The 229,484-nt window shown below is 72.5% G+C and carries 198 protein-coding genes, 3 tRNA genes, 2 pseudogenes and 2 riboswitches (2 of these 205 cut by a window edge); of the genes and pseudogenes, 150 read left to right on the top strand and 53 right to left on the bottom strand.

The genetic code is table 11. The features are described from left to right. Nucleotides 1-524, top strand: partial view of a Clp protease N-terminal domain-containing protein gene (locus tag Sfr03f_RS17810; protein ID WP_108954845.1) — the 3' portion only. 262 nt of this gene lie to the left of the window's left edge; 524 of the gene's 786 nt are visible here — the last part of the coding sequence; the start codon falls outside the window, past its left edge; its stop codon occupies nt 522-524. A 9-nt stretch (nt 525-533) separates the two neighbouring features. Here Sfr03f_RS17810 and Sfr03f_RS17805 read toward each other — a convergent pair whose 3' ends face one another. Next, nucleotides 534-1,193, bottom strand: a complete 660-nt coding sequence (locus tag Sfr03f_RS17805) for an NAD(P)H-binding protein (RefSeq protein WP_108954844.1) — start codon at nt 1,191-1,193, stop codon at nt 534-536. Between the two features lie 170 nt (nt 1,194-1,363). Next, a complete protein-coding gene (locus Sfr03f_RS17800; RefSeq protein ID WP_108954843.1) occupies nt 1,364-2,701 on the bottom strand; it encodes an amidohydrolase family protein in 1,338 nt (445 codons plus the stop codon). A 296-nt stretch (nt 2,702-2,997) separates the two neighbouring features. On the opposite strand from Sfr03f_RS17800, the gene Sfr03f_RS17795 reads away from it, so the two are divergent. The 6 genes from Sfr03f_RS17795 (at nt 2,998) to Sfr03f_RS17770 (ending at nt 5,667) form a co-directional block, all read left to right on the top strand. Further along, nucleotides 2,998-3,070, top strand: a tRNA-Thr gene (locus Sfr03f_RS17795). 46 nt (nt 3,071-3,116) lie between these two features. Next, a tRNA-Met gene (locus Sfr03f_RS17790) sits at nt 3,117-3,189 on the top strand. Between the two features lie 91 nt (nt 3,190-3,280). Then, nucleotides 3,281-3,445, top strand: a complete 165-nt coding sequence (gene rpmG / locus Sfr03f_RS17785; RefSeq protein WP_018834916.1) for a 50S ribosomal protein L33 — start codon at nt 3,281-3,283, stop codon at nt 3,443-3,445. Between the two features lie 140 nt (nt 3,446-3,585). Further along, entirely contained in the window at nt 3,586-4,038 is a 453-nt protein-coding gene (locus tag Sfr03f_RS17780) for a MaoC family dehydratase N-terminal domain-containing protein (RefSeq protein WP_108954842.1), read from the top strand. Between the two features lie 5 nt (nt 4,039-4,043). After that, nucleotides 4,044-4,472: a MaoC family dehydratase gene (locus tag Sfr03f_RS17775; RefSeq protein WP_108954841.1), complete on the top strand. Its 429-nt coding sequence runs from the start codon at nt 4,044-4,046 to the stop codon at nt 4,470-4,472. A 139-nt stretch (nt 4,473-4,611) separates the two neighbouring features. Next, the gene (locus tag Sfr03f_RS17770; protein ID WP_108954840.1) at nt 4,612-5,667 is read left to right on the top strand and encodes a UDP-N-acetylmuramate dehydrogenase; all 1,056 of its coding nucleotides are present in this window, start codon (nt 4,612-4,614) and stop codon (nt 5,665-5,667) included. Between the two features lie 112 nt (nt 5,668-5,779). Here Sfr03f_RS17770 and Sfr03f_RS17765 read toward each other — a convergent pair whose 3' ends face one another. Next, nucleotides 5,780-6,805, bottom strand: a complete 1,026-nt coding sequence (locus Sfr03f_RS17765) for an adenosine deaminase (protein ID WP_108954839.1) — start codon at nt 6,803-6,805, stop codon at nt 5,780-5,782. A gap of 155 nt (nt 6,806-6,960) precedes the next feature. After that, complete coding sequence (locus Sfr03f_RS17760; protein WP_159105665.1) at nt 6,961-8,187, bottom strand: pyridoxal phosphate-dependent aminotransferase; 1,227 nt, start codon at nt 8,185-8,187, stop codon at nt 6,961-6,963. Nucleotides 8,188-8,450: 263 nt separating this feature from the next. Between Sfr03f_RS17760 and Sfr03f_RS17755 the strand changes: the two genes are divergently transcribed. The 11 genes from Sfr03f_RS17755 (at nt 8,451) to Sfr03f_RS17700 (ending at nt 22,924) form a co-directional block, all read left to right on the top strand. Then, a tRNA-Trp gene (locus Sfr03f_RS17755) sits at nt 8,451-8,523 on the top strand. 108 nt (nt 8,524-8,631) lie between these two features. Next, entirely contained in the window at nt 8,632-8,907 is a 276-nt protein-coding gene (secE, locus tag Sfr03f_RS17750) for a preprotein translocase subunit SecE (protein ID WP_108954837.1), read from the top strand. 238 nt (nt 8,908-9,145) lie between these two features. Beyond that, on the top strand, nt 9,146-10,000 hold the full coding sequence (gene nusG, locus Sfr03f_RS17745) for a transcription termination/antitermination protein NusG (protein WP_108954836.1): 855 nt from the start codon (nt 9,146-9,148) through the stop codon (nt 9,998-10,000). A gap of 164 nt (nt 10,001-10,164) precedes the next feature. Continuing rightward, on the top strand, nt 10,165-10,599 hold the full coding sequence (rplK, locus tag Sfr03f_RS17740) for a 50S ribosomal protein L11 (protein WP_108954835.1): 435 nt from the start codon (nt 10,165-10,167) through the stop codon (nt 10,597-10,599). A gap of 72 nt (nt 10,600-10,671) precedes the next feature. Beyond that, entirely contained in the window at nt 10,672-11,397 is a 726-nt protein-coding gene (gene rplA / locus Sfr03f_RS17735) for a 50S ribosomal protein L1 (protein ID WP_108954834.1), read from the top strand. Between the two features lie 257 nt (nt 11,398-11,654). After that, the gene (locus Sfr03f_RS17730) at nt 11,655-12,566 is read left to right on the top strand and encodes an SCO4651 family lipoprotein (protein WP_108954833.1); all 912 of its coding nucleotides are present in this window, start codon (nt 11,655-11,657) and stop codon (nt 12,564-12,566) included. A 352-nt stretch (nt 12,567-12,918) separates the two neighbouring features. Continuing rightward, nucleotides 12,919-13,449: a 50S ribosomal protein L10 gene (gene rplJ / locus Sfr03f_RS17725; RefSeq protein WP_108954832.1), complete on the top strand. Its 531-nt coding sequence runs from the start codon at nt 12,919-12,921 to the stop codon at nt 13,447-13,449. Between the two features lie 149 nt (nt 13,450-13,598). Then, on the top strand, nt 13,599-13,985 hold the full coding sequence (rplL, locus tag Sfr03f_RS17720) for a 50S ribosomal protein L7/L12 (protein ID WP_108954831.1): 387 nt from the start codon (nt 13,599-13,601) through the stop codon (nt 13,983-13,985). Between the two features lie 664 nt (nt 13,986-14,649). Continuing rightward, on the top strand, nt 14,650-18,135 hold the full coding sequence (gene rpoB, locus Sfr03f_RS17710; protein WP_108954830.1) for a DNA-directed RNA polymerase subunit beta: 3,486 nt from the start codon (nt 14,650-14,652) through the stop codon (nt 18,133-18,135). Nucleotides 18,136-18,237: 102 nt separating this feature from the next. After that, nucleotides 18,238-22,137: a DNA-directed RNA polymerase subunit beta' gene (locus Sfr03f_RS17705; protein ID WP_108954829.1), complete on the top strand. Its 3,900-nt coding sequence runs from the start codon at nt 18,238-18,240 to the stop codon at nt 22,135-22,137. Nucleotides 22,138-22,387: 250 nt separating this feature from the next. Then, nucleotides 22,388-22,924: a DUF1707 and DUF4190 domain-containing protein gene (locus Sfr03f_RS17700; RefSeq protein WP_245967606.1), complete on the top strand. Its 537-nt coding sequence runs from the start codon at nt 22,388-22,390 to the stop codon at nt 22,922-22,924. A 292-nt stretch (nt 22,925-23,216) separates the two neighbouring features. On the opposite strand, the gene Sfr03f_RS17695 is transcribed toward Sfr03f_RS17700, so the two are convergent. Further along, the gene (locus Sfr03f_RS17695; RefSeq protein ID WP_108954828.1) at nt 23,217-24,119 is read right to left on the bottom strand and encodes an N-acetylmuramoyl-L-alanine amidase; all 903 of its coding nucleotides are present in this window, start codon (nt 24,117-24,119) and stop codon (nt 23,217-23,219) included. A gap of 451 nt (nt 24,120-24,570) precedes the next feature. On the opposite strand from Sfr03f_RS17695, the gene rpsL reads away from it, so the two are divergent. From rpsL to Sfr03f_RS17655, 8 genes are all read left to right on the top strand, one after another. Further along, the gene (rpsL, locus tag Sfr03f_RS17690) at nt 24,571-24,942 is read left to right on the top strand and encodes a 30S ribosomal protein S12 (protein WP_003948652.1); all 372 of its coding nucleotides are present in this window, start codon (nt 24,571-24,573) and stop codon (nt 24,940-24,942) included. A 2-nt stretch (nt 24,943-24,944) separates the two neighbouring features. Next, the gene (rpsG, locus tag Sfr03f_RS17685; RefSeq protein ID WP_003974303.1) at nt 24,945-25,415 is read left to right on the top strand and encodes a 30S ribosomal protein S7; all 471 of its coding nucleotides are present in this window, start codon (nt 24,945-24,947) and stop codon (nt 25,413-25,415) included. Nucleotides 25,416-25,454: 39 nt separating this feature from the next. Continuing rightward, nucleotides 25,455-27,581, top strand: a complete 2,127-nt coding sequence (fusA, locus tag Sfr03f_RS17680) for an elongation factor G (RefSeq protein WP_108954827.1) — start codon at nt 25,455-25,457, stop codon at nt 27,579-27,581. 164 nt (nt 27,582-27,745) lie between these two features. Next, on the top strand, nt 27,746-28,939 hold the full coding sequence (gene tuf / locus Sfr03f_RS17675; RefSeq protein ID WP_108954826.1) for an elongation factor Tu: 1,194 nt from the start codon (nt 27,746-27,748) through the stop codon (nt 28,937-28,939). 608 nt (nt 28,940-29,547) lie between these two features. Continuing rightward, nucleotides 29,548-32,694: a glycosyl hydrolase 115 family protein gene (locus Sfr03f_RS17670; protein WP_108954825.1), complete on the top strand. Its 3,147-nt coding sequence runs from the start codon at nt 29,548-29,550 to the stop codon at nt 32,692-32,694. Between the two features lie 228 nt (nt 32,695-32,922). Continuing rightward, on the top strand, nt 32,923-34,011 hold the full coding sequence (locus tag Sfr03f_RS17665; RefSeq protein WP_108954824.1) for an endo-1,4-beta-xylanase: 1,089 nt from the start codon (nt 32,923-32,925) through the stop codon (nt 34,009-34,011). A 196-nt stretch (nt 34,012-34,207) separates the two neighbouring features. Continuing rightward, nucleotides 34,208-35,134, top strand: a complete 927-nt coding sequence (locus Sfr03f_RS17660; protein WP_108954823.1) for a LysR family transcriptional regulator — start codon at nt 34,208-34,210, stop codon at nt 35,132-35,134. A gap of 344 nt (nt 35,135-35,478) precedes the next feature. Beyond that, nucleotides 35,479-36,861: an alpha-lytic protease prodomain-containing protein gene (locus Sfr03f_RS17655; protein WP_108954822.1), complete on the top strand. Its 1,383-nt coding sequence runs from the start codon at nt 35,479-35,481 to the stop codon at nt 36,859-36,861. A gap of 193 nt (nt 36,862-37,054) precedes the next feature. On the opposite strand, the gene Sfr03f_RS17650 is transcribed toward Sfr03f_RS17655, so the two are convergent. Together Sfr03f_RS17650 and Sfr03f_RS17645 are read right to left on the bottom strand one after the other, a co-directional pair. After that, a complete protein-coding gene (locus Sfr03f_RS17650; protein WP_108954821.1) occupies nt 37,055-37,465 on the bottom strand; it encodes a four-helix bundle copper-binding protein in 411 nt (136 codons plus the stop codon). A gap of 132 nt (nt 37,466-37,597) precedes the next feature. Further along, nucleotides 37,598-39,133 carry an MFS transporter gene (locus tag Sfr03f_RS17645; protein ID WP_108954820.1) on the bottom strand — a complete coding sequence of 512 codons (1,536 nt, stop codon included), beginning with the start codon at nt 39,131-39,133 and terminating at the stop codon, nt 37,598-37,600. Between the two features lie 87 nt (nt 39,134-39,220). Here Sfr03f_RS17645 and Sfr03f_RS17640 point away from each other — a divergent pair, with 87 nt between their 5' ends. The 32 genes from Sfr03f_RS17640 to truA all read left to right on the top strand — a co-directional run bounded on the left by Sfr03f_RS17640 (nt 39,221) and on the right by truA (nt 58,063). After that, nucleotides 39,221-39,688, top strand: coding sequence for a MarR family winged helix-turn-helix transcriptional regulator (locus tag Sfr03f_RS17640; protein WP_108954819.1), 468 nt, complete (start codon nt 39,221-39,223; stop codon nt 39,686-39,688). Between the two features lie 640 nt (nt 39,689-40,328). Beyond that, nucleotides 40,329-40,637, top strand: coding sequence for a 30S ribosomal protein S10 (gene rpsJ, locus Sfr03f_RS17635; RefSeq protein ID WP_003948644.1), 309 nt, complete (start codon nt 40,329-40,331; stop codon nt 40,635-40,637). Between the two features lie 17 nt (nt 40,638-40,654). Continuing rightward, the gene (gene rplC / locus Sfr03f_RS17630; RefSeq protein WP_108954818.1) at nt 40,655-41,299 is read left to right on the top strand and encodes a 50S ribosomal protein L3; all 645 of its coding nucleotides are present in this window, start codon (nt 40,655-40,657) and stop codon (nt 41,297-41,299) included. 4 nt (nt 41,300-41,303) lie between these two features. Further along, nucleotides 41,304-41,951 (top strand): 50S ribosomal protein L4, encoded by a 648-nt coding sequence (rplD, locus tag Sfr03f_RS17625; RefSeq protein ID WP_108954817.1) that lies wholly within the window; start codon nt 41,304-41,306, stop codon nt 41,949-41,951. Continuing rightward, complete coding sequence (gene rplW, locus Sfr03f_RS17620; RefSeq protein ID WP_108954816.1) at nt 41,951-42,370, top strand: 50S ribosomal protein L23; 420 nt, start codon at nt 41,951-41,953, stop codon at nt 42,368-42,370. Before rplD ends, rplW begins: the two co-directional genes overlap by 1 nt. Nucleotides 42,371-42,421: 51 nt before the next feature. After that, nucleotides 42,422-43,258: a 50S ribosomal protein L2 gene (gene rplB, locus Sfr03f_RS17615; RefSeq protein ID WP_108954815.1), complete on the top strand. Its 837-nt coding sequence runs from the start codon at nt 42,422-42,424 to the stop codon at nt 43,256-43,258. A gap of 12 nt (nt 43,259-43,270) precedes the next feature. Beyond that, nucleotides 43,271-43,552 carry a 30S ribosomal protein S19 gene (gene rpsS, locus Sfr03f_RS17610; RefSeq protein WP_108954814.1) on the top strand — a complete coding sequence of 94 codons (282 nt, stop codon included), beginning with the start codon at nt 43,271-43,273 and terminating at the stop codon, nt 43,550-43,552. Nucleotides 43,553-43,594: 42 nt separating this feature from the next. Beyond that, complete coding sequence (gene rplV, locus Sfr03f_RS17605) at nt 43,595-43,942, top strand: 50S ribosomal protein L22 (protein ID WP_108954813.1); 348 nt, start codon at nt 43,595-43,597, stop codon at nt 43,940-43,942. Next, nucleotides 43,942-44,781 (top strand): 30S ribosomal protein S3, encoded by an 840-nt coding sequence (gene rpsC, locus Sfr03f_RS17600; protein ID WP_108954812.1) that lies wholly within the window; start codon nt 43,942-43,944, stop codon nt 44,779-44,781. The genes rplV and rpsC overlap by 1 nt, the downstream gene beginning before the upstream one ends. A gap of 3 nt (nt 44,782-44,784) precedes the next feature. Beyond that, entirely contained in the window at nt 44,785-45,204 is a 420-nt protein-coding gene (gene rplP / locus Sfr03f_RS17595; RefSeq protein ID WP_005313579.1) for a 50S ribosomal protein L16, read from the top strand. Next, entirely contained in the window at nt 45,204-45,428 is a 225-nt protein-coding gene (rpmC, locus tag Sfr03f_RS17590; RefSeq protein ID WP_108954811.1) for a 50S ribosomal protein L29, read from the top strand. Before rplP ends, rpmC begins: the two co-directional genes overlap by 1 nt. Continuing rightward, nucleotides 45,425-45,709 (top strand): 30S ribosomal protein S17, encoded by a 285-nt coding sequence (gene rpsQ / locus Sfr03f_RS17585; protein ID WP_108954810.1) that lies wholly within the window; start codon nt 45,425-45,427, stop codon nt 45,707-45,709. Before rpmC ends, rpsQ begins: the two co-directional genes overlap by 4 nt. Before the next feature lie 170 nt (nt 45,710-45,879). Next, on the top strand, nt 45,880-46,248 hold the full coding sequence (gene rplN, locus Sfr03f_RS17580) for a 50S ribosomal protein L14 (RefSeq protein ID WP_003956455.1): 369 nt from the start codon (nt 45,880-45,882) through the stop codon (nt 46,246-46,248). Between the two features lie 2 nt (nt 46,249-46,250). Beyond that, nucleotides 46,251-46,562 carry a 50S ribosomal protein L24 gene (rplX, locus tag Sfr03f_RS17575; RefSeq protein ID WP_108954809.1) on the top strand — a complete coding sequence of 104 codons (312 nt, stop codon included), beginning with the start codon at nt 46,251-46,253 and terminating at the stop codon, nt 46,560-46,562. Then, nucleotides 46,559-47,116, top strand: coding sequence for a 50S ribosomal protein L5 (rplE, locus tag Sfr03f_RS17570; protein WP_108954808.1), 558 nt, complete (start codon nt 46,559-46,561; stop codon nt 47,114-47,116). The genes rplX and rplE overlap by 4 nt, the downstream gene beginning before the upstream one ends. Before the next feature lie 5 nt (nt 47,117-47,121). After that, a complete protein-coding gene (locus Sfr03f_RS17565; protein ID WP_003956452.1) occupies nt 47,122-47,307 on the top strand; it encodes a type Z 30S ribosomal protein S14 in 186 nt (61 codons plus the stop codon). A 238-nt stretch (nt 47,308-47,545) separates the two neighbouring features. Further along, entirely contained in the window at nt 47,546-47,944 is a 399-nt protein-coding gene (rpsH, locus tag Sfr03f_RS17555; protein WP_006130772.1) for a 30S ribosomal protein S8, read from the top strand. Between the two features lie 22 nt (nt 47,945-47,966). Continuing rightward, the gene (gene rplF, locus Sfr03f_RS17550) at nt 47,967-48,506 is read left to right on the top strand and encodes a 50S ribosomal protein L6 (protein WP_108954807.1); all 540 of its coding nucleotides are present in this window, start codon (nt 47,967-47,969) and stop codon (nt 48,504-48,506) included. A gap of 3 nt (nt 48,507-48,509) precedes the next feature. Then, nucleotides 48,510-48,893, top strand: coding sequence for a 50S ribosomal protein L18 (gene rplR, locus Sfr03f_RS17545; protein ID WP_108954806.1), 384 nt, complete (start codon nt 48,510-48,512; stop codon nt 48,891-48,893). Nucleotides 48,894-48,939: 46 nt separating this feature from the next. After that, entirely contained in the window at nt 48,940-49,548 is a 609-nt protein-coding gene (gene rpsE, locus Sfr03f_RS17540) for a 30S ribosomal protein S5 (protein ID WP_108954805.1), read from the top strand. Further along, the gene (gene rpmD / locus Sfr03f_RS17535) at nt 49,548-49,730 is read left to right on the top strand and encodes a 50S ribosomal protein L30 (RefSeq protein ID WP_003974250.1); all 183 of its coding nucleotides are present in this window, start codon (nt 49,548-49,550) and stop codon (nt 49,728-49,730) included. Before rpsE ends, rpmD begins: the two co-directional genes overlap by 1 nt. Before the next feature lie 2 nt (nt 49,731-49,732). Beyond that, on the top strand, nt 49,733-50,188 hold the full coding sequence (gene rplO, locus Sfr03f_RS17530; protein ID WP_108954804.1) for a 50S ribosomal protein L15: 456 nt from the start codon (nt 49,733-49,735) through the stop codon (nt 50,186-50,188). A 281-nt stretch (nt 50,189-50,469) separates the two neighbouring features. Beyond that, nucleotides 50,470-51,786, top strand: coding sequence for a preprotein translocase subunit SecY (secY, locus tag Sfr03f_RS17525; protein ID WP_108954803.1), 1,317 nt, complete (start codon nt 50,470-50,472; stop codon nt 51,784-51,786). Continuing rightward, a complete protein-coding gene (locus Sfr03f_RS17520) occupies nt 51,786-52,439 on the top strand; it encodes an adenylate kinase (protein WP_108954802.1) in 654 nt (217 codons plus the stop codon). Before secY ends, Sfr03f_RS17520 begins: the two co-directional genes overlap by 1 nt. Nucleotides 52,440-52,669: 230 nt before the next feature. Then, nucleotides 52,670-53,509 (top strand): type I methionyl aminopeptidase, encoded by an 840-nt coding sequence (gene map, locus Sfr03f_RS17515; RefSeq protein WP_108954801.1) that lies wholly within the window; start codon nt 52,670-52,672, stop codon nt 53,507-53,509. A 304-nt stretch (nt 53,510-53,813) separates the two neighbouring features. Next, nucleotides 53,814-54,035: a translation initiation factor IF-1 gene (infA, locus tag Sfr03f_RS17510; protein WP_004927214.1), complete on the top strand. Its 222-nt coding sequence runs from the start codon at nt 53,814-53,816 to the stop codon at nt 54,033-54,035. Between the two features lie 75 nt (nt 54,036-54,110). Next, complete coding sequence (gene rpmJ, locus Sfr03f_RS17505; RefSeq protein ID WP_003998809.1) at nt 54,111-54,224, top strand: 50S ribosomal protein L36; 114 nt, start codon at nt 54,111-54,113, stop codon at nt 54,222-54,224. Between the two features lie 205 nt (nt 54,225-54,429). Further along, the gene (gene rpsM / locus Sfr03f_RS17500) at nt 54,430-54,810 is read left to right on the top strand and encodes a 30S ribosomal protein S13 (protein WP_108954800.1); all 381 of its coding nucleotides are present in this window, start codon (nt 54,430-54,432) and stop codon (nt 54,808-54,810) included. Between the two features lie 65 nt (nt 54,811-54,875). Further along, nucleotides 54,876-55,280, top strand: coding sequence for a 30S ribosomal protein S11 (gene rpsK / locus Sfr03f_RS17495; RefSeq protein ID WP_003956432.1), 405 nt, complete (start codon nt 54,876-54,878; stop codon nt 55,278-55,280). A 152-nt stretch (nt 55,281-55,432) separates the two neighbouring features. Then, the gene (locus Sfr03f_RS17490) at nt 55,433-56,455 is read left to right on the top strand and encodes a DNA-directed RNA polymerase subunit alpha (protein WP_108954799.1); all 1,023 of its coding nucleotides are present in this window, start codon (nt 55,433-55,435) and stop codon (nt 56,453-56,455) included. Nucleotides 56,456-56,578: 123 nt separating this feature from the next. Continuing rightward, complete coding sequence (gene rplQ, locus Sfr03f_RS17485) at nt 56,579-57,082, top strand: 50S ribosomal protein L17 (protein ID WP_108954798.1); 504 nt, start codon at nt 56,579-56,581, stop codon at nt 57,080-57,082. A 102-nt stretch (nt 57,083-57,184) separates the two neighbouring features. After that, nucleotides 57,185-58,063, top strand: a complete 879-nt coding sequence (truA, locus tag Sfr03f_RS17480) for a tRNA pseudouridine(38-40) synthase TruA (protein WP_108954797.1) — start codon at nt 57,185-57,187, stop codon at nt 58,061-58,063. 11 nt (nt 58,064-58,074) lie between these two features. Here the strand turns inward: truA and Sfr03f_RS17475 are convergent, their stop codons facing one another. Next, nucleotides 58,075-58,971 carry a hypothetical protein gene (locus Sfr03f_RS17475; RefSeq protein ID WP_108954796.1) on the bottom strand — a complete coding sequence of 299 codons (897 nt, stop codon included), beginning with the start codon at nt 58,969-58,971 and terminating at the stop codon, nt 58,075-58,077. 98 nt (nt 58,972-59,069) lie between these two features. Here Sfr03f_RS17475 and Sfr03f_RS17470 point away from each other — a divergent pair, with 98 nt between their 5' ends. The 5 genes from Sfr03f_RS17470 to Sfr03f_RS17450 all read left to right on the top strand — a co-directional run bounded on the left by Sfr03f_RS17470 (nt 59,070) and on the right by Sfr03f_RS17450 (nt 65,924). After that, nucleotides 59,070-60,284, top strand: coding sequence for a CapA family protein (locus Sfr03f_RS17470; RefSeq protein WP_245967605.1), 1,215 nt, complete (start codon nt 59,070-59,072; stop codon nt 60,282-60,284). Nucleotides 60,285-60,525: 241 nt separating this feature from the next. After that, nucleotides 60,526-62,790, top strand: coding sequence for a PDC sensor domain-containing protein (locus Sfr03f_RS17465; RefSeq protein ID WP_108954794.1), 2,265 nt, complete (start codon nt 60,526-60,528; stop codon nt 62,788-62,790). A 6-nt stretch (nt 62,791-62,796) separates the two neighbouring features. Further along, the gene (pgsB, locus tag Sfr03f_RS17460) at nt 62,797-64,263 is read left to right on the top strand and encodes a poly-gamma-glutamate synthase PgsB (RefSeq protein WP_108954793.1); all 1,467 of its coding nucleotides are present in this window, start codon (nt 62,797-62,799) and stop codon (nt 64,261-64,263) included. A 40-nt stretch (nt 64,264-64,303) separates the two neighbouring features. Then, nucleotides 64,304-64,786 carry a poly-gamma-glutamate biosynthesis protein PgsC/CapC gene (locus tag Sfr03f_RS17455; RefSeq protein WP_108954792.1) on the top strand — a complete coding sequence of 161 codons (483 nt, stop codon included), beginning with the start codon at nt 64,304-64,306 and terminating at the stop codon, nt 64,784-64,786. Between the two features lie 61 nt (nt 64,787-64,847). Next, on the top strand, nt 64,848-65,924 hold the full coding sequence (locus Sfr03f_RS17450; protein WP_108954791.1) for a C40 family peptidase: 1,077 nt from the start codon (nt 64,848-64,850) through the stop codon (nt 65,922-65,924). Between the two features lie 46 nt (nt 65,925-65,970). Here Sfr03f_RS17450 and Sfr03f_RS17445 read toward each other — a convergent pair whose 3' ends face one another. Next, nucleotides 65,971-66,861: a hypothetical protein gene (locus Sfr03f_RS17445; RefSeq protein WP_108954790.1), complete on the bottom strand. Its 891-nt coding sequence runs from the start codon at nt 66,859-66,861 to the stop codon at nt 65,971-65,973. A gap of 270 nt (nt 66,862-67,131) precedes the next feature. Here Sfr03f_RS17445 and rplM point away from each other — a divergent pair, with 270 nt between their 5' ends. From rplM to glmM, 3 genes are all read left to right on the top strand, one after another. Further along, on the top strand, nt 67,132-67,575 hold the full coding sequence (rplM, locus tag Sfr03f_RS17440) for a 50S ribosomal protein L13 (RefSeq protein WP_108954789.1): 444 nt from the start codon (nt 67,132-67,134) through the stop codon (nt 67,573-67,575). A 42-nt stretch (nt 67,576-67,617) separates the two neighbouring features. Beyond that, a complete protein-coding gene (rpsI, locus tag Sfr03f_RS17435; RefSeq protein ID WP_108954788.1) occupies nt 67,618-68,130 on the top strand; it encodes a 30S ribosomal protein S9 in 513 nt (170 codons plus the stop codon). Between the two features lie 218 nt (nt 68,131-68,348). After that, complete coding sequence (glmM, locus tag Sfr03f_RS17430) at nt 68,349-69,707, top strand: phosphoglucosamine mutase (RefSeq protein ID WP_108954787.1); 1,359 nt, start codon at nt 68,349-68,351, stop codon at nt 69,705-69,707. Between the two features lie 75 nt (nt 69,708-69,782). On the opposite strand, the gene Sfr03f_RS17425 is transcribed toward glmM, so the two are convergent. Further along, on the bottom strand, nt 69,783-70,730 hold the full coding sequence (locus Sfr03f_RS17425) for a DUF389 domain-containing protein (RefSeq protein ID WP_108954786.1): 948 nt from the start codon (nt 70,728-70,730) through the stop codon (nt 69,783-69,785). A gap of 86 nt (nt 70,731-70,816) precedes the next feature. Next, nucleotides 70,817-71,809: a type I pantothenate kinase gene (gene coaA, locus Sfr03f_RS17420; protein WP_108954785.1), complete on the bottom strand. Its 993-nt coding sequence runs from the start codon at nt 71,807-71,809 to the stop codon at nt 70,817-70,819. 222 nt (nt 71,810-72,031) lie between these two features. Between coaA and glmS the strand changes: the two genes are divergently transcribed. Then, nucleotides 72,032-73,897: a glutamine--fructose-6-phosphate transaminase (isomerizing) gene (gene glmS / locus Sfr03f_RS17415; protein WP_108954784.1), complete on the top strand. Its 1,866-nt coding sequence runs from the start codon at nt 72,032-72,034 to the stop codon at nt 73,895-73,897. A 120-nt stretch (nt 73,898-74,017) separates the two neighbouring features. On the opposite strand, the gene Sfr03f_RS17410 is transcribed toward glmS, so the two are convergent. Continuing rightward, nucleotides 74,018-75,802 (bottom strand): M16 family metallopeptidase, encoded by a 1,785-nt coding sequence (locus tag Sfr03f_RS17410; RefSeq protein ID WP_245967604.1) that lies wholly within the window; start codon nt 75,800-75,802, stop codon nt 74,018-74,020. A 12-nt stretch (nt 75,803-75,814) separates the two neighbouring features. Beyond that, nucleotides 75,815-76,777 (bottom strand): hypothetical protein, encoded by a 963-nt coding sequence (locus tag Sfr03f_RS17405; protein WP_108954783.1) that lies wholly within the window; start codon nt 76,775-76,777, stop codon nt 75,815-75,817. A 217-nt stretch (nt 76,778-76,994) separates the two neighbouring features. Between Sfr03f_RS17405 and Sfr03f_RS17400 the strand changes: the two genes are divergently transcribed. The 5 genes from Sfr03f_RS17400 (at nt 76,995) to tsaE (ending at nt 82,482) form a co-directional block, all read left to right on the top strand. After that, complete coding sequence (locus Sfr03f_RS17400; protein ID WP_108954782.1) at nt 76,995-77,366, top strand: holo-ACP synthase; 372 nt, start codon at nt 76,995-76,997, stop codon at nt 77,364-77,366. Between the two features lie 21 nt (nt 77,367-77,387). Continuing rightward, complete coding sequence (locus Sfr03f_RS17395; RefSeq protein WP_108954781.1) at nt 77,388-78,872, top strand: NAD(P)H-hydrate dehydratase; 1,485 nt, start codon at nt 77,388-77,390, stop codon at nt 78,870-78,872. 555 nt (nt 78,873-79,427) lie between these two features. Then, nucleotides 79,428-80,594 carry an alanine racemase gene (gene alr / locus Sfr03f_RS17390; protein ID WP_108954780.1) on the top strand — a complete coding sequence of 389 codons (1,167 nt, stop codon included), beginning with the start codon at nt 79,428-79,430 and terminating at the stop codon, nt 80,592-80,594. Between the two features lie 87 nt (nt 80,595-80,681). Continuing rightward, on the top strand, nt 80,682-81,983 hold the full coding sequence (locus tag Sfr03f_RS17385; protein WP_435841927.1) for an alpha/beta fold hydrolase: 1,302 nt from the start codon (nt 80,682-80,684) through the stop codon (nt 81,981-81,983). Beyond that, nucleotides 81,925-82,482 (top strand): tRNA (adenosine(37)-N6)-threonylcarbamoyltransferase complex ATPase subunit type 1 TsaE, encoded by a 558-nt coding sequence (gene tsaE / locus Sfr03f_RS17380; RefSeq protein ID WP_108954779.1) that lies wholly within the window; start codon nt 81,925-81,927, stop codon nt 82,480-82,482. Before Sfr03f_RS17385 ends, tsaE begins: the two co-directional genes overlap by 59 nt. Before the next feature lie 61 nt (nt 82,483-82,543). Here tsaE and Sfr03f_RS17375 read toward each other — a convergent pair whose 3' ends face one another. Together Sfr03f_RS17375 and Sfr03f_RS17370 are read right to left on the bottom strand one after the other, a co-directional pair. Further along, nucleotides 82,544-82,762: a hypothetical protein gene (locus tag Sfr03f_RS17375; RefSeq protein ID WP_245967603.1), complete on the bottom strand. Its 219-nt coding sequence runs from the start codon at nt 82,760-82,762 to the stop codon at nt 82,544-82,546. A gap of 199 nt (nt 82,763-82,961) precedes the next feature. After that, nucleotides 82,962-83,513, bottom strand: coding sequence for a hypothetical protein (locus Sfr03f_RS17370; protein WP_108954778.1), 552 nt, complete (start codon nt 83,511-83,513; stop codon nt 82,962-82,964). A 193-nt stretch (nt 83,514-83,706) separates the two neighbouring features. On the opposite strand from Sfr03f_RS17370, the gene tsaB reads away from it, so the two are divergent. The 5 genes from tsaB to Sfr03f_RS17340 all read left to right on the top strand — a co-directional run bounded on the left by tsaB (nt 83,707) and on the right by Sfr03f_RS17340 (nt 87,650). Further along, on the top strand, nt 83,707-84,360 hold the full coding sequence (gene tsaB, locus Sfr03f_RS17365; RefSeq protein ID WP_108954777.1) for a tRNA (adenosine(37)-N6)-threonylcarbamoyltransferase complex dimerization subunit type 1 TsaB: 654 nt from the start codon (nt 83,707-83,709) through the stop codon (nt 84,358-84,360). Nucleotides 84,361-84,410: 50 nt separating this feature from the next. Continuing rightward, nucleotides 84,411-84,911, top strand: coding sequence for a ribosomal protein S18-alanine N-acetyltransferase (gene rimI / locus Sfr03f_RS17360; RefSeq protein WP_108955058.1), 501 nt, complete (start codon nt 84,411-84,413; stop codon nt 84,909-84,911). After that, the gene (tsaD, locus tag Sfr03f_RS17355) at nt 84,904-86,052 is read left to right on the top strand and encodes a tRNA (adenosine(37)-N6)-threonylcarbamoyltransferase complex transferase subunit TsaD (protein WP_108954776.1); all 1,149 of its coding nucleotides are present in this window, start codon (nt 84,904-84,906) and stop codon (nt 86,050-86,052) included. Before rimI ends, tsaD begins: the two co-directional genes overlap by 8 nt. Then, nucleotides 86,049-86,306 carry a hypothetical protein gene (locus tag Sfr03f_RS17350; protein ID WP_108954775.1) on the top strand — a complete coding sequence of 86 codons (258 nt, stop codon included), beginning with the start codon at nt 86,049-86,051 and terminating at the stop codon, nt 86,304-86,306. The genes tsaD and Sfr03f_RS17350 overlap by 4 nt, the downstream gene beginning before the upstream one ends. Before the next feature lie 597 nt (nt 86,307-86,903). After that, nucleotides 86,904-87,650: a hypothetical protein gene (locus Sfr03f_RS17340; RefSeq protein WP_108954773.1), complete on the top strand. Its 747-nt coding sequence runs from the start codon at nt 86,904-86,906 to the stop codon at nt 87,648-87,650. Here the strand turns inward: Sfr03f_RS17340 and Sfr03f_RS17335 are convergent. The 4 genes from Sfr03f_RS17335 to Sfr03f_RS17320 are packed head-to-tail and all read right to left on the bottom strand — an operon-like array spanning nt 87,647 to nt 93,077. Next, the gene (locus tag Sfr03f_RS17335) at nt 87,647-89,977 is read right to left on the bottom strand and encodes a beta-xylosidase/alpha-l-arabinosidase (protein WP_108954772.1); all 2,331 of its coding nucleotides are present in this window, start codon (nt 89,975-89,977) and stop codon (nt 87,647-87,649) included. The genes Sfr03f_RS17340 and Sfr03f_RS17335 overlap by 4 nt on opposite strands. Before the next feature lie 18 nt (nt 89,978-89,995). Continuing rightward, on the bottom strand, nt 89,996-90,856 hold the full coding sequence (locus tag Sfr03f_RS17330; protein ID WP_108954771.1) for a carbohydrate ABC transporter permease: 861 nt from the start codon (nt 90,854-90,856) through the stop codon (nt 89,996-89,998). 5 nt (nt 90,857-90,861) lie between these two features. Further along, nucleotides 90,862-91,767 carry a carbohydrate ABC transporter permease gene (locus Sfr03f_RS17325; protein WP_245967602.1) on the bottom strand — a complete coding sequence of 302 codons (906 nt, stop codon included), beginning with the start codon at nt 91,765-91,767 and terminating at the stop codon, nt 90,862-90,864. Then, entirely contained in the window at nt 91,764-93,077 is a 1,314-nt protein-coding gene (locus tag Sfr03f_RS17320) for an ABC transporter substrate-binding protein (RefSeq protein WP_108954770.1), read from the bottom strand. Before Sfr03f_RS17320 ends, Sfr03f_RS17325 begins: the two co-directional genes overlap by 4 nt. A 219-nt stretch (nt 93,078-93,296) precedes the next feature. Between Sfr03f_RS17320 and Sfr03f_RS17315 the strand changes: the two genes are divergently transcribed. Continuing rightward, nucleotides 93,297-94,346 (top strand): LacI family DNA-binding transcriptional regulator, encoded by a 1,050-nt coding sequence (locus Sfr03f_RS17315; RefSeq protein ID WP_108954769.1) that lies wholly within the window; start codon nt 93,297-93,299, stop codon nt 94,344-94,346. Between the two features lie 103 nt (nt 94,347-94,449). Then, entirely contained in the window at nt 94,450-95,646 is a 1,197-nt protein-coding gene (locus tag Sfr03f_RS17310; protein WP_435841928.1) for an LCP family protein, read from the top strand. A 119-nt stretch (nt 95,647-95,765) separates the two neighbouring features. Here Sfr03f_RS17310 and Sfr03f_RS17305 read toward each other — a convergent pair whose 3' ends face one another. Next, nucleotides 95,766-96,968, bottom strand: a complete 1,203-nt coding sequence (locus tag Sfr03f_RS17305; protein ID WP_108954767.1) for a class I SAM-dependent methyltransferase — start codon at nt 96,966-96,968, stop codon at nt 95,766-95,768. Nucleotides 96,969-97,248: 280 nt separating this feature from the next. On the opposite strand from Sfr03f_RS17305, the gene groES reads away from it, so the two are divergent. The 3 genes from groES (at nt 97,249) to Sfr03f_RS17290 (ending at nt 99,939) form a co-directional block, all read left to right on the top strand. Next, a complete protein-coding gene (gene groES / locus Sfr03f_RS17300) occupies nt 97,249-97,557 on the top strand; it encodes a co-chaperone GroES (protein WP_031477499.1) in 309 nt (102 codons plus the stop codon). A gap of 197 nt (nt 97,558-97,754) precedes the next feature. Further along, the gene (groL, locus tag Sfr03f_RS17295; RefSeq protein WP_108954766.1) at nt 97,755-99,383 is read left to right on the top strand and encodes a chaperonin GroEL; all 1,629 of its coding nucleotides are present in this window, start codon (nt 97,755-97,757) and stop codon (nt 99,381-99,383) included. Nucleotides 99,384-99,537: 154 nt separating this feature from the next. Beyond that, nucleotides 99,538-99,939, top strand: a complete 402-nt coding sequence (locus Sfr03f_RS17290; RefSeq protein ID WP_108954765.1) for a GNAT family N-acetyltransferase — start codon at nt 99,538-99,540, stop codon at nt 99,937-99,939. Nucleotides 99,940-100,035: 96 nt separating this feature from the next. On the opposite strand, the gene Sfr03f_RS17285 is transcribed toward Sfr03f_RS17290, so the two are convergent. The 3 genes from Sfr03f_RS17285 to Sfr03f_RS17275 all read right to left on the bottom strand — a co-directional run bounded on the left by Sfr03f_RS17285 (nt 100,036) and on the right by Sfr03f_RS17275 (nt 101,838). Next, nucleotides 100,036-100,218: a DUF6243 family protein gene (locus tag Sfr03f_RS17285; RefSeq protein ID WP_108955056.1), complete on the bottom strand. Its 183-nt coding sequence runs from the start codon at nt 100,216-100,218 to the stop codon at nt 100,036-100,038. Between the two features lie 112 nt (nt 100,219-100,330). Next, nucleotides 100,331-101,107, bottom strand: coding sequence for an SDR family NAD(P)-dependent oxidoreductase (locus tag Sfr03f_RS17280; protein ID WP_108954764.1), 777 nt, complete (start codon nt 101,105-101,107; stop codon nt 100,331-100,333). A gap of 62 nt (nt 101,108-101,169) precedes the next feature. Next, nucleotides 101,170-101,838, bottom strand: coding sequence for an MOSC domain-containing protein (locus tag Sfr03f_RS17275; RefSeq protein ID WP_108955055.1), 669 nt, complete (start codon nt 101,836-101,838; stop codon nt 101,170-101,172). Between the two features lie 82 nt (nt 101,839-101,920). On the opposite strand from Sfr03f_RS17275, the gene Sfr03f_RS17270 reads away from it, so the two are divergent. After that, nucleotides 101,921-102,940, top strand: a complete 1,020-nt coding sequence (locus tag Sfr03f_RS17270) for a LysR family transcriptional regulator (RefSeq protein ID WP_108955054.1) — start codon at nt 101,921-101,923, stop codon at nt 102,938-102,940. A gap of 137 nt (nt 102,941-103,077) precedes the next feature. Here Sfr03f_RS17270 and Sfr03f_RS17265 read toward each other — a convergent pair whose 3' ends face one another. Next, on the bottom strand, nt 103,078-103,446 hold the full coding sequence (locus tag Sfr03f_RS17265; RefSeq protein ID WP_245967601.1) for a WhiB family transcriptional regulator: 369 nt from the start codon (nt 103,444-103,446) through the stop codon (nt 103,078-103,080). Nucleotides 103,447-103,849: 403 nt separating this feature from the next. Between Sfr03f_RS17265 and Sfr03f_RS17260 the strand changes: the two genes are divergently transcribed. The 4 genes from Sfr03f_RS17260 (at nt 103,850) to Sfr03f_RS17245 (ending at nt 108,301) form a co-directional block, all read left to right on the top strand. Then, nucleotides 103,850-104,461 carry a response regulator transcription factor gene (locus Sfr03f_RS17260; protein ID WP_003948568.1) on the top strand — a complete coding sequence of 204 codons (612 nt, stop codon included), beginning with the start codon at nt 103,850-103,852 and terminating at the stop codon, nt 104,459-104,461. 295 nt (nt 104,462-104,756) lie between these two features. Continuing rightward, nucleotides 104,757-105,332, top strand: coding sequence for a sigma-70 family RNA polymerase sigma factor (locus tag Sfr03f_RS17255; RefSeq protein WP_108954763.1), 576 nt, complete (start codon nt 104,757-104,759; stop codon nt 105,330-105,332). Between the two features lie 222 nt (nt 105,333-105,554). Continuing rightward, a complete protein-coding gene (guaB, locus tag Sfr03f_RS17250; RefSeq protein WP_108954762.1) occupies nt 105,555-107,060 on the top strand; it encodes an IMP dehydrogenase in 1,506 nt (501 codons plus the stop codon). Between the two features lie 116 nt (nt 107,061-107,176). After that, complete coding sequence (locus Sfr03f_RS17245) at nt 107,177-108,301, top strand: GuaB3 family IMP dehydrogenase-related protein (RefSeq protein WP_108954761.1); 1,125 nt, start codon at nt 107,177-107,179, stop codon at nt 108,299-108,301. Nucleotides 108,302-108,379: 78 nt separating this feature from the next. Here Sfr03f_RS17245 and Sfr03f_RS17240 read toward each other — a convergent pair whose 3' ends face one another. Beyond that, nucleotides 108,380-109,003, bottom strand: coding sequence for a hypothetical protein (locus Sfr03f_RS17240; protein WP_108954760.1), 624 nt, complete (start codon nt 109,001-109,003; stop codon nt 108,380-108,382). Between the two features lie 114 nt (nt 109,004-109,117). Next, nucleotides 109,118-110,338 (bottom strand): nucleotide sugar dehydrogenase, encoded by a 1,221-nt coding sequence (locus tag Sfr03f_RS17235; RefSeq protein ID WP_108954759.1) that lies wholly within the window; start codon nt 110,336-110,338, stop codon nt 109,118-109,120. A gap of 350 nt (nt 110,339-110,688) precedes the next feature. Here Sfr03f_RS17235 and Sfr03f_RS17230 point away from each other — a divergent pair, with 350 nt between their 5' ends. From Sfr03f_RS17230 to Sfr03f_RS17205, 6 genes are all read left to right on the top strand, one after another. Next, nucleotides 110,689-112,395, top strand: a complete 1,707-nt coding sequence (locus Sfr03f_RS17230; RefSeq protein ID WP_108954758.1) for a glycerol-3-phosphate dehydrogenase/oxidase — start codon at nt 110,689-110,691, stop codon at nt 112,393-112,395. A gap of 182 nt (nt 112,396-112,577) precedes the next feature. Then, entirely contained in the window at nt 112,578-114,566 is a 1,989-nt protein-coding gene (locus tag Sfr03f_RS17225) for a serine/threonine-protein kinase (RefSeq protein WP_108954757.1), read from the top strand. Between the two features lie 161 nt (nt 114,567-114,727). Further along, nucleotides 114,728-117,739, top strand: coding sequence for a serine/threonine kinase C-terminal domain-containing protein (locus Sfr03f_RS17220; RefSeq protein ID WP_108955053.1), 3,012 nt, complete (start codon nt 114,728-114,730; stop codon nt 117,737-117,739). A gap of 70 nt (nt 117,740-117,809) precedes the next feature. Beyond that, on the top strand, nt 117,810-119,525 hold the full coding sequence (locus Sfr03f_RS17215; protein ID WP_108954756.1) for a serine/threonine-protein kinase: 1,716 nt from the start codon (nt 117,810-117,812) through the stop codon (nt 119,523-119,525). Nucleotides 119,526-119,686: 161 nt separating this feature from the next. After that, a complete protein-coding gene (locus Sfr03f_RS17210) occupies nt 119,687-121,321 on the top strand; it encodes a succinic semialdehyde dehydrogenase (protein ID WP_108954755.1) in 1,635 nt (544 codons plus the stop codon). 174 nt (nt 121,322-121,495) lie between these two features. Further along, the gene (locus Sfr03f_RS17205) at nt 121,496-123,445 is read left to right on the top strand and encodes a GMC oxidoreductase (RefSeq protein ID WP_108954754.1); all 1,950 of its coding nucleotides are present in this window, start codon (nt 121,496-121,498) and stop codon (nt 123,443-123,445) included. A gap of 592 nt (nt 123,446-124,037) precedes the next feature. Here the strand turns inward: Sfr03f_RS17205 and Sfr03f_RS17200 are convergent. The 3 genes from Sfr03f_RS17200 to Sfr03f_RS17190 form a co-directional block, all read right to left on the bottom strand. Then, nucleotides 124,038-124,388 carry a chorismate mutase gene (locus Sfr03f_RS17200; protein WP_108954753.1) on the bottom strand — a complete coding sequence of 117 codons (351 nt, stop codon included), beginning with the start codon at nt 124,386-124,388 and terminating at the stop codon, nt 124,038-124,040. 283 nt (nt 124,389-124,671) lie between these two features. Beyond that, a complete protein-coding gene (locus tag Sfr03f_RS31700; protein WP_308216770.1) occupies nt 124,672-124,983 on the bottom strand; it encodes a hypothetical protein in 312 nt (103 codons plus the stop codon). Continuing rightward, nucleotides 124,970-126,430, bottom strand: a complete 1,461-nt coding sequence (locus tag Sfr03f_RS17190; RefSeq protein WP_108954752.1) for a PspC domain-containing protein — start codon at nt 126,428-126,430, stop codon at nt 124,970-124,972. The genes Sfr03f_RS31700 and Sfr03f_RS17190 overlap by 14 nt, the downstream gene beginning before the upstream one ends. Nucleotides 126,431-126,608: 178 nt before the next feature. Here Sfr03f_RS17190 and Sfr03f_RS17185 point away from each other — a divergent pair, with 178 nt between their 5' ends. Both Sfr03f_RS17185 and Sfr03f_RS17180 read left to right on the top strand, forming a co-directional pair. Beyond that, nucleotides 126,609-127,943 carry an ATP-binding protein gene (locus Sfr03f_RS17185; RefSeq protein ID WP_108954751.1) on the top strand — a complete coding sequence of 445 codons (1,335 nt, stop codon included), beginning with the start codon at nt 126,609-126,611 and terminating at the stop codon, nt 127,941-127,943. Next, nucleotides 127,940-128,692, top strand: a complete 753-nt coding sequence (locus tag Sfr03f_RS17180) for a LuxR C-terminal-related transcriptional regulator (RefSeq protein ID WP_108954750.1) — start codon at nt 127,940-127,942, stop codon at nt 128,690-128,692. The genes Sfr03f_RS17185 and Sfr03f_RS17180 overlap by 4 nt, the downstream gene beginning before the upstream one ends. Nucleotides 128,693-128,710: 18 nt before the next feature. Here the strand turns inward: Sfr03f_RS17180 and Sfr03f_RS17175 are convergent, their stop codons facing one another. After that, a complete protein-coding gene (locus Sfr03f_RS17175) occupies nt 128,711-129,820 on the bottom strand; it encodes a C40 family peptidase (protein WP_108954749.1) in 1,110 nt (369 codons plus the stop codon). A gap of 376 nt (nt 129,821-130,196) precedes the next feature. On the opposite strand from Sfr03f_RS17175, the gene Sfr03f_RS17170 reads away from it, so the two are divergent. Further along, complete coding sequence (locus tag Sfr03f_RS17170) at nt 130,197-130,550, top strand: hypothetical protein (RefSeq protein WP_108954748.1); 354 nt, start codon at nt 130,197-130,199, stop codon at nt 130,548-130,550. A 110-nt stretch (nt 130,551-130,660) separates the two neighbouring features. Here Sfr03f_RS17170 and Sfr03f_RS17165 read toward each other — a convergent pair whose 3' ends face one another. Together Sfr03f_RS17165 and Sfr03f_RS17160 are read right to left on the bottom strand one after the other, a co-directional pair. After that, nucleotides 130,661-131,821 (bottom strand): C40 family peptidase, encoded by a 1,161-nt coding sequence (locus Sfr03f_RS17165; RefSeq protein WP_108954747.1) that lies wholly within the window; start codon nt 131,819-131,821, stop codon nt 130,661-130,663. A gap of 7 nt (nt 131,822-131,828) precedes the next feature. Continuing rightward, nucleotides 131,829-131,988, bottom strand: a riboswitch (cyclic di-AMP (ydaO/yuaA leader). A gap of 368 nt (nt 131,989-132,356) precedes the next feature. After that, a complete protein-coding gene (locus tag Sfr03f_RS17160; protein WP_108954746.1) occupies nt 132,357-133,640 on the bottom strand; it encodes a hypothetical protein in 1,284 nt (427 codons plus the stop codon). A 336-nt stretch (nt 133,641-133,976) separates the two neighbouring features. On the opposite strand from Sfr03f_RS17160, the gene Sfr03f_RS17155 reads away from it, so the two are divergent. After that, nucleotides 133,977-134,462: a pyridoxamine 5'-phosphate oxidase family protein gene (locus Sfr03f_RS17155; protein WP_108954745.1), complete on the top strand. Its 486-nt coding sequence runs from the start codon at nt 133,977-133,979 to the stop codon at nt 134,460-134,462. Between the two features lie 119 nt (nt 134,463-134,581). Here Sfr03f_RS17155 and guaA read toward each other — a convergent pair whose 3' ends face one another. After that, nucleotides 134,582-136,171, bottom strand: a complete 1,590-nt coding sequence (guaA, locus tag Sfr03f_RS17150) for a glutamine-hydrolyzing GMP synthase (protein WP_108954744.1) — start codon at nt 136,169-136,171, stop codon at nt 134,582-134,584. Between the two features lie 225 nt (nt 136,172-136,396). Between guaA and pcrA the strand changes: the two genes are divergently transcribed. Further along, nucleotides 136,397-138,916 (top strand): DNA helicase PcrA, encoded by a 2,520-nt coding sequence (pcrA, locus tag Sfr03f_RS17145; protein ID WP_108954743.1) that lies wholly within the window; start codon nt 136,397-136,399, stop codon nt 138,914-138,916. A gap of 227 nt (nt 138,917-139,143) precedes the next feature. Here the strand turns inward: pcrA and Sfr03f_RS17140 are convergent, their stop codons facing one another. Then, the gene (locus Sfr03f_RS17140) at nt 139,144-140,679 is read right to left on the bottom strand and encodes a M23 family metallopeptidase (RefSeq protein WP_284117536.1); all 1,536 of its coding nucleotides are present in this window, start codon (nt 140,677-140,679) and stop codon (nt 139,144-139,146) included. 434 nt (nt 140,680-141,113) lie between these two features. Here Sfr03f_RS17140 and icmB point away from each other — a divergent pair, with 434 nt between their 5' ends. After that, nucleotides 141,114-141,530 carry a coenzyme B12-dependent isobutyryl CoA mutase small subunit gene (gene icmB / locus Sfr03f_RS17135; protein ID WP_108954741.1) on the top strand — a complete coding sequence of 139 codons (417 nt, stop codon included), beginning with the start codon at nt 141,114-141,116 and terminating at the stop codon, nt 141,528-141,530. 597 nt (nt 141,531-142,127) lie between these two features. Here icmB and Sfr03f_RS17130 read toward each other — a convergent pair. Together Sfr03f_RS17130 and Sfr03f_RS17125 are read right to left on the bottom strand one after the other, a co-directional pair. Next, on the bottom strand, nt 142,128-143,723 hold the full coding sequence (locus Sfr03f_RS17130; protein ID WP_108954740.1) for a DUF5691 domain-containing protein: 1,596 nt from the start codon (nt 143,721-143,723) through the stop codon (nt 142,128-142,130). Between the two features lie 169 nt (nt 143,724-143,892). Then, entirely contained in the window at nt 143,893-145,239 is a 1,347-nt protein-coding gene (locus tag Sfr03f_RS17125) for an SWIM zinc finger family protein (protein WP_108954739.1), read from the bottom strand. Nucleotides 145,240-145,385: 146 nt separating this feature from the next. Here Sfr03f_RS17125 and Sfr03f_RS17120 point away from each other — a divergent pair, with 146 nt between their 5' ends. From Sfr03f_RS17120 to sucD, 7 genes are all read left to right on the top strand, one after another. Then, nucleotides 145,386-146,540, top strand: coding sequence for an ATP-binding protein (locus tag Sfr03f_RS17120; protein ID WP_108954738.1), 1,155 nt, complete (start codon nt 145,386-145,388; stop codon nt 146,538-146,540). After that, nucleotides 146,537-149,050: a DUF5682 family protein gene (locus Sfr03f_RS17115; RefSeq protein WP_108954737.1), complete on the top strand. Its 2,514-nt coding sequence runs from the start codon at nt 146,537-146,539 to the stop codon at nt 149,048-149,050. Before Sfr03f_RS17120 ends, Sfr03f_RS17115 begins: the two co-directional genes overlap by 4 nt. After that, nucleotides 149,047-150,288, top strand: a complete 1,242-nt coding sequence (locus tag Sfr03f_RS17110) for a VWA domain-containing protein (protein ID WP_245967600.1) — start codon at nt 149,047-149,049, stop codon at nt 150,286-150,288. Before Sfr03f_RS17115 ends, Sfr03f_RS17110 begins: the two co-directional genes overlap by 4 nt. A 664-nt stretch (nt 150,289-150,952) precedes the next feature. Next, on the top strand, nt 150,953-151,678 hold the full coding sequence (locus Sfr03f_RS17105) for a hypothetical protein (protein WP_159105664.1): 726 nt from the start codon (nt 150,953-150,955) through the stop codon (nt 151,676-151,678). 157 nt (nt 151,679-151,835) lie between these two features. Next, the gene (locus Sfr03f_RS30295; RefSeq protein ID WP_159105663.1) at nt 151,836-153,395 is read left to right on the top strand and encodes a hypothetical protein; all 1,560 of its coding nucleotides are present in this window, start codon (nt 151,836-151,838) and stop codon (nt 153,393-153,395) included. 327 nt (nt 153,396-153,722) lie between these two features. Beyond that, nucleotides 153,723-154,901, top strand: a complete 1,179-nt coding sequence (gene sucC, locus Sfr03f_RS17095; RefSeq protein WP_108954735.1) for an ADP-forming succinate--CoA ligase subunit beta — start codon at nt 153,723-153,725, stop codon at nt 154,899-154,901. A 28-nt stretch (nt 154,902-154,929) separates the two neighbouring features. After that, nucleotides 154,930-155,814, top strand: a complete 885-nt coding sequence (gene sucD, locus Sfr03f_RS17090) for a succinate--CoA ligase subunit alpha (RefSeq protein ID WP_108954734.1) — start codon at nt 154,930-154,932, stop codon at nt 155,812-155,814. 84 nt (nt 155,815-155,898) lie between these two features. Here the strand turns inward: sucD and Sfr03f_RS17085 are convergent, their stop codons facing one another. Further along, nucleotides 155,899-157,593, bottom strand: coding sequence for a cell division protein PerM (locus Sfr03f_RS17085; protein WP_108954733.1), 1,695 nt, complete (start codon nt 157,591-157,593; stop codon nt 155,899-155,901). A gap of 390 nt (nt 157,594-157,983) precedes the next feature. Here Sfr03f_RS17085 and Sfr03f_RS17080 point away from each other — a divergent pair, with 390 nt between their 5' ends. Continuing rightward, entirely contained in the window at nt 157,984-158,691 is a 708-nt protein-coding gene (locus tag Sfr03f_RS17080) for a sigma factor-like helix-turn-helix DNA-binding protein (RefSeq protein WP_245967599.1), read from the top strand. A gap of 67 nt (nt 158,692-158,758) precedes the next feature. Here the strand turns inward: Sfr03f_RS17080 and Sfr03f_RS30290 are convergent, their stop codons facing one another. Beyond that, nucleotides 158,759-159,478: a hypothetical protein gene (locus Sfr03f_RS30290; protein ID WP_159105662.1), complete on the bottom strand. Its 720-nt coding sequence runs from the start codon at nt 159,476-159,478 to the stop codon at nt 158,759-158,761. 546 nt (nt 159,479-160,024) lie between these two features. Between Sfr03f_RS30290 and purN the strand changes: the two genes are divergently transcribed. Further along, nucleotides 160,025-160,675 carry a phosphoribosylglycinamide formyltransferase gene (gene purN, locus Sfr03f_RS17075; RefSeq protein ID WP_108954731.1) on the top strand — a complete coding sequence of 217 codons (651 nt, stop codon included), beginning with the start codon at nt 160,025-160,027 and terminating at the stop codon, nt 160,673-160,675. Beyond that, complete coding sequence (gene purH / locus Sfr03f_RS17070; RefSeq protein ID WP_108954730.1) at nt 160,672-162,252, top strand: bifunctional phosphoribosylaminoimidazolecarboxamide formyltransferase/IMP cyclohydrolase; 1,581 nt, start codon at nt 160,672-160,674, stop codon at nt 162,250-162,252. Before purN ends, purH begins: the two co-directional genes overlap by 4 nt. Before the next feature lie 88 nt (nt 162,253-162,340). On the opposite strand, the gene Sfr03f_RS17065 is transcribed toward purH, so the two are convergent. Next, complete coding sequence (locus Sfr03f_RS17065) at nt 162,341-163,048, bottom strand: RDD family protein (RefSeq protein ID WP_108954729.1); 708 nt, start codon at nt 163,046-163,048, stop codon at nt 162,341-162,343. 270 nt (nt 163,049-163,318) lie between these two features. Here Sfr03f_RS17065 and Sfr03f_RS17060 point away from each other — a divergent pair, with 270 nt between their 5' ends. From Sfr03f_RS17060 to Sfr03f_RS16970, 19 genes are all read left to right on the top strand, one after another. Beyond that, complete coding sequence (locus tag Sfr03f_RS17060; RefSeq protein WP_108954728.1) at nt 163,319-164,173, top strand: bifunctional methylenetetrahydrofolate dehydrogenase/methenyltetrahydrofolate cyclohydrolase; 855 nt, start codon at nt 163,319-163,321, stop codon at nt 164,171-164,173. Between the two features lie 199 nt (nt 164,174-164,372). After that, on the top strand, nt 164,373-164,933 hold the full coding sequence (locus tag Sfr03f_RS17055) for a DUF3017 domain-containing protein (RefSeq protein ID WP_108955051.1): 561 nt from the start codon (nt 164,373-164,375) through the stop codon (nt 164,931-164,933). Between the two features lie 234 nt (nt 164,934-165,167). After that, the gene (locus Sfr03f_RS17050) at nt 165,168-166,274 is read left to right on the top strand and encodes a helix-turn-helix domain-containing protein (protein ID WP_108954727.1); all 1,107 of its coding nucleotides are present in this window, start codon (nt 165,168-165,170) and stop codon (nt 166,272-166,274) included. A gap of 397 nt (nt 166,275-166,671) precedes the next feature. Next, nucleotides 166,672-167,661, top strand: coding sequence for a malate dehydrogenase (locus tag Sfr03f_RS17045; protein ID WP_108954726.1), 990 nt, complete (start codon nt 166,672-166,674; stop codon nt 167,659-167,661). Nucleotides 167,662-167,848: 187 nt separating this feature from the next. Beyond that, complete coding sequence (locus Sfr03f_RS30800) at nt 167,849-169,651, top strand: AbeC-like domain-containing protein (RefSeq protein WP_159105661.1); 1,803 nt, start codon at nt 167,849-167,851, stop codon at nt 169,649-169,651. Continuing rightward, complete coding sequence (locus Sfr03f_RS17035; RefSeq protein WP_108954725.1) at nt 169,641-170,003, top strand: hypothetical protein; 363 nt, start codon at nt 169,641-169,643, stop codon at nt 170,001-170,003. Before Sfr03f_RS30800 ends, Sfr03f_RS17035 begins: the two co-directional genes overlap by 11 nt. Beyond that, nucleotides 170,003-170,962, top strand: a complete 960-nt coding sequence (locus tag Sfr03f_RS17030; RefSeq protein WP_108954724.1) for a serine/threonine kinase C-terminal domain-containing protein — start codon at nt 170,003-170,005, stop codon at nt 170,960-170,962. Before Sfr03f_RS17035 ends, Sfr03f_RS17030 begins: the two co-directional genes overlap by 1 nt. Before the next feature lie 237 nt (nt 170,963-171,199). Further along, on the top strand, nt 171,200-172,576 hold the full coding sequence (locus Sfr03f_RS17025; RefSeq protein WP_108954723.1) for a thioester domain-containing protein: 1,377 nt from the start codon (nt 171,200-171,202) through the stop codon (nt 172,574-172,576). A gap of 332 nt (nt 172,577-172,908) precedes the next feature. Beyond that, entirely contained in the window at nt 172,909-174,441 is a 1,533-nt protein-coding gene (locus Sfr03f_RS17020) for an aldehyde dehydrogenase family protein (protein WP_108954722.1), read from the top strand. Nucleotides 174,442-174,603: 162 nt separating this feature from the next. Next, nucleotides 174,604-176,169, top strand: coding sequence for a GMC family oxidoreductase (locus Sfr03f_RS17015; RefSeq protein ID WP_108954721.1), 1,566 nt, complete (start codon nt 174,604-174,606; stop codon nt 176,167-176,169). Nucleotides 176,170-176,222: 53 nt separating this feature from the next. Continuing rightward, the gene (locus Sfr03f_RS17010; protein WP_174721612.1) at nt 176,223-177,314 is read left to right on the top strand and encodes a quaternary amine ABC transporter ATP-binding protein; all 1,092 of its coding nucleotides are present in this window, start codon (nt 176,223-176,225) and stop codon (nt 177,312-177,314) included. A 214-nt stretch (nt 177,315-177,528) separates the two neighbouring features. After that, nucleotides 177,529-179,646 (top strand): ABC transporter permease, encoded by a 2,118-nt coding sequence (locus Sfr03f_RS17005; protein WP_108954720.1) that lies wholly within the window; start codon nt 177,529-177,531, stop codon nt 179,644-179,646. Between the two features lie 92 nt (nt 179,647-179,738). Next, nucleotides 179,739-180,716 carry an ABC transporter substrate-binding protein gene (locus Sfr03f_RS17000; RefSeq protein WP_108954719.1) on the top strand — a complete coding sequence of 326 codons (978 nt, stop codon included), beginning with the start codon at nt 179,739-179,741 and terminating at the stop codon, nt 180,714-180,716. Nucleotides 180,717-181,049: 333 nt separating this feature from the next. Further along, nucleotides 181,050-181,355, top strand: coding sequence for a hypothetical protein (locus Sfr03f_RS16995; protein WP_108954718.1), 306 nt, complete (start codon nt 181,050-181,052; stop codon nt 181,353-181,355). Between the two features lie 8 nt (nt 181,356-181,363). Then, nucleotides 181,364-182,554: a glutathionylspermidine synthase family protein gene (locus tag Sfr03f_RS16990; protein WP_108954717.1), complete on the top strand. Its 1,191-nt coding sequence runs from the start codon at nt 181,364-181,366 to the stop codon at nt 182,552-182,554. 107 nt (nt 182,555-182,661) lie between these two features. Further along, nucleotides 182,662-183,810 carry an acyltransferase family protein gene (locus tag Sfr03f_RS16985; protein WP_108954716.1) on the top strand — a complete coding sequence of 383 codons (1,149 nt, stop codon included), beginning with the start codon at nt 182,662-182,664 and terminating at the stop codon, nt 183,808-183,810. 87 nt (nt 183,811-183,897) lie between these two features. Continuing rightward, nucleotides 183,898-183,988: riboswitch (ZMP/ZTP riboswitch) on the top strand. Between the two features lie 25 nt (nt 183,989-184,013). Next, nucleotides 184,014-185,456 carry a glycine hydroxymethyltransferase gene (locus Sfr03f_RS16980; protein ID WP_108954715.1) on the top strand — a complete coding sequence of 481 codons (1,443 nt, stop codon included), beginning with the start codon at nt 184,014-184,016 and terminating at the stop codon, nt 185,454-185,456. 115 nt (nt 185,457-185,571) lie between these two features. Next, nucleotides 185,572-186,585 carry a tryptophan--tRNA ligase gene (gene trpS / locus Sfr03f_RS16975; RefSeq protein WP_108954714.1) on the top strand — a complete coding sequence of 338 codons (1,014 nt, stop codon included), beginning with the start codon at nt 185,572-185,574 and terminating at the stop codon, nt 186,583-186,585. 221 nt (nt 186,586-186,806) lie between these two features. Then, complete coding sequence (locus tag Sfr03f_RS16970; protein WP_108954713.1) at nt 186,807-187,379, top strand: 2'-5' RNA ligase family protein; 573 nt, start codon at nt 186,807-186,809, stop codon at nt 187,377-187,379. A gap of 103 nt (nt 187,380-187,482) precedes the next feature. On the opposite strand, the gene dprE2 is transcribed toward Sfr03f_RS16970, so the two are convergent. After that, nucleotides 187,483-188,244 carry a decaprenylphospho-beta-D-erythro-pentofuranosid-2-ulose 2-reductase gene (gene dprE2 / locus Sfr03f_RS16965; protein WP_108954712.1) on the bottom strand — a complete coding sequence of 254 codons (762 nt, stop codon included), beginning with the start codon at nt 188,242-188,244 and terminating at the stop codon, nt 187,483-187,485. 22 nt (nt 188,245-188,266) lie between these two features. After that, nucleotides 188,267-189,658: a decaprenylphosphoryl-beta-D-ribose oxidase gene (gene dprE1 / locus Sfr03f_RS16960; protein WP_108954711.1), complete on the bottom strand. Its 1,392-nt coding sequence runs from the start codon at nt 189,656-189,658 to the stop codon at nt 188,267-188,269. Between the two features lie 140 nt (nt 189,659-189,798). On the opposite strand from dprE1, the gene Sfr03f_RS16955 reads away from it, so the two are divergent. The 4 genes from Sfr03f_RS16955 to Sfr03f_RS16940 are packed head-to-tail and all read left to right on the top strand — an operon-like array spanning nt 189,799 to nt 192,821. Further along, the gene (locus tag Sfr03f_RS16955; protein ID WP_108954710.1) at nt 189,799-190,392 is read left to right on the top strand and encodes a phosphatase PAP2 family protein; all 594 of its coding nucleotides are present in this window, start codon (nt 189,799-189,801) and stop codon (nt 190,390-190,392) included. Between the two features lie 25 nt (nt 190,393-190,417). Continuing rightward, nucleotides 190,418-191,365 (top strand): decaprenyl-phosphate phosphoribosyltransferase, encoded by a 948-nt coding sequence (locus Sfr03f_RS16950; RefSeq protein WP_108955047.1) that lies wholly within the window; start codon nt 190,418-190,420, stop codon nt 191,363-191,365. After that, entirely contained in the window at nt 191,362-191,928 is a 567-nt protein-coding gene (locus tag Sfr03f_RS16945) for a GtrA family protein (RefSeq protein WP_372514391.1), read from the top strand. Before Sfr03f_RS16950 ends, Sfr03f_RS16945 begins: the two co-directional genes overlap by 4 nt. Then, the gene (locus Sfr03f_RS16940) at nt 191,916-192,821 is read left to right on the top strand and encodes a YihY/virulence factor BrkB family protein (RefSeq protein WP_108954709.1); all 906 of its coding nucleotides are present in this window, start codon (nt 191,916-191,918) and stop codon (nt 192,819-192,821) included. Before Sfr03f_RS16945 ends, Sfr03f_RS16940 begins: the two co-directional genes overlap by 13 nt. 447 nt (nt 192,822-193,268) lie before the next feature. On the opposite strand, the pseudogene Sfr03f_RS16935 reads toward Sfr03f_RS16940, so the two are convergent. Then, nucleotides 193,269-194,669, bottom strand: a pseudogene (locus tag Sfr03f_RS16935) (D-alanyl-D-alanine carboxypeptidase family protein); the annotation flags it as partial. 139 nt (nt 194,670-194,808) lie between these two features. Between Sfr03f_RS16935 and Sfr03f_RS16930 the strand changes: the two are divergent. From Sfr03f_RS16930 to Sfr03f_RS16920, 3 genes are all read left to right on the top strand, one after another. Beyond that, nucleotides 194,809-195,051 carry an SCO4848 family membrane protein gene (locus Sfr03f_RS16930; RefSeq protein WP_108955046.1) on the top strand — a complete coding sequence of 81 codons (243 nt, stop codon included), beginning with the start codon at nt 194,809-194,811 and terminating at the stop codon, nt 195,049-195,051. A gap of 64 nt (nt 195,052-195,115) precedes the next feature. Next, nucleotides 195,116-196,651: a metallophosphoesterase gene (locus tag Sfr03f_RS16925; RefSeq protein WP_108954708.1), complete on the top strand. Its 1,536-nt coding sequence runs from the start codon at nt 195,116-195,118 to the stop codon at nt 196,649-196,651. A gap of 153 nt (nt 196,652-196,804) precedes the next feature. Continuing rightward, nucleotides 196,805-198,358, top strand: coding sequence for an ABC transporter substrate-binding protein (locus Sfr03f_RS16920; protein WP_108954707.1), 1,554 nt, complete (start codon nt 196,805-196,807; stop codon nt 198,356-198,358). A gap of 34 nt (nt 198,359-198,392) precedes the next feature. Here Sfr03f_RS16920 and Sfr03f_RS16915 read toward each other — a convergent pair whose 3' ends face one another. From Sfr03f_RS16915 to Sfr03f_RS16905, 3 genes are read right to left on the bottom strand one after another with little or no spacing between them, the layout of a single operon-like run. Next, the gene (locus tag Sfr03f_RS16915; protein WP_281262840.1) at nt 198,393-199,265 is read right to left on the bottom strand and encodes a TetR family transcriptional regulator; all 873 of its coding nucleotides are present in this window, start codon (nt 199,263-199,265) and stop codon (nt 198,393-198,395) included. Nucleotides 199,266-199,287: 22 nt separating this feature from the next. Beyond that, nucleotides 199,288-199,833, bottom strand: a complete 546-nt coding sequence (locus Sfr03f_RS16910; RefSeq protein WP_245967597.1) for a thiol-disulfide oxidoreductase DCC family protein — start codon at nt 199,831-199,833, stop codon at nt 199,288-199,290. Then, complete coding sequence (locus Sfr03f_RS16905; protein ID WP_108954706.1) at nt 199,800-200,213, bottom strand: hypothetical protein; 414 nt, start codon at nt 200,211-200,213, stop codon at nt 199,800-199,802. The genes Sfr03f_RS16910 and Sfr03f_RS16905 overlap by 34 nt, the downstream gene beginning before the upstream one ends. Nucleotides 200,214-200,358: 145 nt before the next feature. Between Sfr03f_RS16905 and Sfr03f_RS16900 the strand changes: the two genes are divergently transcribed. Further along, a complete protein-coding gene (locus tag Sfr03f_RS16900) occupies nt 200,359-200,823 on the top strand; it encodes an NUDIX domain-containing protein (RefSeq protein WP_245967596.1) in 465 nt (154 codons plus the stop codon). Between the two features lie 31 nt (nt 200,824-200,854). On the opposite strand, the gene Sfr03f_RS16895 is transcribed toward Sfr03f_RS16900, so the two are convergent. The 4 genes from Sfr03f_RS16895 to Sfr03f_RS16880 all read right to left on the bottom strand — a co-directional run bounded on the left by Sfr03f_RS16895 (nt 200,855) and on the right by Sfr03f_RS16880 (nt 205,585). Next, nucleotides 200,855-202,042, bottom strand: a complete 1,188-nt coding sequence (locus tag Sfr03f_RS16895; protein ID WP_108954704.1) for a hypothetical protein — start codon at nt 202,040-202,042, stop codon at nt 200,855-200,857. Then, nucleotides 202,042-202,779: an RNA polymerase sigma factor gene (locus tag Sfr03f_RS16890; RefSeq protein WP_108954703.1), complete on the bottom strand. Its 738-nt coding sequence runs from the start codon at nt 202,777-202,779 to the stop codon at nt 202,042-202,044. Before Sfr03f_RS16890 ends, Sfr03f_RS16895 begins: the two co-directional genes overlap by 1 nt. 257 nt (nt 202,780-203,036) lie before the next feature. Beyond that, nucleotides 203,037-203,750: a DUF4328 domain-containing protein gene (locus Sfr03f_RS16885; protein WP_245967595.1), complete on the bottom strand. Its 714-nt coding sequence runs from the start codon at nt 203,748-203,750 to the stop codon at nt 203,037-203,039. A 257-nt stretch (nt 203,751-204,007) separates the two neighbouring features. Beyond that, on the bottom strand, nt 204,008-205,585 hold the full coding sequence (locus tag Sfr03f_RS16880; protein WP_108955043.1) for a beta-N-acetylhexosaminidase: 1,578 nt from the start codon (nt 205,583-205,585) through the stop codon (nt 204,008-204,010). Nucleotides 205,586-205,773: 188 nt separating this feature from the next. Here Sfr03f_RS16880 and Sfr03f_RS16875 point away from each other — a divergent pair, with 188 nt between their 5' ends. From Sfr03f_RS16875 to Sfr03f_RS16855, 5 genes are all read left to right on the top strand, one after another. Further along, entirely contained in the window at nt 205,774-206,565 is a 792-nt protein-coding gene (locus tag Sfr03f_RS16875; RefSeq protein ID WP_372514390.1) for a 2-oxo-4-hydroxy-4-carboxy-5-ureidoimidazoline decarboxylase, read from the top strand. 137 nt (nt 206,566-206,702) lie between these two features. Then, entirely contained in the window at nt 206,703-207,083 is a 381-nt protein-coding gene (gene sdhC / locus Sfr03f_RS16870) for a succinate dehydrogenase, cytochrome b556 subunit (RefSeq protein WP_108954701.1), read from the top strand. Between the two features lie 8 nt (nt 207,084-207,091). Beyond that, nucleotides 207,092-207,592 (top strand): succinate dehydrogenase, hydrophobic membrane anchor protein, encoded by a 501-nt coding sequence (gene sdhD / locus Sfr03f_RS16865; RefSeq protein ID WP_108954700.1) that lies wholly within the window; start codon nt 207,092-207,094, stop codon nt 207,590-207,592. A gap of 20 nt (nt 207,593-207,612) precedes the next feature. Further along, nucleotides 207,613-209,367 carry a succinate dehydrogenase flavoprotein subunit gene (sdhA, locus tag Sfr03f_RS16860; RefSeq protein WP_108954699.1) on the top strand — a complete coding sequence of 585 codons (1,755 nt, stop codon included), beginning with the start codon at nt 207,613-207,615 and terminating at the stop codon, nt 209,365-209,367. After that, the gene (locus Sfr03f_RS16855) at nt 209,367-210,140 is read left to right on the top strand and encodes a succinate dehydrogenase iron-sulfur subunit (RefSeq protein WP_108954698.1); all 774 of its coding nucleotides are present in this window, start codon (nt 209,367-209,369) and stop codon (nt 210,138-210,140) included. The genes sdhA and Sfr03f_RS16855 overlap by 1 nt, the downstream gene beginning before the upstream one ends. Nucleotides 210,141-210,389: 249 nt before the next feature. On the opposite strand, the gene Sfr03f_RS16850 is transcribed toward Sfr03f_RS16855, so the two are convergent. After that, entirely contained in the window at nt 210,390-211,256 is an 867-nt protein-coding gene (locus tag Sfr03f_RS16850; RefSeq protein WP_245967627.1) for a L,D-transpeptidase family protein, read from the bottom strand. Nucleotides 211,257-211,693: 437 nt separating this feature from the next. Between Sfr03f_RS16850 and Sfr03f_RS16845 the strand changes: the two genes are divergently transcribed. The 3 genes from Sfr03f_RS16845 (at nt 211,694) to Sfr03f_RS16835 (ending at nt 217,319) form a co-directional block, all read left to right on the top strand. After that, nucleotides 211,694-213,274 carry an acyl-CoA mutase large subunit family protein gene (locus Sfr03f_RS16845; protein WP_108954697.1) on the top strand — a complete coding sequence of 527 codons (1,581 nt, stop codon included), beginning with the start codon at nt 211,694-211,696 and terminating at the stop codon, nt 213,272-213,274. A 191-nt stretch (nt 213,275-213,465) separates the two neighbouring features. Next, nucleotides 213,466-214,950 carry a glycosyltransferase family 29 protein gene (locus Sfr03f_RS16840; RefSeq protein ID WP_108954696.1) on the top strand — a complete coding sequence of 495 codons (1,485 nt, stop codon included), beginning with the start codon at nt 213,466-213,468 and terminating at the stop codon, nt 214,948-214,950. After that, nucleotides 214,947-217,319 (top strand): glycosyltransferase, encoded by a 2,373-nt coding sequence (locus Sfr03f_RS16835; protein WP_108954695.1) that lies wholly within the window; start codon nt 214,947-214,949, stop codon nt 217,317-217,319. The genes Sfr03f_RS16840 and Sfr03f_RS16835 overlap by 4 nt, the downstream gene beginning before the upstream one ends. Nucleotides 217,320-217,399: 80 nt before the next feature. On the opposite strand, the gene Sfr03f_RS16830 is transcribed toward Sfr03f_RS16835, so the two are convergent. Continuing rightward, a complete protein-coding gene (locus Sfr03f_RS16830; protein ID WP_108954694.1) occupies nt 217,400-218,746 on the bottom strand; it encodes a polysialyltransferase family glycosyltransferase in 1,347 nt (448 codons plus the stop codon). Next, entirely contained in the window at nt 218,743-219,723 is a 981-nt protein-coding gene (locus tag Sfr03f_RS16825; RefSeq protein WP_108954693.1) for a glycosyltransferase family 2 protein, read from the bottom strand. Before Sfr03f_RS16825 ends, Sfr03f_RS16830 begins: the two co-directional genes overlap by 4 nt. A gap of 198 nt (nt 219,724-219,921) precedes the next feature. On the opposite strand from Sfr03f_RS16825, the gene Sfr03f_RS16820 reads away from it, so the two are divergent. The 4 genes and pseudogenes from Sfr03f_RS16820 to Sfr03f_RS16805 all read left to right on the top strand — a co-directional run bounded on the left by Sfr03f_RS16820 (nt 219,922) and on the right by Sfr03f_RS16805 (nt 224,138). Then, on the top strand, nt 219,922-221,307 hold the full coding sequence (locus Sfr03f_RS16820) for a DUF6716 putative glycosyltransferase (RefSeq protein ID WP_108954692.1): 1,386 nt from the start codon (nt 219,922-219,924) through the stop codon (nt 221,305-221,307). Continuing rightward, nucleotides 221,304-222,029 (top strand): annotated as a pseudogene (locus Sfr03f_RS16815) (acylneuraminate cytidylyltransferase family protein); the annotation flags it as partial. The gene Sfr03f_RS16820 and the pseudogene Sfr03f_RS16815, both read left to right, overlap by 4 nt. Nucleotides 222,030-222,102: 73 nt before the next feature. Then, a complete protein-coding gene (locus tag Sfr03f_RS16810; protein ID WP_174721600.1) occupies nt 222,103-223,056 on the top strand; it encodes an N-acetylneuraminate synthase family protein in 954 nt (317 codons plus the stop codon). Nucleotides 223,057-223,106: 50 nt separating this feature from the next. After that, entirely contained in the window at nt 223,107-224,138 is a 1,032-nt protein-coding gene (locus Sfr03f_RS16805; protein WP_108954691.1) for a hypothetical protein, read from the top strand. Between the two features lie 968 nt (nt 224,139-225,106). Here Sfr03f_RS16805 and Sfr03f_RS16800 read toward each other — a convergent pair. Next, nucleotides 225,107-226,450 carry an APC family permease gene (locus Sfr03f_RS16800; RefSeq protein ID WP_108954690.1) on the bottom strand — a complete coding sequence of 448 codons (1,344 nt, stop codon included), beginning with the start codon at nt 226,448-226,450 and terminating at the stop codon, nt 225,107-225,109. A 416-nt stretch (nt 226,451-226,866) separates the two neighbouring features. On the opposite strand from Sfr03f_RS16800, the gene Sfr03f_RS16795 reads away from it, so the two are divergent. Both Sfr03f_RS16795 and Sfr03f_RS16790 read left to right on the top strand, forming a co-directional pair. Next, nucleotides 226,867-228,123, top strand: coding sequence for an amidohydrolase (locus Sfr03f_RS16795; protein ID WP_108955039.1), 1,257 nt, complete (start codon nt 226,867-226,869; stop codon nt 228,121-228,123). Nucleotides 228,124-228,488: 365 nt separating this feature from the next. Further along, nucleotides 228,489-229,484, top strand: the 5' portion of a protein-coding gene (locus Sfr03f_RS16790) for a BMP family lipoprotein (protein ID WP_108954689.1). Its footprint extends 36 nt past the window's final position; only the first 996 of its 1,032 coding nucleotides appear in the window; the start codon lies at nt 228,489-228,491; the stop codon falls past the right edge of the window.

The following is a 229,484-nucleotide window of genomic DNA, read 5'->3' as shown; positions in this document are numbered from 1 at the left end:
ACCTCGACCTCGCCCAGGGCTTCCAGCGCTTCACGCCGCGCGCCCGCAGCGTGGTCGTGGCGGCGCACGGCGAGGCACGGGCGGCCGGTGCCGCGGAGGGACTGCCCGAGCACCTGGTGCTGGGCCTGCTGGCGGAGCCCGAGGCCATCGGCGCCCGCGCGCTCGAGGCGCAGGGAGTCACCCCGGAGGCGGTCCGGGAAGCCGTCACGGCGGTGCTGCCCGAGGCGGCCGAGAACCCGCCGGAGCTGGTGCCGTACGGCTCCGCCGCCAAGAAGGCCCTGGAACTGACGTTCCGTGAGGCGCTGCGGCTCGGCCACAACTACGTCGGCACCGAGCACATCCTGCTGGCGCTGCTGGAGCAGGAGAACGGCGACGGCGTGCTCAGCGGGCTCGGCGTCCGGAAGGCCGAGGTGGAGGCGTTCGTCGCCCGGGCGCTGGAACTGATGGCGCAGACGACGGACGAGGCCGAAGGGGCCGCCGCGGAGGCCCCGCCCGCCAAGGGGCGGGCCCCGCAGGCGGACTGAGGAAGCCGGTTACTCGCCCGCCACCATCTTCACCGCGTCGGTGACCGGCGTGGACCCGCTGATCAGTTCCAGCGTCAGCCCCACCGTGCCGGGATAGTCGAGGAGTTCGGCGATGACGGCGGCCACGTCGTCGCGCGGGACGGGACCCCGGCCGGTGGAGGCGCGCAGCAGCACCTGCCCGGTGCCGGCGTCGTCGGTGAGCATGCCGGGGCGCAGGATCGTCCAGTCCAGCGAGTCGCCCAGGGAGCGGACGTAGGCGTCGGCCTCGCCCTTGGCGCGCAGGTAGGCGTCGAAGATCTCGTCGCCCTGGTGGTCCGGGTCGGCGGCCATGGAGGAGACGACCAGGTAGCGGCGGACTCCCGCCCGGACGGCGGCGTCCGCGAGCAGGACCGCGGCGCCCTTGTCGACCGTCTCCTTGCGGGCCGCCCCGCTGCCCGGGCCCGCGCCCGCCGCGAAGACCGCGGCGTCGGCGCCGCGCAGGAGCTCGGTCACATCCTCGACGCCGGCCGACTCCAGGTCCAGGACGAGGGGCTCGGCCCCGGCCTCGCGGAGATCGTCGCCGTGGTCGGGATTGCGGATGATGCCCGCGACCTCCTCACCGCGCGCGGCGAGCAGTCGTGACAGTCGCAGGGCGATTCGGCCGTGGCCTCCGGCGATGACGATACGCATGCTTCGACCGTAACGCGGTGGGCCGGACGATGCGCCACGACGCGTCAGGGCCGCCCCGCGCCGGAACGGGGCAGCGCGTCACGCCGAAGCGCCGCCACGCGTCCGGTAGGGCCTCCGCGGCCCCGTCCCGCCGGCCCGTGCCCCCGTGTCGCGCGGTGACGGCCGAGCCGTCAGGGATGCCGTGCCTGGCGCGGGAGTTCCGGCCCCGCGCCCGCCCCGCCGAGATCGCAGTACTCGCGGACCGCGCTGGTGCGGGAGACCACCCGCCCGGCGTGGATCACGATGCGGCTGTAGGCCAGCGACAGCGCTCCGGCCAGCCGGTCCCCGCGGACGGCGATCAGGTCCGCCGGGAACCCCGCCTCGATCCGCACCGGCGGCAGCCCCAGCACCGCGCGGCCGGCCGCGCTCACCGTGCCGTAGGCGTCCTCCACCGGCAGCGCGTCCTGCGAGGCCAGCAGGTAGGCGGCCTCCAGCGGGTCGCCGCGGCCCACCGGGTTCGACAGGTCGCGCAGCGACCCGCTGCCCGCGGCGACCCGCACACCGGCGGCGCGCAGCAGCCGTACGGGGGCGGTGCCGCGGCGGTCGGCGCCCGCGCAGCCGCCCTGGGGCAGGCACACGACGCCCACGCCGGCCGCCGCCAGCCGGTCGGCGCAGCGTGAGGCCACGTCGGTGGGCAGCAGCCCCAGCCCGCCCAGCGGGCCGACCGTCACCCCGCCGCGCAGTCCGCCCGCCATGGAGGCCAGGCGGCACAGGCGGGCCGGGTCGGTGCCGTCGGTGTGCAGGTCGACGGCGCAGCCGTGGGCCGAGGCGAGGTCCAGCACCGCCTCCACGTAGCCGGTGGGGTCCGGGTCGCGGTCCGGGCAGCCGCCGACGACCGTCGCGCCCATGCCGACCGCGTCCCGCAACAGGGCCGGGCCGTCCGCGCCGGCCGCCCCCGTGAGCAGCCGGGGCATGGCGACGACCATGAGGTCGACCAGGTCGCGCACCGTGCCGCGGACCCGCAGCACCGCCTCCAGGGCGCCGAGGCCCTGTACGTCACCGACGCGGACGTGGGAGCGGATAGCGGTGGCGCCGTGGCCGAGCTGGGCGAGGACGGCCTCGGTGGCCCGGCGCTGGACGTCCTGCGGATCGCCCGGCGCGGGCCCGTCCGACTCGGCGGTGAGCGCCGTGTCGGCGTGGGCGTGCGGTTCGACGGGGGCGGGGAGGAGCAGGTAGCCCTCCAGGTTGACGCGCGCCGGCGCCGTGGCCGCACCCGCGTCCGTGGCGGCGGAGGCAGGGACCGGGAAGGAGGCGGTGGCCGGGTGCGCCGGACCCGGGACGACCGGGTCGCCGGCCAGGCTGCCCGCCGTGCCGACGGCTTCGATCCGCCCGCCGCCCAGCCGCACGTCCACCGTGCGGCCGTCGGTCAGGCGGGCGCCGCAGAGCAGCAGGGCGGCGGGCTCGGCGGAGCCGGGCGGGGAGGAGGGCGACGGGTTGGGCTGCTGGGGAGGCGGCTGGCTGTCGGACATCGCGTTCCTGGGGTCCGGATCCGGGTGCTGCTGCGGGGAGGACGCCGAGGGCGGCCCTGGAGAAACGATCACGTGGGGTGACAGAGCCTAGGGCGGCGACCCGCCGAGCCCCGGGAGGAGCGCAATAGTCGTACCGGCGTGGTGCCGCCGGCGCGGGGGCCCGGTTCCACGGGGTGGGATGCGCGCCGGGAGGGCTCGCGGGACGGCCGGGTGGCCCCTTCAGGACATCCCGGCGCAGGACGTCGGGAAACGGATTTGGGGGATCGGCGGGCGACCGTGTAATGTCTTCCTCGCTCGCCCCAATAGCTCAGTCGGTAGAGCGTCTCCATGGTAAGGAGAAGGTCTACGGTTCGATTCCGTATTGGGGCTCTGGTGAGAGAGGTCCCCGCCGCAAGGCGGGGTCCGATCGATCCGCAGCGGTGTAGCTCAGTCGGTAGAGCAAGCGGCTCATAATCGCTGTGTCACCGGTTCAAGTCCGGTCACCGCTACTCTTAGTAGCCGATTGCGGGGTCGGTCCTTCAGTCGGCTACTATTTTTCTGTCTTAGTTCGTACTATCCGTTCGTCAAGGAGCACTTCACGTGGCTGCCACCGACGTCCGCCCGAAGATCACGCTGGCCTGCGTGGAGTGCAAGGAGCGGAACTACATCACCAAGAAGAACCGGCGTAACAACCCGGATCGCATGGAGATGAAGAAGCACTGCCCGCGTTGCAACGCGCACACCGCGCACCGCGAGACGCGATAAATCAGGCTCGTACGTGAGGCCGTCCCCGTCAGGGGACGGCCTTTCGTCGTTCCCCCACGGTGCCAGGCCGTTCCGCCCCGGGGCGCGCTCCGCCGTGCATAGGGTTACCGCAGCAAGCACAGGCAGCAGGAGGTGGCGCCATGGCGCTGGACCAGTCGTTCGTCGGGCGGAGCTACCCGCCCACCGACCCGTACGAGGTCGGGCGGGAGAAGATCCGCGAGTTCGCCGCCGCCATCGGCGACCCCCACCCCGCGTACACGGACCCGGAGGCCGCCAAGGCCCTCGGACACCCCGACGTGATCGCGCCGCCGACCTTCGTCTTCCTCGTCGCCTTCAAGGCGGCCGGGCGCGTGATCCACGACCCGGAGCTGGGCCTCGACTACAGCCGCGTGGTCCACGGCGACCAGAAGTTCGCCTACCGCCGCCCGGTGCGCGCCGGTGACCGGCTCACCGTGACCACCACCATCGACTCCATCAAGTCGCTGGCCGGCAACGACGTCCTGGACGTCCGCGGCGACGTGCACGACGAGTCCGGCGAGCTCGTGGTGACCGCCTGGATCAAGCTGGTGGCCCGCGCCGCCGAGGAGGGATGACGAGGATGACGGCGAAGATCGCGTACGCCGACGTGGAGGTCGGCACCGAACTGCCCGCGCAGGTCTTCCGGCTGACCCGCGCCACGCTGGTCGAGTACGCCGGCGCGTCCGGCGACTTCAACCCGATCCACTGGAACGAGAAGTTCGCCAAGGAGGTCGGGCTGCCGGACGTCATCGCGCACGGCATGCTCACCATGGCGGAGGCGGCCCGTGTGGTCACCGACTGGACGGGCGACCCGGGCGCGGTGGTCGAGTACGGGGTCCGCTTCACCAAGCCCGTCGTGGTCCCCAACGACGACGAGGGCGCGACGGTCGAGGTCAGCGGCAAGGTCGCGGCCAAGCTCGACGACAACCAGGTGCGGGTCGACCTGACCGCGATGTTCGCCGGGCAGAAGGTCCTCGGCATGTCCCGCGCGGTCGTCCGCCTCGCCTGACCCCGAGCGGGTCCCCGGGCCCGCTCCCGGGCATTGGGCCCGGGCTCTCGGCCGGGCACCGGCCCTTGGCCCGGGGCGGCCGCCGGACCGGACGGTGACGCCTCCGCGTCCCGTCCGGCCCGCCGCGTAGGCTGGGCGCGTGCAGGAACGACATGACGCCCCGCTCGCCCCGCTGACCACCTTCCGTCTCGGCGGCCCGGCCCGTCGGCTGGTCACCGCGACCACCGATGCCGAGGTCGTGGAGGCCGTCCGCGACGCCGACGCCTCCGGCACGCCGCTGCTCGTGATCGGCGGCGGCTCCAACCTGGTCGTCGGCGACAAGGGCTTCGAGGGCACGGCCCTGCGCATCGCCACCAGCGGGTTCTCCCTGGACGGCACCAGCCTGGAGCTGGCCGCCGGCGAAGTCTGGTCGCAGGCCGTGGCGCGCACCGTGGAGGCCGGTCTGGCGGGCATCGAGTGCCTGTCCGGGATCCCGGGTTCGGCGGGCGCCACGCCCATCCAGAACGTCGGCGCCTACGGCCAGGAGGTCTCCTCCACGATCACCGAGGTGGTCGCCTACGACCGCGCCGCCGGCCGGACGGTCGCCCTGAGCAACGAGGAGTGCGGCTTCTCCTACCGGCACAGCCGCTTCAAGGCGGATCCGGACCGCTACGTCGTGCTGCGGGTCCGCTTCGAGCTGGAGGACGCCGGGGGCATGTCCGCCCCCGTCAAGTACCCCGAGACGGCGCGTGCCCTGGGTGTCGAGGCCGGCGACCGGGTGCCGCTGGAGCAGGCCCGCGAGACGGTGCTGAAGCTGCGGGCGGGCAAGGGCATGGTGCTCGACGCCGAGGACCACGACACCTGGTCCGCCGGGTCGTTCTTCACCAACCCGATCCTCGACGACGCCGCCTTCGCGGCCTTCCGCGAGCGGGTGCGCGAGCGTCTCGGCGACGACGCGGCGCCGCCCGCTTACCCGGCGGGGGAGGGGCGCACCAAGACCTCCGCCGCCTGGCTGATCGACAAGGCCGGCTTCACCAAGGGCTACGGCAGCGGGCCCGCGCGCATCTCCACCAAGCACACGCTGGCCCTCACCAACCGCGGCTCCGCCACCACCGAGGACCTCCTCGCCCTCGCCCGCGAGGTCGTCGCCGGGGTGCGGGAGGCGTTCGGCGTCACCCTGGTCAACGAGCCGGTGATGGTGGGCGTCGGCCTCTGAGGCCACCGCCCGCCCGGGCCGCCCCGCTCCGCCGGACCACCGCCTCGGCACGTCACCCCGACGGCCCGACGGGCCGGGCAGGTCACGCCGGGCACATCACCCCAGGCACACCTCACGCCGGGGTGGTCAGCCAGGTGTCGATGCCGGCCAGCAGCCGGGAGCGGACCTCCGCCGGCGCGGCCGAGCCACGGACGGACTGACGGGCCAGCTCAGCCAGCTCCGCGTCGTCGAACCCGTGGTGCTCCCGCGCGATCTCGTACTGCGCGGCCAGGCGCGAGCCGAAGAGCAGCGGGTCGTCCGCCCCCAGCGCCAGCGGCACCCCCGCCTCGAACATGGTGCGCAGCGGGACCTCCTCCGGCTTGTCGAAGACGCCCAGCGCCACGTTGGACGCCGGGCAGACCTCGCAGGTGATCTGCCGGTCCGCCAGCCGCTGCATCAGCCGCGGGTCCTCCGCGGCGCGCACGCCGTGCCCGATGCGGGTGGCCTCCAGGTCGTCCAGGCAGTCGCGCACCGACGCCGGACCGGTCAGCTCACCGCCGTGCGGGGCGGCCAGCAGCCCGCCCTCCCTCGCGATCGCGAACGCCCGGTCGAAGTCGCGGGCCAGACCGCGCCGCTCGTCGTTGGAGAGCCCGAAGCCGACCACGCCGCGGTCCGCGTACCGGACCGCCAGCCGGGCCAGGGTCCGCGCGTCCAGGGGGTGCTTCATCCGGTTCGCCGCGACCAGCACCCGGATGCCCAGACCCGTCTCCCGGGAGGCCGAGTCCACGGCGTCCAGGATGATTTCCATGGTGGGGATCAGGCCGCCCAGCCGGGGTGCGTAGGACGTGGGGTCCACCTGGATCTCCAGCCACCCCGAACCGTCCCGGACGTCCTCCTCGGCGGCCTCGCGGACCAGTCTGCGGATGTCGTCCTCGTCCCGCAGACAGCTCCGGGCGGCGTCGTAGAGCCGCTGGAAGCGGAACCAGCCGCGCTCGTCGGTGGCCCGCAGCTGCGGGGGCTCCGCCCCGGTCAGCGCGTCCGGCAGACGGACGCCGTGCTTGTCGGCGAGCTCCAGAAGGGTCTGCGGGCGCATCGAACCGGTGAAGTGCAGGTGCAGATGGGCCTTCGGCAGCTTGGTGAGATCACGTACGCGCTCCATTGCCGAATCCTGCCGTACTCGCATGGGTCACTCCTACCCCATTCCCCTTTCGAGACCTTGCCCGAACGGAAAAACGGTTCGGCAGGGGCCGCGCACGAAGAAGCGGGGCGGTACGCGCGTCACGTACCGCCCCGCCCCGCGTCGTGCGGCCGGACTCAGTCCTGGGCCTCCGCCAGCAGCTTCTGGATGCGGCTGACGCCCTCGACGAGGTCCTCGTCGCCCAGCGCGTAGGACAGCCGCAGGTAGCCCGGGGTGCCGAAGGCCTCGCCCGGGACGACCGCGACCTCCACCTCCTCCAGGATCAGGGCGGCGAGCTCGACCGAGTTCTGCGGACGGCGGCCGCGGATCTCCTTGCCGATCAGCGCCTTCACCGACGGGTAGGCGTAGAACGCGCCCTCCGGCTCCGGGCAGACCACGCCGTCGATCTCGTTGAGCATCCTCACGATCGTCCGGCGGCGGCGGTCGAACGCCTCGCGCATCTCCTCGACGGCGGCCAGGTCCCCGGAGACGGCGGCCAGCGCGGCCGCCTGGGCCACGTTGGAGACGTTGGAGGTGGCGTGCGACTGCAGGTTCGTCGCGGCCTTCACGACGTCCTTGGGGCCGATGATCCAGCCCACCCGCCAGCCGGTCATCGCGTACGTCTTGGCGACGCCGTTGACCACGATGCACTTGTCGCGCAGCTCGGGCAGCAGGGCCGGCAGCGAGGTGAAGACGGCGTCGCCGTAGACCAGGTGCTCGTAGATCTCGTCGGTCAGCACCCACAGGCCGTGCTCGACGGCCCAGCGGCCGATCGCCTCGGCGTCCTCACGGCTGTAGACCGCGCCGGTCGGGTTGGAGGGGGAGACGAACAGCACGACCTTGGTGCGGTCGGTGCGCGCCGCCTCCAGCTGCTCGACGGAGACCCGGTAGCCGGTGGTCTCGTCGGCCACGACCTCCACCGGCACGCCGCCGGCCAGCCGGATCGACTCCGGGTAGGTCGTCCAGTACGGGGCCGGGACGATGACCTCGTCGCCCGGGTCCAGGATCGCGGCGAAGGCCTCGTAGATGGCCTGCTTGCCGCCGTTGGTCACCAGGACCTGCGACGGGTCGACCTCGTAGCCGGAGTCGCGCAGCGTCTTGGCGGCGATCGCGGCCTTGAGCTCGGGCAGACCGCCGGCGGGGGTGTAGCGGTGGAACTTGGGGTTCTTGCAGGCTTCGATCGCGGCCTCGACGATGTAGTCCGGCGTCGGGAAGTCGGGCTCGCCGGCGCCGAAGCCGATCACCGGGCGCCCGGCGGCCTTCAGGGCCTTGGCCTTGGCGTCGACGGCGAGGGTCGCGGACTCGGAGATCGCGCCGATGCGGGCGGACACCCGGCGCTCGGTCGGAGAGGTAGCTGCGCTCATGACCGCCATGGTTTCAGAAAGGAAACACCGGCGGCATCCAGGTTCGCGGAGTGAACAAGGGGTGCACAGGCGTGCCCATCCGGGCCCTGCTCCAGGGGCCCCGGAGGAGGTTCGCGCGGACGTCCTCGCGGGGCGCGGAATTTTCTGTTCGACGCGGAGGCCCAGAGCACGTACACTCTCACCTCGTTGGAAGCCGACGACCGCGCTTGATCGGGATCTTGCGGGACACCCGAGACGATGCGGTAGGTTGGTGGACACCACAAAGGGTCGTAGCTCAATTGGTAGAGCACTGGTCTCCAAAACCAGCGGTTGGGGGTTCAAGTCCCTCCGGCCCTGCTACACACACCTAGCCAGGTTGTGTGCGCATGACAGTACTGCTAGGCACCGCCGTGCGGCTCATACCGGGCTCGTGCACGGCACGATCCGGGATTCAGGTGAGGACGAGTGACGGACGCCGTGGGCTCCATCGACATGCCTGACGCCCAGGACGAAGAGAAGAAGCCGCGCAAGGGCGGCAAGCGCGCCAAGAAGGGCCCGCTGAAGCGCCTCGCGCTCTTCTACCGCCAGATCGTCGCGGAGCTCCGCAAGGTCGTCTGGCCGACCCGCAGTCAGCTCACCACGTACACCACGGTCGTGATCATATTCGTGGTGGTCATGATCGGGCTGGTCACACTGATCGACTTCGGCCTCGACGAGGCCGCCGGTTGGGTCTTCGGCTGACCCGCCCACTGACACCGCATCGCAGACAGGGCGTCGTGAAAACGGCGCCCTTGTTCGCGTCCCGGCCCGGTGTTCATGAACGCCTGACAGGGACGAATCGTCCGCTAGGCTGAAGGCCAGTGTTCTGCTGGACCGTCGATTCCTCTCCCGCGAGGGGCGAGGCGGCCAGCGCCCCTCGCGGGAGGCGGCGCCGGCGGAACGGCATCAACCCCCATGTACCCAGGAAGAAGCAGCCACCGTGTCTGACCCGAACCTGAACGACGCCAGCGAGTCGGTCGAGAACGTCGAGGACGAGCTCGAGATCGTCGAGGGCGCGGACACCGAGGACACCGAGACCTCCGCCGAGGTCGAGGCTGCCGACGCCGACGTCGAGGAGGACGGCCCCGAAGAGGAGGCCGGCGCCACCGAGGAGTCGGAGTACGCCGCGGACGCCGCCGAGGAGGCCGCCGCGGACGAGGACGGGACCGGCGAGGTCGTGGACCCGGTCGCCGCCCTCCGCGAGGAACTGCGCACCCTGCCCGGCGACTGGTACGTCATCCACACGTACGCCGGTTACGAGAAGCGCGTGAAGGCCAACCTCGAGCAGCGCGCCGTCTCGCTGAACGTCGAGGAGTTCATCTACCAGGCCGAGGTGCCCGAGGAAGAGATCGTCCAGATCAAGAACGGCGAGCGCAAGACGGTCAAGCAGAACAAGCTGCCCGGCTACGTGCTCGTCCGCATGGATCTGACGAACGAGTCCTGGGGCGTCGTCCGCAACACCCCCGGCGTCACCGGCTTCGTGGGCAACGCCTACGACCCGTACCCGCTGTCGCTGGACGAGATCGTGAAGATGCTCGCCCCGGAGGCGGAGGCCAAGGCCGCCCGCGAGGCCGCCGAGGCCGAGGGCAAGCCGGCGCCGCAGCGCAAGGTCGAGGTCCAGGTCCTGGACTTCGAGGTCGGCGACTCGGTCACCGTCACCGACGGCCCCTTCGCCACCCTCCAGGCGACGATCAACGAGATCAACGCCGACTCGAAGAAGGTCAAGGGCCTGGTCGAGATCTTCGGTCGCGAGACCCCGGTCGAGCTGTCCTTCGACCAGATCCAGAAGAACTGATCCAAAGTCTTCCGAAACAGGTCGGACGGCACACTTCGGTGGCCGTCTGACCTGCTCGGTTTTCAGCCGCACATGGATACCCGTTATCGTGGTGCGGTATGCCTCCATCCGGCTGAATCGGATGGTCGGCTCAAACCTCTCACTAAGACCCGGAGAGAGAGCACATGCCTCCCAAGAAGAAGAAGGTCACGGGGCTCATCAAGCTCCAGATCAATGCCGGCGCGGCCAACCCGGCCCCGCCGGTCGGCCCCGCGCTGGGCCAGCACGGCGTGAACATCATGGAGTTCTGCAAGGCCTACAACGCCGCGACCGAGTCGCAGCGTGGCTGGGTCATCCCGGTGGAGATCACGGTCTACGAGGACCGCTCCTTCACCTTCGTGACCAAGACTCCGCCGGCCGCCAAGATGATCCTCAAGGCCGCGGGTGTGGAGAAGGGCTCCGGCGAGCCTCACAAGACCAAGGTCGCGAAGATCACCGACGCGCAGGTCCGTGAGATCGCCACGACCAAGATGCCCGACCTCAACGCCAACGACATCGACGCCGCCGCGAAGATCATCGCCGGCACCGCCCGTTCCATGGGCATCACCGTCGAAGGCTGACCACCCCCGTAGTTGACGTGGGAGGGCCTGCTCGGCCCCTACCACGACTCCTCTCAGTACTCAGGAGCAGAAGTGAGCAAGCGCAGCAAGTCTCTCCGCGCTGCGGACGCCAAGGTCGACCGGGAGAAGTTCTACGCCCCGCTCGAGGCCGTCCGTCTCGCCAAGGAGACCTCCACGACCAAGTTCGACGGCACCGTCGAGGTCGCCTTCCGTCTGGGCGTCGACCCGCGTAAGGCCGACCAGATGGTCCGTGGCACCGTGAACCTTCCGCACGGCACCGGTAAGACCGCCCGGGTCCTGGTCTTCGCGACCGGCGACCGTGCCGAGGCCGCGCGTGCCGCGGGCGCCGACATCGTCGGCTCCGACGAGCTGATCGACGAGGTGTCCAAGGGTCGTCTGGACTTCGACGCCGTCGTCGCCACCCCGGACCTCATGGGCAAGGTCGGCCGCCTCGGCCGCGTGCTCGGTCCGCGTGGTCTGATGCCGAACCCGAAGACCGGCACCGTCACCATGGACACCGCCAAGGCCGTCACCGAGATCAAGGGCGGCAAGATCGAGTTCCGGGTCGACAAGCACTCGAACCTGCACTTCATCATCGGCAAGACGTCCTTCGACGACACCAAGCTGGTGGAGAACTACGGCGCCGCGCTGGAGGAGATCCTGCGTCTCAAGCCGTCCGCCGCCAAGGGCCGCTACATCAAGAAGGCCGCGATCTCCACGACGATGGGCCCCGGCATCCCGCTGGACCCGAACCGTACGCGGAACCTCCTCGTCGAGGAGGACCCGGCCGCGGTCTGAGCCTGACGCTCACCGCGACGGTCCTTTCCGGTGGCCCCGCCCCCCTGCTCGGGGGGCGGGGCCACCGGCGTTTCCCCGGGCCGCCGGCACCGTTTCCGGCGGACGGCAGTGTGGGTGTTGTCAAGAGTGCCGGGAAAAGGCTGATGCGGTGTCGGCGCGGGTACCTAGGGTGGAGGGGACGCCGTCGGCGCCGGTCGAACTCGGCGCGCTCCGCGTCGTGTTCGCACACCCGCACAACGGATCCCGGGGGGATCACCATGAAGCTTCGCACCCGCCGCCCGCTGGCCGCCCTGGCCGCGGCCACCGCCCTCGTCGCCGGCGCCACCGCCTGCGAGGAGCAGGACGCCGCCAAGGGCGCCGAGCAGGCCGCCACCGAGGAGAAGGGCGGCGGCGACCCGGTCTCCGCGCTGACCGCGGCGTTCAGGAAGACCTCCGAGGTCAAGACCGCCCACCTCGAGATGACGATGACCGTCCCCGGCGCGCAGGGGGGCGAGATCACCATGACCGGCGTGCAGGGCTGGGACCCGGCGCTGCTCGACGTGACGATGTCGGGCGCGGCGCTCGGCGGCGGACAGGCGGGCGCGCCCGAGGAGATCCGCGCGGTGATGGTCGACAACGTCATGTACATGGACATGGGCGAGGCCGCCTCCGCCGAGATGGACGGCAAGCGCTGGATGAAGATCGACTACGCCGAGATCGGCAAGGCCGCCGAGAAGGAGGGCGGGGCCGGGGCGGGCGGGCTGTCCGGCGCCATGAACGAGAACATGAACCAGGACCCGACCGAGTCGCTGGCCATCCTGCTGGAGTCGCCGAACATCCGGAGCCTCGGCCCGGAGAAGGTCAACGGCCTGCAGGCCGAGCACTACAAGGGCACGGTGCCGGTCAAGGAGATGATCGACTCCAACAAGGCCTTCGCCGAGCTCGACGAGGAGCAGCGCGACAAGCTGGCGGCCACCGTCGAGCAGGCCGGCGTGGAGTCCTACGAGATCGAGGTCTGGGTGACGGAGGACGACCTGCCGACCCGGATGAACGTCGTCATGGACTCCTCCCTCGGCGAGATGAAGATCAAGATGGACATGTCGGACTTCGGGGCCGAGGTGAAGGTGGCCGCCCCGCCGGCCGCCGAGACCTTCGACCTCGCCGAGATGATGTCCGGCGCCGGAGCCTGACCGCTCGGACGGCCGGTTCACGGGGCCCGGTCCGCCTTCGGGCGGCGGGCCCCGGAGCCGTCCCGTCCGGACCGTCCCGGGCGGATTTGCTCCCGGACGGCCCCCTCGCGTACTCTTCCGAGGAAGCCAAAGACCGCTGGTCGTTGCCGTGCGCTCGCATGAGGGTGCGGTGGCCGAAGGATCCGCTGAAGTGCGGACGACCCGCGTAGGTGACCGTGGAGTAGTTCCCGGAGCGGCGTGAGCCGCGACGGTCGAGCTGAGCCCCGTGCGCCTGCGCATGGGGCGTTTCGTTTTTCCCAGTCCTCCTTCGGGTCCGCGCGGTCCGAATCACCCGGAAGGAGGCCGAGGCTCTATGGCGAGGCCCGACAAGGCTGCCGCGGTTGCCGAGCTCGTGGACGCGTTCCGCAGCTCCAACGCCGCCGTGCTGACCGAGTACCGCGGTCTCACCGTGGCCCAGCTCAAGCAGCTGCGCCGTTCGCTCGGTGAGAACGCCCAGTACGCCGTGGTGAAGAACACGCTGACCAAGATTGCGGCCAACGAGGCCGGGATCTCCTCGCTCGACGACCTGTTCAACGGTCCGACGGCGGTCGCCTTCGTCACCGGTGACCCGGTGGAGTCGGCGAAGGGTCTCCGTGACTTCGCCAAGGAGAACCCGAATCTCGTCATCAAGGGCGGTGTCCTTGACGGCAAGGCGCTGTCCGCCGACGAGATCAAGAAGCTTGCGGACCTCGAGTCCCGCGAGGTTCTGCTGTCCAAGCTGGCCGGTGCGTTCAAGGGCAAGCAGTCCCAGGCTGCTTCGCTCTTCCAGGCGCTCCCGTCGAAGCTCGTCCGCACCGTGGACGCGCTTCGTGCCAAGCAGGACGAGCAGGGCGGTGCCGAGTAATTCGGCTCGCTTTCTGATCGCCGCGGCCCGCTCCTGAGACCAACTGGTCGCGAGAGCGAAGCGGCGGAGATCAACAGCGGGCCCAACGTACGCCCGCCTCACCCAGTACATCCGGCACCACCTGCCGATTGAGTGGAAGGACCGCCATCATGGCGAAGCTCAGCCAGGAAGACCTGCTTGCCCAGTTCGAGGAGATGACCCTCATCGAGCTCTCCGAGTTCGTGAAGGCCTTCGAGGAGAAGTTCGACGTCACCGCCGCCGCTGCCGCGCCGGTCGTCGTCGCCGGTGGTGCCGCCGGTGGCGCCGCCGAGGCCGTCGAGGAGAAGGACGAGTTCGACGTCATCCTCACCGGCGCCGGCGACAAGAAGATCCAGGTCATCAAGGTCGTGCGTGAGCTGACCTCCCTGGGCCTGAAGGAGGCCAAGGACCTCGTCGACGGCACCCCGAAGCCCGTCCTCGAGAAGGTCAACAAGGAGGCCGCGGAGAAGGCCGCCGAGTCCCTCAAGGGCGCCGGCGCCTCCGTCGAGGTCAAGTAAGACCTTCCGGGTCCGCAGGGATCCACGCTCGGCCGTCACAGCCTCCGCGTGAGCGGGCTGTAACGCTGAAGCACCGAAGAGCGATCACCCAAGTGGGTGGTCGCTCTTCGGCGTTCCACGGGCCGCCCGGCGGGCTCCTTGCGGTGTCCGTTGCTCGGGGTATGGTGATCTTCGCCGTGCCCGGGGGAGTCCCGCACGCAGTGCTTTCGGTGGCCGTGGCAGCGCGCCGCCGGGGAGCAGCCGGACGGCGGGGAGCCCTTGACGAACCGCACGCGGCGCGCGATTCTCAGTTCGCGCCGCGACACGATCCGTATCCGAGGCATGGATCGGCGGCGAAGAGGGCAGTATCACCGTGCGCTGACGGCAGGGGGATATCGCTCCAGCACGAGGCGTCGTCGAAGACGGTGTCGAGACAAGGTGAGAACAGCGAGGGTCAGCGGCATTCGTGGGGTTCGGGCATACCCGCACTGGACATCAGTGAGCCATGTGGCTACACTGACCCTTTGCGCTGCCTGTTAGCTGCCCCCTGCCCGTCACCAGGGGTCTGCCCTCGCTCGAGCCAGGAAGGCCGGACCGTCCCACCTGGGACGACGTCCACTCTTCCTCCCCTCTGCGGGGGGCCGGTACGCGCGTAGTGAGTCCGAGCCCTCGGAAGGACCCCCTCTTGGCCGCCTCGCGCACTGCCTCGACCGCGAATACGAACAACGGTGCCAGCACCGCCCCGCTGCGCATCTCCTTTGCAAAGATCAAGGAGCCCCTCGAGGTTCCGAACCTTCTGGCGCTGCAAACCGAGAGCTTCGACTGGCTGCTCGGCAACGACGCGTGGAAGGCTCGCGTCGAGGCGGCTCTGGAGTCAGGTCAGGACGTCCCCACCAAGTCCGGTCTGGAGGAGATCTTCGAGGAGATCTCCCCGATCGAGGACTTCTCCGGGTCGATGTCGCTGACCTTCCGCGACCACCGTTTCGAGCCTCCGAAGAACTCCATCGACGAGTGCAAGGAGCGCGACTTCACGTACGCGGCCCCGCTCTTCGTCACCGCCGAGTTCACCAACAACGAGACCGGCGAGATCAAGTCCCAGACGGTCTTCATGGGCGACTTCCCGCTCATGACGAACAAGGGCACCTTCGTGATCAACGGCACCGAGCGTGTCGTGGTCTCGCAGCTGGTCCGTTCCCCCGGTGTCTACTTCGACTCGTCGATCGACAAGACGTCCGACAAGGACATCTTCTCCGCCAAGATCATCCCGTCCCGGGGTGCCTGGCTGGAGATGGAGATCGACAAGCGCGACATGGTCGGTGTCCGCATCGACCGCAAGCGCAAGCAGTCGGTCACCGTGTTGCTCAAGGCCCTCGGCTACACCACCGAGCAGATCCTCGAGGAGTTCGGCGAGTACGAGTCGATCCGCGCCACCCTGGAGAAGGACCACACCCAGGGCCAGGACGACGCGCTGCTGGACATCTACCGCAAGCTGCGTCCGGGCGAGCCGCCGACCCGTGAGGCCGCGCAGACGCTGCTCGAGAACCTCTACTTCAACCCCAAGCGCTACGACCTCGCCAAGGTCGGCCGCTACAAGGTCAACAAGAAGCTGGGCGCCGACGCCCCGCTCGACGCCGGCATCCTGACCGTCGAGGACATCCTCTCGACGATCAAGTACCTGGTGAAGCTGCACGCCGGCGAGACCGAGACGGTCGGTGACAACGGTTCGACCGTGGTCGTCGAGACCGACGACATCGACCACTTCGGCAACCGCCGCCTGCGCAACGTCGGCGAGCTGATCCAGAACCAGGTCCGTACGGGTCTCGCCCGTATGGAGCGCGTCGTGCGCGAGCGCATGACCACCCAGGACGTCGAGGCGATCACGCCGCAGACCCTGATCAACATCCGGCCGGTCGTCGCCTCCATCAAGGAGTTCTTCGGCACCAGCCAGCTGTCCCAGTTCATGGACCAGAACAACCCGCTGTCGGGTCTCACCCACAAGCGCCGCCTGTCGGCGCTGGGCCCCGGCGGTCTGTCCCGTGAGCGGGCCGGCTTCGAGGTCCGTGACGTCCACCCGTCGCACTACGGCCGCATGTGCCCGATCGAGACCCCTGAAGGCCCGAACATCGGTCTGATCGGCTCGCTCGCCTCCTACGGCCGCGTCAACGCGTTCGGCTTCGTCGAGACCCCCTACCGCAAGGTGGTCGACGGCCAGGTCACCGACGACGTCGACTACCTGACCGCCGACGAGGAGGACCGCTTCGTCATCGCGCAGGCCAACGCCCCGCTGACCGACGAGATGCGGTTCGCCGAGGCGCGCGTCCTGGTCCGCCGCAAGGGCGGCGAGGTCGACTACGTCGGCGGCGAGGACGTGGACTACATGGACGTCTCGCCGCGCCAGATGGTGTCGGTCGCGACCGCCATGATCCCGTTCCTCGAGCACGACGACGCCAACCGTGCCCTCATGGGCGCGAACATGATGCGTCAGGCCGTGCCGCTCATCAAGAGCGAGGCCCCGCTCGTCGGCACCGGCATGGAGTACCGCTCCGCCGTCGACGCCGGCGACGTGGTCAAGGCCGAGAAGGACGGTGTGGTCCAGGAGGTCTCCGCGGACTACATCACCACGGCCAACGACGACGGCACGTACATCACGTACCGCCTGGCCAAGTTCTCCCGCTCCAACCAGGGCACCTCGGTCAACCAGAAGGTCATCGTCAACGAGGGCGACCGGATCATCACCGGTCAGGTCCTCGCCGACGGCCCTGCCACCGAGAACGGCGAGATGGCCCTCGGCAAGAACCTGCTCGTGGCGTTCATGCCGTGGGAGGGTCACAACTACGAGGACGCGATCATCCTGTCGCAGCGCCTCGTGCAGGACGACGTCCTCTCCTCGATCCACATCGAGGAGCACGAGGTCGACGCCCGTGACACCAAGCTCGGCCCCGAGGAGATCACCCGGGACATCCCGAACGTCTCCGAGGAGGTCCTGGCCGACCTCGACGAGCGCGGCATCATCCGCATCGGCGCCGAGGTCATCGCCGGCGACATCCTGGTCGGCAAGGTCACGCCCAAGGGCGAGACCGAGCTGACGCCGGAGGAGCGCCTGCTGCGCGCCATCTTCGGTGAGAAGGCCCGTGAGGTCCGCGACACCTCGCTGAAGGTGCCGCACGGCGAGACCGGCAAGGTCATCGGCGTGCGCGTCTTCGACCGCGAGGAGGGCGACGAGCTGCCGCCGGGCGTGAACCAGCTGGTCCGCGTCTACGTCGCGCAGAAGCGCAAGATCACCGACGGTGACAAGCTCGCCGGCCGTCACGGCAACAAGGGCGTCATCTCGAAGATCCTGCCGATCGAGGACATGCCGTTCCTGGAGGACGGCACCCCGGTCGACATCATCCTCAACCCGCTGGGTGTGCCGTCCCGAATGAACCCGGGACAGGTGCTGGAGATCCACCTCGGCTGGCTCGCCAGCCGCGGCTGGGACGTCTCCGGCCTGGCCGACGAGTGGGCCCGTCGCCTCCAGGCGATCGGCGCCGACGCGGTCGAGCCCGGCACCAACGTCGCCACCCCGGTGTTCGACGGCGCCCGCGAGGACGAGCTGGCCGGCCTGCTGCAGCACACCATCCCGAACCGCGACGGCAACCGCATGGTCCTGCCGTCCGGCAAGGCGAGGCTGTTCGACGGCCGCTCCGGCGAGCCGTTCCCGGACCCGATCTCGGTCGGGTACATGTACATCCTCAAGCTGCACCACCTGGTCGACGACAAGCTGCACGCCCGCTCGACCGGCCCGTACTCGATGATCACCCAGCAGCCGCTGGGTGGTAAGGCCCAGTTCGGTGGCCAGCGCTTCGGCGAGATGGAGGTGTGGGCCCTCGAGGCCTACGGCGCCGCCTACGCGCTCCAGGAGCTGCTGACCATCAAGTCCGACGACGTGACCGGCCGCGTGAAGGTCTACGAGGCCATCGTCAAGGGCGAGAACATCCCTGAGCCCGGCATCCCCGAGTCCTTCAAGGTGCTCATCAAGGAGATGCAGTCCCTTTGCCTCAACGTGGAGGTGCTGTCCAGCGACGGTATGTCCATCGAGATGCGTGACACCGACGAGGACGTCTTCCGCGCTGCGGAGGAGCTCGGCATCGACCTGTCGCGGCGCGAGCCGAGCAGCGTCGAAGAGGTCTGACGGGAGTCCGGTGGGGGGCCTGCCCTTGAGGCCGGCCCCCGCCGATCCCGCGACCCCCGTTTCAGACCACAGACTTACAACCCTGAGAGGGATTGACGCATAGTGCTCGACGTCAACTTCTTCGACGAGCTCCGGATCGGCCTGGCGACCGCTGACGACATCCGTCAGTGGAGCCACGGCGAGGTCAAGAAGCCCGAGACGATCAACTACCGCACGCTCAAGCCGGAAAAGGACGGGCTCTTCTGCGAGAAGATCTTCGGTCCCACCCGGGACTGGGAGTGCTACTGCGGCAAGTACAAGCGTGTCCGCTTCAAGGGCATCATCTGTGAGCGCTGCGGCGTCGAGGTGACCCGCGCCAAGGTGCGCCGCGAGCGGATGGGCCACATCGAGCTCGCCGCCCCCGTCACCCACATCTGGTACTTCAAGGGCGTCCCGTCGCGCCTCGGCTACCTGCTCGACCTCGCCCCGAAGGACCTCGAGAAGGTCATCTACTTCGCCGCGTACATGATCACGTACGTGGACGAGGAGCGTCGTCAGCGCGACCTGTCCTCGCTGGAGGCCCACGTCTCCGTCGAGCGCCAGCAGATCGAGAACCGCCGTGACGCGGACCTCGAGGCCCGCGCCAAGAAGCTCGAGAACGACCTCGGCGAGCTCGAGGCCGAGGGCGCGAAGGCCGACGTGCGCCGCAAGGTGCGCGACGGTGCCGAGCGCGAGATGAAGCAGCTCCGTGACCGCGCCCAGCGCGAGATCGACCGCCTCGACGAGGTGTGGAACCGCTTCAAGAACCTCAAGGTCCAGGACCTCGAGGGCGACGAGATGCTCTACCGCGAGCTGCGTGACCGCTTCGGCACGTACTTCGACGGCTCGATGGGCGCCGCCGCGCTGCAGAAGCGGCTGGAGTCCTTCGACCTCGAGGAGGAGGCCGAGAAGCTCCGCGAGATCATCCGTACCGGCAAGGGCCAGAAGAAGACCCGCGCGCTCAAGCGCCTCAAGGTCGTCTCCGCGTTCCTGCAGACCAGCAACAGCCCCAAGGGCATGGTGCTCGACTGCGTGCCGGTCATCCCGCCGGACCTGCGTCCGATGGTGCAGCTGGACGGTGGCCGTTTCGCGACCTCCGACCTGAACGACCTGTACCGCCGCGTCATCAACCGCAACAACCGCCTGAAGCGGCTTCTCGACCTCGGCGCGCCCGAGATCATCGTGAACAACGAGAAGCGCATGCTCCAGGAGGCCGTGGACGCGCTGTTCGACAACGGCCGTCGTGGCCGTCCGGTCACCGGTCCGGGCAACCGTCCGCTGAAGTCCCTGAGCGACATGCTCAAGGGCAAGCAGGGCCGTTTCCGCCAGAACCTGCTCGGCAAGCGCGTGGACTACTCCGCGCGTTCCGTGATCGTCGTCGGTCCGCAGCTCAAGCTGCACCAGTGCGGTCTGCCGAAGGCGATGGCGCTGGAGCTCTTCAAGCCGTTCGTGATGAAGCGCCTGGTCGACCTGAACCACGCGCAGAACATCAAGAGCGCCAAGCGCATGGTCGAGCGCGGCCGCACGGTCGTGTACGACGTGCTCGAAGAGGTCATCGCGGAGCACCCGGTTCTGCTGAACCGTGCGCCCACGCTGCACCGCCTCGGCATCCAGGCCTTCGAGCCGCAGCTGGTCGAGGGCAAGGCCATCCAGATCCACCCGCTCGTCTGCACCGCGTTCAACGCGGACTTCGACGGTGACCAGATGGCCGTCCACCTGCCGCTCTCCGCGGAGGCGCAGGCCGAGGCGCGCATCCTGATGCTCTCCTCGAACAACATCCTCAAGCCCGCCGACGGCCGTCCGGTGACGATGCCGACCCAGGACATGGTCCTCGGTCTGTTCTTCCTCACCACGGACGCCGAGGGCCGCGGGCCGAAGGGCGAGGGCCGCTCGTTCGCGTCCGTCGCCGAGGCGATCATGGCCTTCGACGCCGGTGAGCTCTCGCTCCAGGCCGAGGTGGACATCCGCTTCCCGGTGGGCACCATGCCGCCCCGCGGCTGGACCCCGCCGGCCCGCGAGGAGGGTGAGCCGGAGTGGCAGCAGGGGGACTCGTTCCGCCTGCACACCACGCTGGGCCGCGCGCTCTTCAACGAGCTGCTGCCGGAGGACTACCCCTTCGTCGACGAAGAGGTGGGCAAGAAGCAGCTCTCCGAGATCGTCAACGACCTGGCCGAGCGCTACCCCAAGGTGATCGTGGCGGCGACGCTCGACAACCTGAAGTCGGCCGGTTTCTACTGGGCGACCCGTTCCGGCGTGACCGTGGCCATCTCCGACATCGTCGTCCCGGACGCGAAGAAGGAGATCGTCGCTTCGTACGAGGCCAAGGACGAGAAGGTCCAGAAGCAGTACGAGCGCGGTCTGATCACCAAGGAAGAGCGCACCAACGAGCTCATCGGGATCTGGACCGAGGCGACCAACAAGGTCGCCGAGGCGATGAACGAGAACTTCCCGAAGGTCAACCCGGTCTCGATGATGGTGAACTCGGGCGCCCGAGGCAACATGATGCAGATGCGTCAGATCGCCGGTATGCGTGGCCTGGTGTCCAACGCCAAGAACGAGACGATCCCGCGTCCCATCAAGGCCTCGTTCCGTGAGGGCCTGTCCGTGCTGGAGTACTTCATCTCCACCCACGGCGCCCGTAAGGGTCTGGCGGACACCGCTCTGCGTACCGCCGACTCGGGTTACCTCACCCGTCGTCTGGTCGACGTCTCGCAGGACGTGATCATCCGCGAGGAGGACTGCGGCACCGAGCGCGGCCTCAAGCTGAAGATCGCCGAGCGCGACGAGGCGGGCGTGTTCGCCAAGGTCGGCAACGTGGAGACCTCGGTCTACGCACGCTGCCTCGCCGAGGACATCGTCGTCGACGGCAAGGTGCTCGCCCCGGCGGGCGTCGACCTCGGTGACGTCCTCATCGAGCAGCTGGTCCGCGCCGGCGTGGAGGAGGTCAAGACCCGCTCGGTCCTGACCTGTGAGTCCGCCGTCGGCACCTGCGCCATGTGCTACGGCCGCTCGCTGGCCACCGGCAAGCTGGTCGACATCGGTGAGGCGGTCGGCATCATCGCCGCCCAGTCCATCGGTGAGCCCGGTACCCAGCTGACGATGCGTACCTTCCACACCGGTGGTGTGGCCGGTGACGACATCACCCAGGGTCTGCCGCGTGTCGTCGAGCTCTTCGAGGCCCGTACCCCGAAGGGTGTCGCCCCGATCTCCGAGGCCGCCGGCCGCGTGCGGATCGAGGAGACCGAGAAGACCAAGAAGATCGTCGTCACCCCGGACGACGGCAGCGACGAGATGGCCTACCCCATCTCCAAGCGCGCCAAGGTCCTGGTGTCCGAGGGCGACCCGGTCCAGGTCGGCCAGCAGCTGACCATGGGTGCCACCAACCCGCACGACGTGCTGCGCATCCTCGGCCAGCGTGCGGTCCAGGTGCACCTGGTCGGCGAGGTCCAGAAGGTCTACAACTCGCAGGGCGTGTCGATCCACGACAAGCACATCGAGATCATCATCCGGCAGATGCTGCGCCGCGTGACGATCATCGAGTCCGGCGACGCGGAGCTGCTGCCGGGCGAGCTGGTGGAGCGCTCGAAGTTCGAGACCGAGAACCGTCGTGTGGTCCAGGAAGGCGGCCACCCGGCCTCCGGCCGTCCGCAGCTGATGGGTATCACCAAGGCCTCGCTGGCGACCGAGTCGTGGCTGTCGGCGGCGTCCTTCCAGGAGACGACCAGGGTCCTGACGGACGCGGCGATCAACGCCAAGTCCGACTCCCTGATCGGCCTCAAGGAGAACGTCATCATCGGTAAGCTCATCCCGGCCGGTACGGGTCTGTCCCGCTACCGCAACATCCGGGTCGAGCCGACCGAGGAGGCCAAGGCCGCCATGTACTCGGCGGTGGGCTACGACGACATGGACTACTCGCCGTTCGGCGCCGGCTCCGGCCAGGCGGTGCCGCTGGAGGACTACGACTACGGTCCGTACAACCAGTGAGCGATCCGCGCTGAGCGGTAGGTCCGCGTGACCTGAGGGCGGTCACCCCCTGTGGGGGTGGCCGCCCTTCGGGCTGTCCGGGGGAGTGTCAGCGCTTCGGCGGCGGCCCGTCCCGGGCCCGACGGTGCTCCTGCGGCGCGGCGTGCGGGGTCCGGGGCGCTTGTGGGCCGGACGGGGGAATCGGGGCGAGGCGGGAACCGCGGGCCGGGCGGCGGGCGTTTTACGGGCAGAGGAGAGGGGTGGTGCCGATATGCCCATGCAGCCCTGGTCCCCGTACGGGGGAGGCAGCCCGATGCTGGCGTCGACGGCCGACCGCGAGCGCGCGGTCGACGTACTCCGTGCCGGTTACGCCGAGGGGCGGCTCGGCAAGACAGAGTTCGAGCAGCGGGTGACCCGGGCCTACGCGGCCCGCACCCAGGCGGAGCTGTCCGGTCTGGTCGCCGATCTGCCGCAGGGGCCCGTCTCCGCCCCGCCCGCGGTGCCCTTCTACGGGCCGCCGGCCGTGCGGGGCTCCTACGGCGCCGCTCCGGTGTTCCGGCCGGCGCCCTACCCGGGCACGACCAACGGCAAGGCCACAGCGGCGATGGTGCTCGGCATCCTGACGGTGATGACCGCGGGGCTCACCAGCATTCCGGCGGTGGCGCTGGGCCACCAGGCGCGCTCCGAGATCCGTGCCTCGGGCCAGCAGGGCGACGGTTGTGCGATAGCCGGCCTGGTGCTGGGCTGGATATGGATCGCCGGCTGGAGCGTCTACTGGCTGGTGGCGCTGACCGCGGCGGTGAACTGACCGAAGCGGGCCGCAGTGGGCCGCAGCGGGCCGCGGCGTGGCGGCGAGGGCGCCGCGCGGGCGGGAGTGCAGCGCGGCGACGAAGGTGCCGCGCGGGTGGGAGTACCGCGTGGCGGCGGGGTGTCGCGCGGTGGTGGGAGTGCCGCGTGGCGGCGCGGGTGCTGCGCGGGTAAAGGTGCTGCGCGGCGGTGGAGGAGGTGCTGCGTGGTGGTGGGAGTGCTGTGCGGCGGTGGGGGGTGGCCGCGACACGGGCGGGCCGTGCGCTACTCCGGTGCGAAGGACAGGGCGCGCGTCAGGCCTGGACGGTGAAGCCGTGCTTCGCGCCCAGCCGGCTCAGCGTGGTCATGCCCGGGATGCCGTCCGCGTCGGCGCCCGAGTAGCCGCAGCGCCGCTGCCAGGCGGCATAGGCGGTCAGGGTCTGCGTGCCGTAGTGGCCGTCCGCGTACGCCGCGGCGAGCAGCCCCTCGGCCACCAGGGCCCGCTCCACCGTCTTCACGCCCGCGTAGGTGACGGGCGTGCCTGAGGCGCCGGGGTCGGTCCGTGCGGCCGTCACGAGCCGCGACAGGTCCACCACGGGCTGCGGGGGCGGGGTCGGGGCGGCCTGGCCGAGGCGGGTGGCGATGCGCTCGCGCATGCCGGCCATCGAGAAGCCGCGAGGGTCGATCTTGGTGTTGGTCCACTCCTTGTGGCCGATCACCGAGCGCGCGCTCCAGTCGTGGGCGCGGCAGATCGCCGCCGAGGCCGCCTCTATCGCCTCGAGCTGGGCGGCGGGCCAGGGATCCTTGCCGTCGCCCAGGTTGACGCATTCGAAGCCGTAGAAGCGGGCGTTGCCGTCGGTGTTGTTCTCGTTGGGCGTGGGCAGCGCCGCCGACTCGGCGACCACCGCGCGCAGCACGTCGTCGTCGCCCAGGCCGGCGTGGTTGGCGCGGCCGTTGCCGACCAGGTGGACGGTGCCGTCCTTGGCGATCACGCCGTGGCAGAGGGGGCCGGGCAGGTCCGACCGGCCCTCGAAGCACAGGCGGACGGTCGCGTCGGTGCCGGAGGTCACCGTGTGGTGGATCATCACGCCGTTGACCGGTCCCCAGGCTCCCTTCGCGTTCCGGTTGTTGGTGCGCCAGCCGGAGTGCTCGACCACCTTCACGCCCTCGTTCCGTAGGGCTCTGACGAGGGCGTCGGCGGTCAGAGGTGAGGCCATGGTGCGGTTCCCTTCGCTCGTGTCCTTGCGGGGTGTTCCTGCGCCACTCATTCCCTCTGCCGTGCGTATCAACAGATGCGCGCGTGCTCGGTCGTGCGTTCTCGCCGCCGCCCGCGCGGGTGAGCCCCGGCCCGCGCGCCGGCCGTGTGCGAGGCGGCGGCGGGAGCCCTCCGGGAGGCGCCCGGGGGCGCGGCGGCGGGGCCTTGGCCAGCCCCGGGGCATTTGTTTTGACCACGGCGTATGCGGTAGGTACGCTCAGACCTTGTGCCTGGGGTGTGCCCTGGCCTCCTTGCGTGCCTTTCCACCGCAAGGGGAGTCCGCATCGGCCACCGTGATCCGTGCAGTTCTCCGCCTGACGGCGTAGGTCCGCGGGATTCGACACACCCGACCGCGTGGGTCGGCGATGTTCCAGGTTAGCTTCACCATTCGGCACACAGAAACCGGAGAAGTAGTGCCTACGATCCAGCAGCTGGTCCGGAAGGGCCGGCAGGACAAGGTCGAGAAGAACAAGACGCCCGCACTCGAGGGTTCCCCTCAGCGTCGCGGCGTCTGCACGCGTGTGTTCACGACCACCCCGAAGAAGCCGAACTCGGCCCTGCGTAAGGTCGCGCGTGTGCGTCTGACCAGCGGTATCGAGGTCACTGCTTACATTCCGGGTGAGGGACACAACCTGCAGGAGCACTCCATCGTGCTCGTGCGCGGCGGCCGTGTGAAGGACCTGCCCGGTGTTCGTTACAAGATCATCCGCGGTTCCCTCGACACCCAGGGTGTCAAGAACCGCAAGCAGGCCCGCAGCCGCTACGGCGCCAAGAAGGAGAAGTAAGAATGCCTCGTAAGGGCCCCGCCCCGAAGCGCCCGGTCATCATCGACCCGGTCTACGGTTCTCCTCTGGTGACCTCCCTGATCAACAAGGTGCTGCTGAACGGCAAGCGCTCCACCGCCGAGCGCATCGTCTACGGCGCCATGGAGGGCCTGCGCGAGAAGACCGGCAACGACCCGGTCATCACGCTGAAGCGCGCTCTCGAGAACATCAAGCCGACCCTCGAGGTCAAGTCCCGCCGCGTCGGTGGTGCGACCTACCAGGTGCCGATCGAGGTCAAGCCCGGTCGCGCCAACACGCTGGCCCTGCGCTGGCTGGTCGGTTACTCCCGCGCCCGTCGCGAGAAGACGATGACCGAGCGTCTGCTCAACGAGCTTCTCGACGCTTCGAACGGCCTCGGTGCGGCCGTCAAGAAGCGCGAGGACACGCACAAGATGGCCGAGTCCAACAAGGCCTTCGCGCACTACCGCTGGTAGTCGCAGACCCCATCGAGACCGAGAGAAGACTGAAGCCTTATGGCTACCACTTCGCTTGACCTGGCCAAGGTCCGCAACATCGGGATCATGGCCCACATCGACGCGGGCAAGACGACCACCACCGAGCGGATCCTGTTCTACACCGGCGTCAGCTACAAGATCGGTGAGGTCCACGACGGCGCCGCGACCATGGACTGGATGGAGCAGGAGCAGGAGCGTGGCATCACGATCACCTCTGCTGCCACCACCTGTCACTGGCCGCTGGAGGACGTCGACCACACCATCAACATCATCGACACCCCGGGGCACGTCGACTTCACCGTCGAGGTGGAGCGCTCCCTGCGCGTGCTCGACGGTGCCGTGACGGTGTTCGACGGCGTCGCCGGCGTGGAGCCCCAGTCCGAGACGGTGTGGCGTCAGGCCGACCGTTACGGCGTTCCGCGTATCTGCTTCGTGAACAAGCTGGACCGTACCGGCGCGGACTTCTTCCGCTGCGTTGACATGATCGTCAACCGCCTGGGCGCCCAGCCGATCGTGATGCAGCTGCCGATCGGCGCCGAGGCCGACTTCGTCGGCGTCGTCGACCTGGTCCGCATGAAGGCCCTGGTCTACTCCCCCGAGGCCACCAAGGGCGAGATGTACGACATCGTCGACATCCCGGCCGACCTGCAGGAGCAGGCCGAGGAGTACCGCGCCAAGCTGGTCGAGGACGTCGCGGAGAACGACGAAGAGCTGATGGAGATGTACCTCGAGGGCAACGAGCCCACCGAGGAGCAGCTCTACGCGGCGATCCGTCGCATCACCATCGCGTCCGGCAAGGGCGGCGGCACCACCGTCACCCCCGTGTTCTGCGGCACCGCGTTCAAGAACAAGGGCGTGCAGCCCCTGCTCGACGCCGTCGTGCGCTACCTGCCGTCGCCGGTCGACATCGAGGCGATCGAGGGCACGGACCCGAAGGACTCCGAGACCGTCGTCAAGCGGAAGCCGTCGGACGACGAGCCGCTGGCCGCCCTCGCCTTCAAGATCATGAGCGACCCGCACCTCGGCAAGCTCACCTTCGTCCGGGTGTACTCGGGCCGCCTGGAGTCCGGCTCTTCGGTGCTGAACTCCGTCAAGGGCAAGAAGGAGCGCATCGGCAAGATCTACCGCATGCACGCGAACAAGCGTGAGGAGATCGAGTCGGTGGGCGCCGGCGACATCATCGCCGTCATGGGTCTCAAGCAGACCACGACCGGTGAGACGCTGTCGGACGACAAGGCCCCGGTCATCCTGGAGTCCATGGACTTCCCGGCGCCGGTGATCCAGGTCGCCATCGAGCCCAAGTCCAAGGGTGACCAGGAGAAGCTGGGTGTCGCCATCCAGCGTCTCGCGGAGGAGGACCCCTCCTTCCAGGTCCACTCGGACGAGGAGACCGGCCAGACCATCATCGGTGGCATGGGCGAGCTGCACCTCGAGGTGCTGGTCGACCGCATGCGCCGTGAGTTCAAGGTCGAGGCCAACGTCGGCAAGCCGCAGGTCGCGTACCGCGAGACGATCCGCAAGGCCGTCGAGCGCGTGGACTACACCCACAAGAAGCAGACCGGTGGTACCGGTCAGTTCGCCAAGGTGCAGATCGCGATCGAGCCCATCGAGGGCGGCGAGGCGTCGTACGAGTTCGTGAACAAGGTCACCGGTGGCCGTATCCCGAAGGAGTACATCCCTTCGGTGGACGCCGGTGCGCAGGAGGCCATGCAGTTCGGCATCCTGGCCGGCTACGAGATGACCGGCGTGCGCGTCACGCTGATCGACGGTGGCTACCACGAGGTCGACTCCTCCGAGCTCGCCTTCAAGATCGCCGGCTCGCAGGCCTTCAAGGAGGCCGCGCGCAAGGCCAGCCCCGTGCTGCTCGAGCCGATGATGGCCGTCGAGGTCACCACGCCCGAGGACTACATGGGCGAGGTCATCGGCGACATCAACTCCCGCCGTGGCCAGATCCAGGCCATGGAGGAGCGTGCCGGCGCCCGCGTCGTGAAGGGCCTGGTCCCGCTTTCGGAGATGTTCGGCTACGTCGGCGACCTCCGCAGCAAGACGTCGGGTCGCGCGAGCTACTCGATGCAGTTCGACTCCTACGCCGAGGTTCCGCGGAACGTCGCCGAGGAGATCATCGCGAAGGCCAAGGGCGAGTAACTCCACCGAGTTCCACGCCTTAGGCTTGACTCCGTGCCTCCAGGGGCATTCCGGCGCGAACCGAGAGGAACGTGCCGGGGTGCCCCGAGGGGCCGGGCATTCCAGCAAAGATCACCTGGCGCCGATGAAGCAAGGCGTTCAGAACCACTCCCAGGAGGACCCCAGTGGCGAAGGCGAAGTTCGAGCGGACTAAGCCGCACGTCAACATCGGCACCATCGGTCACATCGACCACGGTAAGACGACCCTCACGGCCGCCATTACCAAGGTGCTGCACGACGCGTACCCGGACCTGAACGAGGCCACCGCGTTCGACAACATCGACAAGGCTCCTGAGGAGCGTCAGCGCGGTATCACCATCTCGATCGCGCACGTCGAGTACCAGACGGAGGAGCGTCACTACGCCCACGTCGACTGCCCCGGTCACGCGGACTACATCAAGAACATGATCACCGGTGCCGCCCAGATGGACGGCGCGATCCTCGTGGTCGCCGCGACCGACGGTCCGATGCCGCAGACCAAGGAGCACGTGCTCCTGGCCCGCCAGGTCGGCGTGCCGTACATCGTGGTCGCCCTGAACAAGGCCGACATGGTGGACGACGAGGAGATCCTGGAGCTCGTCGAGCTCGAGGTCCGTGAGCTCCTCACCGAGTACGAGTTCCCGGGCGACGACGTCCCGGTCGTTCAGGTCTCCGCGCTGAAGGCGCTCGAGGGCGACGAGAAGTGGGCCCAGTCGGTCCTCGACCTCATGAACGCCGTCGACACCGCCATCCCGCAGCCGGAGCGCGACGTCGACAAGCCGTTCCTCATGCCCATCGAGGACGTCTTCACGATCACCGGTCGCGGTACGGTCGTCACCGGCCGTATCGAGCGTGGTGTCCTGAAGGTCAACGAGACCGTCGACATCATCGGCATCAAGACCGAGAAGACCACCACCACGGTCACCGGTATCGAGATGTTCCGCAAGCTGCTCGACGAGGGCCAGGCCGGTGAGAACGTCGGTCTGCTCCTCCGTGGCATCAAGCGCGAGGACGTCGAGCGCGGCCAGGTCATCATCAAGCCGGGTTCGGTCACCCCGCACACCGAGTTCGAGGCCCAGGCCTACATCCTCGGCAAGGACGAGGGTGGTCGCCACACCCCGTTCTTCAACAACTACCGCCCGCAGTTCTACTTCCGTACGACGGACGTGACCGGCGTCGTGACCCTCCCCGAGGGCACCGAGATGGTCATGCCGGGTGACAACACCGAGATGAAGGTGGAGCTCATCCAGCCCGTCGCCATGGAGGAGGGCCTGAAGTTCGCCATCCGTGAGGGTGGTCGTACCGTGGGCGCCGGCCAGGTCACCAAGATCGTCAAGTAAGTTCCTTGCCTGACGGTCACTCGATGACCTGAGCTCTTGTGGCTCAAGGAGGGCCCGCACGACATCACGTCGTGCGGGCCCTCCGGCGTTTTCCGGGGTGTGTCACCCGCCTGCCCTTCCGCAGCCCTTCCGCAGCCCTTCCGCGGCCCTCCTCAGGCCCCTCCGCAGGCCCTGGGGGCGTTCCCGTGGGCCGTCCGCCCCGCTGCCGTCCTCGCTCCGGCCGGCGCCGCGAGGGCATCGTTTTCGCCAAGTTCCCGGCTTCCCGTCCCGCGCGCTCCCGCGACCGCCCTCGGGTGTCCTCGGCCGCCTTGCGCGCGTGATCGTCCCAGGTCACGGCAGGTTTGCCGCACCTCCGCAGGCGTTGCGCCACGTTGCGGAAGGAATCCCGCGACTTTCGCGCCACCTCGTGGCCGATTTCGAAAACCGCCGCCCTCCGTGCCCTGGCGGAAGGGCGTCCGTGCGGCCGTTTCCGCCTGCGATTTCCGGATCTTCCCGGTCGTGTTCGCGTATCGAAAGTTTTCGTTGCTCCCGACCCGTTGTCGTGCTCCCGTCCCTGCCCCAACATTTGTCAGGCCGGTTACCAAATTCAGCCGAGAAGTGGGTGAGCCATGCGCGGAAACGTCAGCCGTCGGTCGGTTCTGGAAACAGGGGCGGCTGCGGGCCTGGTGGCTCTTCCTCTGGTCGGCGAAGGGACGGCGTACGCCGCCCAGGGTGACGCGGAGCGCGGCGCGGCCGGAGGGGGGCCGCGCCGCACCGACTCCGGCGCGTACATCACGTTCCGGCCCGAGGCCGGTGCCTTCCCGCTGGTGCGCAAGGGGCACGCCGCCCCGGTGCTGGTGGACGAGGACGACTTCGCGGGCGTGGTCCGGGTCGCCGAGGACCTGCGCGCCGACGTCGAGCGCGTCACCGGTGTGAAGCCGGCGGCGCGAGCGGGCTCGGCCCGGGAGGTCGTCGTCGTCGGAACGCTCGGCCGCAGCGCGCTGGTGGACAAGCTCGTCGCGTCCGGGAAGCTGGACGTCTCCCGCATTCGGGGGAAGTGGGAGACCTCCCAGCAGACCGTGGTCGAGCGGCCGATGCCCGGCGTCGACCGCGCCCTGGTGATCGTGGGCAGCGACCAGCGCGGCGCCATCTTCGGCGCCTACGACGTCAGCTTCGGCATCGGCGTCTCGCCCTGGTACTGGTGGGACGACGCCACGCCGGTGCGGCACCGCGAGATCTTCGTGAAGGCGGGCTCCTGGACCCAGGGCACGCCCAAGGTGAAGTACCGCGGCGTCTTCATCAACGACGAGAACCCCAACCTCGGCACCTGGGCCCCGCAGTTCTTCGGACCGGGCAAGGCTCCGGGCTTCGACGGCGGGTTCAACGCCAAGTTCTGGGAGAAGGTCTTCGAGGTCCTCCTCCGCCTGAAGGGCAACTACCTCTGGCCGGCCGTGTGGGGCCGGGCGTTCGCCGAGGACGACCCGGAGAACCACGCCCGCGCCACCGCCTACGGCGTGGTCATGGGCACCTCGCACGAGGCGCCGATGATGCGCGGCATCGAGGAGTGGAACCGCCACGCCAAGGCCGCCGTCCGTGACTCCGCGGGCAACATCACCACCCCGGGCTCCGACCCGTACGGCGGCACCGGCGAGTGGTCCTTCCGCCGCAACCGCGCCGCCATCGAGGCCTACTGGCGCGAGGGCGTCGAGCGGATGCGCCGCGAGGGCATCGAGGGCGTGGTCACCCTCGGCATGCGCGGCAACGGCGACGTGAGCCTCCCGGACGGCGACGGCATCGACCTGATGCACGACATCATCGCCACCCAGCGGAAGATCATCGCCGAGGTGTTCGGCTCCGAGACCGCGGTGCCGCAGGTGTGGACCCTGTACAAGGAGGTCCAGCGGTACTGGAACCGGGGTCTGCGGGCGCCCGAGGACGTCACGGTCGTGCTCTGCGACGACAACTGGGGCAACCTGCGGATGCACCCGGACCCCGACGAGCCCGCCCGCTCCGGCGGGTACGGCATCTACTACCACTTCGACTACGTCGGTGCCGGCCGCAACTACAAGTGGGTGGACACCACGTCGCTGCCGAACATGTGGGACCAGCTGCACCAGGCGGTCTCCTACGGCAACCACGGACTGTGGATGACCAACGTCGGCGACCTCAAGGGCAACGAGGTCCCCACCCAGTTCTTCATGGACTACGCCTGGGACCCCGGGCGCTGGGAGCTGGACGACATCGGCGAGTGGGAGCGCCGTTACGCGGCGCTGCACTTCGGCGAGGAGCACGCGGAGGCGGTCGCCGGGATCATCTCCCGGTACGCCCACCTGCAGCAGCTGCGCAAGCCCGAGCTGCTCAACCGCCGGATCACGCTTGACCCCACGAAGGACATCACCAAGGACGACAACGCGGTCGTGTACGACGACCAGCAGACGCCGTTCCACTGGGGCGAGCTGGAGCGCGTCACCCAGGCGTGGCGGGAGCTCGACAAGGACGCCGCCCGCGTCGCCCGCCGGCTGCCGGCCTCCGTGCGGGAGGCATGGTTCGAACTGGTCGGCTACAACGTGGCGGCCACGGCCAACGTGTACTACCTGCGTGAGGCCGAGTTCACCAACATCCTCTACGCCCGCCAGGGCCGCGCCCTCACCAACGAGCTCGCGGACAGGGCCGAGGCGGCGCTCGAGGAGGACTTCCGCCTGCAGGACGTCTTCAACAAGGAGATCGCCGGCGGCAAGTGGAAGGACTTCATGCTGCAGCCGCACATCGGCTACGGCGACGTCGAGCGGTACGGCCCGAACGCCGGCTGGCAGCAGCCCGAGCTGGACAACGTGGCCATCAAGGACGAGATCTTCCCCAAGGTCCGGCGCATCGAGCTGCCGGACACCGCGGAGATGGGCGTCGCGGTCAGCGGCTCCGAGGACTGGTGGCCGAACGCCGAAGGCACGCCGCGGCTGCCGGAGTTCAGCCCGTTCCGGACCGGCGACGAGGTGTACGTCGAGATCTTCAACCGGGGCTCGCGCGCCTTCGACTACCGGGTGACCTCCTCGGCGCCCTGGCTGCGGGTGGAGCGCACCCGCGGCACGGTCGGCACGCAGGTCCGGCTGGAGGTGCGGGTGGACTGGAACCGCGCGCCGGCCGGCCGCGGCGAGGCGGAGCTGACCGTGGAGGGCGCGGGCCGCACGGTGACCGTGAGGGCGGTCGCCGACCGCGTCTCCGCGCGTGGCGTGAAGGGCTTCGTCGAGGCCGGCGGCTACGTCGCCATCGACGCCCACCACTACTCCCGCGCGGTCGGGACGAAGGACGCCGGCTGGCTGCGGATCGACCGGATCGGCCGCACCGAGGCCGGGATGTCCCCGGTGCCGGTCACCGCTCCCGCGCAGACCCCTGGCAACGGGGCCCCCTACCTGGAGTACGACGTCACCCTGCTGACCCCGGGCGAGGTCACCGTCTGGGCGTACGTCTCGCCGCGCAACCCCACCCTCGGCCGGCCGGGACTGCGGTACGCGGTCTCCTTCGACGACCAGGCCCCGCAGACCGTCGACTTCATCGCGGCGACCGGCCCGGACGACGGCGGCCTCAACAAGCGGTGGGCGCGCCACACCTCCGACAACGTCAACCGGACGTCCTCGGTGCACACCGTCGCCAAGGCCGGCGTGCACAAGCTGCGGTTCTGGATGGTCGACCCGACCGTCGTCCTGCAGCGGCTGATCGTCGACACCGGCGGGCTCCCGGAGACCTACCTCGGCCCGGTGGAGAGCCACCGGGTCCGCTGAGACCAGGGGCGCCGACCTGGGGAGGTCCGGCGCCTCTGCCCCCACACCCCCCACACCGCCGCCCGGCCGCGTCGAGCGGCCCGGCGACCCCGGCGTCACCGCCGGCGGGGGCAGTGCTGCCGGCGGGCAGCACTGCCCCCGCCGGGGGCCGCCGTCCTCGGCACCACCGCCGTCCGGCACGGGTGCCGCAACGCTCCACCGACATCAAGCACCATCGAGAGGACCGCAATGAAGCACCTCCGTGCTGCCGCAGCCGTCATGGCGAGCGGGGCGCTGCTGTTCACCGGCGCCGTCACCTCCGCGCAGGCCGCTCCGGCGGGCGCGTACCACCACCCCAAGGGTGCTCCGCTCAAGGCCCTGGCCGCGCGCGACCACCTGCTCCTGGGCACCGCGGTCAACATGGACGCCCTCGCCGAGGACTCCACGTACCGCAAGATCACGGCCCGCGAGTTCAACTCGGTGACCGCCGAGAACGTGATGAAGTGGGAGACCCTCCAGCCGGAGCGCGGGGTCTACGACTTCACCCAGGGCGACGCCCTGGTGAAGTTCGCCCGTTCCAACGGCCAGGCGGTCCGCGGTCACACCCTCCTGTGGCACAACCAGCTCCCGGGCTGGCTGACGTCGGGCGTGGCCGACGGCTCGATCTCCAAGGACGAGCTGCGCCAGATCCTGCGTGAGCACATCACCACGGTGGCCAAGCACTACAAGGGCAAGCTCTACCAGTGGGACGTCGTCAACGAGGTCTTCGAGGAGGACGGCAGCTACCGCCAGTCGCTCTGGTACCAGCAGCTCGGCCCGTCCTACATCGCCGACGCCTTCCGCTGGGCCCGGCAGGCCGACCCGCACGCGAAGCTGTACGTCAACGACTACAACGTCGAGGGCGTCAACGCGAAGTCCACCGCCTACTACAACCTGATCAAGGAGCTGCGGGCCCAGGGCGTCAAGGTGGACGGCTTCGGCATCCAGGGTCACCTGAGCACCTTCTACGGGTTCCCGGGCGACATCCCGGCCAACCTGCAGCGCTTCGCCGACATCGGTGTGGAGTCCTCCTTCACCGAGGTCGACGTGCGCGGCGTGATGCCGATGGACGAGACCAAGCTCGCCCGGCAGGCCGAGTACTTCGGCCGCATGCTGGACGCCTGCCTCGACCAGAAGAAGTGCACCTCGTTCACCATCTGGGGCTTCGCCGACCAGTACTCCTGGGTCCCCGGCGTCTTCGAGGGCGAGGGCTCGGCCAACATCTACGACGAGAACTACGCCGTGAAGCCGTCCTACTGGGCGGTGCGCGAGGAGCTGGCCGGGGGCCGCAACGACTGACCCACCCACGGGCCCGCGAGGCCCACGTCCTACCTGTCCCCGTGACAGGTGAACCGGCTCCGGCGGGCAACTCTTCACCCCGCGCCGCCCGCCGGTGACACGCCCCCGCCGGAGTTCCTCCATCCCTCCGGCGGGGGCGCCCTGCTGTGTCGCCACGGCCCTTGCACCTGCCCCGCACAGGGACCAAGCTCCCTGCATGGAGCTGGAGTTGCGGCATCTGAGAGTGATCAGGGAGATCGCCGACGCGGGCAGCCTGACCCGTGCGGCGACGGCGCTTGGGCTGTCCCAGCCGACGCTGAGCGCGCAGCTGAAGCGGATCGAGCGGACGCTGGGCGGGGCACTGTTCGAGCGCGGGCGGTTCGGGGTGCGGGCGACGCCGCTGGGGGAACTGGTGCTGGCGCGGACCCGGGTGGTGCTCCCGGCGGTGACCGAGCTCCAGCAGGAGGCCGCGCTGTTCGCCCGCTCGCGGTCCGGCCCGCGGCGGTTCCGGCTGGGCGGGACGCACGGGCCGCTGCTGGGCGGCCTGCTCGCCCGGCTGTCCGACGCGGCGCCCGGCGTACCGGTGACGACCACCACCACCTGGTCGGAACGGGAGCTGGCCGCGCTGGTCTCCGAGGGGCGGATCGACTTCGCGCTCGTCGGGGTCTGCGGGTCCGCGCATCCGCCCGCGGCGCCGCAGGTGTCCTGGCGGGAGATCGCCGTGGACGCCGTGCACGTGATGCTGCCGGCCGGCCATCCGCTGGTGGGGCGTCCGGAGATCGACCTGGCCGAGCTCGCGGGGGAGGACTGGGGGGCCGTTCCGGGGGACGGCTGCTTCGCGGACTGCTTCTCCGCGGCCTGCACCCGTGCCGGGTTCACCCCGCGGAGCCTGTTCGAGACGGACACCTCCTCCGTCGTGCACCTGGTGCAGGTCGGTCGGGCGCTGGGGCTGGCGCGGGCGACCTTCCCGCCGGCCCCGGGAATCGTGACCCGGCCGCTCGCGGGGGCGCCGCTGACCTGGCGGCACCTGCTGGCGTGGCAGGGCTCCGCGCAGCCGGCAGCCGCCGTCGACCTGGTCGTCGCGCAGGCACGCGCCGCCCACGCCGACGCCAGGGCACGTGCGGCCGGGGGCGGGGCGGGGTAGTGGCGTGGCGCCGGTGGTGCGGCGTGGGCAGGGGGTGCGGGGCGCGGCCGGGGGCGCGGCGCGGGTGGCGCGGGGGGCGCGTGACGCCTAGGCGGCGCGTGAGGCCCAGGTCGCTCGGAAGCGGGCGGCGGGGCGCGGCGTAGGGGCCGGGTGGTGGCGTGGCGCCGGTGGCGCGGCGCATGGACGGGGGCGCGGCGCAGGTGGCGGGGCAGGGGGCGATCCATAGCTCCGCGGGAGGGGGTCGGGCGGAGGCTGACGCGGGCACGGGCCGCGGCCGTACGGTCTCGGCAGTCCCGCACTCCCCGCACGGCTCCTGCCCCACCTCCCACCCGTAGGAGACCTCCATGCCCAAGCTCTCCCCGGCCGCCGGCACCGCGGCCCTGCTCGCCGCCGGCACGCTGGTGCTGTCCGGCCTGGTCGGCACCGCGGCCGCCCGGCCGACCGTCCCGTCCGTGCCGCACGCTCCCTCGGCCGCCGAGACCCTCCAGGCCGACCGGGCCCCGGCCGGACTTCTCGAGGCGCTCCGGCGCGACCTCGGCCTGACCGCCGAGCAGACGCGGCGGCGCCTGGCCAACGAGGCCGAGGCGGGCGCGACGCTCGGCCGGCTGCGCCTGGAGCTCGGCGCGGACCACGCCGGCTCCTGGGTGGCCGGCGCGGAATCCGGCACGCTCACGGTCGCCACCACCGACCGCTCCGACGTCGAGGTCATCGAGCGGGCCGGCGCCAGGGCCGTCGTCGTGGACCGCTCGCTGGGAGAGCTGGAGGCGGCCAGGACCCGTCTCGACCGGGCCGCCCGGACGTCCGCCGCGGCCCTGGACGCCCCGGTCCGCTACGTCGACCCGAAGCGCAACAAGGTCGTCGTCGAGGCCGTCGACCCGGCCGCGGCCGCGAAGCTGGTCGAGGCGGCGGGCGTGGACCCGGCGGCCGTCGCGGTGGTCCGGACCGCGGAACGCCCCCGCACCTACTACGACCTGCGCGGCGGCGACGCCTACTACATGGGCGGCGGCGGTCGATGTTCGATCGGCTTCCCGGTGACCCGGTCCGCCACCCAGGGCTTCGTCACCGCCGGTCACTGCGGCACGGCCGGCCAGTCCACCTCCGGCTACAACCAGGTCGCCCAGGGGACCTTCCAGGGCTCCACCTTCCCCGGCCGGGACATGGCCTGGGTGGCGGTCAACGCCAACTGGACGGCGACCGCGACCGTGGCGAGCTCCAGTTCCCAGGTGGCGGGCTCCACGCAGGCGGCCGTGGGCGCGTCGATCTGCCGCTCCGGGTCCACCACCGGCTGGCGCTGCGGCACCGTGCAGCAGCACAACACCAGCGTCACCTACCAGGAGGGCACCGTCTCGGGCGTGACGCGTACCTCGGTGTGCGCCGAACCGGGCGACTCCGGCGGCTCGTTCATCTCCGGCAGCCAGGCGCAGGGCGTCACCTCCGGCGGAAGCGGCAACTGCTCGTCCGGCGGGACCACCTACTACTACCCGGTCAACCCGATCCTCTCCGCGTACGGGCTGACGCTGAAGACCGCCGGCCCGACCACGCCGCCCACCACCCCGCCGACCACCCCGCCCGACCAGGGCTCCACCACCTGGGCGGCGGGCACCGTCTACCAGCCGGGCGCGACCGTGACCTACGGCGGCGTGACCTACCGGTGCCTGCAGCAGCACCAGGCGCAGGGCGGCTGGGAGCCGCCGAACGTGCCCGCCCTGTGGCAGCGGGTCGCCTGAGCCGTCCGCCGAGGCTCTCCCACCGCGACGGTCGCCGCCGTGGCCCCGTCCCTCCCGCCCCCGCCGGAGCCCTCCACCTCCGGCGGGGGTGCTCCGCGTGCCGGGTGCGGCTCCGTCGAACCGGCGCGCAGCCCCCACCGGGCCGCCCGGGCAGACCGGGCCGCCCGGGCCGGCGGGGCGCGGCGGCGGGGCGTCAGCCGAGGGCCGCGAGCAGCGCCTCGCAGGCGTCCTCGCAGGAGCGGCAGGCCTCGGCGCAGAGTTGGCAGTGGTCGTGCTGGGTGTGCTGGGCGCACTCCTCGCCGCAGGCCCGGCAGGCCGCGGCGCACGCGGTGAGCATGGTCCGGGTGACCTCGGCGTCCGAGCCGGTGTGCCGGGACAGGACCCGGGCCGTGGCGCCGCAGACGTCGGCGCAGTCCAGGTCGGAGCGGACGCAGGTGGCGAGCTCGTCGACCATGTCCTCGGAGAGACACGCGTCCGCGCACGCCGTGCACACCTGGTCGCAGGACACGCACGCCTCGACGCAGGCGGTGAGTGCCTCCCGGTCCACGCCGCCGAGCGCCGAGGGGTAGGCGTCGAGCATCTCCTTGACCTTGAGCGTGGTCATGCGGTCACTCTCCTTCCGCTGGTCACCCTGGCCGGGTGGGCGGATCGAGGCGGAGCAAACCTGGACGCGGGAGGGCGGCGGGCACCTCGCCCGCCGCCCTCCCGCGACCCGCGTCCCGGTGTCGCGCCCCGCTCAGTGGGCGGCGGCCGGCGCCTGGGGTCCGCGGCCGCGGGCTGCCGGGCCGGTGGTGACCAGCAGACCGGCCACGACGGCGGCGAGCAGCATCGCCCCGACGCCCCACCACAGCGCGTGGGTGAACCCGTGCACCATGGCCTCCTGAGCCAGTCGCGCCTTGCCGCCCGGACCGGGCCGGTGCTCGCCCAGGTAGGTGCCGGTGGCCGAGGTGGCGAGCGTGTTGAGCAGGGCCGTGCCGAGCGAACCGCCCACCTGCTGCGCGGTGTTGACCGTGGCCGAGGTGACGCCGGCGTCCTGCGGCCGGACGCCCGCCGTCGCGGTGGAGAAGACCGGCATGAAGGTCAGACCCATGCCGAGGCCCAGCAGCAGCATGCCCGGCAGGACGTGCGTCGCGTACGCGGAGTCGACCTCCAGGAAGGTCAGCCAGCTCAGGCCGGCCGCGCCGAGGACCATGCCGGGGACCATCAGCATCCGCGGCGGGGTGCTCGGCAGCAGGCGCGCCGAGATCTGCGTCGAGCCGATCATGATCGCCGCGGACATCGGCAGGAACGCCAGACCGGTCCTGACGGGGGAGTACCCGAGGATGCCCTGCAGGTAGTACGTCATGAAGAGGAACACGCCGAACATGCCGATGGTGGCCAGGCCCATGGTGAGGAAGCTGCCCGCGCGGTTGCGGTCGGCGAGCACCCGCAGCGGCAGCAGCGGGGTGGCGGCCCGGGACTGCCAGAGTCCGAAGCAGACGAGCAGCAGCGCGCCGCCGATCAGCAGCGTCAGCACCATGGAGTCGCTCCAGCCCCGCGCCTCGGCCTCCGAGAACCCGTACACCACGGCGACCAGACCGCCGCAGCCGAGCAGCACGCCGGGCACGTCCAGCCGCGCCTCGCGGTGGCCGGGCCGGTCGTGCAGCAGGACCAGCGCGCCGATCACCGCGACCACGGCGATCGGGATGTTGACGTACAGGCACCAGCGCCAGTCCAGGTACTCGGTGAGGATGCCGCCGAGCAGCAGGCCGATCGCGCCGCCCGCGCCGGCCAGCGCGCCGTAGATGCCGAACGCCTTGCCGCGCTCCCGCGGGTCGGTGAAGGTGGTGGTCATCAGGGAGAGCGCGCTGGGGGCGAGCAGCGCGCCGAACGCGCCCTGCAGGGCACGGGCCGCGAACAGCATCCCGGACGTCTGGGCCGCCCCGCCGATCGCGGAGGCCACCGCGAAGCCGATCAGGCCGATCACGAAGGTGCGCTTGCGGCCGACCAGGTCGGCGACCCGGCCGCCGAGCAGCAGCAGACCGCCGAAGGCGAGGGTGTAGGCGGTGATCATCCACTGGCGGTCGCCGTCGGATATCTCCAGCGCCTTCTGCGCCGAGGGCATCGCGATGTTCACGATGGTCGCGTCGAGCACCACCATCAGCTGGGCCAGGGCGATGACCACCAGGCCCCACCAGCGGCGGGGGTCGGGCGCGCCGTCGGCGCCGCCGGGGGCGGCGGGCGACGCGGTCCGTGTCGTTCCCGTGGACGCGGGGAATGAGGGTTCGCTCATGGCGAGGACGTGGCTCCTTCGAGGGATTTCATCAGCTCAGCAGATCATCAGTAGTGCTGAACATCAGTGAAGGATACGCTCATTCCCATGAAGGACGCGCCTCTTCTGTCGCACCGCATCGGCTACCTGCTGAAGCAGGCCCAGGGCCGCCTGTCCGCCGAGCTGGGGGAGGCGCTGGCGCCGTTCCGCCTCCACCCGCGTGAGCTGGCGGTCCTCGCGGTCATCCACGCGTCGGGGGAGCAGCCTTCGCAGATGGAGCTCGCGGAGTGGATCTGCCTGGACCGCACCAGCATGGTCGGCGCGATCGACTCGCTGGAGCGCAACGGGTACGTGGAGCGGCGCCGCAGCGACCAGGACCGGCGGCGCAACGTCATCACCCTCACGCCGGAGGGCGAACGGTGCCTGGCCGAGGCCGAACAGGCACGTGAACGCGTGGAGCGTTCCTTCCTCGCCCCGCTGGACCCGCAGGCCGCGGCGGCCCTGGTCGACGCCCTCGCCACCCTGCACCGCGCCCACGGCGCCGGGCCGGCCACGCATCCGGGGTGCCCCGGGTGAGCCGGGTTGCCCCGCGGCCGTCCCGTCCCGGCCGGGCGTCCACCCCGCGCTTCACCCGATCGGGCATGATCCGCGCCACATTCGGCGGGGGTCGCCGCGCCCGCGGCCCCGCAGGTCCGGCGACGGGGGAGCGGGCAGCCGTGGCGACGGGGCCGCGGATGGGCCGACCGTGTCCCGCGAAACCCCGCTGACCTGCGCTTTCGAACGGACCGTGCGCGACACGGCACCCTTGGGTTTGACGTGCTCGTCGTGCCGGGTACTCTCTTCCGCCCGATTGGCCAGGCTCGTCTGCCGTATGGCACACTAGCCAAGTTGCTCGGTCGAGTGTTGATGTCGCACGCCTCCCGCCGGGAGGACCGGAAGCGAGTCCCACAGTACTCGTCAGTCCCGCGTGGGCTGGAAGTACGGGAATCTTCCGGGAAGTGTCGGCGCAGCTCCGGCCAGGCACCCGGTGGGCCTTCCGCTCCCGGTTCCGCGGCAGCGAGCCGCACTCCCATCACCTTCTGGTAGGGAATTCCGATCCGTTCGGGACTTCGTATCGACGGGAGCGCGACACGCCCGACCGCGTGGGTCGGCGAAGAGGGTCCAGCAAACCCACTGGGTTCCAGAGCGTTACTAGAGACAGGACTACTGAGTAGCCATGGCGGGACAGAAGATCCGCATCCGGCTCAAGGCCTACGACCACGAGGTCATCGACTCCTCTGCGAAGAAGATCGTCGAGACGGTGACTCGCACTGGTGCGTCGGTCGCGGGCCCGGTGCCGCTGCCCACTGAGAAGAACGTGTACTGCGTCATCAAGTCGCCGCACAAGTACAAGGACTCGCGCGAGCACTTCGAGATGCGCACGCACAAGCGCCTGATCGACATTCTCGACCCGACTCCGAAGACCGTTGACTCCCTGATGCGACTCGACCTCCCGGCCGGTGTCGACATCGAGATCAAGCTCTGAAGGCCGGTGATCTGAGAATGGCTAAGCAGATCAAGGGCATCCTGGGCGAGAAGCTCGGCATGACGCAGGTGTGGGACGCGAACAACCGCGTCGTCCCGGTCACCGTCGTCAAGGCCGGCCCCAACGTCGTCACCCAGGTCCGCACGAACGACGCCGACGGTTACGAGTCGGTCCAGATCGCCTTCGGCGAGATCGACCCGCGCAAGGTGAACAAGCCCCTCAAGGGCCACTTCGCCAAGGCCGACGTCACTCCCCGCCGCCACCTCGTCGAGATCCGTACCTCGGACGCTTCCGAGTACACCCTCGGCCAGGAGATCACCGCCGAGGTGTTCGAGGCCGGCATCAAGGTCGACGTGACCGGCAAGAGCAAGGGCAAGGGCTTCGCCGGTGTCATGAAGCGTCACAACTTCCGTGGCGGCAAGGCCTCGCACGGTGCCCACCGCGTGCACCGCAAGCCCGGTTCGATCGGTGGCTGCGCCACCCCGGGCCGCGTCTTCAAGGGCATGCGCATGGCTGGCCGTATGGGCAACGAGCGCGTGACCACCCAGAACCTGACCGTCCACGCCGTTGACGCGGAGAAGGGTCTGCTGCTCATCAAGGGCGCGGTTCCCGGTCCGAACGGCGGCCTCGTCCTGGTCCGCACCGCGGCCAAGGGGGCCTGAGGTAATGAGCACTGTTGACATCCTTTCGCCGGTGGGCGACAAGGCCGGTACCGTCGAGCTCCCCGCGGAGATCTTCGACGCCAAGGTCAGCATCCCGCTGATCCACCAGGTCGTCGTCGCGCAGCTGGCCGCTGCCCGTCAGGGCACGCACAAGACCAAGACCCGCGCCGAGGTCCGTGGTGGTGGCCGCAAGCCGTACCGCCAGAAGGGCACCGGTCGCGCCCGTCAGGGTTCGACCCGCGCGCCCCAGTTCGCCGGTGGTGGCGTCGTGCACGGTCCCGTGCCGCGTGACTACTCGCAGCGGACCCCCAAGAAGATGAAGGCCGCCGCCCTGCGTGGCGCCCTCACCGACCGGGCGCGTCACAACCGCATCCACGTCGTCTCCGGCGTGGTCGAGGGTGCCGCCTCCACGAAGGCCGCGAAGTCGCTGTTCGGCAAAATCTCGGAGCGCAAGAACCTGCTCCTGGTCGTCGACCGCGCCGACGAGGCCGCGTGGCTGTCCGCCCGCAACCTGCCCCAGGTCCACATCCTGGAGCCGGGCCAGCTGAACACGTACGACGTTCTCGTCTCGGACGACGTGGTCTTCACCAAGGCCGCTTTCGAGTCCTTCGTGTCCGGCGGCCAGGCCGTCACCGAAGGGAGCGAGGCCTGATGGCTACGCGTCACCCGAGCATCGCCTCGAAGGCTGCGAAGGCCGCCAAGGCCACGCGCGTCGCCAAGGCGCGCCGCCACGCCGCCGAGGGCAAGAACACCGTCGTCACCCCGGCCAGCAAGGCGTACACGGACCCCCGTGACGTGCTGCTGAAGCCGGTCGTGTCGGAGAAGAGCTACGCGCTCATCGACGAGAACAAGTACACGTTCCTCGTCGACACGCGGGCCAACAAGACCCAGATCAAGCAGGCCGTGCAGTCGGTCTTCTCGGTCAAGGTCACCGGGGTCAACACGATCAACCGCCAGGGCAAGCGCAAGCGGACCCGCACCGGGTTCGGCAAGCGTCCCGACACCAAGCGCGCGATCGTAACCCTCGCTGAGGGCGACCGTATCGACATCTTCGGCGGTCCGACCGCCTGACGGCGGTCGGGATCGTCCAGATTTCGGATTACTTCCGAGGACTGAGAGACAATGGGTATCCGCAAGTACAAGCCGACGACTCCGGGCCGTCGTGGCTCCAGCGTCGCCGACTTCGTCGAGGTCACGCGGTCCACGCCGGAGAAGTCGCTGGTCCGCCCGCTGCACAGCAAGGGCGGCCGTAACAACGCCGGTCGTGTGACCGTTCGCCACCAGGGTGGTGGCCACAAGCGCGCCTACCGCGTGATCGACTTCCGTCGTCACGACAAGGACGGCGTGCCCGCGAAGGTCGCGCACATCGAGTACGACCCCAACCGCACCGCGCGCATCGCGCTGCTGCACTACGCGGACGGCGAGAAGCGCTACATCCTCGCGCCGCGCAACCTGCAGCAGGGCGACCGCGTCGAGAACGGTCCCGGGGCCGACATCAAGCCGGGCAACAACCTGGCGATCCGCAACATCCCGGTCGGTACCACGATCCACGCGATCGAGCTCCGTCCGGGCGGCGGCGCCAAGTTCGCCCGCTCCGCCGGCGCCTCGGTGCAGCTGCTCGCGAAGGAGGGCACCATGGCCCACCTCCGCATGCCTTCCGGTGAGATCCGCCTGGTCGACGTGCGCTGCCGCGCCACCATCGGCGAGGTCGGCAACGCCGAGCAGAGCAACATCAACTGGGGCAAGGCCGGCCGCAAGCGGTGGCTGGGCGTTCGCCCGACCGTCCGTGGTGTCGTCATGAACCCGGTCGACCACCCGCACGGTGGTGGTGAAGGCCGTACCTCCGGTGGCCGTCACCCCGTCTCCCCGTGGGGCAAGAAGGAAGGTCGTACTCGTTCGCCCAAGAAGGCGTCGAACAAGTACATCGTCCGCCGCCGCAAGACGAACAAGAAGCGCTAGGAGCGGGTTTAGATGCCGCGTAGTCTCAAGAAGGGGCCCTTCGTCGACGACCACCTCATGAAGAAGGTGGATGTCCAGAACGAAGCCGGCACCAAGAACGTCATCAAGACCTGGTCCCGTCGCTCGATGATCGTCCCGGCCATGCTCGGCCACACGATCGCGGTGCACAACGGCAAGACCCACATCCCGGTGTTTGTCACCGAGTCCATGGTCGGCCACAAGCTCGGCGAGTTCTCGCCGACGCGCACCTTCCGGGGTCACGTCAAGGACGACCGGAAGTCGAAGCGCCGCTAAGCGGGGCTGTGAAAGACCATGACAGACACTGAAGGGACAACCATGGAAGCCAGGGCCCAGGCGCGGTACATCCGCGTCACGCCCATGAAGGCCCGCCGAGTGGTGGACCTTATCCGTGGCATGGACGCCACGGAGGCTCAGGCGGTCCTGCGTTTCGCCCCGCAGGCCGCGAGCGTGCCGGTCGGCAAGGTGCTGGACAGCGCCATCGCCAACGCCGCGCACAACTACGACCACACCGATTCGTCGAGCCTGTACGTCTCCGAGGCGTACGTCGACGAGGGCCCGACTCTGAAGCGGTTCCGTCCGCGCGCCCAGGGCCGCGCCTACCGGATCCGCAAGCGGACCAGCCACATCACCGTGGTCGTCAGCAGCAAGGAAGGAACCCGGTAATGGGCCAGAAGGTTAACCCGCATGGGTTCCGGCTCGGTGTCACGACCGACTTCAAGTCGCGTTGGTACGCCGACAAGCTGTACAAGGACTACGTCAAGGAAGACGTCGCCATCCGTCGGATGATGACGTCCGGCATGGAGCGCGCCGGCATCTCCAAGGTCGAGATCGAGCGAACCCGTGACCGCGTGCGTGTGGACATCCACACCGCTCGTCCGGGCATCGTCATCGGCCGCCGTGGCGCCGAGGCCGACCGCATCCGCGGCGACCTCGAGAAGCTCACCGGCAAGCAGGTCCAGCTGAACATCCTCGAGGTCAAGAACCCCGAGACCGACGCTCAGCTCGTGGCCCAGGCCGTCGCCGAGCAGCTCTCCTCCCGCGTCTCCTTCCGTCGCGCCATGCGTAAGAGCATGCAGTCGGCGATGAAGGCCGGGGCCAAGGGCATCAAGATCCAGTGTGGTGGCCGTCTCGGCGGTGCCGAGATGTCGCGCTCGGAGTTCTACCGCGAGGGCCGCGTGCCCCTGCACACGCTCCGCGCCAACGTCGACTACGGCTTCTTCGAGGCCAAGACGACCTTCGGCCGCATCGGTGTGAAGGTCTGGATCTACAAGGGCGACGTCAAGAACATCGCCGAGGTCCGCGCCGAGAACGCCGCCGCCCGCGCCGGCAACCGCCCGGCCCGTGGTGGCAACGACCGCCCGGCCGGCCGTGGTGGCCGCGGTGGCGAGCGTGGCGGTCGCGGCCGCAAGCCCCAGCAGTCGGCTGCTGCCGCCGAGGCCCGCACGGCCGAGGCTCCCGCGGGCGCCGCTGCCGAGCCGAGCTCTGCCGGAAAGGAGAGCTGACCCATGCTGATCCCGCGTAGGGTCAAGCACCGCAAGCAGCACCACCCCAAGCGCCGCGGTATGGCCAAGGGCGGTACGACTGTTGCGTTCGGCGAGTACGGCATTCAGGCCATGACGCCGGCGTACGTCACCAACCGCCAGATCGAGGCCGCTCGTATCGCGATGACCCGCCACATCAAGCGTGGCGGCAAGGTCTGGATCAACATCTACCCGGACCGCCCCCTCACCAAGAAGCCCGCCGAGACCCGCATGGGTTCCGGTAAGGGTTCGCCGGAGTGGTGGGTCGCGAACGTGCACCCGGGTCGGGTCATGTTCGAGCTGTCTTACCCCAACGAGAAGATCGCCCGTGAGGCGCTGACTCGTGCGGCCCACAAGCTGCCGATGAAGTGCCGGATCGTCAAGCGCGAGGCAGGTGAAGCGTGATGTCGGCCGGTACCAAGGCGTCCGAGCTGCGCGAGCTGGGCAACGAGGAGCTTCTCGCGAAGCTCCGCGAGGCCAAGGAAGAACTGTTCAACCTCCGCTTCCAGGCGGCGACCGGACAGCTCGAGAACCACGGCCGTCTGAAGGCGGTCCGCAAGGACATCGCCCGGGTCTACACCCTCATGCGTGAGCGTGAGCTCGGCATCGAGTCGGTGGAGAACGCATGAGCGAGAACAACGTGACTGAGCAGAAGACCGAGCGCAACGCACGCAAGACCCGTGAGGGCCTGGTCGTCAGCGACAAGATGGACAAGACCGTCGTCGTCGCCGTCGAGGACCACGTGAAGCACGCGCTGTACGGCAAGGTCATCCGCCGTACGAACAAGCTCAAGGCGCATGACGAGCAGAACGCTGCCGGCATCGGCGACCGCGTCCTCCTGATGGAGACCCGGAAGCTGTCCGCCACCAAGCACTGGCGCGTCATCGAGATCCTCGAGAAGGCGAAGTAACAAGCCGGGGCCCTGCCCCAGCTGACCGGCCGGGGGGCCACCCCGCCCCCCGGCCCGGTTCCTCGCCTCTTCAGGCCAAGTAAACTCCCGCGGGGATCTCCCGCGGGTGAGTTCCGCCAGGCTCTCCGGCTCTGCTCCGGAGGGAACCGGCAGACGATCAGGAGATAGACGTGATCCAGCAGGAGTCGCGACTGCGTGTCGCCGACAACACTGGTGCGAAGGAAATCCTTTGCATCCGTGTGCTCGGTGGCTCCGGTCGCCGCTACGCGGGCATCGGTGACGTCATCGTCGCCACCGTCAAGGACGCGATCCCCGGTGGCAACGTGAAGAAGGGTGACGTCGTCAAGGCCGTCATCGTTCGCACCGTCAAGGAGCGCCGCCGCCAGGACGGCTCGTACATCCGCTTCGACGAGAACGCCGCCGTCATTCTGAAGAACGACGGCGACCCTCGTGGCACCCGTATCTTCGGCCCGGTGGGCCGTGAGCTGCGCGAGAAGAAGTTCATGAAGATCATCTCCCTCGCGCCGGAGGTGCTGTGAGCATGAAGATCAAGAAGGGCGACCTGGTCCAGGTCATCACCGGCAAGGACAAGGGCAAGCAGGGCAAGGTCGTCGCGGCCTTCCCCCGCGAGAACCGTGTCCTGGTCGAGGGTGTCAACCGGGTCAAGAAGCACACGAAGGCCGGCCCGAACCAGGCCGGCGGCATCGTGACCGTCGAGGCGCCGGTCCACGTGAGCAACGTTCAGCTCGTCGTGGAGAAGGACGGCCAGAAGGTCGTGACCCGCGTCGGTTACCGCTTCGACGAGAACGGCAACAAGATCCGCGTTGCCAAGCGGACGGGTGAGGACATCTGATGGCTACCACCACTCCGCGTCTGAAGACGAAGTACCGCGAGGAGATCGCGGGCAAGCTGCGTGACGAGTTCAAGTACGAGAACGTCATGCAGGTTCCCGGCCTCGTGAAGATCGTGGTCAACATGGGTGTGGGCGACGCCGCCCGCGACTCCAAGCTGATCGACGGCGCCATTCGCGACCTCACCACGATCACCGGTCAGAAGCCGGCCGTCACCAAGGCCCGCAAGTCCATCGCGCAGTTCAAGCTGCGTGAGGGTCAGCCGATCGGTGCCCACGTCACGCTCCGTGGCGACCGCATGTGGGAGTTCCTGGACCGCACCCTGTCGCTCGCGCTCCCGCGCATCCGCGACTTCCGTGGTCTGTCCCCCAAGCAGTTCGACGGCCGTGGCAACTACACCTTCGGTCTCACGGAGCAGGTCATGTTCCACGAGATCGACCAGGACAAGATCGACCGCACCCGAGGCATGGACATCACCGTGGTGACCACGGCTGCCAACGACGCTGAGGGCCGTGCGCTCCTCCGTCACCTCGGCTTCCCGTTCAAGGAGGCGTGAGCGAGATGGCGAAGAAGGCTCTCATCGCGAAGGCTGCTCGCAAGCCCAAGTTCGGTGTGCGCGCGTACACCCGCTGCCAGCGCTGCGGCCGTCCGCACTCCGTGTACCGCAAGTTCGGCCTCTGCCGCGTGTGCCTCCGTGAGATGGCTCACCGTGGCGAGCTGCCGGGCGTGACCAAGAGCTCCTGGTAAATCCCCATTTGGGGATCCCGGGCTCTCGGTAAGCAGGCCGGTCCGGCAGGCGACCCGCCACACATGGCTTAGGCTGGTGTGGTTGGGCGCTTGCCGTGCCCGGCCGTCCGCGGGGCACGGTCCCGCTCAATGACGCTTACTACGCCGTAGGTCCACCGCGCCGCACCCGTCCCGTCTCGGATCGGGGAGAGGGATGGCGCACCAGGAAACCCCGGCGAGAGAGGCCTAAGGCCAATTCATGACCATGACTGATCCGATCGCAGACATGCTCACGCGTCTGCGTAACGCGAACTCGGCATACCACGACACGGTGTCGATGCCGCACTCCAAGATCAAGTCGCACATCGCGGAGATCCTCCAGCAGGAGGGCTTCATCACCGGCTGGAAGGTCGAGGACGCCGAGGTCGGCAAGAACCTCGTCCTCGAGCTGAAGTTCGGCCCGAACCGCGAGCGCTCCATCGCGGGCATCAAGCGGATCTCCAAGCCCGGTCTCCGGGTGTACGCGAAGTCCACCAACCTGCCCAAGGTCCTCGGCGGCCTCGGCGTGGCGATCATCTCCACGTCGCACGGTCTCCTGACCGACAAGCAGGCCGGCAAGAAGGGCGTGGGTGGGGAAGTCCTCGCCTACGTCTGGTAACGGAAGGGAACGAGATACAGCTATGTCGCGTATCGGCAAGCTCCCCATCGCGGTTCCCGCCGGCGTGGACGTCACCATCGACGGCCGTACGGTCACGGTCAAGGGCCCCAAGGGCACTCTGACCCACACCGTCGTGGCGCCGATCGAGATCGTCACGGGCGAGGACGGCACCCTCCAGGTGACCCGCCCCAACGACGAGCGTCAGAACAAGGCCCTGCACGGCCTGTCCCGCACGCTGGTGGCGAACATGATCACCGGCGTGACCCAGGGTTACGTGAAGAAGCTCGAGATCAGCGGTGTCGGTTACCGCGTGGCGGCCAAGGGCTCGAACCTCGAGTTCGCGCTCGGCTACTCGCACCCGATCACCGTCGAGGCGCCCGAGGGCATCACCTTCAAGGTGGAGACCCCCACCCGCTTCCAGGTCGAGGGCATCGACAAGCAGAAGGTCGGCGAGGTCGCGGCGAACATCCGCAAGCTGCGCAAGCCCGACCCGTACAAGGCCAAGGGCGTCAAGTACGAGGGCGAAGTCATCCGCCGCAAGGTCGGAAAGGCGGGTAAGTAACCCATGGCATACGGGCAGAAGATCCTGAAGGGCGACGCCTACAAGCGCGCCGCCATCAAGCGTCGGCACATCCGGATCCGCAAGAACATCTCCGGTGACGCCGAGCGTCCCCGTCTCGTCGTGACCCGCTCGAACCGCCACATCGTGGCCCAGGTGATCGACGACATCAAGGGTCACACCCTGGCGTCGGCGTCCACCCTGGACGCTTCGATCCGCGGTGGCGAGGGCGACAAGTCCGCGCAGGCCGGTCAGGTCGGCGCCCTGGTCGCCGAGCGCGCCAAGGCCGCGGGCGTCGAGGCCGTCGTGTTCGACCGTGGTGGCAACAGGTACGCGGGGCGCATCGCCGCCCTGGCGGACGCCGCCCGCGAAGCCGGTCTCAAGTTCTGAGCCGGTTCCGTAGCGAAGCTAGCGGAAACAGAGAGAGGTAATTCCAATGGCTGGACCCCAGCGCCGCGGTAGCGGTGCCGGTGGCGGCGAGCGGCGGGACCGGAAGGGCCGTGACGGCGGCGCAGCTGCCGCCGAGAAGACCGCTTACGTTGAGCGCGTTGTCGCGATCAACCGTGTCGCCAAGGTTGTGAAGGGTGGTCGTCGCTTCAGCTTCACCGCGCTGGTCGTGGTGGGCGACGGTGACGGCACCGTGGGTGTCGGTTACGGCAAGGCCAAGGAGGTGCCGGCCGCCATCGCCAAGGGCGTTGAGGAGGCCAAGAAGCACTTCTTCAAGGTCCCCCGCATCCAGGGCACCATCCCGCACCCGATCACGGGTGAGAAGGCTGCCGGCGTCGTGCTGCTCAAGCCCGCGTCCCCGGGTACCGGTGTTATCGCCGGTGGTCCGGTGCGCGCCGTGCTCGAGTGCGCCGGTATCCACGACGTGCTGTCGAAGTCGCTCGGCTCGTCCAACGCGATCAACATCGTGCACGCGACCGTGGAGGCCCTCAAGGGCCTGCAGCGCCCCGAGGAGATCGCGGCCCGCCGTGGTCTGCCCCTCGAGGACGTCGCTCCCGCGGCTCTCCTGCGTGCGCGTGCCGGGGCTGGTGCTGCGTAATGGCACAGCTCAAGATCACCCAGGTTAAGTCGTACATCGGCAGCAAGCAGAACCACCGCGACACCCTGCGTTCCCTTGGCCTCAAGGGCATCAACACGCAGGTCGTCAAGGAGGACCGCCCCGAGTTCCGCGGCATGGTGCACACCGTCCGCCACCTCGTGACGGTCGAGGAGGTCGACTGATCATGGCGGAGCAGAACCCGCTCAAGATCCACAACCTCCGTCCCGCCCCGGGCGCCAAGACCGCCAAGACCCGTGTGGGTCGTGGTGAGGCGTCGAAGGGTAAGACGGCCGGTCGTGGTACCAAGGGCACGAAGGCCCGTTACCAGGTTCCGGAGCGCTTCGAGGGTGGCCAGATGCCCCTCCACATGCGTCTCCCGAAGCTGAAGGGCTTCAAGAACCCCTTCAAGACCGAGTTCCAGGTCGTGAACCTGGACAAGCTCGCCGCCCTCTACCCCGAGGGTGGGGAGGTCACCGTTGCCGACCTGGTCGACAAGGGTGCCGTCCGCAAGAACCAGCTCGTCAAGGTCCTGGGCCAGGGCGAGATCTCCGTGGCGCTGCAGGTGACGGTCGACGCCGTCTCCGGCTCCGCCAAGGAGAAGATCACCGCCGCCGGCGGTACGGTCACCGAGCTCGTCTGACGAGTTCCGGACGGGCCGACGTCGTAAAGATGTCCGGCTGATGTCCATGTGACCCGAGCGTTCCCGACCGGGGGTGCCCCACAAATGGGGTATCCCCGGTTGGTCGTTCCTAAGGGGTTGGTGTCGCCGGTAAGGTGACCTCCACTGCCACCCTTCGACCAGTGCACCCGTACGGCGCACCGGGCACTCGAAGCGGCGGCGGCCCGTTACATCGTTTGGTATTTGTCGATCCTCAAGACCGTCACCCTTGACGCAGTTGCGCGGGGGTCGCAGGAGGCACCGTGCTCACCGCGTTCGCCCGGGCGTTCAAGACGCCCGACCTGCGCAAGAAGCTGCTCTTCACGCTCGGCATCATCGTCGTCTACCGCGTCGGTACGCACGTGCCGATCCCTGGCGTGAACTATCAGAACGTCCAGATCTGCGTGGAGCAGGCGGCAGGCAAGTCCGCCGGGCTCTTCGGTCTGGTCAACATGTTCAGCGGTGGTGCGCTGCTGCAGATCACGATCTTCGCGCTCGGCATCATGCCGTACATCACGGCGAGCATCATTCTGCAGCTGCTGACCGTCGTGATCCCGCGGCTCGAGGCCCTCAAGAAGGAGGGCCAGTCCGGTACGGCGAAGATCACGCAGTACACCCGCTACCTGACGATCGCGCTGGCCGTGCTGCAGGGCACCGGCCTGGTCGCGACGGCCCGCAGCGGCGCGCTGTTCAGCGGCTGCTCCGTGGCCGGCCAGATCGTCCCGGACCGCTCGATCTTCACCACCGTCATCATGGTCCTCACCATGACCGCCGGCACCGCCGTCGTCATGTGGCTGGGCGAGCTGGTCACCGACCGCGGCATCGGCAACGGCATGTCGATCCTGATGTTCATCTCGATCGCCGCGACCTTCCCGGCCGCGCTGTGGGCGATCAAGGAGTCGGGCACCCTGGCCGACGGCTGGATCGAGTTCGGCACCGTGCTGCTGGTGGGCTTCGTCATGGTCGGCCTGGTGGTCTTCGTCGAGCAGGCGCAGCGCCGCATTCCCGTCCAGTACGCGAAGCGCATGATCGGCCGTCGTTCCTACGGCGGCACCTCGACGTACATTCCGCTCAAGGTCAACCAGGCGGGTGTGATCCCGGTCATCTTCGCCTCGTCGCTGCTCTACATCCCGGCGCTGGTGGCGCAGTTCTCCAGCGGCAACTCCGGCTGGAAGAGCTGGATCCAGGCACACCTGGTGACGGGTAATGACCCGATTTACATCTCCCTGTACTTCCTGCTGATCGTCTTCTTCGCCTTCTTCTACGTGGCCATCACCTTCAACCCCGAAGAAGTGGCCGACAACATGAAGAAGTATGGTGGGTTCATCCCGGGCATCCGGGCTGGCCGACCGACCGCTGAGTACCTGAGCTACGTGCTCAACCGGATCACCTGGCCGGGTTCGCTGTACTTGGGTCTGATCGCTCTCGTGCCGACGATGGCGTTGGTTGGTTTCGGGGCAAACCAGAACTTCCCCTTCGGCGGCACCAGCATCCTGATCATCGTGGGTGTGGGCCTCGAGACGGTGAAGCAGATCGAGAGCCAGCTCCAGCAGCGCAATTACGAAGGGTTCCTCCGCTGATGCGAATCGTCCTCGTCGGGCCGCCTGGTGCCGGTAAGGGAACGCAGGCCGCGTTCCTGGCCGGGAACCTCTCCATCCCGCACATCTCCACGGGCGACCTGTTCCGGGCCAACATCGGCCAGCAGACGGAGCTGGGCAAGCTGGCGAAGTCGTACATGGACAAGGGCGACCTGGTACCGGACGAGGTCACCATCGCGATGGCCAAGGACCGCATGGAGCAGGCGGACGCCGCGCACGGCTTCCTCCTCGACGGCTTCCCGCGCAACGTCTCGCAGGCCGAGGCGCTGGACGGGATGCTCTCCGAGAGCGGCATGAAGCTGGACGCGGTGCTGGACCTCGAGGTTCCCGAGGACGAGATCGTGAAGCGGATCGCCGGCCGGCGCATCTGCCGCAAGGACTCGGCGCACGTCTTCCACGCCACCTACAACCCGCCGAAGGCCGACGGCGTCTGCGACGTCTGCGGCGGTGAGCTGTACCAGCGGGACGACGACACCGAGGACACGGTGCGCAAGCGCCTGGAGGTCTACCACACCCAGACCGAGCCGATCATCGACTACTACCGGGCGCAGGACCTGGTCGTGACGATCGAGGCGCTCGGCAAGGTGGACGAGGTCACGGCGCGGGCGATGTCCGCGCTGAAGGCCGGCGAGTAGCCCGCACACCCGCACACGGCTGCACAGGACCGCGGCTCCCCTCCGGGGGAGCCGCGGTCCTGCGTCGTACGGGGCCCGGCGGACGGGCCCGGGGTGTCGTCGGCCCTCCGGTGCGCTCCGTACGCGCCCGGGACCGGGCTGTCACGGCCGGTGCAGGGAACACGTATCGTTGGTGGTGTACGTACAGGACGGAAAACGTCGGTCCCGGCGGAGAAAGGCCCGTAGCGCTCATGGTGCAGATCAAGACCCCGGAGCAGATCGCCAAGATGCGCGAGGCGGGGCTTGTCGTCGCCGCCGTGCACGCGGCCACCCGGGAGGCAGCGGTCCCCGGTTCCACGACGCGGGACCTGGACGAGGTGGCCCGCAAGGTGCTGGCCGAGCACGGCGCCAAGTCGAACTTCCTGGGGTACGGCGGCTTCCCCGCGACGATCTGCACCTCGGTCAACGAGGTGGTCGTCCACGGCATCCCCTCCGACGAGGTGGTCCTCAAGGACGGCGACGTCATCTCCGTCGACGCCGGCGCGATCATCGACGGCTGGCACGCCGACGCCGCCTACACCTGCTTCGTGGGCTCCGGCCACCTCCCCGAGCTGCACGAGCTCTCCCGGGTGACCGAGGAGTCGATGTGGGCGGGCATCGCGGCCATGAAGCAGGGCAACCGGCTGGTCGACGTCTCCCGCGCGATCGAGACGTACATCCGCCGCCAGCCGAAGCCGGGCGGCGGCAAGTACGGCATCGTCGAGGACTACGGCGGCCACGGCATCGGCACCGAGATGCACATGGACCCGCACCTGCTGAACTACGTCGAGCGGCGCCGCGGCAAGGGCCCGAAGCTGGTCACCGGCTTCTGCCTGGCCATCGAGCCGATGGTGTCGCTGGGCACGCCGAAGACGAAGGTGCTCGCCGACGACTGGACCGTGATCACCACGGACGGCACCTGGTCCTCGCACTGGGAGCACTCGGTGGCGCTCACCGAGCAGGGGCCCCTGGTCCTCACCGCCCCCGACGCGGGCCGCGCCAAGCTGGCCGAGCACGGGATCACCGCGGCCCCGGACCCGCTGGCCTCCTGACCGGACCGCCCGGCGGCGCCCCGCCCGGCGGCCCGGCCGTCACCCCCCGTCCCGCCCGTCACCCCCGTCCCGCGGCGCCGCGCGCCCGCCCGGCGGGGGTGCGGCGTGTCCCGGCGTGTGCGGAGGGCCCGCGATGCGTTTGGTCCGCCCGATCGGGCATAAGGATCACGCGGATGGGGCATTCTTCCCCGATTCGTATTTCGGGGTGCCCTGACGTAGACTGACTCGTCGGCTCCCGTGCACCCGCATGCCTGCATGCGCTTCGTGCGGAGTCGATCAAGGTAGTCGATTCGAAGGGCGAAGCGTGGCCAAGAAGCAAGGTGCCATCGAGATCGAGGGCACTGTCGTCGAGTCTCTGCCGAACGCCATGTTCAGGGTCGAGCTCCAGAACGGCCACCAGGTCCTGGCTCACATCAGCGGCAAGATGCGCATGCACTACATCCGCATCCTCCCTGACGACCGGGTCGTGGTGGAGCTGTCTCCGTACGACCTGACGCGTGGCCGGATCGTCTACCGGTACAAGTAGATCTGCCTGCACTCCGTGCGCCGTCCGGCTTGGGCGGTCCGCGGGTGGTGGCACTGACCCGGAGAACCTCATCCCATGAAGGTCAAGCCGAGCGTCAAGAAGATCTGCGACAAGTGCAGGGTGATCCGCCGTCACGGTCGGGTCATGGTCATCTGCGAGAACCCGCGCCACAAGCAGCGCCAGGGCTGACGCACTGACCTCCCCTCTGCTTCCGCAGAGTCTTCGCGCGACGCGAGCAAAATGTCATACGCAGGACCCGGAACCGCTCTGTCGGTTCCGACACCCCCGGTCGGAGGCCGGGGACCCGTCCCGTACCGACCCCGTGCATCGACGGGGGACGGCGGGCGGGAGGCGGTCCTGCCGCAGACCTCCGACAACCAACTGGAGCCATTGAATGGCACGCGTTTCCGGTGTTGACATCCCGCGCGAAAAGCGCGTGGAGGTCGCCCTCACCTACGTGTTCGGCATCGGCCGGACCCTGTCCCAGCAGACGCTGGCCGCGACGGGCATCGACCCGAACGTCCGCGTTCGCGACCTCTCCGAGGAGCAGCTCGTCGCGATCCGCGAGTACGTGGACGCGAACATCAAGACCGAGGGTGACCTCCGTCGCGAGGTTCAGGCCGACATCCGCCGCAAGGTCGAGATCGGCTCGTACCAGGGTCTGCGTCACCGTCGTGGCCTGCCGGTCCGCGGTCAGCGCACCAGCACGAACGCCCGCACCCGCAAGGGCCCGCGTCGCGCCATCGCCGGCAAGAAGAAGCCGGGCAAGAAGTAGTCCGCAGCGGACGACTGTCCACGGTCTTCGCTGTAGGACCGACCACCTCCCGTAGGAGATAAGACATGCCCCCCAAGGGACGTCAGGGCGCTGCCAAGAAGGTGCGCCGCAAGGAAAAGAAGAACGTCGCTCACGGCCACGCGCACATCAAGAGCACGTTCAACAACACGATCGTCTCGATCACGGACCCGTCCGGCAACGTGATCTCCTGGGCCTCCGCCGGCCACGTCGGCTTCAAGGGCTCGCGCAAGTCCACCCCGTTCGCCGCGCAGATGGCCGCCGAGTCGGCCGCGCGCCGCGCGCAGGAGCACGGCATGCGCAAGGTCGACGTCTTCGTCAAGGGTCCCGGCTCCGGCCGCGAGACCGCGATCCGCTCCCTCCAGGCCACCGGCCTCGAGGTGGGTTCGATCCAGGACGTCACCCCCACGCCGCACAACGGCTGCCGTCCCCCCAAGCGCCGTCGCGTCTGATCCGGCGCCCGTGAGGGCTTGAGGGACCGGGCGGTACGCCTCCGAAAGGGGACGTGCCGCCCGTACCCTTGCATTACCCGCACCTCCTGCCGGGTGCGGTTCCGTCGGGCGTCAAATAGCGGGCGTCCACGAAAGAAGGATCTGATCCAAGAATGCTGATCGCTCAGCGTCCCTCGTTGACCGAAGAGGTCGTCGACGAATTCCGCTCCCGGTTCGTGATCGAGCCGCTGGAGCCGGGCTTCGGTTACACCCTCGGCAACTCCCTGCGCCGTACCCTCCTGTCCTCGATCCCGGGTGCGGCGGTCACGTCCATCCGCGTCGACGGCGTGCTGCACGAGTTCACCACCGTGCCGGGCGTCAAGGAGGACGTCACCGACCTGATCCTCAACATCAAGCAGCTGGTCGTCTCCTCGGAGCACGACGAGCCGGTCGTGATGTACCTGCGCAAGCAGGGCCCGGGTCTGGTCACCGCCGCCGACATCGCGCCCCCGGCCGGTGTCGAGGTGCACAACCCCGACCTGGTTCTGGCCTCGCTGAACGGCAAGGGCAAGCTGGAGATGGAGCTGACCGTCGAGCGCGGTCGCGGCTACGTCTCCGCCGTCCAGAACAAGCAGGCCGGCCAGGAGATCGGCCGCATCCCGGTCGACTCGATCTACTCGCCGGTCCTCAAGGTCACCTACAAGGTCGAGGCGACCCGAGTCGAGCAGCGCACCGACTTCGACAAGCTGATCGTCGACGTCGAGACCAAGCAGGCCATGCGCCCGCGCGACGCCATGGCGTCGGCCGGCAAGACCCTGGTCGAGCTGTTCGGTCTGGCCCGCGAGCTCAACGTCGACGCCGAGGGCATCGACATGGGCCCGTCCCCGACGGACGCCGCCCTGGCCGCCGACCTGGCGCTGCCGATCGAGGAGCTCGAGCTCACCGTCCGGTCGTACAACTGCCTCAAGCGCGAGGGCATCCACTCCGTGGGTGAGCTCGTCGCCCGCTCCGAGGCCGACCTGCTGGACATCCGCAACTTCGGTGCGAAGTCCATCGACGAGGTCAAGGCGAAGCTGGCCGGCATGGGCCTGGCCCTCAAGGACAGCCCGCCCGGATTCGACCCGACCGCCGCCGCCGACGCCTTCGGCGCCGACGACGACTCGGACGCCGGGTTCGTCGAGACCGAGCAGTACTGAGTCCGGTCACGACAGCCGTACTTCCCGCGTCCCCTCGGGGGCGCGGGTCTTCGACGGGCGACCGCCCGCTCGGATACTGACTCCGGTACCTGATACGGCCGGAGCAGACACCTAGGAGAAGAAATGCCGAAGCCCGCCAAGGGTGCCCGTCTGGGCGGCAGCGCCGCGCACGAGAAGCTGCTCCTCGCGAACCTCGCGAAGAGCCTCTTCGAGCACGGCCGCATCACCACCACGGAGACGAAGGCGCGCCGTCTGCGCCCGTACGCCGAGCGTCTGATCACCAAGGCGAAGAAGGGCGACCTTCACAACCGCCGCCAGGTGCTCTCGGTGATCACGGACAAGAGCATCGTCCACACGCTCTTCACCGAGATCGGCCCGCGCTACGAGAACCGCCCCGGTGGTTACACGCGCATCACCAAGATCGGTAACCGCCGTGGCGACAACGCGCCCATGGCCGTCATCGAGCTGGTCGAGGCCCTGACCGTGGCCCAGCAGGCCACCGGTGAGGCCGAGGCCGCCACGAAGCGTGCGGTCAAGGAGTCCTCCGAGAAGGACGCCGAGCAGACCGGGACGAACGAGGCCGCCGAGACCACCGAGGCCCCGGCCGAGGAGTCCAAGGACGCCTGAGGCCCGCGCCTGAGGAGTTCCGGGGCTGACGCCTCCTGAGAGCGGGCCCGCCCTTCCGGGGCGGGCCCGCTTTCGCATGCCGGTACCTGAGAGGATCGAAGGGTGAGCGACGAAGTACAGCCCGGTTTCGTCCGGGTGCGGCTGGACCTGTCGTACGACGGCACGGACTTCCACGGCTGGGCCAAGCAGGCCGGCGGGAAGCGGACCGTGCAGGGCGAGATCGAGGACGCGCTGCGCACGGTGACCCGGTCGCGCGACACCACGTACGAGCTGACGGTGGCCGGCCGCACCGACGCCGGGGTGCACGCCCGCGGCCAGGTGGCCCACGTGGACCTGCCCCGGGAGCTGTGGGCCGAGCACCGGGAGAAGCTGCTCAAGCGGCTCGCCGGCCGGCTCTCGCGGGACGTGCGGATCTGGTCGGCCGTCGAGGCGCCCGCCGGCTTCGACGCGCGGTTCTCGGCGATCTGGCGCCGCTACGCCTACCGGGTCACCGACGCCCCCGGCGGCGTCGACCCGCTGCTGCGGGGCCACGTGCTCTGGCACGACTGGCCGCTGGACGTGGCCGCGATGAACGAGGCCGCCAAGGCGCTGCTGGGCGAGCACGACTTCGCCGCCTACTGCAAGAAGCGGGAGGGGGCGACCACCATCCGCACCCTCCAGGAGCTCAGCCTGGTGCGCGGGGACGACGGGATCGTCACCGCGACGGTGCGGGCGGACGCCTTCTGCCACAACATGGTGCGCTCGCTGATCGGCGCGCTGCTGTTCGTCGGCGACGGGCACCGGCCGGTGGAGTGGCCCGGGAAGGTGCTGGCCGCCGGGGTCCGGGACTCCGCGGTGCACGTGGTGCGGCCGCACGGGCTGACGCTGGAGGAGGTCGGCTACCCGGCCGACGACCAGCTCGCCGCGCGCAACCTGGCCGCCCGCAACCGGCGCACGCTGCCGGGCGCGGCGGCGGTCGAGGGCTGCGTCACCTGCGACTGACCGGCACCCGGTCAGGCGTCCGCCCAGCCGGACAGCAGCTCGCGGAGGTTCTGGCGGACGGCCTCGCCCTCCGGTTCCCCGGCGCGACGGCTGTCCCTGTCGAGCTCCAGGTGGACGAAGGCCGTGTGCTGCCGCTCGGCGGCGCGGCCCTGGACGTTGCCGGTGCCCTCCAGCGGGCAGCGCGCCGCCCAGCCGCGGCAGACCCGCAGCCCGTCGGCATCGAGCCGGTCGGCGAGGGCGGTCAGTTCCGGCAGCGCGGTCTGCCCCCTGCCGGTGGAGACGACCGCCTCGTAAGGGCGGTCGCCGCCGCTCGCGAAGCCGTGCAGTTGGAGGCCGGGGACGCCACGTTCCTGCAACTGCAGCACGACGGTGTGGAAGGCGCTGTCCTCCCGGTGGGCGACGTCCGCGGCCCCCTCGCCGCCCGCGCCGCGGTGGGCGCCGGCCAGGACCAGGGCGCCCGCGCGGCCCGACTCCAGCAGCCGCACGCCCAGGTTCTCGGTGTCACGGTCCGAGACGGGGTGCGGCACCTGGACGCTCCAGCGCGGGGTGACGCCCGCGTGCAGGTACAGCCGGCCCCACTGCTCCGCGTCGCCGCGGCCGGCGGCGGCGATCTCGTCGTACTTGTGGCCGGTGGCGGAGTCCGTCAGCCGGGTCAGCCGGAAGCCGGCGTCGCCCAGCGGGCCCGCGGCCTCCCTCGGCCTGCCGTCGAGGACCAGCCCGACACCGCGGGCCAGCCGTCGCCGGGTCTCGGGGTCGGGCGGCCCGTAGTCGTCGTCGGGGTCGAGGGCGTCCGTGTAGGCCAGGACGTGTGCCCGCAGGTCGACCACCTCCTGGGCGAAGGGGGCGCGGTCGGTCGTGGCCGGGGACGGGGCCGCCTGGCAGGCGGGCAGGAGGAGGAGTGCCGCCATACCCGGCAGGGTGCGACTCACGCCCCGCTTCGCGAGATGTGACCATCTTGTGATGAAGGTTCGCATGAAGGGTGATGAGCGCGTGTGACCATGAAGTGGTGGCATTTTCTGATCTTTTCCGGGCGGCGCGTGCGGCAGTCGCACTGATCGCGCTGGCGGCTCTGTCCGCCGCCTGCGGTTCGGCGGACGCTTCCTCCTCGGCACCCAAGGAGGGTGGCCGTTCCTTCAGTGTCGCCGCCGCGGGGGACATCCTCGTCCACCCGGAACTGATCGACCAGGCGGCCAAGGACGCCGAGGTCACCGGCGAGGGCGAGGCGGGGCTGGACTTCGGTCCGATGCTGGCCGGCGTCGAACCGGTCATCAGCGCCGCCGACCTGGCCATCTGCCACATGGAGACGCCCGTCGGCAGGCCCAAGGGGCCGTTCGAAGGGTATCCCGAGTTCCTGGTCGCGCCGCAGGTCCTGCGCGCGGTGAAGGACGTGGGGTACGACACCTGCTCCACGGCCTCCAACCACACCTTCGACCACGGTCTGTCCGCCGTGCGGCGCACCCTGGACGCCATGGACGAGCTGGACCTCGGGCACACGGGCTCCGCGCGGACCGAGAAGGAGTCCCGGCGGATCACGATCATGGACGTCAAGGGAGTGAAGGTCGCGCACCTCGCCTACTCCTGGGAGTCCTTCCTCAACCCGACCCCCGAGAAGCAGTCCTGGGCGTTCAACCGGAGCAGCACCGAGGACATCAAGCGGGCAGAGGCGCGGGCGCGGAGCCAGGGCGCCGAGGTGGTCGTCCTGAGCGTGCACTGGGGCCTGGAGCACTACAACGAGCCCAGTGGGCCGCAGCTGGAGATGGCGGAACGGATCACCGCCGAGACGGGCGTGGACCTGGTGATCGGTCACCACGCCCACGTCGTCCAGCCGATCCAGAAGCTCAACGGCACCTGGGTCGCCTTCGGCGTCGGGAACCAGCTCGCGCGGCACTCGACGCCGAGCGGTCTGACCGAGGAGGGGGTCATCGGCTGGTTCGAGTTCCGGGAGACCTCGGACGGCTGGGACGTCCAGGCGCGGTACGCGCCCACGCTGGTGGAGATCCCGCCGGAGCTCGAGGACGGTGAGGAGGCCCCGGACGGAGCGGTCACCGATCACCGGATGGTCGACGTCCTCGCCGAGCTCGAGCGCCCGACGCCGGGCCTGTCGGAGGAGAGGCTCGGCCGTTACCGGCTGGCGGCCGAGCGCACCCGGGGGTTCGTCTACAACCGCGGCGCGCCCGGCGGGGACGGGCTGAAGCCGCTCACCCTGGACGAGCGGAACTAGCCCGCGACGGCGGCATCGGCAGGTCGTGAGGCGGATCACGTGGGTTCGCGCCGTTCTGCGCACAACCTCCCGGTCCTCCGTCGGTCTTCTTTGTGTAGGTGCCTGACGCGCGAGTGATCTCGGTGTCCCGGCAGGTGCCGCTCGTGACGCATCCTGAGAGGAAACACCGGTGACATCCGCTGCCGAGGCCGCGACCGGGCGGCAGACCGCGCCCCGGCACCGAAGCCGCAGACGCGAGGACATGCCGTTGCTCGGCGGCATCCGTCCGCCGATCGCGGTGCTGCTCGTCCTGGTCCTGGCGGTGGCCGGCATCACCGCCGCCGTGCTGGGCCGGGCCGGTGAGCCGTCCGTGCCCGAGGGTGTGCTCTCCTCCCAGCAGCACTTCGCGGAGGACGGCGCCGTCGCGCTGCGCGCCTCGATCGACGAACGCGTCACCGACCTCCGGCGCACCGCGGCCGGCCTGAACGCCGGCGATCCGGTGGAACCGGAGCGGATCCTCTCCGACCTGGGGAAGACCTACCAGAAGTGGACCGGCACCGGCGTCATCGACCTGCGGAGCGGGAAGGTGCTGGCCGCCCGTGGAGAAACGATTCCTCTCGGGTGGCTGGACAAGGAGGTGCTCACCGGCGAGCACGCCCTGGTGCCGCGGATGGTGCGCCTGGAGAGCGGCGACGTCCGGCTGATGAGCATGGCGGTGCTGGACGGCGAGGACGGCGCGCAGCAGCTCCTCGTCGCCTCCAACAGCATCGCCGTGCCGTCCATCAACCTCGGCCCGTTCCGCTCCATGGCGGTGGTCGCCTCCGACGGCGAGATCCTCTCCACCGCGGGCTTCGAACGTCCCGAGTCCGTCAACTCCGACGCGGAGCGCGAGGAACTGGACTTCCTGCAGAAGCAGATGTCCGGCATGGCCGACCTCGCCGCGGCCGAGGCCGAGAAGGACCCGGTCAGCTCCAAGGAGCCCGGCTCCCACGGCTACACCGGCGTCAGCGGGCGGCTGCTCGGCGACGAGTACAACGGCCGCGTCGTCACCGCCGGCTACGCCTCCCTCGCCTCCTCCGACCCCGAGCAGAAGCAGAGCGTCGGAGCGGGTCTGGGACTCACCGTCGTCGCCATGCTGCCGGTGGTGCAGGAGGAGGCCTCCGCGCAGGACCACGGTGTCTACGGACTGCTCGCGGCCGGCGCCCTGGTGGCGCTCGGACTGGTCGCGGTGGCGGTGCTGTGGGGGACCATCCAGCGTCCTCTCATCGGCCTCTTCCTGGAGTCCCGGCGGCTCGCCCGCGGCGATCTCGCCCGGCCCGTCGCGGTGCCCCGGTGGGGCGAGACCGCCCGCGTCGGCGCGGCGCTCGAACGGGTCCGCACCCAGCTCGGCGGCGGCCCGGCCCCGGACGCCGACGGCCGCACCCGCCCGGCCGGGCGGATCGGCGTACGGGTGCCGCTCGCCCTGACCGCGGTGCTGCTGCTCCTGTGGTGCGTCCCGGTCGGCCTGCTGCTCAACCGCACCGACGACTCGGTCAGCGTGCCCGCCGCTCTCGTCAACGACCAGCGCGACCGCACCGACCTCCTCTCCGACCGGGTGCGCCGCGCCCTCAACGAGGCGCACGCCGACGTGGTCTCCACCGCCCGCCTGATCGGCGGCCGCGAGGACTCCGGACCGGCCGCCCTCGAGGCGCTGCTGAAGGACGCGATGCGCGACCACCCCCGCTACGAGTCCCTCTACGTCGCCGACGGCGACGGCAAGGTCGTCGCCCACGCCGGCGACGAGCCCGCCGCGCCCTGGAGCACCGCGAAGCGGCTGCCGCCGCTCCGGGTGACCGGGGAGGGCGGCTCCACGCCGGTCGTCCAGGCGGGCTCCGCCGTGCCCGGCGACGCGGGGCTCACCCTGGTGGGCGAGGTGCGCGTCCAGTTCCTCGGCTCGCTGCTCGACCGGCCCGGCCTCGGCACCGTCCGCGTCGTCGACGCGGACGGCCGCACCCTCGCCTCCAACAGGGGCTTCCTCGCCTTCGCCGAACTCCCCGAGAAGTCCCTCACCGACCTCGTCCGGGCCGGAAATCTGCAGGTCGGCGCCGGACCGGTGGAGAACGGACTGCTGCTGCGCGAGGGCGGCTCGGTGACCGTCGCCGCCGCGGCGCCCTTCTCCGGCGGCGGCGTCGCCTCCGACATCGGATGGTCCGTGGTGAGCTGGCAGGACGCCGACCGGCTGCAGACCGTGCCGTCCCAGAGGGAGGACCGCAGCGTGCTGGCCGGCATCCTCGGCCTCGCCGCGATCGTCGTCTGCCTGGGCTGGCTGCACCTGGTGGTCGCCCGCCCGCTGCGCGACCTCGCGGCCGCCGCCGAGCGGCTCGCGGACGGCGACCACAAGTCCGTCCTGTACCCGCGCTACCACGACGAGGTCGGCGCGGTGGTGCGCAGCCTGGAGCTGCTCCGCCAGCAGCTGCAGACCCTCCGCCGCAACGAGGCGCTGCGCCAGGCGGCCGCCGCCTCCCAGCCCAGTACCCGAGGAATGTGATCAGCGGTGCTCTACCTGTACTTCGTGCTGCTCGCGGGCTGCGTCCTGCTGTTCGCCGCGGGCGTCGTGGAGCAGCGCCGGCACTACGCCGCCCTGCACAGCATCCAGGCCCGGGTGCTGGTCAACGGCATCCGCGGCAAGTCGTCGATCACCCGGCTGTGCGCGGGTGCGCTGCGCGGCGGTGACCTGGTGACCGTCGCCAAGACCACCGGCACCGCCGCCCGGTTCATCCACCCGGACGCCACCGAGGAGCCGGTGTACCGGAAGTTCGGCATCGCCAACGTGGTGGAGCAGATCGGCATCGTGCGCCGGGCCGCCGCCTACCGGCCGGACGCGCTGGTCATCGAGTGCATGGCGGTGATGCCCGCCCTGCAGGAGGTCAACCAGAGCAAGCTGATCCGCTCCACCATCGGCGTGCTGTGCAACGTCCGTGAGGACCACCTCGCCGAGATGGGACCCACCCTGGACGACGTGGCCCGCTCGCTGTGCCGGTCGATGCCGGAGAACGGCATCTGCGTGACCGCCGAGCGTGACCGGTTCCACATCCTGCAGGAGGAGGCGGACGCCCGGAACTGCGAGCTGATCTACGCGGACCCGGAGATGGTCACCGACGAGGAACTGCGCGGCTTCAGCTGGTTCACCTTCAAGGAGAACGTGGCGATCGCCCTGGTCGTCGCCGAACTCCTCGGCGTGGAGCGGCAGGTGGCTCTCCAGGGCATGTACGACGCGCCGCCGGACCCGGGTGTGCTCTCCGTGGAGCGCTACGTGACGCCGGCGGGCGGCAAGCTGGCGTTCGGCAACGTCTTCGCCGCCAACGACCCCGAGTCGACGCTGATGAACATCAACCAGCTGCTCGACCTCGGCGCCATCCACCGTCCGCTGAACGTGGTGATCAACTGCCGTCCGGACCGGGTGGAGCGCAACGGCCAGATGGGCGAGATCATCCCCGACCTGGCCCCCGAGAACGTCTTCGTCATCGGCCACCCCGCGAAGAGCGCCATCGACGCGATCCCCGCCGAGTGGCGGGACCGGGTGGTGGACCTGGGAGGCGACCGCCGGCCGGGCGAGGAGTTCATGCCGCTCCTCCTGGAGCGGCTGCCGGCGAACTCGTCGCTGGTCTCCATCGGCAACATCCACGGCCAGGGCGAGGAACTGCTCGAGTACCTGGCGGAGCTGCCTGCCGACGAGTCCCCGGCCGACACGCCGCCCGCCGCCGGCGTCGCGGCCGCGGCCCCGGAGCGGATCGACCCGTACGCCGCGTACCCGCAGGCCACGGAGGAGCGGTTCCAGGCGTCCCGCACCCAGGAGCTCCGGATCATCCGGCCGCGGGCGGGCGCGGGGACCGACGACTGGCCGCAGCAGGCCCCGCCGGCCGCCCCGGGACCCGACGACCGGCCCGAGCAGGCCCCGCCGGCCGCCCCGGGACCCGACGACTGGCCCCAGCAGTGGCACGACCCGTCGCAGCGCTCCTGACCGCCGCCGCCCTCAGCCCCTTGTCCTCCCGGAGACCCCGTTGACCACCGCGACCCTCACCCCGGAGATGGCCGCCCTCGGCATCGCCATCGGCCTGTTCTTCTCCCTGCTCTGCTACCTCACCACCAACCTCTCGCCGGGCGGCATGATCACGCCCGGCTGGATCGCCCTCACCCTCATCGAGGACCTGCAGCGCGCCGCGATGGTGGTCGGCGTCACCGCGCTGACCTACGGGGGCACCAAGGTCATGCAGAAGCTGGTGATCCTCTACGGCAAGCGGCTGTTCGCGGCCGTGGTGCTGCTCGGCGTGCTGCTGCAGGGCACCGTCATGATCGTCCTGTCGATCGAGTTCCCGCTGATGTACGGCAACCAGACGCTCGGATTCATCGTGCCCGGCCTCGTCGCCTACCAGCTGGTCCGCCAGCCCAAGGGGGCCACGCTGCTGGCCACCGGCACCGTCTCCCTCATGGCGTACATCGCCGTCGCCGCCGGGCTGCTGCTCGGCGTCATGCCCGCGGTCTGACGCCCGCCCTGATCACCCCACCCCTCAACCCACGACAACCCGTCTCAGGAAGGTACGCACAATGGCAGGAAGGAAGAAGTCGCGCCCCGTCGTCTCGGCGCTCGTGGTGTCGGCGCTGGTGCTGACCTCCGGCTACCTCACGGTCGAGCTCCGCAAGAACGAGGAGCGGGCGGTCACCGAGATCGTCAACGTGGGCGTGCTGGACGGGGGCGGCTCCAGGGCGAGCGCCCAGGAGCAGGGGGAGGACGGCTGGTCCCGGCTGGACAACCCGGCCCGGTCGGTGCTGCGGGGAGGCGACGGCAAGGTCAAGGCCGTCCTCACGGACGGAGCGCTCACCGCGACGCTCACCGGACCCGCCCGCACCTTCGCGGAGCCGTCGTCCACCGGCTCCAAGGTCTCCACCACCGACTGGGTGCGGCTGCTGCCCCAGCCGTGGGAGAAGGGCGCGGAGAAGGAAGCCTGGTTCAAGGAGTGGTACGCCGAGTGGGAGGGCAGCGAGGAGGACGACCTGTTCGCGTACGCCTTCCAGTACGTGGCGGGGGCGCCGGCGAAGAAGAACGCGGAAGGGCTCGTCTACGCGGGCGACGCGGACTTCGGACCGCTGAACACCACCGGCGCCGAGGGCGGGGACCTGCGCCTGGAGCAGTCGGACTTCTACGACTACCTCGGCATCCCGTACTCCTTCCGGGACGGCGCGGTCGGTACGCCCGAGACGATGCGGCACCGGGCCCTGGACTGCTCGGGATTCATCCGCATGGTGTTCGGCTACCGCGCCCGCTACCCGCTGCGCTCGGCGGACGGGGTCGGTGACGGTCTGCCCCGCACGGCCAACGGGATGGCCCGCTCCCGGGAGGGGGCGGACGTGCTGCCGCTGAAGGGGGTCTCGGCCGAGGACCGGCCGTCCGCCATCGACCAGCTCCAGCCGGGCGACCTGGTCTTCTTCAAGCTGGACCGGCGCACCGGGGAGCGGCTGGACCACGTCGGCATGGTCCTCGGGTACGACACGGAAGGGCACGTGATCTTCGTGTCGAGCCGCGAGGAGGTCAACGGCCCGACCATCGGCGACGTGGGCGGAGTCTCCCGCCTCGACGGCAACGGGTACTACGCCAAGACCCTGCGCAGCGCGAAGCGTCTCTGAGGCACCGGTGCACGGGGAGGTCCGCCCTCCCCGTGCACCGGGCCGTCTAGGACGCCGGGGCCGCGGTGGCCTGGGCCTCGCCGCGGCGGTGGATCTGCTGGAAGGCGTAGTGGGCGAGGTGGTCGCCCGCGTCGAAGGCCTTCTTGGCCTGCGGGGTGACGTTCTTGCCGTCGGTGAAGCCGGTGATGGTGAAGTAGGCGTACCGGCCGTAGGAGTTGATCGTCGTGCGGCAGACCGCGCCGTCGCAGAACGGCTTCACGCCCTTGCCGGCCAGCGGCTCGATGATGGCGCTGCGGTCCGCCTGGCCCCGGGCGGCCGTGGCGTCCTCGGCGGTGTCGAACACGGCGACGCCCACGGTGACGGCCACGCCGTCACGGGTGTAGGTGGCGCGCAGCAGCTTCGTGCAGCCGTTGTCGTTCAGCACCTTCGGCAGGGTGTGCTGGGCGGCGGAGGCGCAGTCGGTGGTCTGCGCGGAGGGTCCCTTGACGTACTGGGCCTTGCCGAGCGGCAGCTTCTGGCCGGCCTTGCCCGGGAAGAGTCCGTCCGCCTCGAGCGGGGCGGTGTCCTTGCGGGAGTCGGCCAGGATCTCCTCCGGGTCCAGCGGCGGAGGCGCGCTGGTCGGGTCGAAGGACGGGGTGCCGCTGGAGACCGAGGCGGTGGAGCCCCCGTTCGGTGCGGGGGAGTCCCCTCCGCGCGTCAGGAGGACGGCCGTGACGGCGCCGCCCGCGACGACCACCGCGGCGACGGCGGCCGCGACGATCCGGCGGCGCCTGTTCTTCGCGGCCGACGCCTCGGCCAGGGCCTCCCAGTCGGGTCCCTGCGGGCCGCCGGTGCCGCCCTGCGACCAGGGCTGCGGAGCGACGGCGTCCGGCTGCTGCGATTGGGGCTTCCAAGGGTCCCACTGCTGTGGCCCAGGCCCCCCCTGCCCATTACTCATGCCGCGCATCCTAGGCCCTGTCCGGGACGCGCCTCCGCGCGGTCGTGCGGGGCGGGCGTTTTGACCCGTGGGCGGGGCGGGGGGTAACCTGCATGTTCGTTGTGTATTGGCTTGCTCATTCTCACGGGACGGGCCCTTACACCGGTCCACCGGGCCGATGACCAGCGACCTGCACGCGGTATGCGTCACCGCAGTGCGGTCAGGGCTGTCGTGATCGCTTCGGTGACCTTGTCTAGGACCATTCACTGAAGATAGCGAAGGCTACGAACCGTGCGTACGTTCAGCCCCAAGCCCGGCGATATCACCCGCCAGTGGCACGTCATTGACGCCCAGGACGTCGTCCTCGGCCGTCTGGCGTCCACCGCCGCCTCCATCCTGCGGGGCAAGCACAAGCCGATCTACGCCCCCCACGTTGACACCGGTGACTTCGTCATCATCATCAACGCGGACAAGGTGCACCTGTCCGGCAACAAGAAGACCCAGAAGATGGCGTACCGCCACTCCGGCTACCCGGGCGGTCTGCGTTCGGTTCGTTACGACGAGCTGCTCGCGAAGAACCCGGAGAAGGCCATCGAGAAGGCCGTCAAGGGCATGCTTCCCAAGAACACCCTGGGCCGTCAGATGCTCTCCAAGCTGAAGGTCTACTCGGGCGAGAACCACCCGCACGCTGCGCAGCAGCCGGTTCCGTTCGAGATCACCCAGGTCGCGCAGTAAGTACGGCCACCCCCTAAGCCTGAAGAGAATCTGAGGAGAATCGTGGCCGAGACCACTGCCGAGCAGCCGCTCGAAGAGCTTGACATCGACAGCTACACCACCGAGTCCGAGGTCCCCGTCGAGGGTGAGTACACCTCGGAGTCCATGGCCTCCCGCTTCGGCGAGCCCCAGCCGGCCGCCGGCCTGGGCCGTCGCAAGAACGCCATCGCCCGTGTCCGGATCGTTCCGGGCACCGGCAAGTGGAAGATCAACGGTCGCACCCTCGAGGACTACTTCCCGAACAAGGTGCACCAGCAGGAAGTCAACGAGCCCTTCAAGGTGCTCGAGCTCGAGGGCCGCTACGACGTCATCGCCCGCATCGCGGGTGGCGGCGTGTCCGGTCAGGCCGGTGCGCTCCGTCTGGGTGTCGCCCGTGCGCTGAACGAGGCGGACGTCGACAACAACCGTGGCCCGCTGAAGAAGGCCGGCTTCCTGAGCCGCGACGCGCGTGCCGTCGAGCGCAAGAAGGCCGGTCTGAAGAAGGCCCGCAAGGCGCCGCAGTACAGCAAGCGCTAAACCCGGCGCTGCCCGTACGTACGGCAGACCCGCGGTACGTCCGAACGCCCCGGCGGCACTCCTTTTGTGCCGCCGGGGCGTTCGTTTATCGGCAGCTTCAGTCATATAAGGGAACAATGTGCTGTAACGCTCGTGGTGTCCGTCATCCCCCTAGGGTGCGAAGCGCGGCGGGCCCAGGCGCGACGTTCATCACGATGTAGCACTTCTCTGGAGGACCAGTGGGACGACTCTTCGGCACCGACGGTGTACGTGGTGTCGCCAACGCGGATCTGACGGCCGAGCTGGCGCTCGGTCTCTCCGTGGCGGCGGCGCACGTGCTGGCCGAGGCGGGCACCTTCGAGGGGCATCGCCCGAAGGCGGTCGTCGGACGGGACCCGCGTGCGTCCGGAGAGTTCCTCGAGGCCGCCGTGGTGGCCGGTCTGGCCAGCGCCGGCGTGGACGTGCTCAAGGTCGGCGTGCTGCCCACCCCGGCCGTCGCCCACCTGACCGGCGTACTCGGCGCGGACCTGGGCGTGATGCTGTCCGCCAGCCACAACGCCATGCCGGACAACGGCATCAAGTTCTTCGCCCGCGGCGGCCACAAGCTGGCCGACGAGCTCGAGGACCGGATCGAGGCCGTCTACCGGGAGCACCGCACCGGCGCCCCGTGGGACCGCCCGACCGGGGCCGGCGTCGGTCGGGTCGGCGAGCACCTGGAGGGTCTGGAGACCTACGTCGACCACCTGCTCGGCGTGCTGCCGAACCGCCTGGACGGCCTGAAGGTCGTCCTCGACGAGGCGCACGGCGCGGCCTCCCGCGTCTCGCCGGTCGCCTTCGAGCGGGCCGGCGCCCAGGTCGTCACCATCGGCGCCGAGCCGGACGGCCTCAACATCAACGACGGCTACGGCTCCACGCACCTCGACAAGCTCAAGGCCGCGGTCCTCGAGCAGGGCGCCGACCTGGGCATCGCCCACGACGGCGACGCGGACCGGTGCCTCGCGGTCGACCACACCGGCGAGGAGGTCGACGGGGACCAGATCCTGGCGATCCTCGCGCTGGCGATGCGGGAGCGGGGCGTGCTGCGCGCGGACACCGTGGTCGCCACGGTGATGTCCAACCTGGGCTTCACGATCGCCATGGAGCGCGAGGGCATCCGGCTCGTCCGGACGGCGGTCGGCGACCGCTACGTGCTGGAGGAGATGAAGGAGAACGACTTCGCGCTGGGCGGCGAGCAGTCCGGCCACGTCATCGCGCTGGACCACGCCACCACCGGCGACGGCACCCTGACCGGCCTGCTGCTGGCGGCGCGGGTCGCGGCCAGCGGGCGGACGCTGCGGGACCTGGCCTCCGTGATGGAGCGGCTGCCGCAGGTGCTGGTCAACGTGCGCGACGTGGACAAGTCGCGGGTGACCACCTCCGCCGAGCTGAAGGCCGCGGTGGACGAGGCCGAGCGTGAGCTGGGCTCCACCGGCCGGGTGCTGCTGCGGTCCTCGGGCACCGAGCCGCTGGTGCGGGTCATGGTGGAGGCGGCCGACATCCACCAGGCCGAGTCGGTGGCCGGCCGGCTGGCCGACGTCGTCAAGTCCGCGCTGGGCTGACCGGGCCCTTCCGTAGCGAGCCGAGGGGGCGGGACCACTGCTGGTGGCCCGCCCCCTCGGCGTGTCCGGGGCCCCTCAGGCCGTACCGGTGGGAGCGCCGCGGCGGAGTCGGCGGGACCACAGCCACTTCTGCAGCAGCAGGGTCAGCGTGCCCGCCAGGACGATGCCCGCCAGATTCACCATGAGCTGGAGCGACGACCCCCAGGCCTGGGCGTAGTTGTCGTACTCGAAGGCGACCGCGGCGTTGGCGGCGGCCGGGACCGTGGTGACCGAGATGGCGACGCCGACCAGGGCGCCGGACTTCGCCGAGGTCAGCGAGAGCATGCCCGCGCAGCCGGCGAGCAGGGCGACCACGAAGGAGAAGGGGTCCGGGTCGTAGATGAACGCGGTGTTGGGGCGGTCCGCGGTCACCAGTTGCGCGCTGAACAGGTCGAGCGCGGTCATCAGGTAGCTGAACAGCACCGTCAGCGCCATGGCCACCGCGAAGCCCCCCAGCAGCGCCAGCAGCGAACGCACGGCCAGCCGCGGCGCCGGACGGGCCAGGGCGGTGCAGAAGCCGGCCAGCGGGCCGAACTCCGGGCCCACCGCCATGGCGCCCACGATCAGCACCGCGTTGTCGAGCACCACGCCGCAGGCCGCGATCATGGTGGCCAGGGTCAGGAAGGCCACGTAGGTCCAGGAGAAGCTGGACTCCTCGTGGGTGGCCTCCACCAGCTGGTCCCAGACCACCGCGTCGGCGCCCTCGCCGGGCGCCTCCTCCTCGGCCCTCTCCGCGTGCTGGGACAGCGACAGGTCGAGGTTGTCGGCGCTGATGGACCCCTCCTGGTCGAGGCCCATCGACCGCAGCCCGGCGATCACCTCGTCGGCGGCCTCGCGGGCGACGTCGACCGTCAGCAGGTCGCCGGCCGGCTCCCGGGCCGCCCCGGGCAGGACGACCAGGTGGGTGCAGCCGACGGACGTGCGCAGGAGGTCGATCACCTCGTCCGTCCGGTCGGACGGTGTGATCAGTCGCAGGTGCAGCATGCGGGGCAGACTAGCGGCGTACGCGTCCGCCGTCTCCGTCAGGTGCGGGCGCCCGGTTCCCGGCCGTCAGGCCGCCCGGAGCCGGCTCACAGCTTGCGCAGGCGCAGGCGCTGGACCTTGTGGTCGGGGCCCTTGCGCAGGACCAGGTCGGCGCGGCCGCGGGTGGGCGCCACGTTCTCCACCAGGTTCGGCCGGTTGATCGTCTGCCAGGTGCTGCGCGCGTAGTCCAGCGCCTCCTCCTCGGAGACCTGGGTCCAGCGGCGGAAGTACGACTCGGGGTTCTGGAACGCGGTGTCCCGCAGGCGCCGGAAGCGGTGCAGGTACCACTTCTCGATGTCCTCGGTCTTGGCGTCCACGTAGACGCTGAAGTCGAAGTAGTCGGCCAGCGCCACCCGGGTGCGGCCGTCCTTGCCGGGCAGCGCCGGCTGCAGGACGTTCAGGCCCTCCACGATCAGGATGTCGGGGCGGCGGACCGTGAGCTTCTCGCCGGGGACGATGTCGTAGATCAGGTGCGAGTAGACCGGCGCGGTCACCTCGTCCTTGCCGGCTTTGATGTCGGCGACGAAACGGGTCAGCGCCCGGCGGTCGTAGGACTCGGGGAAGCCCTTGCGCTCCATCAGGCCGCGCGCCTGCAGCTCCCGGGTGGGCAGCAGGAAGCCGTCGGTGGTGACCAGCTCCACGCGGGGGTGCTCGGGCCAGCGCGAGAGCAGCGCCCGCAGCAGGCGGGAGACCGTCGACTTGCCGACCGCCACCGATCCGGCGACCCCTATGACGAACGGGGTGCCCGCCTGGGAGCCCTTCTCGCCGAGGAAGGTGTTCAGGGAGGAGCGCAGGTTGTCCGTGGAGCGCACGTAGAGGTTCAGCAGCCGCGACAGCGGCAGGTAGATGTCCCGCACCTCGTCCAGGTCGATCACGTCACCGAGACCGCGCAGGCGCTCGACCTCCTCCGCGGTGAGCGGGAGCGGCGTCTTGTCGCGCAGCGCGCTCCACTCGGCGCGGGTCAGGTCCACGTAGGGGGTCGCGTCCGGCCGGGACCGGTGGGCGCCGCCTGAGGGCATCGGGGAGGCCGGAGAGATCACAGTCCATTGTTACGGGCCCCGGATCACCTCGCGGGGTGGGGTGCGTCACTCAGGGGCGGGTGGCCCCCGCCACAGGCGCCCGGTGGGCCTCGCCGGAGGCATCCGGTGGCCCCGCCGGATGCACTCGCCGGCCCTCACCGGAGGCACCCGGTGGGCGGAGCCGGGGCCCGAACGGACCACGACCGGCCGCGCCCGCCCGAGGCCCGCCCTAGGGTGAGGGACATGTGCGGAATCGTGGGATATGTGGGCCGTCGGCCGGCGTTGGAGGTCGTGACGGCGGGGCTGCGGAGGCTGGAGTACCGGGGCTACGACTCGGCGGGCGTGGCGGTCCTCGCCGACGGGGTGCTCGCCGTCGCCAAGAAGGCGGGGAAGCTGGTCAACCTGGAGAAGGAACTGGGCGAACATCCGCTCCCGGCGGCCACCGCCGGGCTCGGGCACACCCGCTGGGCCACCCATGGCGCGCCCAACGACGTGAACGCCCACCCGCACCTCGACGACGCCGGGCGGGTCGCCGTCGTGCACAACGGGATCATCGAGAACTTCGCCGCGCTGCGCGCCGAGCTGGAGGAGCGCGGCCGGCGCCTCGTCTCCGACACGGACACCGAGGTGGTGTCCCACCTGCTGGCCGAGGAGTACTCGGCGTGCGGCGACCTCGCCGAGGCGATGCGGCTGGTGTGCCGCCGGCTGGAAGGGGCGTTCACCCTGGTGGCGGTCGCAGCGGAGGAGCCCGGTGTGGTGGTCGGCGCCCGGCGCAACTCGCCGCTGGTGGCCGGGGTGGCCCAGGGAGAAGGCTTCCTCGCCTCGGACGTGGCCGCGTTCATCGAATACACCCGGGACGCGCTGGAGCTCGGCCAGGACCAGGTCGTGGAGCTGCGCCGGGACGAGGCGGACGGGTCGGTCGCGGTGACGGTGACCGGTTTCGACGGGCGGCCCGCCGAGGTGCGGGAGTTCCACATCGACTGGGACGCCTCCGCCGCGGAGAAGGGCGGCTACGACTACTTCATGCTCAAGGAGATCGCCGAGCAGCCCAAGGCGGTCGCCGACACCCTCCTCGGGCGGGTGGACGACGCGGGGCGGCTGTCGCTCGACGAGCTGCGGATCCCGCCCGAGGAGGTGCGCGAGGTCGACAAGGTGGTGATCGTGGCCTGCGGCACCGCCTTCCACGCCGGGATGATCGCCAAGTACGCCGTGGAGCACTGGACGCGGGTGCCGTGCGAGGTCGAGCTGGCCAGTGAGTTCCGCTACCGCGATCCCATCCTGGGGCCGCGCGCCCTGGTGATCGCCGTCTCCCAGTCGGGGGAGACCATGGACACGCTGATGGCGCTGCGGCACGCCCGCGAGCAGGGGTCCAAGGTGCTGGCCATCTGCAACACCAACGGCGCGACGATCCCGCGCGAGTCGGACGCGGTGCTGTACACCCACGCCGGGCCGGAGGTGGCGGTCGCCTCCACCAAGGCATTCCTCACCCAGCTGGTCGCCTGCTACCTGGTCGCCCTCTACCTCGGGCAGGTGCGCGGCACCCGGTCGAGCGACGACATCCGCGAGCAGGTGCGAGAGCTGTCGCGCAGCGCCGACGGGGTGGAGCGGGTGCTGAGCACCATGGAGCCGGTGCGGGAGCTGGCCCGGTCGCTGGCCTCCCACGACACGGTCCTCTTCCTCGGACGCCACGTGGGCTACCCGGTGGCGCTGGAGGGCGCGCTCAAGCTGAAGGAGCTCGCCTACATGCACGCCGAGGGGTTCGCGGCGGGCGAGCTGAAGCACGGGCCGATCGCGCTGATCGAGGAGGGCGTGCCGGTGGTGGTGGTCGTGCCGTCACCGCGGGGCGGGTCCGTGCTGCACGACAAGATCGTCTCCAACATCCAGGAGATCCGGGCGCGCGGCGCGCGCACGGTGGTCGTCGCGGAGGAGGGGGACGAGGCGGTGGTCCCCTACGCGGACCACCTGATCCGGGTCCCGGTCACGCCGCCGCTGCTGCAGCCGCTGGTGGCGACGGTCCCTCTGCAGGTCTTCGCGTGCGAGCTCGCGACGGCGCGGGGCAACGAGGTCGACCAGCCGAGGAACCTGGCCAAGTCGGTCACCGTGGAGTGACGGGCACGGCGGGGTGACCGGCCCGGGGTCACGCCGGGTGGCCGTCGGTTGTCATGACCGGCGGGCCGGTGCGGTGGGGGTGGCACGCCACCGGCCCGCACCGGCCCACGGCGCTGCCGGTCAGGCCCGGGGGCGGGTGCGCCACTGGGACCAGGAGGCCAGGGCGAGGGGCAGTTCGAGGATCCACACGCCGAGGAGCACATCGGTGTCGGGGACCGGCGCCGTCAGTTCGTCCAGGGTGAGGACGACCGCGATCAGCGTGAAGAACGCCGTGACGGACCAGATCAGCCACCGCAGCACCGACCGCCCCGGGGTGCTCGGCTGCGCGACCGGCACCGCCGGGGAGCCGGACACCACCGTCCGGGACCCGGACGCCCGGGCCCGGGAACGCGCCTGGGGCCGCGGCACCTCGTCGCGCGGCGGGAGCGGCACCACACTGCCCTGCGGCACGGCGGCGTCGATCACCGCGAGACGCTCGGGGGTGACCCCCTTGAAGAGCGTCGGCTCGACCTCGACCCGGAACCCGTCCAGCCCGGTCAGCACCCGCGCCCCGTCCGGACGGGCCGTCATCGCCGCGCACCGGTCGTACCGCACGGTCACCGGCCCGCCCGGGAGCAGCAGCGAGACGCCCTCGGCACCGATGACCAGCGTCACCCGGCCGTCCTCCAGGGACGCGTGCCGGGTGCCCTCGACCGCGGCCGGTGAGTACTGCGGCGCCGCCGCGCACCCGGCCCAGGCGAGGTCCCGCCCCGGCACCTGCACCAGCGCGGTGGACCAGGCCTCGCGGGCGACGTCGCGCACGTCCTCCACGGTCACCGCGGCTATGCGTTCCCGGTGCTGGTCGGGGCTCATGATCTCGTGCCCCATCAGCAGGTTCAGCGCCCACGACGGCAGTGCCGCCGCGGCCACGTCGGGACCCTCGAGCGACTTCAGCGCCTTGGACTTCGCCGACTCGAGTTCCGCGGGTTCGATCCGGCCCGCCCGCAGCCGCGCCAGCACGTCGACGAACGCGCCGGTCACCGCGTCCTGCTTCTGCGGCAGCGCGTCCGCGAACGCGGTCACGGTCGCCCGGTCGGCGTCGCGCGGGCTGTAGTCGGCGTCCGCCACGTAGGAGTAGCCGCCCTCCTGGCGCAGCTCCTGGAACAGCGCCCGCCCCAGCACGTCCGTGAAGAGCGAGGCGGCGGTGGAGCGGCGCACCACGGCGTCGAGGACGACCTGGCCGTCCTCGCCGCCGATGTAGGCGGGGGTGGTGGGGAGGGCGCTGCCGGCGGCGGGGGCGGGTATGCGCCGGCCCGCGGGCAGCGTCAGCTCCAGTCCTTCGGGGACGTGGTCACTGGTGATCCACAGCACCGCGTTGTCGCGGGTGAACCGGGTCTGTGCCCACCACCGGACCTCGTCCGGCGTCAGCCGCCACACGCCGAGCTCGGAGTACGCGGCGAGGCCGTAGCCCTCCGCCCCGTACCGCCACAGCGGGAGCTGGTGGTTGACGCCGCGGCCGCGGCCGGCGGCTTCGGTGCGCAGGATCTCCTTCTCGGTCTCCAGCCGCTCCAGCGGCAGGTCCCGCAGGGAGGCGCAGACCGAGTTCAGGTGGGCCACCACCTCGGCCTCGGTGCCGGTGACGTGGAAGAGCGTGTACGTGCCGGCGGTGGCGCCGTTGTGGTGGGTGTCGCTCACGCCGCTGCGGTGCAGGGCCAGGTGCTCCACCAGATGCGTGATGCCGGAGGTGGCGAGGGTCTCGTCGGCGGTGCCCACGCGGAAGAACAGGCCGGCGGTGATCTCGTTGCCCGCCCGCGGGGCGAACAGCGTCGGTATGCCCTGCGTGGTGGTGCAGCCGGCCAGCCCCTCCAGGGCGGCGGGCAGCCCGGTGGGCGGGGCGGTGGTGTCGGTGCGGGTCTCGGCGGTCATGGTGGTCCCCCCTCAGCGCGCCGCGAGCGCGGCTTTGCGGTGCTTGGCGAACACGGCCCTGGCGTCGTCGCCCAGGTACTTCCAGGACGACGGGTCGGCCCGGTCGCCGAGGACGGCGAAGTGGCGGGCGGCGTCCCTGAGGTGACCGCCGACCGAGAAGGCCATCGCGAAGGTGTTGTGCGCCGCTGTCCACCGGGTGTCCGGGCGGTGGTCCGGGTGCCACACCGACACCTCGGCGGCGAAGCGCAGGTCGTCGCGGACCGGCACGCCCCGCATGTACGCCTGGTCCTCCGGCGAGGGCAGGTCGAGCCAGTGCTCGATGTGCGCGTCGGCCACCAGCACGGCGCAGTTCGAACCGTTGGGAGCGGCGGCCGCGCACTCCCGGGCGAAGCCGTGCGCCAGCTCCCAGGAGCCGCCCCACTTGGGGCACAGTTGCTGCAGCAGCTGGGACTGCCCGGCGAAGTGGTGCGGGGCGACGGCGGCGAGCCGGTCGTAGCGGCGGCGGGCCTCCGACTGTCCGAGCTCCAGGCCGCGGGCCGTGATCAGCCGGACGTACCAGGCGAGCGGGAAGCCGGGCTGCTCCGCGCACACGTCGATGAGCTGCTGCTCGGCCCTGCGCAGCCAGTCGTGGAACTGACGGAACTGGTCGCGCGAGACGTGCTGCGCGCGGGCCGCGCTGCGGATGCCCCAGCCGATCACCACCTGGCGGTAGGCGAGCAGGGTGCGCGGCAGCGGGGCGGCCGGGTGCCGGGCCGCGGCGTCGGCCAGGAACGTCTCCGCGCCCGGCATCTCGCTCACCAGGGAGGCCGCGTAGGTCTGGTCGGTCTGCGAGCGGGCGTCGAAGAACGCCTGGACGCCCGGCCAGTCGCGGGCGGTCACGAGGGTACGCAGTTCGGCCATCTCCGGGTGGAGATCGTAGGGATCGAGACGTGGCGGGCCCTTGACCGTGCCGGTCGTCCGGTAGGTACTGCTCATCGGCCCCCCAGGCGGATGTGTCGGAAGTGGATGCGGTGCGCGTCACGGTGCCGCGATCCGATGCCGCCGCAGGTTAACAGCAGGTGGGGACAGGTCCGAGGGCCGTCCACAGGGGAGGCGGGGAGCGGCGGAGGGTTGTCCACAGGGGCGGAGGACTGCCGGGGCGGTTGTCCACAGAACCCGTCGGGGGGTGTGCCCCGTCCGTAGTCTGGGGGCCATGAGCATCATCGGCGTCGGCATCGACGTGGCTGAGATCGACCGTTTCCGGGCCGCCCTCGCCCGCACCCCGCACATGGCCCAGCGCCTCTTCAACGACAGCGAGTTGACCCTCCCCAGCGGTGAGCGTCGCGGCATCGCCTCGCTGGCCGCCCGCTTCGCGGCGAAGGAGGCGCTGGCCAAGGCGCTGGGCGCGCCGCCCGGACTGCAGTGGCGGGACGCCGAGGTGTACCTGGAGGACAGCGGCCGGCCCCGCCTGCGGGTCACCGGCACCGTCGCCGCCCGCGCCGCCGAACTGGGCGTCAGCTCCTGGCACGTGTCGCTCAGTCACGATGCCGGCGTCGCCTCGGCCGTGGTGATCGCGGAGGGCTGACATCTGGGGAAGACTCGCCGTATGCGGAGTGCCTACAGCGTGGAGACGGTACGGGCGGCCGAACGGGAGCTGATGGCGCGGCTCCCCGAGGGCGCGTTGATGCAGCGGGCGGCCGCCGGGCTCGCCGCCGCCTGCGCCCAGGTCCTGGGGCGGACGGCGGGCCGGGTCTACGGCAGCCGGGTGGTGCTGCTGGTCGGCAGCGGGGACAACGGCGGGGACGCCCTGTACGCCGGAGCACGGCTGGCGAAACGCGGGGCCGGCGTGACGGCCGTGCTCACGGCGCCGGAGAAGGCACACTCCGGCGGCCTGGCCGCGCTGCGGCGGGCCGGCGGCCGCGAGGCGACCACGGCGGAGGCGCTCGCCTCGCGCCTGATCGACGCCGCGGACCTGGTGGTGGACGGCATCGTCGGCATCGGCGGCCACGGCGGCCTGCGGGGAAGCGCCGCCCCGCTGGCGGAGCGGGCGGCCGCGGCCGGCGCCGCGGTGATCGCGGTGGACCTGCCGAGCGGTGTGGAGGCGGACACCGGCGAGGTGCGCGGCCCCGCGGTGCGCGCCGACCTCACCGTCACCTTCGGCACGCACAAGGCGGCCCTGCTGATCGACCCGGCGCGCGAACACGCCGGCGCGGTGCGGCTGGTGGACATCGGGCTGGACCCGTGGCTGCCGGAGCGGCCGGAGCTGGAGGCGCTGCAGCACGCCGACGTGGCCCGGCTGCTGCCCCGGCCCGGGGCGGAGAGCGACAAGTACCGGCGCGGCGTGGTCGGGATCGCCGCCGGGTCGACCCGCTACCCGGGCGCCGCGGTGCTCGCCGTGGCGGGCGCGCTGCGCGGCGGCGCCGGAGCGGTGCGGTACGCCGGCCCGGCCGGGGACGCGGTGCTCGCGCGCTACCCGGAGACGCTGGTCAGCGACGGGGGACCGCGGCGGGCGGGCCGGGTGCAGGCCTGGGTGGTCGGCCCGGGTGCCGGGGACGACGCGGACACGGTGGCGGAGGTGCTGGACGTCGCCGGTGAGGCGGACGTGCCGGTGCTGATCGACGCCGACGGGCTGCGGCTCGCCGACCCCGATGTGGTGCGCTCCCGGACCGCGCCGACCCTGCTGACGCCGCACGCCGGGGAGGCCGCCGCGCTGCTCGGGGTCGACCGGGCCGAGGTCGAGTCCGCGCGGCTCGCCGCGGCGCGCGAACTCGCCGAGCGGTACCGGGCGACGGTGCTGCTGAAGGGGGCGACCACGCTGGTGGCCGCCCCGTCCGGGCGGGACGGTACGGCGCCCGTGCGGGTCAACCCGACCGGCACGCCGTGGCTGGCGACGGCCGGCAGCGGGGACGTGCTCTCCGGTCTCGCCGGGTCGTTGCTGGCGTCGGGGCTGTCCGCGCGGGACGCGGGGAGCGTGGGGGCGTACCTGCACGGGCTGGCCGCGCGGCGCGGGGCCGTCGGGGCGCCGCTCGCCGCGCAGGACATCGCGTCCGCCGTCCCCGACGCCTGGCGCGACATCGCCTCCGGCTCCTGACGGGTCACCCCGGGGCACGGAACCGGTTCGGCTCCGTGCCCCGGCGTGCGTGGCGGGTCTCCCGTCCGGCTCCGTGCCCTGTCGTCCCCTCCGGCTCCGTCCACCGTCGTGCGTGGCGGGGTCTCCGGTTCGGCTCCGTGCCCCGTCACGCGCGGCGGGGTCTCGGGTCCGGCTCCGTGCTCTGCCGTGCGCCGCGGGGTCTCCGGTCCGGCTCCGTGCCCTGTCGTCCCCTCCGGCTCCGTCCACCGTCGTGCGTGGCGGGGTCTCCGGTTCGGCTCCGTGCCCCGTCACGCGCGGCGGGGTCTCGGGTCCGGCTCCGTGCTCTGCCGTGCGCCGCGGGGTCTCCGGTCCGGCTCAGTGCCTCGTCGTGCGCCACGGCCTCCCCTCCGGCTCCGTCCACCGTCGTGCGCCGCGGGGTCTCCCGTCCCCCGGGCGGGGCCCCGTGCTCTTTGGCGCCCGCCGCCCGACGCGCCCCCGTCCCGCGGCCGGGCCCCGGGCCTTCCGCGGACCGCCCTTCCGGGTGGGCGGAACGGGCTCTGTCAGACTGGGGGGACCATGAGTGAACGTGTTCCGCGCCCCCGCACCACTCCCCGCGTGCGGGCCGAGATCGACCTGGACGCCCTGCGCGCCAACGTGAGGTCGCTGCGCGCCCGGGTCTCCGGCGCCGCCCTGATGGCCGTGGTGAAGGCCGACGGGTACGGCCACGGCGCGGTGCCGTGCGCCCGCGCCGCCAAGGAGGCGGGCGCCGAGTGGCTGGGCACGGCCACCCCCGAGGAGGCGCTGGCCCTGCGCGCCGCCGGCCTCCCCGGCCGGATCCTGTGCTGGCTGTGGGCCCCCGGCGGCCCCTGGCGGGAGGCGATCGCGGCGGACGTGGACGTCTCGGTGAGCGCCTCGTGGTCCCTGCGCGAGGTGACCGACGCGGCGCGTGCCGAGGGCCGCCCGGCCCGGGTGCACCTCAAGGCGGACACCGGCCTGGGCCGCAACGGCTGCCAGCCCGCCGACTGGCCGGACCTGGTCGCCGCCGCCCTCTCCGCACAGCGGGACGGACTGATCGAGGTCGTCGGCCTCTGGTCGCACTTCGCCTGCGCCGACGAGCCGGACCACCCGGCCACCGACGCCCAGCTGGCCCTCTTCCGCGAGATGGTCGGGTACGCCGAGGCCCAGGGCGTCCGCCCGGAGGTGCGGCACATCGCCAACTCTCCCGCCCTGCTGACCCGCCCCGACACCCACTTCGACCTGGTCCGGGCCGGCATCGCCGTCTACGGCGTCTCACCCGCCCCGGAGCTGGGCTCCTCCGCCGACCTGGGCCTGCGTCCCGTGATGCGGCTGTCCGCGGACCTGGTCCTGGTCAAGGAGGTGCCCGGCGGGCACGGCGTCAGCTACGGACACCACTACGTCACCCCGGGGGAGACCACCCTCGGCCTCGTCCCGGCCGGGTACGCCGACGGCATCCCGCGGCACGCCTCCGGCACCGGCCCGGTGCTGGTCGACGGCAAGCTCCGCACGGTCGCGGGGCGGATCGCCATGGACCAGTTCGTGGTGGACCTCGGCGGCGACCGGCCCCGGACCGGCAGCGAGGCCGTGCTGTTCGGAGCGGGCGACCAGGGCGAGCCCACCGCCGAGGACTGGGCGCAGGCGTGCGGGACCATCGCGTACGAGATCGTGACCCGCATCGGCGTCCGGGTGCCCCGGGTGTACGTGAACGAGCGTCCCACCGGGTAATCGAACGGCAGGAGGCCCGGCGGCGCGGACACGGCGGCGGGCCGTTCACCGCGACGAACCGGTGGGACCGGAGAAGAGGGAGCCCAGGTGAGTGAGGAGAGCCCGGCGGTGACCGTCCCGGAGCTGGTGGTCGCCGCCACGGGCGCCACCGCCCCCGCCCCCCGGGCCTGGAGCCGCCCCACCGGCCTGGCCGGCGCCGCGATCGGCGTGCTCGCCGCGGGCGCCGCCGCCGGGGTGGTCGTCGAGCGGCTCACCATGGGCGGCGGCGTCCGCCGCAGGGCCCGCCTCGCCCTGGAGCTCAGCGGCCCCTACGGCACCCTGCGCGGGGCCCCCGGCACCGCCCACGCCGAGGACGGCACCGCCCTGCACTACGAGATCGACGAGGCGCCCGTCGCCGTCCCCGAACCGGTGCCGCCGCGCCGCCGCCGGCTGTTCGGCGGCCGCCGCGAGCAGGCGGTGCGCCCGGGCCCCGTGACGGTGGTGTTCAGCCACGGCTACTGCCTCAACCAGGACTCCTGGCACTTCCAGCGCGCGGCCCTGCGCGCCGCCGGCGTGCGCGCCGTCTACTGGGACCAGCGCGGCCACGGCCGGTCCGGGCGCGGCGTCACCCGGGCCCAGCAGGGGCCGCCGGTCACCATCGACCAGCTGGGCCGCGACCTGAAGGCCGTGATCGACGCCGCCGCGCCCACCGGTCCGCTGGTGCTGGTCGGGCACTCCATGGGCGGGATGACGGTGATGGCGCTGGCCGAGCAGTTCCCCGGCCTGGTCCGCGAGCGGGTCGCCGGGATCGCCCTGGTGGGCACCTCCTCCGGCGGGCTCGCCGACGTCCACTTCGGGCTGCCCGCCGTCGGGGTGAACGCGGTACGGCGCCTGCTGCCGGGCGTGCTGCGGGCGCTGGGGCGGCGGGCCGACCTCGTGGAGCGGGGACGGCAGGCCACCGCCGACGTGCTCGCCGGGATCGTCACCCGGTACTCGTTCGCCTCCGCCGAGGTCGACCCGGTGGTCGCCCGGTTCGCCGAGCGGATGATCGAGTCCACGCCGATCGACGTGGTCGCCGAGTTCTACCCGGCCTTCGACGCGCACGACAAGACGGCCGCGCTGGCCCGCTTCCACGGGCTGCCGGTGCTGATCGTGGCGGGGGAGGGTGACCTGGTCACCCCGGTCGGCCACAGCGAGACGATGGCCCGGGAGCTGCCCGACGCGGAACTGGTGCGGGTGCCGGACGCCGGCCACCTGGTGATGCTCGAGCACCCCGAGATCGTGAACGCCCGGCTCGCCGACCTGCTCGCCCGCGCGGGAGCACCGTCCGGGGCGGCTACCGTGGGGTCCCATGGAAGCACCCGCGGCACCGCACAACCCCAGCGAGCAGAACCCCCACGGTCCCCATGAGCCGGCCGGCGCCCGGCGGACGCTGGAGCTGACCGTCACCTCCGCCGAGGAGATGCTGGACCTCGGCCGCCGACTGGCCGGCCTGCTGCGCGCCGGCGACCTCGTGATGCTCACCGGCGAGCTCGGCGCCGGGAAGACCACGATGACCCGGGGCCTCGGCGAGGGCCTGAACGTCCGCGGCGCGGTTACCTCGCCGACCTTCGTGATCGCTCGCGTCCACCCCTCCCTCGGCGACGGGCCGCCGCTGGTCCACGTCGACGCCTACCGGCTGGGCGGCGGGCTGGACGAGATGGAGGACCTCGACCTCGACGTCTCGCTGCCGGAGTCGGTGGTCGTCGTGGAATGGGGCGAGGGCAAGGTCGAGGACCTCACGGAGGACCGCCTCCAGATCCTGATCGCCCGCGCCACCGGCGACACGGACGACGACGTCCGCCACGTCACCCTCACCGCCCTGGGCGACCGCTGGGCCCTGGCCGACCTGGACGCCCTCAAGGACTGAACGCCCGGCCCGGGCATCCTGCGGTCAATCGAGCCGCTGGGGCGGCTACGTGGCGCCGCGGCTACGCGGCCTCCCGCGTCCGGCGGCCGTCGTGGGCCGCCGGGGCCGGTGCGGGGGCCGGAGCCGGCGGCACGGAGACCGCCCGGGCGGCGGCGCAGGAGGCCAGGAGTTCCCCCATCGACACCGCGGCGGCGCCGCGCGCCACCGCGTCCGCCGGTGCGGCGGCCTGGTGCTGCTCCATGGCATCGGGGCGGCCGGGGCCGGCAACCGGGAAGAGCATGACGCCTCCTGACATCCCGAGGACGGGCGTGGTTAGGTAGACCTAACCACGCCTGCCGGGCGCGGCGCAATATCTTCCCGACGCAGTGTCGGAAACCCCTCGACGCGGTGTCGGAAACCCCGTGCGGTCGGCCGGGAGGCCCGGCTGCGCCACGGCTGCCTCCGGGCGTCGGCGCGGCCACCTCCCGGCGTCGGCGCGGCTACCTGACGACCACCACCCGCGCGCCCAGCGTCGCGAAGTCCCACATCGCCGCGCCGTCCGGCCGCGCCTCGCGGATGCCGCCGGTACCCGGGGCCGGGCTCCCCGCGACCGGACCGCCGCCGCGGAAGGCGCTGAACCCGACCACCACCCCCCGGACCTTCGCGAAGCGCACCACGTGCTCGATGGCCGCCCCGTCCGCCCCCGTCCCCCGCAGCGAACGCGAGGTCACCGCGTACCTGCCGGGTGCCGGGTCCACCGCGCCCGGGACCACCCGGAACACCCGTCGCACCCGGCCCCGCGCGTCAACCAGCCACACCCGGTCCTGCCCCAGCGAATAGACGACCCGCGCCCCGGCACCCGACCGCGCCGGAAGCCCCTGCGGGCCCGGCCGCTCCGGGACCGGGGCGGCGGCGGCCCGGGAGGCCGCGGGCGCGCCCGGCGACCGCAGCGCGGGCGGCACCTTCGCGTGGGCCTGCAGCCCGAGCACCACCACCGTCGTCAGCGCCGCGCCCGTCAACCCCGCCACCAGCACCCCGCTGCGGACCGCCACCGCCGGTCTCCCTCGCTCGTCGTACACCCTGTTCGCCGCTCGGCACCGTTCACCGCTTCGAGCACCGTCCGGCGCTCACCACCCCGCACCGATCGTCACTCGCTGCGGTCGATCGTGTGCGAGACGTTAGCAGCGGGTGGGCGCGGAGCCCGGCGAGGCCGTGCGCGGGCCCGCGGAGCCGTAGGCTGTTCGCGTGCTCTTGCTCGCTCTGGATACCGCAACCCCCGCCGTCACCGTCGCCCTGCACGACGGGACGGACGTCGTCGCCTCGTCGAGCCAGGTGGACGCGCGCCGCCACGGAGAGCTGCTGCTGCCCACCGTCCACCGCGTCCTCGGCGCGGCGGGCGTCGGCCTCGACGCCGTCACCGGCATCGTCGTCGGCGTCGGACCTGGCCCGTACACCGGTCTGCGCGTCGGCCTGATGACCGCGGACACCTTCGGCCTGGCCCTCGGCGTCCCCGTCCACGGCGTGTGCACGCTGGACGGGCTGGCCTACGCCGCCGACCTCGACGGCCCCTTCGTCGTGGCGACCGACGCCCGGCGCAAGGAGGTCTACTGGGCGCGTTACGCCGACTCCCGCACCCGCCTCACCGACCCCGCCGTCGACCGCCCGGCCGACATCGCGGACGAGGTCGCGGGGCTCCCCGCGGTCGGCGCGGGCGCGCTGCTCTACCCGGACGCCTTCCCCGACGTGCACGGCCCCGAGCACGTCTCCGCCGCCGCGCTGGCCGCCCTCGCCGCCGAGCGGCTGGCCGACGGCGAGGAGCTCGCGGCCCCGCGCCCGCTGTACCTGCGGCGCCCCGACGCCCAGGTCCCCAAGAACTACAAGGTGGTCACCCCCCGGTGAGCGCGAGCGCAGCGGCGAACGCCTCCGTCCCCGGCGCGGAGCTCCGCGAGATGCGCTGGTGGGACATCGACCCCGTGCTGGCGCTGGAGAAGGAGCTCTTCCCCGAGGACGCCTGGTCCAGGGGCATGTTCTGGTCCGAGCTCGCCCACGCCCGTGGGCCCCACGCCACCCGCCGGTACGTGGTCGCCGAGACTTCCGCCGGTGAACTGGCCGGCTACGCCGGTCTCGCCGCCGCCGGGGACCAGGGCGACGTCCAGACCATCGCCGTCGCCCCCGGCCACCAGGGCACCGGCCTCGGCAGCCGGCTGCTCTCCGAACTGCTGCGCGCGGCCACCGACTTCGAGTGCCACGAGGTGATGCTCGAGGTCCGGGTCGACAACGTCCGCGCCCAGCGGCTCTACGAGAGGTTCGGCTTCGAACCGATCGGCTTCCGCCGCGGCTACTACCAGCCGGGCAACGTCGACGCGCTCGTCATGCGCCTGACCGACCCGGCGTCCGCGCCCTCCGCCGTCCCTCCCTCCGCTGCACAAGGAACCCGGAACCATGGCTGACCTGCGGGACGAGCCCCTCGTCCTCGGCATCGAGACCTCCTGCGACGAGACCGGCGTCGGCATCGTCCGCGGCACCACCCTGCTGGCCGACGCCGTCGCCTCCAGCGTCGACGAGCACGCCCGCTTCGGCGGCGTCGTGCCCGAGGTGGCCTCCCGGGCCCACCTGGAGGCGATGGTCCCGACGATCGAGCGGGCCCTGAAGGAGGCCGGCGTCAGCGCCAGGGACCTCGACGGCATCGCGGTCACCGCCGGTCCCGGTCTCGCCGGCGCGCTGCTGGTCGGCGTCTCCGCCGCCAAGGCGTACGCGTACGCGCTCGGCAAGCCGCTCTACGGCGTCAACCACCTGGCCTCGCACATCTGCGTGGACCAGCTGGAGCACGGGCCGCTGCCCGAGCCGACGATGGCGCTGCTGGTCTCCGGCGGCCACTCCTCGCTGCTGCTGTCCTCGGACATCACCTCCGACGTGCGGCCGATGGGCGCCACCATCGACGACGCGGCCGGCGAGGCCTTCGACAAGATCGCCCGGGTGCTCGACCTCGGTTTCCCCGGCGGCCCGGTGATCGACCGGTACGCCAGGGAGGGCGACCCGAACGCCATCTCCTTCCCGCGCGGCCTCACCGGCCCGCGCGACCCCGCCTACGATTTCTCCTTCTCGGGCCTCAAGACGGCGGTGGCCCGGTGGATCGAGGCCAAGCGGGCGGCGGGCGAGGAGGTGCCGGTGCGCGACGTCGCCGCGTCCTTCCAGGAGGCGGTGGTGGACGTCCTCACCCGCAAGGCGGTGCGCGCCTGCAAGGACGAGGGCGTCGACCACCTGATGATCGGCGGCGGCGTCGCCGCGAACTCCCGGCTGCGGGCGCTGGCCCAGGAGCGGTGCGAGGCGGCCGGCATCCGGCTGCGGGTGCCGCGGCCGAAGCTGTGCACCGACAACGGGGCGATGGTCGCGGCGCTGGGCGCCGAGATGGTGGCGCGCGGGCGGGACGCCTCCGCGTGGGACCTGTCCGCGGACTCCTCGCTTCCGGTGACCGAGCCGCACGTGCCGGCCCCCGAGGGCGCGGAGGGGCACGCGCGCACGCACGCCCACGCCCACGCCCATGGGCACGATCACGTGCACGAGGTGTCGAAGGAGAACCTGTACTCGTGACGGTGGCGCTGATGTGGGAGGCCCGGGCGGCCGAGGGCCGCGGGGACGAGCTGCTCGCGTGGGCGCGGGCGCAGGGACTGCCGCGTGAGCCGGTGCGGCGGGAGACGTTCCGGGCGCCGCAGGACCGGGTGCTCGTCGTCACCTGGTGGGACGCCGGCCTCCACGACACCCTCCCCGAGCTTCCCGCCCCGCCCGACGCCCTCACCTCCCGCCCCCCGCACCGCTGGCGCTTCGAGAGCCTCGGCCTCACCTGACCGCCGTACCCCCGGCGTTCATCCGGTGTCGGGGGCGTTGTCAGTGGCGGGTGCGAAGATCCTGGGAGGATCTGTCGAAGGCCCGGACCGAGCGCCGGGCCGCCCGTAAGGGGGTCGGCGATGTGGGACGAGCGGAGTACGACTCGCGATCGCGAACCGGTGCTGCTGCGCGACGTGCTGGCGGCGACCACCGCGGCGCTGCAGCAGGCCTCGCGTGAGGCCGAAGCCGTGGCGGCGTCCGCGGCGGCATCGACGGTGGCATCCGCCGGGGAGGCCGTGATGCCGGCGCCGCGGTGCGGGGAGTGCGGCGCGGAGACGCGTCGCACCGCCCGCGCGATACCGGGGCGCCGCACGCGGACGGGTCCGGCCGCGGCCGGCGCCTGCCCTTACCGTTCGGCGGCGTGAGACCACCGGCCCGACCGCCGAACGAGGGACTCGGCCGGGCCGATCAGATGACCAATTACCTCCACCGGCCCAGTCGTCAGGACTGACCCGGGCCCCGGGGGGTCACAGCTTTCCCGCAGACCGACTCGACGAGACGCGGGAGACCAGATGACATCCGGGTGCAGAGGGCAACGGCGACGGAACCGCCGTGCCGTGTGGGTCACCGGCGGCCTGTCCGCCTCGCTCGCCGTGACCCTGACGTGGGGCGCGGCGGGAGCCGTGGCCGCGGAGCCGCAGCAGCAGGCCATGCGTCCTGGGCCGGCGGCGGCCGCGGGCCCCGGTGACCGGTGCGAGGAGGACGAGGGCGGCGGCTTCGGGGCCGGCCCCCTGTCGTCGTGGCTGTCGGTCTGGGGCCTCGGTGACAGGGACGTGCACGGCTGTGACGGCGAGTGGGACCGGTGCCGGGATCGGCCGCTGCCCGGTCCCGACGCGCTTCCGGGCGTCGGCCGCCCCGACGGCACGGACCGCCCCGACGACGCCGGCCGCTTCGACGGCGCCCGGCTGGACGAGGGGGCCCGGCCGGACGAGGGCGTCCGCCTCGCGGAGGCGGGGCGGAGCCGGGCCGTGAGTCCGCTGCCCACCGCGGAGACGGCCGGTACGCGCACGGGTACCGCCCCGCGCGGGATCACGCGGGGCGGTACCTGTGAAACCCGGGAGGGCGACATCGAGGTGACCGGCGAACTGGTGGACGTGCCGGCGGGCGGCAGCGCCACCAGCATCGCCACCTGCCCGTACGGCACGGCCGCCGTCGCAGGCGGCTGGTCGACCTCCGAGCAGGGCCTGGTGCCGGGCGTCTCCCAGCGGTTCGGCGAGGACAGCTGGCGCGTCGTCTTCGACAACCCGACCGACGAGGAGATCAGCGGCCTGGCGTTCGCCTACTGCGAGGCCCGCAGGGCCTAACCGGCCTTGGTGACCTCCGTCTCGCAGAGCAGCTCGCGCTCGTGCCCGACCACCCGGGTCTCACCGGTGAGGGTGAGCGGGAAGACGTGCCGCACGTCCGTCGAGGAGGCGGCGAGACGCAGCTCCAGCTTCCCGGGCTCGACCACGCGAACGTTGTCGCGCCCGGTGAACGAGGACAGGTCGGCGTGGAACCGGAAGGTCACCCGGCGGGCCTCGCCGGGGGCGAGCTCCAGGCGCTGGTAACCGACGAGCCGCACGTCCGGTCGGGTGACCGTGGCGACGGGGTCGTGCAGGTACAGCTGCACGACCTCGGCGCCGGACCGGTCGCCGGTGTTGCGGACGGTCGCCGACACTTCGTAGGTGCCGTCGGTGCCGATCTCCGCGCCCGAGGCCGGGGCCTCGAAGCCGTCCCACTCGAACGTGGTGTACGACAGGCCGTGGCCGAAGGGGTACAGCGGCGTCGGGTCCAGGTTGGTGATCTCGTTGGCCAGGCCCAGCGGCGGCTGGAGGTAGGTCCACGGCTGGCCGCCCGGGTCGCGCGGCACGCTGACGGGCAGACGGCCGGAGGGGGTCACCCGCCCGGAGAGCACGCCCGCCACGGCGGGGCCGCCCTCCTCGCCGGGGAAGAACCCCTGGACGATGCCGGCCAGCCGGTCCGCCCAGCGGCCCAGCGCGTACGGACGCCCGGTGAGCAGCACCGCCACCACCGGCTTGCCGGTCTCCAGCAGCGCGTCGAGCAGTTCGCCCTGGACGCCCGGCAGGGCCAGGTCGGCGGCGTCGCAGCCCTCGCCCGAGGTGCCGCGGCCGAAGAGGCCGGCACGGTCGCCCAGCACCGCCACGACCACGTCCGAGGACGAGGCCAGCGCGGAGGCCTCCGCGAACCCGGCGGTGTCCGCCTCGGAGGTGTCGCAGCCGAGGGCGAACTCCACCGTCGCGTCCGGGAACTCGCTGCGCACGGCCTCGAGCACCGTGGGAATCTCCACGCCGAGCGCGACGTCGGGGTGGTGCGGCAGCACGTGGGAGGGGAACGAGTAGCAGCCGAGCATCGCCATCGCGTCGTCGGCCCGCGGACCGACCACCGCGATGCGGCGGACGGCCGAGGGGCCGGACGGGCTCAGCGGGAGCGTGCCGCCGTCGTTGGCCAGCAGCACCACCGACTCCTCGGCGATCCGGCGGGCCAGCGCGCGGTTGGCGTCGGAGTCCAGCTGCAGGGCGCCCTTGGGCTCCGGCGACCAGTCCTCGTCGAGCAGGCCCAGCTCGCACTTCTGCAGCAGGACCCGGCGCGCCGCCCGGTCGATGAGGTCCTCGGAGACCCGGCCCGCGCGCACCTCCTCGATCAGCGGCTTGCCGTAGCAGCGCAGCGTCGGCAGCTCGACGTCGACGCCGGACTCCAGCGCCACCCTGGCCGCGTCGCCGAGGCCGTCGGCCACCCGCTGCAGGCTCTCCAGGAAGCCCACACCGAAGTAGTCGGCGACGACCGTGCCGTCGAAGCCCCACGTCTCGCGCAGCAGCTCGGTCAGCAGCCAGGGGTCGGAGTGCGAGGGAACGCCGTCGATCTCCGTGTAGGCGGCCATCACGGACCGCGCCCCGCCGTGCCGCAGGCCGTGCTCGAACGGCGGCAGCGTGACGTCGGCGAACTCGCGCACACCCGCGCGCACCGGCGCGTGGTTGCGGGCGCCCGCCGAGGAGGCGTAGCCGGCGAAGTGCTTCAGCGTGGCGACGATCCCGGCGGACTCCAGGCCCTTGACGTAGGAGGCGGCCACGGTGCCGACGAGGTACGGGTCCTCGCCGATCGTCTCCTCGACCCGGCCCCAGCGCAGGTCGCGGACGACGTCCAGCACCGGCGCGAGGCCCTGCTGGACGCCGGCGGCGACGAGGTCGGCGCCGATACGCCGGCCGAGCTCCTCGACCAGCTCCGGGTCGAAGGAGGCGCCCCAGGCGAGCGGCACCGGGTACGCGGTGGCGCCCCAGGCCGTGAACCCGGCCAGGCATTCCTCGTGGGCGACGGCGGGTATGCCGAACCGGTTGGCCGCCATGATCGTCCGCTGGGCGCGGGCGAGCGCGCGCGCACCCTCGTCGGGGTCGATCGGGGCGGTGCCGTAGGAACGGGTGATCTGGCCGAGGCCGTGGGCGATCACCTCGTCCCAGTTCCAGTCGGTGGCCATCTCGTGCTGGTGCGGGGCTACGCCGGCTTCCGCATCCGTCGAGGCGCCGACCCACACTCCGTAGAGCTGTGCGGTCTTCTCCTCCAGGGTCATCCGGGAGAGAAGATCCTCGACACGGGCTTCGGCGGGAAGTGCGGAATCACGCCAGGGGGCGGTCATGATGCTCCTGAGGGAAAGGTGTTACTTGCCGCCGACGCCCATCAACCCGCTCACCAGGGCCCGTCGGGCCACGAGGTAAACGACGAAGATCGGCACGCCGGAAAGGACGACGGAGGCCAGCAGCGCGGGGATGTTGACCCCGAACTGGCTGACGTAGTTGTAGAGGCCCAGGGTGAGGACGCGAGGCTCCTCGGACTGGGTGAAGATCAGCGCGAACAGGAAGTTGTTCCAGGCCTGCAGCGCGGAGTAGATGATCACCGTGCTGATGCCGCCCTTGGCGAGGGGGATCACCAGCTGGAAGAGCATCCGGGTCGGAGAGGCGCCGTCCAGGGCCATGGCCTCGTAGGACTCCTCCGAGATGTCGCGGAGGGTGCCGGTGAGGACCAGGACCGAGACCGGCATGGCGAACGCGGCGGTCGGGAGGATGATCGCCCAGAGGCTGTCGTAGATGTCCAGCTTGGTGATCAGCAGGAACAGCGGCACCACCACGGCCTGGGCCGGGATGGCCACGCCGAGGAGGAACAGCCGGAAGGCGCCGCCCGCCCAGAAGCCGCGGTTGCGGACCGCGACGTAGGACAGCGGCACCGAGAGGCACACCACGATGACGACCACACCGATCGCGGTCAGCGTCGTGTTCCACAGGTAGTGGGAGAAGCCGGAGTCGAGGACCAGGCCGTAGTTGTCCAGCGTCGGGTTCTTCGGAGGCGTCAGGGCGTTGCGCCCGATCGCCTCCTCCGGGCCGGCCAGCGAGGTGGTGATCATCGCGTAGAGCGGGATCAGCACGATCAGCAGCCAGACGAAGGACGCCAGGCCCGCGATCGGGTTGGAGCGCTTCGTCCAGTGGCGGCGGGACGGGGTGCGGTCGTTGCTGCGGTGGGACATGGGGGTCACATCCCTTCCCGCACGCTGTTCATCTTGCCGAAGCCCGTGACCCGGACCAGCAGCAGCGACAGGCCGGTGGCGGCGATCACCAGGAAGGTGGCGACGGCGCTCGCGTAGCCGTAGTCGTAGGAACGGAATCCGGCTTCGTACATGAGGTAGGGCAGGATCTTCGTGTCGGTGCCGGGGCCGCCCTGGGTGAGGATCAGGACGGTCTCGAAGTAGGTCAGGGAGCCCACCACCATCAGCACGCCGGACATCGCCATCGTGTGGCGCAGCTGGGGCAGCGTGATGGAGAAGAACTGGCGCAGGCCGGTCGCTCCGTCGATCGCCGCGGCCTGGTAGAGGACCTCGGGTATCTGACGGGCGCCGCCCTGGTAGATCAGGGTGTGGAACGGTATGAACTGCCAGGCGCCGACGAAGACGATCGCCAGGAAGGCGCCCGAGGTGGTGCCGAGGGTGTCGCCCGTGACGACGCCGTAGTTCGGGTCGAGCAGGGCGAAGAACAGCAGCGCGATCGCCGTGGAGGACAGCAGGAACGGCACGAAGAAGATCGCCGAGAGCACCGCGCGGTTGCGCTGCTTGCCCGCCGCCCACACTCCGAGGAGCAGGGAGATCACGGTCTGGAAGGCCCAGCTGACCACCGTGAGCAGCACGGTGACGAGCAGGGAGTGCATCAACTGTGGATCGGTGAACAGGTTCTTCCAGTTCTCCAGGCCGACGAAGCCGGGATCACCGAGGCCGTTCCAGTCGGTGAGCGACAGGTAGACGGCCAGCGCCATCGGAACGACGGCGAAGAACGTGAAGAACAAGACGCCGGGCAGCGCCCAGGACGCGTGCGGGCGACCCACATGGGTGGCCCGCACGTCGCCCTTGGGCGCTGCGGCGGCGGACTTGGTGACCGGATAGGTCACTTGAGCCCCTTCAGTGCGGTGACGAACTCCTTGGGCGAGGACTGGCCCAGGAAGAGCTTGTCGATTTCGGTGAGCATCGGCGTCTGCCATTCCGGCTTGACGGCCTGGTCCCAGCTGAGGGTGAACGCCGGGGCGTCCTGGACCAGTTCGTACTGGAACTTGGCGAACTCCGGGTTGGGGGAGGCGTCGAGCAGCGCGCCCGCGTCGGCCGTGGTGGGGATGTCGCCGTTGGCGACCAGCGCCTTGGCGTACTCCTCCGACGCACAGGTCTTGAGAAACGCGATCGCCGCTTCCCGGTTCTTGGTGCGGGCGCTGAGCGACCAGTAGTTGGTCGGGTTGCCCACGACGTTCTTGATGTCGCCCTGGCCGCCGTTGTACGCGGGGAAGGCGACCCAGCCCAGGTCCTTCTCGGCGAACTTCTTGAACTTGCCGAGCTGGGTGGAGTACTCCCACGAGCCCATCAGGTGCATGCCCGCCTTGCCCTGCGCGAGCAGGGCGGAGGCGCCGCCGTTGTTGTACTGGACGGAGCTGAAGCCCTTGCCGAAGGCGCCGCCGTCGACCAGCTTCTTGATCTCCTCGGCCGCGCGCAGCACCGCCGGGTCGCCCCAGGCGGCGGCGTCGCCGTTCTGGATCTTGCGGAAGACCTCGGGGCCGCCGATGCGGTCCACCAGGTACTCCACCCACATGAGCTCGGTCCACTTGTCCGCGCCGCCGAGGGCGAACGGCTGGATGCCGCTGGCCTTCAGCTTCTTGTTGGTCTCGAGGAGCTGGTCCCAGGAGGTGGGGGCCTGGAGGCCGTTCTGCGCGAAGACCTTCTTGTTGAAGAACAGCAGGACGGGCTGCATGCCGCGCATCGGGATGCCGTACGGGCGGCCGTCGAGGGCCCCGGACTGGATGATCGACGGCAGGAAGCCGTTCTTCAGCTCCGGAGTCGACTCGATGATGTCGTGCAGGTCGATGAGCTGGTTCTCGTCGACGTACGCCTTGATCGAGCCGCCGCCCCAGTTGAAGAACAGGTCCGGCGCGCTGGGCGAGCCCATGGCGGTGCGCAGCTTGGCGGGGTAGTCACTGCCCGGTATGCGCTGCAGCTTGATCGTCCCGCCGGTCTTCTTGGCGGCCGGGGAGGTGTTGAAGCGCTGGATCGCTTCTTCCTGGATCCTGGCGGCATCGTCGCCCCAGACGAAGGCGGTGAGCGGCCCGCCCTTCCCGTCCTCGCCGCTGTCGTCGCCGGAGCCGCACGCGGTGAGGCCGGCGGTGAGCAGAGTGGCGCCGCTGACGCCGAGGAACCAACGCCTGCTGAGGTGCTCCATGGACAAGTACTCCTCGGGGGAAGCGGTCTTCGTTGACCGCACATCTACGTTTTCAGGGCGACTTGAGGGGGATGCCCTTTATGTGACTCACAGCACCGAGGTGTGGGGGCGCTTGGGGGGCTTCCTCCGAAGCTTTCGATCGTTGCCGCGAATGTTTTGGGAACCTAAGCGCGTCAGAGGGGTTCGTCAAGACCCTGGGCAGATATACGATCCCGAACCATGACCTCACCGGAATCCGCCGAAACCCCTTCCGTGCCCCGGCAGGGGCGCACAGCGACGCTTGCCGAGATCGCGCGGGCGGCGGGTGTGTCCGCGCCAACAGTTTCGAAAGTTCTCAACGGCAGGGCCGACGTGGCCCCGGCCACCCGCTCGAGGGTCGAACGCCTGCTGCGCAGCCACGGCTACCGCAGGCGTCGCGCGGACGCCTCCCGGTCCCCGCTGATCGAACTCGTCTTCCACGAGCTGGAGAGCGCCTGGGCCATGGAGGTCATCCGCGGCGTCGAGCGGGCCGCGCGCCGGGCGGGTCTCAGCGTGGTGCTCTCCGAGAGCGCGGGACGCCATACGCCGGGCGGCAGTTGGGCCGACCAGGTGGCCGCGCGGCGGCCGCACGGCGTGATCCTGGTCCTGTCCGGGCTCGACGAGGGTCAGCGCACCCTGCTGACCAGCAGGTCGATCCCGTTCGTGGTGATGGACCCGGCCGGCGACCCCGGGGCGGAGGTCCCCTCGGTGGGCGCCACCAACTGGCAGGGCGGTCTCTCCGCCACCCGCCACCTGGTGGAGCTCGGCCACACCCGCATCGGGGCCATCAGCGGCCCCACCCGGATGATGTGCGCCCGCGCCCGCGTGGACGGCTACCGGGCCGCCCTGGAGACCGCGGGGCTGGCGGTGGATCCCGGTCTGATCCTGGACGGCGACTTCCACCACGAGGCGGGCTACCGGCTCGGGCTGGACCTGCTGCGGCGCGACAACCGGCCCACGGCCGTCTTCGCCGGCAACGACCTGCAGGCACTGGGCCTCTACGAGGCGGCCCGCGAACTGGGCCTGCGCATCCCCGACGACCTGAGCGTGGTGGGCTTCGACGACCTGCCGGTGGCCCGCTGGGTGGGCCCGCCGCTGACCACCGTCCGGCAGCCGCTGACCGAGATGGCCGAGGCGGCGACCCGGATGGTCCTCGAACTGGGACGCGAGGAGAAGCCGACCGCGGGAGCGCGCATGGAGCTGGCGACGAGTCTGGTGGTGCGCAGCAGCACCGCCCCACCGGCCGCCTGACGGACCGGAGGCCACCGTTCGCCTTCGAAACATTCGAGCGCGTTTCGGCGGCCCTCGTGGACGTGGATTCCGTCCTGGGCGGGTTCGGACTTATGTTCTGCCCGTGAGTGAGAACGAGGGGAACGGGGAGCGTGGCCGGGGGGCCGCCGTCCGGGCGCCGCACAGGCGCTGGACCAGGGCCGTGGGGTACACGCTCGGGGGAGTGCTGGTGCTCGGCGCCGTGGGGGGCGGCTGGGTCTACCACCAGCTGAACGGCAACATCCGCAGCGTCGATCTCGACGCCGCGCTGGGGGACGAGCGGCCGCACGCGCCGGTCGGCATGCCGGTGGGGTCCGGCGGGCCGTCGGGGTCCGGCGGAGCCGGCGAGGGGACGGGCGGTGAGGCGCTCAACATCCTGGTGCTGGGCACCGATTCGCGCGACGGCCGGGAGAACCGCCGTCTGGGCGGCGGGCCTGCGGGCGGCGCCCGCTCGGACACCGCGATGGTGGTGCACCTGGACGAGGGGCGGGCCTCGGCGACGGTGGTCTCCGTGCCGCGCGACACCCTGGTGACCCGCCCGGCCTGTCCGCTGCCGGACGGCGGCACCTCGGCCGTCGCGCACGGCGTGATGTTCAACAGCGCCTACGCGGTGGGCGGTCCGGTCTGCGCGGTCAAGACGGTGGAGGCCATGTCCGGCGTGCCGGTGGACCACTACCTGGAGATCGACTTCGCAGGCTTCGCGGACCTGGTGGACGCGCTGGGCGGGGTGACGGTGGAGCTGGAGCAGCCCATCGACGACGACAAGAGCCACCTCGACGTCGAGGCCGGGGTGCACCGCCTCTACGGGGAGGAGGACGCGTTGGCCCTGGCCCGCACCCGCCACGGCATCGGCGACGGCAGTGACCTCGGGCGCATAGGGCTGCAGCAGAAGCTGGTGAGGGCGCTGCTGGAGCAGGTCGCCGAGGCGGACCTGCTGACCGACCCGGTGCGGCTCTACCAGGTGGCCGACGCGGCGACCTCCGGGCTCACCGCGGACACCGGACTGGACTCGCTGAGCGAACTGGCCGCCTTCGCCCGCACGTTGCGCGACCTCACCCCGGAGGCCGTCACCACGGTGACCCTGCCGGTGGTCCCCGCCCCCGCCGACCGCAACCGGCTGGTCCCGGACGAACCGGAGGCGGGTGACCTGTGGGCCTCCCTGCTCCCCGGCGCGGAGCCGCTGCCGGAGGCTGTTCCGGAGGTGCCGCCGGTCTCGTCGACCGCGACGCCTGCCTCGTCGTCGCCCCCGCTGCCGCGCTCCCGTGACGTTCCGGCGCAGTGACGTTTCCTCATGGTCCGGCCGTCAGGCCGGGGGCGGCGGTCAGGACAGGGGGCGAAGGTCCACACGTGCACGGCGGTGATCCCCTGCGCGGGACCGCCCTCGGGTGGCCGCGGCCGGTCTCAGCGCGGCAGCGGGTGCCCCAGGAGCATCGCCGGGGCGCCCGCGACCCGGGTCAGGAAGACCGTCACCGCGTTCCGCCCCTGCGGCTTGGGGAGCGCCTTGCGGCGCAGTTCCTCCGGCTCGACCGCCGACCCCCGCTTCTTCACGGTGAGCGTGCCGACCTGTCGCTCCCGCAGCAGCGCCTTCAGCCTCTTGACGTTGAACGGCAGCGTGTCGGTGATCTCGTACCCGGTGGCGTAGGCGGTCGGCCGGGGCTCGTCGGCGGTGACGAAGGCGATGGTCCCGTCGATCAGCCCGCCGCCGACCTCCTCGGCGACCTCGGCGACCAGGTGGGCGCGGATCACCGCGCCGTCCGGCTCGTACAGGTACCGGCCGACCGGGCGGACCTCCGGGTCGGGCAGCCCCCGGCCGAGCAGCCGCCGCGGGCCGGGCAGCAGCGTGGCGCACACCGCGCCGGGGCGAGCCGCCTCGCCGAACCAGAGGACGGCCTCCTTGACGTCACCGCCGTCGGAGATCCATTCCGCCTCGGCGTCCTCGGGCACCGCCTCGTGCGGGATGCCGGGGGCCACCTTCAGCGCGGCCGCCCGGGAGGCGCCGCGGGCGGCCGCGACCGCCCAGGACAGCGGCGGGGAGTAGGCCTCCGGGTCGAAGATCCGTCCGCGGCCGCCGCGGCGCGCCGGGTCCACGAAGACGGCGTCGTACGGGGTGGTGTCGACCTCGGTGACGTCGGCCTCCCGCACCTCGATCAGGTCGGCCAGGCCCAGCGCCTCGGCGTTGGCCCGGGCGACGGCCGCGGTCAGCGGGTCGCGGTCGACGGCCAGGACGTGGACGCCGGCCCGCGCCAGCGCGACGGCGTCGCCGCCGATCCCGCAGCACAGGTCGGCGACGGAGCGGACGCCGAGCCCGGCGAACCGTGCGGCGCGGTGGGCGGCCACGGACGCGCGGGTGGACTGCTCGACGCCGTTCGGGGTGAAGAACATCCGCCCGGCGTCGTCGGCGCCGAACTTGGCCGCCGCACGGTTGCGCAGCCGGGCCTGGGCCAGCGCGGCGGACACCAGCCCGGGGGAGTGGTCCCGCCGCAGCCGGGTGGCCGCGGCCAGTTCCTCACCGGGCGTCACGTCCCGCACCTCGTCCAGCAGGGCGCGGCCCTCGGCGGTCAGCAGCGCCGCGAACGCGGCCGTCGGATCAGCGGTGTCACTCACCGCCCCATTGTCCCTGCCCGTGTCCGCCGGGCGGTCCCGCCCCGGGCGCTTGGACGAGCCTGTCCGGTGCCGGGCGAGGGCGCCGGTTCGCGCAACCCGCCGATAAATTGGCACTCCGCTTGACCGAGTGCTAACCCCGGTCATAGTCTCAGCCTTGGCACTCGCCCCAGGTGAGTGCCAACAACGCGACGGGCAGGTCCGGCACCCGCGACGACGGATCGACCTGGTCGCCACCTCAGACAGTTAACCCCGTGAGATCTCCGAAGGGGGAGGTCGGATCGTGACGACCGCCAGCTCCAAGGTTGCCATCAAGCCGCTCGAGGACCGCATCGTGGTCCAGCCGCTGGACGCCGAGCAGACCACGGCCTCTGGCCTGGTCATTCCGGACACCGCCAAGGAGAAGCCCCAGGAGGGCGTCATCCTGGCCGTGGGCCCGGGCCGCTTCGAGAACGGCGAGCGCCTGCCGCTCGACGTCAAGGTCGGCGACATCGTGCTCTACAGCAAGTACGGCGGCACCGAGGTGAAGTACAACGGCGAGGAGTACCTCGTCCTCTCGTCCCGCGACGTCCTCGCGGTCATCGAGAAGTAATTCACCCCGCTTCGCCGAAGCCTGCTCAACAGCTGCTCGCTTCCGCCGAAGCCCGCTTCTCCAAGAAGCATCGAGCTGCGCCCCGGACTCCCGCGCCATAAGCCGGGCGCCGGGGCGCAGTTCGCTTTTTCAAGACTTCGTATTGCTCCGACAGACGGCGATACACCGCATTCTCCCGAGAGGGCTGAACCGCTCCCATGGCGAAGATCCTGAAGTTCGACGAGGACGCCCGTCGCGCCCTCGAGCGCGGCGTCAACAAGCTGGCCGACACGGTCAAGGTGACGATCGGTCCGAAGGGCCGCAACGTCGTCATCGACAAGAAGTTCGGCGCCCCGACCATCACCAACGACGGCGTCACCATCGCCCGCGAGGTGGAGATCGAGGACCCGTACGAGAACCTCGGCGCCCAGCTGGTGAAGGAGGTCGCGACCAAGACCAACGACATCGCCGGTGACGGTACGACCACCGCGACCGTGCTCGCCCAGGCCCTGGTCCGCGAGGGCCTGCGCAACGTCGCCGCCGGCGCCTCCCCGGCCGCCCTGAAGAAGGGCATCGACGCCGCGGTGAAGGCCGTGTCCGAGGACCTCCTCGCGACCGCCCGCCCGATCGAGGAGAAGTCCGACATCGCCGCCGTCGCCGCGCTGTCCGCCCAGGACAAGCAGGTCGGCGAGCTCATCGCCGAGGCGATGGACAAGGTCGGCAAGGACGGTGTCATCACCGTCGAGGAGTCCAACACCTTCGGTCTGGAGCTGGACTTCACCGAGGGCATGGCCTTCGACAAGGGCTACCTGTCCCCGTACTTCGTGACGGACCAGGAGCGCATGGAGGCCGTCCTCGAGGACCCGTACATCCTCATCAACCAGGGCAAGATCTCCTCCATCCAGGACCTCCTGCCGCTGCTCGAGAAGATCATCCAGTCGAACGCCTCGCGTCCGCTGCTGATCATCGCCGAGGACGTCGAGGGCGAGGCCCTGTCGACCCTGGTCGTCAACAAGATCCGCGGCACGTTCAACGCCGTCGCGGTCAAGGCCCCGGGCTTCGGCGACCGCCGCAAGGCGATGCTGCAGGACATGGCCGTCCTCACGGGCGCCCAGGTCATCGCCGAGGAGGTCGGCCTCAAGCTCGACCAGGTCGGCCTCGAGGTGCTCGGCTCCGCCCGCCGCGTGACCGTCACCAAGGACGACACCACCGTCGTCGACGGCGCCGGCTCCTCCGAGGACGTCCAGGGCCGCGTCGCCCAGATCAAGGCCGAGATCGAGTCCACGGACTCCGACTGGGACCGCGAGAAGCTCCAGGAGCGCCTCGCCAAGCTGGCCGGCGGCGTGTGCGTGATCAAGGTCGGCGCCGCCACCGAGGTGGAGCTGAAGGAGAAGAAGCACCGTCTGGAGGACGCCATCTCCGCGACCCGCGCCGCGGTCGAGGAGGGCATCGTCTCCGGTGGTGGCTCCGCGCTGGTCCACGCCGCCAAGGTCCTCGAGGGCAACCTCGACAAGGACGGCGACGAGGCCACCGGTGTCTCCGTGGTCCGCCGCGCGGTCGTCGAGCCGCTGCGCTGGATCGCCGAGAACGCGGGCCTCGAGGGCTACGTGATCGTCTCCAAGGTCCAGGAGATGGACAAGGGCCAGGGCTACAACGCCGCCACCGGCGAGTACGGCGACCTGGTGAAGTCCGGCGTCATCGACCCGGTCAAGGTCACCCGCTCCGCCCTGGAGAACGCCGCCTCCATCGCCTCCCTCCTGCTCACGACCGAGACCCTGGTCGTCGAGAAGAAGGAAGAGGAGGAGGCCCCGGCGGGTCACGGCCACAGCCACGGCCACTCCCACTGAGCCACCCCGCTCTCCCAGCGAGGCCCGGCCTCCCGCTCCCCGCGGGACGCCGGGCCTCGGCGCGTTGCCCCGACGGGACCAGGTGACGCGGTCCGACCCCGAGGCCGGCCGAAGTCGGAGGTGGCAGCCGCGGCCGGGCGCCTACCCTCCCCGCATGACGATCACGTACGAGTGGCGCGGTGAGGTCGGGGAGACGGAACTGGAGGCGCTGCACGCTGCTGCGTTCGGCCGTCCGCCGGGGGAGGGCGGATGGACGGAGCAGTTGCGGCGGCACAGCCTCGGCTGGGTCTGCGCCCGCGACGACGGGACCCTGGTGGGGTTCGTCAACGTCGCCTGGGACGGCGGCACGCACGCGTTCCTGCTGGACACGGTCGTGGCCCCGGACCGCCAGGGCGAGGGCATCGGCACCGCCCTGGTCCGCCGGGCGGCCGACGAGGCCAGGGCCGCGGGGTGCGGGTGGCTCCACGTCGACTTCGAGGAGCCGCTGCGGACGTTCTACTTCGACGCCTGCGGCTTCAGGCCGACAGCGGCGGGACTGCTCGCCCTGACGTCCTGAGGGCGGGCCCTGAAGCACCGTGCGCACGGTGCGCGGGAAAACGCGTGGGGCCGCCTCCTTCTCACGGAAGGAGGCGGCCCCACGCGTTTCAGCACGTCACTGCTGGGCGCTCTGCCCCGCCTGTGCGCGCTCGCGCATCCTGCGCAGCAGTTCACGCTTCTGCTCGGCGGCCGTCTGCCGGCTGTTCGAGCTCGCGGTGACGGAGGCCTGCTGGTCGGTACGGGACAGCTTCTTGCGCTGTCCGCCGACGCCGAGCATGTCGTTGCGTCGGTTGGCCATGGGGATCCCCATCGGTGAGTGGTGGGCTGGAGCACGGCTGGGTCATGACGCCCACCGGAATCGGAGCTGCCCGGCTGCCCGTAGCCTAACCGGCGCAGCCGCTGGGCCGCCCTCAGCGACCGGGGCCGTACTTGCGGCCGGCCGTGGAGGAGACGCCGCCGAGCAGGTTGCGCGGGACCAGCTTGGTCAGGCCGAGCAGGGCCTTGTAGCGCGGGTCCGGGATGGAGACGGTCCTGCCGCGGGCGAAGTCGTCGAGGGCCGCGGTGACGACCTTGTCGGCGTCCAGCCACATCCAGTTCGGGATGTTGTCGGTGCCCATGCCGGCCCGCTCGTGGAACTCGGTGCGCACGAAGCCCGGGCACAGCGCCGTCAGCCGGACGCCGTCGGCGGCCACGTCGCGGGCCGCGCCCTGGGTGAACTGGACGACCCACGCCTTGGACGCGCCGTAGGTGCCGCGCGGGACGAAGGCCGCGACCGAGGCCACGTTGATCACACCGCCCCGCCCGCGCTCGCGCATCCCCTCGACCGCCGCGGTGGTCAGCCGCAGCACGGCCTCGCAGTGGACCTTGAGCATCCTCAGCTCGTCGGCGACCGGAACCTCCAGGTAGCGGCCCTTGTTGCCGAAGCCCGCGTTGTTGACCAGGAGGTCCACCGGGTGGTGCCGGTCACCGAGGCGCGTCGCCACCGCCTCGATGCCCTCGTCGGTGGCGAGGTCCGCGGTGAGCACCTCGGCCTCGATGCCGTGCCGGTCGTGCAGTTCGGTCGCCTGCTTGCGCAGCCGCTCGGTGTCCCTGGCCACCAGCACCAGGTTGTGCCCCCGGGCCGCCAGCCGTCGTGCGAAGGCGGCCCCGAGGCCGGCCGTCGAACCTGTGATCAGAGCCGTAGTCATGGGGTCAGGTTAAGCAGGTGGTGACGCGTGGGGGAGGTGGGGCGGCCGGCGGGAAACGCGCGTCAGGAGGACTGCCGGGCGGAGTACTTGCGGACGACCGCGCGCTCCTCCTCGGGAAGGTCCTCGCCCGCCTCCAGGAGGCGGGGCAGCAGGGCCCGTTCCAGGGTCATCGCGCGGAAGCACAGGGCGATCGTCACCTCGTGGTCCGGGCGGCGGACGATCTCCACGGCGTCGCCGGCCCGGATCTCGCCGGGGGCGACCACCCGGAGGTAGGCGCCGGGCGCCCCCTTCGCGGTGAAGCGCTTCACCCACTGCGGCTCGCCCATGTGGCCCTGGAAGGTGTTGCAGGGAATGCGGGGCGAGGTGACCTGGAGGACGACGTCCGGCCCCACGCGCCACTGCTCGCCGACGCGCGCGCCGGAGACGTCGAGGCCGGAGACGGTGAGGTTCTCGCCGAAGACCCCGTTGCGCAGCGGGCGGCCGAGTTCGCGCTCCCACTCGTCCAGGTCCTCGCGGGCGAAGGCGTAGACCGCCTGGTCGTCGCCGCCGTGATGCCGCAGTTCGCAGATGGCGTCGCCGGTCAGGCCGCTCGCCCCGGTGCCCTTGGGGCCGGGGGCGGAGATCCGGACGGGGCCGTCGGCCGGCCGCTTGTCGATGCCGGTGAGGCCGTCGCGCTGGCTGGTGTAGGTGACGGCGGAGGCGGAGCCGAGATTGATCGAGAGGACCTTCATGAGCGGCACGGTAGCGCCGCTCCGCCCAAAGCGGGAGGAAGTTTTTCCTGTAGCGCTCCAAGGCTGACTTATGCTCGGAAGGGTGATCGAAGCTCGTCATCTCCGTGTCCTGCGCGCCGTCGCCACCACCGGGTCCTTCTCCGCCGCGGCTCGGGAGCTGGGCTGCACCCAGCCGGCCGTGAGCCAGCAGATGAAGGCGCTGGAGTCCTCGGCGGGCACCCCGCTGATCGTCCGTGCCGGGCGGGGCATGCGCCTCACCCAGGCGGGCGAGGCGCTGGTGCGCCACGCTGCGGGCATCCTCGCGGGCCTGACCGCCGCGGAGGAGGAGGTCGCCGCCATCGCCGGGCTGCGGGCCGGGCGGGTACGGCTGGTGTCGTTCCCCAGCGGAAGCTCCACCCTGGTGCCGACGGCGCTGGCCGCGCTGCGGGCCGAGCACCCCGGCACCCAGGTCTCGCTGGAGGAGGCGGAGCCGCCGCGTTCGGTGGAGATGCTCCGCGCCGGGGACTGCGACGTGGCGCTGGCCTTCCGGTACGGCCGCGCGGGCGACTCCACGGAAACCGCGTCGGCATCGGGAACGGCGACGGGAACGGCGACAGGTCCGGGGACGGAAACGGTTCGCGGGACGGCGACGGGTCCGGGGACCGGGGCGAGGCAGCGACCGGAGTCGGAGGAGTGGGACGACCTGGTGGTGCGGCCGTTGCTCAGCGACCGCCTGGTGGGTCTGGTGCCCGAGGGGCACCGGCTGGCGTCCGCCGAGTCCGTGGGCATCGGCGAACTGGCCGGGGAGCCGTGGATCGCGGGGTGCCCCCGGTGCCGGGGGCAGCTGGTGGAGGTGTGCGCCCAGGCGGGCTTCACGCCGCGCATCGACTTCGCGACGGACGACTACCCGGCGGTGGTCGGGCTGGTCGGCGCCGGGCTCGGGGTGGCCGTGCTGCCCCGGCTGGCGGTGGAGGCGGTGCGCGGGCGGGGCGTGCGTGAGGTCCGCGTCGAACCGGCGGTGCGGCGCGAGGTCGTCGCCCTCACCCTCGCCGACCTGGAGCACGTCCCCGCCGTGGCGGCCACCCTCCGGCAGCTCGAGCGCGCGGCGGCCGCCCGGAGCTGAGCCCCCGGGCTGCGGGGAACGACGCCGCGGAACGGGAACCGGAACCGCTGAACCGCACCGCGCCGAGCCGTGCCGCGACGCGTCGCGCCGAGTCGCGTCGAAGAAACGTTTCACCTGTGACCGGCGACCGCGGCCGGCTAGTCGACCCCCTCCTCCTCGCCGTCGTGCCCCGCCCCATGGCCGCCGCGCCCCGCGTGCCCGCCGCGGTCCGGCACCGGCACCAGGCGGTGGCGTGCCCGCCCCATCAGCTCCTCGCGTTCGTCCTCCGTGAGGCCGCCCCACACCCCGTAGGGCTCGCGCACCGCCAGGGCGTGCGCCGCGCACTCGGCCCGCACCGGACACCTCATGCACACCTCCTTGGCCGAGTTCTCACGGGCGCTGCGCGCCGCGCCGCGTTCCCCTTCGGGGTGGAAGAAGAGCGAGCTGTCGACCCCGCGGCAGGCGGCGTGGAGCTGCCAGTCCCACAGGTCCGCGTTAGGACCGGGAAGGCGGGAGAAATCGGCCATGACGTGTCCCCTTGGTGCTGGTTGCCGGTTCGGCGACCGCGTACCCGCGATCAATGGAGATCTACGAACGATCTAAGGAGATGAAAATATGACTCATTGCGAATCTAGTCACAGACACCAGCAAAACGGAAGAAATGGGACCAATCGGGTCAGATGGTCTGGGGAAAACTTGTGTGCAAGCTGTGTGTGACCGAGAGGTGATGACCCCCTCACGTAGAGTGCTGAAGTCGGCCTTTCTCCCCGTAACTCTTTCGAGTGACCGTCGTTGAGAGGGCGAGGCGGTCGACGGAACAAGCGCTCGGGTGGATGATCCGAGAGGCCCGCGAAGGATCGACCGCACAGGTGACGATTTCGTACCAGCCTGGAGGCTCAAGGTGACGCGCATCAGCTGCGGAGGGCGGTCATGACTTCCGTCCTCGTCTGTGACGACTCCCCGCTTGCCCGAGAGGCGCTCCGCCGCGCGGTCGCGACCGTGCCCGGCGTCGAGCGCGTGACGACGGCGGCCAACGGCGAGGAAGTCCTCCGCCGCTGGGGTGCCGACCGCTCGGACCTCATCCTCATGGACGTCCGCATGCCCGGCCTGGGCGGTGTCGAGACGGTCCGCCGCCTCCTCTCCGCCGACCCCGGGGCCCGCATCATCATGCTGACCGTCGCCGAGGACCTGGACGGCGTGGCGCTCGCCGTCGCCGCCGGCGCCCGCGGCTACCTGCACAAGGACGCCTCCCGGGCCGAACTGCGCGCCACGGTGACGCAGGCCCTGGCCGACCCGACCTGGCGGCTGGCCCCGCGTCGGCTGCGTTCCGCCGAGATGGGCGCGGCGCCCACGCTCACGGCGCGCGAGATCCAGGTCCTCGAGGGCATGAGCCACGGCCGCTCCAACGCCGAGATCGGCCGCGAGCTGTTCCTCTCCGAGGACACGGTCAAGACCCACGCCCGCCGGCTGTTCAAGAAGCTCGGCGCCTCGGACCGGGCGCACGCCGTGGCACTCGGCTTCCGGTGGGGTCTGGTCCGGTAGGACCCGGCCAGGTGGGTCGCCTCGATGACTGCGTCAGGGCGGGGTGCCGGGGATCTCTCCGGCGGACCCCGCCTGCCGCACCTGTGACGGAGACGGCAGAAGCTCCTGACAGGTGCCCGATGCTCGTTTCGCCGCGGATGCCGCATCCTTGAGATGTGGAGTTCTCGGGGACGAGTCGGTCGAGCGGAAGGGGAGGGCGCAGGGGATGAGTGCCGGCGCACCTGCTCATAACGCTTCGGTGCACAACCAGAGCCGTGGCGGACCCGCCTCGCGCGCTCCGGTGCACCATGGAGCGATGCGCGACGACGAGACGACGGTGATCGGTGCTCTCGTCCATCGTGCCGTCGACGGGGACGAACAGGCGACGCACGACCTGCTGGCCCGGGTGCACCCGCTGGCCCTGCGCTACTGCCGCACCAGGCTGTCCCGGCTTCCCGGCGACGCCCGCCACTTCGTGGAGGACCTGGCGCAGGAGGTCTGCGTCGCGGTGCTGCTGGCGCTGCCGCGCTACCGGGACACCGGCCGGCCCTTCGAGGCCTTCGTCTGCGCCATCGCCGCCCACAAGGTCGCCGACCTGCAGCGGGCCGCGATGCGTCACCCCGGGTCCACGGCGGTGCCGTCCGACGAGATGCCCGAGCGGCCCGACGACTCGCTCGGCCCCGAGGAGCGCGCGCTGCTCAGCAGCGACGCCGAATGGGCCAAGAAACTGCTGGCCAACCTCCCGGAGAACCAGCGCGAACTGCTGCTGCTGCGCATCGCCGTCGGCCTGACGGCGGAGGAAACCGGCCAGATGTTGGGAATGTCACCCGGCGCCGTCCGGGTCGCCCAGCACCGTGCGCTGAGCCGTCTGCGGGCGCTCGCCGAGCAGTGACGGTCACCGCGCGCGACGGCCGGACCGGCGTTTTCCGGCCAAAGGGCGGATCCCGCCCGGCGTGGCGCGACTCGCCGCGCACACACCCGCTGCCCGCTCACCGCCGGTAACCGAACGCGGGACCGTCCTGTCACCCGTCGCGTCCTCGAACGGTGGAATGCCGGGGCGCCGGATCCCGTTAGCATGGACATCCGCACCGATCAAGGCCATGGGGAAGGTGTCATGACTGCAAACGTCGACGGAGTGCCCGCCAAATTCGCGACGCTCGGGCTGACCTACGACGACGTGTTGCTGCTACCGGGAGCGTCGGACGTCCTCCCCAACGCGGTCGACACCTCCACCCGGATCTCCCGGAACATCAAGGTGAACATCCCGCTGCTGTCCGCGGCGATGGACAAGGTCACCGAGTCCCGGATGGCCATCGCGATGGCCCGCCAGGGCGGCGTGGGCGTGCTGCACCGCAACCTGTCGATCGAGGACCAGGTCAACCAGGTCGACCTCGTGAAGCGCTCCGAGTCCGGCATGGTGACCGACCCGATCACCGTGCACCCGGAGGCCACCCTCGCCGAGGCCGACGCGCTGTGCGCCAAGTTCCGCATCAGCGGCGTCCCGGTCACCGACCCGGCGGGCCGGCTGCTCGGCATCGTGACCAACCGCGACATGGCGTTCGAGTCCGACCGCACCCGCAAGGTGCACGAGGTCATGACGCCGATGCCGCTGGTCACCGGCACGGTCGGCATCTCCGGCAGCGACGCCATCGACCTGCTGCGCCGCCACAAGATCGAGAAGCTTCCCCTGGTCGACGGCGAAGGCGTCCTCAAGGGCCTGATCACGGTCAAGGACTTCGTCAAGGCCGAGCAGTACCCCAACGCCGCCAAGGACGCCGAGGGCCGCCTGCTCGTCGGCGCCGCCGTGGGCGCGAGCCCCGAGGCGCTGGAGCGCGCCCAGGCGCTGGCCGCCGCGGGCGTCGACTTCCTGATCGTGGACACCTCCCACGGTCACAACAGCAACGCCCTGAGCTGGATGGCCAAGATCAAGTCCGCGGTGGGTGTGGACGTGATCGGCGGCAACGTCGCCACCCGTGACGGCGCGCAGGCGATCATCGACGCCGGCGCCGACGGCGTGAAGGTGGGTGTGGGCCCCGGCTCCATCTGCACCACCCGCGTGGTCGCCGGCATCGGCGTCCCGCAGGTCAGCGCCATCTACGAGGCCTCCCTCGCCGCCCGCGCGGCCGGCGTCCCGGTGATCGGCGACGGCGGCCTGCAGTACTCCGGCGACATCGGCAAGGCCCTGGCCGCCGGCGCGGACAGCGTGATGCTGGGCAGCCTGCTGGCCGGCTGCGAGGAGTCCCCCGGCGAGCTGCAGTTCATCAACGGCAAGCAGTTCAAGTCCTACCGCGGCATGGGCTCGCTCGGCGCGATGCAGTCCCGCGGCCAGGGCAAGTCCTACTCCAAGGACCGCTACTTCCAGGCCGAGGTCAGCTCCGACGAGAAGCTCGTCCCCGAGGGCATCGAGGGTCAGGTGCCCTACCGCGGCCCGCTCTCCAACGTGCTGCACCAGCTCGTGGGCGGCCTGCGCCAGACCATGGGCTACGTCGGCGCGGCGACCATCGAGGAGATGGAGTCCAAGGGCCGGTTCGTCCGGATCACCTCGGCCGGCCTCAAGGAGAGCCACCCGCACGACATCCAGATGACGGTCGAGGCGCCGAACTACAGCGGCCAGATCTGACCCGCAGTACCTGAACAGTTCCCAGAGGGCGGCCCCGCCGGGTGCGGGTGCCGCCCTCTTCGTGGGCGTCGGCGATACTGGATGACGCCTGACAAGCAGAGGGAAAGGCCACAGACGTGACTGAGATCGAGATCGGGCGCGGCAAGCGCGGCCGCCGGGCGTACGCCTTCGACGACATCGCCGTCGTCCCGAGCCGCCGTACGCGGGACCCGCAGGAGGTCTCGATCGCCTGGCAGATCGACGCCTACCGCTTCGAGCTGCCCTTCCTGGCCGCGCCGATGGACTCGGTCGTCTCCCCGGCCACCGCCATCCGCATCGGCGAGATGGGCGGCCTCGGCGTCCTCAACCTCGAGGGCCTGTGGACCCGCTACGAGGACCCGCAGCCGCTGCTCGACGAGATCGCCGAGCTGCCCGCCGAGGCGGCCACCCGCCGCCTGCAGGAGGTCTACGCCGCCCCGATCAAGGAAGAGCTGATCGGGCAGCGCATCAAGGAGGTGCGCGACGCCGGTGTGGTGACCGCCGCGGCGCTCTCCCCGCAGCGCACCGCCGAGTTCTCCAAGACGGTCGTGGACGCCGGCGTGGACATCTTCGTGATCCGCGGCACCACGGTGTCCGCCGAGCACGTGTCCTCCTCGCACGAGCCGCTCAACCTGAAGCAGTTCATCTACGAGCTCGACGTGCCGGTGATCGTCGGCGGCTGCGCCACCTACACGGCCGCGCTGCACCTGATGCGCACCGGCGCGGCGGGCGTCCTGGTCGGCTTCGGCGGCGGCGCCGCGCACACCACGCGCAACGTGCTGGGCATCCAGGTGCCGATGGCCACCGCGGTCGCCGACGTGGCGGCGGCGCGCCGGGACTACATGGACGAGTCCGGCGGCCGGTACGTGCACGTGATCGCGGACGGCGGCGTGGGCTGGTCCGGCGACCTGCCGAAGGCGATCGCCTGCGGCGCGGACTCCGTCATGATCGGCTCCCCGCTGGCGCGTGCCACCGACGCGCCCGGCCGTGGCCACCACTGGGGCATGGAGGCAGTCAACGCCGAGCTGCCGCGCGGCAAGAAGGTCGCCCTGGGCACCGTGGGCACGCTGGAGGAGATCCTCACCGGTCCCTCGCACTCGCCGGACGGGTCGATGAACTTCTTCGGCGCGCTGAAGCGGGCCATGGCCACGACGGGCTACAGCGAGCTCAAGGAGTTCCAGCGCGTCGAGGTGACGGTCGCGGACTCCCAGCACCGCCGCTGACGACGGCACGCGTCACGCACGAGGGCCCGCCACCGGTCGACACCGGTGGCGGGCCCTCGTGCGGTGGGGCCGGGAGGCTCAGTCCTGGCCGACCTTCTTGGCGACGCTGAACGCCGCGAAGCCGCCGAAGGCGATGAACGCGATGGTCAGCAGGTCGAGCTCCTCGCTCCAGACCTGCTGGATGATGTCGAAGTGCCCGGTCAGCACCTCGAAGAAGTTGGCGCCGAGCAGCGTCGTCTGGTCCGCGGCGCTGACGGAGTAGCCGATCAGCTGGCCGAGGTACACGGCGCCGAGCGAGACGATCGCGCCGATGATCGCGGTCACCGGGTTGCCGCCGGCGACCTTGCCGCTGACCAGGCCGACCAGCGCGCCGACGCCGACGGCGGCGTAGCCGACCTCCACCTCGGCCTTGCCCATGATCAGCCCGTAGATCACCGCGGCCACCAGGCCGGTGACCAGGGCGGCCACGGCGCCCAGCGCCAGCTTGCCGCCGGAGGGCAGCGCGGGAATCGCGGGCGAGGTGTAGGCCGGCGCCCCCGGGCCGCCGCCGGGGTGACCCGGGTAGGCCTGCGGAGCTCCCTCGGGCGCACCGTAGGGAGCGCCCTGCGGCGGACCCTGCGGAGCGCCCTGCGGCGGGACGCCCGGGGCGGCGGCGTACGGGTTGTTCTGGGCCGGCTGCTGCGGCGGAGTTGGCTGCGTCATGACATTCCCCCGTGGATACGAGCGGGTGTGCGAGGACTCGGCACAGTAGCAGTGGAGCCGCGTCGCCTTCGAGGGATTCCGGCCACCGGTCGCCCGTCCGTCCCGCACCCGCCGTCAGAGCCGGTGGGCCGCCCCGGTCGGCGTCGCCCCTCTGGTGTCCAGCAGCAGCTGGGCCTTCACCGAGAGACTCTGCAGGTCGTAGGCCCGGTGCTGCTGGAGGAGGATGGTCAGGTCCGCGTTGGCCGCGGCCTCGAGGACCGAGTCGGCGCGGGGCACGGACCGGTCGCGAACGCGCCACTCGCCGACGTAGGGGTCGTGGAAGGCGACCTGCGCGCCCAGCTCGCCCAGCTGCACGGCGATCTCCTCGGCGGGGGAGCGCCGCACGTCGTCGAGGTCGGGCTTGTAGGTGACCCCCAGGAGCAGGATCCGCGCGCCGCGGGCGGACTTGCCGTGCTCGTTGAGCAGGGCGGCGGCCCGGCGGGCGACGTACCGGGGCATGTCGGCGTTGACCCGCCGGGCGAGGTCCACCATGCGCAGGGCGGGCCCGGCCTGGCCCGGGGCGGGTGCGGTCAGGTCCCTGGGGAGGCCGTGACCGCCGACGCCGGGGCCGGGCCGGAAGGCGTGGAAGCCGAAGGGCTTGGTCTCGGCGCAGCGGATCACGTCCCAGAGGTCGACGCCCAGGTCGTGGCAGAGCGCCGCCATCTCGTTGACCAGGGCGATGTTGACGTGCCGGAAGTTGGTCTCGAGCAGCTGCACCGTCTCGGCCTCGCGCAGGCCGCGGGCGCGCACCACCCGGTCGGTGATCCGGGAGTAGAAGGCGATGGCGGACTCGGTGCAGGCGGGGGTGAGGCCGCCGACCACGGTCGGGGTGTTGGCCGGTGTCCAGGTGCGGCTGCCGGGGTCCACGCGGCTGGGGGAGTAGGCGAGGTGGAAGTCCCGGCCTGCCGTCAGGCCGGAACCCTCCTCCAGCAGGTGGCGCAGCAGGCCCTCGGTGGTCCCCGGGTGGACCGGCGACTCCAGGATCACGGTGGTGTACGGGCGCAGCCGGGCGGCCAGGGTGCGGGCGGCGGTGGTGAGTCCGGTGAGGTCGAGTCCGCCGTCGGCGGCCCCGGTGACGGGGGCGCAGATGACGGCGGTGCGGACCTTGCCCAGTTCGTCGGGGCTGGTGGTGGGGCGGAAGCCGCGGGCCAGCATGCGGCGGAGTTCGGCGGCGGTCAGGGAACCGGAGTCCGGTCCGAAGCGGTAGCCGAGGGTACGGACACCGGCGGCGACGGCGGCCTGGGCCAGCGGCAGGCCGAGCGGTCCGAGTCCGATGACGGCGAGATCTGCGGGCATGGGGTGGGCCGTCCTTCCCGATAGCCGGAGGGGGACAGGTGCGCCACCCGGGAGATCCCTCCGGCCGGTCGGGACCAACGGTTCGGGGGACATCGCCCGGGATGAGCGCACTGTCAGACTAGGAGTAAATATGACCGTTATGCGGGATTGTGGATGCCGCGCGCGTGTTGATCACGCGGATCAGCCTCAGGAGTGATGGGCCGTCGGTGACGTGCGGCGATGCCGGGAAGGTTGTCCACAGGCCGGGGACGGGTGGTGGCCGATCCGGGGCGGGGCGGTGAGAATCGATCAGCACGGGTGACCCACCCAGTTCGACCGGCAGCAACACGACCACAGCGTGGGAGGCAGCGGTGAGGACAGCGACACTCGGGCCGGAGCAGCGTGACGGATCCCTGGCGGCCCTGGCCGAACGGGAGCTGGACGTCCTGGTCGTCGGGGGCGGAGTGGTCGGGGCCGGCACCGCGCTGGACGCGGCCACCCGCGGGCTGGTGACGGGCCTGGTCGAGGCGCGGGACTGGGCCTCGGGCACCTCCAGCCGCTCCAGCAAGCTCGTCCACGGCGGGCTGCGCTACCTGGAGATGCTGGACTTCGCCCTGGTCAGGGAGGCTCTGAAGGAACGCGGCCTGCTCCTGGAGCGGCTGGCGCCCCACCTGGTCAAGCCGGTGCCCTTCCTCTATCCGCTCCAGCACAAGGCCTGGGAGCGCGCCTACGCGGGCACGGGCGTGGCGCTCTACGACGTCATGTCCCTGGCCCGCGGCCACGGCAGGGGCCTGCCCGGCCACCGTCACCTGACCCGCCGTCACGCGCTGCGCGTCGCGCCCTGCCTGCGCAAGGACGCGCTGACCGGCGCCCTGCAGTACTACGACGCGCAGATGGACGACGCGCGCTACGTCGCCACGCTGGTGCGCACGGCCGCCGCCTACGGTGCCCAGGTCGCCAACCGGACGCGGGTGACCGGCTTCCTCCGCGAGGGCGAGCGGGTGGTGGGCGCCCGCGTGACGGACCTGGAGGGCGGCGGCGAGTACGAGATCCGCGCCCAGCAGATCGTCAACGCCACCGGCGTCTGGACGGACGACACCCAGGCGATGGTCGGTGAGCGCGGCCAGTTCCACGTCAAGGCGTCCAAGGGCATCCACCTGGTCGTCCCCAAGGACCGCATCCACTCCGCGACGGGGCTGATCCTGCGGACGGAGAAGTCCGTGCTCTTCGTCATCCCCTGGGGCCGGCACTGGATCGTGGGCACCACCGACACCGAGTGGAACCTGGACAAGGCGCACCCGGCCGCCTCCAGCGCCGACATCGACTACCTCCTGGAGCACGTCAACTCGGTGCTGTCGGTGCCGCTCACCCGTGACGACGTGGAGGGCGTCTACGCCGGTCTGCGGCCGCTGCTGGCCGGGGAGTCGGAGGCCACCAGCAAGCTGTCGCGGGAGCACACGGTGGCCCACCCGGTGCCGGGCCTCGTGGTGGTCGCCGGCGGCAAGTACACGACGTACCGGGTGATGGCCAAGGACGCCGTCGACGCCGCGGTGCACGGGCTGGACCGCAGGGTCGCGCCCTGCGTCACCGAGGAGATCCCCCTGGTGGGCGCCGAGGGCTACCGGGCGCTGTGGAACGCCCGGGCGCGGATCGCGGCCCGCACCGGCCTGCACGTGGTGCGGGTGGAACACCTGCTGAACCGCTACGGCTCGCTGGCCGAGGAGGTGCTGGACCTGATCGCCCAGGACCCGTCGCTGGGCGCCCCGCTGGGCGGCGCCGACGACTACCTGCGGGCCGAGGTGGTCTACGCGGTCACCCACGAGGGGGCGCTGCACCTCGACGACGTGATGACCCGGCGGACGCGCATCTCCATCGAGACCTTCGACCGGGGCACCCGCAGCGCGCGGGAGGCCGCGGAGCTGATGGCGCCGGTCCTCGGCTGGGACGAGGAGAAGAAGGAACGGGAGATCGAGTACTACGAGAAGCGGGTGGAGGCCGAGCGGGAGTCGCAGCGGCAGCCGGACGACCTCACGGCCGACGCGGCACGGCTCGGAGCCCCCGACATCGTCCACTCCTGAGCGGGAACCGCGCCCCCGCGAAGGAGAGTGGAGGGGGTGGGCGGGTGTGCGGGTAGACGTGTCGTGGCAGCCCGTCATCGGGCAAGCACGGCACACCGGTTCACCGGGCACCCGGCGACCCGCCCGCTTGTCGGGTAAGGGACAATGGAGGCTCTGTCAGGGCGGGTTGCATGAGGGGACGCATGTCGGAGACGGAGCGGGCGGGGACACCTCGTCAGGACAGGACCGGACGTCTCCTCGCCGGTCGTTACCGGCTGGAGTCGGTCGTCGGCCGAGGCGGCATGGGCACGGTCTGGCGGGCCAAGGACGAGACGCTGGGCCGGACGGTCGCAGTCAAGGAACTACGGTTCCCGGTCAGCATCGACGACGACGAGAAGCGCAGGCTGATCACCCGCACCCTGCGCGAGGCCAAGGCGATCGCGCGCATCCGCAACACCAGCGCGGTGACGGTCTACGACGTGGTCGACGAGGACGACCGCCCGTGGATCGTCATGGAGATGGTCGACGGCAAGTCCCTCGCCGAGGTGATCCGCGAGGACGGCACGCTCAACCCCCGCCGCGCCGCCGAGGTGGGGCTCGCCGTCCTCGACGTGCTGCGCTCCGCGCACCGGGAGGGCATCCTGCACCGTGACGTGAAGCCGTCCAACGTGCTGATGTCCGAGGACGGCCGGGTGGTCCTCACCGACTTCGGCATCGCCCAGATCGAGGGCGACCCCTCGCTCACCTCCACCGGCATGCTGGTCGGCGCGCCCTCCTACATCTCCCCCGAGCGAGCCCGCGGCCACAAGCCGGGGCCCGCCGCCGACCTGTGGTCCCTGGGCGGTCTGCTGTACGCCGCGGTCGAGGGGGTGCCGCCCTACGACAAGGGCTCCGCCATCGCCACGCTCACCGCGGTGATGACCGAGCCGGTCGACGAGCCGCGCCACGCCGGGCCGCTGCGCGAGGTCATCCTCGGCCTGCTGGAGAAGGACCCCGCCAAGCGGATCGACGACGCCAAGGCACGGGAGCTGCTCGGCGCGGTGCTGTCCCGGACGTCGGCCGAGGCGGAGTCCACCCCCGTGGACGCCGTGCGGACCGTCCCGCTGCCCGAGGAGCGCAAGGGCTCCGCCGCGCTGCCCGTCACCGGCACCACGCCGCGGCCCGCCTCCGGACCGGGCGCGAAGTCCGCCGCGGCCGGGGCTGCGGCGGCGGGAGCTGCCGCCGGCGCCGCGTCCACGCCGACCGACACACCCGTCGCGTCGTCCGCGTCCGGCGCTTCGGCCTCGTCACCGGCCTCGTCCTCGGCCTCGTCGTCGGCCGGCACGCAGGCCGGCTCCCCGGGCGCCCGGTCGGGCTGGCCCCTGCTGAGCACGCCCTCCGACATGCCTGAGCGGCCCGCCCCGTCGCGCCCCGTGAAGCCCCGCAGCTCGCTGGGCGACGTGTTCTCCCGGCAGACGGTGCTGGTCGCCGTCGCCGTGGTGGCCGCCCTCGTGCTGCTGATCGCCGTGCTCGTCAACACGCTCGGCGGAGACTCGGAGGAGCCCGGCAAGGGGGGCGTGACCGCCGGCGGCGAGCCCGAACCGGGCGGGAAGAAGAGCGGATCCGCCGACGCCTCCGACGAGCCCGGCGACAACGCCTCCTCCGCGGGCTCCGCCGACGACGGCAAGAAGGACGACAAGACCGACAAGGACGGCAAGGCCGACGACAAGGGCGGCGAGGACAAGGGCAAGGGCTCCGGCAAGAGCGACGACGGCCTCCTCAGGACCACCACCTACCGGTCGGCGCAGGGCTACACGGTCGGCCTCCCCTCCGGCTGGCGCTACCGCTCCACCTCCCCGGCCGGCGACCGCTTCGCCGGCCCCGACGGCCAGCAGCTGCTGATCGGCTGGACCAGCACCCCCAAGGACGACGCGGTCGCCGACTGGAAGCAGCTGGAGAAGTCCATGGTGCGCGACCAGTACCGGCGGATCCGGATAGAGGGGGTGGACTACCGCGGCTGGGAGGCCGCCGACTGGGAGTTCACCTACGTCGACGGCAACGGCACCAAGCAGCGCACCGTCGACCGCGGCTTCGTGCCGAGTCCCACCCAGGGCTACGCGCTCATGTACACGACGCCGGCCGCCGACTGGGACGGCGAGCTGCGCAAGAAGACCTGGGCCACCCTGACCAGCACCTTCAAGCCGAAGTCCTGACAGCGTCGTGCCGTGGCATGGCCGGATGTCGCATCCGAGCGGCATGTGTCGGCCATGGCACGTATCGTGAACCAGCGCGGACCGTACGCATACGGCAGAACGGCCGGAACGCGGCGCACACCGAACGGATGTGACCGGCCGGGCGGAGCGGGGAGGGTGTGGTGGACGACTACGCGGGACGGATACTCGCCGATCGCTATCGCCTGCCCGTGCACCCGTCCGGCGAGGACCGCTACGACCTCGCCGAGAGCCTGGCGTTCGACACGTACAGCGGGCAGGAGGTGCGGGTCCGCCAGATCCCGCTGCCCGAGGTCGTCGAGGCCGAGGTGCTCGACGCGGACGGCCTGCCCGAGGGGTTCAGCGCGGCCCACGGGCGCGGCGGCCGCGAGGGCGGGGAGCCTGCCGAGCCGGCGGTGCGGCGCGCCCTGGAGGCCGCCCGGGAGGCGGCCCGGCTCGCCGACCATCCCCGGCTCGACCAGGTCTACGACGTGTTCGCCGAGGGCGGCTCGCTCTGGGTGGTCGGCGAGGCGGTGCCCGGCCGTCCGCTCGGCGACCTGCTCGCCGAGCGGACGCTGACGCCGTACCGGGCCGCCGAGGTCGCCGCCGACCTGCTGATGGCGATCCGGGTGCTGCACGGCCACGGCTGGGTGCACCGCAACATCACGCCGCGCACCGTCATGGTCGGCGACGACGGACGGGTGGTGCTCACCGGTCTCGCCGCCGGCGCCGCCGAGGAGGCGCTGTGCGGGTACGACCCCGTCCCGCCGGAGACGCCGCCGCTGGACGCCCCCGAACCGCCCGGCGCGGAGCCGGAGACCCTCGGGGCCGACGCCGGCGGCCCGGCCGGCGCGCCGGCGCCGCGGTACGGCCCGGCCGGCGCCGGGCCCGGGACCTACCGCGCCGACGCGTACGGCTCCGAGGCCGCGGCCGCCCGGGGGGACGGCTCCGATGCCCGGGAGTACGGCGGTGAGGCCTTCGCTACCGAGACGTACGGCGGCGAGGACTTCGGTAGCGAGACGTACGGCTCCGAGGACTTCGGTAGCGAGACGTACGGCTCGGAGACGTACGGCACCGAGACGTACGGCACCGAGGCGTACGGTGCCGGGCCCCGGGCTCGGGGCACGGAGATCGAGGGGTCGGTGTCCGCCGGTGCGCTTCCTGCCGCCGGTCCGCCCGCCCCCTCGCCCTCCTCCGACGGCTGGGCCCCCGCCCCGGTCGCGCCCTACTGGCCAGCACCGGCCGGCTCCGGGCCGAACGGCGAGCCGGGAAGCGGAGCCCGGGCGGGCTCGGCCGCCGCCTACCGGGACGGTGTCCGCGCGGCCGCCGCCCGGGCGGAGGAGGCCCGCGCCGCCCAGCGGGAGGCCGTCCGGGACCGCGGCGGCGACCGTCCGGCGCTGCCGGGTGCGCGCACGCCGGTCGAGGGGGTGCCCGCCCCGCAGGAGCAGGCCAACCCGCCCGGCCGGATCGCGGACCCCTACGGCGTCCAGGGGCGCCCCTCCTGGCACGGAGCGACCCCCCGCAGCGGCGGGCCCGCGGCGTGGCCGGCCTCTCCGGACTCCCCGCCCTCCGCCGAGCCGGGGTCCCGCCCGGCCGTCGCGCCGGTGCCGCTGCAGGCCCGGCAGCCCCTGCCCGCCCCGGCTCCCCTGCCGCCCGCGGCACCACTGCCCGCGCCCGCGTCCCCGCCGGAGCTCGCGCCCCCGTCCGGGTCCGCGCCGGAACTCGCGTCCGGGGCCGCGCCCTCGTCCGGAGGGCCGGTGTCCGCGTCCGGGCCGGGGGCGCCGTCCGCGTCCCCGGTGACGCCCGCGCCCTCGGCTCCGCGCCGGGGGCCGGCGACCCCGCTCGCCGCCGAGCGCGCCCGGCAGGCGCGGATGACGGTGGTCGGCGCGGTCACCGAGCGGTGGGCGCCCGAGCAGGCCCACCCGGTCCACGACCACTGGCAGCTGGCCGCGCCCGTCGGCCCCGCGACGGACCTGTGGGCGCTGGGCGCGCTGCTGTTCCGCGCCGTCCAGGGACACGCCCCGTACCCCGAGGACTCCACCGCCGAGCTGGTGCAGCTGGTGTGCTCCGAACCCCCCGCGTTCGCCGAGGAGTGCGGGCCGCTGCGGCCAGTCGTGGAGTCGCTGCTGCGTCAGGACCCGACCGACCGGCCCGACATCGAGGAGCTGGGCGGCTGGCTGCGCTCCCTGGTGCGGTCCGCGCCCGAACCGGACGCGGGCGCGCACCTGGTCGCGCTGCCGCCGGCCGACCCGGAGCGCCTGCCGATGGTGCGCCGCAAGGGCGAGCTGGTGCGCCGCCGCCGTGACGCCCGGCGGGACGCCCGCCGTGACGCGGCGTCGTCGCGCGCCCGGCACCGCCGCGCGGGGGCGGACCGGACGGCCCGCACCGCGCGCGCGGACCGCGTCGACCTCATGGACCGCGTCGACCGTCTGGAGCCGCGGGACCACGAGCGTTCGCCGCGCAAGCTCGGGCGGACGCTGCTGACCCTGGTCCTGCTCCTGCTGGCCGGCGCGGTCGCCTACGCGATGTTCTTCATGCCCAAGGCCGGGGAGCAGGCGGGCGGTCAGGACCGCTCCGGCAACTCCTTCCCCGCCGGCACGACGCCGACCGAGGACGCCGGCGACTCCGGGGAGGCCGAGGAGCCCGCCGGGAAGCCCACCCCGTCCGCGTCCCCGTCGAAGAAGCCTCCGGCCGAACCCTCCGGCGACACCGGCGGCGAGGTGGCGGAGGGCTTCACCCTGCGCAAGGACCCCGAGGGCTTCCGGGTCGCCGTGGCGAGCGGCTGGCAGCGCACCCCCCGCAACGGGCAGGGCCAGGTGGTGTACTCCAGGGGCGACTTCCGGCTGATCGTGGTGCCGGGCAGGGACAGCGCCGAGCAGTACGGCCGCGACCCCCAGGTCTACCAGCAGGAGCACGAACCGGAGCTGCAGCCCTACCGCGACTCCACCTGGGCCGGCTCCGGCGGGCTGCGCCGCATCGAGGTGGGCGGGAAGGTCATGGCCGAGGGCGAGTTCACCTGGACCGACGACCGGGGCCGCAAGCTCTTCGTGCGCAACCTGGCGATCCTCGACGGCGGCCGCTACCACGTGGTGCAACTGCGCGGTCCCGAGGCGGAGAAGGACCAGGTGACCCGGCTCTTCGAGCAGGCCTCCGGGACCTACGAGTACGTCGGCTGACGGTCACGGCTGTGTGACCACTGCCCGCGGGCGGTGGCCCCGCGGGGGCGCGGCGCGATAGGGATGTGTCATGAGCAGCAACGGGGGAGCCGGCAACCGGCCCGAGGAACCGACCAGCTACGCCCTGCGGCCGCCCGCGCCCCGGGCGGCCGGAGAGCCGCAGTCGCCGTACGCGGCCGGTCAGCACCTGCCGCATCCCGCGGACCGGCAGGCCGGGGCCCACGGGCAGGTTCCGCCGCACCCGCCGCACGCCCAGCCCCATCCGCAGACGCCCACCCGGGCCCTCCCGCAGCAGTCCGGCGCCCAGGAACCCGGCGCGGGCCGCCTGATCGCCGGCCGGTACCGGCTGCTCGCCCGCCTCGGCCACGGCGGCATGGGCACCGTCTGGCGGGCCACGGACGAGACGGTGGGCCGCGAGGTCGCGGTCAAGGAACCCCGCGTCCCGGACCACATCCCCGCCGCCGAGCAGGAGAAGCTGTACACCCGGATGCGGCGCGAGGCGACCACCGCCGCCCGCACCGACCATCCCGCCGTGGTCAACGTCCACGACGTGGCGCTGGTCGACGGCCGGCCGTGGATCGTGATGGAGCTGGTGCGCGGCCGCTCCCTGGGCGACGTCCTGCGGGAGGGCACCCTCGGCGCCACCGAGGCGGCCCGGATCGGTCTCGAGGTGCTGGGCGCGCTGGAGGCCGTGCACACGGCGCGGATCCTGCACCGGGACGTCAAGCCGGAGAACGTGCTGCTGGGCAATCACAACCGGGTCGTGCTCACCGACTTCGGCATAGCCCAGGCCGAGGGCGACACCAGCCTCACCGACACCGGCGCCTTCGTCGGCTCCCCCGAGTACGTCGCTCCCGAGCGGGTGCTGGGGCAGCGCCCGGGGGAGGCCTCGGACCTGTGGTCGCTGGGCGTGGTGCTCTACGCGGCGACCCAGGGCGTCTCGCCGTTCCGCCGCAGCAACGTCCCGGCCACCCTGCAGGCCGTCCTCAACGCCGAGCCGCCCGCGCCCGCCGGTGTCCCCGGCCCGCTCGCCGAGGTGATCACCGGGCTGCTGCGCAAGGACCCCGCCCACCGGCTCGACCACGCCGGAGCGCGCCGGCTGCTGGAGGCCGCGCTGCGTCCCCCGGCGCCGCCCGCCCCGCCGCGTCCCGCGTCGCCGCGCGCCGGTGGCGTGTGGGTGCCGCGCAAGGTGCTGTTCGGCGCGGTGGCCGCCGTGCTGGCGGCTGCGCTGGCGACCTGGCTGGTGATCGCGGACCCGTTCGGCGGGAGCGTGCCGGACGACTGGAAGCCGCACCGGGAGAAGGCCCTCGGCCTGACCGTCAGCGTCCCCGACGCCTACCAGGTGAGCCGGCCCGACGAGGACGACGACGAGGAGTGGGTGAGGTACGCCGACCCCAGCGACGTCATCTGGGTGGAGGTCGAGCGGTACTCCCGCGAGAACACCCTCCCGGAGGTCGCCGAGAGCCCGCAGGCCCAGATGTACGCGGAGAACGAGCGGTTCCGGAAGTCCGGCGAGTACGACCTCGAGATGCCGGAGAAGGCGAAGACCCGGCCCTCGCCCAACCTGGAGCACCAGGGACGTCCCGCCGCCGAGAACACCGTGCGGTTCACCACCTCGGAGTCCCAGGACTCGCTCCCGGTCGAGCTGCGGATCTTCTACTACGAGAACAGCGAGCGGCAGATGTACCGGGTCGTGATCCGTTACCCGAGCGAGGGTGACGTCACCGCGCGCGGCAAGGAAGTGGCGCAGCAGGTGATCGAGGCCCTGCAGTTCGACCAGGCCTGACGAGCCAGGACGGCCGAAAAGGGTTCCACGGACGCGTCTCCCGTCACACAACCCCTGATCAGCGCTTTTGTGCCAGCGATCACTGGCAGGATGTGATCACCACGTGAAGGGGGGTTACCGATGGGTACCCAAAGTGTTTCGGCCGTCATACCCTGCGCCTCATGACGGACACGCAGGCCTCGCAGGCAGCGGTAACAGACCACAACGGCGTCGGAGTCAATCCGGTGGCCGCCGCCCCGCCCGGCGCGCGCGCCGTCGGGGACGCGGTCACGCCGGAGCTGGTGGCCCGGCTGACCAAGGGCGTGACGGGCTCCGGCCGGACGTACAACCACAGCCCGCTCACCGGTGCCCGGCTCGCCGAGCTGCCGGAATCCTCCGTGGCGGAGGTCGAGGAGGCGTTCGCCCGGGCCCGCGTGGCCCAGAAGGCCTGGGCCGCCGTCCCCGTGCGGCGCCGGGCCGCCGTCCTGCTGCGCTTCCACGACCTGGTGCTCCAGCGGCAGAGCGAGATCCTCGACATCGTCCAGGCCGAGACCGGCAAGGCCCGCCTGCACGCCCACGAGGAGCTGCAGGCCGTCGCCATGGCCGCCCGCCACTACGGACGCAAGGCGCCCGCCTACCTGGCCCCCAAGGGCCACCTGGGAGCGGTGCCGCTGCTCACCAAGGTCGAGGAGCTGCGCCACCCTCGTGGAGTGATCGGCCAGATCGCCCCGTGGAACTACCCGCTGGAGCTGTCCGTCGGCGACGCGTTGCCCGCGTTCGCGGCGGGCAACGCCGTGGTGATGAAGCCGGACACCGAGACCGCGCTGACCGCCCTGTGGGCGCGCGAGGTGCTGATCGAGGCGGGGCTGCCCGCCGACGTCTGGCAGGTCGTCCTCGGCGAGGGCCCCGTGGTCGGCCCCGAGGTGGTGCGGCACGCCGACTACGTCTCGTTCACCGGGTCCACCCGCACCGGCCGTGAGGTGGCCGAGCGCGCCGCCGCCCGCCTGGTCGGCGTCTCGCTGGAGCTCGGCGGCAAGAACGCCATGCTGGTCATGGAGGACGCCGACCTCGACAAGGCCGCCGAGGGCGCCGTCCGCGCCTGCTTCTCCACCGCCGGCCAGCTCTGCATCTCCATCGAGCGGCTGTTCGTCCACGAGGCGGTGGCCGAGGCCTTCCTGGAGCGGTTCGTCGCGCGCACCCGGGCGGTGCGGCTGGGCAACTTCATCGGTTACGGCGCCGACATGGGCTGCCTCGTCAGCGAACGCCAGCTGGAGACCGTCACCCGGCACGTCGAGGACGCGGTCGCCAAGGGAGCCCGGGTGCTCACCGGCGGCGTCGCCCGGCCGGACGTCGGCCCCTACTTCTACGAGCCGACCGTCCTGGACGGAGTCGAGACCCCCATGGCGGTCTGCTCGGAGGAGACCTTCGGCCCGGTGGTCTCCGTCTACCGCTTCAGCGACCTCGACGAGGCCGTCGAGCGGATCAACGGCACCGAGTACGGGCTCAACTCCTCGGTCTGGTCCAAGGACACCCGCCGCGCCCGGCACATCGCGGCCCGGCTGCAGACCGGCACCGTCAACATCAACGAGGGCTTCGCACCGGCCTACGGAAGCGCCCGGTCGCCGATGGGCGGCATGAAGGACTCCGGCCTCGGCCGCCGCCACGGCTCCGAGGGCATCCTCAAGTACACCGAGGCGCAGACCGTCGCCGTGCAGCGCGTGATGCCGCTCGCGCCGTCGTTCGGCCTGAGCGACGAGCAGTACGCGAACGTGCTCAACGTCGGCCTGAAGCTGATGAAGGCCTTCCGCTTCCGCTGACCCCCGCACCGGGCGGGGCCGCGTCCCCGGACCACAGGCCCCGCCCCTCGCGCCCGGCAGCCGTACCCACCGCCGACCCGGTTCATGAGCGACCCGGTTCATGAGCGACCCGGTTCGTGACCGACCCGGTTCGTGACCCCTCCCGGTCAACCGTTCTCAGTAAGGAGCGCGCACGTGTCGCAGGAGAACGCCTCGCAGGACAAGACCGCCGGCCGTCCCGACACCCCCGAGGGCCGGCCGCCCTACGACTACGACGTGATCGTCGTCGGCTCCGGCTTCGGCGGCTCGGTCACCGCGCTCCGCCTCACCGAGAAGGGGTACCGCGTCGGCGTCCTGGAGGCGGGCCGCCGCTGGACCCGGGACTCGCTGCCCAGGAACTCCTGGGACCTCAAGAAGTTCCTGTGGGCCCCCAAGCTGGGCATGTACGGCATCCAGCGCATCCACCTGCTCGGCAACGTGATGGTGCTGGCCGGCGCGGGCGTGGGCGGCGGGTCGCTGAACTACGCCAACACCCTTTACGTGCCGCCGACACCCTTCTTCGAGGACCCCCAGTGGAAGGACATCACGGACTGGCAGGAGGAGCTGACGCCGTACTACGACCAGGCGCGGCGCATGCTCGGTGTCCGGCTCAACCCCACCATGACCCCCTCCGACGTCCACCTGAAGGCGACCGCCGAGCGGATGGGTGTGGGCGACAGCTTCCACCTCGCCCCGGTGGGCGTGTTCTTCGGCGACGGCGAGGACGCCGACGGCAGCGTCACCGCACGGCCGGGCCAGGAGGCCGCCGACCCGTACTTCGGCGGGGTCGGCCCCGCCCGCAAGGCCTGCACCGAGTGCGGCGAGTGCATGACGGGCTGCCGCCACGGGGCCAAGAACACCCTCAACGAGAACTACCTCTACCTCGCCGAGAAGGCCGGGGCGAGCGTGCACCCCATGACCACCGTGCGGTCGGTCACCGAGGACGGCCACGGCGGCTTCGTCGTCGACACGATCGGCACCGACCGCAAGCGGGTCGGCCGGGGACGCGTCCTGCGCTCCCGCCAGGTCGTGATCGCCGCCGGCACCTACGGCACCCAGACGCTGCTGCACCGCATGAAGGAGGGCGGGCAGCTTCCGCGCATCTCCGGCAAGCTCGGCATGCTCACCCGCACCAACTCCGAGGCGCTGGTGGGAGCACAGACCGACGACCGGCGCTACCACCGGGTCAGCGGGCAGGCGAAGGCGGACTTCACCAAGGGCGTCGCCATCACCTCGTCGATCCACCCCGACGCGAACACCCACATCGAGCCGGTCCGCTACGGCAAGGGCTCCAACGCCATGGGCGCCCTCACCGTCCTCCAGGTGCCGTACGCCGCGAAGGGAACCGGCGCCGCGCGGGTGCTGGGCTGGCTGGGCAACTCGCTCCGCCACCCCTTGCTGACCCTGCGGTCGCTGTCCAACCGGCGCTGGTCGGAGCGGACCATCATCGGCCTGGTCATGCAGTCGCTCGACAACTCGCTCACCACCCACCTCAAGGGCAAGGGACTGGGCAAGGGCCTGCTGACCGCCCGGCAGGGCCACGGGGCGCCCAACCCCAAGCAGATCAAGGCGGCGGTGGAGGCGGCCTCCCTGCTGTCGGAGGAGATCAACGGCTTCGCCGGCAGCAACATCGGCGAACTCACCGGCATGCCGCTGACCGCGCACTTCCTCGGCGGCTGCCCCATCGGCGACTCACCGGACACCGGCGTCATCGACCCCTACCACCGGCTGTACGGACACCCCGGGATCTCGGTGGTCGACGGCTCGGCGGTCTCCGCCAACCTGGGCGTCAACCCGTCGCTGACCATCACGGCACAAGCGGAGCGGGCGATGTCGTTCTGGCCCAACAAGGGCGAGGACGATCCGCGGCCGGCGCAGGGCCAGGCGTACCAGCGGCTGTCCGCGGTGCCGCCGCGGACCCCGGTGGTGCCGGAGAAGGCCTTCGCCGCGCTGAAGCTGCCGTTCCTCGGCATGCCTGCGGTGCCGCCGAAGGCGGACGCCCCGACGCCCGAGGTCACCATGCCGAAGCCCGCCGCCCCGGCGGACCCGGACCTGGAGCCGGCCGACGCACCGGCTGCGGTGGAGGCGGCGGGAAGCACCGAATAGCGACGGTTCGCGCGGCGGCTGTCGTGCGGGTGGAGCCGTACGAGGCGTAGGCGTACCAACCGCCTGAGCTGTCCGCGCCGTCCTGCTGCGGCTCCGCAGCACAACCCTTGGACAGGGGGTTGGACAGGGGGCTGGACAGGGGCCGTGGGTGGCGGCCCCGTCGGCCGGCTCCGGGCGTCCCCGGAGCCGGCCGTTTTGTTGGGTGACCGGGCTGCTGTCCCCTGCCGTCCGGTCACGACCCTGCAGCGACGGTCCCACGGCGGACGGCATGGTGATCCGTACGCCTCGTCGCTCCAGCAAGCCACGCGTGGTTTTCTCGGGAGCCGTGCCTGGCCGGCACGGACAACCGGATAAACGAAGCGCGCGGGCGGACGGTCACGGTCCCGGACGGGTGACGGTGGACGGTGGACGGAGTGGTGGCGCGGACGGGAGCGGTTCACCGCGGGCGGGGCACCCGGGGGGCGACGGCGGTGGCGGTCCGGGGCTGCCCCGCCCTGGCCGTCGTGAGGCGGGCGCGGGTGTGGGGGTGGGTGTGCGTGCGGCGCGGGTGCGGCGCGGCGCGGGCGTGGGGTGGGTGCGGACGCGCGGCCGTTCAGACGCGGCCGCGGCAGAGCTCGAGGATGGTCATCGCCAGGGACGTGCCCGGGCGGCCCACCGCGTCGCGGTAGCGGGAGAGGACCTCCATCTCGCGTGACAGGTTCACCCGCCGTCCGCCCGCGGAGATCCGGGTCTGCTGGATGACGGCGGACACGGCCATGCGTTCCTGCAGCAGCCCCAGGATGTGGTCGTCCAACGCGTCGATCCGCGACCGGGCGTCGGCGATGACTGCGGCCGGGTCGACCGCGGGGACGTCGGCCGGGACGACGGCCGTGGCGGACGCCGGGCTGTCCGCCGAAGCGGTCGACGGGCCGGACGTGCGCGTGGTGGTGGAATTGATGCTCATCGGGGTCTCCTCCGTCTGATGCGGTGAGGCCCCGGCGCCGGTCGGGTCCGGGAAACGACAGGCGCCCCGGGCCTTGCCGGCCCGGGGCGCCTGGGAAGTCGCTCTGCGGTTATCCGCGGTGAGCAACACGACCATGGCAGCCGGCGGGCCGGGTGCCATAGGTAAACGCGAAGCTCGAGTATGCGGACATGTGGCAAGTATGGACCGTGGACCCGGGACGCCTCCACCGGGGTTCGCATCGTGAGACCCACAGCTCACCGGAGCTCGGCCGCGCCTGCCCCGCTCAGCCGATCAGGTGGGCGCCCCCGCCCCGGCCGTCACCGGCACCGCGGCTCTCCCCGCTGACGCCGTGCCGACCGCCGTCACCGTCGCCGTGCTGACCGCCATCGCCGTGGGCGTCCCGGCGTGCGCCACGGATGAGGTGGGCGGTGAGCCCTGCCACGGCGGCGAAGAAGAACCCGGCGGCGACCAGGGGGATCGCCACGAACCACGCCACCTCCCACTCCCCGGCCGCGTCACCCGTGTAGAGCACTCCGGCGGTGACCAGGACCAGGCCCGATATGCAACGCCCCGGCTGGAACTCATGACGCCACACGGGTCACCTCCGCACTCCCGGCGCCGACCTCGAGCCACAGGTCGAGCGTCCCGGCTTCTCCGTCGCTCCGGCGGTTGCCGTTCCCGTTGCCGCCCTGGTCGGTGCCCTTGCCGATGCCGGTGCCGCTCGGCTCCGCGCCACTCACCGCGGGCAGCGTGTACTCCTCGAGCAGCCCGCCTCCAAGACCGGTGTCCTTACCGGCGGCCGCCGGCGAGCGGATGTCGCCCACACCCACCTCGACCCTCGCCCGGACCGTCACGTCGTCCGGGACGACCACCTCCAGGCGCCCGGCACCCAGCTCCACCCGGACCGGTACCGTCCGCCCGTCCTTCACCGGCACGTCCGTCAGGTCGAGCCGGGCCAGTCCCGCACCCAGCTGGTAGCCCTCGCGGGCCTCGGCAGCGGTCCGGGGCTGCCACTCCACGCGTATCCAGTCCGCGTCGGCGTTCGGCGGCAGGGCGGCGGTCACCGTGAGCAGGCCGGCGGTGACCAGGCTCCAGAAGAACGTGCCCGCGCCCGTCCGGCCCAGGAAGGAACTGACCACCGTGCCTGTGCCGAAGACGAGCAGAGCGCAGGCCAGGCCCTGCTGCAGGGCGGTCACCGGCGGAACCCCGGACCAGGAAAGGCCGGCGGTCAGGGAACCCGCCACCACGGCCAGCAGGAACGTGATCCCCCCGAGCGAGCGGGGACGAAGCGTGCCGCGGCCACGGCCAGGCCCTTCCTTGGCACGTGCGGTGCCGTCCTCGGTGACGGCGGTGGCCGCGGCGCTGCGGGAGACGGCGAACGCCGCCGCGAGGTCGCGGTCGGAGGCGTTCCCCAGGTCACCGGGACCCCAGAGGTAGCCCGTGCCCCCTACGTAGGTGCCGTCCTTGACGATCGGTTCGCGCCACCAGGAGGGGAGCGAAGCCGCGACCGGGGGAGCCTGCGCCTCCGGCGGGGCGTCCGCGGCCGCCTGGGCGGCCAGCGGGTCCGGCCCGGGGGCGGTCCTGCGGCGGGACCAGTAGCCCGCCCCGGCCAGCAGCAGGGAGAGCACCGCGCCGAAGGTCAGCACGCCGCCGTTGCCGAGCATGGAGAGGAACACCCCGCAGCCCACCAGGGCGAACAGCACGGAGGCCAGTGCGGGGCCGTCCACCCGCCCGGTGAGCAGGCGGCGGATCTCGTTCTCCTCCTCGTCCTCGTAGGGGACGAGGAGCCAGGCGAAGCCGTAGAAGGCCAGACCGATCCCGCCGGTCGCCGAGAGCACCGCGAGGGTGATCCGGAAGATCACCGGATCCATGTCGCACTGCCGGCCAAGGCCCGCGCAGACGCCGCCCAGCATCTTGTGGCGGCGGTCCCGGCGCAGCGGCCGCGGCTCCTGCTCGGGTGGCCCGGCATCGGTCGCGGACGCACCGGAACGCCGCTCCGCGTCCGGGGACGCGGCTGCCGGCGAGTGGTGGTGATCCGTCATGTGTTCATGGTGACGGGCGGGACGGCTTCACGGGAGCGGGAACGACCCTGGGGAAACCCTGAAATCGCCCCCGGACAGGTGCAGGGGGAACTGTTCGAGGCGCGCCGTGGACCGGATCAGGGACGTCTCGGGGGTGGACCCTGATGACCCTGGGGGCGTGCCGTGTGACGATCAGTGCATGCCGGAAGCCGCAGCAGTACTCGACGAACCGCGGCCGCCGCGCAAGCTCTACCGCAGCGGCGACGGACGCTGGCTCGGGGGCGTGGCGCGGGGGCTCGCCGGGCACCTCGGGCTGCCCGTGGCCTGGGTCCGCCTGATCTTCGTGGGTCTGTTCGTGGCGCAGGGGATGGGCGCGCTGCTGTACGCCGCCTTCTGGTTCTTCGTGCCGCTGGGCGTCGGCGGAGTCGGCGGAGTCGGCGGCGTCGGCGGTTCGGGGGCGACGGACGTCAGGGGAGGCGCTGGCAGCGGGAAGCAGCAGGGCGCGGCAGGGCCGGGACCCTCCTCGCCCCGCCGTCTGGCCCCGCGGAAGCCCGACCGGGGCCAGCTGGTCGCGCTGCTCCTGATGGTCGTGGTCGCCCTGATCTTCGTGGGCAGCGTGGACCTGGGCGGCGCCCGGGCCTATCTGTGGCCCGCGGTGCTGGTCGGCGCCGGCGTCGCCCTGGTGTGGCGGCAGGCGGACAACGCGCGGCGGGCCCGCTGGATGGAGGTGGGCCGCCGTCGGCGGACGGTGACGCTCGCTCGCGCCGCGGCCGGTGTCCTGCTGGTGACGGCGGGCGTCTCGGGGATGTTCGTGCTGCAGGGGTCGGCCGCCCACCTCGGCTCGGTGCTGCAGGCCGCGCTGGCCGTCCTGGTCGGGGTGGCGCTGCTCGCCGGTCCCTATCTGGTGCGGATGACGCAGGACCTCTCCGCGGAGCGCCTCATGCGCATCCGGGCCCAGGAGCGCGCCGAGGTGGCGGCCCACGTCCACGACTCGGTGCTGCACACCCTGACGCTGATCCAGCGCCACGCCGACAGGCCCGGCGAGGTCCGTCGGCTGGCCCGCGCCCAGGAGCGTGAGCTGCGCGCCTGGCTGTACCGGCCGGAGGGATCGGGCAAGGACGAGGAGGCGGAGCCCGAGACGCTCGCCGAGGCGGTCCGGGGCACCGCCGCGGAGGTGGAGGACAACCACGGGGTTCCGCTGGAGGTCGTGGTCGTCGGTGACTGCCCGCTCGACGAGAAACTGGGTGCGCAGATCCAGGCCGCCCGGGAAGCCATGGTGAACGCCGCCAAGTACGGTGGCGACGGCGGACCCGTTCAGGTCTACGCCGAGGTGGAGGGGAGGACGGTCTTCGTGTCCGTCCGCGACCGAGGCCCCGGCTTCGACCTCGACGCGATACCCGCCGACCGGATGGGCGTCCGGGAGTCGATCATCGGCCGCATGGAACGCAACGGCGGAACGGCCCGGGTCCGGGCCGCGCCCGACGGGGGCACCGAGGTCGAGCTGGAGATGGAGAGGGCGGAGAAGACGTCATGAGCGAGGCGACCGGAGCCACCGGAGCAGAGGGCACGGCCGACGAGGCGGCGAGTGCCGGCGGGGAGCCCGGCGGCACGCCGGGCGCCGGGCGCCGGGTGAGGGTCGTGCTCGTCGACGACCACCGCATGTTCCGCACGGGGGTGCGCGCCGAGATCGGCGAGACGGCGCGCACCGGTGTGGAGGTGGTGGGCGAGGCCGCCGACGTCGACCAGGCCGTCGAGGTGATCACCGCCACCCGGCCGGAGGTGGTCCTGCTCGACGTCCACCTGCCGGGTGGCGGCGGTGTCGAGGTGCTGCGCCGGTGTGCGGGGCTGGCGGCCGACGCCGAGCGTCCGGTGCGGTTCCTCGCCCTGTCCGTCTCCGATGCCGCGGAGGACGTCATCGGTGTGATCCGCGGCGGCGCCCGCGGCTACGTCACCAAGGCGATCACCGGATCCGACCTGATCGCCTCCATCTTCCGGGTCCAGGAGGGCGACGCCGTCTTCTCGCCCCGGCTGGCCGGCTTCGTCCTCGACGCCTTCGCCTCGACGGACGCCCCGCCGGTCGACGAGGACCTGGACCGCCTCACCCAGCGGGAGCGGGAGGTGCTGCGGCTGATCGCCCGCGGGTACGCCTACAAGGAGATCGCCAAGCAGCTGTTCATCTCGGTGAAGACCGTTGAGTCCCACGTGTCGGCGGTGCTGCGCAAGCTGCAGTTGTCCAACCGGCACGAGCTGACCCGCTGGGCCACGGCACGTCGGCTGGTGTGAGGCCGGGCCGACCGGCCCTCACACCACCCGGGTCGCTCCCGCGAACGGCATCTCGTCGACGGGGGCGACACGCACCGGGGCCGACGGGTTGGGGGCGTGGATCATCTTGCCGTTGCCGATGTACATGCCCACGTGGGTGACGCCCGGGTAGAAGAACACCAGGTCTCCGGGGCGGAGCTGGGACCGGGTGACGCGCTGTCCGGCGCCGATCTGCGCGTAGGTGGTGCGCGGGAGGGAGATGCCCGCGGACCGGTAGGCGGCCTGGACGAGGCCGGAGCAGTCGAAGGCGTTGGGGCCGGTGGCGCCCCAGACGTACGGGCTGCCGAGCTTGCGCTGGGCGTAGGCGACGGCCGCGGCCGCGCGCGAGGTGGGCGCGGCGATCCTGCCGCCCGAGCCGCCCGGGTTCTGCCGGCCGGCGGCACCGGGACCGTTCCCGTTCTGCCGGGACGGACTTTCGGCAGCCCCGCCCCCGGTACCGTCCCCGGCCCCGGTCCGGGCGGCCAGGCGCCGGCGCTCCTCGGCGGTGAGCTGGGAGAGCAGGCGGCGGGCCTTCGCCAGCTTCGCGGTGACGGTCCTCTTGTGCCGTTCCGCCCGTTCCTGCTGGTCCTGCAGTTCCTCCAGCTCGGTCCGGGCCTCCTCGCGCACCTCGTCCAGCTCGCGGATCTGCCGGGAGACGGAGGCGATCTCGGCGGCCTGGAGGGCTCCGGCACGCTCGGCCATGCCGGCGTCCCGCAGGAAGCGGTCCGGGTCCGAGGAGAGCGCCAGCCGCATCGCGGGGCCGAGGCCGTTGCCCGAGCGGTACTGTGCCGCTGCGGCCGACCCCAGTGACGCGCGGGCGGCGTTGAGGTCCTCGGTGCGGCGGGCCGCCTCGTCCTGCAGCTTGTCGACCCGGCGTTCGGCGGCCTGCGTCTTCTCCTTGGCGCCGTTGTACTTCTCGGTGGCCGCCTCGGCCTCGCGGTAGAGCTGGTCGGCCTCCTCGCGCACCTGCTCCGGGGTCGGCTTCGGCGCGGCGTTTCCGACTCCGTCCAGCCCCGCCGACGCGGCCGCTCCCGCGAGGACCGCGGTGAGCAGTGTGCGGGCCCTGCCGCCGCTCCGCTTGTGCTGTGGGGATTTGCGGTGCGCTGCCACGTGGAGTCCATGTCCTTCCGTACGTCCCGCCCCGGGGCGGGACGGTCACGCATCCGGCGGCGACCCGCACAGGGGAGGCAGGCCGCCGCCGGAGCCTTCGATGCGGTGCCCGACGCCGTCCCGGTCAGGACGACGGAGGGGGAGTCGGGCACCTGGGGGAGGACGCTAATCCGGTACGTCACCATCCGGTAACGGTTTGTACGCAGATGAACGCAAAGAGTCACAGCGTCGCGTGAGGTGACGGGTTGTGGTTCGGTCTTGGCGGATCCGTGGGGCGGGATGACCGAATGCATACTTATGAGGCGAATGTGGCGGGCGGGGTGCTACGGGCGGCCCGCCGCCGGAGCCCTCCGAGGCGGTGGCTAGGCTCCCCGCCATGGACGTTCTCCTGCACATCTTCGTCGGTCTTCACATCATCGGAATCGCCGCACTGCTCGGCGGCTTCTTCCACCAGATGAAGGCCATCGGTCAGGGCACCGCCCGCTTCACCCCGGGCATGCTGCACGGTGCCCTCACCATGCTGGTCACCGGCATCGTGCTGGTCGGCCTCAACGAGGCCCAGGGCGGCTCGGTCAACCACATCAAGATCGGCATCAAGCTGCTGCTGCTGATCGTGATTCTCGGCCTGGTCTACGTGAAGCGGGACGAGGAGCGGGTGTCCAAGGGGCAGTTCGCCCTGGTCGGCGCGCTGACCACGGTGAACATCTTCATCGCGGTGCTGTGGACGTGACCCGGCGCCGGTGACGCAGGTACGCGGACGGCCCGCACGCTCCAGGCGTGCGGGCCGTCCGCGTGTGTCCGGGCGATCTCGCCCCGGAGCAGGAGCCGTGCGGCGGCCGGTCAGGCCGGGCGGACGATGCTGTGGATGGAGCCCTCGCCGTCGTAGTAGATCGACTCCTCGCGCACGTACGTGCCGGGCTTGGGGGCGTGGATCATCATGCCCTCACCGGTGTAGATGCCCACGTGGGTGACGTCGTCGTAGAAGAAGACCAGGTCGCCGGGCCGGGCCTCGGAGACCGGGACGGTGGTTCCGGCGTTCACCTGGTCGTAGGTGGTGCGCGGCAGGTCCACGCCGGCGGCCTTCCAGGCTGCCTGGGTGAGGCCGGAGCAGTCGTAGGAGTCCGGGCCGGTCGCGCCCCAGACGTACGGCAGGCCGATCCGCGTCTCGGCGAACGCGACCGCCTTCTGCCCCAGTGAGGTGGAGGCGCCCGTGGTCCCGCCGGAGCCGGTACCCGAGCCGCTGCCGCCGGAGGCGTCCTCGGTCTCCTGCTCGGCGAGTGCCTCCTGGCGGGCCTTCTCCTCGGCCGCCTGCTGCTCGGCCAGCTCCTGGGCCTTCCGGCGGGCCTCCTCCTCCTTCTTCCGCTCGATCTCGGCGAGCCGCGCCTTCTCCTCGGCGGTCAGCTCGGCCAGCAGTTCACGGGCGTCGGTGAGCTTCTTCTGGACGGTCGCCTTGCTGGTGCGCAGCTGGTCCTCGGAGGAGTTGAGGGTCTGCAGGCTCTCGGTGGCCTCCTGCCGCTTCTCGGCGGTGTCCGCCTGCCGCTCCACGTACTCCTCGACGGCCTCCTGCTGGCGGCCGGTCAGCCGGTCCATCAGCTGGGCCTGGTCGAAGTAGTCCTGGGGCGCGTCGGCGAGGAGGAAGGTGGCGGTGTCGGGCAGGGCCGTGCCGGAGCGGTACTGGGCGGCGGCGTACGAACCGAGCTTCTCGCGGGCCTCGTTCAGCTCCTCGGTGCGCTCGGCGACCTCGTCGAGCAGCTTGTCGAGTTCCTTGCGCTGCTTCCTGCTCTGCTCCTTGGCCGAGTTGTACTTCTCGGTGGCGGCCTCGGCCTGCCGGTAGAGGCGGTCGACCTTCTCCTGCACCTCTTCGAGGCCGGGACGGTCCGACGGCGCGGCCTGGGCGGTCTGTGCGAGCAGGGCCACGGAGGTGAGGGCGACGGTCGCCAGTGCGGGGGTGCGTATGCCCGTGAGCAGGCCGGCCGGGCGGGGCTTTCGGTGCGACGCCAAGGCGGCGCCTCCTTCCGTCTCCCGCCTACCGGGTTAGCTGTCGGGTTCGGGCGTGACGTCCGGAAGGATTGCCCTACGGTCCGGCGGGGCGGCCGGACCGATTCACCCCAGGTGGTGCGTGCGGGTCCCCGGCTCCGGCGCGCGGCCGGACTCGGCGGGGGCCGCACGGACCGGCGAGGTTCGCCGGTCGGGATCGGACGGCCCGCGGGCACGTTAGCCAACCTGTGGGCTCCGTGTGAAGGACGGTGTTCGATATGCCCGATACGTTTTCGTGACCTTGAAGTGAGGGTGGCGGTGCGTGACCGGCGTACGGCGTGCGGTCACCGCGCACACGCCGCCGGCACCACACGTCGACGGCACCAGCGGCGGTCGCACCAGGCGGCGGTCACACCACAAGCCGGTCGCACCACACGCCGGTCGCACCGCACGCCGCCGGCACCACAAGCCGGTCACACCACAAGCCGGTCGCACCGCATGCCGCCGGCACCGCACGCCGGTCGCGCCACACGGCCACAGCCCCGCGCGCCGCGCGGTGTCACTCCGTGATGTCGACGACCACCTTGTTGGTCTCCAGCCCCGCGGCGGTCACCACCTGGACCTCGACCCGGCCGGGTTCCACGTCGGCCGGCACCGGGACGGTCAGCACCGTGTCGGACGGGTTGCTGAAGCCGCCCGCGACCGGGACCAGCGGGACGTGGACGTTGACCGCTCCTATCCGGACGACCATCCGCGACAGCCGGTCCGCGCTCTGCGCCCCCGGCGGCACGAAGCCCGCGCCACGGATCTCGATGTCGTCGCCGGTGCGGACCGGACCGTCCAGGTCGCCGGCCTCCCGCGCCCGCACCACCGAGAGGACGACCGGACGGCCGCCCTCCGCGTACTTGCCCGCCAGGTACGTCGCCGCGGACACCAGCACCACCACCGCCAGTCCCCACGGCAGGTCGGGCAGCTGCTCGGGGCGCCGGGCCAGCCGGACGAGGCCGAAGACCAGCGCCACGGCCGAGATCACCACGTACTGGATGTCGGCGAAGCTGCCTCGGCCGGAGTCGTCGGTCAGCAGGTCGGCGGCGCGCGGCCGGTGGGCGCGGACCTTCTGCAGCCGCTGCCCCTGCACCCGCAGGCTCACCACCCGCCGGACCAGCACCGCGATGGCGCAGACCACGGCCAGCACGGTCACCATGCCCGCACCCCGGGCCAGCTCGAGGCCCGCGATCAGCTCGTCGCGCCTGCGGTGCCCGGAGGCGGCGGCCAGCTGACCGGCCAGCGTGAGCACGGCGAAGGCGGTGAACAGCACCCAGGCGGCGGCCACCGCGCGGGAGGTGGACAGGCGGTTGTCCTCACCGATCACCGGGGCGAGCACGCCGCCCTTGTCGCGGTGGTACCAGGAGGCCGCGGACAGCGCGGCACCGGTCAGCAGCGCCGCCAGCAGTCCGGCCGTGCGCGCCGAGGTCCAGCCCGCCCCGATCGCGGTGAGCGCCTGGACCAGCAGGAGCACCACCACCGCACCCCACACCGCGTACAGCGTGGACCGCCACAGCCGGGCCAGCCACGCCTGGCCCTCGGACCGGCTCCGCTCGGCCACCTCGGCGGCGGACTGGGTGAGCTCGTCGGAGACCCACTGCCGCGAGGCGGAGGCCGAGTGGGCGACGGCGGCCGGCAGCCCCTTCCCGGCGGCGAACTCGTCCCGCTGGTGGAGGAAGGCCGCCACGGCCTTCCGGTGCCCCGCACGCGCGCCGTGCGGGCAGTCCCCGCACGTGCAGCCGCCCCCGTGGGCGTCCCTCGCCGCGTCGGCGCCCTGCCTCGCCTCCTGCACCGCCACGCCGTGTCCGCCTTCCCGCACCCGATGGTCCCTACGGCAACTCCGCTGCCAGGTAGGGGAATTGTGCCGTACCGCCCGCCCCGTCCGGTCCCCGGGGCCCGCGTCGGCGCGGTCGTGCACGGGGACCGTGGGCCATGCTTCGGCCTCTTCCTGCACAACCGTCCTGAAGGGCCGCGGGTCTCGGGTAGGACACGAGATTTTCGAGGTGTCCGGAGCGGCCGGTGCCGGTACTCCCACCTGCGGGCGGAGAACCGGCTCGCGGAGGCACAGGGCGGACGGCCCGGTTTCTCGCGAAGCGGGCCGAGCGGCTTCCGGGCGGAGGGCAGACTGACGGGCATGACAGACATCACCGACTGGGCCGCGTTCTCCCAGGCCGAACCCGAACTCGCCGAGGTCGTCGAGGAGCGGTTCGGGGCCTTCACCCACCACGTGCTGGCCACGCTCCGCAAGGACGGATCACCCCGCACCACCGGCATCGAGGTGCGGTTCCTGCACGGGGACCTCTGGCTCGGCATGATGCCGGGCTCGCTGAAGGCGCGGGACCTGCTGCGCGACCCCCGGTTCAACCTGCAGGCCAACCCGGGGCCGGGTGTGGGCATGGGCGGTGGCGACGTGCGGATCGCCGGCCGGGCGGTCCCGGTCGAGGACGGCGAGGCCCGCAGCCGCTACGTCGGCGAGGTCTCCCCGCCCGACCCGGACGGCTTCCACCTGTTCCGCGTCGACCTCACGGAGGTGGTGCGGGTGTCCGTGGAGAACGACGAGTACATGGTCGTGCAGACCTGGAAGCCCGGGGAGCCGCTCCGCAGCGTGCGCCGGACGTGACCGAACGGACCTGATCCGTGGACGGGCGCCAGGACGCCGGACACGGCGAAGGGGCGCCGCCCGGAAGACCGGACGGCGCCCCTTCGTCACGCGGCGGTGTCACGCCGTGGCGGGGGAGGTCACTCCCACTCGATGGTGCCCGGCGGCTTGGAGGTGACGTCCAGCACCACGCGGTTGACGTCGCGCACCTCGTTGGTGATGCGGGTGGAGATCTTCTCCAGCACCTCGTACGGCAGGCGCGACCAGTCCGCCGTCATGGCGTCCTCGGACGAGACCGGGCGCAGCACGATGGGGTGGCCGTAGGTGCGGCCGTCGCCCTGGACGCCGACGCTGCGGACGTCAGCGAGCAGGACCACCGGGCACTGCCAGATCTGGCTGTCCTGGCCGGCCGCGGTGAGCTCCTCGCGGGCGATGGCGTCGGCCTCGCGGAGCAGGTCCAGGCGCTCCTTGGTGACCTCGCCGACGATGCGGATGCCGAGACCGGGGCCGGGGAACGGCTGGCGCTGGACGATCTCCTCCGGCAGGCCCAGCTCCTGGCCGACCATCCGGACCTCGTCCTTGAACAGCTGGCGCAGCGGCTCGATGAGCTTGAACTCGAGGTCCTCCGGCAGGCCGCCCACGTTGTGGTGCGACTTGATGTTGGCCGTGCCGGTGCCGCCGCCGGACTCGACGACGTCCGGGTACAGGGTGCCCTGGACCAGGAACTCGACGGGCTGGTCGCCCGGGGCCTCGGCGACGATCTCGGCCTGCGCCTGCTCGAAGACGCGGATGAACTCCCGGCCGATGATCTTGCGCTTCTCCTCGGGGTCGCTGACGCCCTTCAGCGCGTTCAGGAAGCGCTCCTCGGCGTCGACGACCTTGAGCTCCACGCCGGTGGCGGCGACGAAGTCCTTCTCGACCTGCTCGGTCTCGCCCTTGCGCATCAGGCCGTGGTCGACGTACACGCAGGTCAGCTGCTTGCCGATGGCCTTCTGGACCAGCGCCGCGGCGACCGCGGAGTCCACGCCGCCGGACAGGCCGCAGATGGCGCGCTTGTTGCCGACCATTTCGCGGATGGAGGCGACCTGCTCGTCGATGACGTTGCCGGTGGTCCAGGTGGGCCGGATGCCGGCGCCCCGGTACAGGAAGTGCTCGAGGATCTGCTGGCCGAACGTGGAGTGCATCACCTCGGGGTGGTACTGCACGCCGTACAGCTTCTTCTCGTCGTTCTCGAAGGCGGCGACCGGCACGACGTCGGTGGAGGCCGTCACCTCGAAGCCCTCGGGCGCGGCGGAGCAGGCGTCGCCGTGGGACATCCACACGGGCTGCTCGTCGGGCGTGCCCTCGTAGAGGGTCGAGCCGGACCGGCTCACGTGGAGCTGGGTGCGGCCGTACTCCCGGGCGCCGGTGTTGTCCACCTGGCCACCGAGGGTCTGCGCCATCAGCTGGAAGCCGTAGCACATGCCGAAGACGGGGACACCGGCCTCGAACAGGGCGGGGTCCATGGTCGGCGCGCCGGGCTCGTACACGGACGACGGGCCGCCGGACAGGATGATCGCCGCCGGATTCTTCGCGAGGATCTCGTCGACCGGCGTGGTGCCCGGAACGATCTCGCTGTAGACCCGGGCCTCACGGACGCGGCGGGCGATGAGCTGGGCGTACTGCGCACCGAAGTCGACGACCAGGACGGTGTCGGGGGCGGCGGACGCAGCGGTGGGCGCTGATGACACGGGGGGCCTTCCGGCGTCAGGGTGTGGGTCTGTCCCCCAATTCTACCGGTGTGCGGAGAACGCCTCGGCCGCCCGCGGCTCCCCTCCGGCCGCCACCCCCGCCGTCCTGCGGGCGGTGCCGTGGTCACGCCGGGGAGACCTGTGGCTGCCGCGGGCGGAAAGAGGGGGCGCGGGTTTCGGACAGCGGCCGCGGGTGTCGGCGGTGGGTCCTAGACTCGGAGGGCGATGAGCAGCCTCTTTGACGAAAGCTACCTGGCGAGCCTGCAGGCACCTCCGGCCCACGACGAGGTACCGCCGCCGCCGGACGACGAGCACGACGAGCACGCTCCGGAGCCGATCCCGGACGACCTGTTCGCAGGCCGCTTCGACGTGCCCCCGGCGAGGGACGCGCACTACCGCGACGGCGCCCCCCGTCCGGCCCTCAGCGGCGCGGCCCTGCTGGAGGGGCTGAACGAGAACCAGCGGGACGCCGTGACGCACGCCGGTACCCCCCTGCTCATCGTGGCCGGAGCCGGCTCCGGCAAGACCCGGGTGCTCACGCACCGCATCGCCTACCTGCTCGCCGAGCGCGGCGTGCACCCCGGGCAGATCCTGGCGATCACCTTCACCAACAAGGCCGCCGGCGAGATGAAGGAGCGCGTCGAGCAGCTGGTGGGCCCGCGCGCCTCCGCGATGTGGGTGATGACCTTCCACAGCGCCTGCGTGCGCATCCTGCGCCGGGAGAGCAAGCGCCTCGGTTTCACCTCGTCGTTCTCGATCTACGATGCCGCCGACAGCAAGCGGCTGATGGCCCTGGTCTGCCGTGACCTGGACCTGGACCCGAAGCGGTTCCCGCCGAAGTCGTTCAGCGCCAAGATCTCGAACCTGAAGAACGAGCTGATCGACGAGGAGGACTTCGCCGCCCAGGCCGCCGACGGATTCGAGAAGACCCTCGCGCAGGCCTACGCGATGTACCAGTCCCGCCTCCGTGAGGCGAACGCGCTGGACTTCGACGACCTGATCATGACGACGGTCAACCTCTTCCGGGCCTTCCCGGACGTGGCCGAGCACTACCGCCGCCGCTTCCGGCACGTCCTGGTCGACGAGTACCAGGACACCAACCACGCCCAGTACGCGCTGGTGCGCGAGCTGGTCGGCGGCGCCTCGGAGATGCTCGACGAGGACGTGCCGCCCGGCCCGGAGGACGTGCCGCCGGCCGAGCTGTGCGTGGTGGGTGACGCGGACCAGTCGATCTACGCGTTCCGCGGCGCGACCATCCGGAACATCCTCGACTTCGAGGAGGACTACCCGGACGCCACGACGATCCTGCTGGAGCAGAACTACCGCTCCACGCAGACCATCCTCAGCGCCGCCAACGCGGTCATCGAGCGCAACGAGTCCCGGCGTCCCAAGAACCTGTGGACCAACGCCGGCTCGGGCGCCCGGATCACCGGCTTCGTCGCCGACAACGAACACGACGAGGCCCAGTTCGTCGCCGAGGAGATAGACCGCCTCACCGACGCGGGCGACGCCAAGCCCGGCGACGTCGCGGTCTTCTACCGGACCAACGCGCAGTCCCGTGTCTTCGAAGAGATCTTCATCCGCGTCGGCCTGCCGTACAAGGTCGTCGGCGGCGTGCGCTTCTACGAGCGCAAGGAGGTCCGGGACGTCCTCTCGTACCTGCGGGTGCTCGCCAACCCGGAGGACGCGGTACCGCTGCGCCGCATCCTCAACGTGCCCAAGCGCGGCATCGGCGACCGTGCCGAGGCGATGATCGAGGCGCTGGCGCGGCGGGAGCGGATCAGCTTCCCGCAGGCGCTGCTGCGCGTCGACGAGGCGTACGGCATGGCGGCCCGTTCGACCAACGCGGTCAGGCGCTTCAACACGCTGATGGAGGAGCTGCGCACCGTCGTGGAGTCCGGCGCCGGTCCGGCCACGGTCCTGGAGGCCGTGCTGGAGCGGACCGGCTACCTCGCCGAGCTGCAGGCGTCCACCGATCCGCAGGACGAGACGCGGATCGAGAACCTCCAGGAGCTCGCCGCGGTGGCCCTGGAGTTCGAGCAGGAGAGCGCGCAGGGGGAGGGGGCCGAGGAGGGCGACACCGCCTCGCTCGCGGACTTCCTGGAACGCGTCGCGCTGGTCGCCGACTCCGACCAGATCCCCGACGAGGAGGACGGCAACGGCGTCATCACGCTGATGACGCTGCACACCGCCAAGGGCCTGGAGTTCCCGGTGGTCTTCCTGACCGGCATGGAGGACGGCGTCTTCCCCCACATGCGGGCGCTGGGGCAGGTCAAGGAGCTAGAGGAGGAACGCCGGCTGGCCTACGTCGGCATCACCCGGGCCCGTGAGCGGCTGTACCTGACCCGGGCGGCGCTGCGCAGTGCCTGGGGGCAGCCCTCGTACAACCCGCCGTCGCGGTTCCTGGAGGAGATCCCGGAGACCCACCTCGACTGGCGGCGCAAGGGCGGTTCGGTGGGAGGCGGCGGTTTCGCGTCCGGTCCCGCGGCGGGAGTGGCGGCTGCGCTGTCGTCCTCGCGGTCGCGGTCCTCGGCGGCGGGCGGCTCCGGCTTCGCCACGCGCCGGGCGGGGGACAAGCCGGTGGTCGCGCTGTCCGTCGGCGACCGGGTCACCCACGACCAGTTCGGTCTCGGCACGGTGGTCGGGGTCGCGGGCGAGGGAGACCGGTCGGAGGCCACGATCGACTTCGGTGACGGAAGCGCGAAGCGGCTGCTGCTGCGGTACGCGCCGGTGGAGAAGCTGTAGATCGTATGGTGGCCGGGACGCCCGCCGCACGGCGGGCCTCTCGGCCGTCATGCGGCGGGCGTGTCTCGGCGGGTCCTGCGGGCGATGGCCCGCCCCCCGCCGAGTGGGCGCGCGGTTCGTGCGGGCGCGGGACAGAGGCCGGGGCGACGACATGCACCGGGAGCGCGTGAGGGGCCCTGGTCACGGCCGGGATCGGGCGGGCGGGTTCCGGCCGGCGGCCGGGGGCGTCAGGTCGGGTCGATGCCGTGGCTGCGCAGCCAGGCGAGGGGATCGATCGCCCCGCCGCCGCCCGGGCGGACCTCGAAGTGCAGGTGGGGACCGGTGGAGTTGCCGGAGTTGCCGGAGTAGGCGATCGTGTCGCCGGCCTTGACCACCATGCCGTCGGACAGCTTGTACGTGGAGAGGTGGCAGTACCAGGTCTCCGTGCCGTCCTTGGCCGTCACGATCATCATGTTGCCGTACGCGCTGTTGTACTGGGTGCGGACCACGCCGTCGGTCGCCGCCATCACCGGGGTGCCGTAGGAGACGGGGAAGTCGATGCCGGTGTGCTGCGACATCCAGTTGACGCCGGCCGCGCCGTAGTAGGCGCTGAGGCCGCGCTGGCCGACCGGGCTGCTGAACTTCGGGCGCAGCCGCTCCTTCTTGGCCGCCTCCTCCGCCGCCTTCTTCATCTCGGCCTCGCGCTGGGCCGCGAGGTCGATGCGCTCCTGCTCGCGGCTGGCGCGGTCACCGAAGTCGGCGGCGGCGACCGTCACCTCGCTGAACTGCGCGGAGATCTTGTCGTTGGCGGCGGAAGGCTTCACCGGCTGGGCGTCCGAGGCCGCCTGGGTGGTGGTTTCCTCGACCGTGTCGCCCACGGAGGCGGCGGCGACACCGGCCACGCCCATCACGCAGACGGAAGGGACCGCCACGGTCAGCAGGGCGGAACGGCGGGCGGGCGTGCGGCGACGCCCGTTGCGGGTGGCGGAACCACGGCCGCCGGAGCGGGAGGAGTGCGCGAGCACCTCCTCCTGGTCGTCGAGGAGCCGCGGCCGGTCGTCGGCCTCGTCGTCGTGGCCTCTTGGCCGGTCGTGCTCGTCGTCCGTGTCGGTCGCACGGCCTTCGGCGGATTCCCGCGCGGCGTGGGTGTCCTCGCCGTGGGAGTGCCGGTCGTGGGAGTGCTGGTCGTCGGCGTCCGTGCCGTCCGCGGAGTTCCAGGCGGTGGCGTCGTAGGCGCCGGTGTCCTGGTCCTGACCGTTCCAGTCCCAGCCATCCGAGCCGTCGGGGCCGCCGGTGGCCTGCTCGGGGATCTCGGCGGAGGGCTGCTCGCCGGTGGCCCAGGCGGTGGCGTCGAAGGACCCGGTCTCCTGGCCGGCGTAGTGCTGCTCCGCGTAGTACTGGGCGGCGTAGGCGTCGTACTGGGAGCCCGTGTCCCACTGACCACTGTCGTGCGAGGAGGTGGAGGCGTAACCGTCGCCCGCGTACTGGGCGGTCATCGACGGGTCGGTCCAGCCGGTCGCGTCGTAGGAACCGCTCGGGTACGAACCCGCGTCGTAGGTGGCGTTCGCGGTCGCGTAGGAACCGGTGTCGTAACCGGCGCCGTGGTGGGTACCGGTGTCGTGGTGGGTACCGGTGTCGTAGGAGCCGGCGTCGTAGGAACCGGTGCCGTAGTCCTGGGAGACCTGACCGTCGTACTGGGTGAAGTCCGCGTAGAAGGCATCGGACGTGCCGTACGCCGGGTAGGGCGCCGACGCCGAGTCGGAGGCCGGGGCCGGGGTCGTCATGCTCCCCGACGGGTGACGCTCGTCCACCAACTTCTCTTTCGCCTCGACGACAGGGGCTGCCAGAGCAGTGCGGCGACTGTACCCGGCGGTATGCGGACTGGACAATCTTCGACGGCCAACCTGTGGGTACCAAAGGGACAGTAGTGCCTGTTTCGGGGCTCCTCGGGCGTGTCCGGGTGCCCGCGTTCGGCAAATGTTCGAGGAATTGGGCCCTCTTTCGGGGTGAAGAGGCCGTGCGCCTATGCCACGGTCACGGCCACGAGCACCCACGATGTCCCCCGAACGCCGGTACGCGGCCTGTCGTCCCGGCGTGTCGCTGTGTGATTTCGCCCTCCCTCTTCACCGGGGAACGGACGGTTGGGGGATGCTGTAGATAACGTGCGTTCACTTCCCCGGCCGGTGCGGCGGGCTTGAGTCGGTTGATGGAGGCGTTGATGGGTGTGGCAGTCGGTCCGATCCGTGTGGTGGTAGCCAAGCCGGGACTGGACGGTCACGATCGCGGGGCCAAGGTCATCGCGCGGGCCCTGCGCGACGCGGGTATGGAGGTCATCTACACCGGCCTCCACCAGACCCCCGAGCAGATCGTGGACACGGCGATCCAGGAGGACGCCGACGCGATCGGCCTCTCCATCCTCTCCGGCGCGCACAACACGCTGTTCGCCAAGGTGATCGACCTGCTCAAGGAGCGGGACGCGGCGGACATCCTGGTGTTCGGCGGCGGGATCATCCCCGAGGCGGACATCGCGCCGCTGAAGGAGAAGGGCGTGGCGGAGATCTTCACGCCGGGCGCGCCGACGCAGGCGGTCGTCGACTGGGTGCGGGCCCACGTGCGGGCCGGCGCCGACGCCTGACGACGCGTACTCCTGGCGTGGCGCCGACGCCTGACGACGCGTACTCCTAGCGTGGCGCCGACGCCTGACGACGCGTTTTCCTCGCGTGGCGCTGATCCGGCGTCGCGTTTCTCCCGGCGTGGCGCTGTTCTGACGCCGCGTTTCCTGACGCCGTGTCTTCCTGGCGTCTTGCTGTTCCGACGTCCCGTTCTCCTGACGTCTGTTGTCCTGACGTCGCGTCGTTCACGGTGCCGTCTTCTGACAGAGCGTCGCCCTGACGTCATGCCGTCCCGGGCGCGGGTGTGCCCCGGCGAGATCGGGAGCGGCGCGGCAGCGGCCGGTGGACGTCCACCGGCCGCCGTCCTGCGACGGGCGGTGGGCCGACCTGCACCTCCCGGCGCGGTGCGGGCCCGGGGACATGCGCACCCGCGCCGACCTGACCCGACTCGACCCGGCCTGACCTGGTTTCTGCACCCGGGGCGGCCGGATGCGAACCCGACCGCCAGGCCCGCACCCGGCCCGGACAGGGAGTGAGTCCGGGCCGCCCCCGTACGGGCCGGCCCTCCGTCCGGGCCTCGCCCGGCCCGTGACCGTTCCGCCCGCCGCGCGGGGAGCGGATCAGGCGGCGCCCAGTTCCTCCGCCATGGTGGCGCGGAGGCGGAGGGTGCTCTCCAGGCGCTGGAACGCCTCGGACCAGTACGCGCCCGCTCCCGGGGCCGTGTTCTCCGCCTCGTCGGGGGTGGCCGTGAGAGGAGCGAGGCGGGCCGCCTCGGCCGGGTCCAGGCAGCGTTCGGCCAGTCCCATCACCCCGCTGAAGCTCCACGGGTAGCTGCCGGCGTCCCGTGCGATGTCCAGTGCGTCCACGACGGCCCGTCCCAGCGGCGCCGACCACGGCACCGCGCAGACCCCGAGCAGCTGGAACGCCTCGGACAGTCCGTGAGCGGATATGAAGGCCGCGACCCAGTCGGCGCGCTCCACGGCGCCGAGCGTGGTGAGCAGCTTGGCCCGCTGGGCCGGGCCCACCGCGCCGGGGCCGGCGGCCTCCGGCGCCGACGGCGACCCGAGCAGGGCCCGGGCCCACGCCGCGTCACCCTGCCGGACCGCCGCCCGGCACCAGGCGGCGTGCAGTTCGCCCTCCCAGCCGTCCGCGACCTCCAGCGCCACGATCTCCTCGGGGGTGTGTCCCCCCAGCCGCTCGGACCAGGTCGCCAGCGGGGCGGCCTCGACCAGTTGCCCCAGCCACCAGGACCGTTCGCCCCGGCCGTTCGGCGCCTTGGCGACCACGCCGTCCCGTTCCATCTCCGCGTCGCAGGCGTGCGGCGCCTCCACCACCACGCACGGTTCCCCGCCCGAGCGGTCGAGGGACACGCAGGTCGCCGCCCGGGCGGCCATGCGCAGGGAGAGGGCCGAGCCGGGAAGCCCCGACAGCAGTTCGGCGGCGGTGGCCCGGACGTTGCGGCTGCGGTCGGCCAACGCGCGCTCCAGGAACGGCTCGTCCTCGACGCTCAGCCCGGAGCGCAGCGAGTCGAGGAACATCAGCCGGTCCTCGGCGCGCTCCGTCGACCAGGTGGACTCCAGCAGCGCGAGGGCGGCGGCCGGATCCTGGCCGCGCAGTGCGGTCAGCAGCGCGACCCGCTCGGCGAACAGGCCCTCCTCCCACAACTGGCGCGACCGCTCCGGATCGGCGGCGGGCGCGGCCTCACGGCGCCCGGCGGCGGCCCGCAGGGCGAAGCGCCACTCCGGATTGAGCCCGGCCAGCCAGAGTGCGCGGGGTCCGGCGAAGGAGATGACCGCGGGACGCAGGTCGGTACGGCCGCGGGCTGCCTCCAGCAGTGCGGGCAGCGTCTCGGGCGGCGCGGCGTATCCGCGCCCGTCGGCCAGCGAGAGCCACTGCGGGAGCAGTTCGACCAGGTCGGGGGCGGTACCGCGACGGCCGCCGCCACCGGTCCCGGGCCGGGCGGTCAGCAGCATGGAGAGCCTGCGCGCCGCGGCCGGGGGCAGCGGCGGCCGGGAATCGGCGGGTGCCGGGCGGGGGAGCGCCGCGGCCTGCGCGGGGAGGAGCCCCGCCCTGCGGCGCAGCGTCTGCTGCGCCGCCTCGTCCAGCAGGGCCACCGGGGCCTCCCGCCCGTGCGACGGCACGGACGGCGGACGCCGCTCGGTGCCGAGCAGAGCGGTCGTGACCAGGTCCTCCCACGTGGAAGCGGTGGCAGTCATCGGATACGCGTCCCTTCGCCGAGGTGACGGTGACAGTGGTGGTGGCAGTGGTGGTGGTCGCGGCGGCGGTAGCGGCGGTGGTGGCGGTACCGGCCCTGGCCGGCAGGACCGACGCGGCGGGCAGTGCGGACGGGACGGGCCGGGAGGTCAGGGTGGACCGGGCGGCCGGTCATCGCACCCTCACCGGGTCACCGGGAGCCGCCGGCCAGGCGGTGAGCGGGGTGAAGCCACGGTGGCCGTACTCGCCGAAGACGCGCAGCGGCGCGCCGCCGGAGAGGGAGACCAGTCGCCAGAATCCGGTGCCGGAGGCGGCCGAGGCGGTGACCGGAAGGGCCTGGCCGGCCGTGTCGGCCAGCTGCCACCGCCCGTCGTGCGGCACGGGGACGACCGCCTCCAGCGTCACCGGGACCGTGTCCAGCCACGGGTCGTCGCGCAGCGCGTCGCCGTACAGGGCGGCTGCCTCCGCCGCGGAGAGGCCGGCGGGCCGCAACGAGCTCGGAGCGGGGGAGGCGAACTGCTTGACCAGCGCGAACCTGAGCCGGCCCGCCCCCGGGTACGCGGACAGCTCCGCGTCCAGGGCGAGCCCCGTCGGCAGCGTCAGCTCCGGCGCGCGGCCCGCCGCGCCGTAGGAGAGGAGAAGGGCGGTGCGGCCGGTCTCCTCGCCGTGCACCCATATGCGGCGGGTGGTGAGCCGGGCGTCCGACGTGTCGTACTGGGCGAGCACCAGCCACCGGTCCCGCACCGCCGGACCGTCGGCGGAGGCGGGCAGGCCGACCCGGGAGCCGACCGTGGCGGCCAGCTCCACGGGCAGCCGCTCGCGGTGCAGCCAGCCCTGCACGAGGGTGTGGAGCAGCGCGCACTCCTCCAGGAGGCGTACCGGCCACCCGGGGCCGGAGCCGGGTATCGCCCCCAGCTCCCGCACCCGCGCGGCCAGCCCCGGTGCCTGGGCGTCGACCATGCGGGCCGCCGTCTCCTCCCACAGCGCGTACCCGGCCTGCTCGGCGCCGGCCAGGCCGGACCGCAGCAGGTCGGCGAGGCGTCGCTCCAGCTCGCCCGCGCCCGCGTCGATCCGCGCCGCGCGGCGCTCGGCACGCTTCCGCGCCGCCTCCGCGTCGACCGCGCCGCCGCCCGCGGCCGCGGTCTCCTTGCGCTCCGCCCGCTGCCGGCGGCCGTCCAGCCACTGCCGCACCCAGTCGGGCGACTCCTGCCCGCCGGGCACGGCGGCCTGGTCGCCGGACCACAGGAGCAGCAGCCCCAGCGCGTGCTTGCAGGGAAACTTACGGCTCGGGCAACTGCACTTGAAGGCGGGGGCCGACGGGTCCCCCAGGTCCACGATCGTCCGGTACGGCGTGCTGCCGCTTCCCTTGCACAGCCCCCATACCGCCCCCTCGTCGTCACCGCCCGTGCCGGACCACGGCCCGGACGCGGCGAGTTTGCTTCCGGCTTTGCGTGACGCCGCGTCAGGCGCCAGCGCCAGCACTTGTTCCGCGCTCCAGCGCACCCCCTGCTGAGTCATGACACCGACGGTACGACCCCCCACTGACAACGCACCCCCGAACGGCTCAACGCGGACCGTATCCGCAGGTCATGACCGGTTGTCAGTGCCGTGGTGCAAGGTGGTCAGCAGATCCGAACCGGCCGAGCTGGAGGGGGCCCTCAGCCATGTCTGTGTCCATCGAACCGACGTCCGTCACCACGCGGTCCGACGACCCCGCGCCCGCGAAGGGCGCAAACGCCGAGCAGGCTCTGCGGCCTCACGCGGAGGATGCCTTCGCCGAGGAACTCCAGGCGCTGGCGGCCGCCGACGACCGGCCCCGCCCGGCCCGCTGGAAGCTCTCCCCGTGGGCGGTCGCCACCTATCTGCTCGGCGGCACGCTGGCCGACGGCACGGTGATCTCGCCGAAGTACGTCGGTCCGCGCCGCATCGTCGAGGTGGCCGTCACCACGCTCGCCACCGACCGCGCCCTGCTGCTGCTCGGAGTCCCCGGCACGGCCAAGACCTGGGTCTCCGAGCATCTGGCGGCGGCCGTCAGCGGCGACTCCACCCTGCTCGTCCAGGGCACGGCCGGCACGCCCGAGGAGGCCATCCGCTACGGCTGGAACTACGCCCAGCTGCTGGCGCACGGCCCCAGCCGCGACGCGCTGGTGCCCAGCCCCGTGATGCGGGCCATGAGTGACGGCATGATCGCGCGCGTCGAGGAGCTCACCCGCATCCCCGCGGACGTGCAGGACACCCTGATCACCATCCTGTCGGAGAAGACGCTGCCGATACCGGAGCTGGGTGAAGAGGTGCAGGCCGTGCGCGGCTTCAACCTGATCGCCACCGCCAACGACCGTGACCGCGGGGTCAACGACCTGTCCAGCGCGCTGCGCCGCCGCTTCAACACGGTGGTGCTCCCGCTGCCGGACAGCCCGGAGGCCGAGGTCGAGATCGTCTCGCGCCGGGTCGACCAGCTCGGCCGTTCCCTCGACCTGCCGCAGGCGCCGGACGGCATCGACGAGATCCGGCGGGTCGTCACGGTCTTCCGCGAGCTGCGCGACGGCCTCACCACCGACGGACGCACCAAGCTGAAGACGCCCAGCGGCACGCTGTCCACCGCCGAGGCGATCTCGGTGGTCACCAACGGCCTGGCGCTGGCCGCCCACTTCGGCGACGGCGTGCTGCGGCCCGCCGACGTGGCGGCCGGCATCCTCGGTGCGGTGGTGCGCGACCCGGCCGCCGACCGGGTGATCTGGCAGGAGTACCTGGAGACCGTGGTGCGCGAGCGGGACGGCTGGAAGGACTTCTACCGCGCCTGCCGGGAGGTGTCGGCATGAGCGGATCCGCCGTGCGGCCGCTGCTGCTGGGGGTACGGCACCACGGGCCGGGATCGGCCCGCGCGGTGCTCGCCGCGCTGGACGCGACCCGTCCCCGGGCGGTGCTGATCGAGGGTCCGCCCGAGGCCGACGCGCTCGTCGCCCTGGCCGACGACGAGGAGATGCGGCCTCCGGTCGCCCTCCTCGCCCACGCGGTGGACGAGCCCGGGCGCTCCGCGTTCTGGCCGCTGGCCGAGTTCTCCCCCGAGTGGGTGGCCCTGCGCTGGGCCGTCGGACACGGCGTGCCCGTCCGGTTCATCGACCTGCCCGCGGCCCACGTCCTGGCCCTGCAGGGGGAGGACGGGCCGGCCACCCCCGCCGCGCCGGAGCACGACACCGGCCCGGTGAAGGCCGCCGACCGCGCGCGCGACGGCGACCCGGCGGGGGACCGGTCCGCCCGGGACGGTGACTCCCCGCGGGACGGATCCGGGCAGGACGGGGCCGGGCAGCCCGGCGCGGACGTCGACGGCGTCGGCTGCGAAGACGGGGCGGACAGGCCGGAGGACCCCGCCGACGGCATGCGGGTCGATCCGCTGGCCGTGCTGGCGGAGGCCGCCGGGTACGACGATCCGGAGCGCTGGTGGGAGGACGTGGTCGAGCACCGCGGTGCCGGCGGGGACCCGTTGGCGCCGTTCGCCGCCGTGGAGGAGGCGATGGGGGCCCTCCGCGAGACGTACGGGACGGGCGGCCACGACCGTGACCCGGTACGCGAGGCCTACATGCGCCTCCAGTTGCGCGCCGCGCGCAAAGAGTTCGGCGACGAGGTCGCCGTGGTCTGCGGCGCCTGGCACGTCCCCGCACTGCGGCAGAGGTCCACCGTCACCGCCGACCGCGCCCTGCTGAAGGGCCTGCCCAAGGTGAAGACGGAGATGACCTGGGTGCCCTGGACGCACCGCCGGCTCTCCCGCTTCAGCGGCTACGGCGCCGGCATCGACTCCCCTGGCTGGTACGGCCACCTGTTCTCCGCGCCCGACCGCCCGGTGGAGCGGTGGATGACCAAGGTCGCCGGCCTGCTGCGCGACGAGGACCTGAGCGTCTCCTCCGCCCACGTCATCGAGGCGGTCCGGCTCGCCGAGACCCTCGCCGTGATGCGCGGACGTCCGCTGGCCGGCCTCGGAGAGACGATCGACGCGATCCGCGCGGTGATGTGCGAGGGCTCCGACGTGCCGCTGGAGCTCGTGCGCGACCGACTGATCGTCGGCGACACGCTCGGCGAGGTGCCGTCCACCGCGCCCGCGGTGCCCCTGCGCCGTGATCTCGAGCGGCAACAGCGCGCGCTGCGCCTCAAGCCCGAGGCGCTGGAGCGGGAGCTGGAACTGGACCTGCGCAAGGAGAACGACGCCGCCCGCAGCCGCCTGCTGCACCGGCTCCGTCTCCTGTCCGTGCACTGGGGCGAGCCCGTCGCCTCGCGCGGCGGAACCGGCACCTTCCGGGAGACCTGGCGGCTGGCCTGGGAACCGGAGCTCGCCGTCCGGGTGGCCGAGGCCGGCGTGTGGGGCACCACCGTGCTCTCCGCGGCCACCGCCAAGGCGGAGTCCGCGGCCAGGGACGCCACCGCGCTGGCCGAGGTCACCGCCCTGGCCGAACACTGCCTGCTCGCCGACCTCCCGGACGCGCTGCCCACCGTCATGAAGGTCCTCGCCGACCGGGCCGCGCTGGACACCGACGTGGCCCACCTGGCGGCGGCCCTGCCCGCGCTGGTCCGCACCCTGCGCTACGGCGACGTGCGCGGCACCGACACCGAGGCGCTCGCCGGGGTCGCCGCCGGGCTCGCCGAGCGGATATTCGTCGGCCTGCCGCCCGCCTGCTCCGCCCTCGACACCGACGCGGCGGAGGAGATGCGCCGTCACGTCGACGCCGTGCACACGGCGGTGGGCCTGCTCGGAGGCGTTCCCGCCGTCGACCCGGAAGGGCTGCGCGCCCGCTGGCACGGCGTGCTGCGCAAGCTCGCCGGCCGGGAGAGCGCCCCCGGCGTGCTGCGCGGCCGCTCGGTGCGGCTGCTGCTGGACGACGGCGCGCTCGACACCGACGAGGCCGCCCGGCGCATGGGTCTGGTGCTGTCGCCCGGCACCGGGCCGGCCGACGCGGCGTCCTGGATCGAGGGTTTCGTCGGCGGGGGCTCCGGCGGACTCCTGCTGGTCCATGACGAGCGGCTGCTCGCCCTGGTCGACGCCTGGCTCACCGGGGTGCCGGCGGACGCCTTCACCGACGTGCTGCCGCTGCTGCGCCGCACCTTCTCCGCCTACGAGCCGGGGGTGCGCCGCAGCCTGGGCGAGCTGGTCCGCCGCGGGCCGGCGGCAGGCGGCGGCACACCGGGGTCGGCCTCCGGCCCCGCCGCCCCGGGCTTCGGCGACGGGCTGGACACGGCCCGGGCCGACGCCGTCCTGCCGGTCGTCCGGCTCCTGCTGGGCCTGGACCCGGGCCCCGCACCCGACCCTCACCCCGACCACCACGTGGAGGCAGCGGCATGACCACATCCCCGACGGCGTCCGCCCGGACGGCCTCCGCCCCGGCCGCGCACGCCGCGGCTCCGGAAGGCGTGACGGCGGACGCGGCGGCCGAGCGGCTGCGGCGCTGGCGGCTGGTCCTCGGCGGCGACCAGGCCGACGGGACGGGGCACGCGCTCAGCGGCCGGGACGCCGCGATGGACGCCGCCCTCGCCGCGCTGTACGGCAGCGGTAAGGAGACGCGGGCCGGGGGCCGGCCGCGTGGCGGTGAGCGGTCGGCGGGCCTCGGCGGATCGGCGCCCTCGGTGGCCCGGTGGCTGGGCGACATCCGCACGTACTTCCCCTCCTCGGTGGTGCAGGTGATGCAGAAGGACGCCATCGACCGGCTGGGTCTGGCCGCGCTGCTGCTGGAGCCGGAGATGCTGGAGGCCGTCCAGCCGGACGTCCACCTGGTCGGGACCCTCCTCTCGCTCAACCGGGCCATGCCGGAGACCACCAAGGAGACCGCCCGGGCGGTGGTGCGCAAGGTCGTCGAGGACCTGGAGAAGCGCCTCGCCAACCGCACCCGGGCGACACTGACCGGCGCGCTCGACCGCAGTGCCAAGGTCAGCCGGCCGCGCCACCACGACATCGACTGGAACCGCACGATCGCGGCCAACCTGAAGAACTACCTGCCCGAGTACAACACCGTGGTGCCGGAGCGGCTGATCGGCTACGGGCGGGCGTCGCAGTCGGTGAAGAAGGAGGTCGTGCTCTGCATCGACCAGTCCGGCTCGATGGCCGCGTCGGTGGTCTACGCGTCGGTCTTCGGGGCGGTGCTGGCGTCGATGCGCTCCATCGCGACGCGGCTGGTCGTCTTCGACACCTCGGTGGTCGATCTGACCGACCAGCTCGACGATCCGGTGGACGTCCTCTTCGGTACCCAGCTGGGCGGTGGCACGGACATCAACCGGGCGCTCGCCTACTGCCAGTCGCAGATCACGCGCCCCGCCGAGACGGTGGTGGTGCTGATCAGCGACCTGTACGAGGGCGGCATCCGGGACGAGATGCTCAAGCGGGTGGCGGCGATGAAGGCGGCCGGGGTGCAGTTCGTGACGCTGCTGGCGCTCTCCGACGAGGGTGCGCCCGCCTACGACCGTGAGCACGCGGCGGCGCTGGCGGCGCTCGGGGCGCCCGCGTTCGCCTGCACGCCGGACCTGTTTCCCGAGGTCATGGCTGCCGCGCTGGAGAAGCGGCCGCTGCCGATACCGGACGCGGCGTGAGCCGACCGGACATCAGGGGCGGTATCGGGCAGGGGGCTTGCGGGCCGACGGGAGGCGCGTGCGAGGATCGACGCGCCGTGGGCGTGCCGTCTCCTGCCGCCCCGTCCGTCCGTCGCCGCACGAAGGCCTCTCCTCTTGCACCTGCCAACGCCCTTCACCGGGACCTCTCGGCGCCCTGTGCGCGGGACGGCCGGGAGGCGTGCGCTGTACCTGGTGCTGCTCCTGGCGGGACTGTTCGGGCTCGGTCTCCTCTGCGGGGAGCGGGCGCAGGCGGCGGAGAGCTTCCCGGTCTCGGCGTCGGAGCCGGTTTCGCTCACGGAACCTGATTCGCCTTCGGGGCCGGTGGCCGGTGGCCGTCGGCTCGGGTGGTCGTACCCCGGAGTCCGGGTCGGTGGAGCAGTCGCTGACGGAACGTGTGTCCGACGCGGCGGGGGAGACCGCCGGGGTGGCGGGCCCGACTGACGGCACGTCGGCCTCCGTGGCGTCCGCGGCGGGGACCGGAGGGTCCGACCGGTCCGAGCCGTCGGGTGGGCGGTCGGTCACCGCTCTGCCCGAGCCGGTGGAGTCCTCGCCGGCTTCGGCGGGGCACGGGCCGAGGCCACTGCCGGATGTCGCCCAGCGACTTACGCTCCCCGCCCGCCACGCGCCCACCACGGGGGCGGAAATGCCGGGAGCGCCCGCGTCGACCGAGGTGTCCGCGCTCCCCGAACTGCCAGGGTCCGGGGCGGGTGCCGCTGTTTCGCGGCTGCCCGGGCTCACCGAGCTCTCCGGGCTGCCCATGCTGCACGAGCTGCCCGGGCTCCCCGAGGAACCCGGGCTCTCCGAGGTGCCCGGGCTCTCCGAGGTGCCCGCCCTGTCGGAACTCCCCGTGCCGTCGGACCTCCCGGTGCTGTCCGTGCTCCCCGCGCTTCCCGTGCTCCCCGCGCTGTCCGGGCTCCCCGCGCTTCCCTCACTGCCCTCGCTCCCGGGGGTGTCGGCCGGTCCCGCGGTGCCCACCACGCCGGTCGGGACGGCCCAGCCTGCGGTGCCCGGCGACGGTGTCGCCCAGGCCGAGGTGTCCGGGACGACGTGGCCGTGCTCCGCGGACCCGAGGGCGCAGGCGCGGGCCGCCCTGTCCTGGGGTGCGCAGCCGGCGGCGCGGGACCACGGTGACCAGCCTGCCGTGGCCGGGACCGCGCCTTTCCCCGCCGACCGGTCGCCCCTCGGCAACCCGTCCGGCGTGCCTGCCGTGCCGGGAGCCGCCGACAACGGCGGCTCCCGGCACGGCGACGCCCATGCCGTGACCGTCGACGCCCGGCTGCCGCTGCGGCTGCTTGCCGGCGCCGCCGCCTGCGACGAGGCGGCCGAGACCCGGGACCGGCACCGGGACGTTCCCGTCTTCCCTGGCTGAGGCAGGCCCTTCCCCCGCCCAAGACCTGCCGCGCGGGGGCGGAACAGGTCTGCCCGCCTGTCCGGACGCGCTCCGGTACGGGAACCTCCCGGTCTTCCGACCCGTCCTTCGACGGCTCGGAACGCTCAAGATCTCTGTGAAGGATCTGACGCACCTCATGAACAAGAACATCCGTCGCTCCATCGTCATAGCCGCCGGCGTCACCAGCGCCTGGGCGCTCGGCTCCGCCACCGCCTCGGCCGACGAACTGCCCGCGACCTCCCTCTCCCTGCCCGACCTGCCGGTGCTGCCCGACCTGTCGGTCCCGGACAGCACCCTCCCGGACCTGACTCCCGCGGACGCCACGGACGCCACGGACGCCACGGACGCCGTGGACACCACGGGCACCGTGAGCGCCGTGGACGCGGAGAAGGTCCGCGACACCGCCACCGCCACCGCCGCCACCGTCACCACCACGGACGCCACCGCCACCGCCACCACCGCGGTCGACTACCTCTTCGGTCCCCTGGAGGACTTCGCCCCCGAGCTGGCGGAGGCCCGGACCGCGGCCGTGACCGGCGCCGGTGAGGCGGTGGCCGGTGCCGCCTCCGCCGCCGTTCCGCCGGTGGTGGAGTCAGCCGCGCACGGCGCCCTGCCGGTGGTGGACGGGACGGCGGGCCGGACCACCGCCGTCACCGGTGACGCCGTGGCCGGCACCGCCTCCGTTGCCACCCGTCTGGGTGAGGTTGCGGGGCGGACAGTTGACGGGGCGCTGCCGGTCGCCGGCGGTGTCGTCGCAGACGTTCCGCCGTACGCCGCCGGGCTGGTGGACGGGATCGCCGCCGACGCCGGGCAGGCCGTGCTGCCGCCCGTCGCGGGCACCGCGCTGAGGGGGGTCGGGCCGGTCGCGGACCGGGCCGTCGCCGACGCCGGTGGGCTGGCGTCCGGTACGGGCGGGCTGGTCAGGCCGTTCGTGTCCGGCCTGACCGGTCAGGTGACCCCGCTCGTCCAGGGCGTCGCGGACCACGCCCTCCCCTTCGCCGGCGGCGTCGTCGGCCAGGTGCCGTGGGCCGTGCACGGAGTGGGGACCGCCGCCGGTTCCGCCGTGGGGGACACCGCTTCGACGGTCGCCCCCACCGTCCGGCGGGCCGACGGGACCGCCGCGGGTGTGGTCCGGGGCGTGCACGCGACGGCCGTCCCGCTGGTGGAGCGCGTCGACGCCACCGCCGCCGACGCGGTCGGCGGCGTGCACGGTGCCGCCGCGGAGGCGGTCCGGCAGGTGGCAGCCACGGCGCACGGCGCGGTCGGTGCCGTCCACACCACCGCCGCCCCCGCCGTCCACGAGGTGCGGGACGCGGCCGGTGTCACCGTGCGGCAGGCGGACGGCACCGTCACGACCGCGGCCCACGGTCTCCACGGCACCGTCGCCCCTGTGGCCCACGGCGCCGTGGGCGCGGTCGGCGCCACGGTGCACGGCACGGCCGGCGCCGCCGACGGCACGGTCCGTGGCGTGGCCGGGGAGGCCGCTCCGCTCGCCGCCGGGGTGACCGGAGGGGCCGGGACGTTCGCGTGGGCCGCCGCCGACGGGACCGGCGCCCTCGCGCACGGTGCCGTCACGGAGGTCGTGGACGGTGCCACCGGCACGGCCGGCCACGCGGTGGGCGGCGCGCACGGCGTCGTCGGCGACGCGGCCGGCCAGGTCGCGCCGCACGGCGTCGTCCACCCCTACTTCGGCTGATCGCAGGGGGCGGCCGCGCGGACAGTGACCGCGGCCGCCCCCTCGGACCTCACCGGACCGGACCCCGGTCCGGTGAGGTCGGTCGTGGCGGGCCGAACGGGCCGAAACGGGTGATCACCTGCGACAACATGTGACCGTTATCACCGCTCATGTGTGATGCCCTAATTAGAGCCCTCGCGGGTGGCGGGGATACCCTGCCGGACGGACATGCCGCGCGCTCGGACACCGTGTGCGCCCCCCTTGTGACAACAGCGGACGTCACGTTGCCCTTCGCGGCACGCCCACGCATCCAACGAACCGCGAGATCACTGATAGGGACGGAAGCGCGTGGACCTGTTCGAGTACCAGGCGAGGGACCTCTTCGCCAAGCACGATGTACCGGTGCTTGCCGGTGAAGTCATCGACACGCCTGAGGCGGCGCGCGAGATCACCGAGCGGCTCGGCGGCAAGTCGGTCGTCAAGGCGCAGGTGAAGGTCGGTGGCCGCGGCAAGGCCGGCGGCGTCAAGGTGGCCGGCTCGCCCGACGAGGCCGTCGCCCGCGCCAACGACATCCTCGGCATGGACATCAAGGGCCACACGGTCCACAAGGTCATGCTGGCGGAGCTGGCGCCGGAGATCGCGGAGGAGTACTACGTCTCCTTCCTCCTCGACCGTGCCAACCGCACCTTCCTGTCCATCGCCTCCGTCGAGGGCGGCATGGACATCGAGGAGGTGGCGGCCACCCGCCCCGAGGCCGTCGCCAAGACCCCGATCGACGCGATCGACGGTGTCACCCCGGATAAGGCCCGCGAGATCGTCGAGGCCGCCAAGTTCCCGGCCGAGGTCGCCGACAAGGTCGCCGCCGTCCTGGTGAAGCTGTGGGACGTCTTCATCAAGGAGGACGCCCTCCTGGTCGAGGTGAACCCGCTGGCCAAGGTCGCCTCCGGTGACATCCTCGCCCTCGACGGCAAGGTCTCCCTGGACGACAACGCCGAGTTCCGTCACCCCGACTTCGAGGCGCTCCACGACAAGGCCGCGGCGAACCCGCTCGAGGCCGCTGCCAAGGAGAAGGGCCTCAACTACGTCAAGCTCGACGGCGAGGTCGGCATCATCGGCAACGGCGCCGGCCTGGTCATGTCGACCCTGGACGTCGTCGCGTACGCCGGTGAGGAGCACGGCGGCGTGAAGCCCGCCAACTTCCTCGACATCGGTGGCGGCGCGTCCGCCCAGGTGATGGCGAACGGCCTGGAGATCATCCTCGGCGACCCGGACGTCCGCTCCGTGTTCGTCAACGTCTTCGGTGGCATCACCGCCTGTGACGAGGTCGCCAACGGCATCGTCCAGGCCCTGCAGCTCCTCGAGGAGCGCGGCGAGAAGGTCGAGAAGCCGCTGGTCGTCCGCCTCGACGGCAACAACGCCGAGCTGGGTCGCAAGATCCTCAGCGACGCCAACCACCCGCTGGTCCAGCGCGTCGACACCATGGACGGCGCGGCCGCCAAGGCCGCCGAGCTCGCCGCCGCCAAGTAAGCACCGAGGACGAGGACATCCACACACCATGTCTATCTGGCTCAACAAGGACAGCAAGGTCATCGTCCAGGGCATGACCGGTGCCACGGGCATGAAGCACACCAAGCTCATGCTCGGCGACGGCACGAACGTCGTGGGCGGCGTCAACCCGCGCAAGGCGGGTCAGACGGTCGACTTCGACGGCACCGAGGTACCGGTCTTCGGCACCGTCAAGGAGGCCATCGAGAAGACCGGCGCCGACGTCACGGTCATCTTCGTCCCGGAGAAGTTCACCAAGGACGCGGTCATCGAGGCGATCGACGCCGAGATCCCGCTGGCCGTGGTGATCACCGAGGGCATCGCCGTGCACGACAGCGCCGCGTTCTGGGCGTACGCCGGCAAGAAGGGCAACAAGACCCGGATCATCGGCCCGAACTGCCCCGGCATCATCACGCCGGGCGGCTCGAACGTCGGCATCATCCCGGGCGACATCACCAAGCCGGGCCGCATCGGCCTGGTCTCGAAGTCCGGCACGCTGACGTACCAGATGATGTACGAGCTGCGTGACATCGGCTTCACCACCGCCGTCGGCATCGGTGGCGACCCGATCATCGGCACCACGCACATCGACGCCCTGGCCGCGTTCCAGGACGACCCCGACACCGACCTCATCGTGATGATCGGTGAGATCGGTGGCGACGCCGAGGAGCGTGCCGCCGCGTTCATCAAGGAGAACGTGACCAAGCCGGTCGTCGGCTACGTCGCGGGCTTCACGGCGCCGGAGGGCAAGACCATGGGTCACGCCGGCGCCATCGTGTCCGGTTCGTCCGGCACCGCGCAGGCGAAGAAGGAGGCCCTCGAGGCCGCGGGCGTGAAGGTCGGCAAGACCCCGACCGAGACCGCGAAGCTGGCCCGCGAGATCCTCGCCGGCTGACGCCGCCTCTCCTCTCCGACGGGCCCGCGCCCGGGGTACACCCCCTGGGCGCGGGCCCGCCGCCGTTCCCGGGCCGCCCGCGGGTCAGCGGCGCAGGCGGTCCCAGCGGACGAGGAGGGCCGACAGGAGGGCCGGGAGCAGGGTCCAGGCGGCGGTGGCCAGGCCGGTCCGCCACCAGACGGGGCCGAACGCGGCGAGCGTCCCGCGGCCCAGCGGCCCTCCGGCCAGACCCGCGAGCGCGGCCAGCGCCGCGCCGCAGATCAGGCACCCGAGGACGGCCAGGACGGCCGTCCGCAGCCACGGCCAGGGAGTCCGCGCCGCGGCGGCCCGCCGGGCGAGGCGCACGCCGATCGCCACCCCCGCCAGCAGCGGCAGCACGGCGGGCAGCCAGGTCACCACGACGTCGCCCACCCCGCCCGCGACATCCGCCCCGCTCGTGACGTCCGCCCCGGCCGCCACGTCCGCCGCGGTCCCTCCGGCCGGAGCCGCCCCCTCCCGCGGGGCCGCCCCCGTCGGCACCGCGGCCAGCCACGGGAAGGCCGGCAGGCGCGGCACCGGCCCCCAGCCCCCGAGCGGAGCGACCATGGCGGGCCCGAGCAGGAAGCCGGCGCCCGTCGCGTACGCGGCCGCCCACACCGCCGCGTTCGGCAGCAGTGCCAGGCAGAGCAGCAGCAGGGTCACGCCGCTCACCCAGCCTCCGGCGAGCCGGCCGAACGCCGCCCCCGCCTCCCCGGCCCGCAGCACGAGCGCGAGCACCGCCAGCAGCGCCCCGCCGCACAGCAGCGCCGCCGCGCCCTCCCCGGCCGCCCGGAACGCGGCGCCCAGCCGACGGCCGCGGTCGGCGCGACCGAGGAGGAGATCGGGGAGACGTCCGGCCGTCCGGTCCACCGTGCGCCGCAGGTGGTCGGAGCCGGCCCACATCCCGGACAGGGACACCACGGCGGCCAGCGCCGGCAGGAAGAGGGTGCTCCATCCCCAGCCGGGGCGGTACTCGCCGCCCGTGGCGTACAGCGCGGCGAGCAGGCCGGCCGTCACGTACCCCGCCGTCACCCCGGCCCAGGCGGGGCCCGGAGCCGGGGGAGCGTCGTCATCGGCCCGGTCGCCGTCGGCCCGGTCGCCGTCGGCCCGGTCGCCGTCGGCCCGGTCACCGTCGGTCCGGTCGCCGTCCTCGGCGACGGACCGTCCCGCCCGGTGCAGCAGCCACACCGGGAGCGCGGTGAGCAGCAGGGGGCCCACGCCCATCGGCGCGGGCACCGCGGACAGGGTGTCGGTGCGGACCAGGTCGACGCCGTGTGCCGACAGCCAGAGGGCGGCCGTCGTGTGCAGCGCGTTGCCCGGGCCACTGCCGGGATAGGGCGAGGTCATCCAGAGGAACAGCACCGGCACGGCGAGGACGACCAGGCCGGTGCCGGCCGCGGCCAGGCCGGCCGCCACCGCAGACAGGGGCGGCAGCGACGGCACGCGCGGGTGGGGGCGCCGATCCGCCCGGTTGGTGGCGTCACCGAACGACAGGTACGCCGCCGTGCCCCTGCCCGCCGCGAGGGCGACTGCCGCGCCCAGTGCCGCGCGACCGAGGAGCAGCCGGAGCCGGAGGCGGAGAACCAGCCGGAGCAGCAGTCCGACCAGCAGCCGGCGGGGTGCGGACGGCGTCGCGGGCGGCCAGGCGGCCGACCGAACAGCGGGTCGACCGGTCGGGGGCGCGGTCGAGGGTGCGGGCGGCGGGGCCGGCTGCCGGGCGGGGGACTGCGCCACGGAGGTCCGCCCGCCGGGGGAGTACACGGCAACGGACTGTGCGCCGTGGTGCTGCACGGCAACGGACTGTGCGCCGGATGTCTGCACGGACCCGGACTGCCTGTCGGAGGGCTCCGCACCGGGGTGCTGCCCGGAGACGGGCTCCGCACCTTGTTGCTGCACGGAGACGGGCTCCGCACCCGGGTACCGGACGGAAGCGGACGTCGCACCGGGGCGCTGCACGGAAACGGGCTGCGCGCCGCCGGGCTGTGCGGCTGCGGGTGCCGCGGCTGCGGGTGCCGCGGCGTCGGGCGACGAGGACGGCGGTGGAGGAGGCGGCGGGGGAGACGCGGTCTGGGGCACGCCGCCATGCTCCCAACGGCACCCGCATTCCCCGCGTAACAGGCGCATACAGGACGTGTCGCCCATCATGCGCTTATGGGTTTTGTCGAGCGGATGGGTGACGAGGTGACGTCCCTGACGCCTGAGGAGGCGTTCGACGCGCTGTACGCGTCCTGCGTCCCCACCCTCGTCCGGCAGACGTACCTGCTCACCGGGCGGCTTGGTGTCGCGCTGGAGTGCGTGGAGCGGGCGTTCCGCGACGCCTGGCACCGCTGGCCGGAGGTGGCGCTCGACCCCGACCCGCCGAGCTGGGTGCGGGCCGTGGCCCACGACCACGCGCTGTCGCCCTGGCGGCGCAGCCGCCGCCGTCGCCGACGGCGGGAGCACGGCCGGACGGTTCCGCGCGCGACCCGCGCGGACCGGGCGTTGCTGGCGGCGCTGCGCGACCTGCCGCCGCTCCACCGGCGCACGCTGCTGCTCTACGACGGTCTGGGGCTCGACCTGCCCGAGACGGCGGCCGAGACCGAGGCCTCCACGGCGGCGACGGCGAGCCGGCTGTGCCGGGCCCGGGAGGCGGTGGCGGTCCGGGTGCCGGACCTGGCCGACCCGGAGACGCTGCGGCGGCGGATGGCGGAGACCGCCCATGCGGCGACCTCCACCGCCCTGGCCAGGCCGGCCCGACCGGCGGTGATCCGGCGCCGCGCGGAGCGGCTGGCCCGGTGGTGGACCGCCGCGGCGGCGGGAGCGACGGCGGTGGTGGGGGTGCTCGTCCTCGCCGGGTTGGTCACCGCGACCACCCGCTGAGAGCGGAGGCCGAGGGCGAAGGGCCGACGAGGGCGGAGGGGTGGGGGCGCCGCTGCGCCCCCACCCCTCAGGTGGACGCCGTGAGGCTGTCGCGGAGGCTGTCCGGGACGCTGTCGGGGAGGTGCTTCACACAGGCCTGACGGGCGTCGCGGGTGAGCGCCTCGTCGGTGCAGACGAAGAAGTCCCGCAGCAGCACCTGCTGCGCGAGGACGAACAGCAGCACCATCAGCAGTGCGATCGACCCGGTGACGATGCCGACGATCGCCGCCCGCCGCTGCGGGTTGCGCCCGCCCGTGGCCGTCGGGGAGCCGGAGGCGGTGGCCGCCGCACCGTCCGCCGGACGGTCCGGGTCCTGCGGGCGGGAGGGCGTGCGCAGGGCGCTGATGCCCCAGTAGAGGGCGAGCGCGCCGAGCAGCAGCGCGACGTAGGGCAGCCCGAAGAGCGTGAGGATCAGTCCCCAGGTGCCGCTGAGCAGCGCGTAGCGGGCCCGCCGCTGGGCGGGGTCGGTGGGATCCCAGCGCAGGCCGGGTCCGCCCGGTCCCTCGCCGGAGCCGCCCTGACCCGACCGGTGCCCCTGGCCGGACCCCTCGGGGCGCTGGCCCCAGCCGGACCAGCCGCCGCCCCCGCCGCCCTCGGGCTGCCGGTCGCTCCAGCGGCCCTCCTGCGAGGGCTGGTTCTCCGGCGGCGGCGCGAACGGGTTCTCCTCGTCGGCGGGCCGTCGGCCGTCGGCGTCCCGGTGGTCGTCGCGGGCCGGGGAGCCGGGCTCGGAGGGATTCCGCAGCAGCATGCCGCCACGCTCCCCTCCCGGCGAGGCATGCCCCCGCGTACCGGGCGCGAGGCGCGTGGGGAGGGTGAGGAGTCGCGGGCTGCGGCGGTCGGGCATCGGGTGTGCGTCTTCCCCTTGGCTGGAACTGGCTGGAACTGGCTGGACCTGGGTGGATCTGGATGGAGCGGTAGGGAACCGGGCGGAACCGGTCCGGGAGGCGGCTTTCGGTCACGGCGGCGCCGCCCGAGGAGCGGGGGGAGGGCGCCGCGGATGTGCCGTGCGGCACATCCGGTTCCGGGGAAGACCCCGGGCCCGGGCCCCCTGCCCTCTTCGGAACGTGTGGCGCACCTGGGACGTTCCCGCCCGGTGCCGCGTCGCACAGGGCAGACGGTACCGCCCGGCTCCGCCCCCGTCCCGTGGGGGCGTCCGAAGTGCCGGGTATCGTTGCTGCCGGTCGACCGCTTCGTAGACTTCCCCGTAAGAAGGGGCGCGAAGCATTCGTACGTCCGTACAAAGCCGCGCGTACGACCGGCCGGAATCGCCGCTCTCCCGAGAAAGGGCCCCGCCGTGGCCGCCGCCCAGACGCCCGCGCCCGTGTCCACCGGCGTCAAGCGCCTCGTCGTGCTGGTGTCCGGATCCGGTACGAACCTCCAGGCGCTCCTCGACGCGATCGAGGAGACCGGCACCGGTGAGTACGGCGCCGAGATCGTCGCCGTCGGCGCCGACCGTGACGGGATCGAGGGGCTGGCCCGCGCCGAGCGCGCCGGGCTGCCGACCTTCGTCGTCCGCGTGAAGGACCACGCCACCCGCGAGGAATGGGACGCGGCGCTCGCCGCGGCCGTCGCGGACCACCGGCCCGACCTCGTGGTCTCCGCCGGCTTCATGAAGATCGTGGGCAAGGAGTTCCTGGCCCGCTTCGGCGGGCGGTTCGTCAACACGCACCCTGCCCTGCTGCCCAGTTTTCCCGGAGCCCATGGCGTGCGCGACGCGCTCGCGTACGGCGCCAAGGTCACCGGATGCACCGTCCACTTCGTCGACGACGGCGTCGACACCGGACCGATCATCGCCCAGGGCGTGGTCGAGATCCGGGACGAGGACGACGAAGGCGCTCTGCACGAGCGCATCAAGGAAGTCGAGCGAAGGCTGCTCGTCGATGTCGTGGGGCGTATCGCCCGCAACGGCTACCGCATTGAGGGACGAAAGGTAGTTATCCCGTGACCGCCGACAGCACTGTCACGACCCAGCGGCCCATCCGTCGCGCACTGGTCAGCGTCTACGACAAGACCGGTCTCGAGGAGCTCGCCCAGGGCCTCCACGAGGCGGGCGTCGAGCTGGTCTCCACCGGCTCCACCGCCGGCCGGATCGCCGCCGCCGGCGTCCCCGTCACCAAGGTCGAGGAGCTGACCGGCTTCCCGGAGTGCCTCGACGGGCGCGTGAAGACGCTGCACCCGAAGGTCCACGCCGGCATCCTGGCCGACCTGCGGCTGGACAGCCACCGGCAGCAGCTGGACGAGCTCGGCGTCGCCCCGTTCGACCTGGTGGTCGTCAACCTCTACCCGTTCCGCGAGACCGTCGCCTCGGGCGCCTCGGCCGACGAGTGCGTCGAGCAGATCGACATCGGCGGCCCCTCCATGGTGCGCGCCGCCGCCAAGAACCACCCCTCGGTCGCCGTGGTCACCAGCCCGGCCCGCTACGCCGACGTGCTCTCCGCGGTGAAGGGCGGCGGGTTCGACCTGACCGCCCGCAAGCGGCTGGCCGCCGAGGCGTTCCAGCACACCGCCTCCTACGACGTGGCCGTCGCCTCCTGGTTCGCCTCCGACTACGCCCCGGCGGACGAGGAGTCGCAGTTCCCGGACTTCCTCGGCGCGACCTGGCAGCGCGGCCACACCCTGCGCTACGGCGAGAACCCGCACCAGCCCGCCGCCCTGTACCTCTCCGAGGGCGCCGAGGGCGGCCTGGCCGGCGCGGAGCAGCTGCACGGCAAGGAGATGTCGTACAACAACTACACGGACACGGACGCCGCGCGCCGTGCCGCGTACGACCACGACGAGCCCTGCGTCGCGATCATCAAGCACGCCAACCCGTGCGGCATCGCGGTGGGCGCCGACGTCGCCGAGGCGCACCGCAAGGCGCACGCCTGCGACCCGCTCTCCGCGTTCGGCGGCGTGATCGCGGTCAACCGGCCGGTCTCCAAGGAGATGGCCGAGCAGGTCGCCGAGATCTTCACCGAGGTCGTCGTCGCGCCGGACTACGAGGACGGCGCCGTCGAGATCCTCGCCCGGAAGAAGAACATCCGCGTGCTGCGGGCCCCTGAGGCCCCCTCCGCGCCGGTCGAGGTCAAGCCGATCGACGGCGGCGCGCTGCTGCAGGTCACCGACCGGCTGCAGGCCGACGGCGACGACCCGGCCAACTGGACGCTGGCCACCGGCGAGGCGCTCCCCGAGGCGGAGCTGGCCGAGCTCGCCTTCGCCTGGAAGGCCTGCCGCGCGGTGAAGTCCAACGCGATCCTGCTCGCCAAGGACGGCGCCTCGGTCGGCGTCGGCATGGGCCAGGTCAACCGCGTCGACTCCGCGAAGCTGGCCGTCGAGCGGGCCGGGGAGGAGCGGGCGCGCGGCTCCTACGCCGCCTCCGACGCCTTCTTCCCGTTCCCCGACGGGCTGGAAATCCTCACCGCGGCGGGCGTCAGGGCCGTGGTGCAGCCGGGCGGGTCGGTCCGTGACGAGCTGGTGGTGGAGGCCGCGCGGAAGGCGGGCGTCACCATGTACTTCACCGGCACGCGGCACTTCTTCCACTGACGGTCCCACCGACCGCCGCGAGGCGGAACGAACGACGGCGGCGCACCCCGGACCTCCGGGGTGCGCCGCCGTCGTACGGGCCGAGCCGTCAGTTCTTGCCGAGGACCATGGTCGACGCGGCCTTGTCGTGCCAGCCCCGCTGGCGGCCGGAGTTGTCCCAGAACGGGGACAGGTAGACCAGCACGGCACCGATGTAGCAGAGGAAGGCGCCGACCGTCGGGATGATCCAGCGGATGAAGGAGGCGCCCAGGCCGGGCTTCTGGCCGGTGTCGATCTTCACCACGCGCAGGCCGAGCGCCAGCTTGCCGACGGTGGCGCCGACCAGACCGACCATCAGCCACTCGTAGAGGAGGGTGAAGACCATGAAGAAGCCCGCGATGGCGAAGAAGGTGCCCGCCAGGCTGCCGGCGGCGTCGTCGATGCAGGACTGGTAGCTCGGCGTCCCGATGAGGCTCTCGCACTCCGAGATCGAGTCGCTCGCGCCCAGGACCCCGACGCCCATCAGGATGCCGTAGATGACACCGATGATCACGCCGTCGATCAGACGGGCCAGGAAGCGCATGCCCATCGACGCGGGCTGCGGACCCTGGGCGTAACCGCCCTGGCCGCCCGCCGGGTAGCCGTAGCCCGACTGCGGCGGGATGCCCGGCTGACCCTGCTGCGGGTAGCCGTACCCGGGCTGCGGCTGCTGCGGCTGGCCGTAGGGGCCGCCCGCCGGCTGCTGGGGCTGACCGTACGGGTTGCCCGACGGCTGCTGCGGCGCGCCGTACGGGTTGTTGGGGTCGCCATAGCTCATGGGTGTTGCCTTTCTCCGAAAACTCGACGCTCGACAGGGCGACGACGGGCGAACGTCTGCGGAGGAAGGTGCACGTGGCGGTGGCCCCCCGGTACTGCCCGCTGCACTGCCGTTTCATCGTTCTGCACCCGATCTGTGCTGTCCAGCCGCAGGCCGGACCTGTTGCGGAAGCGCAACCTGGGGATGACGGAGGCCGGCGCCGCGCGGCCCGCCCCGGCCGCCCGTGGACCTGTTTTGAACCGGGCCGCCTCCATCCGGGAGGATGGGGGCATGAGCGCCCAGATTCTCGATGGCAAGGCCACAGCGGCCGAGATCAAGTCCGAGCTTGCCGCCCGTGTGGCGAAGCTGAAGGAGAAGGGCGTCACGCCCGGTCTCGGCACCCTGCTGGTGGGGGACGACCCCGGCAGCCGCAAGTACGTCGCCGGCAAGCACCGTGACTGTGCCCAGGTCGGCATCGCGTCCATCCAGCGCGAGCTGCCCGCCACGGCCACGCAGGAGGAGATCGAGGCGGTCGTCCGCGAGCTGAACGAGGACCCGGCCTGCACCGGTTACATCGTCCAGCTCCCGCTGCCCAAGGGCATCGACGAGAACCGCATCCTCGAACTGATGGACCCGGACAAGGACGCCGACGGCCTCCACCCGATGAACCTGGGCCGCCTGGTGCTCAACGAGCCCGCCCCGCTGCCCTGCACCCCCAACGGCATCCTCACGCTGCTGCGCCGCTACGGCGTGGAGACCAAGGGCGCCGAGGTGGTCGTGGTCGGCCGTGGCGTCACCATCGGCCGTCCGATGCCGCTGCTGATGACCCGCCGGTCGGAGAACGCCACGGTCACCCAGTGTCACACCGGCACCAAGGACCTGGCGGCCCACCTCAAGCGCGCGGACATCGTCGTCGCCGCGGCCGGTGCGGCGCACCTGATCCGCGCCGAGGACATCAAGCCCGGCGCCGCCGTGCTGGACGTCGGCGTCTCGCGCAACGCCGAGGGCAAGATCGTCGGTGACGTCCACCCGGACGTGGCCGAGGTGGCCGGCTTCCTGTCCCCCAACCCGGGCGGCGTGGGCCCCATGACGCGGGCGCTGCTGCTGGTCAACGTGGTCGAGGCGGCGGAGCGCCGTGCCGGCTGAGCCGCGGGGCGGGCACGGGGCGACGGACGCGGAGCGGGTGCCGGACGGCCTCCGTTCCCCGTCCGCCGCGGGGGGCCACGACACCGCGGGGGTGCCCGACACCGCGCGGGCGCGGGAGTCCGCTGGGGCTCCGGACACCCCGGGTGCGGCGGACGCCGCAGAGGTCCCGGCCGCCGCGGAGATCCCCGACACCGCGGGGGTGCCCGACCCTGCGGAGGTCCCCGACACCGCGGGGGCGCGGGAGTCCGCCGAGGCCCCGGACGCCGCGGAGGAGCCGGACGGAGCCGACGGGTCCGGTACCGGGGGCACCGCCGAGACGCCCGTGGTGCGGGACGCGGTCAGCGCGCCCGACGCACAGGGGCGTCCGCGGCGTGTCACCCGCCGGTTCCCGCTGTTCACCCGGGACACGGCACGACCCGAGGGCGGCGGCCGCGCCGCTCCCAAGGACGCGCCGGCCCCGGCCCGGCAGTGGCCGATCCTGCTGGTCAGCGCGGTGGCCGCGATCGGGCTGCTGCTCACGGCCTTCGGCCTGTCCCGGGCGGGGACCGTGGTGATCGGCTGCGGTCTCCTGCTGGGCGCGACGCTGCGCTGGGCGGTGCCGAACGTCGGCATCCTGGCGGTGCGTTCGCGGTTCACCGACGTGGTGACGTACGGGCTGCTGGGCGCGGTCATCGTGCTGCTCGCGCTGATGGTCGAGCCGAGCAGGCTGGAACTTCCCTTCCTGAAGGACCTGCTGCACTTCACCGTCGACGAGCGCTGACGGCGGGGGGCCGCCCACCCGGCTCCCCGCCTCACGCACCCCTCGCGCCCCTCGCACCCCTCGCGCCCCCCCCGCTCCCGCCCCACCCCGCGTGCTCCCGCGCGCCGGTGCCGGGTACGGGCGGTGTTCTCCCACAACGCCTCGTATCGGGCTAACGTGGTTGGGACGTCCGGAATGCCGTGTGCGGGGGAGGTGCGCGGCAGGGGGCCGGACGCTCGGGCAGAGGGGGGAACCATGCCGCGTTGGAAGCCGTTGCCGGAGGAGCTCGACCCCGAGGTCAGGGAGCTCACCGCCGCGCTGCGCATGCTGGTGGACCGCGGCGGAGCGGGCCTCGCGGCCGTCGCCGACAGCACCGGCTACAGCAGGACGTCCTGGGAGCGCTACCTCAACGGACGGCTGCTCCCGCCGAAGGGCGCGGTGATCGCGCTCGCCGAGGTCACCGGCGTCGACCCGCTGCACCTCACCACGCTGTGGGAACTGGCGGAACGGTCGTGGAGCCGCGCGGAGATGCGGCACGACCTGACCATCGAGGCGATGCGGATCGCCCAGGCCCGCGAAGGGCTGGGGGAGTTCGCCGCCCCGTCCGCGCAGCGTTCCGCGACCGTGCCCACCGGCCCGGCCACCGGTTCGGACTCCGCCGCCCCCGCCCCGCCACTGACGGCGGCACCCCCGTCGTCCGCGAGAGCCCCCGGGCCGCCCCTCGTCCCCGGGCCGGCCGCCACACCCCCCGGCCCGGCCGCCGCGCGGACCACCACCCCCGCCCCCGAGACGGCACCCCCGCCGGCGTCCGCCGGAACCGGGACCGGCGCCGCCGTCCCGGACGGCCCCCGCACCGCCCCCGGCCGGGCGAACCGCGTGGTGACCTTCCTGGCCGGGACGGTCGGCGCGCTGCTGATCGTGGGGGCGGCGGTCTTCCTCACCCAGGCCGACCCCGAGGACGAGGCCAGGGCCGCCGACCGCGGGAGCTCGTCCGCCACGGCCACCGGGGAGGCGTCGCTGCCCGACGGGGTGCGGTGCCAGGGGTCGGGTTGCGCGGGCGAGGACCCCGAGGCCATGGGCTGCGGAGGGCAGCGCGCGACGACCGGCAGGAGCATCACCGTGGGCAGCGCCGTGCTGGAGGTGCGGTTCAGCGAGGTGTGCGGCGCGGCCTGGGCCCGGGTCACGGGCGCGGCGGCGGGGGACGCGGTGACGGTCGGCGGCGAGGGCGCCCGCGCGCCGGAGCGGAAGGCGGAGGTCGGCCAGGATCCGGACGCCTACACCCCGATGGTCGCCGTGCGGCGCGCGCAGGACGCGAAGGCCTGCATCACTCCCGTCAAGGGGCGTACCACGTGCACGGGTTGACCCGTTCGGCTCACGTCGGCGCGCCGCGTGCATAACCTCCCCCGGAGCGGGAAGGCAAGCCGGATCCCCCCACGGGATGCGTGCCCGGCGAGGCGGCGCCTCGCCGATCGCCTTCGCGCCGGGCACGTACGTCCCGCGGTGCGCCCGCGCGGAGCGCGCCGCGCCGCCGGACGGCCTGTGGTCCGGGCCACAGTCACCCGTACATAACGGGGCGGCGGAGGCGCGATAGCCTGACGCCCGGATCTCTTGACGCCAAGAGATCGATCATTTGTATGGTCGATCGATCATCATGGTGGGCAGCCGGGCCGACCGTCCGGGAGCCGCCTCGCGACAGGCGCCGGGGATCCCGCACCCCGGGGCGGACCGCCCCACCGCCTGCTGTCCTACGGAGAACGCCATGACCCGCACTCCCGTGAACGTCACCGTCACCGGCGCGGCCGGCCAGATCGGTTACGCCCTGCTCTTCCGCATCGCCTCCGGTCAGCTGCTCGGCGCGGACGTGCCGGTCAAGCTGCGCCTGCTGGAGATCACCCCCGCGCTCAAGGCCGCCGAGGGCACCGCCATGGAGCTCGACGACTGCGCCTTCCCGCTGCTCCAGGGCATCGAGATCACCGACGACCCGAACGTCGCCTTCGACGGCTCCAACGTCGCCCTGCTGGTCGGCGCCCGCCCGCGCACCAAGGGCATGGAGCGCGGCGACCTCCTCGAGGCCAACGGCGGCATCTTCAAGCCGCAGGGCAAGGCCATCAACGACAACGCCGCCGACGACATCCGCGTCCTGGTGGTCGGCAACCCGGCCAACACCAACGCGCTGATCGCCCAGGCCGCCGCCCCGGACGTCCCGGCCGAGCGCTTCACCGCGATGACCCGCCTGGACCACAACCGCGCGCTGACCCAGCTGGCGAAGAAGACCGGCACCTCGGTCTCCGACATCAAGCGCCTGACCATCTGGGGCAACCACTCCGCCACCCAGTACTCGGACATCCACCACGCCACCATCGGCGGCAAGAGCGCCGTCGAGGTCGTGAACGACGAGAAGTGGCTGACCGAGGAGTTCATCCCGACCGTCGCCAAGCGCGGCGCCGCGATCATCGAGGCCCGTGGCGCGTCCTCCGCCGCCTCCGCGGCCAACGCCGCCATCGACCACGTCCACACCTGGGTCAACGGCACCGAGGAGGGCAACTGGACCTCCATGGCGATCCCGTCGGACGGCTCCTACGGCGTCCCGGAGGGCCTGATCTCCTCCTTCCCGGTCACCTGCAAGGACGGCAAGTACGAGATCGTCCAGGGCCTGGACATCAACGAGTTCTCCCGCGCGAAGATCGACGCCTCCGTCGCCGAGCTCTCCGAGGAGCGCGAGGCCGTGCGTTCCCTCGGCCTCATCTGAGCCGGAGCCTCACGGCGCGCCATCCGTTCCCACCGCCCCGGCGGCCCTTCCAGGGCCGCCGGGGCGGTGGCGTGTCCGGTACATATCGAGTTGCACCCGGTCCCCCGGTCGCCTACTGTGCACGCCCAACTGTCATACGCCCCAACTGCCCCTGCAGGCAGGGGTGTTCGCACACCGGGGGAATCGCTTGACCGTCCCGTCACCGCCGCAGCGGCCCACCGGGCCCGACGTCCCGCCACCGCCCCCGGAGACGGCCCTGCCCGCGGGGCCGGTGACGGCGCCGCCCCACGCCACCGAGGCGGGGCGGCTGCTGTGCGCGGGGACCTACCTGGACGCGCGGTACCGCGACCGGGTGATCGACGAGCTCTGGGTCAACGAGCAGCGGGTGGCGGCCCCCTCGCTGGGCTTCGACGCCGCGCGGGTCCTGGCCCACGCCCTGCGTGCCCGGCGGATCGAGCTGGCCTGGGCGCTGGGCATCGTCGCGCTCTGGTTCCTGGGATCCCTCGTCACCGAAGGCGTTCTGGCGTTGTTCCTGGTGCCCGGCCTGGCGCTGGCGGTGGCCGGATGGGTGCGCGGTGACGCCCCCGCGGCACCGCTGTACCGGAGCGCGCCGGCCTTCCTCATCCGCTGGTGGGGCCGGCTGCTGCTGGCGGTGCTCATCTACAAGACGCTCGGCCTCGCCTTCGGCCTCGAGGACGACGGCGGCGACGGGGCCCAGACGTACTACGGCGACTCCTACGGCTCCTCGGACTCCGCCTTCGACGTCCTCGACCTCGCGGACACGGCCGGATGGGCGGGCGGGACGGGCGGACCGTCCACGGCGACGCAGGCGTGGCTGGCGATCGTCGTCTTCGCCGCCCTCGCCCTGTGCGCCGCGGCGCAGCGCGGCCGCTTCGCGCGGGCGGTGACCAACGAGCTGTCGCCGCAGCGCTACCCCGACGCCGCCTCCGACCCGGCGGAGGCCCAGCAGGGACCCCGCTTCCAGCGCATCATGGGGCGCATCCGGCGTGAGCAGCACCGGAAGCTGATCACGTACGGCACGACCCGGCCGTTCTGCGGCGCCGGCACCCCGGTCGACACGTGGATCCTCGCCGTGGAGCTGCGTCCCGCCGGTGGGACGAGGAAGCCGCAGCCGATCAGCAACCGGGTGGTGCTGGACCGGGTGCGGCCGCTGCTGGCGGAGCTGCGCACGCCTCCGCAGGGCGGGCGCCCGAGCCGGGACCGGCTGCGCGGGCTGGAGATCGACGAGTGCGTCTTCCTGCCGGCCGAGGGACTGCGGCACCGGGACGCCGGCCCGGACGGGAGCGCGCTGGCCGAGCACATCGAGGGGTCCGTGGAGGAGGGCGCGGAACGGCGGCGCCACTTCCTGCGGATCAGGGTCGGCGGCTGGGACGAGGAACTGGTCGTCACGGTGTTCGTCAGGGTGCACACCCAGGGCAGGATCCTGATGCTCGAGGTCGCCCCGCACGTCCTGCAGCCGCTCCGCAAGGACTTCCAGGACGTCGACCGCACGGCCCACCGGCTGCTCACCGGCAACCTGCTGGGCAAGGCGACCTGGGCGGCGGCCCGGGTGCCGGGATCCGCGGTGCGGTCGCTGGTCGTCGTCGGCAGGTACGTCGTCGCCAACTGGCCGCTGCTGACCGGAGGGCACGCGGCCGACCTGGCGGAAGGACCGGCCCTGTCGGTGCGCGAACTGGCGGCGGCCCCGCAGGGGTCGCTGTTCCAGGAGATGGACGCCTCCCGCTACCTCAAGGCCGTGCAGGACCGTATCGCCCACGGGGTGCGGCAGGCGCTCGCGGACAGCGGCCACCAGACCGACGAGTTCGTCCAGCAGATCGTCAACGTCAGCAACGGCGGGGTGCTCATCGACAGCGTGCGGGACAGCACCTTCGCGGTCGGCGAGCACGCCACCGCCCACTCCGCCACGACCACCGCCGCCGCCCCCGGCGGACCGGCGCAGCAGAAGGGAACCGAAGGCCATGGGAGTTGACGAACCCACCGTCCGCTTCGGCGACGTCAGCGGGAGCACCTTCGCCGTGGGCAGCCATGCCCGGGCGGAGACCCACCACCACGCGCACCCCCGCGAGCAGGCCGAGGACCAGGAACTGCTGGAGGCGATACGCCGGTTGCGGGCCGAGCTGGCCGGCCGCCCCGAGTCGCCCGCCATCGCCGGCATCAACGAGGCCGTCGACGAGGCCGAGGAGGAGATCACCCGTACCGGACGGGCGGGGGACGACCGCCGCGCCCGGCTGCGCGACAGCCTCCGGTCGGCCGAGGGCGTGACCACCTGGATCTCGGCGGCCGCGACCGTGGCCGCCATGCTGGGCATCGGCGGGGCGTGATGGCGCCAGGGGGAGCGGGCGTCCGCGGCGAGCAGCTCTGGGACGAGGACGGGCAGCGGTGGGCGGACGCCGGCGGGGGCGTGGGACGGGCCGTGCCGCCCGCGCCACCCGTCCCGTCCGCGCCGCCCGCCTTCCTGCCCTCGCCCGCGGTGGCCGACGGCGGCGGCCACGGGTCCTTGCCGGAGGCGCCCGGCGCGCCGTCGGCGTCCGTGCCGACGCCGCCCCCGGTGGGGCCGGCGACGGTGACGGGCGGTGCGGGCGGCGGCCGCCGCCGGCTGCCGCGCGTGACGGTCCCCCTGCTGGCGGCGGGCGCGCTGGCCGGGGCCGCGGTGGGGTGGTGGCTGATCGGGGGCGGTGACACGGAACGTCCGTCCGCGCCGCCCGGCACGGCGGCGCCCGCCCCGGAGCCCACCGGCGAGGGCGGCGTCGACCCGGCGGGGACCGCCTCCGCGGTCCCGTCCGAGGACCCCGGCGCGTCCGCCTCGGCGTCGGAGCCCGCGCTGCCCGACGGCTACCGGCTGGCCGAGGACCCGGCCGGCTTCACCCTGGCCGTGCCCGAGGACTGGATCCGCGAGAAGCGCGAGCACGGCGTCTTCTACACGCCCGGCACGGACCGCTCCCTCGTCCAGGTCTTCGAGGTCACCGAACCGGGAATGACCCCGCTGGAGTCCCTGGAGATCACCTCCGACAGCCTGGACTCCCAGCCGGGCTTCGAGCAGATCTCGCTGGAGGAGACCGGCCCGGTGGAGGGCGCGTCGGACGCCGTGGGCTCCGACGCCGCGGAGCTGGTCTACGCCTACGACAGCGAGGAACTCGGCATCCGCAAGCAGGTGGTGGACTGCGTCTTCACGGCCGACGACGGGAGGATGTACGCCGTCCTGGTCGCCGGGCCGGCCGACGAGTGGCCGGTGCAGGAAGAGCAACTCGCCGTCGCGCTGGATCATTTCACGGTGGACTGAACCGGGCGCAACGTGCGCAACACGGACAACCCCCGGTCACGGCAAGGATTTTGCATCCCATAGGAACCACACGTTCCGACGTGTGATTATCATGTGGCACTCGGCCGCGTTCGCGGCCGCTCACAAGCGCCCCCATGTTGCGGGGAGTTGCAGATTTCGCGGGCTGGTGTGCGCCTTCCGTCAGTCTCTCGTTGCCCCGATGCGACGCGACGCCGCCATGCCCGGAGGGGAAGACTCATGTTCCGTATACGGAGACGTGCCACCGCGCGGCTGTCCGCCGCGATCCTCGTCGCCGGCCTGAGTGTCGGCGGCTCCCTGGCCACGGCCGGCCTCGCGGCCGCCGACGGCCACAACACCGCCGGCGGGACGCTGGCGACGCTGCGTGGCGGCCTGCAGCACAGTGGCGGCGCCACGATCGACGGCAAGAACGTCAGCGCCGGCCTGTTCACCATGGACGTGCAGGGCGGCGGCACGCTGCAGAGCTACTGCATCGACGCCCACACGCCGACCAAGACCAACGCGCAGTACCAGGAAGTCGCCTGGGCCCAGTCCTCGCTGCACGCCAACCCGGACGCCGGCAAGATCCACTGGATCCTGAAGAACTCCTTCCCGCAGGTCGGTGACGTCGCCGCGCTCGCCAAGGCCGCGGGCATCACCGGCGAGTTCACCAAGAACGACGCCGCCGTCGGCACCCAGGTCGCCATCTGGCGCTTCTCCGACCACGTCAAGGCCGAGGCCAAGGACGCCGAGGCCGAGCAGCTGGCGGACTACCTGGAGAAGAGCGCCCAGTCCCTGCAGGAGCCCGGCGTCTCGCTGTCGCTGAGCTCCAACGCGGTGGCGGGCAAGGCCGGCGAGAAGCTCGGCCCGGTCACCGTCGACACCAACGCGGGCAGCGCGGCCGTCAAGGTCGAGGGCGCCGGCGTCAAGGTCGTCGACGCCTCGGGCAACGCGGTCACCAGCGCGTCCGACGGCACCGAGCTGTACGTCGACGTCCCGGCGGGCACCACGGCCGGCACCGCGCAGGTGACCGTCGAGGGCTCCGCGCAGCTGTCGGTCGGCCGTGCCTTCACCGGCGTGGGCGTGAAGACCCAGACGCAGATCCTCGCGGGCTCCTCGGAGAACAAGGTCGCGTCCTCCTTCACCGCCTCCTGGGACGACAAGGAGACCGTGGGCGCCGTACTCGCGGCCGAGGCCGTGAAGAACTGCGCCAAGGGCGGCGTCGAGGTCAAGGTCACCAACACCGGTGACGAGGCCGGCGAGGTCTCCATCGGCGGCGAGAAGCACACCGTCGAGGCGGGCAAGGACGTCACCGTCACCGTTCCGGTGAAGGAGGACGCCGAGTACAGCATCGCCGTCACCGGCCCGAACGGCCTGGACCAGACCTTCACCGGTGTCCTGGACTGCCAGACCGCCGGCGAGGGCGGCTCCACCACCCCGAGCCCGGAGCCCTCGGCCGCGCCGAGCCCGGCCGGTGACAAGGGCGACTCCGCCGACAGCAACCTGGCCGAGACCGGCAGCAACAGCGCCACCCCGGTGATCGCCGGTGTCGCCGTCGCGCTGGTGGTCGTCGGTGGCGTCACCATGCTGGTGCTGCGCAAGCGCAAGAGCGCCTGACCCACCGGTCCGGTGTCCCGGCTCCGCCGGAGTGAGTGCCCGTCCTGACCAGCGGGCGGTCACAGCGACCACGTGAAGGGGCGGTTCCCCGCAACAGGGAACCGCCCCTTTCGCGTGCCCGGAGAGCCCTGACCGTCCGTCGTTCAATTGTCATGCGCACTTAAAAGGCGCCACGGTTATGCCCGGAATGCCCGCCGGATTCGGTGACTCATTCCACTTTCCCCGGCCGTCGGGCATGCGCCCCCTCCGCTCGGGCAGGCGCAGCCGGTCCCCAGGGGTCACGCCGTGGTGGCCCGGAGACAAGGCATCACAACGGAAGGCAACACCGCACCATGGACGGCAGAATCGAAGGTCAGAACCAGGCGCGTCGCACCATTCACGCGGGGGGAGAATGGCGGGACGCGATCACGGGGGCGACCCGTGAGGTCCTCGACCCGGCGGACGGCGAGCCCTTCGCCGTGGTCGCCGAGGGCGACGAGAAGGACGTGGACCTCGCCGTGGAGGCCGCGCGCAGCGCGTTCGACGGCGGCCGGGGCGCCTGGCCGCGCACCCCGGCGCGTGAGCGCGCCGACGTGCTCCGGCGCACCGCGGACCTGCTACGGCGCGACCGCGAGGAACTCGGCCGGCTGGAGGCCCGGGACGCGGGCAAGACGCTCGAGGAGGGCCGCGTCGACATCGACTGCGTGGCCGACGCGTTCCGCTACTTCGCGGACCTGGTCGCCGCCGAGGCCCCCGGACGGGTCGTCGACGCGGGCAGCGACGAGATCCACAGCGTGGTCGTGCACGAGCCGGTCGGCGTCTGCGCGCTGATCACGCCCTGGAACTACCCGCTGCTGCAGGCCTCCTGGAAGATCGCGCCCGCCCTGGCGGCGGGCAACACCTTCGTCGTCAAGCCCAGCGAGATCACCCCGCTCTCCACCGTCGAGCTGATCCGGCTGCTCACCGAGGCCGGACTGCCCGCCGGGGTCGCCAACATCGTGACCGGCCCCGGCCATACCGTGGGCGCCCGGCTCTCCGAGCACCCGGACGTCGGCCTGGTCTCCTTCACCGGCGGCCTGGTCAGCGGCACCAAGGTGGCCAGGGCCGCCGCCGAGACCGCCAAGAAGGTCGCGCTGGAACTCGGCGGCAAGAACCCGAACGTGGTCTTCGCCGACGCCTGCGCCACCGAGGAGGGCTTCGACACCGCCGTCGACCAGGCCCTGAACGCGGCGTTCATCCACAGCGGCCAGGTCTGCTCGGCAGGCGGCCGGCTGATCGTCGAGGAGTCGGTCAAGGAGCGCTTCGTCACCGAACTGGCCGCCCGCGCCCAGCGGATCAGGATCGGCCGCGGCACCGCGGAGGGTGTCGAGGCGGGCCCCATGGTCTCCGGGCAGCAGCGCGCGAGGACCGAGGAGTACGTGGCCTCCGCGCTCGCCGAGGGCGCCGTGCTGCGCGCGGGCGGGCGACGGCCCGAGCCCTCCGAGGAGCGTCCCGAGGGCGGCTACTACTACCTCCCGACCGTCCTCGACGACTGCCACCGCTCCATGCGCGTGGTCCGCGAGGAGGTCTTCGGGCCGGTCCTCACCGTGGAGACCTTCCGCACCGAGGACGAGGCCGTCGCGCTCGCCAACGACACCGAGTACGGTCTGGCCGGCGCCGTCTGGACCGCCGACGCGGGCCGCGCCCGGCGGGTCGCCGGGCGGCTGCGCCACGGCACGGTCTGGATCAACGACTTCCACCCCTACCTGCCGCAGGCGGAGTGGGGCGGCTTCGGCAGGAGCGGCGTCGGCCGCGAGCTGGGTCCCGCGGGGCTCGCCGAGTACCGCGAGACCAAGCACGTCTACCAGAACCTGGCGCCCCGCCCGGTCCGCTGGTTCGCGGGCTGACCACCGGCCCGCGCGCCGGCCACCGCGGCACAGGCCGGCCCCCCGCCTCTCCCTTCACCCGCACCGCACCTTCATCGCGTCCCCGCCGGGGCGCGCCCGAGTGCACCCGGGCGCGCCCCGGCGCGCCCCGGTGCTTCCGAGCCACAGGAGGACCTCCTCCCCATGACCACCTCCCGCACCACCCCGCACGACCCCGCCGGGCCACGCCCCACCGAGTACGACTACGTGGTGGTCGGCGGCGGCACCGCCGGTTCGGTGATCGCCGCCCGGCTCACCGAGAACCCCGACGTCACCGTCGCCGTCATCGAGGGCGGCCCCAGCGACCGCGACCGTGAGGACGTGCTGACCCTGCGCCGCTGGATGGGCCTGCTCGGCGGCGACCTCGACTACGACTACCCGACCGTCGAGCAGCCCCGCGGCAACTCCCACATCCGGCACAGCCGCGCCAGGGTGCTCGGCGGCTGCTCCTCGCACAACACGCTGATCTCCTTCAAGCCGCTGCCCTCCGACTGGGACGAGTGGGAGCAGGCCGGCGCCAGGGGCTGGAACGCGGTGGCGATGGAGGCCTACTTCGCCCGCCTGGAGAACAACATCGTCCCGGTCGACGAGAAGGACCGGAACGCCATCGCCCGCGACTTCGTGGACGCCGCGCAGAAGGCGGCCGGCGTGCCGCGCGTGGAGGGCTTCAACAGGAAGCCGTTCACGGAGGGCGTGGGCTTCTTCGACCTGGCCTACCGCCCGGAGGACAACAAGCGCTCCTCCGCCTCGGTCGCCTACCTCCACCCGGTCATGGACGAGCGGGCCAACCTGCACCTGTGGCTGGAGACCTGGGCGTACCGGCTCCACCTGGAGGGCGACCGCGCCGACGGCGTGCACGTGCGCACCAAGGACGGCGAGGAGCACCTGGTGCGGGCCCGCCGCGAGGTCGTGCTGTGCGCCGGCGCGGTCGACACGCCGCGGCTGCTGATGCACTCGGGCGTCGGCCCGCGCGCGGACCTCGAGGCGCTGGGCATCCCGGTCGTGCGGGACCTGCCGGGCGTGGGGGAGAACCTCCTCGACCACCCCGAGTCGGTGATCGTCTGGGAGACCGACGGGCCGATCCCGGAGAACTCCGCGATGGACTCCGACGCGGGCCTGTTCGTCCGCCGCGACCCCGCGCACGAGGGCCCGGACCTGATGTTCCACTTCTACCAGGTGCCGTTCACCGACAACCCCGAGCGGCTGGGCTACCGCCGGCCCGAGCACGGCGTGTCGATGACGCCCAACATCCCCAAGCCGCGCAGCCGCGGCCGCCTCTACCTGACCAGCGCCGACCCCGAGGTCAAACCGGCACTGGACTTCCGGTACTTCACCGACGAGGACGACTACGACGCCCGCACCCTGGTCGACGGCATCAAGCTCGCCCGCGAGATCGCGCGGACCCAGCCGCTGGCCGGCTGGCTGAAGCGTGAGGTCTGCCCGGGCCCGGAGGTCACCTCCGACGAGGACCTGAGCGAGTACGCCCGCAAGGTCGCCCACACCGTCTACCACCCCGCCGGCACCTGCCGGATGGGCGCCGCCGACGACCCCATGGCCGTCGTCGACCCCGAACTGCGGGTGCGCGGCCTGCGCGGCCTGCGCGTCGCCGACGCCTCGGTCTTCCCGACCATGACCGCCGTCAACCCGATGATCGGCGTCCTGATGGTCGGCGAGAAGGCCGCCGAGCTGGTCGGAGGCGGCATCCGGTGAACTCCCCGACGCACGACCCGACGAACCCGGAGCACATGACGAACCCGGAGCACATGACGAACCCGGAGCACATGATGAGCAACGACCGGTCCGCGGCCGCCGCACCCGTCTTCTCCGTCCGTGACCTGTGGAAGGTGTTCGGCCCCAAGGCCGGGCACGTGCCCGGCGACCGGGAGCTGGCCGCGCTCCCGCAGGCCGAGCTGCGCGAGCGCACCGGCTGCACCGCCGCCGTCCGCGGCGTGTCCTTCGACGTCCACCGGGGCGAGGTCTTCGTCGTGATGGGCCTGTCCGGCTCCGGCAAGTCCACGCTGGTGCGCTGCCTCACCCGGCTGATCGAACCGACCTCCGGCACGCTGGAGTTCGACGGCGACGACCTGCTCGCCATGGACAAGGACAAGCTGCGCGAACTGCGCCGCCGCCGCGCCTCCATGGTCTTCCAGCACTTCGGCCTGCTGCCGCACCGCACCGTGCTGGACAACGTCGCGTACGGCCTGGAGATCCAGGGCGTGGGCCGCGCCGAACGCCGGGCCCGTGCGCTCGAGACGGTCGCCAAGGTAGGCCTGGAAGGCCTGGAGAACCGCCGCCCCGGACAGCTCTCCGGCGGTCAGCAGCAGCGCGTCGGCCTGGCCCGCGCACTCGCCGTCGACCCCGAGGTGCTGCTCTTCGACGAGCCGTTCAGCGCCCTCGACCCGCTGATCCGCCGCGACATGCAGGAGGAGGTCATCCGGCTGCACCGCGAGGAGGGCCGCACGATGGTCTTCATCACCCACGACCTCGGTGAGGCGCTGCGGATCGGCGACCGCATCGCGCTGATGCGCGACGGCGAGGTCGTGCAGATCGGCACGCCCGAGGAGATCGTCGGCTCCCCTGCCGACGCGTACGTCCGCGACTTCGTCCGCGACGTGCCGCGCGAGCAGGTGATGACCGTGCGGCGCGCCATGCGCCCGGTCGCCGCGACGGAGGACGCCACCGGACCGGTGGTCGCGCCGACCGCCACCGTCGCCGAGGCCGTCGAGGCCGTCGCCCGCACCGGGGCGCCCGCCCGGGTGATGGAGAACGGCCGCTGCCTGGGTGTCGTCGACCAGGACGGACTGCTCCGCGTGATCGCCGGCCTGGGCGCCGGCCGCGAGGAGGTGGCCGCCTGATGCGCCCCACGACACCCCGCCCCACCCTGTGCCCGACGTCCCGTCCCCCTGCGCCGACGGCCCCCGGTGCTGTTCCCGCCCCCGCCTCCACCCGGGCTGCCGGGGTCGCGGCCGCGCCTGCCTCGGCGCCGCCCGCCGTGTCCGGGGCCGCGCCTGCCTGCGCCCCGGGGACCCGGACGCGGGAGTCCGCCCCCGGCGGAAGGGGGCGACGCGCATGAGCACCGCCACCGACTCCGCGCGCTCCGGGAAGCGCACGGAGAAGCGCACCGCACCCGCCGGCGCCCGCCCCGGCGCCCGCGCCACCACCTGGCGGGGGACCGACTCCGCGTCGCCGCCGGCCCGCACCCCGCACGGCAGGGCGGAGACTCCCGCCGCCCCGAACCGGCTGCGCACCGCGCTCGCCGGGCGGCCCGTCCTGCGCCGCCTGCTCCCGCTGCTGGCCGCCGCCCTCGTGCTCGTCCCCGTGGCCGCCGCCCTCTGGGGCAGCGGCGGCTGGCCGCAGCAGCTGGCCGTCGACGTGAAGACGCCGCTGGACGACGCCTACGACTGGGTGGTCGACCACCGCGAGACCAACCCGGTCTTCCTGTACTTCCTCCTCCACCTGAGCAACTGGGCGGAGATCTCGGTCGACGCCGTCACCGGCTTCCTGCTCCAGCTCGGCTGGCTGGGCGTCATCACCGCCGCCGTCCTGCTGGCCTGGCGGATCGGCGGGGCCGGCCTGCGCGGACTGCGGACCGCGGCCGTGGCGCTCGCCGCCTTCGCCGTCTGCGGCGTCCTCGGCATGTGGGAAGCCACCATGGAGACGCTGGCGCTCATGGCGGTCGCGGTGAGCGTGTCCGTCGTGGCCGGCCTCGTCCTGGGCCTGGCCGCCGGACTTTCCGACCGCTTCGACCGCGTCCTGCGGCCGGTGCTGGACACCATGCAGATCATGCCGGCGTTCGCCTACCTGCTGCCGCTGGTGCTGCTCTTCCAGATCGGCGTGCCCGCCGCGCTGATCGCCACCGTCGTCTACGCCGTCCCGCCGATGGCCCGCCTCACCTCGCTCGGTCTGCGCGGCGCGGACCCGGGCGTGCTGGAGGCGGTGCGCTCGCTGGGCGCGGGCCCGGTGCAGCGACTGGTGACCGCCCGGCTGCCGCTGGCCCGCAAGGAGATCCTGCTCGGCCTCAACCAGACGATCATGATGGCGCTCTCCATGGTCACCATCGCCTCGGTCGTCGGGGCCGGCGGCCTCGGCGAGGAGGTCTTCAGCGCGCTGTCCACCGTGGACGTCGGCAACGCCCTGGCGGCCGGCATCCCGATCGTGCTGCTCGCCGTCTGGCTGGACCGCACCACCGCGGTCGCCGGGCAGCGGGTCGCCGAGGGCGCCGACCACGAGGCGACCGGCGTCCGCAAGGTGCTGCACGGCCGGCGGGCCTGGGCCCTGGTGGCCGCGGCCTTCGCCGTGATCGTGCCGCCGGGCCGGAGGTTCCTCGTCGAGGAGTGGCCGGAGCTGTGGGTGGTGGACATCGCCCGGCCGGTCAACGAGGCGGTCCAGTGGTTCACCGCCCACCTCGCCACCGGCGTCCCGGTGGTCGGCGGCACCCGGGTGTGGGCCGACGGGTTCACCACCGGCGTGCTCTCCCCGCTGCGGGACGGCCTGCAGGCCATGCCGTGGTGGTCGCTGGTGCTGCTCGCCGCCGTCCTCGGTCTGCTGGCCGGCGGATGGAAGGCGATGTGCACCGCCGCCGCCGCGCTCGCCCTGATCGGCGTCATCGGCGTGTGGGACAAGTCCCTCGACACGCTCTCCCAGGCCCTCGCCGGAGTGGTCCTCACCCTGGTGCTCGGCTTCGCGATCGGCGTCCTGGCCGCCCGGGTCGGCTGGGTGGACCGCGCGCTGCGGCCGGTGCTCGACGTGCTGCAGACGCTCCCGCAGTTCATCTACCTCATCCCGGTGGTCGCCCTGTTCAACGTGGGCCGGGCCGCCGCCGTCGCCGCGGCCGTGCTGTACGCGCTGCCCGCGGTCGTGCGGATCACCGTGCAGGGCCTCCGGCAGGTCGACGCGGGCACCCTCGAGGCGTCCCGCTCCCTGGGCGCGAGCACGCTGCAGCAGATCCGCCAGGTGCAGCTGCCGCTGGCCCGCCCGGCGCTGATGCTGGCCCTCAACCAGGGTGTGGTGCTGGTCCTCGCGATGGTCGTCGTCGGCGGTTTCGTCGGCTCCGGCGCGCTCGGCTACGACGTGGTGTTCGGCCTCCAGAAGAGCGAACTGGGCACCGGCCTCGCGGCCGGCGTCGCCATCGTCCTGCTCGGCGTGGCCCTCGACCGCGCCACCCAACGCCGCCCCGACCGGGCCTGACGGCCCGCGGGCCGCTCCCGCGTGGCCCGCGGGTCACCGGGCCGGCCCCCCGAACTCCCCCCGGACGCACCGAAGGAAACGAGAGACCTCCCATGAAGAAGCCCCCCGCCTTCACCTCCCGCACCTCCCGCGTCGCCGCCGCGGCCACCGCCGCGCTGGCCGTCACCGCCCTGAGCGCCTGCGGCGCGGCCGACACCGGCGCCGCGGCCTCCTCCGGCGGCCCCGGTGACAAGGTCACCATCGCCGTCCCGTCCTGGGTGGGCGCCGAGGCGAACGCCGCCGTCGCCGCGCACATCCTGGAGGAGGAGTACGACGTCCGCGTCGAGAAGACCCAGATCGACGAGTCCGTCGCCTTCGACGGACTCGACAGCGGCAAGATCGACGCCGTCCTCGAGGACTGGAACGGCGCCCCCGAGAAGATCGAGAAGTACGTCGACCAGAAGAAGAGCGTGGTCTCCGCCGGTGACCTCGGCGTCACCGGCAAGATCGGCTGGTTCGTCCCCGAGTACCTGGCGAAGGAGCACCCGGACATCACCGACTGGAAGAACCTCGACAAGTACGCCCACCTCTTCCGCACCGCGGAGAGCGGCGACAAGGGCCAGCTGCTCGAGGGCTCGCCGTCCTACACCACCAACGACGACGCGCTGGTGAAGAACCTGAAGCTGGACCTCAAGACGGTGTACGCCGGCTCCGAGGCCGCGCAGATCACCCAGATCCAGCAGGACTACAAGGCCAGGAAGCCCTTCCTCACCTACTGGTGGACCCCGAACTGGGTCAACGAGGACGTGAAGATGGTCGAGGTGAAGCTGCCCGAGTGGACCGAGGGCTGCGACGAGGACCCGAAGGCCGTCGACTGCGGCTACCCCGAGACCCCGCTGCGGAAGTACCTGAGCGCCGGCTTCGCGAAGGACGGCGGCAAGCCGGCCGAGTTCCTCAAGCGGATGAAGTGGACCGAGGAGGACCAGAACGAGGTCGCCGCGATGATCGCCGGCAAGAAGATGAGCCCGGAGGACGCCGCGGAGAAGTGGGTCGCGGAGAACGAGGACGTCTGGAAGTCCTGGGTGGCGTGAACAGGCATCGCTCCCTGCCCCGAGGGGTAGGGACGTGACGGGCGGTGAACCTGACACCATCGCCCGACGGGCCCCGCGGCGCGCCCCCTCCTCCTGAGGGAGGCGCCCGCGGGGCCCTCGCGCTCCCGGGTGCGGGGCGTCGCAACGGCGGCGCGGGGCATCTCCACGGCATCCGACGGGTTTCTGCCGTGTGGCCGACATTGCCCTCACGAGCAGGTATTCCCTAGGCTGCCGGGCGTGACGGGACGCCGCACACCTGCGCGGGGAACCGAACGCGTGATCCCCGGTGTCCCTGCGTCCGTCACCGCTCGCACCGATCCGGGGGGAAACACCATGGCAGACAAGCAGCGCCGGCGGCTGCGCTCCAGCACCGTCGTCCTGGGCGGCATGGGCGTCGTCGCGGCGACGCTGACGTCCTGCGGCTCCGAGCCGGACCGCCGCTGCGTCGACACGAACAGCTACGAGTTCGCCAACGGCTACCGCGTGGTGGCCGATTCGTCGTGCTCGTCGTACTCGGCGTCGGCCGACTGGTACTACGACGCCGACGTCGAGAACGGCTGGGCCGAGGACGGCACCTTCGACCGCGACGAGGCCGTCGACCGCAACGGGTTCGGCTGCCACGGCAGCAGCGGCGGCTGACCTCCGCAGTGGAACGCCGCACCATCGATCCCCGCCCCGACTGGCAGCGGACCGTCGAGTCGCAGGGACTGATCTACCCGCTCACCCGCCACCCCGACGGCAGCCTGCGCCCCTACTGGGACGAGAGCGCCTACTACGTCTTCTCCCTCCCCGAGGTCGAGGCGCTCGAGGAGGTCGTCGAGGAACTCCACGCGATGTGCCTGGAGGCGGCCGCCTTCATCGTCCGGGAGAACCGTTTCGCCGACCTCGGCGTCACCGACCGGCGGGTGGCCGCCGCGATCGCCGAGTCCTGGCGCCGCCGCGAGGAGGTCCCCTCCGTCTACGGCCGGTTCGACCTGCGGTACGACGGCTCGGGCCCGGCCAAGATGCTCGAGTACAACGCCGACACCCCCACCTCGCTGGTGGAGGCCGCCGGCCCGCAGTGGTTCTGGATGGAGGAGCGCTTCCCGGGCGCCGACCAGTGGAACTCCCTGCACGAGCGGCTGGTGGACGCCTGGCGCCGTCAGGCCCCCCTGCTGCCGCCCGGCTCGCCGCTCTACTTCGCCCACACCGCGGCCGACGAACTGGGCGAGGACCTGATGACGGTCGCCTACCTGATGGAGACCGCCGAACAGGCCGGGCTGCCGACCGAGTGGATCTCCATGGAGGACATCGGCTGGGACCGCATCAGCCGCCGCTTCGTGGACAAGAAGCTGCGGTTCATCCGCAGCTGCTTCAAGCTCTACCCGTGGGAGTGGCTGACCACCGACCGGTTCGGCCCGCACGTGATGAACACCCTGGACCTCGGCGGCGGCACCGGCTCCACGCTGTGGATCGAGCCGATGTGGAAGATGCTGCTCAGCAACAAGGCGCTGCTCGCGGTGCTCTGGGAGCTGTACCCGGGCCACCCCAACCTGCTGCCGGCCTACGTGGACGGCCCGCGCGAGATGGCCGCCACCACCGGCTACGTGGCCAAGCCGCTGCTCGGGCGCGAGGGCGCGGGGGTCACCCTGCACGAGCCCGGGGACCCGGCACCGGCACCGGCGCCGCAGGAGCCCTGCTGCTACCAGGAGCTGGCGCCGCTGCCGTCGTTCGACGGGAACCGGGTGGTGCTGGGCGCCTGGGTCGTCGAGGGCGAGTCCGCGGGCCTCGGCATCCGCGAGAGCGCGGGCCCGGTGACGGACACGTACGCGCGGTTCCTGCCGCACGTCATCCTCTGACGGCGCGCCACCTGGTGTTCATCCCGGGGACGGGCCCGCGTCGGGTTCCCCTCCTAGTCTGCCCGGGCCCGCACGACGCCCCGGTCCGCCCAGGAGCCCGCAGCCCGATGAACACCGTCCCCGGACCCCGCTCCGCGCCCGGCACGTCCGACCCGGCCACCGCCGCGCCCCGTGGCGGTGCCACGGCGCGCGACCCGTGGTGGGACAACACCCGGTTCGTCGCGGCCACCCTGATCGTCGTGCTCCACACCGGGGGCAGCCTGCTGGGCCGGGTCGAGGCCCTGCACGCCTTCCAGCTCGGCGCCTGGGCGTTCCGGGTGCCCGCGTTCGTCCTGCTGGCAGGGGTGTTCAGCAAGGCCGGACCGCTCGGCGACCGGTCGCTGCGGGCCCTGATCCGGTCCGTCGCGCTGCCCGGTCTCCTCTTCGGGCTCCTCTTCTCGCTGGAGAGCTGGGCGCTGGGCGCGCAGTTCCGGGTGCACGTCGCCCAACTGCCGTGGAACCTGTGGTTCCTGATGTCGCTGTTCTTCTGGCGGCTGCTGCACCCCCTGGTGCTCCAGCTGCGCTTCCCGCTGGCGACCACCACGGTCGTGGCGCTCGCGGTGGGCTACCTGCCGGAGTTCGGCATGCAGTTCTCGGCCTCCCGGACCCTGGTCTACCTGCCGCTCTTCCACCTCGGCTGGTGGATCGGGCAGGGCAACCTCGCCTCCTGGTTCACCCGCCGGGGGACCCTGCCGGTGGCGGTCGGCGGCGTCCTGGCCTCCGTCCTCGCCGGCGTGCTGTGGCACCGGGACGTCGAGGGCCGGTGGCTGTCCATGCGGCACGCCTACGCGCCGGCCGACCCGATGGGCCTGGAGTGGGCCTGGCTGATCCGGCTGGCGGTGCTCGCCTCGGCCGCCGCGCTGGTGCTGTGCCTGCTGCGGGTGATGCCGAGGCGGCGCCTGCCGTTCGTGTCCGCGCTGGGGGCGGGCGGGTTCACGATCTACCTGCTGCACCCGCTGGTGATCCTCCCGTTCCGGGAGACGGGGTGGATCGACAGGGTGGACCGGCCGGTGGAGGTGGCCGCTCTGGTGCTGTGCGCGGTCGCGCTGTCCGCGGTGCTCGGCTCGCCCCCGGTCCGGCGGCTGGCCCGCCCGCTGACCCACCCCCCGGCCGGCCTCCTGCTGCGCCCCGAGGCGCCGGCGCCGCCCCACCCGGACGCGCCCGGACCCGCGTCCGCGCCGGCCCCCGGCGCCGCCCTCGCCCCCGCCTCCCGCTGACCGTCCCCGCCCCCGCCGGGCCCCTGACCGGGGGCGTCTCACGCGACGGGCCGACTGGCGGGGGGCACGGCGGTCCCCGGTAGGCTGGCCCAGGGCCGTGACTGGCGCGCTGGGATGGGACGGACCATCGGGGAGCGGCCCGGAGGAACCACACGTGCCGTGCGCCTGGGCCACACCGTGACCGCACCCTGCCGGAGGCCGCCATGCCCGACCTTTCCCCCGAGTCCGCCGCGTACCGCTCCGCCCTGGACGTCGTCCGGGCCGTCGAGCCCCGCGTCGCCGACGCGATCGGCCAGGAGCTCGCCGACCAGCGCGAGATGCTCAAGCTGATCGCCTCCGAGAACTACGCCTCGCCCGCGACGCTCCTGGCGATGGGCAACTGGTTCAGCGACAAGTACGCCGAGGGCACCGTCGGCCGCCGCTTCTACGCCGGCTGCCGCAACGTCGACACCGTCGAGTCGCTCGCCGCCGAGCACGCCCGCGAGCTCTTCGGCGCCCGCCACGCCTACGTCCAGCCGCACTCGGGCATCGACGCCAACCTGGTCGCCTTCTGGTCGGTGCTCGCCGACCGCGTCGAGGTCCCGCACCTGGCGAAGGCCGGTGTCCGCCAGGTCAACGAGCTCTCCGACGCCGACTGGGCCGAGCTGCGCGCCGCCTTCGGCAACCAGCGGATGCTGGGCATGTCGCTGGACGCCGGCGGCCACCTCACCCACGGCTTCCGCCCCAACATCTCCGGCAAGATGTTCGACCAGCGGTCCTACGGCACCGACCCGGAGACGGGCCTGGTCGACTACGAGGCGCTGCGCGCCACGGCCCGCGACTTCAAGCCGCTGATCATCGTCGCCGGCTACTCCGCCTACCCCCGCCTGGTGAACTTCCGGATCATGCGGGAGATCGCCGACGAGGTCGGCGCGACCCTGATGGTCGACATGGCGCACTTCGCGGGCCTGGTGGCCGGCAAGGTGCTCACCGGCGACTTCGACCCGGTGCCGCACGCGCAGATCGTCACCACCACCACCCACAAGTCGCTGCGCGGCCCGCGCGGCGGCATGGTGCTCTGCGACGACTCGCTCAAGGACCAGGTCGACCGCGGCTGCCCGATGGTGCTCGGCGGTCCGCTGCCGCACGTGATGGCCGCCAAGGCCGTCGCCCTGGCCGAGGCCCGGCAGCCCTCCTTCCAGGACTACGCGCAGCGCATCGTCGACAACGCCAAGGCGCTGGCCGAGGGCCTGATGCGGCGCGGCGCGACGCTGGTCACCGGCGGCACGGACAACCACCTCAACCTGATCGACGTGGCCTCCTCCTACGGCCTCACCGGCCGCCAGGCGGAGCAGGCGCTGCTGGACTCCGGCATCGTCACCAACCGCAACGCGATCCCCGCCGACCCGAACGGCGCCTGGTACACCTCCGGCATCCGCATCGGCACCCCCGCCCTGACCACCCGCGGGCTCGGCACGGCGGAGATGGACGAGATCGCGGCGCTGATCGACCGCGTGCTCACCGAGGCCGTCCCCGGCACCACCGCCAAGGGCGCCCCGTCCAAGGCGCAGCACGTGCTGGACGAGAAGGTCTCCGACGAGGTCTCCCGCCGCGCCACGGAGCTGGTCTCCGGCTTCCCGCTGTACCCGACGATCGACCTGGGCTGACGCCCGCGGACCGGGGGCGGGCGGCCGTCCGCCCCCGGTCGCTCGGCCCCGGGTCGCGGAACGGGTTCCGCGACCCGTTCCCGTGATCCGGCGGCCACCTGAGAGAATGAGAGGCATGGCCTCTGATCGTCCTCGCGTGCTCTCCGGTATCCAGCCGACCTCCGGCTCGTTCCACCTCGGCAACTACCTCGGCGCGGTCCGCCAGTGGGTGGACATGCAGACGTCCCACGACGCCTTCTACATGGTCGTCGACCTGCACGCCATCACCGTGCCGCAGGACCCGGAGCAGCTCCGCCGGAACACCCGGCTGTCCGTCGCCCAGCTGCTGGCGGCCGGCCTGGACCCGGAGCACTGCACCCTCTTCGTGCAGAGCCACGTCCCGGAGCACGCCCAGCTCGGCTGGGTGATGAACTGCATCACGGGCTTCGGCGAGGCCTCCCGGATGACGCAGTTCAAGGACAAGTCCGCCAAGCAGGGCAGCGACCGCACCACGGTCGGCCTGTTCACGTACCCGATGCTGATGGTCGCGGACATCCTGCTCTACCAGGCCGACCAGGTCCCCGTCGGCGAGGACCAGCGCCAGCACCTGGAGCTGACCCGCGACCTGGCCGAGCGGTTCAACACCCAGTACGGTCCCACCTTCACCGTCCCGAGCGCGTACATCCTCAAGGAGACGGCGAAGATCTACGACCTGCAGGACCCGTCCGCGAAGATGAGCAAGTCGACGGCCAACCCCAAGGGCCTGATCAACCTCATGGACGACCCGAAGGTCACCGCGAAGAAGGTGAAGAGCGCGGTCACCGACACGGAGACCGTGATCCGCTTCGACCGGGAGAACAAGCCGGGCGTCTCCAACCTCCTGACCATCCTCTCCACCCTCACCGGGAAGACGGTCCCGCAGCTGGAGGCGGAGTACGAGGGCAAGATGTACGGCGCCCTGAAGACGGACCTGGCCGAGATCATGGTCGACTTCGTGACGCCGTTCCGCGACCGGACGCAGGAATACCTGGACGACCCGGAGACGCTGGACCAGATCCTCGCCAAGGGCGCGGAGAAGGCGCGCGCGGTCGCCGCCGAGACGCTGGCGACGACCTACGCGCGGATGGGCCTGGTCCCGGCCAAGCACTGACCGGACCACGGCCGACGCACGGGCGGCGCGCCGGGGGCGGCGGGCAGGACGCCCGCCGCGCCCGAGCGCCCCTCGCGCCACCGTGATCCAGGCGCGGTCCTCCCGGTTCGGCGGTGCGCCGCCGTACAGTCGATGGGGGCGGCGGACCCCGGCCGGCGGCCGGGGGCAGCACCCGTCGGGCGCGGCCCGGCGTGACGGAAGACGACACGACAGGAGACGACGTGGGGACCGTAACGATCGGCGTGTCGATCTCGGTCCCGGAGCCGCACGGCACCCTGCTCCAGCAGCGGCGCGCGGGCTTCGGCGACGCCGCTGCCTTCGGCATTCCCACGCACGTCACGCTGCTCCCGCCGACCGAGGTGGACGCCTCGGCGCTGCCCAAGATCGAGGCGCACCTCGCCGAGGTGGCGGCCGCCGGGCGGCCCTTCCCGATGCGCCTGGCGGGCACCGGAACGTTCCGCCCGCTCTCGCCGGTGGTCTACGTGCGGGTGGTGGCCGGCGCGGACGAGTGCGCCGAACTGCAGGCCCGCGTCCGGGACGAGGCGGGGCCGGTGGCCCGGGAGCTGCAGTTCCCGTACCACCCGCACGTGACGGTGGCGCACGGCATCGCCGAGGAGGCCATGGACCGCGCCTACGCGGAGCTGGCCGACTACGCGGCGGAGTGGCCCTGCACCGGCTTCGCCCTCTACGAGCAGGGCGCCGACGGTGTCTGGCGCCGCCTGCGCGACTTCCCCTTCGGCGGCGCCCTGGTCCCGCCCCAGGCCACGGTGGAGAGACACCCCACCCTGCACTGAACCGCGCACCGATCCCGTGCCGCGTTCCCGGTGCGGCGGGCCGCCTCCGGGTCCCCGCGGAGCGCCCGCGGCCGAGCGCCCGCGGCCGGCGCCCGCGGCCGGGTCAGAGCGGCAGGCGGCGGAAGAGGGGGCGGGGGAGCCGGCGCAGGACGGCCATCGCGGGGCGGAGGGTGCCGGGGACCCAGACCGTCGCGGCCCTGCGCCGCAGGCCCCATTCCACGGCCGCCGCGACCGCCCCCGGGGTGGTCGCCAGCGGCGCCTCCCGCAGGCCCGCCGTCATCCGGGTCCGCACGAAGCCGGGCCGCACCACCATCACGTGCACCCCCGTCCCGTCCAGCGAGTCGCCCAGCCCCTGCGCGAACGCGTCCAGGCCGGCCTTGCTGGAGCCGTAGATGAAGTTGCTGCGGCGGGCCCGCTCGGCGGCCACCGAGGAGAGCACCACCAGCGACCCGTGGCCCTGCCCGCGCAGCGCCGCCGCGGCGACCAGGCCCGCGGAGACGGCCCCCGTGTAGTTGGTCTGCGCGACCCGCACCGCGCCGGCCGGCTCCCGCTCGTCGCGGGCCTGGTCGCCGAGGACGCCGAAGGCCATCAGCACCAGGTCGACGTCGCCCTCCGCGAAGACCTTGCCCAGCGTCTCCTCGTGCGTCCCGGTCGCCAGCGCGTCGAACTCCACGGTGCGCACCTCGGCCCCGGGCCGCAGGGCCCGCAGCGAGGCGGCGGCCGCCTCCAGGGCGGGGGAGGGGCGCCCCGCCAGCCACACGGTGCGGCAGCGGCGGGCGAGCATGCGGCGGGCGACCGCGAGGCCGATCTCCGAGGCGCCGCCGAGCACCAGCATCGACTGGGGTGCGCCGAACGCGTCCTTCACATGAGCTCCTTCACGTAGGCGGTCAGAGACCGAGCCGGCGGGACAGGTCGGAGGTGAACACCCCGCGCGGGTCGAGCTCGGCGCGCAGTGCGCGGAACTCGTCGAGGCGCGGGTACATGGCCGGCAGCAGCTCGGGCCGCAGCCGGGAGTCCTTGGCGAGGTACACCCGCCCGCCGGCGGCCGCGACCTCCTCGTCCAGCTCGTCCAGGAAGGCGTCGAGCCCGGGCAGGCCGGCCGGGACGTCCAGGGCGAGCGTCCACCCCGCGGTGGGGAAGGACAGCCAGCCGGGGTCGCCGTCGCCGAACCGCTTGAGCACGGCCAGGAAGGACGGGCAGCGCCGCCCGGAGACCCGGCGCACGATCCGCCGCAGCGCCTCCTCCTCGCCGTACCCGACGACGAACTGGTACTGCACGAAGCCGTGCCGGCCGTAGATCCGGTTCCAGTGCGGCACGCCGTCCAGCGGGTGGAAGAAGGCCGGCAGGCGCTGCAGCTCGCCGGTGCGGTGCCGGGGGGCCTTGCGGTACCAGAACGCGTTGAAGGCCCCCACCGTGGTGCGGCCGAGCAGGCCGTCGGGCAGGAAGGACGGCGCCGCGGGCAGCCGGGAGGGGCGGAAGGCCAGCGGGTCGCGCCGGGTGCGGGCCCCGAGCGCGTCGAGCGGGGCGTGGTCGCCGCGGGTGAGGACCGCGCGGCCGGTGGCGCGGCCGCGGGCCAGCAGGTCGATCCAGGCCACCGAGTAGCGGTAGCGGTGGTCGGTGGTGGTGAGGCGGGCCATCAGGTCGTCGAGGTCGCCGGCCCGCTCGGTGTCCACCGTCATCCAGGACGTCTCCACCGGCTGGAGCGCGACCGAGGCGGTGAGGACGACCCCGGTCAGGCCCATGCCGCCGCAGGTCGCCTCGAAGAGCGGGTCGCCGGGGGCCACCGTGCGGACGACGCCGTCGGCGGTCAGCAGCTCCATCGACAGCACGTGGCGGGAGAAGGAGCCGGAGACGTGGTGGTTCTTGCCGTGGATGTCCGCCCCGATCGCCCCGCCCACCGTGACGTACCGGGTACCGGGGGTGACCGGCACGAACCAGCCGAACGGCAGCAGCACCTGCGTCAGCCGGTGCAGCGAGACGCCCGCGTCGCACAGCACCACGCCCGCGGTGACGTCCACCGCGTGGACGCGGTCCAGCGCCGTCATGTCCAGCACGGCGCCGCCCGCGTTCTGCGCCGCGTCGCCGTAGGCCCGGCCCAGCCCGCGCGGGATGCCGCCGCGCGCCCCGCAGCCGCGGACGGCGGCCACCGCCTCGTCGTAGCTGCGGGGCCGGACCAGCCGGGCGGCGGTCGGGGCGGTGCGGCCCCATCCGGTGACCGGGACGGCGCGGGCGGCGGGCGGCGGGGACGGATCCAGCGAGGAGGGCTGCGTGGGCGGCATGGGCGCGACGGTAGCGGCGGCACGTCCCCTGTGCGGCGACTGCTGCGGATATCGCGCGATTCTCGCCGGAACGGGTGATTGATGGAGGTTGGTGCGGTAATGCACCGGTTCGTGGCCCGCCCCGGTGAACAGTGGGCCTTATGCACGGGATCCCCTTCCTCGCCCCCTGCCCGCCCCTCTCCCCGCCCGCCTTCCTCCTGCGCCCGCCGCCCGCCCTCCGGCGGCTCGACGCCCGGCTCCTGGGCGCCCTGCACGCCCGGGGCGCCCACCCCCGCGCCACCGCCGCCGTCCGCGTCCTCTCCCACGCCGGGGAGCACGGCGCGCTGTGGCTGGCCGCGCATCTCGCCGCGGCCGCCGTGGACCGGCCCCGCCGCTCCGCCTGGCTGCGCGGCGCCGCGCTGACGGCAGCCGCCCAGGCCGCCAGCGTGGGCGTCAAGCACCTGGTGCGCCGCCCCCGCCCCACCGCCGTCGAGGCCCGGGTGCCGGTGCTGGCCGGCCACTCCTTCCCCAGCTCGCACGCCGCCTCCAGCGCCGCGGCGGCGGTGGCGGCCGGGGTGCTGCTGCCGGCGGCCGGGGCGGTGGCCGCACCGGTGGCCGTCGCGATGTGCCTGTCCCGGGTGGTGGCCGGCGTGCACTACCCGACCGACGTCGCCGCGGGCGCGCTGCTGGGCGCGGCCGTCACCGGCCTGGGGGCGCGGGGACTGCGGGGGCCGCGGGGGAGGGGCCGTGGCTGAACGCGTCGCCGCCACCGGCGCCCGGCTGGTCGGACCCCGCGTCCGCCCGGCCGGAGCCCCGCGCCCCGCACCACCCCGCCGCCCGGGACCCGGGGCGCTGCTCGCCGGGCTGGTGCGCACCGCCCGGCCCCGCCAGTGGGTGAAGAACGTCCTGGTGGTGGCCGCGCCCGCCGCCGCGGGGCAGCTCTTCACCGGCGCGGCGCTGGCCAGGCTGCCGCTGGTCCTCGTCCTCTTCACGGCCTGCTCCGCCGCCGTCTACCTGGTCAACGACGCCCGGGACGCCGAGGCCGACCGGGCCCACCCGCTCAAACGGCGCCGCCCGGTCGCCGCCGGACAGGTGCCGGTACCGGTCGCCTACGCGGTGGGCGGCGCCCTGGCCGTGCTCGCACCGCTCACCGCCGTCCTGCTGTGCCCGCCGCTGACCGCCGGGGTGCTGGCCGCCTACGTCGTCATGCAGCTGGCGTACTGCCTGCGGCTCAAGCAGGTGCTGGTGGTCGACCTCGCGGTGGTCGCCGCCGGCTTCCTGATGCGGGCCATGACCGGCGGCATCGCCATGGACATCCCGCTCTCCCGCTGGTTCCTGATCACCACCGGGTTCGGCGCGCTGTTCATGGTCTCCGCCAAGCGCTACTCGGAGGCCGTGGAGATGGCGGGCAAGGGCGGGGCCACCCGCGCGCTGCTCACCCAGTACACCACCGGCTACCTGCGCTTCGTCTGGCAGCTCGCGGCGGGCGGCGCGGTCCTCGGCTACTGCCTGTGGGCCCTGGAGGGCGGCGGCGTCCCGCAGACCGGACTGCTGCCGTGGCGGCAGCTGTCCATGGTCGCCTTCATCCTGGGCGTCCTGCGCTACGCCGTCTTCGCCGACCGAGGCACCGCCGGCGAACCGGAGGACGTCGTCCTGCGGGACCGCCCGCTGGCCTTGGTCGCGGCGGTCTGGGCGGTGCTCTACGGCCTGGCGGTGACCGGCTGGTGACGGCGCCCGGGGTGACCCGGCGGGAGCTCGCCGGATTCGCGGCGGCCGGGCTGGCGGCGTACCTGGTGGACCTCGCCGTGTTCACCGCGCTCCTCGGCCCGGGAGGGCTGCCGCCGCTGCCGGCGAAGGGGCTGGCCTTCCTCGCCGCCTGCGCGGTCGCCTTCACGGGCAACGCGGTGGGCACGTACGGAGGCCGGGGGCGGGCCACGGCGACGGCACCCGCGCCCGCGCCGGGGTCGGCGTCGGCGTCCGCGGCGGCGTCAGCACCCGCGTCCGCGTCCGCCCGTCCGGGGCCGGGGGAACGGCTGCGGCAGGCGGCCGTCTTCACGGTCGTCAACGCCGCGGGGGCCGCCGTCCAGCTGGGCTGTCTCGCCGTCAGCCACTACGGCCTGGGACACACCTCCCACCGTGCCGACCTGATCGCCGGGGCGGGTGTCGGCATGCTGCTGGGCACGGTGGTCCGTTTCTGGGGTACCAGAACCCTGGTATTCCGCGACCGGCCCGAAGAGGCGGGCGCGGTCGGGGACGGGAACCGGAACGGGGTCGTCGGATGGACTGGCTGAAGAACCTGCCCGTCGTCGGTCCCTGGGCCGCACGGCTGATGAGGACCCACGCCTGGCGCGCCTTCGAGCGGCTGGACGAGGTGAAGTGGACCCGCCTCGCCGCGGCCATGACCTTCACCAGCTTCGTCGCCCTCTTCCCGCTGCTCACCGTCGCCGCCGCGGCCGGGGCGGCCACCCTGTCCACCGCGCAGCAGCGGACCCTGCAGCACCAGGTGGCCGAACAGGTCCCCGGCATCTCCGACCAGCTCGACGTCGAGAAGCTGGTGGCCAACGCCGGCACGGTCGGGCTGATCGCCGGCGCGCTGCTCCTGTTCACCGGCCTGAGCTGGGTCGACTCGATGCGGGGCTGCCTGCGGGCGGTCTGGGAGATGCCGGACCCCGACGAGAACATCCTGGTCACCAAGGCGAAGGACCTGGGCGTGCTCTTCGGGCTCGGCGGGGCGGTGCTGGCGACGCTGGTGATCTCCACGGTCGCCAGCGGGATGGTGGGGCGGCTGGCCCGGGCGCTGGGGCTCGACGAGGGAGGCGTCGGCGGCGTCCTGCTGGGGATCGCCGCGTTCGCCGTCGCCGTCCTCGCGGACTTCCTGCTGCTGACGTACGTGCTGCGGATGGTGCCGGGGGCGCACCCCTCGAAGCGTCGCCTGGTCGAGGCGGCGCTGATCGGGGCGGTGGGCTTCGAGCTGCTGAAGCTGCTGCTCAGCGGCTACATCCAGGGAGTCGCGGCGAAGAGCATGTACGGGGCCTTCGGGGTGCCGATCGCGTTGCTGCTGTGGATCAACTTCACCTGCAAGCTGCTCCTGTACACCGCGGCCTGGACCGCCACCCCGAAGTCCTCCGCCCTCACGTCCGAGCCCCTGGGGGCCGGTGCCGCGGAGCCCGCCGTCCCCGCCTGACGCCGCGTCCCCCTCCCGGACGGATCAGGCGGGCTGGTCCTCGCCCTTGGCGGCGCGGGGAGCGGTGGCCTGCTGGGGCATCTTGGCCTCGGGGGCGCTCTCGCCGCTCCCGGAGGACGCGTCGGCGCCGGCCGTGCCGGCCTTCGCCTCGGTCGCCTCCGCCGTGTCGGCGTCGGCGTGGGGCGCCTCGGTCGCGTCGACCTTCGCCTTGGCTGCCTCTGTCGTGTCGACCTTGGCCCGGGCCGCCTTGGCCGTGTCGACCTTCACCTTGGTCGTCTGGGCCGCCCCGGCCGCCCCGGCCGCCTCGGTCGCCTCGGCCGTGTCGGAACCCGCGGCCGCCGTCACGTCCTCGCCGTCCTTCGCCTTCTCCGCGGCGTCGTCCGTCCTGTCCGCGCTTCCAGGAGGCGTGCCGTCCGCGGCGGTCGTCTCCCGTTCCGCCCCGGTCCCCGGCAGGGGCCAGCGGCGGTGGAGGAGGAACCCTCCGGCCGCGAGGAGGACCAGCACGCCGCCGACGATCGCGAGCGGTATCCACAGCGGCCCCGCCGTGCCCGCATCCGCGGCCACGGCGTCCCCCGCACCCGCCTGGTCGCCGGCCGGCACCGCGGCCGAGGAGGCGCCCGGGTCGGCCGAGGCGGACGCCGCGACCTGGGAGGCCGGCGGCACCAGCTCACCCACCGGCGTCACCTTCCCCGACGCCGCGAAACCCCAGTCCAGCAGCGTCGCGGTCTCCTTGTAGACCCGGTTGAGGTCCTTCTTCTCCGGGTTCATGACGGTGACCAGCAGCACCCTGCCGCCCCGCTCGGCGACGCCCGTGAAGGTCGCCCCCGCGTTGGTGGTGTTGCCGTTCTTGACGCCGGCGATGCCCTGGTACTGGTCGATCCCGGCGCCGGTGAGCAGCCGGTTGGTGTTCTGGATCTCGAAGGAGCCGCGGGTCTTCCTGCCGCCCTTGCCCTTCGTCGTCGCGCCGGGGAACTGCGCCCTCACCGTCGCCGCGTACTCGCGGAACTCCGGCCTCTGCAGGCCCGACCGGGCGATCAGCGTGAGGTCGTAGGCGGACGAGACCTGCCCCTTCGCGTCGTAGCCGTCGGGGCTGACCACATGCGTGTCGAGCGCCTGCAGTTCCTCGGCGCGGGCGTTCATGTCGGCGACCGTCCGGTCGATGCCGCCGTTCATCGCGGACAGCACATGCACCGCGTCGTTGCCCGACCGCAGGAAGACGCCGAGCCACAGGTCGCGGACGGTGTACTCCTCGTTCTCCTTCACGCCGACCAGGCTGGAACCCGCGCCGACCTGGGCGAGCTCCTCGCTCGTCACCTTGTGGGTCTGGGTGGCGGGCCAGCGGCCCAGCAGCGTGTCCGCGAAGAGCATCTTCAGCGTGCTCGCCGGCGCCAGCTCCTGGTGCGCGTTGTACGAGGCGAGCACCTCGCCGCTCTCGGCGTCCGCGACGATCCACGACTTCGCCGACAGCTCGTCCTCGGGCAGCTTCGGCGCGCCCACCCCCGGCAGGACCTGGATGCCGGGCGCGCCCAGCCGGGAGCCGCCCACCTTCGAGAGGGACGTCCCGGTCGTGCCGCCCCGCACCTTGCCGGTGCCGGAGGGGGCCGGGGAGGAACCGTCCGCGTCGTCGTCCGTGGAGTCGGCCGGGGTGGAGGTGACCCGGGGCGTGCTCGTCACCTTCGCGGGGGAGCCGGAGTCCGTCGAGCCGGTGCCGGTCCTGGACCCCGGCCGGATCGGCTTCGCCTCGGCCGTACCGGCCGTCAGGGGGAGCACCAGACCGAGCGCGAGCGACAGCAGCGTGGCGGAAGCGATCAGGGCGGGTCGCCGGGTGGTCTTCTTCGGAGCGGGCACGGACGAGAACGTACATGCCAAGGCGTCGGCGGACGTACTCCCGTGTCGCCTTCGTTCCCCGCCGTGATTCCCGTCGCACTCCACCGCCGGAGCGCCACCCCGGCCACGGTTCCGGTCACCCGGCGGCGATACTGGCCGTATGAAGCTCAGCCGACCCGTCTCCTGGTTCCTTCTCGCCTTCGGGGTGTGGAGCTGGGTCATCTGGATCACTTTCGTCAAGAACCTCTACAAGGACGGCAGCGGTCTCGCGTTCGACGACGCGGGCAACCCGACCGGGTACTTCTGGGTCCACCTGCTGCTCGCGGTGGTCTCCTTCGTACTGGGGACGGTCGTGGGGGTCATCGGGTTGCGCTCCGTCCGCGCATTGCGGCGCACTTCATAGTCGCCGACGCGGCCCCGCGCGCAACAGAACCCAACAGGACATCAGGACAAGGGAACTTCCGGACGTGGTCGTCGTTTTCGTGCTCGTCGCACTGCTCGTTCTGGCCGCGCTCGTGGCGGTGCACTGGTACGTGTGGCGGCGGCTGGTGCGGGACACCACCGTCCCCCGCGGCGTGGGCCGGCGGCTGGGCACCGCGGTGTTCCTGCTCGGCGCGCTGTTCCTCGTCGGCGCGCTGACCGGCCGCGGCGACTTCCTGCCGTTCGCGGTGCGCCGCGTGGTCTCCTGGCCGGGGTACCTGTGGATGGCGGCGCTGCTGTACGTCCCCATGGCCCTGGCCCTCACCGAGCCGCTGCGCCCGCTGCTGCGGCGCGCGCTGGCCCGCCGTGACGCCCGCCGCGCGGGCGAGGACGCCGGCCCCGCCACCGCCACTGCCGCCCCCGGGTCCGGCGCGGCCCCGGCGGGTGCGGCCGTTGAGCCCGGCGCGGCCCCGGCAGGCGCCCAGGGTGACCCCGCCGCGGACCCGGCGGGCGCCTCCGGGGCCTCGGGTGCTCCCCTCGCCGCCCCGGGCGCCGCGACGGCCCCCTCGGCCCCCGCGGCCCCCGCGCCCTCGGCGGGCTCCGTGGCCGTCGACCGGGCCCCCGAGTCCGTCCCCGCCACGGACGCGGAGGACACCGGCGCGGACCCGGCCGAGGCGGGCGGGACGGGCGATGTGGGTGGGACGGCCGAGGCGGGCGGGACGGCCGGCACCGCCGACGCCGGCACGCCCCCGCGGACCCTCAGCCGCCGCCTTTTCGTGGCCCGCACGGTCGGCTCGGTCGCCGCGGTGGCCGGTCTCGGCACCGTCGGCGCCGGCACCTACGGCGTGCTGAACGGACCGGGCGTCAAGCGGGTCACCGTGCCGCTGGCCCGGCTGCCCCGCGCCGCGCACGGCTTCCGGATAGCCGTCGTCAGCGACGTCCACCTCAGCCCGGTGCTGGGACGCTCCTTCGCCCAGCGTGTCGTGGACACCGTCAACTCGACCCAGCCCGACCTGATCGCCGTCGTCGGCGACCTGGTCGACGGCTCCGTGCGCGACCTGGGCCCCGCCGCCGCGCCGCTGGCCGGTCTGCGCGCCCGGCACGGCGCGTACTTCGTGACCGGCAACCACGAGTACTTCTCGGGCGCCGAGGAGTGGGTGGACGAGGTCCGCGACCTGGGGCTGCGCCCGATGGAGAACATCCGCACCGAGCTCGCCCACTTCGACCTGGCCGGCGTCAACGACATCGCGGGCGAGGACCACGGCCAGGGCCCGGACTTCGCCAAGGCGCTGGGCGACCGGGACCCCTCCCGCCCGGTCGTGCTCCTCTCCCACCAGCCCGTCACGATCGACGAGGCCGTGAAGTACGGCGTCGACCTCCAGCTGTCCGGGCACACCCACGGCGGGCAGCTGTGGCCCGGCCCCTACCTGGCGGAGCTCGCGAACCCGACGGTGGCGGGCCTGGAGAAGTACGGCGACACCCAGCTCTACGTGAGCCGAGGCGCCGGCGCCTGGGGCCCGCCGACCAGGGTCGGGGCCCCGTCGGACATCACCGTGGTGGAGCTCGCCTCGCTGCGGGCGTGACCACACCAGCCACAGGCGTGACCACAACGGAATCCTCGGTTCTGGTCAATTCCTTCCCCCGGGGGTCACTCCTGTGGTTCAGTGTGGCCGCCGATGTGAAGGTTCTGCGGACGATCGGCGGCAGGTTAGGTTTCGGGCCCTGGGGAGGGACCTGTGCGCTCGATTCGAGTGCGGATTTTCGCAACAGCTCTTGTTCTCGCGGTCGTCGGCGTCGGCGCCTGGCAGTTGCTGCCGGAGGAGACGGCCGACACCGACCCGATCCTGGTCGGCACGACCGACGTGGTGACGTCGCTCGACCCGGCCGGCGCCTACGACGCCGGTTCCTGGGCGGTGTTCTCCAACGTGTACCAGACGTTGATGACGTACCAGCCCGGCAGCACCACGCCGGTGCCGGACGCCGCCGAGGAGTGCTCCTTCGACGGTGACGACGCGATGGTCTACGTCTGCGAGCTGCAGGACGGACTGAAGTTCCCGAGCGGCCGCGAAATGACCGCGAAGGACGTGAAGTTCTCCTTCGAGCGCGTCCTGAAGATCAACGCGGACGTCGGTCCCGCCTCCCTCTTCTCCACGCTGAAGTCCGTGAAGGCCGACGGCATGAAGGTGACGTTCCGGCTGAACAGCCCGGACGCCACCTTCCCGTTCAAGGTCGCCACCGGCGCCGGCGCGATCGTCGACAGCGAGGCCTACCCGGCGGACGAGCTCCGCGGCGGCGGCAAGGTCGACGGCACCGGTCCCTACCGGCTCGCCTCCTTCAAGGAGAGCAAGGAGGCCGTCCTGCGGCCCAACCGGGACTACCGGGGGGCCGTCGAGGAGAAGCCCACCCCGGTGACCGTGCGGTACTTCCACGACTCGGAGGCCCTGGACAAGGCGTGGCAGGCCCGCAAGGTCGACGTCGCCTCCCGGCAGCTCCCGCCGGACACGCTCGCCGGGCTGTCGGCCACCGACCCGGAGTACCGGGTGTCCGAGAGTTCCGGCTCCAGCACCAACAACCTCGTCCTCAACGTCAAGTCGGGCTCACCGCTCGCCGACGTCTCGGTGCGCCGGGCGATGGCCTGGCTGGTCGACCGCGAGAAGATCGCCGCCACGGTCATGCAGGACTCCGTCGAGCCGCTGTACTCGTTGATCCCGGCGGGCTTCACCGGTCACAACACCGCCTTCTTCGACGCCTTCCCCGACCGAGACCCGGACAAGGCCCGCACGCTGCTGCGCGAGGCGGGGATCCGGACGCCGGTCGTCATCGACCTCGGCTTCCCGAGGACCGGCGCCCGCGAGCAGGAGGCCTACGAGCTGAAGAACCAGCTCGAGGAGGGCGGCCTGTTCCTGGTCAAGCTGGAGGGCCGCGAGTGGGGCGACTTCCAGAAGGACTACGCGAAGGGCAAGTTCGACGCGTACACGGTCGGCTGGATCGCGGACTACCCGGACCCGGACAACTTCTCCGCGGTGCTGATCGGCACCGGCAACGGCATGAAGAACGGTTTCAGCGACAAGCGGGTCGACGACCTGATCCTGCAGAGCCAGGCCTTCGGCGACCGGGTGCGGGCGGTGCGGACCTTCGAGGAGATCCAGCGGCTGACGGCCGACGAGGTCCCGATGATCCCGCTGTGGCAGCGCAAGGAGTACACGGTCACCAGCAAGGACGTCGGCGGCGGCCAGTACCTCAGCGACGGCACGGGCGTGTACCGCCTGTGGCGCCTCGGGTGGCTCTGACCCCGTCCGTCGCCGTACCGCCGCGCCCCCCGGGTCAGGCGTCCGACGCCGGCTTCGCGTCGGTGCTGTCGGCGCTGCCGTCGCCGCCGCGGTCCCGTTCCGCCGAGGCGGCCCGCTTCGGGGCCCGCCTCCCGGTGGACGCGGGCCCCGGCGCGGGCGCGTCCGCGCCCGCGCCCTCCGCCCTCGCTCCGCCCTCGGCACGTTCGGCGTCCGGGTCCCCCATCCCCGGCAGGAAGTCCGTGAACAGTTCGTGGACCTCGCGGACCAGCGGCCGCAGCACCCGGAAGCGGGCCAGCGTGACGCCCAGCGTCGTGAGCCGGGCGCCCCGCTCGGCCAGCCGGTAGCTGCGCTCGCGGCCCGGGGTGCGGTCGAAGACCCAGTAGACGACCAGTCCCATCAGGGAGAGCCACATCAGCTCCGGCAGGGTGTCCTTCAGCTCGGCCGGGACCTTCGCCTTCGACCCCGCCAGCACCTCGCGGAAGATGCCGATGGACTCCTCGCGCGGCGCCCTGGAGTCGGTGGAGAAGGGGCTCAGCGGCGAGTCCGGGTCGGCGGCGTTCTTGAAGAACTGCGCCGCGAACTCGTGGTACGGCTCCGCCACGTCCAGCCAGGCCTTGAGCACCCCCGCCAGCCGGGCCTGCAGGTCCGTCTCCCGCTCCAGGACCGCCCGGGCCGCCACCTTGTGCTCCGCGCCGATCCGGTCGTAGAAGCCCTGGATCAGGTGTTCCTTGCCGGAGAAGTAGTAGTAGGCGTTGCCCACCGACACCCCGGCCTCCTGGGCGACGGCGCGCATCGTGGTGCGGTCGTAGCCCCGTTCCTGGAAGAGGCGCATGGCCGTCTCCAGGATCAGCGTGCGGGTCTGCTCGCTCTTGGGCTTCGGGGTCCTGGAATCCTTCGGTTCGGGCACGCCCCGAGCCTAACCAGTGCCGTCAGCCCGCGGGGCATGCCCCGTCGGAGCACCCCCGGGCGTCGAGCGTCCACCCCGCGTCGGGGTGGTACACCCAGCCGTCCTCCCGCCGGTACACCCCGCCGCCCCAGCGGCCCGGGACGCCGGAGGGGACGCCCGAGGACGCCCCGGGCCGCAACTGCGCCCGCCACTTGGCGGCCGCCAGCACCGCGGCCCGGGCCACCCGCTCGCCCGCCGGCGTGCTGAGCCGGTGGGCGAGCGGACGGTGCTCGCGCAGCGCCCACAGGCAGACGATCCAGGCGGCCGGGCCCCGGTAGACCTGGCCGGCGTCGCCGACCACCGTGATCTCGTCCAGGGTGGCCCCGTGGTCCAGCCCGGGGAAGCGGCGCCTGGCCTCCTCCGAGGCCGCGGGCACCATGTCCAGCCGGACCAGTTTGGGCTGCCGCCGCAGCCAGTCGCCCAGGTGCCGGCAGAGCGGGCAGCCGGCGTCGTACAGCACCGTCAGACCGGTGACCGGCACCCGGCTCACCGCGGTCACGCCCCGGTCGGCGCGGCCGGAGCCGCCCACGCCTGCGGGTCCACCGGCGGAACGTTCTCCCGCTCCATGCGCCCCCGCCGGCGGATCCGGCTGAGCACCCACACGTTGCCCAGGTGCAGCACGCCGAGGACCAGCAGCACCACGCCGAGCTTGGTGGAGAGCGCCTCGAAGACGCCGCGGGCGTCCGCGACGGCCTCGTCGCGGTTGAGGTACAGGGCGACGAAGCCGAAGTTGACCAGGTAGAAGCCGACCACCAGCAGGTGGTTGACGGCACCGGCCAGCTTCTCGTCGCCCCTCATCACGTCGGCGAGGAAGATCCGCCCGTTGCTGCTGAGGGTGCGCGCCACCCAGACCGTGAGCCCGATGCTGACGGCCAGGTAGACGACGTACGTGATCACCGTGAGGTCCATGCCCCCACCTTCCTTGAACGCGTTCAAAAACGCTGACGAGACGAAGGTAGACCTCTTTTTGAACATGTTCAAGTCGCCCGTGGGGGCCGGGCGGAAGGGGTGCGGGCAGGAGCGGGCGGGCGCGGCGCCCGCCTACGATGGGTGCGTGACGACCCCTCACCGCCTCATCGCCGCCGTGTGGAGGCGGCTCCGCGGCTCCTGGCAGTGGCGGATCCTCCGCCTGGCCAACGCCACCTTCATGGTGGGCGTGACGGGAGTGGTCCGCGACGACGCGGGGCGCGTGCTGGTGCTCCGGCACCGGCTGTGGAACCCGGCGCTGCCGTGGGGCCTGCCGACCGGGTTCGCCCGGCGCGGCGAGGAGTTCGGGCAGACGGTCGTCCGCGAGGTCAAGGAGGAGACCGGCCTCGACGTCCGGCCCGGGCGGCTGCTCCGGCTGCGGAGCGGCTTCCGGCTACGGCTGGAGGTCGCCTACGAGGCGCAGCTGGTGGGCGGTGAACTCGTCGTGGACGACTTCGAGATCCTCGAGGCGAGGTGGTGCGACCCGGGAGACCTCCCGGAGGGCCTGCAACCGTCCCATCGCGAACTGCTCACGGACCTTCCACGGGCGTGACGCCCCGAAGTGCCCCGGCGCGACCGAGATGTCAGCCACGGCGGCCGGCGGTCGCGGGCTCCGCGCCGCGCTCGCGCCGGGTGCCCCGCTCGGCCGGGGAGCCGGCTTCCGGGCGGAAGGTCCGGTCGTGGGCGGAGGTCTCGCGGGCGCGGCCGGCGCCGCCCCTGCCCGCGCCCGGGCCTCGCTCGCCGGCCGCCTGGCCGGCCACCGTGCGCCGCCCGTTCTCCGCCGACTCGCCCCGCTCCCCGCGCCGGTCCTTCTTCCGGTGGTCCCGGTGGCCCTGGTCGTCCCCGTCGTCGTCGCCCTTCAGCGAGCCGTCGGCCGGCGCCTCGCCGCCGTCGCCGACCAGACCGGCGCAGTACGCGGACACCCCGGCGCTCCCCGCCGCGGCGGCCAGCTCGCGGCGCTGTTCCGCCGTCAGGGACCGCCCCGCCAGGTGGTCGCGGCAGGTGTCGCGCAGGGACTCCCGGGACCCGCGGCCCCGGTCCCCGGACCGCCCGCCGGAGGAGCCGCCACCGGCGCCGGGGCCGTTCCTGTCGCCGTGCGCCTCACCGCTTCCGGCGGCGTCCCTCGCGTCACCGCGCCCGTCCGGGCCGGACGTCGCGCCGTCGTGTGCCCCGGACGTCGCGCTACCGTCGCCGCCCGTGCCACCGGCCGACGCGCCGCTCCCGGCCGGCGGCCGGACGCCGACGCCGTCGGTGACACCCGACAGGGCGCCACCGGACAGAGGGGCCGCCGGCGCCTCCGAGCCCAGCGGCACCGGAGTGGTCGTGCCGGAGGGCACCGGCATCCCGGTGGCCACCGACCCGGCCGGGGCACGGTCCCCGGAGACGAAGCCGTGCAGCCCGCCGCCGATCGCCGCGCCGCCGCCGACCACGCCGGCCACCAGCACCGCCGCCAGCACGAACCGGTGCCGGGCGGCGCCGCGCCCGCGCCGCGCGTGCCCCCGCACCGGGAACGCCGCACCCGGGGTGTCGGGCGTGCCCGTGCCGGCCGCGCCGCGCGCGGCCCGAGCCTCACGGAAGGCGGCCAGCGCGGCGTCCTCGCCGGCCGCGGAGTGCGCGGCACGGTCCGCGGGATCGGCCGGAGCCGCCGAAAGGGCGTCCAGCACCCGCGCGAGGTCCCGGGCCGCCCCGGAGTCTCCCGCGCCCAGGCGCTCACCGCGCAGCAGGCGCTCCGCCGTCTCGCGGTCCAGCCACCTGTCGTGCTCGTCGGGCATCACATGTCCTTCTGCGTCCGCGTCGGCGCGTACGTCACTCCGGCGGACGTCACCAGTTTCTGGCGCGGCCACCGGGGCGGCTGCGGCACCAGCCCGAGTATGCCGAGCCGTTCCGCCACCGCCTCCACCGAGGAGGCCGTCGTCGGCTCGGGCCCCGGCCCGCGCCCCGCGCCGCGCCCGGCCCCCGGCGCGGGTTCCGCGAGCAGCTCGGCCAGCTTGCGCAGTCCGCGGTGCGCCGCCTGCCGCACGGCGCCGGGCCGCTTGCCGAGCGTCGCGGCGGCCGACTTGGCGTCCAGCCCCATCACCACGCGCAGCACCACCGCCTCGGCCTGGTCGGCCGGCAGACGGGAGATCAGCGCGAACGCGCGGTCGGTGGCGAGGGCGTCGATCGCCTCCGCCGCCGTGTCCGTGGTCGCCGGCCGGTCGGCGAGTTCCGTCTCGTCGCCCGCGGTCGCCGGGCGGCGGCCGCGCATGCGGATGTGGTCCAGCGCCCGGTTGCGGGCGATGCGCGCCGCCCAGCCGCGGAAGCGGTCGGCGTCGCCGGTGAAGCGGTCGAGGTCGCGGGCGATCTGCAGCCAGGCCTCCGAGGTCACGTCCTCGGCGTCCGGGTCGCCCACCAATGTCCGTACATAGCCGAGCAGCCGAGGGTGCACCGTGCGGTACACAGTCCGGAACGCGGTCTCGTCCCCGTCCTGTGCCGCGTGCACCGCGGCGGTCAGCTCCGCGTCGTCCCCCACGCCACGCGTGCCTTTCTCGCGCCCAGACCGGCACCGCGCCCGCGGTCCGGTTCGTCTCCGTCGCCCCAGGCACGTTACGGGGCCGGAACGCCCACGTCCACGTGCTCAGGGGAGCTCACGGCACTTTTTGTGTGCGTGGTGTGACAAATCCGCGGGCGTCGGCGCTGAAACGAGTGCGGGCCGGTGACGGCCCGCACCGCGACGGTCGGGGCCTCTCCTGTGGGGGGTGGCGGTCCCGGCCGTCGCCCGTCACCGCGTCAGGCGCCGTGCGGCGGTACGGGTGTCGCGGGCGGGGCCGGAACCCCGGCCGCGGGGGCCGTCTCGGCGGCCACCGCGGCCGCCAGGGCCACCGCCTTCTCGTGCTGCGCCGCGGAGAGCCGCAGTACGAAGACCGCGGCCACCACCGCGGTCACGGCGTCGAACCCGTCCGAGGCCATCATCCAGAGCAGGCCGTCGCCGGCCGCGTCGACCGGTGCGGCGTCCCCCTGGAAGGCGCTGTCGTAGGCGCGCGAAGCGATCCGGCCCAGTGCCCAGCTGCCCAGCCACAGCGTCCACCACAGGTTGAGCAGGGCCTCGGAGCGCGGCTCTCCCGCCCGCGCCGAGGCCCGCCAGATGTCGCCGGCGATCCGCCGCGGGAACCACAGGTTGGCCACCGGGACGAACCAGCCGCCGATCGCCCAGCCCCGCTTCATCTCGTGCCCGTCCGGACGGAACACCTCGGCGTTGACCCGGACTCGGTGGAACCAGACCAGGAACACGACGCCGCAGGCGCTGAAGGCGACGGCCTGCGCGACGGCCGCCACGACCATCAGCTGGTTCTCGGCGTGAGTGGTGTAGACGTCGATCACGGCGGCCCCGGCAGCCGCCCGTTCGCGCACCGTGTCGTACATCCCGTGGTCCGTCACCACCGCGAACAGGTCGGTCAGGGCGACCAGTCCGAGCAGCGCGGCGGTCCACCGGCCCAGCGTCACAGGCGGACGGAGCCAGGCGCTCGGTGCGCCGGCCGCGGCGCCGGGCCACTGCCCGGAGGCGCACCCGGCGCAGTGCGTCCCCCCGGGCCGGGCCTCGGATCTGTGGCAGTTGAGGCAGAGCAAGACGGACTCCCGGAAAGGTGACGGCGCACGGCGGTGCGGGTGGACGCAGCGGTGCGGGCGGGTCACGTTGCCGTGGCCCGCCCGCACCGGAGAGGGGAACATACGTCCGACGGCGCCGCGCCGTCCAGGGGGATTCAGCCGAGCCGCTCCGCGAGCTGCTGGAACTCCGCCCAGCTCAGCGACGGTTCGCGCCGGTCCCACAGCTTCTGCGAGGTCGCCCGCAGCGGCATCCGCAGCCCGGCCGCCACCTGTTCCTGGGTCTGGGCGTTCGGCCGGTCGCCCCAGACGGCCAGCGAGCCCCCGAGGATCTGGGAGTCGTACCGTTCGGGCACCGCCGTGGTGCCGCGCACCACGAACGGGGTCCACTGCTCGTAGATCCGCTGCCCGGTCGGGTAGACGAAGGTCAGCGGCTCGCCGAGCACGTAGTAGAGGTACTCGTCGTTGTAGTTGATGAGCTTGCGCCCGCGCTCCAGGAACTCGGAGGGCTCCCGCGCGCCGATCTCCTTGCCGGTCCAGTAGGCCACCTGGATGTCCTGCGACGGCGCCACCGCGCCGCCGTCGAAGAAGCCGTCGTTCCAGGCGCGCGGGGTGCGGTCCAGCTTCTTGACCGTGGCGGCCCGGTCGTTGAGCCATCCGGTGGTCAGGTCCTCGACGGTGCCGCCGGGGCCGTACTTCTCGCGGGCGGCGGCGGCCAGCCCGGGGTAGGTGGCCTCCGGGTCGCTCGCCAGCAGCGCCACGTACTCGTCGGCGCCGAGGTGCCACTCGGTGCCCGGGAAGACCTCGGCGTACTCCCGGATCAGCTCGTCCACGAGCTTGCCGGCGGCCGGCTTGGAGATGTCGATCGCCCCCGCGGCCGGCCGGCCGTTGGCCTTGTACAGCTGGAGGTCGGGGTGGGCCGCGAGCACCGCGCCCAGGTGCCCGGGCGAGTCGATCTCCGGGACGATCCGCACGTGCAGGCTGCGGGCCAGGGCGACGATCCGGTTCACCTCGGCCTTGGTCAGGTGCGGGTCCGTCACCACCTCGGAGTGGCTGCTCGACTCGACGCGGAAGCCCTGGTCGTCGGAGAAGTGCAGGCCCAGCTCGTTGTACTTGAGGTCGGCGATCTCCCGGACGCGGTCCTCGATCCAGGCGGCCGAGTAGAACTTCCGCGCGATGTCCAGCATCAGGCCCCGCTTGGGCTCGGCCGGCTCGTCGCGGACGACGCCCTCGGGGGCGCCGCCGCTCGCGGTCACCATCTGCTTGAGCGTGCGGGTGCCGTAGAAGACGCCCGCCTCGGCCGGCCCGCTGATCACCACGCGGCCGCCGTCGACCGTCAGCCGGTAGGACTCCGGGTTCGCCCCCCGGTCGCCGGCGACCTCCAGGCGCAGGTCGCCGGCCTCGCGGTCGCGGGCGGCCTTCTCCCCGGCGTAGGTCATCCCGAGCTCCCGGGCGACCAGCCGGCCCTCGTCGGCGAGGCCGTCGTCGCCGACCACCACCCGGGCGTCCTTCGCCGGCCTCCAGCCGGGCCCGGAGGCCGCGGTGTACTCGGTGACGGCGGGGATGGTCCGTGGCGGCCCGGACACCGGCGTGGGCGAGGCGGGCGCCGCCCGGGTGCCGGCGGGGGTGCGGCTGCCGGGCGACCCGCCGTCGTGGCCGGCCGGCCAGAGGCCGTAGGCCAGGACGGCCGAGCCGGCGGCGACCACGGCCGCCGCGCCCCACCGGGCCTGCCGCATCCGCTTCACCCGGTCGGCGGACCGGCGGGGCCTTCCGTGCTTCGAGCTGTTCGCGCTGTGACGACTGTGCTGGCTCACCTTGCCAACGTAGGAGCGATTCGTCCCGATCGCCCGCCGACGCGCGGCGTCCACCCGTGGGCCGTTTCTCTCCCCTGCGGGTGAAAGACGCATATTCGGCTACCGCCTCCGTGGTCGCACCGCTACCGTGTGTCCACACCTCCCACATCGTCCGCGCATCGTTCCTGACGACCGCATCCGGCGCCCCGACCCGGCGCCCCGGAACCCGCCGAGGACTCCCGCTGCCTTCGCCACGCATCCCGGAACAGGGCCGTGCCGCGCCCGACGGCCTGGAGCGGTTCAACCGGGCACCCGTGACCGCCGCCCGGCGCCTCCTCGCCTGCTGCCTGCGCAGCGAGCGCTGGGCCGGCCGGATGGCCGCCCACCGGCCGTACCCGGATCTCGCGTCCCTGCTCGCCGCCTCCGACGAGGCGGCCTACGACCTGTCGCCCGACGAACTGCTGGGAGCCGTCCGCGAGGAGTGCCGGATGCTCCGGACGGACGAACTCGCCCGTACCTTCCTCGCGGCGGACGACCCGCTCGCGGCGGCCACCCTGCCCGCCACGCCGGGCGGAGGCGGGCTGTGGTCCGAGCAGCAGCTGCGGGTGGTCCGCTCGATGCCGCGCGCCGCCCGCACGGCGGTGCGCGCCGCCTGGGTGGCCTACGAGCAGCGGTTCGGGCACGGCTTCGTGCTCTCGCTGGAGGGCGTGGCCCCGGAGGACTCCCTGAACCACCTGCTCGCCACCGTCCGCAGCCGGCTGGCCCTGACCCCGGAGGACGAGCGGGTGGTCGCCGCCGAGGAGCTGCGGCAACTGGCACGCGAACGACTCACCCGACTGATTCGTTCCGATCGCCCGGATGATTTCGATCCGACTTGTGCCGAATTCCCCCCTTTCGCACCCCCGCTGGGGCTACCGGTTTGATCACATCGGCAGGGCTGCGCTAAAGGTTCCGACAGCACGTCGCTACGATGGCCGGGGCCGGTGGACCGTACCCGGCCGGGCCCGTCCGACAGACAAAGCCGGCGAGGCCCCAATCCCCGCTCCCGGAGGGTTCTTCCGTGCCGGCTGGAACGCTTTACCGCGGACGGGAAGGAATGTGGTCGTGGGTGGCTCACCGAGTCACCGGCGTGCTGATCTTCTTCTTCCTGTTCGTCCATGTGCTCGACACCTCTCTCGTGCGTGTCTCCCCGGAGGCCTACGACGAGGTCGTGGCCACCTACAAGACGCCGCTCGTCGCGCTGCTGGAGTACGGCCTCGTCGCCGCGATCCTCTTCCACGCGCTGAACGGCCTGCGCGTCATCGCCGTCGACTTCTGGTCGAAGGGCACCCGCTACCAGAAGCAGATGCTCTGGGCCGTCGTCGGCGTCTGGGTCGTGCTGATGATCGGCGCGCTGTACCCCGTCCTCGGTCACGCCGCTCGTGAACTCTTCGGGAGCTGACGCGAAGCATGTCGAACAACACCGTCAAGACCGACACCACTGCTTCGGGCATCGGCCCGGTCGAGGAGGCGGGCGCCTCCCCGTACTCCGCCGACAACCCGGCCCCCGTGATCGAGCCCCCGCGCAAGCGCACCAAGAAGACCGGCAGGGCCACCCGGGGCAACTTCGAGCTGTACGCCTGGCTCTTCATGCGCCTGTCCGGCGTCGTCCTCGTCGTCCTGGTCATCGGCCACCTGCTGGTGCAGCTGGTCCTGGACGGCGGCGTGCAGAAGGTCGGCTTCGCCTTCGTCGCGGGTCGCTGGGCCTCGCCGTTCTGGCAGGTCTGGGACCTGCTGATGCTGTGGCTCGCCATGCTCCACGGCACCATCGGCCTGCGCACGATCATCAACGACTACGCGGAGCGCGCGAACACCCGTGTGTGGCTCAAGGGCCTCCTCTACACCGCGACGGTGTTCACCATCCTGCTGGGCACGCTGGTGATCTTCACCTTCGACCCGAACATCCGCTAGATCCGGGGCTGCAGACTTCCATGAAGATCCACAAGTACGACACCGTCATCGTCGGCGCCGGCGGCGCCGGCATGCGCGCCGCCATCGAGGCGACGAAGCGCAGCCGCACCGCCGTGCTGACGAAGCTCTACCCCACCCGCTCCCACACGGGCGCCGCGCAGGGCGGCATGGCCGCCGCGCTGGCGAACGTGGAGGAGGACAACTGGGAGTGGCACACCTTCGACACGGTCAAGGGCGGTGACTACCTGGTCGACCAGGACGCCGCGGAGATCCTGGCGAAGGAGGCCATCGACTCGGTCCTCGACCTCGAGAAGATGGGTCTGCCGTTCAACCGGACCCCCGAGGGCCGCATCGACCAGCGCCGCTTCGGCGGTCACTCCCGCAACCACGGCGAGGCCCCGGTCCGCCGGTCCTGCTACGCCGCGGACCGCACCGGCCACATGATCCTCCAGACGCTGTACCAGAACTGCGTCAAGGAGGGCGTGGAGTTCTTCAACGAGTTCTACGTCCTGGACCAGCTGCTCACCGAGGTCGACGGCAAGCAGGTCTCGGCCGGCGTCGTCGCCTACGAGCTGGCCACCGGCGAGATCCACGTCTTCCACGCCAAGTCGGTCATCTACGCCTCCGGCGGCACCGGCAAGTTCTTCAAGGTCACCTCCAACGCGCACACCCTCACCGGTGACGGCCAGGCCGCCGTCTACCGCCGGGGCATCCCGCTGGAGGACATGGAGTTCTTCCAGTTCCACCCGACCGGCATCTGGCGCATGGGCATCCTCCTCACCGAGGGCGCCCGCGGCGAGGGCGGCATCCTCCGCAACAAGCACGGCGAGCGCTTCATGGAGAAGTACGCGCCGGTGATGAAGGACCTCGCCTCGCGTGACGTCGTCTCGCGCTCCATCTACACGGAGATCCGCGAGGGCCGCGGCTGCGGTCCCGAGGGCGACCACGTCTACCTGGACCTCACCCACCTGCCGCCGGAGCAGCTGGACGCCAAGCTGCCGGACATCACCGAGTTCGCGCGCACCTACCTCGGCATCGAGCCCTACACGGACCCGATCCCGATCCAGCCCACCGCGCACTACGCCATGGGCGGCATCCCCACCAACGTGAAGGGCGAGGTCCTCGCCGACAACACCACGGTGGTCCCCGGCCTGTACGCGGCCGGCGAGGTCGCCTGCGTGTCGGTGCACGGCGCCAACCGCCTGGGCACCAACTCGCTGCTGGACATCAACGTCTTCGGCAAGCGGTCCGGCATCGCGGCCGCCGAGTACGCGCACTCCGCGGACTACGCGCCGCTGCCGGAGAACCCGGCCGAGTTCGTGGTCTCCGAGGTCGAGCGCCTGCGCTCCGCCACGGGCAACGAGCGGGTGGCCGACATCCGCCGCGAGCTGCAGGAGACCATGGACGCCAACGTCATGGTGTTCCGCACCGAGCAGACGATCAAGGCAGCCGTGGAGAAGATCGGCGAGCTGCGCGAGCGCTACAAGAACGTCTCGATCCAGGACAAGGGCAAGCGGTTCAACACCGACCTGCTGGAGGCCGTCGAGCTGGGCAACCTGCTGGAGCTGGCCGAGGTCATGGCCGTCTCCGCGCTGGCCCGCAAGGAGTCCCGCGGCGGTCATTACCGCGAGGACTACCCGAACCGCGACGACGTCAACTTCATGCGCCACACCATGGCGTACCGCGAGGTGGCCGAGGACGGCTCGACGAGCATCCGTCTCGACTACAAGCCGGTCGTCACGACCCGCTACCAGCCGATGGAGCGTAAGTACTGATGGCAACCCCGACCCTGGAGAAGACCGACGGCGGCGCCGAGCCCGGTTTCGCCGACTCCCCCTACATCACGGTCACCTTCCGCGTCCGCCGCTTCAACCCCGAGGTCTCGGCCGAGGCGGAGTGGCAGGACTTCACCTTCGAGATGGACCCGAAGGAGCGTGTGCTCGACGGTCTCCACAAGATCAAGTGGGAACTGGACGGCACGCTCACCTTCCGCCGCTCGTGCGCGCACGGCATCTGCGGCTCCGACGCCATGCGGATCAACGGCAAGAACCGCCTGGCGTGCAAGACGCTGATCAAGGACATCAGCCCCGAGAAGCCGATCACCATCGAGGCCATAAAGGGCCTGACGGTGCTCAAGGACCTCGTGGTCGACATGGAGCCGTTCTTCCAGGCCTACCGCGACGTGATGCCCTTCCTGATCACGAAGGACACCAACGAGCCGACGCGTGAGCGTCTGCAGTCCGCCGAGGACCGCGAGCGGTTCGACGACACCACCAAGTGCATCCTGTGCGCCGCGTGCACGTCGTCCTGCCCGGTGTTCTGGAACGACGGCCAGTACTTCGGTCCGGCCGCGATCGTGAACGCCCACCGCTTCATCTTCGACAGCCGTGACGAGGCGGGCGAGCAGCGCCTGGAGATCCTCAACGACCGTGACGGCGTGTGGCGCTGCCGCACCACCTTCAACTGCACGGACGCCTGCCCGCGTGGCATCGAGATCACCAAGGCGATCCAGGAGGTCAAGCGCGCGCTGATCACGCGTCGCATCTGACCCGGACCGCCGCCCGGCGCAGCCGTACGACGAGGGCCCCGCACACACCGTGCGGGGCCCTCGTCGTGGTGTGTGCGGGGCGGGGGTGACATTTTCCGGACGGGTGACGCTGAGGGAAGTGGGCCGACTGGTCATCGGCCGTCGCGGGAGCCAGGAGTTTCCCCCCGTACACCTGGCTCTCGCACCCCGCGCGGGCGGGGCACGTTCCCCCTGCCCCGCCCGCGCACCCCTCTCCCTCCGCTCCGGGGACTAGCGGTGGACGACCACCTTGTCGCCCTCGCGGACCGTCGCGAACAGCTGCGCGATCAACTTCTCGTCCCGCACGTTGACGCAGCCGTGCGAGGCGCCCGCGTAGCCGCGGGCGGCGAAGTCGGGCGAGTAGTGGACCGCCTGACCGCCGCTGAAGAACATGGCGTACGGCATCGGCGAGTCGTACAGCGTCGACACGTGGTGCCGGGACTTCCAGTAGACGGTGAACTCGCCCTCCCGGGTGGGAGTGGCGACGGAGCCGAAGCGGACCGCCATGTGGGAGAGCGTCCGGCCGTCCACCATCCAGCGCAGGGTGCGGGTCGTCTTGTCGACGCACAGCACCCGCCCCGTCAGGCAGCGCGCGTCGGGCAGGCCGGGTTCCTGGCCGCCCATCAGGTACAGCTCCCACTGCCCCGGTTCGGCGGTCATGTCCAGCAGGCGCTGCCAGGTGACGGAGTCCGTCCGGCCGGTGCGGGGCAGGCCACGCTTGTCCTGGAAGCCCTCCACCGCCTTCTCGGTGGCCTGGTCGTACACGCCCGTGGGCCCCTGGAACAGCCAGGCGATCTGCCGCAGCCGGGCCTGGAGCTCCCGGACGTCGCGCCCCTCGTCGCCCGGTTTCCAGAGCACCTTCGCCGGTGTGCGGGACGGCGGGGCCGGCTTCCCGGACGACGGGGACGCGGAGGGCGAGGGCGGGCCGGACGGCGCCGGGGTCCGGGTGGCGGGCGGCGCGGACGAGGCGTCGGCGGGCGCCGGGGCGGCGGAGGCGCGGGACGCGGCGTTCCCGTCGTCGCCGGTGACCCCGGTCCACGCCGGTTCGCTGCCCGGCTCCACCGAGCAGCCCGCCACGGCGACCGCCAGCGCGGCCACCGCCGCCGCGGCCGCCGGCCACCGTGCCTTCCCGCGCCCCGCCGCGCGGGCCGCGCGTTCCACCGCGCGTCCAGCCGCGTCCGCCGCGTGACCCGCCGCCTCTGCCGCGCGTTCGTTCGCGTCCGCCGCGTGACCCGCCGCGTGTTCCGCCGCGTCCGCCGCGCGTTCGTTCGCGTCCGCTGTGCGTCCTGTCGCACCCGTCGTGCGTGCCATCGCGCCGACCCCCGTCGTCCGTGCGCCGTACCGTCTCGTTGTCGTCATGCTCCCCGCCGCGGCGGCCGGCCGAACCAGGGCTCACCCAGGCGTGTTGTGAGCAAGGTCCCAGCGTGTGCCCCTCCACCGACCGCGCGCCCGCCGCTACAGTCCGTGGCAGGAGCCGCATTTACCAGCGAGTAACCCAACGGCGAACCCCCAGCAAGGACGCGGAGGCACATTCCATGGCGCGCGAGTCGGAGTCCGGACTGCCCATCGAGCCGGTCTACGGGCCGGGCGCCCTGGAGGGCTGGGATCCCGCCGCCAAACTGGGCGAGCCCGGATCGTACCCGTTCACCCGCGGCGTGTACCCCTCGATGTACACGGGCCGCCCGTGGACCATGCGGCAGTACGCCGGCTTCGGCACCGCCGTCGAGTCCAACCAGCGCTACAAGCAGCTGATCGCCAACGGCACCATGGGCCTGTCGGTCGCCTTCGACCTGCCCACCCAGATGGGCCACGACTCGGACGCCCCGATCGCCTCCGGCGAGGTCGGCAAGGTCGGCGTGGCGATCGACTCCATCGACGACATGCGGATCCTCTTCGGCGGAATCCCGCTGGACAAGGTGTCCACGTCGATGACGATCAACGCCCCCGCCTCCCTGCTGCTCCTGCTCTACCAACTCGTCGCCGAGGAGCAGGGCGTGAGCGCGGACCAGCTCACCGGCACCATCCAGAACGACGTGCTCAAGGAGTACATCGCCCGCGGGACGTACATCTTCCCGCCCAAGCCCTCGCTGCGGCTGATCGCGGACATCTTCAAGTACTGCAAGGCCGAGATCCCGAAGTGGAACACCATTTCGATCTCCGGCTACCACATGGCCGAGGCCGGCGCCTCGCCCGCGCAGGAGATCGCCTTCACCCTGGCCGACGGCATCGAGTACGTCCGCACCGCGGTCGCCGCCGGCATGGACGTCGACGACTTCGCGCCCCGCCTGTCGTTCTTCTTCGTCGCCCGCACGACCATCCTCGAGGAGGTCGCCAAGTTCCGCGCGGCCCGCCGCATCTGGGCCCGGATCATGCGGGAGGAGTTCGGCGCGAAGAACCCGAAGTCGATGATGCTGCGCTTCCACACGCAGACCGCCGGCGTCCAGCTCACCGCCCAGCAGCCCGAGGTCAACCTGGTCCGCGTCGCCGTCCAGGGCCTGGCCGCGGTGCTCGGCGGCACGCAGTCGCTGCACACCAACTCCTTCGACGAGGCCATCGCGCTGCCCACCGACAAGTCGGCCCGCCTGGCGCTGCGCACCCAGCAGGTGCTCGCCTACGAGACCGACGTGACGGCGACCGTCGACCCGTTCGCCGGCTCCTACGTCGTCGAGAGGATGACCGACGAGCTGGAGGAGCTGGCCGTCGGGCTGATGGACAAGGTCGAGGAGATGGGCGGCGCGGTCTCCGCCATCGAGCGCGGCTTCCAGAAGTCCGAGATCGAGCGCAGCGCCTACCGGATCTCCCAGGAGACCGACGCGGGCGAACGGGTCGTGGTGGGCGTCAACCGCTTCCAGCTCGACGAGGAGGAGCCCTACGAGCCGCTGCGGGTCGACCCGGCGATCGAGGCCCAGCAGGCGGAGCGGCTGGCCCGGCTGCGTGCCGAGCGCGACCAGGCGGCCGTGGACGCGGCCCTCGCCGCGCTGAAGAAGGCCGCGGAGGGCGAGGACAACGTGCTCTACCCCATGAAGGACGCGTTGCGGGCCCGCGCGACGGTCGGCGAGGTCTGCAACGCCCTCCGCGACGTCTGGGGCACGTACATCCCCTCCGACGCGTTCTGATCCCCCCGGGGGCGGGCCCGACGGACCGCCCCCCGGCCAGGGGGAGTTGGCCGTGCCGTCACCCCCGCGTCGGCCCCGGTTCCCACCATTCGCCCCGGCGTCCGCGGGCATTCACCCTTCCGACGTTTTCCCTTCCTAGCGTGCTCGCAGGACCCGACAAGTGACAGCGAGCGGCAGCGAGCAGGAGTGGCATGACGGCGGTCGAGGAGAGACGTCCGGGCACCAGAGGCGCGGGGCAGCTGGAGGACTGCCTCGCCGCCTGCGCGGTGCACAGCGGCAAGTTGGTCGGCAGCGTCGACCGTCGGCGCGGGGAGCTCGCCGAGGAACTGCGCAAGCTGCTGGCGCTGTGGAGCATGCGCCCGGCCGGCCAGGCGGCCCCGCAGGGCGCCTCCGGCGCGGCGGCGGTGCTGAAGCGGGTGGTGAAGGGGGGCTCCGCCGGGGCCCGGCTCACCAACGACGTGCTGGACGCGCTGATCGCCGTCGCCGGCAAGGCGCTGCGGTGCGACTACGACGACGAGCGGCGCCTCGCCGAGCTGATCGCGGACACCGTGCTGGGGCTGCGCGAGAACTCCCGCGCCGGCTGGCGGCTGCGCGCCCGCGTGATGGAGGCGAAGGGCGACGAGCCGGCCGCCGTCGCGGCGTACACGCGCTTCCTGGAGCTCACCAGCGACGACGGCACCGGCGTCGCCGCCAAGGTGACCGGGCTGCGCACCGCCGCCGACCGCGAACGCGACCTGCTGGAGCTGCTGGGCCGCACCCGTCCCGACGCGCGGGCGCTCGCCGCCCGGCGCCCGGCCACCGCACTGTGGGCCGAGGGCCTGGAGCTGCGCGCCCGCGGCGCCCGGGAGGAGGCGGAGGACCTGCTGGTCGCCGCCCTGCTCGCGCACGCCCGCTCCGGCGCCCCGGTCCCCGACCGGCAGCGGCTGCTGTCCGAGTACGTCGACCTGCGCGTCGACGACGCCCGCACCGGCGGCGACCCGCGGGGAACCGGCGCCCTGCGGGAACTGGCGGCCCTGTGGTCCGAACAGCACCGCACCCGGCGGCGCGGCCCGGTCGCCGACCCCGCCATGGGCGGCGTCACCTGGCTGAGCCTCGGCGAGTTCCGCAACACGATCGCCGGCCGCTCGGTGTGCCTGGTCGCCAACTCCGGCCGGGTCGGCGCCAGTGGCATGGGCGAGGAGATCGACGGTTACGACCTGGTCGTCCGGTTCAACTCCTACCGGATCGACCCGGCGCACACCGGCACCCGGACCGACATCCACGCCACCATCCACAAGCACGGCTTCAACTGGGACAAGCCGGTGACCACCCGGCTGGTCTTCGGCGGCCTCTCCCACGAGTGGAAGTACTCGCTGCGCAACCGCCTGGTCCCCGGCGCCCAGGAGTACCTGGGCGACGAGTCGCTGCGCTGGCCGCTGCGCACCGTCGGGAAGCTCGGCAACGACGAGTGGCCCGCGATCCCCACCACCGGCTTCAACACGCTGTGGCTGCTGGACTTCCTGGACGTCAACCCGGTGATCGACCTGATCGGCTTCGACTTCTACGAGAGCGGCGCCTACCGCGTCGACGCGGCGATGAAGCTGCCCATCACCACCGTCCACGAGTACACCAGCGAGAAGGACTGGGTCCTCGCCCGGGCCCGCCGCGTGACCGACACGAGGATCTCCCTGCGATGACCGCCACCCTCCCCGACCTGACCGAGCAGGCCCGGCACACGTCCCCGCGGGCCGGGGCCGTGCCCGACACCGCCGCCCACGCGCTCACCGGCCGCCGCCGGATCGCCTTCGCCGCCTACGTCGACGAGAACTACCTGCCCGGCTTCCTGACCCTGCTGCGCAGCCTCGCCCTGACCAACCCGGGCCTGTGCGAGGACTTCGTCGTCCTGTACGACGACCTGCGGCCCTCCTCCGTCGCCCGCATCCGCGCCCTGCACCCGCGGATCGTGCTGCGCCCGGTGGACGCCGGGCACTACGACTCCTACGCCAAGGGCGACCAGCACAACTACCTGGTGCGCAAGGCGTACTTCATCCTCGACGTGTTCCGCATCCGGGACTACGACACGGTGATCACCCTGGACACCGACATGGTGGTCCTCGGCGACCTGGGCGAACTGCTGCGGCTGCGCGAAGGGCTCGCGGCCGTCCCGCAGTTCTTCCACGGCCGGCACAAGCTGAACTCCGGCCTGCTGGTCATCCAGCGCGAGTACCTGACCGACGCGTTCTGCGCCCGGCTCGACGAGACCGGCCGCACCGGCGCCTACGAGCTGGACAAGCACGACCAGGGCATCCTCAACGCCGTCCTGGACGGGGAGTTCACCCGCCTCGACGCCCGCTACAACTTCGTCAAGCGGCGGCTCTCCGGCGACCTGGAGGTCCCCGAGGACGTCGCGATCCTCCACTTCACCGGCCGCCACAAGCCCTGGCAGGGCGGCGAGGCCGGCTACGCGCGGGCGGAGGAGCGCTGGCACGAGTACGAGATGACCGACGACGAGTTCCGCGCCGCCTTCGCCGCGCTGCCCGCGGGCGCCGGCGTCCACCACGACCTGCTCGTCCACCTCGGCACCGCCCACGTGGCCCGCACCGGCGACCCGGAGACGGCCCGCCGGGTCGCGTCCGCGCACATCGCGGCGGGGGAGTACCAGGAGGCCGTGGACGTCCTCGGCCGGGTCCGGCTCACCGTGGACGACTCCGCGGGCCACGAGGTGCTCGGCCACGCGCTGATGAGCGTCTCCCGGTACGACGAGGCCCGCACCCACCTGCTGCTGGCCGCCGCCGACCCCGGCCGGGCCGCCGTCGCCTGCGCCCGCCTCGCCCAGATCGCCTGGGTGCACGGCCGGGACGACGAGGCCCGGCGGCACGCGAACACCGGCCTGTCCGTCGACCCGACGCACCGGCCGAGCCGCATCTGGGCCGAGCGCACCCGCCCCGGCGCCGCGCTGCCCGGGCAGCAGCAGGGCGCGCCGGAGGACCAGCTCGCCCACGTCGCCTTCTACATGGAGCGGCAGGGCAACGCGGGCGACAAGCTGCTCCCGGAGAGCGTGCGGCAGGCCTTCGGCGCCGACACCACTTCCCGGCGCTGGCACCCCGTGCACGCCCACCGGCTCTTCGACCGGGCCGCGCTGGAGCGGGTCAACGCCCGCCGCGGCCTGGTGATCGGCGGCGGCGGACTGTTCATCCCCGACACCATGCCCAACGGCGCCAGCGGCTGGCAGTGGAACGTCTCCGACGAGGCGCTCCGCGCGATCGACGTGCCGATCGTGGTGTACGCGGTCGGGTTCAACGCCTTCGACGGGCAGTCCTACCGGGCCCGCCGGTTCGCCGAGAGCCTGCGCCTGCTGGTGGAGCGCTCGGCCTTCTTCGGCCTGCGCAACCACGGCTCCATCGAGAAGGTCCGCGCGATGCTGCCGGCCGCCCTGCGGGACAAGGTGCGCTTCCAGCCCTGCCCCACCACCGTCGCCCGGCACATCGTGCCCGGCTGGAGCGACCCGGTGCGCCGCCAGGACACGGTCCTGCTCAACGCCGCCTACGACCGCGCGGGCCTGCGCTTCGGCCACGACTACGGCCACTTCCTCGCCGAGACGGCCAAGGCCGTCCGCGCGATCGGCGAGCGCGCCGAGGTCCGCTGCGTGGCGCACGCGCTGGAGGACGAGCGGATCGCCTTCGACCTGCGGCGCGAGCACGGCATCTCGCTGCCGGTGATCCCGATGTACGACTACGACAACGACCGGATACGGGAGACCTACGCCGACACCCGGCTGGTCGTCGGGATGCGCGGCCACGCGGGGATGATCCCGTTCGGCCTCGGCACGCCGATCGTCAGCCTGATCTCCCACCCGAAGATGGCGTACTTCCTGCGGGACATCGGCCGCCCCGAGTGGGGTGTGTCGGTCCACGACCGCGACCTCGGCGCGGTCCTCACCGAGCGGGCGCTGGGCATCCTCGACGACCACGAGGCCACCGTCGCGGACGTCCACGCCCGCCAGGCGGAGCTGTGGGAGGTCACCCGGGAGAACGCCGCGGAGATCAAGGCCCTCCTGGACCGCTGAGGTCCGGCGCACCACGGCGGGAGGGGCCGCCCCCGGCACCGGGGGCGGCCCCTCCCGCCGTCCTGCACGCGCCCGCTCCGTCAGCGCACCCCCGGCCGGCGCGCGCGCAGGGACCGCGCCCTGCGCACGGCGCGGCGCAGGGTGCGGCTGCGGGCCAGGAAGGTCAGGCGGTCCGGGACGCCGCCGGGGAGGGCGAGGCCCGTCAGGCGGCGGCGCTTGAAGTAGCGCAGCCAGCGCGCGTCCTGATGCCCCCTGAGGAACCGCTCGGCCTCCGGGCGCAGGGCCGGGTGGATCCTCGGCTGCATCGCGAAGCCCACCGCCCGCACCAGTTCGCCGAGTTCCCCGACCGTCATGGACGCCCGCTGCTCGCGGACCGCCTCGGCGTCGTCGAGGTCGGGCAGCAGGGCGTCGACCACGGTCACCGGGATCCGGTTGCTGTTCTCGTACGGGCGCAGCCGCTCCAGCAGCAGACCGGTGCGGGTGCGGGCCACCGGGATGCCGTGCAGGGCGGAGGCGGTGAGCAGCGCGGTGGAGAAGCAGCCGGCCACCAGCGCGGGCCGGATACGCCGGAACAGCACCTCGGCCAGGACCGGCGCCTCCAGCACGGTCAGCTCCGCGCCCAGGCGCTCCGCCTCGTCGGTCACGGCCCGGTGCCAGGCGGCGGGCGCGGTGGGGTGCGGCTTGAAGACCAGGGACCGGTGGCCGAGGGCGACGGCGCCGCGCACCAGCCGCAGGTGCAGGTCCTCCTCCTCCTCGGGGGTGAGGATGTCCAGCGCCGACAGGTACTGCCCCAGCAGCAGCGCCGGACCCTGGGGGAGCGCGGGCAGCTCGCCGGCCCGCCCGGCCAGTTCGTCGAGGACCTTGCCGAAGGCGTCCGTGGGGACCAGCTCGGCCGGCACGCCGAACTCGGTGAGCAGCAGCGGCCGCAGGCCCGGCACCAGGTCCAGGTGCAGGACCCGGGTGACGCGGGTGCCGACCAGGGGATCGAGCTTGATCCGGGTGGGCCCGTAGCTCATCAGCCCGTCCGCGTACACGGTCAGCGGGGCGCCGTGGAAGATCTGCGCGACCCCCAGCGCCGGCTGGGCCTGGATCGACTCCACGGCCAGCTCCACGTCGTCGTCGCCCAGCCCCCAGGCCAGGCGGAAGTGGCGCTCCCACAGGACGGTGTCCTCCTCGCGGGGCGACCAGCCGGACGGGTGGAACGGGGCGACGGCCTCGTTCCAGGAGCGGACCTCGTCGAAGCGCCCGCGCAGCGCGGCGAAGCCGGGGGCCTCGTCGAGGGCCGGGGTGGTCTCCGGCACGGCGGCGTTGTTGGAGACCAGCAGGATCCGGCGCCCGGCGCCCGGGCCGAAGCAGCCCGCGTCCAGGGCGGCGGCCAGGGTGGCGGCGCCGTACAGGGTCGAGGCGAGGAAGATCTGCGTGGTCACGCGGCGGCTCCCACGGCCGGGCGGCGGCGCAGCCGGCGCAGCCGGGTCGCGCGTTCGGCGTCCATCGAGTCCAGGGTGCGCTCCAGCACGTCCTGCGGCATGCGGCGCAGCGCGGCCGCGCTCAGGGTGCGCAATTTCCGGCCCACTTCCGGTTGATATCTGCCGTCCGCGTCGGCGGCCAGATGGTGGCACATCATCGCGCAATACGTGCGCACCACCTTCGGCAGGAGTTCTTCCCCGTCCGGGTCCCCGGCGGTTTCCGCGAGCACCAGATCGAATGCGCGCAGGAAATCCAATTGGCGTTCGTCGCCGATACGGGTGAGTGAGGACGCCACTCCGCGGCGGTAGAAGACGCCGTACAGGTTCAGCACGGCGAACGACCGGGCCCCGCGGTGCATCCGCCACGTCCACAGGCGGTCCTCGCAGGTGTGCAGACCTTCGGTGAACCGGAGCAGGCCGCGCTCCTCCAGGCGGCGGTGGTAGACGTCCGCCCACACGAAGGGGTGGTCCACGGACGTGGAGCGGTCCGCGGGCAGGATCGCCGAGCGGGGGTCCGCGACCTGCCCGCGGCGCCCGTGCGGCACCCGCTGGACCACGCGTTCGCGGCCGGTGGCGCGGACGTGGTCGGTGCGCAGGAAGTCGCAGCCCAGGTCGTCCATGGCCGCGACCAGCCGCCCGTAGTGGCCCGGGACGAGCCAGTCGTCGCCGTCCAGGAAGGTCACGTACCGGCCGCGCGCCGCCTCCAGTCCGGTGTTGCGCGCGGCGGCGATGCCCCGGTTGCGCTCGTGCCGCAGCAGCCGCGCGCCCGGCAGGCGGGCCGCGGCCCGCTCCAGCAGGGCCGGGGTGTCGTCGGTCGAGCAGTCGTCGACCAGCAGGAACTCGACGTCGGGTCCGGTGTTGGCCTCGAGGCTCCTCAGGGTGTCGGGCGCGTACTGCCGCACGTTGAAGAAGGGAACGATCACGGAGAGCTTGACCACGCCCTTGACGCTAGGCGTCCGCCCGGCCCGCGTTCTTATCCCCCGGTGGACTCCGGGTGAACAGGGACCGGAAAGGACGTGAACCGTCCTTTCCGGCAGGGCTCCCACCGGCCGATTGGTTTCGCGGCGGCTTTCTGTTCACCGTTTGTTGGAGTGCGGTTGGGCCGGGCCTCGGAATGCCTTTCTAGCGTTCCTGGTGTGTCAGCACGTACGACGGAAAGTTCAGCGGCAGCCGCTCCACTGCGGGTCGCGGTCCTCGCGGACTCCGACACCCGGTGGAAGTGGGGCGCCCTCACCGCACGGCGGCTCGCGCCGGCCGGCCGGGAGGTCCGCCTCGACGGCCGCCTCCTGCGCGGCCGCGCCACGCCCACGCCCCGCCAGCTCGCGGAGGTCGGCGTCGAGGCCGACTCGCTGCGCGAGGTGAGCGCCGCGGAGTTCCTCCAGGAGGTCCAGCGGGCCGGGGGAGAGGACACCGCGGGAGAGCAGCCGTACGACGTGGTGCTGCTGGCCCTGGTGGGCGGCGGCGTGCAGGCCGTGCTGCACGGACTGCGCCACGTGTGGGCGGAGCGGGGCGGCCTCGGCGCCCGACGGCGGCCGGTGGTGGTCACCGGCTACGTCGGCATCGTCTACGAGAAGCTCGCCGACGGCCTGCTGCTGCGCCACGGCGCCGACCTGGTGCTGGCCAACTCCCGCCAGGACGCGGACCGTTTCCGCGCCGTCTACCGGGGGGTGGGCGCCGACGACGGCGCCGTCACCGAGGTGGCGCTGCCCTTCCTCGGCGGCGCCCCCTACCGGGACGCGGGCGAGGGCGGCGGGGACCGGCCGTACACCGTGGTGTTCGCCGCGCAGCCCTCCGTCCCGGAGACCCGCAGGGACCGGCTGTACCTGCTGGAGCGCCTGGTGCGCCACGCCCGCCGGCACCCCGAGCGGGAGGTGCTGCTCAAGCTGCGCTCCCGGCCCGGCGAGCACACCACCCACGTCGAGGAACTGCCCTACCAGAAGCTGGTGCGGGCGCTGGAGCAGCCGCCCAACCTCCGCCTGGTGTACGGGCACATGGGGGAGGTGCTGGACCGCACCGACCTGCTGGTCACGGTCTCCTCGACGGCGGCGCTGGAGTCCCTGCACCGCCGGATCCCCACGGCGGTCCTCACCGACCTCGGCGTGCGGGAGGCCCTCGGCAACCACCACTTCACCGGCTCCGGCGTCCTCGCCTCCTTCGACGACCTGGACGCCGGGCACCTGCCGGTCCCCGACGAGCGGTGGCTGGCCCGGCAGGGCGTCGCAGCCGACGGCGGCTACGCGTCCGCCTTCGACACCGCCCGGGAACGCCTGACCGGGCTGCTGGAGGCGCCCGGCCTGCCGCCGCTCGCCCCCTACTACACGCTGCGCACGGCACCGGGCTACCTGCCCGGGATCCTCGCCCGCCACCACCTCGCCCCCGACGGCGCTCCGCTGCCCGGCGCGCCCCTCGCCGACCGCGCGCCCGGCCCGCTGCGCCGGGCCGTCCGGGAGTCCGCCCGCGGCGCCTACCGGCACGGGGTGCAGCGGGTGGCCCCCCTGATCCGACGCCTGGGAGAGCTGTGAACGCCCCGACCACCCCGCCGGCCCCCGGCCGCCACGTCCTCGCGGTGATACCCGCCCGGGGCGGCTCCAAGGGGGTCCCCGGCAAGAACCTCGCCCCCGTCGCCGGCGTCCCGCTGGTGGTCCGCGCGGTGCGGGCCTGCCGGGACGCCCGCCTGGTCACCGCCGTGGCCGTCTCCACCGACGACCCGGCCATCGCCGACGCGGCCCGCGCCGCGGGGGCCCAGGCGGTGGTGCGCCCCGCCGCCATCGCCGGGGACACGGCCACCTCGGAGTCCGCCGTCCTGCACGCCCTGGACGCCCACGAGGCGCTCACCGGCACACGGGTGGACGTGGTCCTCCTCGTCCAGTGCACCAGCCCGTTCCTGACCGCCGGGGACGTCGACGGCGTCGCCGCGGCGGTGGCCGAGGACGGCGCCGACACCGCGGTCACCGTCGCCCCCTTCCACGGCTTCCTGTGGCGCGACGACACCGCCGCGCAATCCGCCGGACCCGGCGGGCACGGCGTGAACCACGACAAGAGCCACCGGCCGCGCCGCCAGGACCGTCCCCAGGACCTCCTGGAGACCGGCGCCGCCTACGCCATGGACGCGGCGGGGTTCCGCGCCCACCGGCACCGCTTCTTCGGCCGCACCGAGCTGGTCCGCACGGACCCCGCCCGGGTGCTGGAGATCGACGATCCGCACGACCTCGCCCGCGCCCGAGCGCTGGCGCCGCTCCTCGACGACCCGGCCGGTCACGGCCGCGTCGACCACCCGATCCACGACCTCGCACGCACCAGGTAAGGAAGTCCACCGCATGAGCAGCACCACCTCCACCACGTCCGTCAGCGCCATCAACTCCCGCCTGCGTGCCTTCGGTCCGCGGCTGGTCGGCCCCGGGCAGCCGGTCTACGTCACCGGTGAGATCGGCATCAACCACAACGGCGACCTGGACAACGCCCTCAAGCTGATCGACGTCGCCGCCGACGCCGGCTGCGACGCCGTCAAGTTCCAGAAGCGCACCCCGGAGATCTGCACCCCGCGCGACCAGTGGGACATCGAGCGCGACACCCCCTGGGGCCGGATGACCTACATCGACTACCGCCACCGCGTCGAGTTCGGCGAGGACGAGTACCGCGCCATCGACGCGCACTGCAAGGAGCGCGGCATCGACTGGTTCGCCTCCCCGTGGGACACCGAGGCCGTCGCCTTCCTGGAGAAGTTCGACCTCCCCGCCCACAAGGTGGCCTCCGCCTCCCTCACCGACGACGAGCTGCTGCGCGCCCTGCGCGCCACCGGCCGCGCGGTGATCCTCTCCACCGGCATGTCGACGCCCCAGCAGATCCGCCACGCCGTCGAGGTCCTCGGCTCCGAGAACATCGTGCTCTGCCACGCCACCTCGACCTACCCGGCCAAGGCCGAGGAGCTCAACCTGCGGGTCGTCAACACGCTGCAGCAGGAGTACCCGAACGTCCCGATCGGCTACTCCGGCCACGAGACCGGCCTGCAGACCACGCTCGCCGCGGTCGCCCTCGGGGCCGTCTTCGTCGAGCGCCACATCACCCTCGACCGCGCCATGTGGGGCTCCGACCAGGCCGCCTCCGTGGAGCCGCAGGGCCTGGCCCGCCTGGTGCGCGACATCCGCACCATCGAGGCGTCCCTGGGCGACGGCGTCAAGAAGGTCTACGAGTCCGAGCTCGGCCCGATGAAGAAGCTGCGCCGCGTCGCCGGCGTGGTCGCCGAGGCCGAGGTCCGGGCGCCCGCCGTCTGAGCGCGGCACCCTCCCACCCCACCCCCACCGACAGGACGGCTGGTCAGCCCATGAGCACCGTGAGCACCGAGAGCCCGCGCACGCTCGCCTTCGTCGAGAGTCCCGTGCAGCTGCTCAACGTCATGGAATGGGCGGCGCACGCCCGGGAGCGCGGCGTGGGGCTGGTCGTCCTGTCGCCCACCGACCCGATGAGCCGGGGCCAGTTGCGGCGGATGTCCGAGCTGGCCCGCAGGGAAGGCCACGACGTCCGCTGGGAGGAGGCGCGGGGCGGGGCGCTGGCCCCCTTCAAGACCGTCGCGGGGCTCACCGGCCCGCTGCGGCGGGCGGAGCGGATCGTCGTCGGCGACCCGTTCTCCCGCTACGTGCAGCTGCTGCTGACCATCGCGCCCGCGCGGGACCTGGTCGTCGTCGACGACGGCACCGCCACCCTGGAGTTCACCGCGCAGGTGGTGCGGCGTGAGCCGCTGGTGCGGTGGCACCGGCGCGGGGCGCGGCCCTCGCCGCGGGACGTCGCGCTGGCGCCCGTCTCCCGCTACGCGCGGCGGCGGCTGACGCCCCGGGAGCGGCGGCGGGTGGAGATCTTCACCGCCATGCCGCTGGCGGAGGTCCCCGCGGACGCGGTGGTCACCGTCAACGACTTCGCCTGGACCCGGGCCGCCTTCGGGCCGCCGACGGTCACCGAGGGCGCCGACCTGGTGGGCACCTCGCTCGTCGAGACGGGGGTGGTGGACGTCGAGGCGTACATGGCGGCGGTGGGGCGGCTGGCCCGGGAGCACGGGGTGCGGCGGTATTTCGCGCACCGTCGCGAGAGCGCGGAGAAGCTGCACCGCATCGCGGTGGAGAGTGGGCTGTCGGTGGTGCGGCCGGACCTGCCGCTGGAGCTGATCGCCCGGCGCGGGCCGATCGCGCGCACGGTGCTGAGTTTTCCCTCCACCGTGCTGCACACCCTGCCGTCGACGCTCGCCGGCACGGGGGCCCGGGTGACCCCCTGCCCGATAGACCCCACCTGGCTCACCCCCCGCACCACCCCCACCGCCCACCGCTTCCTCACCACCATCACCCCGCCGGCGGCGGCTGCCTGACCTCCCCGGCACGCCCCCTGCGAGCGGCCGGACCGTGCCCGGCACGCCCCCTGCGGGCGGTCGGGCCGTGCCCGACCCCCCTGCGGGCGGGGCTGAGCCGTGCCCGACCCCCCTGCGGGCTGGGCCGCGCCCTATGCCCCTGCGGGCGGCTGGACCGTGCCCTACCCCCCTGCGGGCGGCTGGGCCGTGCCCTATCCCCCTGCGGGCGGCTGGACCGTGTGCCTTACCTCCCTGCGGGCAGCTGGGTCGTGCCCCACCCCCCCTGCGGGCGGCTGGGCCGCCCAGGGGGCGGCACGGGCGGGCGCAGGCCCCGGCCTCCGCGGCGAGCGGCCGCCACCACCCCGCGTCAGCCGACCGCACCGTACGCACGAGACCCTCGCTGCGGCGCGGCACAGGCGGGTGCCCTGCGGGTGGCACGGTTCCCCCACCCCGCCCCTTCCCTGAACCGGGGCTCCGCCCCGGACCCCGAGGTGCCGTGCGCCTGGGCCCGTCCCGGGTGCGGCCTCCGTGCGGCCGGCGTTCGTGCAGTTCCCCGCAGCTCTGGCGGGGCTTGTGCTGTGCGGGGCGGTGCGGGGTGCGGGCCCTGTGGGGTGGGCGTTCGTGCAGTTCCCCGCAGCTCTGGCGGGGCTTGTGCTGTGCGGGGCGGTGCGGGGTGCGGGCCCTGTGGGGTGGGCGTTCGTGCAGTTCCCCGCAGCTCTGGCGGGGCTTGTGCTGTGCGGGGCGGTGCGGGGTGCGGGCCCTGTGGGGTGGGCGTTCGCGCAGTTCCCCGCGCCCCAGGCGGGGCTTGTGCTGTGCGGGGTGCGGGCCCGGTGCGGGGTGGGGCTTCGCGCAGTTCCCCGCGGCTCTGGCGGGGGGCGTGCCGTGTCCGGCGGCGGCAAACGTGAAGCCCGGCCTCGCCCCGGGGCGGGTGGCGCCGTGCGGTGGGGGAGAGGCCGGGCTGCGCTCAGGGCGGGCCCGGTGGGGCGGGGTCAGGCGGTGGCTTCCCGGCGGCGGCGGACCGCGGCGAGGGCCGCGAGGGCGAGGCCGACGGCGAGGACGATCGCGCCGCGGGCCCACACCTCCGCCTCGACCTGCGTCGCCAGCAGCACGCAGGAGGCGACGCCCAGGACCGGGACGGCGGTCGGCGCCCGGAAGTGGCCCGCCGTCGACTCGCCCTCGGGGTCACGCCGCCGCAGCACCAGCACCGCGGTGTTGACGACCAGGAAGACGAACAGGAGCAGCAGCACCAGCGTGGAGGCCAGCGTCTCCACGCTGCCGGTGACGGCGAGGAGTATCGACAGCGCCGTCGTCGCGGCGATGGCGGCCCACGGCGTCCGCCGCTGCGGCAGGACCCGCGCCAGCACCGACGGCAGCAGCCCGTCACGGGCCATGCCGTACGCGAGGCGGGAGGACATGATCCCGGTCAGCAGCGCCCCGTTCGCCACCGCGACCAGCGCGATCGCGCCGAACAGCCACCCGGGGACGCCGCCCGCCGCCTCGACGACCTCCAGCAGCGGCCCGCTGGAGCCGGCCAGCCGCTCGGTGGGGACCGCGGCCGAGGCGACCACGCCGACGGCCACGTACACCAGGCCCGCCGTCAGCAGGGCGCCGAACAGCGCCCGGGGGAAGGAGCGCCGCGGGTTCGCCGTCTCCTCGGCGACGTTGGCGGAGGTCTCGAAGCCGACGAAGGAGTAGTAGGACAGCACCGCACCGCTCAGCAGCGCGCCCCAGGCGCCGTGCTCGGCGGTGCCCAGCCGGGTGAGCCGGGAGGGGTCGCCGTCGCCGCGCAGCAGCAGCCACGCGCCGAGCCCGACGACCAGCAGCAGACCGCCCACCTCGATCACCGTGGCGGCCACGTTGCCCGCGGTGGACTCCTTGATGCCGCGCGCGTTCACCAGCGCCAGGAGCAGCAGGAACCCGATCGCCACCGGCGCCACCGGCACGGTCACGAACTCGGCGAGGTAGTCGCCGGCGAAGCCGCGGGCCAGCGCGCCGACCGAGACGATGCCGGCGGCCAGCATGCAGAACCCGGTGACGAAGCCGACGTACGGTCCGTACGCCCGGGTGGCGTAGTGCGAGGCGCCACCCGCACGGGGGTACTTGGTGGCCAGTTCCGCGTAGGAGGCCGCGGTCAGCAGGGCGAGGCCCAGCGCCAGCAGCAGGGGGGCCCACACCGCGCCGCCGGAGTCGGCGGCTATCTCGCCGACCAGCACGTACACGCCGGCGCCGAGGACGTCGCCGAGGATGAAGAAGTAGAGCAGCGGGGTGGTGAGCGCCCGCTTCAGCGGGGTGTCCGCCGAGGCGGCGGGCTGCGGTGAGGTGACAGTGGCCATGCCCCCGCGTGTCCCCCGAACCGCGTCCCGCACGCCTGACGGGGCGACGGATGCGTCCCGATGGGCGGACCGCGACGGCGTGATTTCGGCCATGCGTGGTAACCGTGGTGCAAGGCCCACCGCGCCGGAACGCCCGGACGGAGCGGCTTCTCGGGGTACGCCGGAAAAATGGTCGAGCATACCCACAGGAGGAGTCGCGCAACCGTCGGGCGGCCCGGTTTTCGTCCCCCGGCGGGCTGATCTTTTGCCGATCGACGGGCGCGAAGCCGCCCCGCAGCCCTACCCTGCAGAGGGTGAACCAGTTGAAGTCCAGAGAGTCCGAGGCCGACCCGGCGGACACCGCCGCGGACGCCGTCGCAGCCGCCGGTGACGCCGCCGTCGCCGCGGCCGAGGGCGCCCGGGTGGCGCAGGCCGCCGTGACCGTAGCCGAGGCGGCGCTGCCCGGCGCCGCGCTGCCGGGCACGCTCCCCGACGACCTGCGCGCCGAACTGATCGCCTTCCGCCGCGACGTCCACATGCACCCGGAGCTCGGCAACCAGGAGTTCCGCACCACCAAGGCGATCAAGACCCGCCTGGAGCGGGCCGGCCTGCGGCCGCGGGTGCTCGCGAGCGGCACGGGACTCGTCTGCGACATCGGTGCGGAGGGGGACACCGCCGCCATCGAGGGCACGTCCGCCCCCGTGGAGGCGGCCCCGCGCGGCATGCTGGCGCTGCGCGCCGACATCGACGCGCTGCCCATCCCGGACATGAAGACGGACTGCGCCTACCGGTCCACCGTGCCCGACCGCGCCCACGCCTGCGGCCACGACGTGCACACGACCGTCGTGCTCGGCGCGGGCCTGGTGCTGGCCGAGCTGCACCGCCAGGGGCGGCTGCCCCGACCGGTGCGGCTGCTGTTCCAGCCGGCCGAGGAGGTCATGCCCGGCGGCGCGCTCGGCGCGATCGCCGACGGCGTGCTGGAGGGCGTCGGCCGGATCGTCGCGGTGCACTGCGACCCGAAGGTGGAGGCCGGCCGGATCGGTCTGCGCACGGGCGCGATCACCTCGGCCTGCGACCGGCTGGAGGTCGCCCTGGACGGCCCCGGCGGTCACACCGCCCGCCCGCACCTGACCACCGACCTGGTGACGGCGGCCGCACGCATCGCGGTGGACGTGCCGGCCGTGGTGGCCCGCCGGGTGGACGCCCGCAGCGGCCTGTCGGTCACCTGGGGCCGCATCGAGTCCGGCCACGCGCCCAACGTCATCCCGCAGCGCGCCGAGCTGTCGGGCACGGTCCGCTGCCTGGACCTGGCCTCCTGGCGCGAGGCGGCCGACCTGGTGCACGCCGCGGTCGACGAGATCGCCGCGCTGCACCGCGCCAAGTCGGAGATCACCTACGTGCGGGGCGTCCCACCGGTGGTGAACGACCCGGACGTCACCGACCTGCTGTGGGACGCCATGGTGGCGCGCCGCGGCGCGGAGTCGGTGGAGGGCACCGAGCAGAGCCTGGGCGGCGAGGACTTCTCCTGGTACCTGGAGGAGGTCCCCGGCGCGATGGCCCGCCTGGGCGTTCGCACCCCCGGCGACCGCCTGGTCCGCGACCTGCACCAGGGTGACTTCGACGTCGACGAGTACGCGATCACGGTCGGCGTGGAGCTGTTCACCGCGGCGGCCCTGCTGGACGCCGCCCGCTGAGCGCCCGCCCGTCTCCGGCGCCGCACCGCGCCGGAGACGGCGGTGGACCGCGCCGGAGACGGCGGTGAGACGGCGGCGGCCCCGGCCGGTGCGTTGGCCGCCACCCCGTCCGTTACCTCCGGGAACCTACCGTTCCTGTTACTGCCGCGTGACCCTCGGGTGACCGATTTGGCCCGACCTCGGCACGGTTCGATAACAGCCGGGCAAGTGGCGTTCCCCTGACGTTCTACGCGCGTTACTGTCGCAGCGGTTTCGCCATGGGAGCGGGCCGGCAAGGCGGAGCGGGCCGGAGACGGTGCCGTGAGTTCGAAGGGGTGCTTGCAGTGCGTCTCATTTCTCGTAGGAACAGGATCACCCGCGCAGCGGTGACCGTCGCTGTCGTGGCGCTGGCCGCCGCCGGCTGCGGCGAGAGCAGCAAGTCCGCCTCCACGGGCGGTGACAAGGAGTCCGGCAAGTACTCCGGCAAGGGCATCGGCCTGGCCTACGACATCGGCGGCGAGGGCGACCAGTCCTTCAACGACGCCGCGCACTCCGGCTTCCTGAAGGCCGACAAGGACTTCGGCATAGGCGGCAAGACCTTCGAGCCGGCCGACGGCGAGGGCGACGCTGACAAGGTCCAGCGCCTCGAGTCGATGGCCAAGCAGGGCTACAACCCGATCATCGGCGTCGGCTTCGTCTACGCGCCGGCGATCAAGGAGGTCGCGGCCAAGTACCCCGACACCACCTTCGGCATCATCGACGACGCGTCGGTCGAGGCCAAGAACGTCGCCTCCATGGTCTTCAGCGAGGAGCAGGCCTCCTACCTGGCCGGCGTCGCCGCCGCCAAGGCCTCCAAGAGCCACACCGTCGGCTTCATCGGCGGCGTGGACATCCCGCTGATCCACAAGTTCGGCGCGGGCTTCGAGCAGGGCGCCAAGGCCGCCGACCCGAAGGTCAAGGTCATCAAGAAGATCCTGACCTCCACCCCGCAGGAGGGCGGCTTCTCCAGCCCCGACAAGGGCCGTGAGGCCGCCAACGGCCAGATCGAGCAGGGCGCCGACGTGCTGTACCATGCCGCCGGCCTCTCCGGTCAGGGCGTGATCTCCGAGGCCGCCAAGAACAAGGTGTGGGCCATCGGCGTCGACTCCGACCAGTACGCGCAGGACGCGCTGAAGGAGTACAAGGACTGGATCCTCGGCTCCGCCACCAAGAACGTCGGCGGCGCGGTCTACGAGCTCGCCAAGTCCGTCCACGAGGGCAAGCCGCTGAGCGGCACCATCCGCGGCGACCTGAAGACCGAGGGCGTCGGCTTCTCCGACACCAACCCGAAGTACCAGGCCATGACCGAGGTCGTCGAGGCCGTGAACAAGGCCAAGCAGGAC

Source organism: Streptomyces fragilis (assembly GCF_003112515.1).
Taxonomy (GTDB): Bacteria; Actinomycetota; Actinomycetes; order Streptomycetales; family Streptomycetaceae; genus Streptomyces; species Streptomyces fragilis.
Note: the sequence above shows the minus strand (reverse complement) of the source record. Positions and strands in the feature narration are given on the sequence as shown.

Excerpts from the sequence above, each read along its gene's own strand:
- Sfr03f_RS17805 (WP_108954844.1), bottom strand. The coding sequence starts at position 1,193 with ATGCGTATCGTCATCGCCGGAGGCCACGGCCGAATCGCCCTGCGACTG.
- Sfr03f_RS17800 (WP_108954843.1), bottom strand. The coding sequence starts at position 2,701 with ATGTCCGACAGCCAGCCGCCTCCCCAGCAGCCCAACCCGTCGCCCTCC.
- Sfr03f_RS17780 (WP_108954842.1), top strand. The coding sequence starts at position 3,586 with ATGGCGCTGGACCAGTCGTTCGTCGGGCGGAGCTACCCGCCCACCGAC.
- Sfr03f_RS17775 (WP_108954841.1), top strand. The coding sequence starts at position 4,044 with ATGACGGCGAAGATCGCGTACGCCGACGTGGAGGTCGGCACCGAACTG.
- Sfr03f_RS17765 (WP_108954839.1), bottom strand. The coding sequence starts at position 6,805 with ATGGAGCGCGTACGTGATCTCACCAAGCTGCCGAAGGCCCATCTGCAC.
- Sfr03f_RS17760 (WP_159105665.1), bottom strand. The coding sequence starts at position 8,187 with ATGAGCGCAGCTACCTCTCCGACCGAGCGCCGGGTGTCCGCCCGCATC.
- rplK (WP_108954835.1), top strand. The coding sequence starts at position 10,165 with ATGCCTCCCAAGAAGAAGAAGGTCACGGGGCTCATCAAGCTCCAGATC.
- Sfr03f_RS17730 (WP_108954833.1), top strand. The coding sequence starts at position 11,655 with ATGAAGCTTCGCACCCGCCGCCCGCTGGCCGCCCTGGCCGCGGCCACC.
- rplJ (WP_108954832.1), top strand. The coding sequence starts at position 12,919 with ATGGCGAGGCCCGACAAGGCTGCCGCGGTTGCCGAGCTCGTGGACGCG.
- rplL (WP_108954831.1), top strand. The coding sequence starts at position 13,599 with ATGGCGAAGCTCAGCCAGGAAGACCTGCTTGCCCAGTTCGAGGAGATG.
- Sfr03f_RS17700 (WP_245967606.1), top strand. The coding sequence starts at position 22,388 with ATGCCCATGCAGCCCTGGTCCCCGTACGGGGGAGGCAGCCCGATGCTG.
- Sfr03f_RS17695 (WP_108954828.1), bottom strand. The coding sequence starts at position 24,119 with ATGGCCTCACCTCTGACCGCCGACGCCCTCGTCAGAGCCCTACGGAAC.
- rpsG (WP_003974303.1), top strand. The coding sequence starts at position 24,945 with ATGCCTCGTAAGGGCCCCGCCCCGAAGCGCCCGGTCATCATCGACCCG.
- fusA (WP_108954827.1), top strand. The coding sequence starts at position 25,455 with ATGGCTACCACTTCGCTTGACCTGGCCAAGGTCCGCAACATCGGGATC.
- Sfr03f_RS17670 (WP_108954825.1), top strand. The coding sequence starts at position 29,548 with ATGCGCGGAAACGTCAGCCGTCGGTCGGTTCTGGAAACAGGGGCGGCT.
- Sfr03f_RS17665 (WP_108954824.1), top strand. The coding sequence starts at position 32,923 with ATGAAGCACCTCCGTGCTGCCGCAGCCGTCATGGCGAGCGGGGCGCTG.
- Sfr03f_RS17660 (WP_108954823.1), top strand. The coding sequence starts at position 34,208 with ATGGAGCTGGAGTTGCGGCATCTGAGAGTGATCAGGGAGATCGCCGAC.
- Sfr03f_RS17655 (WP_108954822.1), top strand. The coding sequence starts at position 35,479 with ATGCCCAAGCTCTCCCCGGCCGCCGGCACCGCGGCCCTGCTCGCCGCC.
- Sfr03f_RS17650 (WP_108954821.1), bottom strand. The coding sequence starts at position 37,465 with ATGACCACGCTCAAGGTCAAGGAGATGCTCGACGCCTACCCCTCGGCG.
- Sfr03f_RS17645 (WP_108954820.1), bottom strand. The coding sequence starts at position 39,133 with ATGAGCGAACCCTCATTCCCCGCGTCCACGGGAACGACACGGACCGCG.
- Sfr03f_RS17640 (WP_108954819.1), top strand. The coding sequence starts at position 39,221 with ATGAAGGACGCGCCTCTTCTGTCGCACCGCATCGGCTACCTGCTGAAG.
- rpsJ (WP_003948644.1), top strand. The coding sequence starts at position 40,329 with ATGGCGGGACAGAAGATCCGCATCCGGCTCAAGGCCTACGACCACGAG.
- rplC (WP_108954818.1), top strand. The coding sequence starts at position 40,655 with ATGGCTAAGCAGATCAAGGGCATCCTGGGCGAGAAGCTCGGCATGACG.
- rplD (WP_108954817.1), top strand. The coding sequence starts at position 41,304 with ATGAGCACTGTTGACATCCTTTCGCCGGTGGGCGACAAGGCCGGTACC.
- rplW (WP_108954816.1), top strand. The coding sequence starts at position 41,951 with ATGGCTACGCGTCACCCGAGCATCGCCTCGAAGGCTGCGAAGGCCGCC.
- rplB (WP_108954815.1), top strand. The coding sequence starts at position 42,422 with ATGGGTATCCGCAAGTACAAGCCGACGACTCCGGGCCGTCGTGGCTCC.
- rpsS (WP_108954814.1), top strand. The coding sequence starts at position 43,271 with ATGCCGCGTAGTCTCAAGAAGGGGCCCTTCGTCGACGACCACCTCATG.
- rplV (WP_108954813.1), top strand. The coding sequence starts at position 43,595 with ATGGAAGCCAGGGCCCAGGCGCGGTACATCCGCGTCACGCCCATGAAG.
- rpsC (WP_108954812.1), top strand. The coding sequence starts at position 43,942 with ATGGGCCAGAAGGTTAACCCGCATGGGTTCCGGCTCGGTGTCACGACC.
- rplP (WP_005313579.1), top strand. The coding sequence starts at position 44,785 with ATGCTGATCCCGCGTAGGGTCAAGCACCGCAAGCAGCACCACCCCAAG.
- rpmC (WP_108954811.1), top strand. The coding sequence starts at position 45,204 with ATGTCGGCCGGTACCAAGGCGTCCGAGCTGCGCGAGCTGGGCAACGAG.
- rpsQ (WP_108954810.1), top strand. The coding sequence starts at position 45,425 with ATGAGCGAGAACAACGTGACTGAGCAGAAGACCGAGCGCAACGCACGC.
- rplX (WP_108954809.1), top strand. The coding sequence starts at position 46,251 with ATGAAGATCAAGAAGGGCGACCTGGTCCAGGTCATCACCGGCAAGGAC.
- Sfr03f_RS17565 (WP_003956452.1), top strand. The coding sequence starts at position 47,122 with ATGGCGAAGAAGGCTCTCATCGCGAAGGCTGCTCGCAAGCCCAAGTTC.
- rpsH (WP_006130772.1), top strand. The coding sequence starts at position 47,546 with ATGACCATGACTGATCCGATCGCAGACATGCTCACGCGTCTGCGTAAC.
- rplF (WP_108954807.1), top strand. The coding sequence starts at position 47,967 with ATGTCGCGTATCGGCAAGCTCCCCATCGCGGTTCCCGCCGGCGTGGAC.
- rplR (WP_108954806.1), top strand. The coding sequence starts at position 48,510 with ATGGCATACGGGCAGAAGATCCTGAAGGGCGACGCCTACAAGCGCGCC.
- rpsE (WP_108954805.1), top strand. The coding sequence starts at position 48,940 with ATGGCTGGACCCCAGCGCCGCGGTAGCGGTGCCGGTGGCGGCGAGCGG.
- rpmD (WP_003974250.1), top strand. The coding sequence starts at position 49,548 with ATGGCACAGCTCAAGATCACCCAGGTTAAGTCGTACATCGGCAGCAAG.
- rplO (WP_108954804.1), top strand. The coding sequence starts at position 49,733 with ATGGCGGAGCAGAACCCGCTCAAGATCCACAACCTCCGTCCCGCCCCG.
- Sfr03f_RS17520 (WP_108954802.1), top strand. The coding sequence starts at position 51,786 with ATGCGAATCGTCCTCGTCGGGCCGCCTGGTGCCGGTAAGGGAACGCAG.
- map (WP_108954801.1), top strand. The coding sequence starts at position 52,670 with ATGGTGCAGATCAAGACCCCGGAGCAGATCGCCAAGATGCGCGAGGCG.
- rpmJ (WP_003998809.1), top strand. The coding sequence starts at position 54,111 with ATGAAGGTCAAGCCGAGCGTCAAGAAGATCTGCGACAAGTGCAGGGTG.
- rpsM (WP_108954800.1), top strand. The coding sequence starts at position 54,430 with ATGGCACGCGTTTCCGGTGTTGACATCCCGCGCGAAAAGCGCGTGGAG.
- rpsK (WP_003956432.1), top strand. The coding sequence starts at position 54,876 with ATGCCCCCCAAGGGACGTCAGGGCGCTGCCAAGAAGGTGCGCCGCAAG.
- Sfr03f_RS17490 (WP_108954799.1), top strand. The coding sequence starts at position 55,433 with ATGCTGATCGCTCAGCGTCCCTCGTTGACCGAAGAGGTCGTCGACGAA.
- rplQ (WP_108954798.1), top strand. The coding sequence starts at position 56,579 with ATGCCGAAGCCCGCCAAGGGTGCCCGTCTGGGCGGCAGCGCCGCGCAC.
- Sfr03f_RS17475 (WP_108954796.1), bottom strand. The coding sequence starts at position 58,971 with ATGGCGGCACTCCTCCTCCTGCCCGCCTGCCAGGCGGCCCCGTCCCCG.
- Sfr03f_RS17465 (WP_108954794.1), top strand. The coding sequence starts at position 60,526 with ATGCCGTTGCTCGGCGGCATCCGTCCGCCGATCGCGGTGCTGCTCGTC.
- Sfr03f_RS17450 (WP_108954791.1), top strand. The coding sequence starts at position 64,848 with ATGGCAGGAAGGAAGAAGTCGCGCCCCGTCGTCTCGGCGCTCGTGGTG.
- Sfr03f_RS17445 (WP_108954790.1), bottom strand. The coding sequence starts at position 66,861 with ATGAGTAATGGGCAGGGGGGGCCTGGGCCACAGCAGTGGGACCCTTGG.
- Sfr03f_RS17425 (WP_108954786.1), bottom strand. The coding sequence starts at position 70,730 with ATGCTGCACCTGCGACTGATCACACCGTCCGACCGGACGGACGAGGTG.
- glmS (WP_108954784.1), top strand. The coding sequence starts at position 72,032 with ATGTGCGGAATCGTGGGATATGTGGGCCGTCGGCCGGCGTTGGAGGTC.
- Sfr03f_RS17410 (WP_245967604.1), bottom strand. The coding sequence starts at position 75,802 with ATGACCGCCGAGACCCGCACCGACACCACCGCCCCGCCCACCGGGCTG.
- Sfr03f_RS17405 (WP_108954783.1), bottom strand. The coding sequence starts at position 76,777 with ATGAGCAGTACCTACCGGACGACCGGCACGGTCAAGGGCCCGCCACGT.
- Sfr03f_RS17400 (WP_108954782.1), top strand. The coding sequence starts at position 76,995 with ATGAGCATCATCGGCGTCGGCATCGACGTGGCTGAGATCGACCGTTTC.
- Sfr03f_RS17395 (WP_108954781.1), top strand. The coding sequence starts at position 77,388 with ATGCGGAGTGCCTACAGCGTGGAGACGGTACGGGCGGCCGAACGGGAG.
- alr (WP_108954780.1), top strand. The coding sequence starts at position 79,428 with ATGAGTGAACGTGTTCCGCGCCCCCGCACCACTCCCCGCGTGCGGGCC.
- tsaE (WP_108954779.1), top strand. The coding sequence starts at position 81,925 with ATGGAAGCACCCGCGGCACCGCACAACCCCAGCGAGCAGAACCCCCAC.
- Sfr03f_RS17375 (WP_245967603.1), bottom strand. The coding sequence starts at position 82,762 with ATGCTCTTCCCGGTTGCCGGCCCCGGCCGCCCCGATGCCATGGAGCAG.
- rimI (WP_108955058.1), top strand. The coding sequence starts at position 84,411 with ATGCGCTGGTGGGACATCGACCCCGTGCTGGCGCTGGAGAAGGAGCTC.
- tsaD (WP_108954776.1), top strand. The coding sequence starts at position 84,904 with ATGGCTGACCTGCGGGACGAGCCCCTCGTCCTCGGCATCGAGACCTCC.
- Sfr03f_RS17330 (WP_108954771.1), bottom strand. The coding sequence starts at position 90,856 with ATGTCCCACCGCAGCAACGACCGCACCCCGTCCCGCCGCCACTGGACG.
- Sfr03f_RS17320 (WP_108954770.1), bottom strand. The coding sequence starts at position 93,077 with ATGGAGCACCTCAGCAGGCGTTGGTTCCTCGGCGTCAGCGGCGCCACT.
- Sfr03f_RS17315 (WP_108954769.1), top strand. The coding sequence starts at position 93,297 with ATGACCTCACCGGAATCCGCCGAAACCCCTTCCGTGCCCCGGCAGGGG.
- groL (WP_108954766.1), top strand. The coding sequence starts at position 97,755 with ATGGCGAAGATCCTGAAGTTCGACGAGGACGCCCGTCGCGCCCTCGAG.
- Sfr03f_RS17290 (WP_108954765.1), top strand. The coding sequence starts at position 99,538 with ATGACGATCACGTACGAGTGGCGCGGTGAGGTCGGGGAGACGGAACTG.
- Sfr03f_RS17285 (WP_108955056.1), bottom strand. The coding sequence starts at position 100,218 with ATGGCCAACCGACGCAACGACATGCTCGGCGTCGGCGGACAGCGCAAG.
- Sfr03f_RS17280 (WP_108954764.1), bottom strand. The coding sequence starts at position 101,107 with ATGACTACGGCTCTGATCACAGGTTCGACGGCCGGCCTCGGGGCCGCC.
- Sfr03f_RS17275 (WP_108955055.1), bottom strand. The coding sequence starts at position 101,838 with ATGAAGGTCCTCTCGATCAATCTCGGCTCCGCCTCCGCCGTCACCTAC.
- Sfr03f_RS17265 (WP_245967601.1), bottom strand. The coding sequence starts at position 103,446 with ATGGCCGATTTCTCCCGCCTTCCCGGTCCTAACGCGGACCTGTGGGAC.
- Sfr03f_RS17260 (WP_003948568.1), top strand. The coding sequence starts at position 103,850 with ATGACTTCCGTCCTCGTCTGTGACGACTCCCCGCTTGCCCGAGAGGCG.
- Sfr03f_RS17255 (WP_108954763.1), top strand. The coding sequence starts at position 104,757 with ATGCGCGACGACGAGACGACGGTGATCGGTGCTCTCGTCCATCGTGCC.
- guaB (WP_108954762.1), top strand. The coding sequence starts at position 105,555 with ATGACTGCAAACGTCGACGGAGTGCCCGCCAAATTCGCGACGCTCGGG.
- Sfr03f_RS17240 (WP_108954760.1), bottom strand. The coding sequence starts at position 109,003 with ATGACGCAGCCAACTCCGCCGCAGCAGCCGGCCCAGAACAACCCGTAC.
- Sfr03f_RS17235 (WP_108954759.1), bottom strand. The coding sequence starts at position 110,338 with ATGCCCGCAGATCTCGCCGTCATCGGACTCGGACCGCTCGGCCTGCCG.
- Sfr03f_RS17225 (WP_108954757.1), top strand. The coding sequence starts at position 112,578 with ATGTCGGAGACGGAGCGGGCGGGGACACCTCGTCAGGACAGGACCGGA.
- Sfr03f_RS17215 (WP_108954756.1), top strand. The coding sequence starts at position 117,810 with ATGAGCAGCAACGGGGGAGCCGGCAACCGGCCCGAGGAACCGACCAGC.
- Sfr03f_RS17210 (WP_108954755.1), top strand. The coding sequence starts at position 119,687 with ATGACGGACACGCAGGCCTCGCAGGCAGCGGTAACAGACCACAACGGC.
- Sfr03f_RS17200 (WP_108954753.1), bottom strand. The coding sequence starts at position 124,388 with ATGAGCATCAATTCCACCACCACGCGCACGTCCGGCCCGTCGACCGCT.
- Sfr03f_RS17190 (WP_108954752.1), bottom strand. The coding sequence starts at position 126,430 with ATGACGGATCACCACCACTCGCCGGCAGCCGCGTCCCCGGACGCGGAG.
- Sfr03f_RS17185 (WP_108954751.1), top strand. The coding sequence starts at position 126,609 with ATGCCGGAAGCCGCAGCAGTACTCGACGAACCGCGGCCGCCGCGCAAG.
- Sfr03f_RS17180 (WP_108954750.1), top strand. The coding sequence starts at position 127,940 with ATGAGCGAGGCGACCGGAGCCACCGGAGCAGAGGGCACGGCCGACGAG.
- Sfr03f_RS17170 (WP_108954748.1), top strand. The coding sequence starts at position 130,197 with ATGGACGTTCTCCTGCACATCTTCGTCGGTCTTCACATCATCGGAATC.
- Sfr03f_RS17155 (WP_108954745.1), top strand. The coding sequence starts at position 133,977 with ATGACAGACATCACCGACTGGGCCGCGTTCTCCCAGGCCGAACCCGAA.
- pcrA (WP_108954743.1), top strand. The coding sequence starts at position 136,397 with ATGAGCAGCCTCTTTGACGAAAGCTACCTGGCGAGCCTGCAGGCACCT.
- Sfr03f_RS17140 (WP_284117536.1), bottom strand. The coding sequence starts at position 140,679 with ATGACGACCCCGGCCCCGGCCTCCGACTCGGCGTCGGCGCCCTACCCG.
- icmB (WP_108954741.1), top strand. The coding sequence starts at position 141,114 with ATGGGTGTGGCAGTCGGTCCGATCCGTGTGGTGGTAGCCAAGCCGGGA.
- Sfr03f_RS17130 (WP_108954740.1), bottom strand. The coding sequence starts at position 143,723 with ATGACTGCCACCGCTTCCACGTGGGAGGACCTGGTCACGACCGCTCTG.
- Sfr03f_RS17125 (WP_108954739.1), bottom strand. The coding sequence starts at position 145,239 with ATGACTCAGCAGGGGGTGCGCTGGAGCGCGGAACAAGTGCTGGCGCTG.
- Sfr03f_RS17120 (WP_108954738.1), top strand. The coding sequence starts at position 145,386 with ATGTCTGTGTCCATCGAACCGACGTCCGTCACCACGCGGTCCGACGAC.
- Sfr03f_RS17115 (WP_108954737.1), top strand. The coding sequence starts at position 146,537 with ATGAGCGGATCCGCCGTGCGGCCGCTGCTGCTGGGGGTACGGCACCAC.
- Sfr03f_RS17110 (WP_245967600.1), top strand. The coding sequence starts at position 149,047 with ATGACCACATCCCCGACGGCGTCCGCCCGGACGGCCTCCGCCCCGGCC.
- Sfr03f_RS17105 (WP_159105664.1), top strand. The coding sequence starts at position 150,953 with ATGCCGGGAGCGCCCGCGTCGACCGAGGTGTCCGCGCTCCCCGAACTG.
- Sfr03f_RS30295 (WP_159105663.1), top strand. The coding sequence starts at position 151,836 with ATGAACAAGAACATCCGTCGCTCCATCGTCATAGCCGCCGGCGTCACC.
- sucD (WP_108954734.1), top strand. The coding sequence starts at position 154,930 with ATGTCTATCTGGCTCAACAAGGACAGCAAGGTCATCGTCCAGGGCATG.
- Sfr03f_RS17080 (WP_245967599.1), top strand. The coding sequence starts at position 157,984 with ATGGGTTTTGTCGAGCGGATGGGTGACGAGGTGACGTCCCTGACGCCT.
- Sfr03f_RS30290 (WP_159105662.1), bottom strand. The coding sequence starts at position 159,478 with ATGCTGCTGCGGAATCCCTCCGAGCCCGGCTCCCCGGCCCGCGACGAC.
- Sfr03f_RS17065 (WP_108954729.1), bottom strand. The coding sequence starts at position 163,048 with ATGAGCTATGGCGACCCCAACAACCCGTACGGCGCGCCGCAGCAGCCG.
- Sfr03f_RS17060 (WP_108954728.1), top strand. The coding sequence starts at position 163,319 with ATGAGCGCCCAGATTCTCGATGGCAAGGCCACAGCGGCCGAGATCAAG.
- Sfr03f_RS17050 (WP_108954727.1), top strand. The coding sequence starts at position 165,168 with ATGCCGCGTTGGAAGCCGTTGCCGGAGGAGCTCGACCCCGAGGTCAGG.
- Sfr03f_RS17045 (WP_108954726.1), top strand. The coding sequence starts at position 166,672 with ATGACCCGCACTCCCGTGAACGTCACCGTCACCGGCGCGGCCGGCCAG.
- Sfr03f_RS17035 (WP_108954725.1), top strand. The coding sequence starts at position 169,641 with ATGGGAGTTGACGAACCCACCGTCCGCTTCGGCGACGTCAGCGGGAGC.
- Sfr03f_RS17030 (WP_108954724.1), top strand. The coding sequence starts at position 170,003 with ATGGCGCCAGGGGGAGCGGGCGTCCGCGGCGAGCAGCTCTGGGACGAG.
- Sfr03f_RS17025 (WP_108954723.1), top strand. The coding sequence starts at position 171,200 with ATGTTCCGTATACGGAGACGTGCCACCGCGCGGCTGTCCGCCGCGATC.
- Sfr03f_RS17020 (WP_108954722.1), top strand. The coding sequence starts at position 172,909 with ATGGACGGCAGAATCGAAGGTCAGAACCAGGCGCGTCGCACCATTCAC.
- Sfr03f_RS17015 (WP_108954721.1), top strand. The coding sequence starts at position 174,604 with ATGACCACCTCCCGCACCACCCCGCACGACCCCGCCGGGCCACGCCCC.
- Sfr03f_RS17010 (WP_174721612.1), top strand. The coding sequence starts at position 176,223 with ATGACGAACCCGGAGCACATGATGAGCAACGACCGGTCCGCGGCCGCC.
- Sfr03f_RS17005 (WP_108954720.1), top strand. The coding sequence starts at position 177,529 with ATGAGCACCGCCACCGACTCCGCGCGCTCCGGGAAGCGCACGGAGAAG.
- Sfr03f_RS17000 (WP_108954719.1), top strand. The coding sequence starts at position 179,739 with ATGAAGAAGCCCCCCGCCTTCACCTCCCGCACCTCCCGCGTCGCCGCC.
- Sfr03f_RS16995 (WP_108954718.1), top strand. The coding sequence starts at position 181,050 with ATGGCAGACAAGCAGCGCCGGCGGCTGCGCTCCAGCACCGTCGTCCTG.
- Sfr03f_RS16985 (WP_108954716.1), top strand. The coding sequence starts at position 182,662 with ATGAACACCGTCCCCGGACCCCGCTCCGCGCCCGGCACGTCCGACCCG.
- Sfr03f_RS16980 (WP_108954715.1), top strand. The coding sequence starts at position 184,014 with ATGCCCGACCTTTCCCCCGAGTCCGCCGCGTACCGCTCCGCCCTGGAC.
- trpS (WP_108954714.1), top strand. The coding sequence starts at position 185,572 with ATGGCCTCTGATCGTCCTCGCGTGCTCTCCGGTATCCAGCCGACCTCC.
- dprE1 (WP_108954711.1), bottom strand. The coding sequence starts at position 189,658 with ATGCCGCCCACGCAGCCCTCCTCGCTGGATCCGTCCCCGCCGCCCGCC.
- Sfr03f_RS16955 (WP_108954710.1), top strand. The coding sequence starts at position 189,799 with ATGCACGGGATCCCCTTCCTCGCCCCCTGCCCGCCCCTCTCCCCGCCC.
- Sfr03f_RS16940 (WP_108954709.1), top strand. The coding sequence starts at position 191,916 with ATGGACTGGCTGAAGAACCTGCCCGTCGTCGGTCCCTGGGCCGCACGG.
- Sfr03f_RS16930 (WP_108955046.1), top strand. The coding sequence starts at position 194,809 with ATGAAGCTCAGCCGACCCGTCTCCTGGTTCCTTCTCGCCTTCGGGGTG.
- Sfr03f_RS16905 (WP_108954706.1), bottom strand. The coding sequence starts at position 200,213 with ATGGACCTCACGGTGATCACGTACGTCGTCTACCTGGCCGTCAGCATC.
- Sfr03f_RS16895 (WP_108954704.1), bottom strand. The coding sequence starts at position 202,042 with ATGCCCGACGAGCACGACAGGTGGCTGGACCGCGAGACGGCGGAGCGC.
- Sfr03f_RS16880 (WP_108955043.1), bottom strand. The coding sequence starts at position 205,585 with ATGCGGCAGGCCCGGTGGGGCGCGGCGGCCGTGGTCGCCGCCGGCTCG.
- sdhD (WP_108954700.1), top strand. The coding sequence starts at position 207,092 with ATGTCGAACAACACCGTCAAGACCGACACCACTGCTTCGGGCATCGGC.
- sdhA (WP_108954699.1), top strand. The coding sequence starts at position 207,613 with ATGAAGATCCACAAGTACGACACCGTCATCGTCGGCGCCGGCGGCGCC.
- Sfr03f_RS16855 (WP_108954698.1), top strand. The coding sequence starts at position 209,367 with ATGGCAACCCCGACCCTGGAGAAGACCGACGGCGGCGCCGAGCCCGGT.
- Sfr03f_RS16845 (WP_108954697.1), top strand. The coding sequence starts at position 211,694 with ATGGCGCGCGAGTCGGAGTCCGGACTGCCCATCGAGCCGGTCTACGGG.
- Sfr03f_RS16840 (WP_108954696.1), top strand. The coding sequence starts at position 213,466 with ATGACGGCGGTCGAGGAGAGACGTCCGGGCACCAGAGGCGCGGGGCAG.
- Sfr03f_RS16835 (WP_108954695.1), top strand. The coding sequence starts at position 214,947 with ATGACCGCCACCCTCCCCGACCTGACCGAGCAGGCCCGGCACACGTCC.
- Sfr03f_RS16810 (WP_174721600.1), top strand. The coding sequence starts at position 222,103 with ATGAGCAGCACCACCTCCACCACGTCCGTCAGCGCCATCAACTCCCGC.
- Sfr03f_RS16805 (WP_108954691.1), top strand. The coding sequence starts at position 223,107 with ATGAGCACCGTGAGCACCGAGAGCCCGCGCACGCTCGCCTTCGTCGAG.
- Sfr03f_RS16800 (WP_108954690.1), bottom strand. The coding sequence starts at position 226,450 with ATGGCCACTGTCACCTCACCGCAGCCCGCCGCCTCGGCGGACACCCCG.